The organism is Alteromonas sp. ABH4_457, from assembly GCF_056160625.1.
Genome location: NZ_JBSWXN010000008.1, coordinates 230,686 through 461,371 on the forward strand (window position 1 = coordinate 230,686; position 230,686 = coordinate 461,371).

The following is a 230,686-nucleotide window of genomic DNA, read 5'->3' on the forward strand; positions in this document are numbered from 1 at the left end:
CTAAAATACCGGACCAGGCGGTCAGTATTGCGGCAGCGCGGTAACTGATACCCCGCACCGAAGGCAGCTTATGTGCCGCATCGTTAGGTAAAAAGCGGGATAACACAAAGGCTGAAGACAAGGTGATCACAAAACCAATCAGGTTCCACCAGAACCAGAATAACGGGTTACCGCTCAGCCACAAAAACACGTTTACCGCTACACCGGCCAGCAATCCGGCATTAGCGGCAGCAGGAGACACCTTGCGGCTGTGAATACCGGCCAGGAATGTGGCCAGCACCGGACCGTAAAAAACTGAGCCGATTTTATTAATAGCCTCAATCACCGTCGGAGCAATGTTACCGGCATACAAAGACAGCACCAGAGTGATCAGTCCCCACACTATACCGGCAAGCCGTGCCCGTTTGAGATAGGTTTCATCATCGGGTTTGGCACCAGTGATCCGGCAAATGTCTTCTGTGGTCACCGCAGCCAGACTGTTAATGGCAGAACTGAGCGACGACATGGCCGCAGCCAGAATGGCGACTACCAGAATGCCGACAATGCCTGCAGGAAGATAGTTAATAATGAAGACGGGCATCATCCAGTCGGGTTCGCCTTCCGGGATTTGCGCCTGCAATTCCGGCGTTGCTATCACAAGGGCCCCGATCACCAGGCCCGCAGCACAATACAGCAAAGTGACGGGAAAACGCAGAAAAGCTACGGTCAGCATCATTTTCTTTAAGTCTTTTATGCTGTGGCTGGACAGCGCCCGCTGGGCTTCAGACTGATCGCACCCGTAATACGAGGCATACAGCACAAGACCGCCAAACAGCATTGGCAGTAAACCGAAATCGCTGCCATTTAATCCGGCTGTGCTGATATTGGCTGCCTGCAGACGTTCCGGCGGAATGATTTCAAATACTTTGTCCCAGCCTCCGGCAGCGTCCAGACCCGCCCACAGACATAAAGCTGCGCCGGCAACGATGAGGATCATCTGAATGGCATCACCGTAAACCACCGCTTTCATGCCGCCCATTGCTGAGTAAATCAGTGTGATAACACCGATAACCAGAATAGCGTGAAACTGGTTCAGTCCCATGGTGCCCTGTAATATCAGGCTGATAGCGTAAATCATAATGGCAGTGGCGAAAGATCGGCTGATCTGAAAGACGAAGCTGATCAGCAAGCGGGTAGAGCGGGAGAAACGCTGCTCAAGATAGTCATAGACACTTACCACACCGGCGTTATGTAAGGTGGGCAGCAAACGCCAGAGCATAATAATTACCGCCAGCGGCAAAGCCAGTTCGTAACTCAGCCAGATGAGACCGCCACCTTCACGGAGTCCCACAAATGCCGGTGCGGAAATGAAGCTGATTGCGGATAGCTGGGTTGCCATGACAGAGAGTGTCAGTGTGGGCCAGGCCAGTGAGCGCCCGCCGAGAAAGTATTCCTGCCCGGAATGCTGATGCCTGAACCTGAGTCCTAAAAACAATAATCCCAGTAAATAAATACCAACAATGGAATAGTCCAGCCACGTCATTCCTTTCTCCTGAATTTGCTTCCGCTGCCTGTGCGTAATGAGGTAACACGTTGAATATAAAGGGGGCAGAGTGTTGATGATATTTCAACCATATCACACTGTCAGAAAGAGTTAAGTGCAGAATATATACAGATAAGAGAAAGGAAACGTTCAGACGGTCGGGAATAAAAAAGGGCAGCCGCAGCTGCCCTGGTATTTTTTGACTCTGTGATTAAGCCGTCAGCTTAGCCGCTGCCGCTTTTAATTCAGTCGCGACTGTGTCGTCTTTAACTTCGCCGGTTTCCATATCGAAAACATCGTAGAAGTTAGCCACAGAAACCGATGCTTTAACGTTTCCGCCGAAGAAACCTGCAGAACCGGTTGCCGCTGCCAGCACAGACTTCGCGCCGCCCGGACCCGGTGAAGATGACAGATAAACGGCTGGTTTGTCGCCATATACCGCGCGGTTGATACGGGTTGCCCAGTCGAACAGGTTTTTAAACGCTGCCGGGTAATGACCATTGTGCTCAGCAAATGAGATAACCAGGGCATCAGCGCCGGCGATGTCATCTAAAAACTTCTGTGCGCCTTCAGCCTGACCAATCTCTTTTTCTTTATCTTCACTGAACATAGGAACATCATAATCGTTGATGTCCAGAACGGTAACATCAGCACCTTCTACCTGCTTTGCTGTGTAGGTTGCTAGCGCCTTATTAATTGAGTTTTTGCTTGTACTTGCACCAAATGCAACAACTTTCATGAATTGAATCCTTTTTGAGTTTTTCGTTATCAATACAGTACGTTTTTTATCGTAAATGGATAAGTGCTAAATACAAAATGGTTCGTTCGATTTTATGAAATGAACGTGTTTAGCTGAAATAGCTTGTTGCATATTGTGCCAACGGAATTTAAATTCAGTCCGGATATTGTATGATGCTGAGTGCGCTGCCAGCAGAGTCTGAATATTACCAGCGTCGTCAACTACATGTAGGATAGTGAATGTCTTCAGTGCCAGCAGGTCCTCTAATACCTGCGCAAAAACGTGCCACCCGGATTGCTTTTTTCAGCGCAGGATTCATTACTGCAGCCTGGGCGGCCATCATTCCATTTATTAAGATAAACCTCGCCATTGGTGACGGTACCATGGGGCTGATGTTGTTATGTCTCGGCGCCGGAGCGTTAGTTGGCATGCCTCTAGCCGGTAAATTCTCATCTCAGCTTGGCTGCAAACCTGTGCTGGTGGCTTCTATGGCATGCTTCTCACTGCTTTATCCGGCATTGATCTGGCTGGACTCTGTTACCCTGCTGGCTGTTTTTCTGGTGCTCTTCGGCTTGTGCGTAGGAACCACCGATTGTGCGATGAATATTCAGGGCGTTGCAGTAGAAAAAGAAGCGGATAAGCCGCTGATGTCGGGGTTTCATGGCTTTTACAGTCTGGGAGGCATGAGTGGCGCAATTTTAATGACAGCGATTTTATCTTCCGGTGTACCGGTGGAGTTGGCCAGTGCAGCCGGTGCGGTAATGTCAGTGGCCTTTTTGCTGACTGGCATAAACGGATTCAGAACCGGCAAGTCACAGGAGCCGGCGGCATTTTTTGCCCTGCCAAAAGGTGTGGTAGTACTGATTGGTATCGTGTGTTCCATTGTGTTTCTGGCCGAAGGTACTGTGCTGGACTGGAGCGGCATTTATCTGACTGAATACCGTGACGTTAATCCTGAGAACGCCGGGTTGGGTGTCGCCTGTTTTTCTGTTGCCATGACGTTAGGACGTCTGGCCGGGGATAAGATCACCAGCATACTGGGACCAAAAATGATGGTACTGGGAGGCGGCGGCATTGCAATTACAGGTTTTGCATTATCACTTCTGGTGCCGCTTCCTGTGGCAGCGCTTACCGGATATGTGCTGATTGGTCTCGGGTGTTCCAATATTGTGCCCATCATGTTTTCGGCCACGGGTAAGCAAAAAATTATGAGCGAAGCGTCTGCGGTAACAGCCGTATCAACACTGGGCTATGTGGGTGTTCTGGCCGGGCCTGCACTGGTCGGCTTCGGGGCACAGGTTTACGGCCTGCCTGCGGCATTGGGTGTGATTGCTGTGTTACTTTGTGTCGCTACTGCCCTGGCCGGAAGAGTCAGGGTATAGGTGTTACTGCTGCCTGAGGCTGTTTGTATCGATCACCCGGTCACAAAGCTTTTCCAGTTGTTGCCTGTCGTGGCTGATAAAGAGCAGTGTACACTGCCGCTCACGGCAGCTTGATACCAGTAACCGTGAGACCACTTCACTGGTTATGGGGTCCAGCCGGGAAGCGGGTTCATCGGCGACCAGGAAAGCCGGTTTCAATAGCAGCGCCCGCAAAAGGGCGACCCGCTGTAATTCACCTCCGCTGATCATGCCTGCGTGCCGTTGCAGTAACTGGCGGGAAAGCCCGAGTTCATTGATCAGCGGGTCTAGTTCACTGTCGTCCAGCTGATGAAGGCGGATGACATCGTCCAGAAGCTGAATAACAGGCACGTTTTTAGCGAAAGCATTGGGCGGGTCCTGATAGATTTTTAGCATTTTGTGACGGGCCAGTGGCTCTGCAATGTGTCGCTTACCGTCTGCCGGAAGTAATCCCAGAAGTACATTCCCCAAGGTGGATTTTCCGCTACCACTGTCACCGGTCAAGCCGACAATTTCCCCTTTCCCTAATGCCAGACTGACATTGTCAAATATAACGTCGGTGCCACGTCTTATTGCGCAGTCCTGCAACGCGATCAGTGGAGCAAAACTCCTTTTCTTAGTGCTCAGTGGAGTCCAGTTTTCAGGTAAGGCGTTAAGCAGGGCTTGCCCGTATGGGGAGCGCGGAGTATTCAGCACGCGGCCCGCTGCACCGGTTTCCAAAACCTTACCTTTCTGCATTATGATGACTTTACCGCCAAGCAGCTTTGCAAGGCTCATATCATGGGTGATTGTGAGCAGGGTACCCGTTTTAGCGAACTGACGAAGCTCTTCACCCAGAACCGCTTTGTGATGATTATCCAGTCCTTTCGTCGGCTCATCGGCAATCATGATTCCGGCAGACGTTGACGCAACACAGGTATAAGCGGCCCGCTGCGCCATACCGCCTGATAGTTGCGACGGTATTTTATCTGCAGCCTGAGTCAGTCCGGTGCGCCCGAGTGCACCATCAACCGATGTCTGAGCATTGTGGCCGCTGAGATTTCTGATAAATCTGAATACTTCACCAACCTGCTGCCGGAGCTTCATCAGGGGGCTTAAGGCTTTCACCGGTTCCTGTGGCAACATGACAATGGTTCGTCCCCACAGAGACGATGGTGTCTGCGTGGCATGCGCCTGCAACATATCATGTCCGGCGGTGAGCACTTTACCGGTGGCCTGAAGATTCCTGGGTAAGTCTCCCATGATGGTGTGAGCCAGCAAACTTTTTCCTGAGCCGGTTTCTCCGATAACCGTTACCGGCTCGCCGGGGCTGACGGTGAAACTCAGGTTGTCTACCAGTGTGCCTTCTGAAGAAACGATGGTCAGATTTTCTATTTGAAGCACAGAATTCATGGCTGTTTACCCGCCAGAAGCTGGAAAGCAAAGACCATTAAAAACAGTGCTGCAATGGGCTCTATTAACAGCCAGGGCGCTTTATAGTAATACGGAAATAGTTCCACAATCATCAGGCCGAGTTCCGGCGTGGGAGGCTTTAGGCCGACGTACACAAATCCTGTTGATGACATAGCAATGACCGATGTCGCTGCGCCGAAGGCGGAAAGAGAATACACATCGGGTGCAATGGCAGGCCAGATATGACGTTTGAACAGATACCACTTTCCGAAGCCGGGCAATGCTGATGACTCCAGCTCTTCTCCCTGTACAACCGGCAGGGTAATGGCTCTGACGAGCCTGAAAAACTCTACCCACAGCACCAGCGATATGGCGATGTAGATCATCAAAAATGAACCGGGCACAATTGCAGCAAAAACGAGGATCAGAACCAGCCCGGGCAGTGCCAGAATCGTGTTGGCCAGAAAATTCAGACCTGTATCCAGCCAGCGCCGGTACCAGGCAGCGGCCAGACCGCAGGCTACACCGCTTACTGCTGCGCTGAATACGCAGATTATCGCCAGCGCAAATGAAATCCGCATTCCGCCGCTCAGACGGGCAAGCATGTCGCGGCCAAAATGATCAGTACCTAGCAGGTGTTCTGCGCCCGGCGCGGCGAATGCATGGCGCAAATCCTGTGCATCAGGATCGGTGCCGGCAAGCGGTGCACAAAAGGCAAAGACAGCGAGGCATAACAGAATTACCATGCCAGCCCGTTGCTGCATGGTCAGCCTGTGAAAAACAGACATCAATTTTCCAGCCTCGTTCTTGGGTCAAGGTAGTGCTGGCTGATATCCACAAGGGTGTTAATCGCCACAAACAACATACCCATGACCAGCGCTGTACCTTGTAACATGGGTATGTCTCTGGCAAAAACAGCGTGAGACAAACCATGGCCTATACCCGGCCAGGCAAACAGACTTTCCACCATAATAACCCCTTCAATCAGGCCGATGAGCTGAATACCCATGAAGGCAAGGCCGGGCACGATGACGTTTGGTATTACATGGCGGGTGAAGGCTTGTGCATAGCTCAGTCCCTTGGTGCGGGCAAAATGAAAGTAAGCACTGTTAACGGCCTGACGGGTACTGTTGCGGACTACCCGGTTAGATACTGCTGCCAGGCTGAGTGCTAAAGTCAGTACCGGAAGTACAGCGTACTCAGCGCTGCCGAATCCGGCCACAGGGAACCAGTTCAGCTCCATGGCAAAAATAAAAATGAGTAACAGCCCCAGACAAAATACCGGCTGGGAGCGGATAAATGTTGATGTGATGAGTGAAGCCTTGTCTGGCACGGTTTCGGCTTTTGCACCACACAACAGCCCCACAGGAAAGGCAATGAGCGCTGCTGCAAGAATAGCCCAGAACGCCAGCACCAGAGTAAAGCTCATCTGGTTTTGCAACTCATGGACAACCGGCGCGCCGGTCACCAGGCTTGTACCCAGGTCGCCGGTGAGTAAATCTCCCAGCCACACCAGATATTGCTGAAAAGCAGGCCGGTCAAGTCCTAGTTCGGCGTTCACCGCATTGGCTGCAGCGGTGCTGACTGCATCATCGCCATAGCGTCCGGTTGCAATTTTATAGGCCATATCCCCCGGCAGCAGGCGGGTAAGGATGAACGTGAGTGTGCCTACGCTCCACGCCATCAAAAAGCACTGACCAAGTCTGGAGAGTAGTATTTTCAGCATTTATTTACTCTGAAAGCGCATCTGGTCGATTCTGAACGAACGCTCATAGGGGTCGAAACTGAAATTTCTGACCCGTGAAGATGTGGCTGATTGCTGAACATAAAATGCCACCGGAATAAGCGGCATATCTTCGTTCAGCGTGCTGATAAGTTCTTTTTGCAACACATAGTAGTTGTCATCCGGTTTACCGGACGCCAACTGATTAACGATGGAAAATACCCGTTCATTGCTCCAGTTCATGGGGCCCCATTCTCCGCCTTCAACCGAGGTGAAGTCGGCCAGTAAGATGCCAAGAGGGTCCGGGATATTGGCAAAGTTGCGCGCCAGCAAAGCCGTTTCCAGTGTGCCGTCGCTGTGACCTGAAGGTATGGCGCTGGCATTCTCCATATGCACTGCAAGCTCAACACCAACTTCCCGCCACTGAGCCTGAATCGCCGTGGCAATAGTGATAAGTTCCGGCCGGTTTGCGTAGGTAATCATTGATAAGGACAGCGGCTTACCGTCTCGGTAGCGGATACCGTCATCACGAAGTTTCCAGCCTGCTTCATCAAGCAACGTTTTTGCTTTTTTAATATTTGTAGCAAGAGGGGGCAAAGAAGCATCATGCCAGGTGCCCATGGATGGCCCGAACAGCTGATTAGCTTCAGCACCTTTAACATGAAGAATACCTTCTGCGATGGCCTGACGGTCAATGGCCAGACTCAGCGCCTGCCTTACCCGCACATCGCCGAGTTTTTCGTTCCCACTGTTAAGCTTGACCAGAGTCGTTCTGGGGATATAACGGGTGTGCACATTTACATCCGGATCCTGTTTCAGCATTTCTGTTGCCGGCGGATCGAGATTAAAAACAATATCTGCCTGGCCAGTTCTTACCATGAGGGCACGGGTTTCTGACCGGTGTCCGGTTACATAATCAACGGATTCAATGGTAGCAGGGCCATTGCGATATTTTTCAAAACGCTTAGCTTTAATGTTATGAGGCGGTATGAATTCAGTAATTACATAAGGACCCGTACCAATCAGTGCCTTCATCCGGTTAAATTTACCAAATGAGTCGGGCGATAATATTGCTGTCGTGTAGTTGGAAAGCAGTGACGGAAAAGGACGGTAAGGCGCTTTGAGTGTAAAACTGACCGTGAGCGGGTCAACGATTTCAATGTTGGTGACAATATCGACCGGAAAGGGAGCCGGTTTTCCCAGCGCCACAGCAAGGCTCTTTCGCACTGACTCTGCGTCCATCAATGTGCCGTCGTGAAATGTTACGCCGGGTCTGAGATTAAATGTCCAGCGGGTCAAATCTGCATTGCTTTTCCAGGAAGTTGCCAGACCCGGTATCAGGTTCCCATCATTATCCACGTCTACCAGTGTTTCTATAATTTGCATCCGGGTAAACATATAGCCTGCGGAAGCCGGGTCCAGGTTGACAGGCTCGAAAGGGCCGCTGATATGTAAAGTCGTGTCTTTCGGCGCTGGCGAGCAGGATTGGAGGAAGAGTGCCAGAAAGCAAAAAAAGAAAACGCGGGAGATCACGGCAAACCTTATTGAATTTATATTTAGCAGATGGAATTTTAACCGCTAAGTATACATATCTCGCGTAAAAAAGTGGCGCTTTTTACGTTAGTTGACATCCAAAAGGCGTTTAGCAGACCGCTCTGATTATTAGTAGAGTAAACTTTGATGATATGTGATAATGTATCAAATGATATTGGTTTATTAATTATTATTATCTTTTAGAATGGAACTTGCACAGTGAAACCCTCAGTAACCCGGGTGACCAGGCTCACCTCTCTCGCCATACTTATCGGTACCAGTTTTCAATCTTTTTCACAAAATATTGAAGCAGAAGACGACAGTGTAGAACACGTCGAAGTGACCTCTCTGCGCCAGGCTTATCGCGGCAATGTGCCACTAAAGTCCTTACCGCAAGCGGTGACAGTCTTGTCAGATGAAACCCTGGATTCCTTTGGGGTTACCGATTTGCAAACAGCCTTGTCCCTTTCAGGAAGTGTTGCCAGCCAGAATAACTTTGGTGGTCTCTGGGACAGCTTTGCAGTGCGGGGATTTGCAGGTGATGAGAATTCACCTTCGGGTTATCTGGTCAACGGCTTTAACGTTGGCCGCGGATTCAGTGGCCGTCGTGATGCCTCAAATATTGAAGCGATAGAAATTCTCAAAGGTCCGGGATCAGCGCTGTATGGTCGTGGTGAACCCGGCGGCACCATCAATATTATTACCAAAAAGCCTGAGTTTGATCAGGAAGGCTATATTGAAGCAACGGCAGGCAGTTACGATTTATATCGTCTGGAAGGTGATTACACCAACGCAGTCACGTCGGATCTGGCTTTCCGGGTTAATGGAGCTTATGAAGACGCGGGTAGTTTCCGTGACACTGTTGAAAGCAATAAGCTCATTTTCACCCCTTCAGTGCTTTACCGGCTCAATGACACCACAAACCTGGTTTACGAACTGGAGATAATCGACCAGCAAGCGCCATTCGACAGAGGCATTGTGGTTGTGGGTGACAACTTTACCGGCGTACCCCGTGAAACCTTCTATGGCGAACCAGCCGACGGCGACATGAATATTGAAGCTGTAGGACATCAATTGTCACTACAAACATCTTTGAACGAAAACTGGGACGTAAATGCCGGTCTAAGTTACCGTGATTCTTCATTCGAAGGTTACTCAACAGAGGTTGAGTTGTCTTCCGGTCGCCAGCTGCTGAGCGAAGATAATCCTGTTGTCTCACGTCAGCGTCGTTACAGAGACTACGATACTAAGGACCTTTCTGCGCGGGCAGAACTGAGTGGCCGGGTACAAACCGGTGAAATGACTCATCACATTTTGATCGGGGTGGATGCATATGATTACACCTTTGAACAGGAAATGCAGCGCTGGAGAACGGCGTGGGGAGCAGGCGATACTACTTATTCAGTGAGTAAAATAAATCCGGAATATGGCCAGGTTCAGCCTGAGGTTGCGCCCCTAACGGACCGTGAAGAAAATCAAAGTGCGCAAGGTCTCTACATTCAGGATCAGGTAGATTTGTCGGAGCAGTTTAAGCTGTTAGTTGGTTTCCGCTTCGATGACTTTTCTCAGGATATTGAGAATTTCATGAACGGATCGGTGACCAGTCAGGATCGCACGGCAACCAGCCCGCGGGTGGGTTTTGTGTTTGAGGCGAATAGTAATTTCACCTTTTACACCAGTTATTCTGAAGGGTTCCGTCCGAATAGCGGAGCCGACGTAGATGGTAATTCTTTTGAGCCTGAAGAAAGTGAGTCTTACGAGCTGGGGGTTAAATTCTCTACTGAAGGCGACAGGATCACCGGTACACTGGCGTTATTTAATGCCGAAAAGTCGAATATACTGGCTTCTGACCCGGTGAATTCCGGGTTCACAGCCGCGCTGGGTGAAGCGGAAAGTAAAGGGCTTGAACTGGATGTAAAAGCGTATATTTCTGAGCAAACCTCTCTGAGCTTGTCTTATGCTTATACGGACGCAGCGACTTCTAATACAGTAACGAATTCCGACTGGGGTGTTGAGATCCCGGCAGGGACCAGGTTGCTGAACATTCCTGAGAACCGGTTTGTGCTTACCGCGCAACGGGAGTTTACCGTTTCCGGTAAAGACGCAGCGGTGCTGGGGTCATTCCAATACGTTGGTGAGCGTCCCGGAGAGCTGATTAACCAGTCATATGTATTGCCGTCCTATACTCTGGTGAGTATTGCCGGGCATGTAGACATTAACGAATCCTTGCAGGTGAAGGTGTTTGTCGACAACTTGTTGGATGAAGTGTATTTCGATAATTCATATTCTGCTTTATGGACTCAGCCAGGCACACCGCGAACGGTTAATGTAAGTGCCCGCTATCAATTCTGACCATTACTATTCGTTTTAAAAGGGGCAAATGCCCCTTTTTCTGTTATTCAACTACTTCATTGATATGCATTCAGGTAGTGCCAATCAACAATTACTGGATCATGTCTATTCGCCATTTGTGGGTGACAAAGCACTTGATGATCTGACTTATGAATTTGCTAAAGCCACCGGTATGCAACACATCGTGATGTATGGCGACAGACCCCGCGACCCTGACAATTCTATCTCGTTCCCCAACACTGGCATGACTAGAGGCGTACCGAGTCTTACTACAGAAATCGGGCACCTGGGGCAGTACACGGAAGAATCAGTGGAGTATGCTGTTCAGGTATCACGGAATGCGCTGTATTTCTTAGAGATGTTACCGGGGGAGCCGGGTCCGCATGCAGAGCCTGTATTTTATGAAACACTGACTTCGGCGAAAAGTCATCATACCGGCTTCTTTCTGCCAGGCGTGAAAATTGGTGCAAAGGTTGAAAAAGGCGCGTCGCTGGGCAAAGTCACGGACTACTTTGGAAATGTGGTAGAAACCATTTCCTCGCCTGTAGCGGGCACAGTGATGATGATTAATGAGATGCCGGCTATCAAAGAGGGGCAATCAGCCGTGACGATTGGTATTCTGCAATAAGAGGCAAAAATCTTTCCTGACAAAAATGTCAGTAACAGTAGCAGGTATGATATCTCTATCATTTCAGACAAAGGTATTTTGTCACTATTACTGTTTTTGTTATTTAAACTATCCCTCAAACTGCGCTTCATTTTTCTGCGACTGAACCTGCTTAATCTGAATTCAGTCGTAAATCGTAAAGATTGAGTATTTTCATCCCAATACTCATTTCATAGCACATGAAGGAGCAATTTATGGAATCCCATTCATCCATGCCTCAGTTAGGCGCGGGTACTTTCCGGTTAAAAGACGACGTGGCATACAACTGTGTGAAAGATGCACTGGAGGTCGGTTATCGTCATATCGACACCGCGCAAATTTATGAAAATGAAGAAGCGGTAGGCCGTGCGTTGAAAGACAGCGGTATTAACAGAGACGAATTATTTGTCACTACCAAAGTGTGGAATAACAAGCTGAACAGCAAGGACTTTCTGCCCAGTGTGAAGAAAAGTCTGGAGAAATTACAGCTTAGTTATGTTGATCTGCTGCTGATCCACTGGCCTTCCCCTGAGAACGGCGAGTCCATGGAGGAGTATCTGGGTGAACTGACGAAAGCGAAAGCACAGGGCCTGACCAGACATATCGGGGTATCTAACTTTACGATTGCCCACCTGGAAGAAGCGCAGCAGATTTTAGGAAAAGGGGAAATTTTTACCAATCAGGTAGAGGTACACCCGCATTTAACTAACGACAAGCTGCGTGCATACTGTACGGTAAATGATATTCATATCACAGGATATATGCCGTTTGCTGTGGGCAAAGTGTTGAAAGACGAAACGGTGATACAAATTGCTGAGAAGTATGAAGTGTCACCCGCCGAAGTAGTGATTGCATGGGAACTGGGGCACGGTCTGGCGACCATCCCGTCATCGACTAAGCGGGAAAATCTGGCGACAAACCTTAAAGGGGCATCGCTGACTCTTGCTATCGAAGACATGGATGCCATCGACAAATTAAACCGCAACGAACGTGAAGCGACGCCGGACTTTTCACCTGAGTGGGATTAATCCCTGACAAAAAAGGAACTGATGATGACTGTATGTGTAATTGCCACCGCAAGGACATCGCTGAGTGATGCAGCGAAAGTGACCGCGTTGTTTGAAACGTTGCAGGAACACTCACGAAAGGAAGAAGGCTGTATTCAGTATGATCTTGGGTTACGTGAAGTTGACGAAGAAGTGGAAGTGCTGGTGATGGAGCAGTGGACATCTCAGGCGGCACTTGATGACCATATGACATTGCCTCATTTCACTGCGTTTCAGGAAGTGTCGGAAGGCCTTATTAAAGACGTCACTATGCACGTATATACGCTGCATTCATAAAACTTTGAAGGCCTGGCTTGCTAGACAGGCCTTTATATCCGGAGTTTCGTCAGTAGTGACGCTCTGTTTATTGTGCGGGGCTGGCGACACGCATCATTCTTTCTGTGCTGTCCTCGCTCTCTCTTTTGATTAAACAAAATTGCTTTTTACCTTTTTGTAAAATCCAGTATGTGTTGAAGAGTGGCTGACCAACAGAGCTGGTATCAGATGACGCTTTTTTCCCGTTCACACTAACGGCATTGCAGGCAATAAGTTCCCTGGCCTCACGCCGGGAAGACGCAAGTCCGGTCAGGGTGAGTAATAGTACAAGCTCTTGCTGCAGAGTTTTCACGAGTGGCAGGCCGTCCATTTCCAGCTGTCTGATTTCTGATAGTGACAGCTTATTTACCTCTCCGGAAAACAAAGCTGAAGTAATTCTTATAGCGCTTTCAAGAGACGCCTGGCCGTGCACTAATGCTGTCACTTCTTTCGCCAGAATTTGCTGTGCTTCAGGTTTATTGCCTCGCGTTTTGTCTGCGAGCTCAATGGCTGCAATATCCTCTGTGCTCAGAAATGTGTAATAGCGAAGCAGGTTATAAACGTCTTTGTCATCTACTGAGAGCCAAAACTGGAAGAAGCGGTAAGCAGAGGTTTTGTCCGGGTCAAGCCAAATCGTGCCAGATTCCGTTTTACCGAACTTCGTGCCGTCAGCTTTTGTGATCAGAGGCAGTGTCATTCCGGAAACTCTGCATTGATTGAGCCTGCGGGTCAGATCAATACCGTCTAAAATATTTCCCCACTGATCGTTTCCACCAATCTGCAGCTTGCACTGGTGGCGACGGTTTAGTTCTGCAAAGTCATGCGCTTGTAACAACGCATAGCTGAACTCTGTGAACGATATTCCTTGTTCAGCACGTTGTAAACGCTTTTTTACTGAGTCACGTTTCAGCATAGCGTTAACCGAAAAGTGCTTGCCAGTGTCCCGAAAGAAGTCAATGATATTGATTGATCTAAACCAGTCAGCATTGTTTTCAATCAGGATAGGCTCCCCCACCAGTTCTTTAATCTGAATACCAAGCCTTTCAACCCATTCACCGACTTGCTCTGCAGAATTTAAAGTACGCTCACTGTCTTTAAAGCTCGGGTCGCCTATCATTCCTGTGGCTCCGCCGATCAGCGCTATCACTTTATGACCAGCTTTCTGCAAACGTTTGAGCATAATAAGCGGTACCAGATGACCTATGTGTAAACTGCCTGCAGTAGGGTCAAAACCACAGTAAATCGTCTGCGGCGACTCGAATAGGTTTTGCAGTTCTGCAACATCGCTTGTCTGGGATATCAATCCTCTGTCATTTAGATCATTGAAGATATTCATCATTGATAACCTGCCTTTCAATTTAATAAGGCGAGCGTACTGGAATGGACTTATCTACAGAATATCCCTAAAGGGACAGAACGTTATTTAGCGTGCGTAATGAGGTGATTAAGAAACAGCTGGAAAAACTCACTCAGAGATTTGACGTTTAACTGCTTATAGATTCGTTTCCGGTGATTTTTTACTGTTCCCTCAGAAATACCGGTAGCAACAGCGATTTCCTTAGAATCACAACCTTTTGCAATCAACATGGAGATTTCCTGTTCCCTGGGAGTGAGTATTGACTGTCCGAAAGTTGCCAGCGCGGATGAGATTAACTGACGCATATTGTCCGTTTGTTGAGTCGGGTTATAGACGCTTTCTGAAAAAATGAACTCTGTTTGTCCCCAGTGCTTCTGACAAATAGCCTCGATAACGGTGAAGTGTCGTGTAAGTAACTCTGTGTTCTGACGGGTAAAACGGGTAGCCTTCCTGATTGAGCCAAAACAAAACAGAACTGACTTACTGTCAGAAACATTAATCATCATGCCAAGCTCATCCTTCCAGCCAGTCTGATGATAAAAATGTCTGCAATAAGAGTTGTAGTCCGTGCGATCTATATTCAAATCGCTAAGCATAAAAACGCCACTTTTTTTCCGCTTGCTGAAGTACCTGAAAAACGGGTCTTCATTGAAAGAGGATTTGAGATAAAGTTCGAACAGAAGGTCGCGGTTATCTTTAAGGGAGTCGTGAAGATAAACCGGGTGTTTGTCGTTCCGGCAGCCCAGAATCACAACACAGTCGAATTCCAGCATTGCGTCAAGCAACGTTGTTAACGTTGCAGCGAAGTTGACTGAATGAATGGCAGAGATTGTCTCTGCCATTAGTGAGTTAAATGATAAATCCCGCATGCCGGAAGTGTATGACTACAGGAGATTTTTCGCAACGTTTGCTAGGCTTCCTGACTATTCACTCCGCCCCACAAAAACGTATCGGGTTGCCACATTTTGCCGTTGTCGAAACAGAAGCCGTTTTCTCTGTCCTGTGCAATGAGGATAGGGCCGTCGAGATCGACAAAGTCAGCGCCGTCACACAGCAAATAAGCCGGCGCCATTGCCAGCGACGTGCCTACCATACAACCTACCATGACAGAGAAATCCATTGCTCTTGCGGCTTTGTACAGAGCGGCAGCTTCGGTGAGACCGCCGGTTTTATCTAACTTGATGTTGATGCTCTGATAGCGTTTGCGCAATACGTCCAGCCCGGCTGACGTATGGCAGGACTCGTCGGCGCAAAGTGGAATTGGGCATTCATAATACTCAAGCACGTCATCGTTCTCTGCCGGTATGGGTTGCTCAATGAGTACAACATTGCAGGCTTTCAGCGGCTCAGCCACGGCTTTCAAGTCTTCGATGGTCCAGCCTTCGTTAGCATCTACAATCAGCCGGCTTTCCGGCGTGACTTCGTGAATAGCGCGGATCTTGTCAACAACGGCATCGGGGTCCAGCTTCACTTTGATTATTGGCGCGCCTTTGAGTTTACGCGCAGACGCCTGCATATTTTCGACAGTATCCACACTGATAGTTTGTGCGGTAAAGCAATGTGGCGTAACGGGTAAATCAAGTAGTTCAGTCACCGGTTTGCCGGTTACTTTTGCGGTTAAGTCCCACAGGGCACAATCCAGCGCATTGCGGGCAGAGCCGGCTGGCAGCAATTCCGGTAGTGCTGCATGATCTTCAAGGCTGACAATGCTGGCCCTGACCTGTTCTAACTGGGCCGCAACCGATTCGATGGACTCGCCATACCTGCCATAGGGCACGGATTCGCCAAATCCGGTATGCTCGCCGTCACTCACTGACACGTGTATCACATCGGCTGCTGTTTTGGCTCCCCGGGAAATACGAAACACCTGCGCCAGTGGAAAACGTTCGTGTTGAATTGTAATTGTTAATGCCATCAGAGGTTCCCGATAATATCACTGACACCAAAACGTACCGGGTCGGTACACGGTAAGCCGAGTTTTGAAGCCGTTTCTTCACAGTACTCTTTTGCTTCAGCTTCACTGACACTGGATGTGTTTACCGCAACGCCAACAACTTTCACGTCCGGATTCGTTAATCTGGCAGCATTTACAGTCATTTCAATGACAGCTTCCAATGTCGGTTGTGGATAGTGAGGTAACCCCCGCATGTGTGAACGGTTCAGCGCATGGCAGATCACCAGTGCATCAGGTTGGGAGCCGTGCAACAACCCTAAACTGACACCGGCAAAGGCCGGATGGGACAGGGAGCCTTGTCCCTCGATAATATCCCAGTGGTCTTCGTCGTTGTCAGGGCTGAGTGTTTCTACAGCACCGGATATGAAGTCTGCTACCACACAGTCGATAGCGACGCCTTCTCCGGCAACCAGAATGCCGCTTTGCCCGGTAGCACGGAAAGTCGCTTTCTGACCGGCTTCTTCCAGCGCTCTGGTCAGACACAGTGAAGTGTACATTTTGCCCACAGAGCAGTCGGTACCAACTGTCAGCAGACGCTTACCTGTACGTTTGATACCTTTTCCTGTCTTGAAGCGGGCTGTGGGATGACGGATATCAATGAGCTGGCGGTCACAACGCTGCGCGGCTTCCACCACGGCTGGGATGCTGGTGAGTTTATCGTGCAGGCCGCTGACAACATGCATGCCGGCTTCAATGGCTTCTACGATTGTAGGAACCCACGCTTCATCAATAAAACCGCCGCTGTTTGCAAAGCCCAGCACAAAAGTGTTGGCGCCGGCATCAACCGCCTCATCTATAGTCATTGACGGGCAGCCGGTGGTGACCTCGCAACCCGGCAAACGGTATTCACCGATGCAGGCATCCGGGTTCCAGTCAGCCACGCTTTTTGCCATTTTTATGCTGAGCGGATCGGTGGCGTTGCCAATGAAGAGCAAATAAGGAGGAGTAAGTACCATAGTGCATCCTGAAAATTCTGAGAAGAAATCACTGTAAGGTCAGTGTGTTATTTCAGGCAGTGTAAAAGGCCGGAGAGCCGGTGATAAGTAGTAACTTTTGGCAAGGGTATAACGTCAGGTTATCCGCCCGATAGTGTCGGACAGTGTACCGAGGAAACTTTCACACAGTTTGGATACCGGACGGCTGTCCAGAGAAAGCGCTTTTACGGTGAACGTTAATGAAGGGGCGAACCGGGCAATACCGGTTTTTTCTGTCTGATTACCCTCAGCGGTCAGTCTGTCAACAATACAGCATCCCAGATCTGCATCAACCAGCCGCGCGGCGATGTAATAGGTATCCACCTGGATTTGCGTTTTAATATCCAGGCCGGACTGTTCTATGTGACGCCAGGCCATTTCTCCTAACGGTCCGCTTTCCCAGATCCCGATAATGTCCAGGTTTTGTAAATCACTGATGGTCAGTGTTTCCGGCGCTTCGTTGAAAGCTTGTCTGGGATACATCACTACCATTTCCTGTTCACATAGCTGACGTTCTGCCACACCGGGCAATTCGGGAGATGAAAACAGTACGGCGACATCACATTTGTGCGCCAGCAGGGTTTGCAGCGCTTCCTGGTTGTGTACGGTTTTAATATTCAGGGCAACATCCGGATGTTGCCGGCGGAACATTGCCATGGTTTGGGGAAGCACGTCGAAACCCAGCGCAGGAGTAACAGCAATATTGATGATGCCACTGCGTCCCCGTTGAATATTATTGGCAAGCTGCTTAACCGTATTCAGTTGCTTATAAATTTTGCTGATTTCCGGAAACATCATTTCTGCTTCCGCTGTGGGCGTTAACTTGCCTTTGTTGCGGTGAAAAAGGTCGAAGCCAAGCTGTTGCTCTGCATGGGCCAGTACTTTAGACACCGATGGCTGAGACACATACAGTAAGTTAGCAGCGCCGGTAATGGAGCCGGTGGTATAAATGGCATGAAATACTTCAATATGGCGCAAACGCATATCACTTTCCCTGGTTCAGCAAAGGCCTGACAAACCATTTAATGAAATTCGCAGCGGGATGACAAGGTCACGAAGACAAAAAACTCAGGAGGGGAGGCCGCGCAACAGCAAGGAAGTGCTATTGTGCGGCAGGTTAGTATAAGGGATGACTCAAAGCTGGTCTAAAAGTGCCTTACGTTTCTCTTCGTAATCCGCGTCACTGATAAGCCCTTCATCGAAAAGCTCTTTAAGTGTAGCGAGTTTGGCACGAACTTCGGTTGAAATCGTGTCAGCTGCCTCACCGACGATAGAACTGCGTTTACCCGTTAAGGTTTCATCGATGGTTGCGACAAAAATTTTGCTGTATCTGCCGTTCGCTTCAAACTGACAATCTGTTTCACCATCATAGGCCCATGGCACGTTAGACCACTCTTTGATCTGAGGGCTGTCAGACGCACATTTACGAATTTGACCCAGCTTTATCAGGTTCCGGCCTTCAAGCTGATACTTTTCAATCACACTCCATGACCAGTGTGAATTTTCCGGATGGTGACGGACATCTTTAGGAGATTCGAGGAAAAACTCCTCATGATGCCCGTATGTCATATACAGGTAGCTGCCGTCATACAGCGCGAGAAATTTAGAACGGGTCCAGTTACAGTTGGTACAGGTATACCAGCCGTAAATAATATTATTTTCGTCCATGCGCTCGAATTGGAGGTAAATACCGTCACTGACGTACTGCCGGTAAATTTTTTCCTGCGGCTCCACAGGCTTTATACTGACGAGCTTCTTAAATACCTCTGTTTCCAGCATAGGCGAGGGCGGATTCCACGTGGCGCAACCACCCAGAGATAAACCTGCAAGGACCAGACAGGCCGATAAAAATTTGTTCACGGACACTTCCTTATTCAGTAATGCAATTGATTAAATATGGAACAAGTATACAAAACTGACAAGGAAGCGGGCGGGAACTTGCTAACGTTCTTTCATACCCGGGTATAGTAAGCCGGAAACAAAACAGCCACCCGAAGGTGGCTGTTTTTAACGATAACTTATCTGCAAGTCTTACTCGTCCAGGAAGCTGCGCAGCTGCTCTGAACGGCTTGGGTGGCGAAGTTTACGTAACGCTTTCGCTTCAATCTGACGGATACGCTCACGGGTAACATCGAACTGCTTACCTACTTCTTCCAGCGTGTGGTCAGTGTTCATGTCGATACCGAAACGCATACGCAGCACTTTTGCTTCACGGGCTGTCAGACCAGCCAGTACTTCCTGGGTCGCGTCTTTCAGGCTGCCGCCGGTCGCTGAATCGAGGGGCTGAATAATGGTGCTGTCCTCGATAAAGTCACCCAGATGCGAATCTTCATCATCACCGATGGGGGTTTCCATGGAGATGGGCTCTTTCGCAATCTTAAGCACTTTACGGATTTTGTCTTCCGGCATTGCCATACGTTCTGACAATTCTTCCGGCGTTGGCTCACGACCCATTTCCTGCAGCATCTGACGGGAGATACGGTTCAGTTTATTAATGGTTTCAATCATGTGAACCGGAATACGGATAGTCCGTGCCTGGTCAGCGATTGAACGGGTGATCGCCTGACGAATCCACCATGTTGCATAGGTTGAGAACTTATAACCACGACGGTATTCGAACTTATCAACCGCTTTCATCAGACCGATGTTACCTTCCTGAATCAAATCCAGGAATTGAAGGCCCCGGTTGGTGTACTTCTTCGCGATTGAAATAACCAGACGTAAGTTCGCCTCAACCATTTCTTTCTTCGCACGGCGGGCTTTCGCTTCACCGATAGACATGCGACGGTTGATGTCTTTAATGTCAGCGATAACCAGACCAGTTTCCTGTTCTACGCTGTTCATCTTGGAGACAGAACGTTCGATATCTTCTTTGTAGTTTTGCAGCATGCCGGTGTAAGGCGCACCTGAAGATAACGTGGCTTCTAACCAGTCTGTAGTGGTTTCGTTGCCAGCAAATGCCTTTATGAAATCTTTCTTAGGCATCTTTGCGTTTACAACGCAGTACTTCATGACCAGGCGTTCCTGGATACGTACTTTGTCCATCATGTCGCGCATGTTTTTAACCATGCGGTCGAACTGCTTAGGTACTAAGCGGAACTCTTTGAATACTTCGCTGAGTACGCCAATTTCTTCGCGGGACTTCTTGTCTGAACGGCCATGCTTTTCAATAACAGCACGGGTTTTCAGGTATTGTTCACGAAGCTTGCCGAACTTTTCACGGGCAACTTCCGGATCAACGCCGCTATCGTCCTCGTCGCTGTCATCATCATCGTCGTCATCATCGTCATCGTCTTCGTCATCTAACTCTTCAGCTGACAATTCAGAACCGATGTGGGTAGCGGTAGGTGCAAGGTCCTGTTCTTCGTTAGGATCGACGAAACCGGAAATAATATCGCCAAGACGAATTTCTTCCGCTTCAAATAAATCCCACTGTTCCAGCAGGTAAGTGATGGCTTCAGGGTATTCAGCAACAGAACACTGTACCTGGTTGATGCCGTCTTCGATACGCTTGGCGATTTCGATTTCGCCTTCACGGGTCAACAGTTCAACGGTACCCATTTCACGCATGTACATGCGGACAGGGTCGGTTGTACGGCCAATTTCACTTTCTACGGTTGCCAGCGCCTGAGCTGCAGCTTCAGCGGCATCTTCATCGGCGGTGGTTTCTTGCATGAGTAATTCATCGGAATCCGGTGCGGACTCTGAAACCTGAATACCCATATCGTTGATCATACTAATGATGTCTTCGATCTGATCTGAATCGACGATATCTTGTGGCAGGTGGTCGTTTACTTCTGCAAAAGTTAAGTAACCTTGTTCTTTACCTTTTGCAATCAGGAGTTTAATCTGAGACTGCTTGCTTTGAGCCATATAACCTACACTTCTCACATTGAATTAATAAGCAAAAAAGCACGTTCAAGAGCCGGAAAAATCCCGTCTTGTCCATGCTTGCTATCGTTTGTTACCGCACCTGTCAGAACATCGGCTATTGTAATTTCGGCCTGAATTATGCATCTTATACGTCTCAAGATTGCATCAAGGTAAGCCCGATGTTTTCTATAAAATCTGCTTGCAGCGAATTAGCCAGTATAACAGAAAGACCCCATTTTTGACCAGACGTTCAGCGTGATTTTTCGCCAGAACTTTATCCGGCGGCCTCGTGAGCTACGACTTCTGACGTTCTTTCATCAATAAGGTCAATTCTGTTTTCTCTTCCTGAGAGAGCGGCTGCATACGCGACCGTGAAATCAGCGTCTCAATTCTGCTGTCGAAATGCCAGTCGAGCAGCTTTGCAAAACTGTCGCAATACACGGTATCTGCGTCATCTTCCTTAATCAGGTGTTCCTGTAACAGCAACTTCGCGATGACAGAAGAGTGGGGATGGTCACGGAAGTTTTCAAGGACCTGGGCGGTGGTGGATTGTGGATTATTTAAACAGTACCCGTGAATGTCGATGAGCACGTTGATACCGGCAACACCACTTTGCGCCAGTACCTGCGGCGAGCAGTGGGTGTGTCTGGCAGCCAGTGCCGGGTTATCCAGCAGTAAACGCACCATTGTACGGACTGGCGATATCTGGGTCTTTTGTTGGGTGTAGTGGGAATCCTTTGGTTTTGACGACTTTTGCTTTGCCTGTTGCATATCCTGCTGCAAACGAAAGCGGTCATATTCACCCACATGTTTCGCCAGTTCTTCCTGCAACATGGCTTTCTGATTGTCACCCAGTACCTGGTCTATCAAAGGCTGCGCAGCGGCTTTCAACGCCACTTTACCTTCCGGCGTGCCGACTTCATGTTGTTTCAGCAGTGATTCAAAAAAGAACCGCGATAAGGGCATGGCGTCATCGAGTAATGCCATAAAGGTATCTTTGCCCGTCTGGCGAACCATGGTATCCGGATCTTCACCATCAGGAAGAAACAGGAATGTCAGTTTCACACCATCTTTTAATGCGGGTAATGCATTTTCAAGTGCCCGCCAGGCAGCTTCACGCCCGGCACGGTCACCGTCGTAACAGCACACAATGTGGGAAGTGGTGCGCATCAGCATACTGAGGTGCTCCGGCGTCGTTGCTGTGCCCAGTGCTGCAGTGGCAATATGGATATCGAACTGGCTCAGCGCAACCACATCCATGTAGCCTTCCACTATCACCACTTTATCAAGGTGGCGCTGGCTTTGTTTCGCCTGATAAAAGCCAAACAGTTCGTAGCCTTTGTGGAAAATCCGTGTTTCCGGAGAGTTAAGGTATTTCGGGCCGCCGTCATCCAGCACCCGGCCGCCAAAGCCGATCACTCTGCCACGGCGATCGCGGATAGGAAACATGATCCGGTCACGGAAGAAATCATAAGTCTTGCCGCGATCATTTTTGTTTACCAGTTTCAGATCCAGCAACTGCTGAACCCGTTGGGGATCTGTGCCGAAGGTTTTCAGTACGCCATCCCATTCTGACGGGGCGTAGCCGATTTCCCAGTGCTTCACAATATCACCGGATAAACCGCGGCCTTTCAGATAGTCAATTGCTTTGTGGCTGTTGGCATGCTGTCTTAACTGCTGCTGAAAATAGCGGGTGACAGATTCCATCAGTGCATAGTCATCCTTTTGCTGCTGACGCTTCTCTTCTGTCATTGCAGGCCGGCTGCTCTGCTCCCGCGGGATCTCTAACCCGTGTAGCCGTGCCAGCTCTTCAATCGCCTCTACAAACTCCAGCCGGTCAAATTCCATGATAAAGGAGATTGCATTGCCGTGAGCGCCACAGCCAAAACAGTGATAGAACTGCTTGTCCTGACTGACGGTAAAAGACGGGGTTTTTTCATTATGAAACGGACAACAGGCCTGATAATTCTTACCCGCTTTTTTCAGTTTCACACGGCTGTCCACAATGTCGACAACATCGGTACGGGCTAACAGATCATCAATAAAATCGCGGGGAATTCTTCCGGACATGCAGTATATGTAACCTACGGGTATATAACAGAAACAGTAAGAGCTGATCAGTGCCTGAGCGCGATGTCAGAAGGGTCAGCAAACGTGGGTTACTTTATCAGGGAGAGAAGAAGGCGCAACCTTTTCGTATTGCGCCTGATCTTTTTAAACGGCTATCTGAACTGACTCAGGGTGTTACGCGTTCAGACGCGCTTTGATTTTTCCACTCAGTGCGCCCATGTCTGTGCGGCCCTGAACTTTTGGCTTCAATGCACCCATGACTTTACCCATGTCCTGCATGCCGGTGGCACCGGTTGCAGCCATAGCTTCGTCAATCAGAGCAGCCACTTCTTCATCAGTAAGCGGTTGTGGCAGGAAAGATTCTAAAATTACGATTTCCGCACGTTCTGTGCTGGCCAGATCATCACGATTTGCCTGATCATACTGGGCGGCCGCGTCGGCACGCTGCTTAACCATCTTGGTTAAGATAGCCAGAATGGCGCTATCGTCTACAGTGATTTGCTCATCAATTTCTTTTTGCTTGATGGCGGCCAGTGCCATACGAATTGTGCCAAGTTTCAATTTCTCTTTGGCGCGCATGGCATCTTTTTGTGCGTTTTTTAAATCGTCAATTAAAGCCATAGTATTTTTCTTTCCTGATGTCGGGCTTATCAGAAGGACAGGGCGGGCAGGACGGGAATCACTTTTTCAGTGGTCCTGAGACAGCAAAGGTGCCTTAAGGCACCTTTGTTAAGCCAACACTATCTTAGTAGAGTTTTACGCGACGTGCGTTTTCGCGAGCCAGCTTTTTCAGATGACGCTTTTTAGCAGCCGCTTTTTTACGCTTACGTTCCCAAGTAGGCTTTTCGAAGAACTCACGACGACGAACTTCTGACAAAACACCTGCTTTTTCACAAGAGCGTTTAAAACGACGAAGAGCGACATCAAACGGCTCGTTTTCTCTAACTTTAACGATAGGCATTAAATTCTCACCTCAAAATTTTCAAGACTGTAGCCGGGCGTGAAAGTGTGCGATAAATCGACACCCGGGTTAAAAATGGTGCGAAATTCTATTCTTTTCTGAAGGGAAAGTAAAGCCGGTAGTGTTAATAAATTAACCAGCGATCGCAGATTTTTAGCTGAATCTGATTCGCGATCCTCGCATTTACCGTTTTCAGGGTGAACGAATAACGGTAAACTTGCCCGCCCTGCACCACCATAAAGAGGTTTATCAATGCGTATTCTGGGTATCGAAACATCCTGCGACGAAACGGGCATCGCGGTTTATGATGACGAAAAAGGATTGTTGTCCCACGAATTATACAGTCAGGTTAAACTGCACGCCGACTATGGTGGTGTGGTTCCCGAACTGGCATCCCGCGATCATGTGCGTAAGATCATACCACTGATCCGCAAAGCATTGAAAGACGCGGCTACTGAAGGTGAAGACCTTGACGGCATCGCATTTACTCAGGGACCGGGTCTTGTCGGGGCATTATTAGTAGGTTCATCCGTAGGTCGCGCACTGTCTTACGCCTGGAATATACCGGCCGTGGGTGTACACCACATGGAAGGGCATTTGCTGGCTCCTATGCTGGAAGAAAATGCTCCCGCGTTTCCTTTTGTGGCGCTGTTGGTATCAGGTGGTCACTCGATGCTGGTGAATGTGCAGGGGATTGGCCAGTACGAAGTGCTGGGTGAGTCCATCGACGATGCTGCCGGTGAGGCCTTTGATAAAACCGCCAAGTTACTGGGTCTGGATTACCCTGGCGGTCCGCTGCTGGCAAAGCTGGCAGAAAAAGGTGAGGGTGGACATTATAAATTTCCCCGTCCGATGACAGACCGCCCCGGGCTGGATTTCAGCTTCAGCGGATTAAAAACCTTTGCCGCTAACACCATCCGCGATGCCGACGACTCCGAACAAACCAAAGCGAATATTGCGTTCGCCTTTCAGGAAGCTGTTGTTGATACCCTTATCATTAAGTGCAAGCGTGCGCTTAAACAAACCGGTCTGAAGCGGCTGGTCATTGCCGGGGGGGTCAGTGCCAATACATATTTACGTGAGTCCATGGAATCGCTGATGAAAGAACTCCGTGGCGAGGTGTTCTATCCGGGACTTGCTTTTTGCACCGATAACGGCGCCATGATTGCCTATGCCGGCATGCAGCGCTTAAAGGCCGGACAATTCTGTGATTTATCCGCCGCCGCCAAACCCCGCTGGCCACTGGATTCTCTGCCCGCGGTGTAAGTCGCGAACTTTGCGGTCAGTGAATTGTTGTTGTCATAGTCCACTTTTATACTGTGCCAAGTATTAAAAGACGGAAAAAACAATGAAACGAAAAGGACTGTGGGCAACACTATTGCTGGCTGTACTGACAACCGGCGTGCAGGCGAAGGATGACACGCCTTATGTGGTGATGATATCCATCGATGGTTTTCGCCACGATTATGTGGAAAAACACAACGCGGCCAATATTGCACAAATTGCGAAAGACGGGGTGCGGGCTGAAAAGATGATTCCGGTGTACCCGTCCAGCACATTTCCCAATCATATTTCTATAATCACCGGTTTATTGCCCGTTCACCACGGTATCGTAAATAACGCTTTTTACGACAAATCCCGCCCTGTAAAAGACAGTTATGCCCGATATTCCATGGGTAAAGGGTACGGCGATTCGACCTGGTTATCTGGTATGCCTTTTTGGAATCTGGTGGAGTTTAACGGTTTAAAGGCGGCTACGTATTTCTGGCCGGAATCTGATGCCAGAATTAACGGCAATCTGCCGTCTTATCACTATCACTACTCTAAATATGCGGATTATCAGGGAAGAATTGATCAGATAACCGAATGGTTGTCTTTACCTGAAGTATCGCGGCCGCATTTTATTGCGGGCTACTTTTCACTGGTGGATACGCAGGGGCACGATTTCGGGCCGGATGCTAAAGAAACCTACGACGCTGTTCAGCTCATAGACGGTCTGATTGGCCAGCTTTATGGCAGAATCAATCAGCTGGATATCCCGGTTAACCTGGTGCTGGTGTCTGATCACGGTATGACTGCTATCCGCCAGGAAAGCAAGGTGGTAGAGGCTGAGCTTGGGATCAGCGACAAGTTTGCCGTTGAGACCCGCGGTTCACAGGTACTTATCTATGGTAAAAAAGGCACAACGGAGCAGGAAATCAGTGCGCTGAAGGCGTCTTTAGAAGATACCGCTAAAGGGCGTTATTCGGTGATGTCAGATTCCCGCAGAACCAGCGTGCATATGGAACGGGATCAGCGAACCGGCGATATTATGCTGGAAATCCGGCCCCCGGGTTACTTTGTCAGCGACAGCACCCACGACGGTAAAGGCGCTCACGGTTTTGATGCAACACTGGAAGACATGGCTGCCACCTTTATTGCTGCAGGCCCTGATTTCAGACAGGGGGCGACCATACCGCCGATGAAAAACCTGGAAATTTATCCTGGTCTGGCAAAGCTGATGAAGCTGGAATATGTGCCTGAAACAGACAGTGGCAGCGACACCTTTAATCTTGGTCTGGCTGAGCAGTAATCTGACCCGCACCGCGGGGGCTGAAGCGTCGCTCGAAGCACCCAGCGGTTACCGGAATGATCAGAAGAACCAGCAGTACACCTACCAGCGTATTCCATCCGAAATGCTTGTAAAAAAGGCTGGATAGGGTAATACCGGCCCAGCCACCCGCATAGTAAAACAGTGTGTACAGAGCATTAGCACGGCCCTGTCCGCCGGTAAGTTTACCGTTCAGTGCACCCACAGCAGCGGCATGAATGGTGAAAAAGCCTGCGCACAGTAAAATCAGCCCGGCAGTGACAGCCAGCACCGAGGGAAGCAACAACATCAGTAGGGAAACACACAGTACAGCAGCACCTGTCAGTAAGGTGTTACCGCTGCCGATACGGTTACTGAGCTTGCCTGTCACCGGACCAATCATCACGCCGGTAAGATACACCAGATAAAGCAGGGTGGTGTCTTCAGTGGTGAATGCAAAAGGCGGCTGAGTAAGGTGAAAAGGCAGAAAATTAAATACTGATGAGAAGATGCCGAATCCGCTCAGCGCACACAGGTACAGTCGTAAAAGCGGCCACTGCCTGACAAGTTGAATGTAACGGACTGCGGGCGCTTTCGGGTCAGACTTTTCGCGCTTATCACGTGGAAGACCGTACAGAGCCAGCGAAAAGGCAATGAGCGTGAACAGACTGGTTGCAACAAATGCATAACGCCAGTGCTCCGGAGAAAACGCCCAACCACCCAGTATCCGGCCGCCTAGACCGCCGGCAACGGTGGCTGACACGTAAGCACCCATCACAACATTCAATTTTTCAGGGGGCAGTGAGCGGGAAAGCCAGGCAACGATACAGGTTGTCAGTGACGGAACGAAGATACCCTGTACGAATCTTGCGGCAATCAGTACATTCAGGTTGTCTGTGGCCGCACAAATCAGTCCGCACAGAACAATGGCGGTTCCGCCTGTTGCGATGACGGGGCGAACCGGAAATTTATCTGATATTAATCCGAAAGGCAGGTTTGCCAGCGCTATGCCCAACACCACTGCCGATACCGTGAAAGACACCATGACCAGGTCAGTATTAAACTCCTGACGGAGTACAGGAAGTACCGGTTGAGTAATATAGATGTTGGTAAACGCGGCACAGACCAGCATGAAAATGATGAACTGCAAGCGGGTTTGCGCCTGAAAATGCATGATGTTTTCTCAGATTACAGAAAGAAATGAAGAGTTTGCCGGTAAACCGGTCACATCCGTTATTCTGGCAGTGTGCGGTTTTATTTTAAACGTACTTTATCCCACACTTTACTTTCTTCACCTTTGAGCAGGCGTTGAATATTGTCTTTGTGCCGAAAGATAATGAGCACCGACAACATGATCACCGGAACGGTGTACATAGGTTTGATAAACCAGGTAAATAAAGGCGCCAGACTTACCGCAATAATGGCTGCCAGAGAGGCATAGCCCCAGACAAACATGACCAGCAGCCAGGTCAGGATCAGCAAGCCTGCCAGTTCCGGGCCCAGTGGTAACAGAACACCAAAAGCGGTAGCCACTGCTTTGCCACCTTTGAAGCCGAAGTACAGCGGAAAAATGTGTCCCAGACAGGCCGCAACGCCAATAAAACCCAGAGCAACAGGTTCAATGCCCATCCAGTAGCTGCAATATACCGGCACCGTGCCTTTAAACACGTCCATGAACAATACCAGCGCTGCCGGAACGCGGCCGCCGAGTCTGAATACATTGGTGGCCCCGGGGTTATTTGAACCGGCGGCACGGGGATCAGGAAGCTGGTATAACCGGCAAACCACAACGGCGCTGGAAAGCGAACCCATCAGGTAAGCGATACAGACCATAAGAATTACCAGGGCGATCATTTGTTGCAGACACTATCAATACGTTACATGCACGCAGACTAACAGGAATCGCAGGTAAAATACCAGCAAGGTTTAGTGACCGCAGGGGCAGTTGTGGTAAAGTGGCGGCCACCACTGTAAGGCGAGCCGCAGGCGCTGTAACCTATGCCACAAACGCAACACATTATTCTGTCCGGTCTTAAAGTTGATACCCTGATCGGGGTGTATGACTGGGAGCGGACCCGCAAAACCACACTACTGTTTGACGTGACCGTGCAGGCCGATCTGTCTGCGGCAATGCAAAGCGATGATGTAAAAGACACCATTGATTATGCATTGCTGGCAAAAGCCATTCAGGATGCCGCCGCCGATCAGACCTTTGAGTTGCTTGAAGCCCTGGGCGGCCACGTGATTAACGCTGTCTTGAAAGGCTTTCCTGTAGCGCACATTAAGCTGGCGATAACCAAGCCGGATATTCTGCCGGATGTAAATACAGTGACAGTTGTCTTTGAACAGAGTCGTGGTGACTGATGCACCTTATTACCATCAGTCTGGGCACTAACGTTCAGCGTACCTGGTACGCCAGACAAGGGTACGTTTATTTAAAACGTCACTTTTCTGCGGTAACGTGTTCCAGAATGTTTGAAAGTGAAGCGGTTGGCTTTGATGGTTCACCGTTTTATAACTGTGTGATCAGTGCTGAAACGACTTTAAGTCCCGGTGATGTGAATGCCACGCTGAAAGCGATTGAGCGTGAAAATGGCCGGACTCACAGTGAAAAAAAGTATTGTGCTCGCACTCTGGATTTAGATCTATTAACCTACGACAACGTAGTGACAACGCACCCTGTTGCGTTGCCGAGGGCAGAAATTTTGCACAATGCATTTGTACTGCAACCCCTTGCAGAACTGTTGCCTGACCACGTGCACCCCGTAACAGGAAAAACCTACCGGCAGTTGTGGCAGGAATACGATCAAACTTCCCAACGGCTATGGCCAATCGATTTTACATGGAGTGATTCTTAGGGATGACGCTTTTTGAAATTATTATTCTTGCCCTGATCCAGGGAATAACTGAATTTTTGCCAATCAGCAGTTCGGGACATTTGTTGTTGCCGGCGGAACTGCTTGGCTGGGACAGTCAGGGGCTGGCCTTTGATGTGGCTGTTCACGTGGGCAGTTTACTGGCTGTTATGCTGTACTTCCGTCAGGAGATCGCGCAAATGACAGTGGCCTGGCTGACCCGGGGATTCACAAAGAACCAGAATACCGACAGCAAGCTTGCCTGGTATGTCATTCTGGCGACCATTCCCGCAGTGCTTGTGGGCCTGGCACTGGATGACTGGATTGAAATGAATGCCAGAACAGCGCTGGTGATAGCGGCCACAACCATTATTTTTGGACTCTTACTGTGGTATGCCGACGTTAAAGCGACACACACACAGTCGCTGGAAAACATCACCATGAAACAGGCGATCATCATTGGTATCGCTCAGGTGATGGCGCTGATCCCGGGCACATCACGCTCTGGCATTACGATGACGGCCGGATTGATGTTAGGTCTGGACCGCGAGAGTTGTGCACGGTTTTCTTTCTTACTGTCTATTCCGGTCATTCTGGGAGCAGGTACGTTGAAAACCTTTGATTTAGTTCAGGCGACGACAGCAGTAGACTGGAGCGCGTTGCTGTACGGTGCGGCATTCTCGTTCATCAGTGCCTATTTATGTATTTTCCTGTTCCTGAGCTGGATTTCCCGCATCGGCATGCTGCCGTTTGTTATCTACCGCATGATTTTAGGCGCGGTGTTGCTTTGGTTCGTGTTCGCTTAACCTGCATGGAGAATTAGAATGTCAGAGACTATTTTTACGAAAATCATCAACAAAGAAATTCCCGCTGATATCATTTATGAAGATGATCTGGCGCTGGCATTCAAAGACATTAATCCGCAGGCGCCGGTGCACTTTCTGGTGATCCCGAAAAAGCCCATCGCAACCATTAACGACATTGAAGAAGAGGACCGTGCCGTGGTCGGGCACTTAAGTTATGTGGCTGCGAAAGTCGCCGCAGAACAGGGCTTCGCAGAGCAGGGCTATCGTACGGTAATGAACTGCAATGAGTTCGGTGGTCAGACGGTCTATCACATTCATCTGCACGTACTGGCCGGTAAGCCGCTGGGCTGGCCGCCGTACACTGAGAAGCTGAAAACAGCGCTGGAATAAGCTAAGCGCTTAAGTGGCAATAGCTGAGCATCATCGCCTGTATTATTTATTCCATGGTATTTTCTTAGTGAAACTGCCTGAACATGAACTTCTGCCGGTATTTTTGAAAGTATAAAATGTATGGTTGGCCTCAGGTAAAACGTCCGATATAAAAGTACAGGGCTATTACCGCTAGCACAAAAATTGGTAACGTACCGATTTGTGCGCGCGATAAGGAGGTGGATTTAGTGCGTTTCCATGTCATCCACACGCCAGTAAAGGACATACCGGTAAGGGTGATGCCAAAAATAAACCAAGTGATTTTAGTCCAGATACCCCCAAAAGTGCCAAAATGTAACGGGTCGGCGTATTCATTTAAGTATGCATTTACACCAATAGATTCAGGTGTAAAAGTGCTTATGATTTCGAGGCTTTCAGGATGAATGAAAACCCGGTACGCTCTGTCTCGCAGCAGTGGGTTGTTTTTCACTCCTCGCATTTGAATTGGGGAAGTCCGATCGTTTGGTATAAAGATTGAGGTGATATGCCAATTTTTGTGGGCTTTTTGCGCTGTACGTATCGCTTTTTCAAACTCTTTAGACGTTAAATGAATGCCTTCAGTTGGTTGATTTTGGATTGATGCAGCTAGATCATTGTGTTGCACATTACGCTCAATTTCAGGCCCACGTGGCTCAACACTGCTTCCTGAGAACCGGTAGCCAAACTCGTAAAAATACCACAAACCCGTTACACAGATTAGCACGCTAAACCAGATTCCCCACAACCCCAGAAATTTATGCAGATCACTTAAAGCGATTCGGCCTCCTTTATCAAAGCGAACGCGAAACAGCGCTTTGCGCCAATTCTTAGTTGTTTTAATTCCTGTGTATATTGAAATAGATAAAGCGAATGCCATAGCACAAACGAAGATAATGCCGGGGAGGGCAGGCATAAACAGATATCTGTGGAAATCGCGGAAAAAACGTTGAACCGTCAGTCTTGGCATGGTGCCAGTCACTTCATAAGTCCATTGATCAACCTGAACAAATTGGTTGTCTATAGTTTCGTCTTCAATCGTAGCCCGAAAAGTGAGGTAATCCTCGCCCATTGTGAGCATAAAACGGGGTTGGCCATTAGGGTATGCTTCTTTTATCGCATCATATACTTCAACCCAGTCATCATCTGTGGGTTTACTGCTTCGTCCAGGTGGTTTTTCTGACGCGCGTAATTCATCGAAAATTAACCAGTCTATCTCATTTGAAATAGTAGCTACGGTGCCCGTGAACAATACGACAAACATTAAAATAGCCAGATGAAAGCCAACCCATGCATGCCAGTTGTAGAGTTTCTTTAACCCTTTTCTATTTTCTTTTGTCACGTAGAACAAAACCTTTGAACGCATTATACTCAGCCAGCCTTAACTGGCTGTGTATACTTCTCTGAAATCACACAACAAGTATGCGAAATGCTTTAACTACACCAGTATAAACGTGAGGGGAATTATCACTAAAAATCAAATGATACCGATGCAATTACTGTGCGCGGCGCACCTAAAGGGATACGCAGAACGGTAAAGCCAGCGCCATAGTATTCTTCATCAAACACATTTTTGGCTGCAAGTTGAAGACGGACATTTCCTGACTTCCCAACTATGCCCGAAGTCGGAAGCGTGAACCAAACCGATAAATCGACCAAAGAAACATCGCCCAGGTTTAACTGAGATGAAAGGTTCCCTTCAGCGTCCATAACCCGATCAGACTCATAGTAGTAGCCCGCACCAATACCAAGCCCTTCAAAATCTCCACTCTGCAATTCGTAAGATGCATAAAGGTTTAAAATGTTATCAGCAATACTTTCAGCTTGTCGTGTCACTCCGGCGCTATCCCTGTCTTCTGCATTGGTATATGCATAGGAAACTGAAATATTCATACCGTCCAGGGGCTGGCCTGTAACGCTGAGTTCAACACCATCAGAGGAACGCCCGTCAATAAATATGACGTTGCCGGCATCATCCAGGCCGTCGACAACGTTTACTTTATCGATACTATATAGTGTTAACGACCCCTGTACTTTACCGTTAAGCTGTTCGCTTTTTACACCAAACTCAAATTGTTCACCTTCTTCCGGAGCAATCTCTGTTACTTCGCCAGCATTGTTTGGCACAACAGAGTTAGGTTCAAAAGATTCTGCGTAAGAAGCAAAGAACGAAACCGTTTCAAATGGACGGTAGGTAAAACCTGCCTGTGGCGTTATGCCGGATGCACGAGTTTGAGCCAGTATGGTACCTTCGCGGTCGAACTCGTAATCGGTTTCGCTGTAACGAATTCCTGCAAGTACTGCAAATGACTCAGTAACATCAGTGAAGATGTTTGCATAATAACCTGTATCTTCATTTCTCCATGTATCAACTGGAACACCTTCTAAAGAAAAGCCATCGGAAAGTGTGTAAACCGGGTCGATAAAGCTATGAAAGGGAGCCGTAATGCCATCTGTTTGCGCACCGGTAACAAACCGGCGAGTGGTAACACTGTCAATATAATCTGCACCCACTATGATCTGATGTGTCATTCCTGCAAAGTCAAAACTTCCGCGTACTTTTACGTTAGCGAGGGTCGATTCGATGTCGCGGTCCCGACTCCCGTCCAGACGCTTAACTAAATATACGCGGTCGTCGGGATCATCATAAACAGCACCGGATGTGATGATCGCGGGGTCGAATAAACCAGTTGCATAACCCTGGTCGTTAATTGGCGTGTCTGCATCTACAACGAAAGCGATTCTGGGACGGGATTGCAAGTCATTGCCCGTTGAGTCCTCTCGTGCAAAGTTAGCTTCTATACTCCAATTGGTAAGGAATTCATGCTCTAAACCCAATTCGAGAATTTGATAGTCAACTTCAGCAATTTCCCAGGGACTACCGAAGCGCTGGCTATATGGCACATCCAGTAAATCGTTAATGATTTTAGGACCTTCGGAGGTCTCAATAGCTATTGTCCCTCTATCCAATGGGCGGGACTCATCACGCCATTCATAAGCAAGGTTCAACTGAGTGGTATCACTGACGAAATAGCGAGAAGAAAAAGCAATGGTATCGCGTTTGATCTCTGAAAAATCTCTGAAGCTATCAGAATTCTGTGTTGAAGCGACAACACGAATATCCAGATCATCGTTGACAGGTTGTGCGTAGTCAATCATGGCAAATTTATCGTTAAATGTGCCATAGCGCACCTCACCCGCGATGCGTTGTTTACTTAAGGGCCGTTTGGTGCGCACGTCTACAACACCACCAGGTTCAACCTGACCATACGTAATGGCTGCAGGGCCTTTAACCAACTGTACATATTCTGTGTTTGAAAGGTTGGTTTTAAAATTCGAAGTTACTTTAAAGCCGTTGCGATATACAGCATTACGTCTGAAGCCACGCATGAAAAAGTCGTCGTTTGTGCCGCCGAAGCCATCGCCGGCACTTACTCCGGGGGCATTTCTAAGCGCTTCTTCCAGCGTGGTAATTTTTCTGTCCAGAACGAGCTGTTCAGGTATGAGCGTGACGTTGCGAGGGTTATCTAAAAATGAAAGTTTCAGGCCTGTCGCACCATCTTTAGCTTCAATTATGTAGCGGGACTGGTTTGTACCAACAACGCTGATAACCTCAATCTCTTTTGTTCCGTTGGACGCCTCATCCTGTTCCTGACCCAGGACACAAGGAGAGTTGAGACCATAAAACATGGTGGCGAAAAGTGTGCTTAAAAGTGTTTTATTCATATCGCGACTACTATATTTCCTTGTACTATTCACTAATAGTAATAATTTTTATTCTCAGTTAATGGTAAGCTAATAGAAATGAGTCAGCAAGCTAATTACTTACATACAACAGAACAAAAGGAATAAAACAGCGGTGACCGGTGGAATAATAAATGTTTCAAGTGATCACATGCTCAGGACTTTAGTCTGTGATCTTCACTAAATAATTGAGTTTGATTTGTCTGCATGTCTTTTTTGTTAAGCTGCAACCGTCATCCGGGGGTAAAATATTGACTCACCAGGTGTGTAAACAACCGTGTCCTGAGATTTAGAGCGTCGGGGTAAATTTAGGTTTGAAAACAATAAGGCCCCTTCTTCTGAAGTGGCCTTATTTACGGAGAGCAAACTGGAAGTCGTGTCTACAATCCCAGAACATCTTTACCTTGTTTAAAGGTAATATCGACAGGAATATTAGCGGCTTCGAGCTTCGCCAGGTCAGACGCTAATTCAGGTTTTATGACCCCCATTTCGTCCACCAGTTTTGCAACACCGTCGTAATCGCCGTCACCCTGATAAGTTAAAATCAACCGGCTTAATGCCTCTACCGCGCTGCCCATTTTTTCCATGTTTACGCTGTAGTAGCCGTCTTCATCTTTGGTAAACGCACCTTGTTGAGCAAAGAAGTTAAACCGGATCATGTTGGCTTTGCCGTGGGCCGAGCTGGCACCGAAACGCACGGAACGGAAAATCCCGGCAAGGAAAGTCACGTAGTAATCTTCAAGTACACCTTGAGTGATCTCGCCTTTTTCCAGCAGGCTCTGCACCATGTATAAACCGAGAATGTCAGCTTTCCCTTCTTCAAGGGCTGATGCATGTTCTTTCAGTGCGGCACGGACGGTGCTGCTGCCGTCCAGCGTGTTTTTGATACCCAGACCATGAGCAACTTCATGGAACATAGTATTGGCAAAAAATGCGTCGAAGGTGATGTGATTGCGCTGTTCAGGGGTGATAAGTTCATCTGCAATGGGCATGAGGATTTCGTCGAACTTGGCGCGCATGGCGTTTTTAAGCTGCAAACGACGTGTTCCTTTCGCCAGTTGTACCCGTTCATCATTAGGCAGATTAATCGCTATGGTTTTACTGCCTGCATTGGAGTGGCCTGCATAGTAGATGACATCATAGGCGTTTAAATCAGCATCGGAGCCGGGCATTTCTGCTTTATAGGCATCCGGTACCGGTAAGCCTTTTTGCAACTCCGGCAAAAACTGCGCGTACTTAGACAGTTTGTCACTCCAGGCCAGGTCTTTTATCAGAACATAAGCTTCAAAGGCGGCACGGTAACCAAAAAGCTGATCTTCGTAGGTTTCAATGGGGCCAATCACCAGTTCAACAGGATTGGTTTTCATGTCCATCCAGGCCATATCAGACGCGTAATAATCGTTGCTTAACAGGGCGTCTGCCCGCAAATTCAGGTAATTCGCAAATTCTTCATTGCCGGCCAGTTTTGCGGCTTTTCTCAGCAGTGCTGCCGCTTCGGTGAGTTCAGGTTTGTATGCGTCTGAGTAAGGTACGCTATGAAGGGAGCCGTCGTCCTTGCGTTTTACCAGCGAATAAAGGCCGTCCTTATCTGCAAAGTCTGCTGCCGCGAACTCCTCTTTAGTCATGTCGTGAGGATAGAATTCTGCGCCGGCAGGCTTGCTGTCTGTGTTTTTAAGAAAAGCGGCGTCACCGTTCAGGCGATCCCAGGGGCCATAATTAATATCTGCAAAACGGGCAACGTCTTCGTTACTGAAAGACTTCAGGAACGTATCTTTATCGCCACTGAACGCCTGCTTCCAGAAAAGTCTGTCCATGATGACTGAGGCATCGATGAGCAGCGAAAGCATGGCCTTCTGATCATCAGAAAAACGTGACAGATCAGTCGTTAATTCGACAGGCTTATAAATAGATAGACGGGCAGGGTCGACCAGCAACTGGCCGGACTTTTCAGAAGTAGATTGCGCTTCAGGTGTATGGGGGGTTGTCGTTTCCGGTGCTTTTGAGCAGGCTGACAGCGCAAAAACGGCAGCAGCAACGGCAATACTCAAACGGGCTTTACGGGTATTCATTATCATCGTTATTTTTCCAAACAAGTTTGTCCCACCGATTGATACACAAAACATTGTGCATGTTCAACATCTGCTGCGGTCACTTGCGCTGAATATCCGTCTGTTAAGGGGAAGTCCTTTTAACAACTTGCACTGGCAGGACGCATAAAAAAGTTTAAAAAAAAGCCATGTTTAACAAAATTTATACAAACCGGCGTTTTAATATCTGCTAGGGTAATTTAAAAATGCTGATAAAAAACAATAATTTATACTAAAGTATAAGGTGTCACAGTGGAAGCGCTACTCAAAAATAATAAAAGTCAGTTCCTCGATATTTTTACAACAGTATCCGGTCATAAATCGAATCTGGTCAGTCTCAACAGCTGGTGGGATAAGGTGGCACTGGTCGGCAAAATCAATTCTCTGAATGTACCCCAGAGTTTGCTCAGCAATATGCTTGAAACAAAAGCCGAATTCAGCGAACTGCAGGAAATTCTCATAGACAATCTGCTGTCTGAAAACACGCAGCAATGCGGAGTAAAAAATCAGGCTGTTGCGCAAACGCTGATTGATATACCAGTCCGAAATCTGTTTGAACGCACTGCAGACGTTGGATTTCTGGCAACAGATGCTGACATACTGGCATTCCTTAGTGATAGCACAGATCACGGGCCGGATACGTATGCCATTGTGAAACGCCTGACTGAATATGCTGCCAAGTATTCTGTCTATGATGACATTATGTTGTTTGATGAGACCGGACAGTTAAAAGCACAGATGGATACAGGCGCAGATATTTCCGGCGATGATCCGGTGATTGCAGAAGTACTGACCGGCGAACATGAATATCTGGAAATTTGTCGCTATTCTCCTCTGAGGCCAGCCTTTCCCCTGTCCTCCCTTTTCCTTGCGCCTGTGAAAGATCCTGAGACCCAACGTGTTACCGGCGTTTTATGCATGAGTTTCAAACTGGAAGGTGAGATGCGCAGTTTGTTTGCCGATCTGGATGACGGGTCCGGTGCGATCATGGCATTGCTCGATAAGCAGGGAAATACACTGGTGTCGGCTGACGAAACTGTGCTACCACGGGGGACGTCGCTGAATGTCAGTCGCAGTAATCAGATCATTACTCTGGGTAAGCATGAGTACTACTGCACCGTAGCCCGCACGCGTGGTTATCAGGGCTATGCGGGGCTTGGCTGGCAAGGATGTGTTTTGCTGCCGTTTGCCAGCATGTCAGCACATCCTGAGAACAGTGAAGGAAACAGTGACGATGTTCAGCGCTGGCGCGGCTTTTCACCGGCATTGAGTAACATACGTCACAAGGCGAAAATTGTGACTGAGGATTTGGAGCTCGTTGTGCTTAACGGACGGATAGCTGCTGCCCGCAGTGATGCTGACGAGTTTATTCCCATTCTGGAAGAGATCCGGCAAATCGGCCGGCAAATGCAGTCAATTTTTACCGACTCAGTAAGTCAGTTGATGAATACTGCGCTGAACACGCATTACGACGGACTGATTTTTCAGGCTGCTCTTGCCATCGATATCATGGACAGAAATCTTTATGAGCGGGCGAACGATTGCCGCTGGTGGGCACTCACAGGGTTGTTTCAGAGTGTACTTAACAAGCGCCGGAGTTCCCCTGATGATGCTGCGGCAATGGCCGGCGTGCTTGGCTATATTAACGATCTCTATACTGTTTATACCGGCCTGTATATTTATGACCGGGATGGAAAAATCGTTGCTGTTTCCCGTCCGGCAATGAAAGCGCTGGAAGGAACCACGGTTCATGCTGATATTGGGGCCGGACAGGTGTTTAACCTGAAAAGCTCGCAGCAGTTTTGTGTATCAGAATTCGTGCCCTGTCATTACTATGAGGGTAAGCATACCTACATTTACAACGCAGCGATTACCGCAGACGGTCAGGTAAATGGTGGGATTGGACTGGTCTTCGACAGCGGACCCGAGTTTAAACAAATGCTGGAGGATGTCACCGGCGGGGAAAATGACGGTATATTTGGTCTGTACACCGACAGGAACGGGCATGTGATCAGTACCACTGACAATGCAAACTGGCGAACCGGTGACAGAATCACGTTGCCGGATATCATCAGTAAAGGTGGTAACGGGCACAAAGGTGCAGGTATTCATGAGATTAACGGCGAGGAATATATTCTGGCTTTTGCTGTATCAAAAGGCTACAGGGAATATAAAACGTCAGACGGTTATCATAATGATGTTATCGCTATTATCGGTGAGCGAAATCAACCGGTAAAATCACAGCAATAAAAAATGGCTGCCCGGGGCAGCCATTTTTGTCTGTATTAATGCACAACTATCAGAATGCGTAAGTCAGACCTACGTGGGCTGCCCGTCCACGTGAACGGAATGCTGATGCGCCCTGGTAATCTTCATCCAGCGCGTTTTCAACGCGACCAAATACGTCCAGGTGCTCATTAACACTGTAACGTGCGCTTACATCTACCAGTGCATAGTCTTTCAGCTTGACGCCACTGTCGACAGCATCAGCGACCAGACGGACGTTAGCTTCTGCGGTCAGTGCTTCGTACTGATACATAACCCCTAGTGAACCCAGTTGCCGCGGCCGGCGGCTTCGCTGAGCGCCGGTGGCATCTTCGGTATCGTTATAGGTATAGTTAGCTTTCAGTAACCAGGCGTCTGTTACCGCCCACTGACTAATCAGCTCGACACCGTCAGAATACGACGTGCCGGATTCCTGCAGATAGCCGGAGTAAGTGGCGAGATCAAAAGAAATGGCGTCTTCGATTTTTTGATCGAAGTAAACCACCTCAACAGATGTGCCTTCAGACGGGGTAAATTGCAGGCCGATCTCGTAACCTTCGGAGGTTTCTTCTTTCAAATCGATGTCTGAAGCAGGGGCATAACCGAAATCACGGTTATACTGAATTTCGTACAGGCTCGGCGCGCGGAAACCCGTTCCGTATGCTCCACGTAATTTCAAATCACCCTGTTCCAGCGCCCAGATGTATGCAGAACTGAGACGGAAGCTGACATGTTCGCCAAAATCTTCGTTATCATCGTAGCGAACGCCGGCGGTGGTGAATAAGTTTTCAGTGAATTCGCTTTGCAACTCGGCGTAGTAACCGGTCTGTGTACGGCTTTCTCCGGAAGATGTAATGCTCTCTTCCTCCCAATCGATACCGTAAACTACGTTGTTCTGAGCATTTACCTGTGTATTACCCAGATATTCGACACGCTCGATATTCCCTTTCGTGAAGTAGCTTTGCTCGCTGAGAGTCAGGTTTTCACGCTCTACCAGGCTTTTCGAATACGCCAGTTGCTGGTTACCTGAATCTGTTTCGTAGTTTGCATTTACGCGAAAGTTGGTCTGTTTGAAATTGCTCTGACAGTCGTCTACGTAACCATCGCTGTAGCAATGGTCAAACTCACCTTCACCGTCGTTATTGCGGACAACAAAACCCAGAGATAAATCTTCAACCGGACGAACATTCACGCGGGCATGCACGGTGGTATTTTCATAGCCGTCATCATCCTGCAGGATGGTGTCGTCCAGACGTGCGTTAAAGCCATCCGTTGAGTAATCAGACACTGACAAATAACCGTCGACCAGTTCTGTACCGGCACCCACTTCACCGGCAATGTTATTGGTGTTATACGCGCCGGCAGAGGCGGACACGCTGCCAAATGTACCTTGTTCAACACGGCCGGTCTGGATGTTGATAACACCACCGGCATCTGCGCCGTATACCAGGCCTTGTGTACCACGGAGGATCTCTACCCGCGACACATTGGCGCTCTGTAACTGACCAACATGAGGTTGAACCTGTGTGCCGGTAGGATCAGAGATGTCCACGCCATCAATACGGATAAGCGTACGGTAACCTTCTTCACCACGGATCCGCAGTGCCGACGTCGAACCGATACCGCCGCTGTCAGTCACATGAATGGATGGCTGAATGCGCAGTACTTCTGCCAGGTTGGCATAACCGCGAAGTTCGATTTCTTCCTGCGTAACAACGGATACGGAGGTAGCCAGTTGCCGCAATGGCGTGGCAATACGGCTTGATACGACAACGTGTTCAATAGAGTCTTCAGTACTGCCTGCGTCTGCCGCCATAACAGATGTGGCAGCGCAGCTCATAGCAACGGCCAGGGCCAGTTTGCTGGTTTTCATGTGTGTTCCTCAATCTTATTGGTGTCAACGATTGAAGGAGGGAAAGGGAGTGCGGAAACGTAAAGTCAGTTTAGCCTGAACATCCGGCATGATGTTACATGCAGGAATGAAATGCATAAGGTAGTCACGAACAATGCAATCCGATGAAGCCCTCCGCTTCATTCGTAAAAAAACTGTCTGACAGGCCGGTGTCGGGCTGAATGCATCAACTGCATTGTACCGTTGCGGGGGCAGCGGTGGATTAGAACCACACTTCCCGTTTACCTTACCCAAATACACATCGGTGTGTACCGGTAAGCACCTGAAACAGCGGGCGCAACCTTACAAACAGGAGAGGCTAAAGTCAATGTGAACAGGCGGTTTGCTACTAAATTTACGGCCTTTCCATGACCCGGTTCACTCTGCCAACAACCTCTGCCAGGCGGGGTCTTTGCGAAACAGTGACCATACCAAACCGCAGAGCGTCTTTCTCATCGGTAAGCCGGGGATAAACCCCCTCTGCACAGAATGCTGCAAACAGATCCGGAGCGCGGGGGTGTGGCATGGTGCAAAAGAGCGGCGTGCCCGTACATCTAACGCCGAAGTGCGTTGTCAGTAGTTTACCAAGCCACAATGCAGACTCGTTGAGTTGACTGCGCTGAGCTGATTGCCATGATACATCGTTAAATGCTGACTCCAGCACATGCAATGCCGGCCCGTTAATCTGCCAGGGGCCCAGTACTGCGGAGCAACGTTCCCGCCATTGACGGGACGCAAACAAAAAGCCTGCGCGGATGCCGGCAAGACCGAAGAATTTCCCGGCCGAGCGTAATACCAGCAGGTTTTCCCCGTGCAAAGACTGCAACATGGAATGTTCCGGTGTGCAGTCCATAAACGCCTCGTCGATGATGAGGAGGCCATTCAGCGCATGCAGTTGTTCCTGAAGGGTAGCGAGTGTGGTCCTCTCTTCAAGGGTGCCTGTCGGGTTGTTCGGGTTTATCACTACAACAATATCGCCGCTTGTCAGTGCGGTCAGATGAGGGAGATGCCGGTACCGGTAAACCGGTACGCCGGCGTCTGCCCAGGCTTTTTCATGTTCCTTGTAACCGGGGTGCGGCACCCATACACGGGGTGGTTTGCGCCCGGCGCGGCTGACTATGGCAGGTAAGTGCTGAATAACGCTCTGTGACCCGGCAACCGGTAAAAGGCTGTCACAGCCGTAATAGTCTGAAGCAGCTTTTAGAAACGAAGGGGTAATTTCGGGCAGACGGTGCCAGGCTGAAGACGGTAAATCCGGTAGCGGATAACTTTCCGGCGCAATACCAGTGGATACGTCCAGCCAGTCTGCAACCGGCCGGTTATATTGCTGTGCGATTGTATGCAGGCGGCCACCATGCTCAAGCAGTGACGCAGAAGATGATGGAGTTAAAGGTGATGACGTCAAAATGAAAGTGCCCCCGCAGCGAATATGGCGGAAAAGAGAGATACTACGACACAGAATATCACCGCAGCTTTACTTACCAGAGTGAGACTTTGGCAGATATGCTCCGGCTCTGGTTTGCTGCCCCTTCCCAGTAGCGGTACCGGCACAGGTACGCCGTGATAAACCGGCGCCCCGCCTCCGATAGTCACGCCCAGCGTATTTGCGCCGGCAGCCATAACCAGCCCGCCATTGGCACTTTTATAGGTTGCTGATTGTTTCCGGCTCTTAGCCAGGTTGGTTAACAACTTTCCCGGATGTTTTTGTATTAAGTAGCCTGTGGCAGTAAGCCAGGCGCCGGGCAATGCCATCAGATCGTCAGCTTTCGCAGCAGCCCGTCCGAAGTATAAGTAACGGGCATTTTTGTAGCCCCACATGGCATCCAGTGTGTTCATCAGCCGGTGGAGCAGGGCGAATGCAGGTCCTCCGGCTGCGAAATAAAACAACCCGGAGATAACAGCGTCATTCCCGTTCTCCAGCACGGATTCAACGGTGGCGCGGGTCATCTCGTTCTTGCTCAGGCTGGTTGTATCTCTGGACACCATATAACCGGTAAAATGTCTGGCAGTGGTGAGGTCGTTCCTGCTCAGCGGTCCGGCAATCTGCAGCGCATGAACACGCAAGCTCTGCAGGCCGGTACATAAATAAAGCGTCAGTGCGCTGAAAATAACGTACAGCCAGCCGTTCAACGTCCATTGTAAATAAAGCACAAGGCAGAAGGCCGGCACCGTAAGTAACACCAGCGCCAGCGAACCGGTAACGATACTGAATGATGACGCCGGGGCGCGGTTAAGAAAATGCTCAACCTTACCGGCAAGGGAACCGAAGCCAACTAGCGGATGAAAGCGTGCTGGCTCGCCCAGTACTCTGTCAAGGAACAGGGCCAGCCACAACACCAGCGGGATGACTATCCATTCATTCATCAGAGGCGTAAAACTGACGTGCTTTGTCTATGCCTTCACACATACTTTCTACTTCCCCGAGCATGCGGGTGGTCATGCGGTGAACTTTGTCTGCATCCGGTGTCAGAATAAATGCATTATCTACGGCGGGAATGCCGGGCCACTTTTGCCAGTCCATTTTGTCCGGCTGTCCCCGCCCGTGGGTTGAAGGTTGAATAATGATCTGTGGTCTGGCTGACAACACCTGCTCGAGGCTGACCTGAGGATAATCGTCATCGATACTGGCAAAGATATTGTCTCCGCCACATACCGAGATTTGTTGCTGCAACCAGGCTTCACCGGCTACTGTGCGAAGGGGCCGGGCCCAAAGTTCATAAAATACGCTCACCGGCGCGGCAGATTTATACGTGTTTTTTAACTTCTCAAGACGCATAAGATAGTCATCTGCAATGCGGTTGGCGGTGGAGTCCCGGCCTGTGATTTGCCCTAACAAGCGGATCTCTTCTGCCACGTCTTCCAGTTTGCCCGGTTGGGTGTACACCACATTAATGTTGTATTTCTCCAGCCGCAGTAAATCTTCAGCGGGGTTACCGGTTCGCCAGGCAACCACAACATCCGGTCGTAACTGGAGAATTTTTTCAATCTGTAAGCGGGCGTAGTTGCCAATTCTCGGAATGGATGAGGCGGCCTGTGGATAATCGGAATGATCGGTGGTGGCAATGATTTGATCGCCGGCACCGATTTCATACATCGACTCAACCAGATGCGGCGCCAGCACAATTAACCTGAGTTGTTGTTTCTGTATATCGTCAGCACGGACGGTGACAGACGCAAACAAGCAAAGAAAAGGCAGAAGATTGCGCAATCTCATCACCAGTCGATTCCCTTTTGCGCTTTAATGCCGGCGTCGAAGGCATGTTTGCGGGATTGCACTTCACTGACGGTATCTGCGATATCGATAACTGCGCGGTGGCAGGCACGTCCGGTCACGACCACGCTCTGGTTCACAGGGCGGTTTTGCAGGGTCTCAATAACGTCATCGAGGTCAAGATACTTGTAGGTCAGCATGTAAGTGATTTCATCCAGCAGGACCACATCAATGGACGGATCGTTGAGCCAGATCTTCGCCTGCTCCCAGGCTTTGGTGGCGGCTTTAATATCAGTGTCTTTGTCCTGAGTTTCCCAGGTGAAGCCGGTTCCCATCACGTGGAAGGGTACACCAACCTGTTGCAGCAAATCCCGTTCGCCGCAAGGCCAGGTGCCTTTGACAAACTGTACCACGGCGGCTTTCAGACCGTGACCTGCTGCCCGCGCGACAGTGCCGAAACCTGACGTAGACTTGCCTTTACCGTTTCCGGTGATCACAATCAAAATGCCCCGTTCTTCCGTGGCCTGTGCAATCCGCTCGTCTACTTTCTCTTTTTGCGCCTGCATGCGCTTTTTATGTTTATCCTGTTCACTCATGTTTTGTACCTTTTTCGTTTTCAGGGCTGTGCCTGTCAGTGATGTTCTGACCGCCACGCACTATACGTGGTTACCGGCTGACAATGGATTACGTTAAATTCAGGATCGCGTTAAGTTTCGTCCAGTCCAGATACTCCTCACACATGCTGGCAAGCCGTGAGATTTCCCGTTCCTGTTGAACCTCGTAAGGCACGGCTAAATCTGTTTTTAACCCTGCCCAGTCAATAATGTGCTGTAACGCTTCCGGCGAATCAAAAATGCCGTGTAAGTAAGTACCTGCTACCTGATTATCGTTGCTGATACAGCCATCTTGTCCGCCATTTTTTAGTATGGCAAAGGGCGACTGCCCCGGGGAAACGGTGCTTCTCCCTGCGTGGATTTGATAGCCGCTGACAGGAATACTGTCTGCCTGATGCAAACAGAGTTGTCCTTCGTCACGGGTCAGTTGCTTTTCTTTTTCGAGACGGGTGGAGACGGGCAGATGTCCCAGTCCCTGACTGCTGCCGGCTTTATCTTCGATCCCGTCCGGGTCGTGAATGTCTGTGCCCAGCATTTGATAGCCGCCGCAAATTCCCAGTACTTTTCCCCCGTAGCGCAAATGCCGGTTAATATCATTGTGCCAGCCGCACTGGTGCAACAATGCCAGATCCCCGCGAACATTTTTGCTGCCCGGTAAAATGATGAGATCAGCGGGAGGTAAGGGACTGTGCTGCGGTACAAACTGCAGATTGATTTGCGGATGGGTGCGCAACATATCGAAATCAGTATGATTGCTGATGCGGCTGAAAACCGGCACAACCACGTTCAGAAGCGCCTGTTCAGGGTTTGTATACTGAGAGGCCTGAATCGCATCTTCAGCGGCCAGTTGCAGGTTGTGCAGGTAAGGCAGTACCCCTAAAACCGGTTTACCGGTCTCCTTCTCAAGCCATGCCAGCCCGGATTCCAGCAGACTGATATCGCCGCGAAATTTGTTGATCACCATGCCGCATATTCTTTCACGCTCACTGTCAGAGAGCAGCGCAAGGGTGCCCACCAGTTGGGCAAACACACCACCGCGGTCAATATCGGCAACCAGAATAACCGGACAGTCCGCAGCCTCGGCAAAGCCCATATTCGCAATGTCACGGTCCCGCAGGTTAATCTCTGCCGGACTGCCTGCACCTTCAACAATTACCCGTTCATACTTAGCGGTGAGTCTGCGGTGCGATGCCATGACAGCTTCCATGGCGATGGTTTTGTACTGGTGATAGGGCGCAGCCTGCATGTTGCCAATGGCCTTACCATGCACAATTACCTGTGCGCCTGTGTCGGAAGATGGCTTTAGCAGAATCGGGTTCATATCGGTATGCGGTGCAATGCCTGCAGCCTGTGCCTGTACTGCCTGCGCACGGCCAATTTCACCACCTTCTGCTGTGACCGCACTGTTTAAGGCCATGTTTTGCGGCTTGAAAGGGGCTACGGTGTATTGTCTGTTCTTCAGACACCGGCACAGGGCGGCAACCAGCATACTTTTTCCGGCATCGGAAGACGTGCCCTGAACCATTAACGTGGTATGACTTTTATATCCCATTTATCTGTCTGCTCCGTTTACAGCCGGTGGCGGTACGCCAATAAACTGAATGGCTGGAAGGGCATCAGCATAATCGCCAATGGTTATCCGGGTCAGACTGCCGTAGCCGATAGTCAGGTGTTGATATACGCTGGCCTGTTGCCAGTCGATATTCAGTAACCGGGCGATGATCTGGCGAATCACACCGCCATGGGTGACAACCAGACAATGCTGCCCTTTTACATCATGCAGCAGGGTATGCCAGGCATCCATCACACGCTGATGGAATTCAGCAAGGGGCTCTCCTCCCGGCAGCGGACAGGCAACCGGTTGTTGCCAGAATGCTTCCATTGCCGGCCACTTATCTCCTGCGTCATCAAAGGGCAGGCCGTCCACGTCACCAAACCGGCATTCTGCGATGCCGGACACCAAAGACAGCGGGGCTGTCAGGGCTTCACTTAATGCCACAGCACCTTTGCGGCAGCGCTGCAAAGGAGAGGATATGAGCCGCTCTGCGCCGCTGACATGAGGCACTTGAGACATCATCTGCTGTAAACCGTTGTCACTGAGAGGCACATCGGTTTCGCCGTAAAGTGCCGGTTTCCCTGCTACTTCGCCGTGCCTGAGTAAGTCGATGGTGGTGGTCACTGTCCGGTTCCTTTCTTCAGTGACAGGGGCAGGCCGGCAGCCACAAAGGTCACGTTGTCAGCCGCTGCAGCCACCGCCTGATTCAGCCAGCCGGCGAGATCCACAAACCGGCGGCTGACAGAATCGGCAGGAATGACACCAAGACCCACTTCATTCGCCACCACGAAGGTGGGGCCGGTACGGGTACTGAGTACATCTGTAAGTGCGCCGAACAGTGCCGTAAAATCCTGATCCGGATAATGATACAACTGGTTATTGAGCCACAGTGTCAGGCAGTCGGTAAGCACGATATCATCTGCAGGCAGTGCGGCCAGCGCCTCTGACAGTAACAGCGGCGCTTCAATCGTGTGCCAGTGTGGCGGACGGTCCTGGCGGTGGCGCGCAATACGTAACTGCATTTCCTCATCAAGGGGCGTCGCTGTGGCGATATAGTGAACGTGTTGCACACTCTGTGCAGCGGCTTGTTCTGTAAGAGTCTGTGCGTAGCGGGATTTGCCTGAACGGGCGCCGCCGGTAATAAAATGGATCACAGGTTACCTCCGGCTACGGCTGCGAAGAACAGATAAATCAGCAACTCCTGGCATTGTTGCGCTGCGCCGAGGGTATCACCGGTAAACCCCTGAATGTGTTTCTGCATACAATTTTTCAGCACGCTGCGCATCAACAGGCAGGCTGCAAGCAACAGCAGACTGTGTGCTAACGGAATAAACAGCAACATCAGACCGCCGGTAATAAACAGAAATGCCATTGAAGTTGTATTGTAAGGCACTGCAAACGGCATGCTCTTACTGGCTTTACCGCTGAGATCGCCTGTGGCATAGGGAAGATGCTGCACGTGGCTTAGCGCGAATGCGCGGGAAAGCGGACAGGCGGTCAGTAATGCCGGGAGCAGCGCATCCTGTGCAGCCAGTACCGACAGCAGTAACCATTTGCCCACCAGTGCGCCGGTGAGTGCGCAAACACCGTAGGTACCCAGCAGGCTGTCTTTCATGATTGTCAGTTTGTGTGCTCTGTCCCGGCCGCCGCCGAATGCATCGGCCGTATCGGCAAGACCATCCTCATGGAAGGCGCCGGTGAGCATAAGGCTGAGTGCAATCATCAGAAAAACACTGATTTCAGGGGCAAAGACTAACGACAGCACACTGTAAAAAGCATAGAGAATAAGGGCGACTAGCCAGCCGGTAAGCGCAAAGTATTTACCGGCATCGTGCATGGCTTCGTCGCTGTAGGCTACATATTTGCCCACAGGGATACGGGTGAAAAAACTTAACGCCAGCAGAAAACTGGCAGTATGCCGGTTAAACCCGGAAATACGATGACTCATTTACAGCACCACTTTCGCACTTTCAAAAGAGGCCATGTCGTTATAGAAGGACGCAGCAGCTTTTAACAGTGGTAACGACAACGCCGCGCCGGTGCCTTCACCCAGCCTCAGGCCTAAATCCAGCAAGGGCGTGGCATTCAGTTGCTCCAGCACAAACTTGTGCCCCCGCTCCGCTGAGCAGTGACAAAACACCATATAATCCCGCACTTCGGGGGCAATTTTTGTCGCCAGCAGCGCCGCAGCAGAGACAATAAATCCGTCGACCAGAATGAGCTTGCCCGCCTGTGCGGTTGCCAGCATTGCGCCTGCTATCTGCCCGATTTCAAAGCCGCCGGTGTGAACCTGTGCCTGTTCAGGACTGACGGGTAAATTCCCGCAGGCAGTTTCAGTTCTGGCCATAGCCTGTTCCAGTAAGTTTTGTTTCACCGTTAATTGTGAGTCGTTAATGCCGGTGCCTTTGCCGGTTAAATTTTTAACCGGTTCGCCAGTGAGCGCACTAACCAGAGCGGCTGCGACACTGGTGTTGCCAATGCCCATTTCGCCAAAGCCCACCACATTGCAGCCTTTACCGGTAATGCATTTAGCCACGTCAGCACCATGCAGAATGGCCAGTTCGGCCTCCATGTCAGACATGGCTGGTTGACGGGAGATGTCATGACTACCGGAAGCAACCCGTTTAACGATGTAATCTTCATGGGATACCGGCAGTGCTTTAATCATCCCGCAATCTATGACTTTCAGAGTCAGCCCGTTGGTGGCACAAAAAGCATTGATGGCTGCGCCGCCATTGAGGAAATTCAGCACCATCTGCTGAGTCACAGTCTGCGGGGCAATACTGATATTATGGGCAGCGATACCGTGGTCGGCAGCGAACACCAGCATGGCCGGTTGAGTAATGTAGACAGGTTGAATCGTTCCCTGCCATTGCATCAGCGCCAGTTGCAACGCCAGTGACTCTAGTTGGCCCAGCGCTCCCTGCGGCTTGGTTTTGCCATCTATATGCCCGCGGATCAATGGCTCCGGTTCGCGGTTTAATGGCGGGACTGACCAGAATGTACTTTCAAATATCGACATAAATTATGATTTGTCCTCAGGTCTGACGCTGTCGCATGACCAGCAGAAAGAAAACACTGCCGATGGCTGACGTGATAATACCGATGGGAATTTCCCTTCCGGTAAAGGCTGTGCGGGCGAATACATCTACCCACACCATGAAAAATCCGCCGAGCAGCGCGCAACCAATAAACAAGGTGCGGCTGGTAACGCCCAGCCAGTGCCTGACAATATGCGGGATCATCAGCCCCACAAAACCAATGCCACCGCAGTAGGAAACAATGGCAGCTGTCAGAGCGGCGCACAGCAGTAAACATAAAACGCGCATCCTGGTGACGTTCACGCCCAGTGTGCGGGCGCTTTCATCGCCCAGCAGCAATGCATCAATCTGCGGTCCGTACAGGTACAACACGCCGGTACTTGCTGCCACAATCAACAGCATGGCCCAGGCATACCAGCCTTCCACCCGCGCCAGCGAACCCATGAGCCAGAACACCACCTGGTTGGCAGCGAAAGGGTCACCGACAAACAGTAAAAACTGGCTGAGTGCACTGAGCATGAAAGACACGGCAACACCTGCCAGTAACATGTGTTCTATGCGTCTGCCGAAAGTAGTGTGTGACAACACCTGCACCAGCAGCACAGCCAATACCGCTCCGGCTAATGCAGATGCGGGCAGGGCGATGCTGTACATTTGTGCCGGAAAACCGGCTTCGCTGCCGGCAGGGCTGTTAAACAGCAGGGCGGCAACGGCTGCACCGAGTCCTGCGCCTGCAACAACACCGAAAAGATAAGGATCGGCCAGGCCGTTCCGTGTGACATTCTGCAGCGTTGCGCCGGCTACAGATAAACCTGCACCCACAAGAAAGCCGGTGATCACCCTGGGAGCACGAATTTCCATAAAAATAGCCTGATCAACCGGATCGGCACATTGTGCGAATACGCACTGAAAAATCGTATCTGCGGATAATGATGCTGCACCAAAAAACAGTGACAGAACAGGGGCTGAAAGTGCCAGTAAAACCAGCAGGATCCATTTAAACTTCATGGGATTGTCCTGAATGCTGTTGCCATTGATGCTCAGTATTTTGTGGCATGAACTCTACACGGGCAGAGCCGGGTGAATGGCCTTTATGGACGGTACAGGGGATCCTGAATGTGGCGCTCAGCCTTTCTGCTTCCAGGACCTGTTCAGGTGTGCCGGTGGCAATGGCTTTACCGTTGTTGAGCAAAACAATGTGATCGCAGTAGGCGGCAGCCAGATTTAAATCATGCAAACTGACAATCACGGTTTTCCCGTGTTGCTGACAAAGACTGTGCAGCAAATGCAGAACCTGGTGCTGGTAATACACGTCAAGGTGATTAACCGGTTCATCCAGCACTAATAGTGATGCGCCCTGTACCAGAGCTCTGGCGATAAGACATCGTTGTTGTTCACCCCCGGACAACTCACTGAAAAACTGGTCTCGTTTGTCGCTCAGGCCTACATCGTTCAGCGCACAGTCCACCACCTGCATGTCGGCTTTGGTGTAACGGGATAGCAGGTTTTTATGAGGCAGAAGACCCATGGTCACCACCTGGCGGCTGGTGAGGGCAAATACAGTATCGTTTACCTGATTGACCACGGCGATTTGTCTGGCCAGTGCCTGAGGAGTAAGGGTATTAAGGTGCTGGCCCTGCCATATAACCTTGCCTTCACTTTGCCGCTGGCCAGTGAGGATTTTCAGTAAACTGGTTTTGCCCGCCCCGTTGGGGCCCAGAACACCATGAAACTGACCGCCGCAAAAGGAAAGAGTCATATCATCAAGAATGACTTTGTCACCGGCTTGTAACCGGATGGCTTCAGTTTGTAAAGCCGTGGTTGTGGTCATGGTGTTCTGCCGCATCAATCCGGGCGCAGGAGAAAACACCGGTCAGGACCGGTACAGGCAAGGTCTCCTGCCAGAAGATGTGGCAGAGACAGTGTCACTGTCTTCGTGTTTTCCCGCACGAGTTAAGTATTTAAATAGTTATATTTGCACCGTGATGTCTGACAAAAGGCGCAAGGCCGGAGTTTGGTATCTGACTTTGCTGACAGGCAGCATTACAGTTGCGGGTACAGTTCCGGATTTTCACCGGATTCCCAATCAGGCTGCTCAATATCTGATGAGTACAGCACCTCCAGAACGTGTGCCGGAGTCTAGCAAGTTTTCTGCTGGCTGACGAGTTCGCTGATACATATATCAACGATTTACCTGCCTGTTCATGCCACAATACTTTAGGAGAGAAAACGTATGACAGAAGAAACGCCTGTATATGACCTGTTTCAATAAAATCGCATTTGCAGGATGCAGATTACTTATTCTGCTGATATATTTTCATTAACACGCTTTAATGATGGCCTGGTCGTTCCACTGCGAAGGATTGCCGGATTTCCACATACCTCTCGGCTACTCTATGCTTTCAGGCGGGTGGCTTACAGACACTAAAAAGGTAGGTATATGTCAACACAAAACGCGCTTCTCACGATTCTTGTTGAAAAGATTAATAACGATACACTGGTACTGCCCACTTTACCGGCCATTGCGCTGAAAGTCCGTAAGGCAGCAGATGATCCGAACGTGAATCTGAATGCCATGGGAGACGTTATCGGCAAAGATCCTTCTTTAAGTATGCGGATGATTAAGATAGCTAACAGTGCATACCTGGGTCGTACAGTTAAAGTCACATCCATCGGTCAGGCGGTAACCCGTATCGGCCTGCGCCAGATAAAGAACATTTCCACTGCGCTGGCAATGGAACAGTTGTTCGTTTCTAAGAATGATGTCGTTGCCAAACACCTGAAAATAGAATGGGCTTCAACGGTTAATGTAGTGGCCTATTCTATGGCTACGCTGCAGCTTTACATCAACCGCACGAAGAACCGTGAGCTGAGCCTGGACACCATGACCCTCGCAGCTCTGGTGCACAACATTGGCGTACTGCCTATTCTCACAGAAGCGGAACGCCACGAAGAGGTGTTTGCGAACCCGACCTTCCTGAATGTTGCCATTGATAAGTTGTCCGGCAGGATTGGCGGCAGCATCATGCGAGCCTGGGATTTCAGTGATGATTTCACTATGGTAGCCGAGCAATGGCGGGATCTGTCAGTCATACCGGAGAAGCTGTCTTACCTGGATTTTGTCCGTGTCGGTGCAGCGCTGGCGGGTAAAATGGATGGTCAGAAAGATGCTGTGCTGAATCTGGCAATTCAGCGTGGCGTTATTGAGGATATTAAAGAACTGACTACTGACGAATATAAAGAAATGTGTGTTAACGCCAAGCAAGTCTTCGCCTGAGCTTAACCGCAATACCCGACCGGCAGCGCTGTTGCCGGTCTGAATCTTCCGCTCATCTCTGACAACATCCACATCCATTCTCACTTTTTCTGTTCATAATCCTGTTCATTCGCTTACGGGTATTTCTTTTATCCCGGACAAAGTCGTTTTCAGGTGAACGATGAATTCGTTTGTGCGCTATAGCGCACAGTGGTAAACTTTGTTGCCTTTATTGTGCGCTATAGCGCACGTTTCAATTTGACGGAGAATATCGTGTCCACATCATCACTTCCCGGGCTGAGCCATATAACTGCCGGACTCACCGCCGTTATTGTGGGTTACAGCAGTGCAGTGGTGCTGGTAATAAAGGCTGCTCAGGCTTCCGGAGCAGATGCGGGCATGATTGTCAGTTGGTTGCTGATGCTCGGGCTGGGTATGGGCATCACCTGTATCGGCTTTTCCTGGTTTTATAAGGTGCCGGTGGTGACGGCATGGTCCACGCCGGGCGCTGCTTTTCTCATTGGAGCTGCAGGCGGATTTTCGCTGGCAGAAGTCATCGGGGCTTTTGTTATCGCGGCATTGCTGGCACTTATCGCCGCCCGTAGCCGTTTTATTACTACGCAAATAGAGCGCATCCCGCCTGCGGTATCTTCGGCCATGCTGGCGGGCATTCTACTGCCGGTTTGTCTGGGCATATTTTCTGACGCGCCGGAGCATCCGCTTCTGGTGGTTATATTTATCAGTGTGTATTTGCTGGGTACGGTGTGGTTTCCCCGCTATAGCATGCTGATATTGCTCGCCGTGGCACTGGTTGCTGGTATGTGGGAGGCCGGTGAGCCTGCAATGGCGTTTGAGTGGGCCTGGCCGGTGCCTGTATGGGTCGCCCCGGCATTTACCCTCTCAGCGACTGTGAGTCTGGCTGTTCCGTTATTTCTCATCACGCTGCTATCGCAGAATTTACCCGGCATCGCTATTTTAAAAAGTTATGACTACCACCCGGATGTGAGACAGGTTCTGTCAGGGGTGTATGTGGTCAACCTGATCACTGCACCTTTCGGGGGTTTTGCACTGAATCTGGCAGCCATTACTGCGGCGATTTGTATGGGGGAGAACGCGGGAACAGACCGGCAGCAACGTTATAAGGCCGGAATCATGGCCGGTGCAGGTTATATACTCTTTGGTGTACTGGCTTCGCTGGTGGTGTATTTGTTCAGCCAGATGCCGCTGGTGGTTGTACATCTGCTTGCCGGACTGGCTTTATTCAGCACATTACAGGCATCATTGATCAAGGCGCTGGATGATCAGGGTCATCGTAAAGCAGCGTTGTTGACTTTTCTTTGTTGTGCATCCGGCATCACTGTGGCTCAGCTTGGGGCTCCGGTGTGGGGGGTGCTGGCTGGTTTATGCGTGCTGGGGCTGGATAAACTGCAGGCCCGCATTAAATCAAAGCGGGCCTGAGCCGGGTAAGCTTAACGTTATTCGTCGTTAAGCTTCAACGTGGTACGCATGAAATCGAGGAACTGGCACAGTTCGGCTGACATCAGCGCAAACTCTGCATCCATACGGGCTTCAACCTGATCTTTAGGAATATCTTCAGATTCTTCTTTTAAACGGTCAGTAAATTTCACCCGTTTAAATGAACCGTCTTCCGCAATGGTCGCTGTGAGTACTTCCTGCCAGGCGAAGCCGACTTTCTGAACCAGCTTGCCGTTGTCCAGGTGCATAGTGATTTCTTCGCTGTCCAGAGGCTGGTTTTTACAACGGATCACACTTTCCAGATCGTCGGTCGACTTCAGCTCTGCTTCTTCAAGCAGTTCAATACCTTCCGGCGCGCCATCTGTCAGCCAGTGAGTCAGCTCTGATTGCAGGCTGCGGCGTGCCAGTGGTACGACAGGCAGTGACGAAATGGCTTTACGGACCAGAGCGAGCCAGGCTTCAGCTTTACCGTCTGCAGACGCGTCTATTACGACCATTTTTTCAGGAATAGAAATGAAGCCATGGGTGTACGTGTTACGCACAAATGCCTGTGGCAGCAGTTGGAAAATGATTTCCTGCTTCAGATCCTGCTGTTGTTTTTTACCCACCGGTGAACCGGTTTCCGCTTCAATGTGTGCGACCTTGTCTGCCAGTTCAGCATTGACCACTGAAGAGGGTAGGATTTTTTCCTGTTTCTTTACCGTGATCCAGTAGCGTTCCTGCACTTTGTGGAACATCACGCCTTCTTTTCCGGCCTGAGAGAAAGGCGAAGCAAAGCCCATAGTGGCGGTGTCTTGTTTACCACAGGGACGGAAAGCGTTATCCATCAGCATACGGCTGAGATCATCATCGTCCAGAGAAAGTGGTTGAGTAAGCTGATAGGCTTTGAGGTTTTTAAACCACATAGAAAATACGTCCTGATCCAGATTGTTTTTATTAAGGGCGGCAAGCGTACCAATGCCAGCGTTTTGCTGCAACGCCGGGCTGTGGTTTTTAGTAACGATCAGGCGTGTTTATCAGGGAAGCGGATAACGTAGCGGAGGCCTTTTTCCGGTTCGCTGAAGGCTTCAATCGAACCGTCCAGCGTCTGGGTAACCAGATTAAACACAATATGTGTGCCCAGACCACTGCCACCCTGGTTTCGCCGTGTTGTGTAGAAGGCGTCGAACAAATGAGTTAAAGCCTCTTTACTTATTCCTTTACCATCATCCTGATATTCCATCACGATATGACCGCCATCACGGGACACGGCCAGCGAGATATGCCCTTCTTCTATATACTCAAAGCCGTGCATCAATGAGTTGATCATCATATTGGTGACAATCTGGGCAATGACGCCGGGCGCGCAGAGGATCTCAAGATCTGCAGGACACTGAATATTGACCTGATGTCTGGTGTTCTTAAAGGTAGGCTTCAGCGACTGCAAAATTTCATGCAGGTAGCTGTTCAGATTGAAAAGACGCTCTGCTTCACTGGTCTGATCTACTGCGACCTGTTTAAAACTGGCAATCAGATCAGATGCCCGGTTCAGGTTGCTCAGTAGCAGGGTGGACGCCTGTTCGGCTTCATCTATGAAAGCATTCATGGACTTGTTCGATAACGTTTTGTCATCGAAGGCGGCCCGTAATGATACCAGGCGCTCATTCAGGTAACTGGCAGCGGTAACACTCACGCCGATGGGGGTATTAACGTCATGGGCGATACCGGCTACCAGACCGCCCAGAGATGCCATACGCTCAGATTCCACAAGCTGATCTTTGATCAGATTGAGCATTTCCATATTTCTTGCCAGTTCAGTATTCCGCTTCCGCAATTCATCTTCAATGTACTGACGGTTTTCGTTTTCCTGACGCAGTTCCCGCTGATTAGCGATGAGCTCATCTTTTTGTTGTTCAAGATCGAGCATAATTTGCGATAAGGAAGCGGTTTTCTTGGCAACTTCCTGCTCCAGGATGAGGTTCTGATCATCCAGTTTTTTATTTGCCTGGCGCAGAGCTTCCCGGGTACCTTTCAGCTTTTCCTGGGAAACGACAAAGTCGTCGATAACCTGATTAAAAGACTGTTGCAGCATGCGTAATTCGTTGTCTTCGCTGTCTGTCACCTGAATTTTTGAATCTTCCGGGTGTTCAGGATCGAAAGTCGTCATTTGCCCGGTCAGTTCTGCCAGCGGCTCAGACAGCATATGTTTAAAGGCCGTCATGAACAGAAAAATCAGAAAAGCGGTTTTTACAATGGCATTACCGATAAGGAAGAAAATACCGACTTCGATGCGGCTTAAAATGATGTCGAAGCTGGAATAGAGGGTTACATCACCGACGAAAGACTCCCGGCCGGAAAACTCAAAAATGAGCGGGAAGCTGTAACTGAAAATACCGCCGGGGTGGTCCTGCATGATACCTGTTTGCACAGGGCTGCCGTTGCTCGGGATGGTTTGACCTTCATCGGCCACCAGATCGCCGTTTTCATCCCGTACCTGTACGCCTTCAATGGTAGGGAGTTTAGTCAGGCCTTCTGCAATGATGCGGGCCTGAACCTTGTTCAGTTCCCAGTTGGCCCGTGTCAGGCTTTCTGCAAAGGTATTTTTGAGGGTACGGAGTTCACTTTCGATGTGATTTTTTGTACTCAGGTACTCAGTGAAAATTTGTCCCACTGTAACGATAAGTGTCAGGATGAAATACACCGACAGTACCCGCGTGAGCAGCTTGCGCGACAATCCTGTCTTAACTGTGGCCATCCAACCGTAACCTCACCGTGAAATCCTGATTCCTGCTACACAGAATAGGCGTAAAAGCTTGAATTAACAAGCGAGATGATATTCGACAAAAGCATAAAAAACCGTAATCTCCTTGACACATAAATGTAATCGTTTTAATAAAACTGTCACAGACCACCTTAATAATAGCGGCGTTTTGTTATGAGCAGGAAAATATCAATGTCCCGTACTGTCTTGATAGTGGAAGACGAAGCGCCAATTCGCGAAATGCTGAAATTCGTTCTTGAGCAATCAGGTTTTGATACCGTTGAGGCTGAAGATTTTGATGTGGCACAGCAGAAAATCTGTGAACCATATCCGGATTTGATATTGCTTGACTGGATGTTACCGGGAGGTTCCGGTGTCCAGCTGGCTAAAGGATTGAAGCAACATGAGTTTACCCGTGATATTCCCGTTATTATGTTAACGGCACGGGGTGAAGAAGAAGATAAAATCCGCGGGTTAGATGCCGGTGCCGACGATTACGTCACCAAGCCCTTCTCTCCCAAGGAACTTATCGCCCGTATCAAAGCGGTAATGCGACGTGTGACACCGACGTCCAGTGAAGAGCCCATTGAGTTTAATGGTCTGAAACTGGAGCCGATTTCTCACCGTGTTATGGCGAATCACGATCCGCTGGATATGGGGCCTACAGAGTTTAAGTTACTCCACTTTTTCATGACTCACCCGGAGCGGGTGTACAGTCGTGAACTGTTGCTGGATAACGTGTGGGGAACGAACGTCTACGTTGAAGACCGTACCGTTGATGTGCACATCCGTCGTTTACGGAAAGCCATTTCAAAGCACGGTCATGACGCGATGATTCAGACAGTACGTGGTGCAGGTTACCGGTTCTCCACCAAACTGTAATCTGACGGCGCACCGGCATACGTTGCGTGCGCCGCCCGACATTGTCACAATAGCCTTCACATTAAAATAAGGCCTTCAATTACATGTACTATCCTTTTTCCTGGCTGAGAAGCGCAATTCGCCTGCTGGCCTATTTGCTCGTCTTCGCGCTGGTGGGGTTGTACCTGGATGACATGTTATTCGCCATTACGCTGGGCGCGCTGGGGCTGCTGATAATCAACTACTGGCAGCTTTTTAAGCTCAACCGGTGGTTATGGCATAGCCGGAAAATGTCTCCGCCTACGGTAAGCGGCGTGTGGGAGCATATCTACGAAGGTATTTATTATCTCCAGCGGCGCAACCGCAATAAAAGGAAAGAACTCGGTGAGCTGGTAAAGCGTTTCCGTGAAGGGTCGGAAGCCTTACCTGATGCCGCAGTGGTGGTGGATTCCAAGGCCTGTATTATCTGGTGCAACCGGCTGGCAAGACTGGAAATGGGGCTTAAATGGCCCGGCGACGCCGGCGCACGTATTGATAACCTTATCCGCCATCCTGAATTTATAGAATATTTTCATGCCGGCGATTTCAGCCATCCTATCGAAGTACCCGCACCGGCAAACCCCAGTAAAACATTCGAATACCGGATCATGCCCTATGGGGAAGAGCACCTGTTGCTGATTGCCCGTGACGTGACCCGTGTTAGCCAGTTAGAAGAAATGCGTAAGGATTTCGTGGCAAACGTTTCACACGAATTACGCACGCCGCTCACCGTTATCTCCGGTTATCTGGAATTGTTACCGGATAATGAAGACAATCCCATGGTGACCAAAGCGCTCAAAGAAATGAACGCCCAGACTCACAGAATGCAAAACCTTATTGAGGATTTGCTGGTACTGTCGCGGATTGAGGCCAGCTCTGAGCGTATCTACGAAAATAAAGTCAATATGCCTTCCATGTTCCGGCAACTGGAAAAAGAAGCGCAGACACTCAACGCGGAAAAAGGTCATACCATACGCTTCCATATCGACCCTGAACTTTGGGTTTTCGGGGTGGAAACAGAACTTCGCAGTGCCTGTTCTAATCTGGTGTTTAACGCTGTGCATTACACGCCGGCCGGGGGCGAAATTGATGTTTACTGGAAACGGGATGATCACGGCGCTTTATTTGCGGTGGTGGATAACGGTGACGGTATTGAGCAGAATCACCTTGCGCGGCTGACTGAGCGTTTTTATCGTGTGGATAAGGCGCGTTCCAGAAAAACAGGTGGCTCCGGTCTGGGGCTATCTATTGTGAAACACGTACTAAGCCATCATAATTCGCAGCTGGATATCACCAGTACAGTAGGCGAAGGGAGTCAGTTTTCTTTCCTGCTGGACGAAGAGTTAATTACGGAGAAGTCATGAGCCGGTTTACGGCCTTAGTTCTGTTCCTTTGCTGTTCTTTTATCTTCCGGGCCCATGCTGCTGAGCCTGTACCGGAATATACCCGCAGCCCGGGCGTGGCAGGGAAAATTACCTCCGTAGGGTCTGATACGCTGGCCAACCTGATGACCCTGTGGTCGCAGGAGTTCATGGAAATGTATCCGCAGGTGAGGTTTCAGATCCAGGCTTCCGGTTCTTCTACTGCACCGCCGGCGCTGACAGAGGGTACGGCGACGATTGGCCCCATGAGCCGTGAAATGAAACCTTCGGAAATCCGCGATTTTGTCCGTGAGCATGGTTATCCGCCTACGGTGCTGAAAGTGGCCATGGATGCCATTGCCATTTTCGTCGAGCGTCGTAATCCGGTTGAAGGCCTGACACTGGAGCAGGTTGACGCTATCTTTTCTGCTACCCGTTATTGCGGCGCCGGTTCACCGGTGACAGACTGGTCAGAACTCACCGGTAATTCAGCAACCAGTCCTTCACCCATTCGGCTGTTCGGGCGAAATTCAGTTTCCGGTACTTACGGCTTGTTTAAACTCATGGCGTTATGTGACGGAGATTTCAGGACTACAGTGAATGAACAGCCCGGTTCTGCTTCCGTGGTACTGTCGGTTGCAACCAGTCAGCATGGAATGGGGTACGCGGCCTACGGTTACAAAACCGCCGGCGTAAAGGCGCTCTCAATTGGTGAAAGCGTGGATTTACTGGTGCCGCTGACTACAGAGACTGTTCGTAATGAAACCTATCCTTATGCCCGCTTTCTCTACCTGGTGGTGAATAAAGCACCGGGAAAACCTCTGCCCACACTGGAGCGGGAGTTTTTGAAGTATGTACTGTCAAAACAAGGGCAGGTGCAGGTTCAGCGTGACGGCTATTTTCCTGTCAGGGAAGATGTCTTGCTTCGCCAGCGCCGTCTTTTAGACAACGTTCAGCGTTAAAAAACGCCGGTATTGCTGTCATTTTTCCTTCATACTTTCGTTTAATTGTTACCGGAAAATTCGCCGGGCTGCCGCTTTTTTTAACGTCAAACAACTTATCTGCCCTTCATTCCCGTGAATGACGGGAAATAATAAATTAAGCAAAATCATATACTAAGACTTTTAAACATCCTACAGGTCTGATTTAGATACTAAAAGTTCATTTTTCACTGTGAAAGTTTTGTGACAACGCAGAAGTGTAACAAATGTGTCATTTAGCTTAGGTAAAGTGCCTGCGTTTTCTAAATCCATAATTATATTTGCACTTGGAGAGATGAATGGAACTTAAGCACTTATTTCAGGCTTCAGCAATCGCAGCGGCGCTTGTTTTAGCCGGCTGTGGTGGTGACATCAATATCAGCGAAGGCGACATCGATAACAGCGTTACAAATAACAACGGAAGTAGTAGCGATTCTGGCTCAGGTGATTCTGGCAATACTGATACAGCACCCGGCGAAGTGAGCTCAGGTCTGAGCACTCAAGTTTCAACTGCATTTGGCAGCGACGTCACTGTTCGCGTACTGTCTGGTCGTTTAACTGCTGATGATGCAGACGACAGCGGTAACATTACTCTGACTAACGACACCGTATGGGCGTTAGACGGCGCGGTTTTCTTCGGTAGCGATAACGCAGACAGCGTAAACCTGGTTATCGAGCCGGGCACAACTATCTTTGGCCGCAGCGGTAACGATTACATGGTTATCAGCCGTGGTTCTACTATTGAAGCAAACGGTACTGCAGCAGCACCGGTAATCCTTACCTCAATTGAAGACGTAGTTGGCGGTGACGCTCAGCCTGGTCAGTGGGGTGGTCTGGTAATGCTGGGTAATGCGTCATCTAACCAGTGTCCTGATACAGGTGACTGTTCTCTGCAAATCGAAGGTGCTGAAGAAGGCGCGGTATTCGGTGGAACAGACGATACAGAAAGCTCTGGTTCAATCAGCTACATGGTTATCAAGTACTCTGGTTTCGAAATTGCACCCGACAACGAGCTGCAAGGTCTGACTATGGGCGGTGTGGGTTCAGGTACTTCTATCGACCACATCCAGGTACACGCATCTTCAGATGACGGTATCGAATTCTTCGGCGGTAGCCCGCAACTGAAATATGTTCTGGTTACAGGCGCGCAAGATGATTCATTAGACTGGGATAACGGCTTCACCGGTAAAATCCAGTACGCATTCCTTGAGCATGCTACTGATGATTCTGACGCAAACCGTGGTATCGAAGCGGATAACGACGGTTCAGATCCGGCAAACGAGCCACAGTCTAACCCAATGATTTCTAACCTGACTATCATCGGTAACAACTTCGACGGTGACGACGATTCTGAAGGCGTTTACCTTCGTGAAGGTACCGGCGCTCAGATCTACAACATGGTTGTAACTGGCCCTGCTGGTATGGGCGAGTGTTTCGAAGTTGAAAACGTGACTGAATCTCAGGCTAACCTGGCTGACGGCACTATCACGATTCAAAACTCTGTTATGGCTTGTCGTAACGGCGAAAACTTCAAGAACGACGACGGTGCAGTTGACCTGGAAGACTGGTTCCTGAACACCATGACAGGTAACTCTGTTTCTGAAGCCATTGCTCTGAATGCAGACGGTTCTCCTACTTCAGGCAGCCCGCTGTTAGGTGCAGGTGCTGATGCATCTCAGGTTGACGGTTTCTTCGATGCGACTGATTACATCGGTGCGTTAGACGGAACAACTGACTGGCGTGAAGGCTGGGCATTTGGTTACGGCGGCGGTGAAGTGACCGGCGTAGTAGAAACTGTAGAAGGTTGTCCTTCCGGTACGTCTGAAATCACTTCTGTTGATGGTACAACCACAACATGTGAACTGTCTGGCCGCATTACTTCTGACCTGACACTGACTGAAGGCAACATGTATGCTCTGTCTGGTGCAGTATTCATCGGTAATGACAATGCTGACAGCGCGACGCTGACTATCGAAGACGGTGTAACGCTGTACGGTGCAAGCGGTAACGATTACCTGGTAATCAGCCGTGGCTCTAAAATTGATGCACAGGGTACTGCTGCAAACCCAATCACTTTCACTTCACAAGCTGATGTGGCGTCTGACGCCGGTGAGCCTGGTCAGTGGGGTGGTCTGGTAATGCTGGGTAACGCCCCATCTAACCAGTGTCCTGCTGAAGGTGCCTGCTCTCTGCAAATCGAAGGTGCAGAAGAAGGTGCGGTATTCGGTGGTTCAGACACTGCTGATAACTCAGGTACTATCCGCTACGTGCGTATCATGTACTCTGGTTTCGAAATCGCACCGGACAACGAGCTGCAAGGTCTGACTATGGGCGGTGTTGGTTCAGGTACTGATATCAGCTACATTCAAATCCACAAATCATCTGACGACGGTGTTGAGTTCTTCGGCGGTAACGTTGATATGAAGTACGTAGTACTGACTGACAACCAGGACGACAGCATTGACTGGGATAACGGCTTCCAGGGTCGCATGCAGTATGTATTAGTTCGCCAGGCGACTGACAACTCTGATGCAAACCGTGGTATCGAAGCTGACAACGACGGTTCAGACCCGGCTAATGAGCCTCAGTCTAACCCGACTCTGTCTAACGTCACCATTATCGGTAACGAGTTTGACGGTGATGACGATTCAGAAGGTGTTTACTTACGTGAAGGTACAGGCGCTCAGCTGTCTAACTTCATCGTAACAGGCCCTGCAGGCATGGGTGAGTGTTTCGAAATCGAAAACGTTAACGAATCACAAGCTAACCTGTCTGACGGTACAACAACCTTCACTAACTCTGTAATCGCTTGTGAAAACGACGAGAACTTCAAGTTTGATGACGGTGCAGTTGACCTGGAAAACTGGTTCCTGAACACCATGACCGGCAACGCAGTTGTTGCTACTCAGGCTGAAGTAGTTAACGGTATCTACAGCATCACTGATGCAGTAACGCCTAAAGACTGGACTGGCGACACGTTCTTCGACAATGCTGACTTCGTAGGTGCAGTATCTGAAGACAACGACTGGACAGCTGGCTGGACTGTTGGTCTGGAGTAATCACTCCTAATCCCACCATCAGAGCAGGCACGTTGCGGTAAAAGTAACGTGCTTGCTTTTTAAGTATTAAAAGCATCGATTTTTATCGTTGTATTGTAAGAACGCTTTTCCACGAGGTTTACAATGAAAAAGCCTGCAATCAGGTTTCCTGTCAAACCACTGAGTCTGGCTGTACTGGCAACATTATCAGCCAGTATCGCGCCCGCAGTAGCTCAGGAAACAGATGACGAAGAAGTCATTGAAGAAGTGGTTGCCACCGGCACCCGCTTAAAAGGTACGGCGACTGCCGTTATGGAAGAACGTAAGAACCAGGCGTTTGTTGCGGATATCATGGGTGCTGAGCAAATCTCTCGTACTGGTGACTCTGATGCGGCATCAGCATTGCGTCGTGTAACAGGTTTGACCCTGGTTGACGGTAAGTTCATTTACGTTCGTGGTCTGGGTGAGCGTTATTCATCTACCCAGTTAAATGGCCTGGCGGTACCAAGCCCGGATCCTACCCGCAACGTAATGCCTCTCGATTTATTCCCGTCTTCTATTATCGAGAGCTTATCGGTCCAGAAAGCGTATTCGCCTTCTATGCCGGCTTCGTTTGGCGGTGGTAACGTAGATATCCGTTTGCGTACCATTCCTTCCGATTTTGTGATGAGTGTGCAGGGCCAGTTAGGTTATAACTCCGATAACTTTGACGATGCCTACATGTACAACGGCGGCAGCGATGACTGGATGGGTAAAGATGACGGCACCCGCGCCATGCCTGCTGACATTGCAGCCCAATATGCCAGCAAAGACTTTCTGGATGATTTAAGCCAGGAAGAATCTGTCGCGCTGTTCAAGCAATTAAACCGTGACTACGACCCTGTACTGGAAAGTGTTGATCCTGATATGAAAGGCAACTTCTCCATCGGTAACAGTTTCGATTATAACGACGACTGGCGTTTCGGTTTCCTTGTTGCTACCGGTTATGACCGTTCTACCAATGTGAGTGAAGAATACATTGGTGAGCAGCCACTGCGTAACGGCGATGAAATCCGTATGGTCCGCTACTACGACGAAGTGAACACCACAGAGAAATCTGTGAAGTGGTCTTCACTGTTTAACGTCGGTATCGACTATAACCGCCAGCACCGCGTGGATTACAGTGTCATTGTACTGAGCGATACCCGTGACCAGATCCGTGATATGATTGGTAACACGGCGAACATCACCTTGTCTGATAACCAGCGTGTTCGCAAATACGAAGTGCAGTACGAAGAGCGTAAACTGTTTACTAATCAGATTCGTGGTACCCATACGTTCCCTGAACTGGGTTTCTTAGGGTTTGACTGGAAATACTCATTAGGCCGTTCACTGCGTGACGCGCCGGGTAATATGGAAGCCCGCTTCCTGCTGGAAGATGAAAACCTGGATGGTATTTACGATCGTGAAACCGAAAGCAGCGTGAGTAACTCTACCGTTGCCGGACGTTATTCATTCCAGGGTCTCCATGACCGCGTAGAAAACTATGCCTACAACTTCAACTATCCGCTGATGGTAGATAAGTGGGAGATGGAATTTAAAGCGGGTGGAAATTTCCTGACCAAAACCCGTACTGCAGAAAACCGCCGTCTTGATGTGAGCACCCGTGCTTTCTCTGATACCTCATTGCTTACCGGCTATGAGTTTGACGAAGTGCTTGACGATGAAGCGCTGGACAATGCCAGCTACACCACACAGAACCTGCTGCGTGACACCACCGTTGCCGGTGATGACTATGCCGCCGGTCAGAAAGTGGATTCGTACTACTTCGAAGCGGATCTGTTCTGGAACAACCTGTGGCGTTTCAGTGGTGGTGTGCGTTACGAAGACTTCCGTCAGGCTGTTGTACCTTTTGACCCCCGTACAAACCAGTTTGACTTAACTGACGATGCGGACCGTTCACAACTGGCGTTTGCTGAAGCAGATTTCTATCCGTCTCTGGCAGTGACTTACTTCCTTGAGCAGGATATGCAGTTGCGTTTCAGCTACGGTAAAACGGTAGTACGTCCTGACTTGCGTGAAGTATCTTCAGCCACCTACATTGACCCGCTGACTGAAAACCCTGTGGGTGGTACGCCGGGTCTGGAAACCACGTCCATCAATAACTTTGATGTTCGTTGGGAATGGTACCGTGAGGCCGGTAATAACCTGTCTGTAGGTCTTTTCTACAAAGACATGGATACACCTATTGAATCTGTTCAGTCACCTGCACAGGACGGTCCGCCGCTCATCCGTATCGCTAATGCCGAAACCGGTAAGATGTACGGTGTGGAAGTGGAGTTCCTGCAAGGGCTTGAGGTGCTCGGTGACGGCGTATGGGACAACCTGTTCCTGTCCGGTAACCTGACGTTAAGTGACTCTGAGATCGAGCTTGATCCGGCAGCCATTGAACAGCAAACCGGTGTGTCTACATCTATTACCAACACAACGCGTGCAATGACAGGTCACTCTAAGTGGGTAGTCAATACACAGTTAGGTTATGACTCAGATAACGGTGAGCACTCTGCATCTTTAGTCTATAACGTGTTTGGTCCGCGTATTCTTATTCCCGGCATCGACGGGTTCGATGACAGTTTCGAGCAGCCTTTCCACTCTCTGGATGTGGTGTACAAGTGGTACCCTGATTTTAATACCACTGTCACATTGAAAGTGCAGAATATGCTTGATCAGGAAAAGAAAATTGAGTTTGAGGACACACTCCTAAGGTCCGAAACCGTAGGAACGTCTTTCAGTCTGGCTTATCGCTACGACTTCTAAAATCAACTCAAAAAGAGCCGCATCAGCGGCTCTTTTTTCGTCACCTCCCGTCGGATTATGACAGAGGAAATATGACAGTCATGTAATAAAACTGTCATAGAAAGTTCCTATCCTACGCGCAGAAATTTACGCTCGGTTAAATCCGATTCCTTTTAACAGTAAGGTTTGAATGTATGAAGCTTTTCAACTCGTTGCTGCTGGCGAGCGCCCTGACGGCCACTACCGCCATGGCACAAGACGATAGCGTCTTGAAACCCGTTGTCGATGAGGCTGCAAAAATCAATGAAAGTGCAGCTAAATCACAAGACAAAATCAACAATATCGCTGACCAAATCGATAATAAACTTCAAACGTTCAAAACGTTGAATAAAGAAATCGAAGGGCTGGAAGTTTACAACAACCAGCTGCGCAAACAGATTGCCAACCAGGAACAGGAAATGGCTGATCTGAACGCATCAATCGACGAAGTTTCGGTTATCGAGCGTCAAATTACGCCGTTAATGATTCGCATGATTGACGGTCTTGAGCAATTCGTTGCCCTGGACGTTCCTTTCCTGGAAGAAGAGCGTGCCAAGCGTATCGCTGACTTAAAAGACATGATGGACCGTGCCGATGTGTCTGCCTCTGAGAAATTCCGTCGTGTAATGGAAGCCTATCAGGTTGAGATGGATTACGGCCGCACCATGGAAGCTTACACAGGTATTCATGAAATTGACGGTACAGAGCGTGATGTTGAGTTTTTACGTCTTGGCCGTACTGCACTGATTTACCAAACCCGTGACGCTGGTAAGCAAGGTGTTTGGAATAAACAAACACGTCAGTGGGAAGAACTGGACAGCAGCTACCGTACACAGATCACTAAAGGTCTGCGCATGGCGAAGAAACAGCTTGCACCAGACTTGTTAATGCTGCCTGTTGCAATCACGGACTAAGAGGTATTGACCATGTTAAAGCAGATTAAATTTTTAGCAGCTGGTCTTGCCGCTGCAACATTAAGCTTCGGTGCACTGGCGGAAAACGACCGCGCACTGGACCTTGATGCCCTGTTGAAGCAATTGGAAGAAGGCCAGTTCGCTCAATCACAACAGAATAAGCAACGTGAACAGGAATTCACTCAACAGCGTGCTCAGCAGGACCAGATCCTGGCTGATACCCGCAAGAAGCGTGATCAGGCGCTGGCGAATTCAGAAAGTCTGGAAACTCAGTTTGAAGAAAACGAATTTAAACTGGCCGACCTGAATGCCGCTCTGGATACCCGTTTAGGTTCATTGAAAGAACTGTTCGGTGTACTGCAGCAGGTTGCCGGTGATACCAAGAGCAAATTCCAGAACTCTGTTGTTTCTGCTCAAATCCCCGGCCGCGCTGAGTTTCTTGACAACATGGCACAGTCAATGGGTAAGAGCTCAAAGTTAGCTTCTATCGAGGAAATTGAGCGCGTATGGTTTGAAATGCAGCGTGAAATGACTGAGTCAGGCAAAGTGACTAAGTTCGACACGTCTGTTGTTGAAGCCGGCGGCGAGAAAGTTAACAAAGAAATCGTACGTGTTGGCCCGTTTGCACTGGTTGCTGATGGTAAATACCTCGACTTCAACGGCATCACCGGCACTGTAGCTGAACTGGTTCGCCAGCCGGCTGACCGTTACGGCGATTCTGCACAGGCGCTGCAAAACTCAAACGGCGAACTGGTTGAGTTTGGTATTGACCCTACAGGTGGTTCTATCCTGGGTCTGCTGGTTCAGGCTCCTGATCTGAAAGAGCGTGTAGAGCAGGGCGGTGAAGTGGGTTATATCATCCTTATCGTAGGTGCTATTGGTCTGCTTCTGGCGATTGAGCGTCTTATCAGCCTGACGCTGATTAACGCGAAAGTACAAAAGCAACTTAAGCGTAAAGAAATCAAAACTGACAACCCGCTGGGCCGTGTACTGAAAGTTCGTGAAGATCACCCTAATGCGGATGTTGAAGCGCTGGAACTGCACTTAACAGAAGCGATTTTAGGTGAAGTACCAAAACTGGGTCGTAACCTGACCATTATCAAGATCATCTCAGTGGTTGCGCCTCTGATGGGTCTGTTAGGTACAGTAACCGGTATGATTAACACCTTCCAGGCAATTACACTGTTTGGTACCGGTGACCCGAAACTGATGGCAGGTGGTATTTCTACCGCACTGGTAACTACAGTACTGGGTCTGGTTGTAGCAATTCCTATGACATTGTTATACGCCATGCTGAATACCCGTAGTAAGAATATCGTGTACGTGCTGCAAGAGCAGGCGTCTGGTGTTATCGCAGAGCGCGCTGAGCGGGGCTAAGCCATGATCGCATTTCTCGAAGCCATTCGTGATTTTACAGAGACAGGGGGCCAGGTTCTCCTGGTCATCGGTCTGCTGATTTTCATCATGTGGTTACTTATTCTCGAGCGTGCGATGTACCTGCTGATTTGGCACAAGAACTTTAAGAAACAGGCCGTAGCTGAATGGAAAGCCCGCAGCGATCGTTCCTCCTGGTTTGCTGAGCAAGTACGCCAGAAAACGATTTCTGCACTGACCATTCGTTTACGGGGCAGTATTCCGATTATTCAGGCGCTGGTGGCATTGTGTCCGCTGTTGGGCCTGATGGGTACGGTTACCGGAATGATTGAAGTTTTTGATGTAATGGCCATCTCCGGCTCGGGTAACGCCCGCTCTATGGCATCTGGTGTATCTAAAGCCACTATCCCGACAATGGCGGGTATGGTTGGCGCGTTGTCAGGCGTATTCGCCTCGACCTGGCTGAACCGTATGGTGAAGACCGAACGCACACACTTAGAAGACGCCTTGATTATTGATCGCAAAGGCTAAGCCTTTCTGTCAGGAACCTTATTATGAAGCAGCATTTTCAAAATCTGATTGACGAAGAAGAAGCCACAATTGATATGACGCCCATGCTGGACGTTGTTTTCATCATGCTTATCTTCTTCATTGTAACGGCGTCTTTCGTGAAAGAAGCCGGTATCGATGTAAACCGTCCTGAAGCGGCCACCGCAGTAAAACAGGATCGCGCTAACATTCTTATCGCGATTTCTGATACCGGTGAAATCTGGATCAACAAGCGTCGTGTTGACGTACGTGCGGTACAGGCCAACATCGAGCGTCTGCATGCTGAGAACCCGCAGGGTACTGTGGTGATTCAGGCAGATCAGAAGGCCACCACCGATACGCTGATCAAAGTTATGGATGCCTCCCGTGCGGCGGGTGTTTACGAAGTTTCAATCGCAGCACAAGAGCCTTAAGCCATGCCACGATTTATCATCGCATTTGTCATTTCGCTGGCGATTACGCTTGGCCTGTTCTTCTTGATGCAATCACTCATCAAGATGGGCGGCAGTGCGTTAACAGAGCCACCAAAAGGCAGTGTGCTTGACTTTGTGCGGGTGAAGAAAGAGGAAACGGTTGAACAAAAAGACCGTAAGCCCCGTAAGCCACCACCGCCAAAAGAGCCACCGCCGCAAATGAGTTCACCGCAAATGGATTCGCCTTCGCCTGACGCCAATGGTACATCTATGGACTTCGGTGGAGATGTTGGCGCTGACGTAGCCCTGGACGGCGGCTTAGCACTTGAATCCGGAGACGGTGAGTATCTGCCTATCGTTAAAGTTGCGCCGGTCTATCCCCGTCGTGCATTGCAGCGTGGTATCGAGGGTTTCGTTATTGTGGAGTTTACGGTAACTAAGCAAGGCACAGTGCGCGATCCGATAGTGGTAGAAGCGAACCCTTCGGGCATATTTGAGCAGGCTGCGATGGATGCCGCCATGAAGTTTAAATATAAGCCCCGTGTTGTTAACGGTGAAGCGACTGAAGTGTCCGGCGTGCAGAACCGAATCACCTTCCAGATTGACGGGTAAGTACTATGAAGAATCATTTATCCAAACGTTTGGTTTGCGCTTTTTCACTGGCCTTAAACCTGGCTGTTGTACCCGCCGTTGTTATCAGCGCGCAGGCACAGGAAGTGAAAGCCAGTGAAAAGAAAACCCGCAAAGTACCGACTTTGCGTGGCAAAGTTTACGAACAGTTAGCCCGCGCTCAGGCGGCCGGCGATGAAGGAAATATTCCTGAAGCCATTGCCATCCTGGACGAGGTGAAAGACAAAGACAGTTCGATGAACAGCTACGAAAAAGCCATGATGTATAACTTCTACGGCTTCATCTATTACAACGATGAGCAGTACGATAAAGCATTAGACAGCTTTGCGCAGGTGGTGGAGCAGCAGCCGATCCCTGAAAAGTTTGAGATGACGACCTTGTTCAGTCTTGCTCAGTTAAACCTGATGCAGGGTAACTACGACAAGAGTATTGCCTATCTTGAGCGCTGGGAAGCATTGAACGACGGCGTCGTTCCGCCTAAGAATCTGATTTTAAAAGCTCAGGCTTATTATCAGAATAAGGAGTACGCTAAAGCCGAACCGTTCATCACTAAAGCGATTGCCGATCATGAAGCTGAAGGCATGCTCCCTGATGAGAACTGGCTGATTCTGCAGCGGGCCATTTACTATGAACTTAAGCAACCTGAAAAGGTGAAGAATGTTCTGGTTAAACTGGTGAAGTTGTTTGACGAGCCCAAGTACTGGATCCAGCTTGCCGGCATGTACGGTGAACTGGGTGAAGAACGCAAGCAACTGGCAATCATGGAATCAGCTTATCAGCAAGGTTACGTGGAATCGTCTGCCGACATCTTCAACCTGGCACAGCTTTATTACTATCACAAAGTCCCCTATAAAGGTGCTTTGCTGATGGAACAGGCGATGAAAGACGGTACGCTGGAAAAGAACCTGCGTAACTTACGTTTCCTTGGCCAGAGCTGGACCCTTGCCAAAGAGCAGGATAAAGCCATTCCGGTGATGCAGTCTGCCGCTGAATTGTCAGAAGACGGTGAACTGGATGCCCAGCTCGCACAGGTATTGCTGAATGCTGAGCGCTGGGATGATGCCATTACCGCTGCTGACCATGCTATTGAAAAAGGTCAGTTACGGAATCCGGGTATTGTGTATCTGATTAAAGGCATGGCGCTGTACAACAATAAGCAGTACGCCAAAGCACTGGATCAGCTTGCTGAAGCTGAAAAGCATCAGAAGAGCAAAGCAATGGCACAGCAGTGGAAGCGCTTTGTACAGTCTGAAAAGACTCAACAGGAAGCGATGGCTGAAATTTGATAAGTGTTAAATGCTAAGCCCTTTGCCTGCCTGATGGGCACAAAGAGGCCGGTTTTCCTGGTAAAAAAGGGATAACCGGCCTTTTTTATGTTTGTAAGATGTCATTTTACTTTCATTTACATAGCGCATGTCAGCGACTATGCTCATGGCTCGTGATTCCGGCTGTCCGGCATAGTATTTACTCTGCGTATTGCGGATTCATTCCTATGTATATGTTTGGTATACGTAGTTTTTTCTCCACCTGATGTATAGTTTTGTAAAGCGTGGATAGTAGCCCGTGTTCGTTAGCCGGGCTGTCTGTCGTCATGATAGCTGAATATGAACGGCAGTTTTTTGAAAGAGGGCATTTTGTCATGTCAGATGAAAGTATCATTAATGAAAACAGTTATAACCTGACGCCGATGCTTTATGACGTCCGTGGTTTTTTTATTCTGACCCTGGCGTACCGCAATACCTTATCTTCCCAGGTCCGTTTTTTTGCCGAAAACCTTAAAGGTAAGCATCTTGAATGTGCTATCGGTACCGGTACATTCACCCAAATTTGCATGAAACATGCGCGAAAAAAACAGAAAGATCAGCCGTTTTCACTGGTAGGCGTAGATTATTCCAAAGCCCTGATGGGGGGGGCAAGGAAGAAGCTGAAAGGGGCAGAGCTGGCCATCGAAGATCTGAGAAATATGAGCTTTGAGGACGAAACGTTCGATACTGCGAACCTGCCAAATGGTTATCACACCATTGGCGGGATTGAAAAAGCCATGCATGAAATTGTCAGAGTGCTGAAAAAAGGCGGTACCCTCTACATGAACGTGCTGCTGTACCCCGGTGAAGGGTTTATGAATAAAATCAGTACGAAGGTGAACGATTACGGACAATCTATTGGTATCCTTAACCGTCCTTACACACGGGAAGAAGTGCTGGCCAGTTTACCTGAATTCGGACTGCGTCTTGACAGTGAGCACATCAGCCAGAACTGTATTTTCCTGAAAACCACAAAAATCTGATATTTCCTCACAACAAGCCCGGCCAGCAAGCCGGGTTTGCTTTTACTGCATCATTTCACTACAGTGAAAACTCACTAATGAACAAGGATGCTGTCATGAGTGGTCTTAAACGACTCGCACAAATCACACTTTTCTCTTCTTTGCTTTCAATGTCTGCTGCGGCTGATGAATTCAGTGAGGTCTACCGTGCGTTTAAGGAGGCGGTGGAAAAAGATGACATCGTACTGAGTACGGCGCTGGCGAAACAAGCCTGGCAACTGGGTCAGCAAAAATACGGTGCTGACAGCGAAAATGCGGTGAAGCTCAGGCATTCGTACGCCAATATGCTCGCACAGCAGGATTATGTGGATGAGGCTGTCAGCCAGTTCAAAGCTGTACTGGAGCAATATGATTCGCTGTATGACGAAAATTCCCCTGCGTTACTGAATATGCACATCGATATCCTCAGTGCAGTAAATAAGCTTAAGGGCATGGATAAAGCTAAGGTCAGCTTTTCACAACGGCTGAGTCGTTACATCATTCTCAACATGGACGACATCCAGTTTGAAGATGACGCTCAGAAGGTTACGACGCATTACCTTGCTGCCACAGTAGTTATCAATTCAATCTTAGGAGTGACCAACAACGCAATATTGCGTTTCTATAAAGACAACCTGAGTATCGTCGATGGCTTTTGGGGGGATAAAGATTTACGGACCCTGGAATCCCGCTTATTACTGGCACTGGTCTACGAACGCTTTAATCATTCTTCTAAGGCCATCGGGAACTATGAAGTCGTTGCTGATACCTTCGACAGTAATCTTGATTTCTCCCATCCGTATGCACTGAATGCCCATGCGAAACTGGTCGGGTTGTATGAGAAGAAAGGAGAGTCAGATAAGGCTACAGAGCACTGCCGGGCGATTGGAAAAATGAAGCCGTGGTCTGATGATCAGGAGCCCGAACCGCTTTATCGTGTAAACCCGGATTATCCGGTGTCTTATGCAAGGCGGGGCAAAGACGGCAGTGCAGTCCTGTCATTTACTATCGATGATGAAGGTTTTGTCCGTGATATTGAATTGATAGAAACTGACGGTGGCAGCATGTTTGGTACCGCAGCCATAAAGGCGCTGGAACACTGGCGTTATGCTCCCAGATTTGTCGGTGGTAATGCGGTTGCAACGAAATCGCGCATGGTCAGAATGGATTTTAAACTGGGCTGAGTAGGATTCGGCGGGGTTATTTCTCTTCCACAAATCCGGCGTAAAAGACTGATTCTTCATTCTCAGAAGAGGCATTATCCGCTTTTTCTTTAATGCTGATAATGTCATCTTTTATGGTCAGGAATTTCTCTGCCAGTGCCGGATCAAAATGATAACCTGCGTTATCGCGGATGTAGTCAAAAGCGTCGCTGATGCTCCATGCTTTTTTGTATGGTCTTATCATGGTCAGCGCGTCGAACACATCAGCGATAGCAACGATACGGCCTGACTCGGGTATATCCGTCCCTTTTAGTTCATTCGGGTAGCCAGAGCCATCCCAGCGCTCATGATGACTCACCGCCACTTCAGCAGCCAGTTTGAACAACGGTGAATGGCTGTTAGATAAGATATCGTGACCGATTTGAGCATGGGTCCGCATGATCACCATTTCTTCGTCTGTCAGCCTCCTGGGCGCTTTCAGAATGCTGTCGGGAATGCCTATTTTTCCCGTGTCATGCATAGGAGCTGCATGTTCCAGCAATCTGGCTGCTTCCACAGACCATCCCGCGGCAGTGGCCAGCCTTCTCGCATAAGCCGCCATCCGCCAGATATGCAGTCCCGTGTCGGTATCGTTATAGTGACCCGCTGCAGCAAGCATACTGATAGCACTCAACTGACTTACCTGAAGTTCTTTTGTCCGTTCCTCCACTTCCTGGCGGGTGACCCGTTGCTGATGGGCGAGTGAAATATGGGTCTTTACCCGGGCCAGCACAATGGCGGGTACAATAGGCTTGGCAATATAGTCCACTGCACCGGCGGCGAATCCGCGCTCTTCATCTTCACCTTGCCCGAGCGCCGTGACAAAAATCACCGGGATGGAGGCCGTGGCCGGATCCGCTTTCAATCTCCGGCACACTTCCAGACCATCCAGATGGGGCATCATGACATCAAGCAAAATAAGATCGGGCGGGGCTTTACTGACAATTTTCAGTGCAATTTCCCCCGACGGTGCCACCTTTACCTGATATTGATGGAGCAGTATATCTTTGAGAATATCAATGTTTGCCGGTTCGTCATCAACGATTAAAACACTAAACGCTTTCACATTACGCCCACAATTATTGCCCGTTTACTAATGGCTGCAAGAGCACAGCCGCAGCTTCAAAATCGTATTGAGATACTTTCTGTATTGCCTGTTGCAGCACCCAGCGATGGGGAGACTGCTGATGTTCACTATAGAGTTGTTGCAGGTTGTCCGATGCTTTTGCATCGTAGTCTTCCAGTAAGTTTAGTATAAATTGAACTTGTGACGTGAAATCCTGTTCATTTTCTTGTTTTTCCTCAACATTGCTCAGTGCGTCCAGACTGGCGACGACTTTCTTCAGCGTCATATCCAGCTCTCCGGCAAGTTTGGGAATGGCGGCCTGAACCAGTTCAGCGGGAGTATCCTGCTGCAGCAATGCGCCGAGCATTTTCTTCAGTGGCTTCGCGCCAATCGTTGAGGCATCTTTTCTGATCCCTGCAAGAATTTCCACCGGCACTGATGACTGTTGCTGCAAACCTTCAACAAGGAAGTCAAAGGGGGTATTTCCGCTGACACTGTATTTCCGGTAAAAACTCTGAAGCAGTGACGCATAGGGATCTTTTATGCCGTCGAAGTCATCGCCGGCGTGTTCTGCTTCGCCGGTATAAATCATGTAGTTATCGAGAGTACGGAGCAGATCATCATTACTTACCGGCTTGGTGAGCAAGGCACACATTCCGGAATCACTGATTAAATCTTCAATGGCAGAGGCATCTTCTGTGGAAGTACAGATAATCGGGGTGGTCAGGCTGTTACCAAATACAAGACTTTCAGCCACTTCCCAGCCGGGAATGTCGGGTAATTTATTGTTCAGAATAATGGCGTCAAAGGTCAGTTGTTTACACAAGGTGATACAGTCTGCACCGGAAGAGACACTGGTGGCTTTAATACCGGCAGAATTAAGTTGTTGGGACATAACGGTCTGACTGATGTCGTCGCTGTCAGCTATCAGTACGTGTTTGCCGCTTAGCCTGCGCTCAACCAGGCCAATGTCGTCCAGTGAAGTGAAACCTGTTTGAGTGTCCTTAAGCATTGCTCCCTGATTGAGGAAGTCGTGCATAGAACGCTGGGTAAACGGAAGTTGCATCACGGCGGCATCAGACAATCCGTGACTCACCAGAAGATGACGCATCTCCTCCTGATTGCCCGGGGTGAGGATGCGCAGGTGAGAATAATCCAGTTGTTTCGAGCGGAATGCCTCAGCAAGTTGTTTCATCCGCTCTTCCGTAATTTTATCTGCAACCACCAGCAGGTGGGTGGTTTGTTCCGGCAGAGATTCAGCACGGTGAGTTGTGCAGTGTTCATGAGGAACCATCAGCGTCGATAACGTTTTTTCCACCAGTCCCACTACCGGTAAAAGGGCATCGTTCAGACAGCAGAGTGTAAGAAACTGATGTGCACCTAAAGGCGGCATTGTATTGCTGGTTCCGGCCAGAGGTAACAACAGTTCAATATTGAACTTACTACCTTCACCGGGTGCGCTTTCAACCGAAATGGTGCCGTTCATCTGTTCGACCAGGTGGCGCGTAATACTCATGCCCAGACCGGTGCCGCCGTATTGTCTGGATATAGACGCGTCGGCCTGAGTAAAGGGGTCAAACAGCTTTTGTTGATGGGCATCACTGAGACCTATACCGGTATCTGTAACGCTTAATTTAACCGATACCTGTTGTCCCTGACGGGGTTGTAATTCAACCGACACAATAATTTGACCCTGCCGGGTGAATTTGACGGCATTACTGACCAGGTTATTAAAAATCTGCATCAGGCGGTTTTCATCGCCCAGCAGGGGCAGACTCATATCGCCGCCCATATCAAAAAGCAGTAATAACCCTTTGCTGACAGCTCTGTCCTGAAACAAATTCGACACTTTCTCCAGTAAATCATCGAAGATGAATGGCTGAATATCTAAATCCAGCTTACCCGCTTCAATTTTTGAATAGTCCAGAATGTCGTTAATGATGCCCAGCAGAGTGTTGGCACTGTTGGTGGCCTTTTGCAGATAATCTTTCTGTTGAGTACTAAGAGACGAGTTCAGCACCAGATGAGTAAGGCCCAGTACGGCATTAAGCGGCGTACGGATTTCGTGACTCATGTTTGCGAGAAATTCACTTTTCGCGTTATTTGCCCGCTCAGCCTGAGAGAAGGCGTCCCGCATGGCTTGCTCAATATTCTTACGTTCGCTGATATTCCTGAACACACCGACGTGTCCCCGTATGTTACCCCTGTCATCCTCCAGTGGCACGGCAGTGATAGATACCGGAAACATAAGCCCGTTCTTATGGGTGAAATAAGTTTCTTCAGAGAAATAGATTTCACCTTTCTTAATGGTTTGAATAAGAGGGCTTTGCTGTACCGGAATGAACTTTTTATCCGGTGACTGGAACTGCACGGTGTCGTGGAAACGTCTGTTTTTCAGTCCATCCATAGTCCAGCCGAGCAGACGACTGGCCTCCGGATTAAGAAATTCAATAGTACCGCTGCGGTCAACTGCGAAAATGCCCTCACCGATAGAGTCGGTAATACTCTGATAAAAACGCTGACTGTCGGATATACGTTCCTCCAGCAGTTTCTGATGGGTAATGTCTGTCATGATGGCGACGTACCGCTCCGCTTGCCCGGTATTGCCTTCGATTGGCACAATGGTGGAGGACACCCAGAATGTCTCGCCGTTTTTTCTCAGATTGTGCACTTCGCCGTGCCACACCTCGCCAGCCCGCACCGCGCGCCAGATTGGTGTATAGAAACTTTCATCGTGATAACCGCTGCGGATAATTTCGAGGCTTTTGCCGTTAAGCTCCTTCTCCTCATAGCCTGAAATCTCACAGAACTTACTGTTGGCGAAGAGGATTTGCTTTTCATTATCCACCACCACAATAATCGCATGCTGGTCGATGGCACGGCGCTGAACTTCTACTTCATGCAGTGCTTCATTACGTTCTCTGGCGAGGTCAGCCATCAGCTCTGCCAGTCCGTTCAGTGAGTCTGTATCTTCTGATAATTCCGGCTTGGACAGGCCTTTCAGCAAGTCATTTGCCGCTATTTTCAGTTCCCGTACCGCCTGCTTTTGCTTAACCGCATCACGGCGGGCCAGCTCCAGTGATTCAGTGAGTTCCTGAGAGCTTAAGCGGATACTGCGGTCGCGGATTTCCATGTCTCTTTCATGGGATTTGTAACTGCTGTCGACCCTGTCGACGAAAGGCATCAGACCTTGTAATAACGTCTGAACTGCCGGTGGCAGTGAATCGTCAAGGGCATGCTCCAGCAGCGTATCAAGCCATTGTTCAGCCTCTTCAATGGTCTGAAAGCCCATGGTTTTCTTGATTTGTCTGAACAGCAGCCTGTGCATCAGTCCGTCGTTCCGAAAAGCGTGACAATCATTGTCTGGTTATGCAATTTGCAGGGGCCCGGGGCCGTGAGGGGGCCAAACTCGCCGTTTGAATAGAATCCGCAAACCGGCAGGTCCTGCCCGAGCGCACTGGTGATGGCCTCTACTTCTTCTTCCACCTGATCACCCATGACAATTTTGCGGGCAAGACAACTGACTACCAGCGCAAAAGCCGGCTTAAACTGATTTTCAACACTGAGACTGAAGGACTGCGCTGCATCTTCCACACCGCTTATCAAATCATTTGTGGAAGCATGCATGAGTCTGAGATAGGCACCCTGTTCAATCTTTCCTCCCAAAATCAGGCTGCCGTCTGATTCGTCGACATCATAGAGAGCGCGGAGCAATCCGGAAGGCTCGTCGTAGCTGTCCATCATCTCCAGGGGGAAAAGCAGCCCTGATACGGGCAGGCGACTGGCTGAACGGCCCAGGTATTTTTTGTAAATATCCAGAGCCGGTGTGCCGTCCAGTTCATACAAAATGTTATTTTCACTGCGGGTAACCTGACGGATCGGACCGAAAGACTGCCACCCTCCGATAACGGCCTGGCTGACGGCAAGATTGTCTCCGTAGAGCCCGGCTGCAACCACATCATGATCACTGATCCCTTGCGGAGAGAGTGTAAAGGTCTGCACATAACTGGCGTTGTCACCGGCCATGCCGCCACTTATCAGCAAATCTGTCCCGAGCACATGGTGTAAGCCGTCGAACATTTCACCGGGTACGAAGTCGATTCCGCGGGTAAAAATAATAACGGCTTTTAGGTCGTCGCCACGAAGCGATTCGCCAAGGGCTTTACCGCAGTTAAAATAATCTTCTTCATGCACCTGACTGACGGCAATGCGGGCAAATCCTTTACCCTTAAGATCGATGCGGGTGAAAACTGCGCTCTGTTCGCGCACATCGCCGGCGGTAATTTCTCCGCTGGTACCACAACCTGCCACCGGTATGCCCGAGGCGATGATGTCAGTGAGCAAAGATGATGAGGAGAAAAATGCAGGGCTTGCGAATACCAGCAGTAAATCGCAGGGCGCTTTAATTGCCTGCAAAATAGCATCATCTTCCGTTTGGGTACTGCGAATAATATGTTGGGTAACTTCCATTCCGCAACATCCGTGGCTAACATAAAAAATATAAGATAAATCTAGCGCGACCTTACAGGTAACGCCATAAATTTACTGAAATTTAATGCGCAGGATCAACCGGGACGGAATATTCGCAGGAAGACAAGTCCGCCAAGACAACCCGCCAGACATTGTAAAGCCAGGCCGGCAGCAGAACGGGCGCCGGCGATAAGTGTGACATGCATTACCGGATACATGGCCATCAACAGCACCAGCATCGCCACGCCACCGGCCAGCGGCAGCAGCCACCTCCGACGGGTGAAGTTTCCTGTCAGCCAGCCGCACAGGGAGAAAGCGATAAACAGGGCGGCGGCCGTGGCAGAACCATACACAGGTAACAGACCAAAGATATCTTCGAATGTTGTTTGTAACCAGAGCGGGAGAGGAATGACTACGTCTAACCGGAGCAACTCAAGCAGTACCATTTGCGTATGGAAAACGCTTGCCAGGCAGTAACAAAGCAGCCAGGCGGGGAAAAAAGCCAGTGAAAACGATTTTGCAGTTGCTAACGGCATGTTGTTCAGACGATTTTTCGATGTATAGTGCGAAACTGATTTACCGCATCTTTTCACGCCATGCTACAGATCACAAGAGGAACGATACAATTCCATGTTTAAAAACACGCTCGTTGCTATCACTCTGACCATCTTTGCTTTGCCCGCATTTTCTGAAGACATTCGTTATCAGGCAAAGCGTATTGCACCATGGACATTACACTATCCCAAAGCGCTGGAATCTTTGCCTGATGGCAGGTTACTGGTCACTGAGCGTGAAGGCAATGTGGTGATCCTCGGGGGAGAATCCCGGCTGGTCAGGGTACCGCTGGCATTGCCCGACCTGTACGTAGCCGGGCAGGGGGGGCTGCTGGATATTGCGCTGGCGCAGGACTTCGACTTGTCCGGACGTATCATGCTGACATTTTCTCAGGGAACGGAAACGGCGAATCATCTGGCAGTGGCCACAGCAACGCTTCAGAACGATACCATTACCGGTATCAACGTCGTGTTTACAGTATCACCGGATAAAGACACGCCGGTTCATTATGGTGGCCGTCTGGCAGTGCTGAATGACGGCACCTGGCTGGTGTCATCCGGTGACGGTTTTGATTACCGTGAGCATGCACAGCGGACTGACAGTCAACTGGGGAAAATTCTGCGAATCCGCGAGGATGGCGCTGCGCCGCTTGATAATCCTTTTTATGACACTGCGCCCTATATTTATTCAACGGGCCACCGCAATCCTCAGGGACTGGCTATCGATGAAGAAGCCGCAGTCATCTATGAACACGAACATGGTCCCGACGGAGGCGATGAGATAAACATACTCCGCCCGGGACTCAATTATGGCTGGCCGGTAGCGACATCAGGCAGAGACTATTCCGGTGCCCGTATTTCACCATTTACAGAATATGCCGGCATGGAGTCTCCGCTGGTTGACTGGACTCCTTCTGTTGCGCCGTCTGCCATGGTTTTTTATAACAGTGATCTGTTTCCGGGTTTGAAAGGCCAGTTGCTGGTGACTACGCTGAAAGACCAGTCCGTCATCGCTGTGGATATGTCAACCACGCCTCCCCGCAAAACAAAATTGTTTGCTACTATTAATCAGCGTTTGCGGGACATTGAAATTGATCGTAAAGGCGCAATCTATGTACTAACCGATGGTGAAAACGCCACCGTTTTGCGAATTGCACCCCTCTGAATCTAATAATCATTATTTTTGTAGCTCCATATATTTATAAGTTTTGTGAATGGTGGTAACAGGCGTAACAAGGGTGCAGTCCGGTGTTATTTTATACTGTGCGCCGATATAATTCCGGCGTCGATAACGTGTAGTCAGGCTCAGGACCGTTGAATCCTTCCAGCCTGAGTAACAAGGAGGAAGCAATCGTGTTAAGTGAATATCGTAAACATGTTGAAGAACGTGCTGCTCAGGGCATCCCCCCTAAACCCCTGAATCCGGAGCAGGTTGCCGGTCTGGTCGACTTACTGAAAAATCCGCCTGCTGGTGAAGAAGAGACGTTATTAGAACTCATTTCTGAGCGTGTTCCTCCGGGCGTTGACGAAGCAGCTTACGTTAAGGCCGGTTTTCTGAGTGCCATTGCGAAAGGCGAAGACAGCTGTCCCCTTATTGATAAAGAAAAAGCGGTTGAACTGCTGGGTAACATGCACGGCGGTTATAACATCGCTACACTGGTAGAGCTGCTTGATGATAAAGAACTGGCTCCGCTGGCGGCGAAAGAACTTAAACATACCTTGCTGATGTTTGATGCTTTCCATGATGTGGATGAAAAGCGTAAAGCGGGCAATGAATATGCTGCTGATGTGATGACATCATGGGCAGAAGGCGAGTGGTTTACTGGCCGTAAACAAATGGAGGACAAGATCACTTACTCTGTCTTCAAAGTTACCGGCGAAACCAATACTGACGACCTTTCTCCGGCCCCGGATGCATGGTCACGACCTGATATCCCTTTGCATGCCCTTGCGGCTTATAAAATGACCCGTGACGGTCTTGAACCGGAAGAGCACGGCGTGAAAGGCCCGATGAAGCAAATCGAAGAGGTAAAAGCCAAAGGTTATCCGGTCGCTTTCGTCGGTGACGTTGTGGGTACCGGCTCCTCACGTAAGTCAGCCACCAACTCTGTTTTGTGGTTCTTCGGTGAAGATCTGCCGGGTGTGCCTAACAAGCGCGGTGGTGGTGTCTGTATCGGTTCTAAAGTAGCACCAATCTTCTTCAATACCATGGAAGATGCCGGCGCACTGGTATTCGAAGCCGATGTAGAAAAAATGAATATGGGTGATGTTATCGACATCTATCCCTTCGAAGGCAAAATCACTAATCACGAAACCGGCGAAGTGCTGGCAGAGTACAGCTACAAATCTAAGGTAATTCTGGATGAGGTACGTGCCGGTGGCCGTATTAACCTCATCATCGGTCGCGGTTTGACTGAGCGTGCCCGCGAAGCGCTGGGTATGGGGCCTTCTGATCTGTTCCGTAAGCCGGAGCAACCAGCAGACACAGGTAAAGGCTTCTCCCTTGCACAGAAAATGGTTGGCAAAGCTTGTGGCGTGGAAGGTATCCGTCCGGGTACTTACTGCGAACCCAAAATGACCACTGTGGGTTCTCAGGATACTACAGGCCCGATGACCCGTGACGAACTGAAAGACCTGGCCTGTCTTGGCTTCACGGCGGACCTGACCATGCAGTCTTTCTGTCACACCGCGGCTTATCCTAAGCCGGTAGACATCGAAACTCAGCACACCCTGCCTGACTTTATCATGAATCGCGGTGGTGTCTCCCTGCGTCCCGGTGACGGTATCATTCATAGCTGGCTGAACCGTATGCTTCTGCCTGACACTGTCGGTACCGGCGGCGACTCGCACACCCGTTTTCCTCTGGGAATTTCCTTCCCTGCGGGTTCCGGTCTGGTTGCTTTTGCTGCGGCTACCGGTGTGATGCCGCTGGATATGCCTGAGTCAATCCTGGTTCGTTTCAAAGGCGAGCGTCAGCCTGGTATCACTCTGCGCGACCTGGTACACGCGATTCCTCTTTACGGTATCAAGCAGGGCCTGCTGACGGTAGAGAAGAAAGGTAAGATTAACGCATTCTCCGGCCGCATCCTTGAGATTGAAGGTCTGGAAGACTTAACGGTAGAACAGGCCTTTGAACTGTCTGATGCCTCTGCAGAACGTTCTGCTGCCGGTTGTACTATCAACCTGTCTGAAGAGTCTATCGCTGAGTACCTGAAGTCTAACATCACCATGCTGCGCTGGATGATCAACGAAGGTTATGGCGATCCCCGTACGCTTGAGCGTCGTGCGCTGAAGATGGAAGAGTGGCTGGCGTCACCTTCTCTGATGCGTGCTGACGCAGATGCTGAATACGCAGAAGTGATTGAAATCGACCTGTCAGAAATCAAAGAACCCATCGTGTGCTGCCCGAACGACCCGGACGATGCGAAAACACTGTCTGAAGTTGCCGGCGACAAGGTGGACGAAGTATTCATCGGTTCCTGCATGACCAACATCGGACACTTCCGTGCCGCTGGTAAACTGCTGGAGCAGTACAACAAAACCATTCCAACCCGCCTGTGGATTTCTCCGCCCACTAAGATGGATAAAGCCCAGTTGATGGAGGAAGGTTATTACAACATTTACGGCCGCGTGGGTGTTCGTACCGAAATGCCCGGCTGTTCACTGTGTATGGGTAACCAGGCACGTGTTGATGCCGGTGCCACGGTACTGTCTACATCGACCCGTAACTTCCCTAACCGTCTTGGTGATGGCGCCAACGTATACCTGACTTCTGCTGAACTGGCAGCTGTCGGGGCGATTGTTGGCAGGATTCCCACGGCGGCAGAATACATGGAATATGCCGGTAAAATCGACTCCATGGCAGCCGATGTATACCGCTATCTGAACTTCGATAAGATGGAAAGCTTTAAGAAAGCAGAAGAGGATGCAAAGGCTAAGATCATTCCGACATTGAATGTTGCCTGACTTGAGTTATAAACTATCGGGCCGGGTACCTCAGGGACCCGGCTTTTTTTGTCTTTGCAAGGAAGAAATAATGAAATCATTCATGGTGCTGAGAAATTGCCTGCTTATCTTGTGTGTTGCCCTTGCTGCATGTCAGAGTGCTGCGCAGGAGCCGGTTGAATTTGACACTGCCGCCATTGAAGTGGCAGGTAAGTCGCTGCCGGTGGAGTTTGCAAACACACCAGAGCAACGGGCACGTGGCCTCATGTATCGCCAGTCTCTATGCGAAGATTGTGGCATGCTGTTCAGGTTTGTGCCGGTGAGGCAAGCCAGTATGTGGATGAAAAATACATTTGTACCGCTGGATGTGGCATTTATCGACGGGAATGGCGTGATTACAGATATAAAACCGCTGATGCCGCATGACTTAACGTCTGTGGGAGCATCGAAAGCGGTGATGTACGCGCTGGAAATGAATCAAGGGTGGTTTGCGGCAAATAATGTTCGTGTCGGCGACCACATTAGTATCAAAATTTAACACATCAACGTGTTGGGAAAACCGGAGAATACCGTGACGAATCCTCTTAATATCGCCAAATTTGGTGGTACGAGTGTTGCTACTTATCAGGCTATGCAAAACTGCGCCAGAATCGTGGCTGGCAATGAAGCGACACGCATTGTTGTCGTCAGTGCTCAGGCAGGCGTAACAAATCACCTTGTCAGCATTGCGCACACAGCGCTGACCAGCGAGCAAATTAAGGACACCTGCCAGGCTATCATCGACATCGAAATGGCTGTGCTGGCACAAATTAAAAACAAAGATTCGGTCAGTGACAAACTGGAAGACTTGTTTGAAGAACTTCGCGGTCTGGCGAATCATGAAGAAATTTTGCACCGCGACGATTTAAAAGATCAGCTGCTCTCTATGGGCGAACGTATGTCGTCGTTGTTGTTCAGTGCGGTTCTGGCAGAACAGTCGGCGGCTACTCTGAACTTTGATGTGCGTAAAGTACTGCGTACTGACAGTGAATTCGGGGAAGCGGTTCCGCAACTGGAAGACATTGAGCAGTTAGCTGAACAACTGCTGCGCCCGGAAATTAAAGACGCAATCGTAGTGACTCAGGGATTTGTCGGTGCCAACGAAGAAGGCAAAACAACCACATTGGGTCGCGGAGGCTCAGATTTCACGGCTGCCTTACTGGCTGAAGCACTGAAAGCTGATACCTGCGAAATCTGGACCGATGTAACGGGGGTTTACACCACGGATCCCCGTATTGTTTCTGCAGCCTATCCGTTACCTGAACTGAGCTTTGAAGAAGCGGCAGAGATGGCCACATTCGGTGCCAAAGTTCTTCACCCGGCCACTATGGAACCGGCGCTGCGTAAAGATATCAAAGTGTTCGTGGGTTCCAGTAAAGAGCCTGAAAAAGGCGGCACATGGATCATGCGCGACTGCGAAGTTGAGCCTCCGTACCGTGCGATCACCCGCCGTAAAGAGCAGGTGATGGTAACGGTTAAAACGCCGAAGATGATGTATGCTCAGGGCTTCCTGCAACAGGTTTTTGCTATTATTGCCAAGCATAAACTCAGCGTAGATCTGGTAACGACTTCAGAAATTTCTGTGTCATTCACGCTGGATAACCCGGCTAACTCTGTAGCATCCCGTTTGAATAAAGAGACCATTGCAGAGCTGGAAACGATTTGTGATGTCACCGTTGAGAAAGGTTTCGATCTGGTTACTGTGGTCGGCAATCACATGCAAACAGCGAAAGGTGTATCCAGCCGTATTTTCGCGGCTGTACATGATTACAATTTGCGGATGATTTGCTTCGGCGCAAACCCCCACAATTTGTCGTTCCTGGTGAACGAAGAGAACAGCACTGACATCGTGCAGAAACTGCATAAAGAGTTGTTTGAATAATAAGAGGAGGGCAGTCATCAGACTGCCCTTTTTAATGCATGCCTGATTCCCTTTCAATCCGTTCTTACAGCAAGCAAACAACGGGTCACAGTCACGACTTTCATCAGCTCGTGCTGCCCCTCAGTGGTGTTATCAATATTGCCGCAGGGGATATAAAGGGGAAGGTCGCGCCCGGTGAATGTGTAGTAATCCGGCGTAACACCCTGCACATATTTACTGCCGAAGAACAGGCCCGTTTTGTTGTGGCAGACTTGTGTCAGTTACCTGATAACCTCTCAGACGCAGTAGCCAGTGTTTTTGCTGTCAGTAAGCCCATGACATCCCTTTTATCTTTTATCGCAACTCAGCTTGAACGCAGGGTCAGCTGCGAGGTGGAAACACTGATGCTGCAAACTTTTCTGGCAGTGCTTGCAGAACAGGAGCTGGGTGTTGCACTAGACCCGCGGATCAGGAATGTGGTGGAGTTTATTGAAATCCGGCTCAGTGAGTCTCTCACCATTGAGGAATTGGCTTCTGTGGCGTGCATGAGCGCGACCCAGTTCAAAAAGATTTTCAGGGCACAAACGGGGAAAACGCCGGCACGGTATATCACGGCATTAAGAATGGAGAAGGCGAGAGCACTGCTTATTCATACCGATATGCCGGTACAGCGGGTGGCTGAAGAAGCCGGTTATCAGGACCTTTCTGCCTTCAGCCGTCGTTTCTCTGCCTATTTCGGACTTCCCCCGTCTAAAATGCTGCAATAATAAATGCCTTTAATTGCGTCTTTGCAACACCATGAAGCGTCCTTTCAGCAAAGTGCTCTTCAATTCGCCTGTTTATACTGTCTTTAAATTCATCACTCATTAAATTTTTCATGTCTGAACAGCAACACCTCTTCCGCTGCGTGCTGGCTATAATCATCGCCAGTTTTTTATGGGGAACCACAGGGACCGCCGCCAGCTTTGCGCCGGATGTCAGCCCCCTCGCCATTGGCGCTGTGGCAACGGGTGGTGGCGGTTTTCTGATGCTGTTGAAATCCTCCGGTCCGCTGCTCAGGCAACGGGGTTTATTGTTTTCTCAGTTTAAATACGTTTTCTGGGGAGGCCTTAGCGTGGCCGTCTATCCACTGGCCTTTTACTCTTCAATGCGTCTGGCCGGCGTCGCCATCGGTACAGTCATATCCATTGCCAGTGCTCCGTGCTTCGCAGTCTTAATGGAGCGGTTTATTAACGGCAGGCCTGTAAAGGCAAAATGGATGCTGAGTTTTTTGCTCGGGTTTGCCGGGATCTTGTGCCTGGTCATGGCTAAGCCACACGCTGAAACTGCTGTAGCCGGTGATCAACGGGAATGGGGAATTCTGCTCGGATTGTTGGCAGGCTTAACCTATGCCGCCTACTCATGGACGGGTAAAAGTATGATAGTCAACGGCGTGCGTTCAGATGTTGCCATGGCAGTTCAATTTGGTGTTGCTTCCTGTCTTCTGCTGCCCTCATTGTTCTTTACCGGAGATAATCTGCTCGCTTCTTCCGGTAATATTACGGTTGCCCTGTATATGGCTTTTATCCCTATGTTTGGCGGCTATCTGTTGTTCGGATACGGATTACAAAAAATAGATGCAAGTATTGCCACGCTGATCACGCTGCTTGAGCCGGTGGTCGCCACATTATTGGCTGTGTGGATGTTGTCTGAACGGTTTTCACTGACCGGATGGGTGGGCATTGGACTTATTGCGGGTTGTATTTCTGTGCAGATGATAAAGGGCGGACGGAAAGCTAAGCGCCGCCGGCACGCAGAGGTGCTTCAGTCTGATCCTCAGTAATAAAGCAGTCCCGTCCCGATGACTTCGCTCTGTACAGGGCGTCGTCTGCTTTCTTAAGCAACTTTTCCGGTAGCAGGGGTTCCCCCTCTGTTTGCCAGGCAATACCGGCAGACACAGTGATTATGTGCTTACTGTCATCTCTGCTTTCATGGGGAATATTTCCCAGTCTGATCTCGTTCAGTAAGGTTTCTGCAACCTTGACAGCTCCCTGCGCAGAGGTTTGCTGAAGCACGATAAGAAATTCTTCTCCGCCGTAACGGACAACGATATCTGTGCCGGTGCGTGTATTTTTACGTAGTAACGCGGCAACCTGTTTTAATACTTTGTCACCGCCTGCGTGGCCATAGTGGTCGTTATAACGCTTGAAATAATCTACATCGGCCAGGATAACGGCAATACTCCCGCCTCCTGCTCTGACCGGCAGAGGGAGGTTTCTGAAATAACAGTCCAGGTGCCTCCGGTTCGCAAGCCCTGTCAGGGGATCGGTATTGCTGATCTTTTCCAGTTGTTTGTTATGCTGAAGAACTTCGTTGCGCTGATGATTTATCAGGGCGAACATCTCATTGAGTTTACGACCCAGCCGGAAAGCTTCATTACGGCCTCTGTATGGCGTCTACGGGAAAAGTCCCTGCTACGCATAGCGAAGCTCACGTTATCGTGAATACTGGCTATCGGCGCGATAAGTTGCCGGTTTACCCATAAATAGAACACTGCAATCACAGTCAGCGTGATCACAATGCCTGCAATGAGGCTGGCATCAAACAATGAATCATCATATTGCCTTGGTCTGGGTTGGATAGACAGAGCAAAAAGCGGAGTGTTCTGCAGACTATTGATGACCAGATACAGTCTGCCTTTAAATGGCTGTGCATGCACCGGGCTGCCGGACGCAACGTTGAGTGAAAACGCTTCAGGGTTATCAGGCAAAGTTTTTTGCGAATGAAAGATAATGTCACCTGCCATACCCGGCGTAAGTGAATCGACAAACTGTTGATCGATAAAGCGCCACAGCACCAGTGTACCGGCTGGTTCGCCATTTTCATCAGAAGGTAACACGGGATGAAAAATTGCAACCGCAGGATTCCCGGCAATGCGGGTGAAAAAAGTGTGGGCAGATGGCTGTGCCGTTGCTTCATTACCAGCTCTGTTCAGATTCAATTTTGTAGAAGATGACAGGTTCTCCGGCACTAGTTCTGTGCCGTCGTCACGATAACTTCTGCCACTGATTAATTCACCGCTACTGTCATAAAGATACCAGCCATTGATATGAATACGCCGGTAGGATTCGGGGATAAGATAATTTTCTTCAAACCAGTCACTGTCTCTGTTCATGGCGGCGTTATACATTGCATCCCATACGGCACTGTCGTAGACCAGTTTGTGCAGGGACTCCAGTTCCTGCCGAACCTGAGAGGCAACCCTTTCAAGGTCCTGACGATCCCCCTCCTGCGCCATCGTTTCAAATACTGGCAGGATGTAGTAATAGCGGATCAACGCTTGAGCAGTGAGAATAGTCAGGCACGCCAGAAGGATGCCCAGCATAAGCTGGGTGCGCAGCGTGTTGAATTTAATCATTCGTCGGGGCAGCATTGGTCGTTTTGCATATTTACAGTATAAACGCTGTCAGCAGCTTTGCCTGAAAGGCAGGCTGAAAATAAAAAAGGCGCGTCCTTGCGGACGCGCCTTTGCATTGAAAAATGTGAAAAATTACACTTTAAACTGTCGGATAGATTGCTGCAGTTCTTCAGCCAGACGGGCCACCTCTGAGCTGGACTCAGACGTTTGCTGTGCACCGATAGTGGTTTCTTCAGCAATGCCGACGATGGTTTCCAGTTTTTCACTGATTTCCTGGGAAACTGTGTTCTGTTCGCGGGCTGACTGCTCAATTTGCGTACTGACATCATAAGCCTTGCGAACCGCATCTGAAATCACGTCCAGCGCTTTCGTTGCATTATCTGTTTGTTCAACACACACAGCCGTCTGCTCTTTACCCTGATTCATGACTGACACGGCTTTTTCTGCTCCGGCCTGCAGCATTTCGATCATAGAATTAATTTCCTGCGTCGATTGCTGCGTGCGTGAAGCAAGGGTACGCACCTCGTCAGCAACAACCGCGAAGCCACGACCCTGCTCACCGGCACGGGCAGCCTCAATAGCTGCGTTCAGAGCAAGCAGGTTGGTCTGATCAGCAACACCACGGATAACATCCAGAATGCCACCGATGCTTGCACTGTCCTGATGCAGTTTATTGATAACTTCAGCGGCCTGCTGAACGTCCTGGGCAAGTACTTCAATAGTGCGTTTGTTTTCCAGTGAAATAGTACGCACTTTTTCGGCTTCGCTGTCCGCGTGACGGATTTCGTTCAGCGTGTCTTCCGCACTCTGACTGACCAGTTGAGAAGTGCTGTGCATCTCTGTCGTTGCTGTTGCCACCTGGGCGATTTGCGACTTCTGGTTCTGAATAGAATGTGTCGTTTGCGTTGTTACCGTTGATGTTTGCTCGGAAGCTGCAGCCAACTGCTCTGCACGGGTATTGATACCGGTGATTAATGACTTCAGGTTGGCAATAAGCTTGTTACAATTCTTCGCTAACTGACCAAATTCGTCCTCAGCAGTGTCATCCAGACGGCGGGTTAAATCACCGGAAGATGCTACGGTCAGCAGTTCGTTCACGCGGTTTAACGGACGGGTAATGGCAATCACGGTCCAGTATCCGATAACAATGGCTGCTGCAAGCGATGCAAGAGCGACAATGATAACGATGGTATTACCTGAGGTAACTTTCGAAGATACCTGCTCATCTATATCATCTGCTTTCTTGTTTGCCTGCTTAAGTAAGGCTTCCAGAGCAGCAATACCTTCCTGACCATTTTTGTCAGAACGGGCCAGTGCCTGTTCGGCGGCATTGCGGAATTCCAGGCGCGCTTTTTGTAACTGCAGCACACCGTCTGAGCCTGTGATGGCATCAATGGCGTCGTCCACCAGGCCTGAGATTTCATCCAGCGTACCTGAGGTGTCACTGCCGGCTGCCGTCGCCTGCATATTGTTCATGAGTTCGCGGACTTTACCCACGGTGAGTTCTACTTCATTGCCTAACACCTGTGCCCGCACCAGCGTCTGGGTTTTGGCATATTCGTTAGCAACGGTAATAAGACCAAGCAGAGTGCTCTCCAGCTCACCACCGATATCTGAAGCCTGCTGAAGGGCGCGGTTTGCAGCGACTGCGTCAGACTCAGAGAAATCCAGCAGGTAGGTAGAGGCGTCGTCGGCATTATCTTCAACATCGCCAACCTTGTCGAAAATAGCATTACGCATTTCCATAGACTCACGGTGATTGCTGTACATGGCTTCGACGTTAGTCACGTATTCATTATAAGATTCACGGACACCGGTAAGACTGCTCTGCATGGCACTGTCATCAGACAATACGGAATTCAGCGCTTTCAATTCAGCATCAAAGTCGGCTTTGCTGTCGGTAAACCGTGCATATTTGTTTTCCAGACCGGTGACCTGCTCTTCGATATAAGCTTCGAAGGTGACCCGGCTCATATTCAGAAAACTCGCTTTTAATGAGTTGCTGCTTGAAAGGGTAGGTACCGCGACCCGGTTAACCTCATCAACCGCTGATCCCACAGAGTTGAGGTTAATGAGTGACGACACACTGATAATAATTAACAACAGACTTATAGTAATAAATCCGCCGATAATACGCATTGCTACCGTGATTTTCATCCGAACTCCTGAAACACAGTTTTATTTATTGTTGTGGTCTATCAGTTGTGTTCTTTATGACTGATATTAAGGACGTGACATGACCTGCCATCTTTTAGTTACTCTCCGCAAGTTTTTATCGACAAAATATTCCTATACTTTAGTCGGAATTGTTGCGGTTTAAAGTGATTGTAAACAGATTTTGCACGTAAGAGCCATAACTATCGTATAAACCAACGTATCTTGCCAGTTTCTGAGGTATTCAGGCTGATACACTAACCAGTTCATTAGTTTCCAGTCGCAGCGCTGTCAGGGTATTGCCCCATACGTAGCCGGTATCAAGCCCGGTGATTTGTTCTGAACCGGTTTCTCCCTCTAGTGCCGCCCAGTGTCCGAAAATGATGCGTTGTTCAGCGCTTAATGCAGGGTTGGGTATAGAAAACCAGGGGGTGAGGTTGGCCGGAGCATCATCCGGGTGATGCTTACAGGCAAAGTCGAGATATTTCTGATCCTGTATAAACCGCATACGGGTACAGGCGTTGATAATAAAACGCTGTCTCTGTACACCTTTCAGTGTGTCTTTCCATTCGAAAGGACCATTGCCGTACATATTTTCCAGCAAGGTTTTCCAGCCGCTTCCTTTGAGAACCGTACTGATTTCATCACTGTAAGCGAGTAATTGTGCGGGAGACCAGCCGGGATAAAGCCCGGCGTGAACCATCGTGGTGTTTTCGCTGATAGCCAGGGCCAGCGGGAACTGACGAAACCAGTCAACATAGTCGCCCAGTTTTTTGCTATTTAACAGCGGGTCAATGCGATCGCTTTTTTTGGCCTTTTTAATGCCCTGAGATACGGCCAGGAAGTGCAGGTCGTGATTACCCAGCACCGTACGAAAGCGGTCGCCGAGATCCATCAGGTATTTTACCGTGGCATGGGAGTCTTCTCCCCGCGCGAGCACATCACCCACCGCAAGAAGTGTATCTCTTTGCTCATCAAAACCGGCTTTTTCTAAAAGGGCCATCAGGCCACCGAAGCAGCCCTGAATATCCCCGATAACGAGAGTTTGTGATTCACTCATGGCAGCATCCTGTCTTATTGATTACGGGCATGTGCCGGTATATCAGCTAGTTGAGCGCGTTCGGCACACTTAAGCTGAATATATGAATGGGCACACGAAAACGCTGACCGTTTTCATCTTCCATTTCGTAATGGCCCTGCATACTACCCACCGGTGTATCCAGTAATGCGCCACTGGTATACTGATATTCACTTGCAGGGTCGATATGGGGCTTTTTGCCAACAACTCCTTCACCCTGAACTTCAGTATTCTTACCGTTACCGTCGGTGATAAGCCAGTAGCGGTTCAACAACTGAACGCGGGCATCACTGTGGTTACGGATAGTAATGTGGTAAGCAAAGGCGTATTTGTCAGGCCCGCTGGCCGGGTGATCCGGCAGGTGCCGTGTGGAAACGGAGACGATAATGCCTGGCGATGCCTGCATATCAGCATTCCCCGTCCCGTTTCGCTACCAGGTTGGCGACGGCAGCAAAATCTGTCAGTGATAAGGTTTCAGCCCTGGCTGTCGGTGACAGTCCCAGCGCTACTAATTCTTCTTCGCTCACCCAGTCGCCCAGACTGTTACGGATAGTCTTCCTGCGTTGATTAAACGCTGCAGAACAGACTTTTTCCAGTAACGTGACTGATGTTACTTCTACAGGAGGCTGGCTGTGGGGGATCAACCGTACCACCGCAGAGTCTACCTTCGGGGGCGGCTTGAACGCACCGGGAGGTACATGCAGAACCGGTACTACTGCGCAGTAGTATTGTGCCATAACCGACAGGCGGCCATAGCTTTTAGACCCCGGGCCGGCGGCAAGGCGGTTAACCACTTCCTTTTGCAACATAAAGTGCATGTCCTGCACTTTTCCGGCAAAACTGAACAAGTGGAACATCAGCGGCGTGGAAATGTTGTAAGGCAGGTTACCGAATACTCTGAGTTTGCCTTCCGGGTCGGGCATGTCGGGCAGTAACGTGGAGAAATCGAGTTTCAGCGCGTCTTTTTCTACGATCGTCAGTTTACTGCCATGAAAAGGATGATGACGCAGCCTTTCGGCCAGGTCCCGGTCCAGTTCAACGACGGTAAGCTTTGATACTTCTTCACAAACCGGATCGGTCAGTGCACCCAGACCCGGTCCGATTTCAACCAGATTTTCGCCATCAACAGGGTTAATGGCGCTGACAATATTGCCAATGACATAATCGTCATGCAGGAAATTCTGGCCAAACCGCTTTCTGGCGGTATGGCCTAAATGTGTTTTGCTCATTGTTGTTTGTTCGCTAACTCAATAGCTTTTTGCATAGCTTTTCTGAAGCTGCCTGCATCTGCTTCACCGGTGCCGGCTAAATCACAGGCTGTGCCGTGGTCTACCGACGTCCGGATGAAGGGCAGGCCCAGCGTGATATTGACCGATGCGCCAAATCCTTTGTATTTAAGCACCGGTAAACCTTGATCGTGATACATTGCCAGTACGACATCGGCATTGTCCAGATATTTAGGTTGGAAAATCGTATCGGCAGGTAACGGACCGGTAAGATCAAGACCTTCTTCCCGCAGTTCATCAAGGGCAGGGATGATGGTGATTAACTCTTCAGTACCCAGATGTCCACCTTCGCCGGCATGAGGATTCAGGCCGCAAACGTAAATTCGTGGCTTCTGAATGCCGAATTTAAGTTTCAAATCCGTGTTGATGATATGAATCACTTTATTCAGGCGATCTTTGGTGATGGCTTTGGATACATACTCCAGAGGAATATGGGTGGTGGCGAGCGCTACATTAAGGCCGTCAGTAGACAACAACATCACCACATCCATCGTATTCGACTGATGAGCGAAGTATTCTGTGTGACCACTGAAGGAAACACCGGCTTTGTTGATGATACTTTTGTTTACCGGTCCGGTAACCACCGCATCAAAGCCTTCTTCCATATTCGCCTGACAGGCCTGCCGCAGGGTTTCAACTACGTAATGACCGTTGTCGCTGTTCAGCTCACCGGGAATAACAGCTGTCGCTGTATCAATTTGTTGTAAATACAGTGTGCCCGCCGGCTGGATGGCATTGTTGCCGGCATCATACGGTTGCAGCTGAAGGGGCAGCCCGAGCAGTTGTGCACGGGCTTTAAGCATGTCGCCATCACAGAACACTACCAGCTGGGCATCCCACTGCTCCTGTGCCAGAGCAATGATGAGGTCAGGACCGATACCTGCGGGTTCGCCGGGAGTGACTGCTATTCTGATTGGCTTCATTTAACTAACCTGTTTTATTCCAGTACTTCGATGTAAGCAGCATCACGCATTTCACGCAACCAGGCTTCTGACTCTTCTTTAAATTTACGGTTGTACAGCAACTGAGAAGCTTTATCTTCTTTGCGTTTTTCTGTTGCATCGTCAAAGCGGCGGTCTAGTAGCTGCATTAAGTGCCAGCCAAACTGCGAGCGTACAGGCTGGCTGTATTCTCCGGGCTCAAGGCCTGCCAGCGCTTCACGGAATGCCGGTACATAGATGCTTGGATCTGACCAGCCTAATTCGCCGCCTTTCAAAGCAGAACCCGGGTCTTCAGAGTATTCTTTTGCCAGCTCACCGAAGTCGGCTTCACCGTCGATAACTTGCTGACGGAATTTCACCAGCATCTCACGGGCTTTTTCATCGCTTAAAATGATAGACGGTTTTATCAGAATGTGACGGGCATTCACTTCTTCAATGGTCACTTTTTCAATACCGCGGGTATCGATGACTTTCAGAATATGGAAACCTGCACCACTGCGGATAGGGCCAACCAGTGCTCCTTTCTCTTTACCCTGAACCGCTTCGGCAAACAGGGTCGGCATGGAGTTAATGTTCAGCCAGCCCATATCACCACCTTCCAGAGCGTTAGAGCCTGAAGATGAAGTAATAGCTATTTTGGCGAAGTCTGCGCCACCTTCGAGGATTTCGATAACTTTGTCTGCACGGTCGCGGGCGCTGGCAACGTCTTCGTCAGTGGGGCTGGAAGGCAGGCCAATCAGAATGTGGCCAAGGTTATATTCAGCCTGCTCGGCACCCTGCTGGTCCATTAATTTCACCAGACCACTGATTTCCTGAGGTGTGATGTATACCCGGCGGCGAACGTTAGCACGGGTCACTTCGCCTACGATAAGCTCTTCACGCACATCTTCACGGTAATCGTCGTAAGCAATGCCCTGCTGACGAAGTTCGTTGCGTAAATCTTCTACCGACGCGCCCTGTTGTTGAGCGATATTGGCGATGGTTTGCTCCAGTTGGGGATCACTGACCTGTACACCCATCCGTTCAGCCATTTGCATTTGCAGACTTTTGGTGATCAGGCGTTCAATTGCCTGAGTACGTAAAACACGGTCTGAAGGTAAAGCTTGTCCCTGTGCTTCTGCGTTACGCTTAACATCTGCAATCAGGTCTTCTATTTCACTTTCCAGAATAACGCCCTGGTCAACGATAACCGCTACGCGGTCAAGTGAAACAGGTTGCGCCATGCTCATAAATGAAAACAGGGCACTGATACAGATAGCGCGGATAATGAACTTCATAATCACTCTTTTTATCGGTTTATGCTTTGCTGCCGGCTGCGTTTAACAGCCGGGCGCATTAATTTAAACTATATGGCTGCCGGTAGCCAAATAATCCGTTCGACAACATATTATTGCCGGTGCTTCCTGAACCCATTCCTTTGAAAATGAATTGCATGGAAATACCGGAATCGAATTCATCGACAGATTGCGCACCGTCGGCGGCATAACGGTTACTTAACTGACGCTGGGCAACAATCTGAATAGCCCAGCAACAGGATTCATACTGCACGCCGAAGTAGTTTTCCACACTCCGGTTCAGGTCTAAATCACGGTATGTCCGGCCGACAAGTTGCCAGCGGTCGGATAAAGGCCAGGCGGCAGACAGTCCTACTTGGTCAATGGTTTCGCCGGAGAGTTCCCTTACATAGCGGTGCGTCAGCTGAATCAGCTTACTGCTGCTTTCCCTGTATTCAAACGTGGTGCTTGCGCGCTCTACTTTATCGGTTTCTGTGGCGATTTGAAAATCAGTATGGAAGAACCATTCATCATTTACCCGCCAGTCCAGCTCTGCGGCCAGCGCTGAACGGTCACCTTCTTTTGTCGCGGCAATGACTTTGTTTTCATCGAGGTAGAATATCTGACCCACACTGAGTACGAATTGTTCCCGGTTAGTCTTATCCAGCAGGCGGCTGGTTAACGCCACGGTAACCTGATTATTGTCGCTGATACGGTCAAGACCGGTAAATTCCTGACCACGGAAAAGACCTTCAACGTCAGTCAGCCACAGGGTGGTGTCGTAGAATCCGATCCCCTTCTGATCTTCGTAACTGGTATACAGATACTGGATCCGCGGCTCAAGGGTCATCGACATGTCTTTACTGAACCAGCTTTCGTCATTCTCGAAATACAATGCGCCGTAAAGTTTTCCCTGTCCCAGCGTCCGGTTCACTTTCTCTTCCAGTCCGGTTCCTTCGATATTTTTCTGGCGATAATATGTATTCAGCATGCTGGCTTCTGCGGAAAATTCTCCCCACTGTCGCTGAAAAGGTATCGCCAGTGTGGGCGCAGCGTGGAATCGCATCGCCGTCGGCGCATCCGGTGAGGTATTGTCAAACCAGGCAAGCTCTGAATCCAGGCGGAACTCAAGATAACGGGCCAGCGGATGAACATAATTCAATTTGGCTTCAGGCAGTGCACGGTAGGTGTCTGTGTAATCACCAATAATTTCGAAGTCTCTCACGTTCACCGAGAAAAGCACTTCATCAGAGCTGTAACTGACAGAGCCTGTCCGGAACAGGTGAGTATCAGCCCGGTTATAAAAATCACTGCCTAAATCAACAATGTAGTTGTCGTCGCTCAGTCCGTTAACATTCACTGAGGCGGTCCAGTTATCTGCGAAGTTCCCTTCATGGAATACGCGGTAGAAATAGCGGTCCGGATTCTCTGCCATGTCATTGTCCTGTGGCAGATATTCCATATTCAGCTGGCTGTAACTGGCTGCTGACATATGACGGAATTCCGTTTTCAGCTGCACGCCACGGGCACTCATAACCCTGGGGGACAGCGTCATGTCATAGTTCGGTGCCATATTCCAGTAGAAGGGCTGTTCGTAATCAACGCCGGTATTACTGGAGTTAGACACCTTAGGAAACAGAAAGCCGGTCTGACGCTGATTTGTGATCGGGAAGGCAAAATAAGGCAGATAAAATACCGGCACATTGCCCAGATAAAAGCGGGTGTGCTTGGCTTCACCCCAGGCTTTGCCCCGGCGGATACTGATTTCAGACGCGCGGATCAGCCACTCTTCTTCGCCTTCAGGACAGGTTGTGAAACTCACATCACGCAGAACAAGGCCATCCTGAGTATTTAACGCAATGGTACTGGCATCGCCGTGGCCGTTTGAACCGTTAAGATGATAAACCGTGTTTGACATAGTCAGGCTTTCATCTTTGGAATCAACATCCACGCTGTCAGATGCCACATGCAACTGCTTATCTGCGTATTCAACATCGCCCTTGGCATACAATTGCTGGCCGTTGTTATTGATCTGCGCCTGATCGGCACGGATAGTGGCAGAGTCTGAAGTAATATCGACGTTGCCGGAAAACAGAGCAACTTCCCGTTCAATGATTTCAGCACGGTTAGCCTCAACTTTCACTTCACCGGCCTGCATCAGCTTTTTACTGGAAAAGCTGACCGGTGGCACAGGGCAAAACCCGGGCGAATCGTCATTTTTTTCGGCCGGAGACCGTGATTCTTGCGCCAGCGCGGCGGTGCTGCTCAGTGCGACAAGCAGAAAGGAGGCACAGGTTTTTTTCATGCGTCTGTGGGAGGCCTGTTTCGTGATCACAATGATATGTGACGGTGTCCTGAATCGTGGGTTCACTAATGCTTTCGCCAGCGAACCATAAAGTAAGCAATTCTAAGCACTTCTGGTGTCTTAGCCAACCGTCAAAGCTAAAAAATTGAAAAGTTTTACAGTGTTTTTGTCAATTCAGTGTTTTTTGACTTTGATCTTTACGGTTTGACGCCATATCTCATCGTTAATGTCATAAATTCCGTTTACTGTGCCGTCAGGGCAGAGTATCAAGTCAGGCAGCATTGCTATACAGTATTCATCAGCTGCTTTACGTCAATCAGGAGAAAGGTTGTATGTCTTTTTGGGGGAAAATCCTCGGCTTTGTATTTGGTTTTATGTTCCTGAAAATACCGGGAGCGATTCTGGGTCTAATCGTGGGGCACTTCTTCGATAAGGCTTACAGTCAGGATTTTAATCAGCTGGGCGGATTTGGCCGTTTCTTTACTGACCAGTCCGGAATGAAGCAGCAGGCAGTGTTTTTCCATGCGCTCTTTTCTTCACTGGGCCACCTGGCTAAATCCGATGGTCAGGTTACCGAGCGGGAGATAAAAATTGCTACAGTACTGATGGATGATATGCAGCTGACCGGCGATGCCCGCCGTGAAGCCCAGCAGGCATTCCGTGAGGGTAAATCATCCGCTTTTCCGCTGGCAGATACACTTAAAGGCCTGGTTGAGTCCTGCCATGGCCGCCGGGACATACTGCAAATGTTCCTGGAAATCCTGATTCAGGCCGCGTTTGCTGACGGCACGCTGTCCACACCAGAATACAAAGTGCTGGAAAAAGTCGCCATGGTGCTGAATTTCAAGCGAAAAGATCTGGATTTTCTGATTTCTGCTTATGAAGCGGAAATTCGATTCCGTCAGCGCGGCGGGCAGGGTGGTCAGCACGGTCATCAGCAACGGGCGCAGTCATATTCTGATACCCAGTCTCTGGACGATGCTTACAGTATTCTCGGTGTAACCGCGTCGGATGATGAGAAAACCATAAAACGTGCTTATCGCAAGCGCATGTCTGAGCATCATCCGGACAAACTGGTATCAAAAGGCTTACCGCAACAGGCGCTGGATATTGCCAAAGCCAAAGCGCAGGATATTCAGGCTGCCTATGAACTTATCAAAGAAAAGCGCGGGTTCTGATCCGGCATGGCAAAAGAGGTACTGAGCGACAAAAACCGGGCGTTAATTGACGAGTTCACCGATATGCTCTGGTTAGAGAAAGGGTTGAGTGAACATACCCAGCAGAGCTACCGCACTGACTTATCAAAACTGGCTCTGTTCTGTCAGGCGAAGGAAAAGATAGACGATATCAGCCTGCTGTACACTGAATCAGTGCAGGCCTGGTTACACTACCGTCATGAGGCCGGCCTGTCTGCCCGCAGTACCCAGCGGGCCATGTCTGCCATGCGGGCGTTCTATATTTACCTTATCGGAAAGCAGGTACGTACCGATAACCCGGTGACTCAGCTGGCTAATCCGAAGTTGCCGAAAAAATTGCCTTCGTCATTAAGTGAAGCTCAGGTGGATGATTTGCTCAATGCGCCAAACCCCGAAGATCCGGTAGAGTGCCGTGACAAATGTATGCTGGAAGTGCTTTATGCCACAGGGTTGCGGGTCAGTGAACTCATTGGCTTACGGCTGGATCAGGTGAGTATTCAGCAAGGTGTTGTCAGGGTGACCGGTAAAGGCAATAAAGACCGTCTTGTGCCGCTGGGAGAGGACGCTGTCGACTGGATTGAAACCTACTGTAAAACTGCCAGACCTGAACTGATAAAACACCAGACAGATGTACTTTTTCTCAGCCTGCGGGGCGTGCAGATGACCAGGCAGACGTTCTGGCACCGCATCAAGCACTACGCCTCTGTTGCCGGTATCACACAAAATTTATCGCCGCACACGTTGCGCCACGCATTTGCTACACATCTGTTAAACCACGGGGCTGATCTGCGGGTAGTGCAAATGTTACTTGGTCACAGTGATCTCTCTACCACACAAATTTACACCCATGTTGCCACCGAGCGGCTGCAAAACCTCATTCATACCCATCACCCGAGGGGATGAAGGTATTCTCATACACTTTCTGCGGTGAAAGAATGATCACGGACTTTCAGATAACTTTTGCCGTGGTGAGATTGTGATAGTATTGCATAAGAATCTGTTTACGTATTTACACATGCGGGCGGCTGGCCTGCATTCCGGGAGTTTTTGTGAAGAATATTCGTTATGCCGTGATGGTTGCGTTAGGTATTGTGCTTTCAACAGGGTGCTCGGCAGAATCTGATGCATCATCTGAATCCACCGGAAAGGCGGCAAGCCAGCCTGCGGCGACTGTAAACAGCAGTGCAGAGCAGGCGGTCAACGATAAAGTAAAAAGCATTGTGGGTGTGGAACCTGAAGCGATTGCTAATTCTCCTGTCGATGGTTTGCTGGAAGTGACTGCGGCGAATCAGGTGTTTTACGTAACAGAAAACGCAGATTATATGATGTTCGGTCACATGTACGATGTGAACGCGGGTATGAAAGATCTTACCGAAGTGGCGCTGGGTCAGGTTCGTCTTGATGCCATTGCACCGTTCGCTGATCAGGGCATCGAATTTAAAGCTGAAAACGAAAAACACGTAATGACAGTGTTTACAGACTACACCTGCGGCTATTGCAAGAAGTTACATCGTGAAGTAGACGAGTTAAATGAGGCCGGTATCACTGTACGTTATCTTGCCTGGCCCCGTGCCGGACTGGGTACAGAGAACTATGAAAACATGGTTTCTATCTGGTGTGCAAAGAATCCGCAGGAAGCGTTAACCCGCGCGAAATCAATCGCTAACCCGACCTTTGCAAAAGAAGATTGCGATAACACTGTCGCCGAACAATTTGTTGCCGGCCGTAAACTGGGGATCCGTGGTACGCCTGCCATCATTTTTGATAACGGAACCATGTTGCCGGGTTATAAGCCTGCAGACGTCCTGATCCAAGAAATCGCACAAACTGAATAATATGTCGTTACCCATTGTGAGACGGGAGCTTTGCTCTGACTCCCGTTTGAGTACACAACTACACCCTGTACTTGACAGGGTGTACCGCGGCCGCGCTATCCGGAATATTGACGAGCTGGATAACGCTGTAAAACAACTCTCCCATTACAACCTGCTTAAAGGCATCGACGCTGCGTCGGCTTGCCTGGTTGACGCTATTAAAATGCAAAAGCGGGTCACCATTATCGGTGACTTCGATGCCGACGGTGCAACTTCCACCGCTGTTTGTGTGTTGGCGCTGCGCCAGTTAGGCTTGCAGCAGGTGAACTATCTTGTGCCTAACCGGTTTGATTTCGGCTACGGCCTCAGTGAGCAGATTGTTGATGTCGCGTATGAGCAGGGTACCGATATCTTACTTACCGTTGATAATGGTATTGCCTGCCTTGCCGGTGTGAAGAGGGCGAAAGCGCTGGGACTCACTGTTATCGTGACGGACCACCATTTGCCGGGAAACACGCTGCCTGATGCCGATGCGATTGTGAATCCCAACCAGCCGGGCTGTGAATTTCCTTCAAAGAATCTGGCCGGCGTTGGTGTAGCCTTTTATCTGATGCTGTCTTTACGGGCAGCGTTACAGCAACAAGGCTGGTTTGAAGGCAAACAGCCGCCTAACCTGGCGACGCTTCTGGATATCGTTGCAGTCGGCACCGTTGCCGATGTTGTTGCGCTGGATAAGAACAACCGTGTTCTGGTGTATCAGGGCCTGCAACGCATTCGCAGCGGACATTGCCGGCCGGGCATTCAGGCTCTGTTCGAAATTGCTAACCGCAATAAGCCGCTGGCTTACCTCACCAGTACCGATCTGGGATTTGTTATCGGGCCCAGGCTGAACGCAGCCGGACGGCTGGACGATATGGCGCTGGGAATAGAGTGTTTACTTTGCGATGATCCGTTGCAGGCACGCCATATGGCAGCAGAGCTCGACCGTCTGAATCTACAACGGCGGGCCATAGAAACCGAAATGAAAGAAGAGGCAGAAGCGGCACTGGCTTCTGTTTCTGTGGGCGAGGACCTGCCTCCTGCACTGGTGATGTACCAGCCCCATTTCCATCAGGGCGTCATTGGCATTGTGGCCGGACGCTTAAAAGAAAAGCATCACCGGCCGGTTATTGTATTTGCCAACCAGGACGACAACACCATTAAAGGCTCTGCGCGCTCCATTCCCGGTTTGCATATCCGCGATATTCTCGATGAAGTGAATACCGGCTGGCCGGGTGTGATCGACAAGTTTGGCGGCCATGCTATGGCGGCGGGTTTAAGCCTGGCAACAGATGCGCTGGCTCAGTTTGAAAAGGCGTTTCATCATGTCACCCTGCGTCATCTGGCGAATATTGATTGCGAAAGAAAAATACTGTCTGATGGTGAGCTGGCTGCTGACGAAATAGATTTAAGTCTGGCTCATGCCTTACGTCAGGCCGGTCCGTTCGGTCAGGGCTTTGATGCCCCTAAATTTGACGGTGTGCTGGATATTGTTGATCAGCGCATGGTAGGGGAAAACAAAAATCATCTTAAGCTGGTATTCCGTAAGGCCAATGGCGAAGAGGTAGACGGCATTGCATTTGGTGTAGACACCACAGTATGGCCAAATGCCGGTATCCTGCGCGCACAGGTGGTGTATCAGCTCGATATAAACACCTTCCGGGGACGGGAATCAGTTCAACTGCTTATTGAAGAGATCGTACCCGGTGAATGACGGTAAAGCACTCACAGAGAAGCATCAGGCGCTGACCCACAGTGAAAACTGCAAAGTCGTCTCTCACGTTCAGCGTGAAGAAGGCGAGTGGGTGCGTCATACGTTGATGCTCGAAGGCGTGGACGTGCCCTTCGTTTTCCGGCGTAAACAACAATATCAGTCACTCAAAGGGGCCAGGGTCAACCTGACCTATTATCGTCAGCAGGAGGAAGTGGCGGGTATCCCTTTTGAAACAATGAAAGTGGTCCGGATCAAGCGGAGTTAACCCCCAGATGAGTCAGCCAGACTGGTCAGATGCTTATGTGCTCCACCGCCGTCCGTACCGGGAAACGTCTTATATTGTTGATTTCTTTTCCTTGCAAACCGGTAAGGTCAGCGCGGTAGCGAAAGGCGTGAGAAGCAGTAAGAACGAGCGCAAAAGCCTGTTGCAACCCTTCCGTAAAGTGCGCATCCAGCTCAGCGGAAAAACCGATCTTAAAAACCTCAGACAAATTGAAAGTGGCGGGCCGGTGCCCATGCTGGCAGGGAACGATTTGTTTTGTGCCATGTATTTAAATGAGATACTTAACCGTGTCATGCCGGCGGGCCTCGCCAGTGATACGGTGTATGCCCAATATGAGCACGCCCTGAATTCCCTTATCGTTCAACCGGATATTGAAAAAACATTACGTGAGTTTGAGTTTTCTCTGTTAGAAGAAATGGGTATGCTCGCGGACTGGTTTACTGACGGGCTGAGCGGTGAAGCCATTGAGCCTGATGGCTGGTATCTGTATTCACCGGAACAGGGATTTGTGGCCTGTCATCAGCCCGGGCATAAACACCGGTTGCCGGGAACGGCGCTTATCGAATTAGGAAACGGTGAATGGACCGCGCTGTCGCGACGGGCTGCGAAATTAATTAACCGCCAGGCACTGCATCAATTGCTGGGCGGTAAACCGTTAAAAAGCAGAGAATTATTTCGCGCTTAGGCGGTGGCAGACACCAATTTTCCTGAGTCAGCGGAGAACTTCTTTGCTACAATCTTCACACTTTATTGCCAGGGTTATCTATCCATGAACGACATCTTGCTGGGCGTTAACATTGACCATATTGCCACGCTGCGGAACGCACGGGGTACGAATTATCCCGATCCTGTACATGCTGCTGACGTGGCCGAGCGGGCAGGCGCCGATGGTATCACTGTGCATTTACGGGAAGATCGCCGTCATATTAAAGATCGTGACGTGGATTTACTGGCACAAACGATTAACACCCGTCTGAATCTGGAAATGGCAGTGACTGACGAAATGCTGCAGATAGCGTTGAAAACACAGCCTGCTTTTTGCTGTCTGGTGCCGGAAAAGCGTGAAGAGCTGACCACAGAAGGTGGTCTGGATGTCGCCGGTAATTTTGAGGCAGTGAAAAACGCTTGTACCGTGCTGGGTGAAGCGGGTATTCAGGTTTCCCTGTTTATTGATGCAGACGAGAAGCAAATTGATGCGGCCATTGAATGTGGTGCGCCTTATATCGAAATTCACACCGGTCAGTATGCTGAAGCAAAAAATGAGCGTGAACAGGAAGTGGAACTGGCACGGCTTAAAAAAGGTATTCACTATGCCGCTAAAAAAGGCCTGAAAGTTAACGCCGGTCACGGCCTGCACTACCATAACGTGAAGCCTGTCGCCGCCATTCCTGAAATCATTGAGCTGAATATCGGTCACGCCATTATTGCCCGTGCGGCGTTTGATGGTCTGGCAAAAGCCGTCGCTGATATGCGTGCGCTGATGCAGGAAACCCGTGCAGGAAAAGCAGGCTGAGCATGGCCATTGTGGGAATGGGCACGGACATTGTCGAAATTGCCCGTATAGAAGACGCTCTGTCCCGTTCAGCGCGGTTAGCCAGCCGTGTACTTACTGAGCAGGAAATGGTTATCTTCGGAGCGAGCCCTGAACCGGCAAGATATCTGGCTAAGCGGTTCGCGGTGAAAGAGGCAGCGGTCAAAGCATTGGGCACGGGGATTGGCCGGGGGATCAGCTGGCATCATATCTGTGTGAGTAACAATGAGTCCGGCGCCCCTTTTCTGACCTTTAGTGATGAATTTGCAAAACGCTGTAAAGAAAAGGGCGTTGTTCGCAGTCATGTCTCCATTTCTGATGAGCAGCATTACGCTACTGCTACTGTTATTTTAGAATCATAATTATGGTCAGTTTCTATAAGCCGGCAAAGTCGTCGAAAAAAACACAAACCGGTAAAACAGTCACCGTTCAACGTTGGGACATGACTGGACAAGGTGTGTGTAACGACAGCAAACCAGTACTGTTTGTAGATGGTGCGCTGCCCGGCGAAAAAGTTGATGTGCTGGTTACACAACAACAAAAGCGCTTCGCAAGAGCGTCGGTAAAAAAAATCCTCACGTCCAGTCCTCATCGGGTAACACCCTTTTGCGACCTCGCTGATCGATGTGGCGGTTGCCAGTTGCAACATGCAGATGCCGGTGCGGCACTCACATATCGTCAGGAAGCGCTGGATAGCTGGTGGAAATTACAGTTTGGGTTAGATCACATTCCCTGGACCGCAGCGGTTACCGGAGAACGTCGAGGTTATCGCCGGAAGGCCCGGCTCGCCACAGACGCACGAAATGACAAACAGTTTAAGTTAGGTTACCGGGAAGAGCAGGGTAAGCAGGTGGTGGATGTTGACCTGTGCCCTGTACTGCAACCCGGATTATCTGCGCTGATCGCGCCTTTAAAAGCACTTCTGTCGGGTCACTCTGCCCGTAAACATGTGGGCCATGTCACCTTACTTGCCGGCGATAATGTGAATGCTGTTTCTGTGCGGCTGACTAAACCCATGTCCCCGGCATTCGGCGATGCACTGATAGCATTTGCTGTTGAGCATAAAGTAAACATGACCGTGGAAGGACAGGAAGGCACGCTTACATTGCATAAAGAAGCGGAGCTGTATTGCACCACAGAACCCGGATTGAGTTTGTCTCCGGCGGCAGATGATTTTGTTCAGGTAAACGGGCCGGTTAACGCTATGATGGTGGCACAGGCCATGGAGTGGTTGAATCCGCAGCCCGGTGAAAAAATTGCCGACTGGTTCAGCGGGCTGGGTAACTTTTCCCTGTCGCTGGCAAAACGGGGAGCACAGGTGCAGGCCGTTGAGGGCGTGGCTGAAATGGTGCAGCGGGCTAAAGAAAATGCGTCAAAACAGGGCGTAGACAATGTGAACTGGTTACATCTGGATTTGTTTGATGAACAGGTGGTAGCTCAGGCTCTGAGCGGCGGTGTTGATAAACTGTTGCTGGATCCCTCGCGGGAAGGCGCGTATGCCGTATGTGAAATCCTGACACGACAACGGGTAAAATCAATTTTGTATGTTTCTTGCAATCCGGGTACTCTGACAAGAGATGCGCAGTGCCTTCTGGCGTCCGGGTATGCAATCGAGCGCGTGGGGCTCATTGAAATGTTTCCCCATACCCGACATCTGGAAGTCATGATGTTATTAACGGACCACAAGAACAAAGCATAAGCGAGTTGATGTTTTATGGTATCAACACGAAAAGTACATGAGCCTGACAGACCCTCATTTGAAGCCTGGTTAAATAGTCTGTCGTTAAGTGATACTACAAAAGAAAAATTAAAAGCAGTGTCCCATATGCCTGACCGTCTGCTGGTCGGGCAGGAAATGGTGGAAATTCTGCATCAGCTGAACATGGATGATGCCACGCTGCAGGCGGCACTGGTGTACCCGTATTGTGAAAAGCATAATCTCACCGATACTGACGTGCTGGCGGAATTTGGTGAAGAGATCAGCGATCTGATCAATGGTGTCCGCCGCATGGACGCTATCAAAACTCTGCACAGCCGCCGCCGGAACGAATCTTCCCTGTCTGTTCCTGACGAACAACATATCGACAGCATCCGCCGGATGTTACTTGCTATGGTGGAAGATGTCCGCGCCGTGGTAATTAAGATGGCTGAACGGATTTGTGCACTGCAACAGGTTAAAAAAGCCGACGAAGAGACCCGGGTGCTGGTTGCCAGAGAGTGTGCGACGATTTATGCGCCGCTGGCAAACCGTCTGGGTATCGGTCAGTTAAAGTGGGAGCTGGAAGACCTGGCTTTCCGCTACCTGCATCCGAAAACTTATAAAGATATTGCTCAACAGCTCGATGGTAAGCGCAAGGAGCGGGCAACCTACATTCAGAATGTCGTGTTTGACTTACAGGCACTGGTGGATAACGAGCACATCAAAGCGGAAGTCTACGGCCGCCCTAAGCATATCTACAGCATCTGGAAAAAGATGCAGAAAAAGCACCTTACTTTTGAGCAGCTTTTTGATATTCGTGCGGTACGCATCATTGCTGAACGGTTGCAGGATTGTTATGCCGCATTGGGTACCGTTCACGCAAACTATAAACATATTCCCAAAGAGTTTGACGACTATATCGCCACACCAAAACCGAATGGATACCAGTCTATCCATACGGTCATTGTGGGGCCGGAAGGCAAGCCCGTTGAAATTCAAATCCGTACTCAGCAAATGCATCAGGATGCAGAACTGGGTGTGGCAGCCCACTGGAAATATAAAGAAGGGTCTACCGGAAAGGCATCCGGTTACGATGAACGCATTAACTGGCTGCGCCGCATTCTTGCCTGGCAGGAAGAAGTGGCGGAGAGCGGCGACCTGGTCGAAGAATTACGTAGTCAGGTATTCGATGACCGTGTGTATGTGTTTACCCCTAAAGGGGATGTTGTCGACCTGCCACAGGGCGCAACGCCGCTGGATTTTGCCTATTACATTCACAGTAACGTCGGTCACCGGTGTATCGGCGCTAAAGTAAACGGGCGTATTGTGCCATTTACCTACCAGTTGCAAAGCGGAGACCAGGTAGAAATTCATACCGGTAAAGAGCTCAACCCGAGCCGTGACTGGATGCATCCCGGGCTTGGCTATGTGCACTCATCCAGAGCCAGAGCGACTATTCACTCGTTCTTTAAAAAGCAGGATAAAGAGAAAAACCTGCTGGCCGGAAAGGAAATGCTGGAACGGGAATTATCCCGTGCCCACTTGCCGGTGAAAGTACCTGCCGAAGCGTGTGAGAAGTACAATCTCCAGCACGTGGACGATCTCTACGCCGCCATCGGTGTGGGTGATATCCGTGTGATGACGGTGGTGAATCATATTCAGCACCTGCTGGAGCCGGAGCCGGCAGAAGAGCCGGAAATCAGTCCGAAGGTGAAAACCCGCAAGAATGCCGGCTCTAAAGGCAAGCAGGATACAGTTGTCATTGAAGGGGTTGGTCACCTGATGAGTCAGCTGGCGAACTGCTGTAAGCCTGTACCCGGTGAATCCATTATGGGTTATATCACGCAGGGGCGGGGTGTCAGTGTGCACAAAGAAAACTGCGATCAGTTGCAGCATTTGTTAGAACAGCATCCTGAAAGACAAATTGAAGTCAGCTGGTCGACACAGTTAAATGTGGGTTTTGAAACCGGTATCGACATTTTCTGTTCAGACCGGACTGGTCTGCTCAGAGATATCACTACTGTACTGGCAAACGAGAGTGTGGCGCTGCTTGGCGTTAACAGTCTGAGTGATAAAACCCGCCAGACGGCGATGATTTCTATTTCGGTAGAAGTGCCGGACCGTCAGGTTTTATCAAAAGTGATGACCCGGCTGTTGCAGTTAAAAGGTGTGGTTGATGTCAAACGTAAAACCGGTTAACGGTAATGCTGAGGCGTTCTTCAAAGCCACCGATCCCACATTGCCTGCGCTCAAATATGCGCAGGCCTTGCAGCAGCGCTGTCGGGACGTGGGCTTTGACTGGCATGAAACACAGCCGGTGCTGGATAAAATAAAAGAAGAAGTCGATGAAGTTCAGCAGGAACTGGATGCAAGCCCAGTGGACAAAGGCCGGCTTCAGGAAGAAATTGGCGATGCTTTGTTCGCCATCGTCAATTTAGCCCGCCATATGGATATTGATGCCGATCAGGCGCTGCGTGAAGCCAGTGAAAAATTCCGCTACAGGTTCGAACACGTGGTTGCGCTGGCCAATGAAGAAGGCCGGGCACTAGCCGGTTACGACTTGCCGTCTTTAGAATCCTTCTGGGTAAAAGCTAAAGCGGCTGAGGTTGCAAAGCAGAAATCTCGTTAAGTAACGCGTAAGGTGCTTCTATCCAGTCGGGGTTTTCAAAAGAGTATGACAACACATTTGATTCCAGCAGATGCACAACCCGCTTCCCCTTTTTTACCATGTCCCATGCTTTGCGGTGCTCAGGGTAGCGGTTAAATATTTTCGCCAGTTCTCCGGATTTCAACAGCCTTGTCAGTCCGTCCTGCAATCTTTGTTGTAATTCGGGCGCATGGGGGGCGACAAAAAAATATTCGTAGCTGGGGTAAATGATCAGATGATTCTGCTCGATAGTCAGCTTATCGCTGTTGTGATAGGACAAATCTCTGTATACCTCCACCACATTACGGGGAAAATAATCGATGATCCCTTCTTCGAGACTGCGGTACATGGTGGTGTACCAGTCACTCCAACTGATACTGGCAACTGTAAAATCGTGATACTGCAAAATTTTGGTGTCCGGCCAGTCACTCCCCTGAACCGATGTCATCAACTTAATACCATCAAGGGTCTGTCCCGGGCCAAAGGCATTTTGCTTATTTTTATTGATTACGAAAATACGGTGACCGCCTAACCCTTGCAGTAAAGGGAACCTTACCGGCAGTAGTTGTTGTTCAAGTTCATCAGTGGTCACACTCCACATGATGTCGCTTTCACCCCGAAGCAGCGTGAGAATTTGTCGCCCCTGCGGCATGGGGAAAGGATGTCTCTCAAGGGTCACAGCACCGTAGTCTTTTTCAGTGACGCGCAGTGCCGCGCGCAGCACATCTATATGGTACACGCCGTAGGTCGGGCCGGCGAAGGATTGAGTAAAGGTATAAGTTTGAGACAACGCGGGAGCGCTGCACATGAAAGAGCACAGTAGAGTAATGCACAGAAGCAGCCTCTGGCAGATATATCGTATTTTTATAAGCAAAGTTTGTTGTCTGCCGGATGTGTGCGTAAACACTATTTAATCTAGCTTAATAATTGAGCAATGCCAATTTTTTATTTAATTGTCAGAAATTTCCCGTCAGGGGTTCGCTTTTTATTCAAATCCTGTATAATTCGCGCCCTGCCCAGTTACACCCACCTTTGGGAAGGTGGAAGAATCAATGGGCTCGAAGGGGTCCGGTCATTGATTTTAATTAGATTTCCGGCTGTTCCGGTAATCTGTAACGAAGAATTTTTCGGGTGATTTTGAAATGAAAACTTTTGTTGCTAAACCAGAAACGGTACAACGTGACTGGTACGTGGTAGATGCCACTGACAAAACTTTAGGTCGTCTTGCGACTGAAATTGCACGCCGTCTGCGTGGTAAGCATAAAGCTGAGTACACTCCTCACGTTGATACTGGCGATTACATCGTTGTTATCAATGCAGAGAAAGTGACTGTAACCGGTAATAAAGCGAAGGGCAAAATGTACTACGCGCACACTGGTTACCCTGGTGGTCTGAAAGAGACAAACTTTGAAAAGCTGATCGCTCACAAGCCAGAAATGGTTATTGAGAAAGCAGTTAAAGGAATGTTACCAAAAGGCCCTCTGGGTCGTGAAATGTTCCGTAAAATGAAAGTTTACGCTGGTGCAGAACACAAGCACGCAGCTCAGCAACCACAAGTTTTGGACATCTAAGGAGCATTTGACATGGCAGATACTCAATACTACGGCACAGGCCGCCGCAAAAGTTCTACTGCTCGTGTGTTCCTGCGTCCGGGTACAGGCAGCATCGTAGTTAACCAACGCGCGCTGGATACGTACTTTGGTCGTGAGACTGAGTGCATGGTTGTTCGTCAGCCTCTTGAGCTGGTAGAAATGACTGAGAAGTTTGACGTTTACGTTACTGTAAAAGGTGGCGGTTCAAACGGTCAGGCTGGTGCAATTCGTCACGGTTTGACTCGTGCTCTGATGGAGTATGATGAAGCGTTACGTCCTGCACTGCGCAAAGCTGGCTTTGTTACTCGTGACGCTCGTCGCGTTGAACGTAAGAAAGTTGGTCTGCACAAAGCACGTAAGAAGCCACAGTTCTCCAAGCGTTAATTCGCTTACTACTGTTATCAAAAACCCGGTCATCGACCGGGTTTTTTTATGCCTGTATTTTATTTACTGATAAGTTTGTCCGGTGTTTCTGCTGCACGCTGAAACACCGGAAATACTCTGATTGGTCGCGTTAATCGCGGTAATTCAGCGCTGGCTTTCGATCACCCAGCAGGGCTTCATATTCCACGTCTGATGCACGACGGTCAAATTCTGCTTTTGCTTCTTCAATGACTGCAGGCTGTTCGAATAATTTGATCGCAGTGAGAGCAAGTGTGCTGGCCGCAAGCGTCATACCTTTCTTGCCGATGGACATGCCTCCGGCAGCAACCGCCTGCCAGCTATGGGGTGGAGTACCCGGAACCCAGGTTGCTGCACGCAATCCGGCTGTAGGTACCTGCCAGCTTACATCTCCCACATCTGTTGATGCAGACCAGACTGGGATATCCTCTGAAAACTCAGCAACCTCACTTTGCTGGCCTTTCGCTTTCATGGCCGGTTTACCCAGTGACGGACGAATTTTATCTGCGAAGTTCTCTTCTTCAGCGCTGTAACTGATCCCGCCGAATGCGTGCATACTGTTATCCATCTGGCGGGCCAGCGTCAGATTAGGCAGAATGTTCCATGTGCCGCCAACGACTTCCTCTTCCATTTCTGTTTCCGTTCCCAGTGCTGCGGCTTCTGCTATTTTCTCCAGACGTTTCCATAAAGACAGCACCACTTCAGGTTCGGGGGAGCGCACATAGTAATAGACTTCAGCAAAATCGGGCACGATGTTCGGAGCGGCACCACCATTTGTGATCACGTAGTGGATGCGGGTGCGGTCAGGTACATGTTCACGCATCATGTTCACCATCATATTCATTGCTTCTACTGCATCCAGCGCGGAGCGACCCCGTTCCGGCGCAGCCGCAGCGTGAGCCGCAATACCACGGAAGCGGAACTTTGCACTCTTGTTGGCAAGAGTGGAAGAAGCTTCGGCAGAGTTTCCGTCTCCCGGATGCCAGTGAAGTGCCACATCTACAGCATCAAACAAACCTTCACGTGCCATATACACCTTTCCGGAACCACCTTCTTCCGCAGGCGTACCATACACGCGGATTTGGCCAGCGGTACCGGTGGCTTCCAGCCAGTCCTTTACAACCAGTGCAGCTCCCACCGAACCACCGGCAAACAGGTGGTGGCCGCAGGCATGACCGTTGTGCATGCCGCTTTGTGGTTTTTTCTCAGGAATCGCCTGTTGAGACAGTCCGGGCAGAGCATCCATTTCTGCCAGCATGCCGATGACCGGACCATCGCGACCCCAGGTGGCTACGAAAGCGGTAGGCATACCAGCCACACCGGCTTCAACGTTAAAGCCGTGCTCACGGAGGACAGTCTGCATTAAAGCTGAGCTTTGTGTTTCTTTATAGCCAACTTCGGCCCAGTTCCACAACGAGTCTGAAATGTTCTCCATTTGAGATTGATGATCAGCAATGGCGTTTTTAACAAACGTTGTGTCATCTTGCGCAGCAAAAGTGAAGTATGTGCAAAAGGGCAGGGTAACCCAGAGAATTTTACTGAGTGTTCTCATGATATTAGTGACGCTCCTTGCTTTAATTAACCGGTTAATTGTGCATTTCGGGGCTAAGGTTTAATTATTATTAAATTCCCGCCGGAAAAACGGTTTTCCGGAACTGATAGACTATACTGAAGTCCGGCTGAAGATTTGACTCCTGTTCCGGCTTATTATTGAAATTGAACGGCAATCCGTTCGGGTTTCATCATTGTGTGACAATCACCATACATCATGTCACTACAATGATAATAACAGGACAGGAATCATTAAATTTTTAAAAGGTCTTTGATTAAGCGCAGGTTATCGTTTTTTAATCGTTGATAAAACCTTGTAACAATAAGGGCTTTTCACTTATCATCTTTGGTCGAAATAATTATAAAGCATCGTGACGCTCACAGCAGACGGGCGCTGACAGTGCAAATCAAGACAGGCCGACTGATACCGGTACGTAACTTTAATGTTAAAAAGTTGCTCCGGTATCAAAATCCAAATCTGGAGAATTGTGGATGAGTAACGTATCAGTAGATGCAAAAGACTCTGCACTCAACGGAAGCCAACCGGACAACACCCGCCGCCGTTTTTTAACGGTAGCAACTTCGGTGGTTGGTGCTGTTGGTGTTGCAGGTGCAGCGGTACCTTTTGTTACTTCCTGGAACCCGAGTGCGAAAGCCAAAGCCGCCGGCGCTGATGTTGAAGTGGACATCAGTGCGATTGAGCCGGGACAGTTAATTCGTGTTATGTGGCGAAGCAAACCGGTCTGGATTGTACGCCGTACCCCGGAAGTGCTGGAAGAACTGGCCACTCATGAAGACAGTCTCCGCGACCCTGAGTCTGAAACAGAGCAGCAACCTGCATTTGCCAAAAATCGTTATCGTTCTCTGAAAGAGGAATACCTCATTCTGGTAGGTATCTGTACTCACCTTGGCTGCTCTCCGCAATACCTGAAAGATGGGGCTTTCGAAGAAGCCGTAGAGGGTGTACCCAGCGGATTTTTCTGTCCTTGTCACGGTTCCAAATTTGATATGGCCGGTCGTGTATTTCAGGGCGTCCCTGCACCACTTAACCTGGTGGTTCCGCCTTATCAGTATGTTAACGACACCACCGTTATCATCGGTTCAGAAGCGGAGGCAGTTTAATTATGAATGCTTTTTTAAACTGGATTGAAGAACGTATCCCGATGATGCGTGTGGCGAATATGCACGCCATTCAATATCCCGCCCCCCGTAATATGAACTTCTGGTACGTGTTTGGTTTTCTGGCCACCATCGTGCTGGTCAACCAAATCGTAACCGGTATCTGGTTAACCATGAACTTTAACCCGACGGCGGAAGGGGCTTTCTTCTCCGTTGAGTACATCATGCGTGAAGTCGATTTCGGCTGGATCATCCGCTACATGCACAGTACCGGCGCGTCTGCGTTCTTTATTGTGGTGTATATGCACATGTTCCGCGGCATGATTTACGGCTCCTATCAGAAACCCCGGGAGTTGCTGTGGGTTTTCGGTATGTTTATCTACCTCGCGTTAATGGCTGAAGCCTTTATGGGCTACGTACTTCCCTGGGGACAAATGTCATACTGGGGAGCACAGGTTATCGTGTCTCTGTTCGGTGCGATTCCGGTGATTGGTCCTGACCTGGTCATCTGGATTCAGGGCGATTATGTTATTTCCGGTGCTACGCTGAACCGCTTCTTTGCCCTGCACGTTATCGCCCTGCCACTGGTTATCGTCATTCTTGTGTTCCTGCATATCATTGCATTGCACGAAGTGGGCTCTAATAACCCTGACGGCGTGGCCATCAAACACAAGAAGGGTTCTCTGCCTGAAAGTGAAAAGACGAAATACGAAATCCACGAGTACTACACCAGTAAATACGACATCGCTGATGATGTGGTGCCCTTCTTCCCGCACATCGTGCTTAAGGATTTAGTGGCGTTCAGTATCTTCCTTTTCGTATTCTGTTACATCATGTTCTTTGCGCCGGAAATGGGGGGCAAGTTCCTTGAACATCCAAACTTTGAAATTGCTAACCCGCTGAAGACGCCGGAGCATATTTTCCCTGTGTGGTACTTCACGCCTTTCTACGCCATCCTCAAAGCGGTACCGGATAAGCTGTTTGGTGTTATTGCTATGTTTGGTGCCATCGCGGCCCTGTTCGCACTGCCGTGGCTTGACCGTGGACGGGTGAAGTCATGGCGTTACCGCTGTGGCCTGCACAAAGTCAACTTGCTGCTTTTCGCTGCGGTATTCGTATTCCTGGGTTACCTGGGCGGTACACCACAGGAAAACTGGAAAATCATTGCTTCTCAGGTGGCTACCGTGTTGTATTTTGGTTTCTTCGTGGCACTGTTCTTATACAGCAAAAATGAAACAACGAAGCCTGTACCAGCGAGGATCCCGAAATGAGAAAACTAATGTTGTTACTGGCATTCCTCGTACCGGGTATGGCGATGGCTGCCAGCGGAAATGTCCATCTGGACAAAGCGCCAGTTGATTTAACCGATAAAGCGTCGTTACAGCGCGGTGCCAAAATCTTTATGAATTACTGCCTGGGTTGCCACTCTATGCAATACCAGCGCTATCAGCGTACCTTCACCGATTTAGGTATTCCTGATGAGATTGGTCAGGAAAACCTGCAATTTACCGGTGAGAAGGTGACGGATTACATCACCCGCTCAATGCCTGAAGAAGCTGCAGCTACCTGGTTTGGTGCGGCGCCGCCTGACCTGACGCTGGTGAACCGCGTGAGAGGCTCCGACTGGATTTATACTTACCTGCGCAGCTTTTATGTTGATGAAAGCCGTCCGTTTGGTGTGAACAATGTGGTATTCAAAGATGTAGGTATGCCACATGTCCTTCAGCCGCTTCAGGGCACACCCCGTTTAACCCATGAAGAAACCATGGTAGACGGTGAAATGAAAGAGCAGTTTGTGGGTATTAAAACCGATGGTGACGGTGCGCTGAGCACGGAAGAGTATGACCAGGCGATTGCTGACCTGGTTAACTTCCTGGCATACAGTGGCGAACCGTTCCGCCTGCAATCCGAAGCTATCGGAAAGTGGGTACTGGTGTTCATTATTGTGCTGTTCATCTTCGTTTTCTTACTGAAGAAAGAATACTGGAAGGAAGTGCACTAATTTCTGTTAATTTGTGTATAATACGCAAGGGGGCATTCCGCCCCCTTTTTTTAGCATTTGTTTCTGGTCGCTATACGGCCGGGCAAGGTAACACTCTCGACGGAGGAAAATGAATGGCCGTAGCCGCGAATAAGCGTTCAATCATGACGTTGTTCTCAGATACTATTGACATATATAGTCACCAGGTTCGTATTGTTTTGGCGGAAAAAGGTGTGGGTGTTGAAATTAGCTACACTGATCCAACTAACCTGCCTGAGGATCTGGTTGATCTGAACCCCTACGGTACTGTGCCAACCCTCGTTGACAGAGAGTTAGTGTTATATAAATCCCATATCATCATGGAATACTTAGATGAGCGCTTCCCTCATCCTCCATTGATGCCGGTATACCCCGTTTCCCGTGGTCAGAGCCGCCTGATGATGCACCGCATCGAACAGGACTGGTATTCTCTGGCTGCACGTATTTTCCGTAATGAAGGTGATGTAGAAGCTGCCCGTAACGAATTACGTGAAGCGTTACTTTCATTAGGTCCTATTTTTGCTGAAATGCCATTCTTCATGAGCGAAGAATTCAGCCTGGTTGATTGCTACCTGGCACCGCTGCTGTGGCGTTTACCTGCGTTGGGGATCACTCTGACCGGTAATGGCAGTAAAGAAGTGAATGCATACATGAACCGCATTTTCTCCCGCAGTTCTTTCAAAGCTTCTCTGACTGATCAGGAACGCGAAATTCATAATCCGTTATGAGTAAAATGACATCCAATCAGCCGTATTTGCTGCGTGCATTTTACGAATGGATTGTAGACAACCAGTTAACGCCCTACATTGTGGTAGATGCCACGGTGGAGCGTGTTGATGTTCCGCAGGAATTCATTAAAGACGGCCAGATCGTGCTTAATGTTTCTCCCTCTGCGTGCGTTAACTTCTCGCTGGATCTGGACGCTATTTCGTTTCAGGCTCGTTTTGGTGGGCAACCCCGCCAGATCTATATGCCTTGTCATGCTGTATTGGCAATCTATGCCCGTGAGAATGGCGCAGGAACTGTTTTTGCTGTTGAAGATGAAATGCAGGCGCCTGAACAGTTGAGCGATGACGATACTGACACGCTGAACGGACCGTCTTCCGACGTTACCGATGGCGATTCTGAGAACGCGCCGGTGCCGCCGAAGAAAGGCAAACCTACGCTGAAAATCATTAAATAAAAAAATCCGGCCTGCGCGCCGGATTTTTTAATTCTTTTTAATACTGTTTCTTAAAAGTGCTGCTGTTGTGATCTGGCCGTGAGCAAACCGGGAGGATCCTGCGCCAGGATAAATGCTCCATACAACAACAGAGAGCTTTATCATGGCAAACAGAACCCTTCGCTACACAACCCTCTGCATGGCCACCCTGCCGGCATTTACTTTAAGCGCCGCTGAAGTAGAAATATCATTGGAAAACCTCACCCGGGGTATCGCATTCACACCTTTATTCATAGCAGCACACAGTAGCGACACCCATCTGTTCGTGACCGGTGAAACAGCAAGCACAGAATTGCAGGCTATGGCGGAAGGCGGTGATATCTCAGGGCTGGAAACAATGGCTGCCGGAGCATCTGCTGATATGGTCAGTAATCCCGCTGGCGGATTACTTATGCCGGCAATGACCACATCTGCCATGCTGACCACCACTGACGGCAATACCCAACTGAGTCTGGTAGCCATGTTGTTGCCCACCAATGATGGCTTTGTCGGTTTAGACAGCTGGACCATACCGGAAACTCCCGGCACCTACATGATTTACTTAAATGCCTATGATGCCGGTACCGAGGCCAATGATGAAGTTCGCGGGAGCGGCGTACCCGGTGAAGCAGGTATGCCGGTTCCTCCTCCTCTGGAAGCGTTAGTCGGTACGGACGGCACCGGGGTGAATGCCACTATCACCAATGCGACCGTTCATATCCATCCCGGCAATCTGGGAGACGATATGCTCAGCGGTGGTATGAGTGATGTTCAAAACACGGTACAGCGCTGGCTCAATCCCGTAGCCAGAGTGGTTGTTACGGTAAGTGAATAGGAGTGGATATGATGAATCAACGGATAATTCGCCTCAGCGCACTGACCGTCGCTTTATTCACCCTGGCGGCGTGTTCAGATGACGATGATGAAACCATCGTTGAACCCCCGGCACCTGAAATGCGGACTTATGAAATAACCGTAACCAATCTGACAGCTGCACAACCATTCTCGCCGGTCGCGGTGATTGCCAGTGACTCTGTGACTCTGTGGCAAACCGGCAGCGCTGCATCGGACGGGCTAGCCATGCTTGCTGAAGGAGGAGACAGCAGTGCACTGACAGCACAGGACGAGACGCTGGTTGCAGAAGCCGGTACTGAGCCATTGATGCCCGGAAGCAGCGAAACCTTTATGCTTACCATGGAAGCCAGTGATTCTGCTTTGTTGAGTGTGGTCACTATGCTGGTAAATACCAATGACGGATTCACAGGAATAACCGGGTTGGATTTATCTGCGCTGGTGACAAATGACACGCTTACCATGTTTCCCCATGTCTACGATGCGGGTACAGAAGAAAATACGGAGTCGGCGGGCACTATACCTGGTCCGGCAGATGGCGGGGAAGGTGTCAGCGACGGCAGAGAGGCCCTTGATGCTGTCACATTTCATGGCGGCGTTGTCAGTGCAGAGGGTGGACTGACAGACTCTGTTCTCGGTTCAGAACACCGTTTTGACAATCCGGTGATGAAATTAATTATCACCCGGATGGAATAAAATACAGGCACCTCCGGTCTGTTTCTATGCGAGTCATTGCATATGAAAACAGCCGGAGGGAAGATGATTTTGTTAACTCAGCATGATCAGGCTCAGTCACAGCGGATCCGCAAGTGTCTGGAGGCACTGGGACACCAGTGTGTGACAACGCTTAGCGACCCCTGTGAGGCAATCGCGGCAAATCAGTTTAGTCTGGTGGTTCTGGATATTGTATTGCCCGGCCGCTGCGGACTGGACGTCTGCCGTCAAATACGCCGGCAATACCCTCTGCTGCCTGTCATTATTGTTACCGCATCTCAAAGTGAAACTGACCATATCCTCGCGCTGGAACTCGGCGCCGACGATGTGGTGATGTTGTCGTGCCACGACAGGGTTTTACAGGCAAGAGTGAAAGTGCAGCTTCGCCGCTATCGTCCTGGACATGAGGAAACTACGCCGGGTTGCCATCTTTTGCAGTCTGGCAGGTTATCTCTGGACATCAGATCCCATCAGGCAAGGATCGGCGAAAGTACTCTACCGCTTACCGCTACGGAATTTATGTTGCTTACGCATTTTGTCCGTCATCCCAATCAGGTATTCAGCCGTAATCAGCTACTGGAAACAGTGTGGGGTCATCAGCTCGACTGCTACGAACATACCGTGGTGTCACACATTAACCGGCTCCGAAGTAAGCTGGCTGCAGATAAGAGCGTGGCTGCTATGCTGGAAACCGTCAGGGGAGTGGGATACCGCTTTACGCCCCGGCCGCCGGTAAGTAGTCGCCGGCTGCATCATGTGCCGGCTGACAGATATCCGGCAGCCACATTTTAAGACGTGGCTGCCGGGGCGTGAATATGCTCAGGTTAAAAGCAGTGACGCAGTTCCCAGGAAGGCAAAGATACCCACTACATCGGTAATGGTTGTCAGAATAACGCTGCCGGCCAGGGCAGGGTCGATTTTCAGACGTTTCATGATCATGGGTAAGGTTGCACCGGATAGCGCAGCGGCAATCATATTGACGAGCATGGCGAAGGCGATAACGAGGCCAAGCATAAGATCCTGCTTCCACAGACCTATTACAGAAGCAATAAGTACTGCCCACATCACGCCGTTTAACAGGCCGATTGCCAGCTCTTTATTAACCAGCCACTTTGCGTTGCTGCCATTGACATGGCCCAGTGCCATACCACGGATAACCAGAGTGAGTGTCTGATTACCGGCTACACCACCCATGCTGGGAACGATGGTATTCAGGATAGCAAGCACGGCCATCTGGCTCAGTGTTGCTTCAAATAAGTCGCTGACCGCTGCGGCAAGGAGGGCGGTGACCAGATTCACAGCCAGCCATACGGAGCGGCGCTGGGTAGATTGTAACACCGGCGCGAAAGTATCTTCTTCATCATCCAGACCGGCCATACTCATCATCGAGTGCTCCGCATCCTCGCGGATAATGTCGACCACGTCATCAATGGTAATACGACCGGCAAGGCGGTTTTTTTCGTCCACAACAGGGGCTGACAACCAGTTGTAACGTTCAAACAGACTGGCAACCTCACCATCAGGCATATTAACAGGGATCGCTTCGGGATCATCATCCATCACCTCTGACACTTTATCGTCGGGATCCGCAGTCAGCAGGCGTGCTACCGGCACAATGCCAACCAGATTATCCGTGCGGTTGACCACGTAAAATGTATCCGTGTTTTCCGGTAGATCCCCTTTCAGTCTGAGATAGCGCAATACCACATCAACAGTTACGTCAGGACGCAACGTAATGGTGTCGGTGTTCATGATAAAACCGGCGGTTTCTTCACCGTAAGACAGTGCCTGTTCTGCCCGGTGTCTGTCCTGAGTATCCATGGACTGCAGAATGTCCTGCAATACTTCATCCGGCAGACTGCTTAAAGTTTCCGCCAGGTCATCGGTGTCCATTTCTTCAAGGGCATCAACAACCTTTTCGGGTACCATCTTGCTGATAATACCGTTACGTACATCTTCTGACAGTTCTTCTAAGATATCGCCGTGAAAATCGCCGTCTATGAGGTCCCAAAGTTCATCACGGGTTCGGGTCGGGCTGGACTCAAGAATCAGGGCAACATCGCTGGGTGGCAGCTCATGCAGCATTTTGCGCACAGAAACAAAACGGCCGTCATTTAACGCCGCATTAAGAGCCCATAGCTGGCTTTGTGCTGATTTGCTTTCGAGTGCTTCTGCCACGGAAATCCTTTGAGAAACAAACAGGGAGGTAAATAAAGAATACCTTACCCTCCGGAAACTGTCATCGGGAAAGCGGCGTATATCTGCCTGCGAATCGCCACAAACCGTCCGTTTGCGCAAATTGTGAGCATCGGGTCGATTTATTGCTGCTGCGCTTCGCTTTGCTCTCTGCGCATCTTTTCAAACAGGGAGGGTTCCCAGGGACGCATCGCCAGCAACATACCAATATGCGTTCGTTCTGAAACCGGTAAAGATGAGTCAGCATCGTTTAATTCTGCCGCTTCCGTTGACAGTTGCTTCAGGCGCTTTTCAATGATCCGGATGGATTCCTCTGAATAGCGGCCACGGATGTATAACCTGAACAGCCAGGGTTCACCCCGCTTCGGCGCCATGAACTTCACCATAACTTCCTGTTCCATAAACTGTGCTAACGGTCCTCCCGGGATCCAGCGGAAATTCTGGCCAATTCGCAGACGGTAGCGGTTGCCGGGTAAAAGTTCTATCAGCCTGAGTTTATCGAGCTTTGCCAGCAGCCTGACACCTTCCAAAGGGTCTATCGCATAATGCCCGGTGATATCGTCAAACTGCCATCCGTCCCTTACCAGCACGGCCATAAGCAAAAGCTTCGGGTTAGCCAGTAACTCTTTTTCCTGTTCTTCAGTTAACTGGGACAGGGCGGGCTGTTCCCGTTCGCTGAGTTGGAACAGTTCACTGAGGGTCAGGTCCATCACATCGCAAATTTGTGCCAGTCTCTCCAGAGTAAAGGCTTCCTGTGCAAAACATCTTTTAATGCTTGCCTCACTCAGGTCAAGGCGCTCCGCCAGAGATTTATAAGTAAAACCCCGCTGCTTCAAACAGCGCTTCAGGGTACCGATGAGTTGCTTAATCTGCTGCATAGTATTAATAAGTGATACTTTTGGTGTTGAAATAGTCTACATCAATTATTTGAGTTTATTAATGTTCTTCTCCGGACTACTGTGAATACACAGTCACTACTGAGGAACTGGAAATGAAACATGGATTGATATCAGGTTTAGCAATACTGACACTGAGTTGCGGTGTAATGGCCGACGATTCAATACAACACAGCGGTCAGGCAAGTAAACACAGTGTGCTTGCAGCAACGGAAAGTGTGCAAACAACAGCATCAGTGGCCAGCGCGGTATCGGTTGCACCGGTCGTGTTAAGTGTGGGAGTGGCAGTGATTGCGGCAGATTCAGCGCACTCCGTTCACCATAGCATTGAGAAAAGCAATAAACCTTTACCGGTGACAAAACGGGTGATTACTGCAGACCCGGCACCTAATGTGGTGATAAACCAGACTATCGTGACACAGGGGAAAGCTCAATGAGGTCCGCGATAGCAATGCTTGCATGTCTGGCGTTGCCTGTATTTGCCGGCAGTCAGGAAGAAGCACCCCGCCGGTATGCGCCGGAGGCGATTATAAAGTTTGCAAAGCAAACTGAGCATTACCTGGCTGAGCAGGGAGCCTATGCGGCCATTATTGCGCGGGTTGGACGGGCGCCTGAAGACTTGCCTGAAGGTATTTCATTCACCCATACGGCAATTGCGCTGTATTCCGATATTACGCTGGATGACGGCACGGTAGAGCAGGGATATGCAATACACAATTTATATCAGCTGGCAGATAAGCCGGGTACAAGCGTACTGAAAACGGATTATCCGGTGGATTTCTTTTGGGGAGCAACGGAGTTAAAAACCGGCATAATCATTCCCGATTGGGAAGTGCAGCAGAAAATCGTTGCCCTGTATGCGCAGGACAAAGCGAAATTGCTGCACGAACCGGCCTATTCCGTTATTGCGAGTCCGTTTACGGAAGGAAAGCAAAATTGCACTGAGTACACCCTTGATGTGCTGAATGCTGCTATTTACGACACCACTGACAGTCATCGCCTTAAAAACAATACGCAGGCATGGTTTAAAGCACAGCCGGTGAAGGTTAACAAAATGAAGTTGCGGTTAGGCAGTTGGGTGAGCAGCGGCGTGTCGTTAAGCGACCATCCGGGCGCGATACAAACCGCTACGTTCACCACTATTGCTAATTATCTGGAAAACAATCAACTGGTGGCACATCAAACCGTGCTGTATGCCAGTCACTGATACAAAACGGAGATCATCATGAACGCAAATAAACCTACGAAAGCCTTTTTTATTGCTTCTGTTATTGCACTGCTGACAGGATTTGCCGCTTACATAACCGGACTCCTGAATGCCGATATGCCACTTAATGAAAAAGGCTACTACTTTGCTGTATTTCTGTTTGGACTGTTTGCTGCTGTGTCTGTTCAAAAAACAGTGCGGGACAAAATGGAAGGCATACAGACAACGAAAATATATCTGATGTTGTGCTGGTTTGGCCTTGGTGCTGCTATTGCACTGTTAGTGATTGGTCTGGTAAACGCCAACCTGTTGCTGAGTGAAAAAGGATTCTATGGAATGGCATTCGTCCTGAGTTTGTTTGCCGCGATAACGGTGCAAAAAAATGTCAGGGATAATACGGCAGCAGAATAAGGTGTGAGGTTGAAGGATCAGCTCGCAGGATCCGGGTCTTTAACATAGCCAGACAGGACGTGATTGAATTTATCGATGAAGCCCGGGTCCACAGATTGTTTACTGAACATGAAGTGGACGTCCTGCACGTTCACGGGATTATCACTGATTTCCAGTTCGAGATGCAGCAGTTCAGCATTAAAGCTAATCACTCTGATATCGTCCAGCACCAAATCGACACGGCCTCTGTTCAGAAACTGTAACCGCCGTTTAACGGAATCCAGATGAATAAGCTGCGCGCTGTACTGCTCAGTGACTTTTTCATTAAACCAGTCGCCATACCATCCGCCGGTATTTAACGCCAGGGTTTTGCCTTCCCTTAGTAAGGTTTCAAGAGATTTACCGGCATATTCGTCATGATGGGAAGGATGAAAGGCAAAGCTGATGGTTTCTTTGCGGTAAGGAACAGAAAAATAGTTTTTCAGTGCTCTCGCCGGTGTGAAAGCTGCACCTGTAACTACATCAATTTGCCCCAGTTCTATTTGCTGAGTGACCCGTCTTTCAGGCAGGATCTGGCTTTCCAGTGCATAATCCAGCTTGCCTAAAACCGACTTCAACAATTGGTAGTCTTCACCGGCCGGCTCATTATTGTCTGTTATGTACAGATAAGGAGGCCAGGCCGTACCACCGGTTATCAGACTTTTTCTGTGCTCAGCACACCATACTGAGCTTTGAAAAGCCATCGCTGTCAAAAAGATGATTAAACTGATGAAACGTTTCAACGGGTTTGCCTTTAAGCCTTCGCCGGCACTGCACACTCAGTGGTGTGCCGGCGCTATTCATCTTCGTTAAATCTGCCTGCAATTAGTGCCTCGACGGCATCCATTGCAGCTTCAGCATCCGGACCTTCAGAGATCACAGTAACCTGTTCCCCCTGATGACTTTCCATCATCATCAGTCCCAGCACACTATTGGCATTAGCCTGCTTATCGCCTTTTTGTAAAATAACTTCGGCATCGAACTGATTCGCCAGTTGCACTAACTGCGTTGCAGCTCTGGCATGCAGGCCCAGTTTATTAACAATAGTCAGAGATTTCTCTATGCGCATTATTTACTTTGCTCCCTGTGGCGGATCTGGACATCAGGATGAGATTCCCGGAAGTTTTTCGCCAGTGATTCCGCTACATAAACTGAACGGTGCTGTCCGCCGGTACATCCGATAGCGACAGTCACATAACTGCGGTTGTTCCGTTCAAGGTGTGGCAACCAGGTCGTGATGAGGTTCTGAATCTGCCAGATAAATTTGGTCACTATAGGCTGGGAACTGAGGAAAACCTGAACCGGTGTATCCAGGCCCGTCAGATGTTTTAAATCCGGCTCCCAGTGAGGGTTTGGCAGAAAACGGGCGTCAAATACATAGTCTGCATCTTTGGGAATACCGTGTTTAAAGCCGAATGATTCAAATACCAGAACAAGTCGTGAGCTTTTCTTACCGAGGATACGCTCGCGGATTAATTCTGCCAGCTGGTGGATGCTCAGAGAGTCGGTATCAATATTCAAATCCGCTCTTTCCGCTACAGGCGCCAGCAGTTCACGTTCTGTCTGGATGGCATCTGACAATGACTTATTCAGTTTGGCCAGCGGGTGTAACCGCCGGGTTTCGCTGAACCGGCGCACCAGCATATCGTCACTTGCGTCAATATATACGATGGTGACAGTCCATGACTCCGGCAGGTAGTCGAGAATTTCAACCAGCTCAGAAGGCTCTTTAGGCAAGTTTCTGACATCAATACTCACAGCTACCTGCTCGTATTCATCGGCGACAGTGTGTGTCAGGGCTGGTAACAGATTAACCGGAATATTATCGACGCAGTAGTACCCCAGATCCTCAAGGGCACGAAGTGCTACTGATTTTCCTGAACCGGAACGTCCGCTGATGATGATTAACTTCACGCCGTTTCTCCTGAAGTCACGTGTTGTCGGTGCGTATTACACTAAGTTACTGTAATGCGCGAATAATATCATCACTTGTCTGAGCTTTGCGGATAGTTTTTATGGTTTCTTTATCGCTGAGTTTTCCGGCAACCATGGCCAGAGTTTGTAAATGTCCTTCGGTTTGTTCCTGAGGGACAAGCAGAGTAAAGAAAATATCCACAGGTTTGTTGTCGATAGCATCAAAATCGATGGCGGGTGTGCTGGTAACTACGATGGCGATGACATTTTCCAGTCCGGCCAGGCGACCGTGGGGGAGGGCTATGCCGTTACCTATACCTGTGCTGCCCATTCGCTCACGGGCCAGCAGGCTACTTAACACGGTGGCTTCATCAACATCGGGGTTATTTTTAGCTGCAATCCCGCTGATGATTTCGAGAATGCGTTTTTTGCTATTGCACTGGACCGCACACTCGGTGCGGTCCAGGCTGACTATGGCTTGTATATCCATGAATTCAATTAGTGCTTTTTAAGCTTTTCCTTGTGTTTCAGGACCTGCCTGTCGAGCTTATCGACCATGCTGTCAATGGCAGCATACATGTCCTGATTTTCGGAAGAGGCGAAGACTTCCGCGCCGCTAAGATGAACCGTTGCTTCTGCTTTTTGGCTAAGCTTTTCAACATTTAAAATAACGTGCACATTTGATATGTGGTCAAAATGACGTTCCAGTTTGCTGAACTTAGTATCGACATAATTACGCAAAGAATCAGTGATCTCAATGTGATGACCAGAAAGGTTGATTTGCATATTTCGTCTTCCTTATTTTGAGCAGCCTTAAGTTAGATAAGGCTTTTGCGTTGGTTAGACGGCGGGATCGACAAGGATTCCCGGTACTTTGCTATTGTTCGCCGGGCAACCATAATGCCTTGATCGGCCAACAACGAAGCAATCTTGCTGTCACTCAGTGGCTTGCTTGGCTTTTCAGCGGCAACCAGCTTTTTAATCAGGGCGCGAATCGCTGTAGATGAACACTCACCACCTGATTCAGTGGCAACGTGGCTGGAGAAGAAATACTTCAACTCGAAAATACCACGGGGCGTGTGCATGTACTTCTGCGTTGTTACCCTGGAAATAGTAGATTCGTGCATATCTACCATTTCTGCGACATCATTCAGCACCATTGGTTTCATCATTTCAGGGCCATGCTCAAAAAAGCCCATCTGTTGCTGAACAATACAATTTGCTACTTTCAGCAGCGTATCGTTCCGGCTCTCAAGGCTCTTAATAAACCATTTTGCTTCCTGCATGTGAGAGCGGATAAATTGTGAATCACTGCTGTTTCTTGCTTTACGGCTCATTGCAGCATACTGCTGATTAACACTGAGCTTAGGCAGGCTGTCGGGGTTTAATTCTACAACCCAACGGCCATTTTTCTTCGCAACCGATACATCCGGAATGACATATTCGGGTTCTTTCGTAATTAATGCACTGCCCGGACGGGGATTAAGCGTTTGCAGCAAACGCATCGCTTCCCGTAACTGATCTTCTTTCAGGCGGGTTTTACGCATTAACGTACGGTAATCTTTACTGCCTAACAGATCGGAATGCTCTCTGAGCAGTAGTTTGGCTTCTTCCAGCCACGGTGTTTCCGGTGCAAATTGCGCCAGCTGAACTAACAAGCACTCCTGCGGTGTGCGGGAGCCGGAACCGAGAGGATCAAATAGCTGAATACGTTTAAGTACGCACTCAACCTCATCTTCTTCTACGGGCTCTTCCATATCTTCACTGTTTACGCTTTGCAGAATGTCGTCAACGGTAACCGTTAGATAGCCGGACTCATCAATGGAATCGATGATCGCCAGCGCGATGGCGCGGTCTGTGTCAGAAAAAGGTGTCAGACGCATTTGCCACAGCAGATGGTCCTGAATATTTTCGGTGGTTTCACCCTGAAAGATTTGTTCATCATCACCCCCGGAAGGGCCGGGCGCGGGGGCAGAAGACGCAGAAATGTACTCATCCCAGGTACTGTCGATGGGCAGCTCATCCGGTAAATCATTCTTTTCCAGTGCTTCACCGGTATCCATGCTGTCAGAAGATGAGGCTGTTGCAGACTCTTGCATGCTGTCATCATTGTCGATGTTATTTTTCTCAATTACATCGTTGTCGGAGCTGTCGTCGACTTCCAGCAAAGGATTAGAATCGAGAGCTTCCTGAATTTCTTGTTGTAAGTCCAGCGTAGACAACTGCAATAGCTTGATCGCCTGCTGAAGCTGAGGCGTCATTGTTAGTTGTTGGCTAAATTTTAACTGTAAAGATGGTTTCATCTACGTCTTATATAAACTCTAAAAAGGACATCCGGTTGTAGCGGTGTGAGTGCCGGTGGCGAAATCTCCGCTAAATGCTCATCCCGATATCTTAACTATAGCCTGAATTGCTCACCAAGGTATACATCACGAACTTTTTGATTACTTAATACCTGTTCTGCGGTGCCCTGAGCAATCAGTTCTCCATGACTGACGATATAGGCCTCTTCACACACATCAAGGGTTTCCCTGACATTGTGGTCGGTGATGAGGATACCGATACCTCTGTCCCGTAAGTGCTGAATGATCTTCTTTATATCATTAACCGAAATCGGGTCAACTCCGGCGAAGGGTTCATCGAGCAAAATAAATTGCGGATTGGCTGCCAGTGCGCGGGCAATTTCAACCCGGCGGCGTTCGCCACCCGACAAACTCATACCTGTACTATTACGTATATGGTTAATATTAAATTCATCAAGTAGTGCATCCGCTTCCTGTTCACGTTGATGACTTTTTAAGTCTTTACGCGTCTGTAATATCGCCATGATGTTTTCATGTACGGTCAGCTTGCGGAAAATGGATGCCTCCTGGGGTAAATAGCCAATTCCCCGGCGGGCACGTTCGTGCATTGGCTGGTGCGTCAGCTCCTGCTCATCAATGAGGATTTTGCCTTTGTCCAGTGGCACAAGACCGACAATCATGTAAAACGTTGTGGTTTTACCTGCACCGTTAGGACCCAGCAGACCTACTATCTGTCCGGTAGAAACCGATAAACTAACGTCACGGACGACCTGGCGTGATTTATACGACTTTGCCAGGTGAGTCGCACTCAGGGTTGCCATGTAACTCAGTTACCCTCGTTTTCGTTGCTGTCTGAAGTCTTGTTCTCTTCCTTCAGCTCTTTAACTGTGTCAGGACGGAAAACCGTGGTTACCCGGCCGTTGCTGTTACTTTCACCGCCGGTTGCCAGAAGTTGCTCTTTTGACATGTCATAGGTGATGCTATCTCCCTGGACCATGCTGGTATCTTGCTGGATTTTCGCATCACCTTGCAAGGAAATAAGTTGTTTGGCTACTTCGTAGCGAATTTCATTTGCGCTGGCTTTTACTTTTGCGCCGTCATCCAGCGTTTGAGAATAAGTGGCTGGTTTTCCGCGGGCAATAAAAACCTCTTTCCCTTCGCCTTCACTGGCGATGGCTTCAACTTCATCTGCGGCAATGATGAGTGAACCCTGGGTAATCTTCACATCGTCTTTAAAAACCGATTTCTTCTTTTTACCGTCAATAAACTGTGACTTAGCATCCACGGTAATAGGCTTTTCAAAATCACCGGAGCCGGCCATTGCCTCACCGGCAGCAGCAAGCAGCGCTATTGCTGCGAAAAGGCTAACTGCCCGGGGAATAAATTGTCTGCACATGATCAATTAACTCATATTGTTGGGTACGCAGGTTTGCATTGAAACCGTTACTTTTAATGATGGTCTGTACACCGCGTATATCTACCGGCTGGTCTGAAGTCATGGTTTTGTCATCCAGATTCACCTTAATAAAATTGGTTGTGATGGTCTGGATAAACTCTTCAGGGTTCAGGCTTTTTATCAGCACATTGTCTTCCAGCTGGATCAGGTCATCGTTGTAGAGTGTGCCTTCATCAGCGGTGACTTGCCATGGGGCCTCGTCATCATTCACATAGACAGTGTATTTGGGTTGGTCGAATAACACAAAGCCTAGTTGGTCGTAATGCTCCATAGAGGCGGCAAAGACTTCGTGGTTGAGTTTGCCTTCTTCGTTATACAGCGTAGTTGTCAAATTCTTTGCTTTATAGGCAGGGCGTAAAGCGTCTGCTCCGGCTTTTTTCGCCGGTGCTTGCTCTTCTGCCATCCAGACCGGAAGGTACATCAGCAGCGCCATAACAAACAGCGCAGAAATACTGATCCCTAAACGGTTCATACGCTGGCCCCGTGTATGGTGTCCAGCGTGCCGAGCGCCTGTAAAATCACATCACAGACTTCCCGTACTGCGCCGAATCCACCATTTTTTGTGGTGATCCAGTTCGCTTCGCGGGTGACGGCCGGATGGGCATCTTTCACCGCAATTTTTGTTTCGGCAAACCGGTACATGCCAAGATCCGGCATATCATCACCGATGGCTGCAACCTCTGATGGCGCCAGATTCAACTTTTCGCACAACTGAGCCATAGCCGTGGCTTTATCTTCCTGACCCTGAATAATGTGCTTCACATTCAAAGCGGTCATGCGATTCTTTACAATGGCCGAGTCGCGGCCGGTAATGACAGCAACGTCCACACCACTGTTTATTAATGCCTTAACGCCATAGCCATCGCGGGTGTGAAAGGCTTTTAACTCTTCACCATTGTTGCCAAGATAAATTCTGCCGTCAGAAAATACGCCGTCGATATCACAAACGAGCAGTTTCAGCCCTTTGAGTTTTTCAAACCGCTCTTCACTGATCACACCGTAAAAAGTGACTTCATGTCCCATCAGAGAACTCCTGCTTTAAGCAACATATGCATGTTGAATGCGCCCACGGGGTGATCATTTTCATCCACCACCATCAGCGCACTGATCTTGTGTTTTTCCATTAAATTTAACGCTTCCACTGCCAGTGTACCGGAGCGGGTAGTTTTCCCGCCGCGGGTCATAACATTGGCTACCGGAGTGGTATGAATGTCGGTTCTGGCGTCCAGAATTCGTCTCAGATCGCCGTCGGTAAAAATACCGCCGAGTTTGCCGCTGTCATCTGTAATACCTGTCATTCCCAGACCTTTAGAAGATATTTCCAGCAGAGCCTGTGAAATGGTCGCGGCAGACGATACAAGAGGAAGAGCGTCGCCGGTCAGCATGATATCGCCCACTTTGAGTAACAGTTTCCGGCCCAGACTGCCGCCCGGGTGAGAGAGGGCGAAATCATCTGAAGTAAATCCTTTAGCATCCAGCAGTGCAATGGCCAGCGCGTCACCCATTACCAGGGTTGCTGTAGTACTAGAGGTCGGTGCAAGCCCCAGCGAACAGGCTTCTTTTTCCACACTGACATTGAGTACCACATCGGCATGCTGGCCGAGGGTGCTTGATTCGCTATTCGTCATCGCGATGACAGGCACAGACAGCCGCTTGACCACGGGAAGCAGGTTCACCAGTTCGCCGGTTTCTCCGGAATTTGAAATGGCCAGCAATATGTCTGTCTGACTAAGCATGCCGAGATCGCCATGATTGGCTTCGCCAGGGTGCATGAAAAAGGCTGGTGTGCCTGTACTGGCAAGAGTCGCAGCAATTTTACGCCCGATGTGGCCGGATTTCCCCATGCCGCACACGACTACTTTGCCTTTGCATTCAGACAACAAGGTACAGGCTTGCTCAAATTTATTGTCCAGCCGGGATGCCAGCGCACTTACTGCGCTGGTTTCAATTTCTATGACCCGTCTGGCTGACGCGATATACGGTGAATTACTCATTTAACCAAATAACCAGAATTGATACGCCACAAAGCATAGTACAAAGATGCCACCTTCCAGGCGGCCTAACTGGCGTTTGCCGATAAAATTAAAGCTCAGGAAAAATAATAACACTGTGAGACCAAACATCACCCACATGTCTCTGTTATACACATTCTCGTCCAGTAGCCCGGGAGCAATGAGTCCCGGCATACCTAATACTGCCAGCAGATTAAAGATATTCGAGCCGATAACATTTCCCAGTGCCAGGTCACTTTCACCTTTCAGTACACCGGCCACACTGGCGGCCAGCTCCGGTAAGCTGGTGCCCAGCGCTATGATTGTCAGGCCGATCACCAGGTCGGACACACCGAAAAAATGGGCGATATCTACTGCCGCATTCACCATAAAATGGGCGCTGAGTGGCAGTAACACAATACCCACGCCAACCCACAACACTGCAGAACCGGTATTTACACCGTCAGGGATTTCTCCGTCGGTTTCTTTCACCAGCGGATCTTCCTTATCTACCTGTAACGATATCCAGGCCATACCTGCGAGTACAAATACAAACAGGCCGAGGAGAATCATGCCTTCCAGATGAGCCAGTTTGCCGTTATTAAGAAAGAACATGGCAAGCACGGTTACACCAAGCAGAACCGGGAATTCACGTTTTAATGTAGAGGAAGAGACGACGAGCGGTTTTACCAGGGCCGTGATACCCAGCACGAGGGCAACATTAGTAATATTTGAGCCCAGCGCATTACCTACCGCTGTGTTCATATTGCCATTTGAGGAGGCGATAGCCGATACAACAATTTCCGGTGCTGATGACCCCATAGCGACAATGGTTAAACCAATCATCATGGGGGAGATTCCGATATTTTTCGCCAGTGCGGAAGCGCCATAAACGAAGCGGTCGGCACTCCAGCTAAGTACAGCAAGACCCAGCAGGAAAATACAGATAGAAAGTATCACAAGTTACCATCGTCCTTTGTTTTTTCGGATTGTCGCAAAAAGTACAGCATTTGCATACGGTTTAGATAGAATACCTGCTAATACGGTTGCAACTGGTTATAAGTGCAACAGTTGCTGTTGCTTTTCCGCTATCTGCAAGCATATTTCTGCTCTGTATCAACAACATCAATGTGATAAATCATCCGGATTGTCAAAAACTGTCAGCATGATGACAAAAGTGTAATCGCGCTGTGACGGGTTTTTTTACGTACAAAAGAGAGTGGTCAGTCTTGAGGCTGGCTCTGATGGCATGATTCTCGCTGGCTAACTTGCCGGAACCGGAGAAATTTGTGCAGACAGTGGCAATAAAAGCAAGCGTAAAGTTTTCGAAAAATGCGAACACACCTTGTAACTTTTTCGTTTTGGCGGCTGTCCTCAAATGAAGATACAATGGTGTATGTAAAATCGGGTAGTAGCATTTTCTGCTACTGCCGGCAAAGAACATAAAGGGAAGGCGCGTCTTCAAGAATATGGGAAATTTAGTGGAAATAGACAACATGACATTCCGGCGCGGATCCCGCGTTATCTATGACGGAGTGTCGATTGTTGTTCCCAAAGGCAAGATTACAGCGGTAATGGGCCCGAGCGGAATCGGCAAAACAACGTTGCTGAAATTGATTGGCGGGCAGCTCCCGCCGGATGAAGGCGATATCCGCTTCGATGGCGACAGTATTGTTTCTATGAGTCGCAGCGAGTTATATAAAACCCGTCGTCGCATGAGCATGTTGTTTCAGAGCGGAGCGCTTTTTACTGACATGACGGTACGCGACAACGTAGCGTTTCCGCTCAGAGAACATACAAAACTCAGCGATGATATTATCAACACCATTGTCGCACTTAAGCTACAGGCTGTAGGGTTACGTGGTGCGGCAGATATGATGCCCAGTGAACTGTCCGGTGGTATGGCCAGACGTGCTGCATTGGCCCGTTCTATTTCTCTGGATCCGGATCTCATCATGTATGACGAGCCTTTCGCTGGCCAGGACCCCATCTCCATGGGGGTGCTGGTGAAATTGATTCGTGAACTGAATGATGCCCTTGATGTCACCAGTATCGTAGTGACACACGATGTCACGGAAGTGCTTACCATTGCTGATTACATATACATCCTGGCGGATAAGCGCATTATCGGTCAGGGCACTGCCGAAGAAATTCAAAACAGCGATTCTGCGCTGGTTCAGCAGTTTCTGAATGGTGAAGCCGATGGACCGGTGCCATTTCACTATCCGGCGAAAGACTTATCCGACAGTTTTTTCGGGGGTAAGTCATGAAGTTTCTTCAACAAACCGGCGCTGCAACCATTGCCAAAGTCGCTGCAATTGGCCGTGCAGGCATCATGCTTTCCGGTGCCTTATTTGCAGCTCCCAAAGTTAAGAATATCTCACTGACCATTCGTCAGCTTTATGTTGTAGGTGTGCAATCACTGCTGATTATTCTGGTATCAGGCCTGTTCATTGGCATGGTAATGGCTTTGCAGGGCTATACCATTCTGGTGGGCTATGGAGCTGAAGGCAGCCTGGGGCCCATGGTCGCACTGTCATTGTTACGGGAACTGGGACCGGTGGTCACCGCATTACTATTTGCCGGTCGTGCAGGTTCTGCATTAACCGCCGAAATCGGGTTAATGAAAGCCACAGAGCAATTATCCAGTCTGGAAATGATGGCGGTGGATCCTCTTCGCAGAGTGGTTGCTCCCCGTTTCTGGGCCGGCATGATCGCTATGCCGTCACTGGCAATGATATTCAGTGCGGTTGGTATCCTGGGTGGTCACCTGGTTGGTGTCGACTGGCTGGGTGTTGATGGCGGTAGTTACTGGTCGTTGATGCAATCAACGGTTGAATGGCAAAAAGATGTGGTCAACGGCGTCATAAAAAGCCTCGTGTTTGCCCTGGTTGTGACCTGGATTGCCATATTTAAAGGATATGATTCGGTTCCGACCTCAGAAGGCATCAGTAAAGCCACGACGGAAACCGTTGTTTTTTCATCATTAGCTGTATTGGGGTTGGACTTCGTACTCACTGCCCTGATGTTCGGAATTGAGTAGAGGATAGAAATGAATAAGTACAAAACGGAAGTGATGGTTGGTGTATTTGTGGTGCTGACTATTGCAGCCACCTTATTGCTGGCTTTGAAAGTGGCAAACCAGACCATGACCAACGCAGGCGACACGTATAACCTCTACGCCAAATTCGACAACATTGGCGGCCTGAAAGTGCGCTCTGCGGTAAAAGTGGGCGGTGTGACAATTGGTCGTGTAACAGATATTCATCTGGATAAAGAAGACTACACGCCGGTTGTGACGCTGAGCATTTCTACCAGTTACGAAGGATTTCCTGATACCAGTTCGGTATCCATACTGACATCCGGCCTGCTGGGTGAGCAATACGTCGGATTTCAGCCCGGTTTTTCCTTCGACGGGGTTGAAGAGCTGAAAGACGGTGACTATTTACAAGACACCAAGTCTGCGCTGGTGCTTGAGGATCTGATTGGTCAGTTCCTGTTCAACCGCGGCGGCAGCAGCGACAGTAACGAATAATTGAAACAAATTCCGTGATGCGGGGGTCTGATTCCTTAAGGCTACCGCACCACAACAAGGACACAATTTTAGGAGATTAAGTGTTGAAAAAGCTTTTATTGATTGCCGGCTTACTGGTTGCAAGTGTAACTGGCGGGGTGCAGGCCCAGGAAGTTAACGAACAAAACCCGTACGCACTGGTTAAAGAAGCCGGTCAGAAAACCTTTGATCGCATCAAAGCCAGTCAGGCGCAGATCGAGAAAGATCCTGAAGAACTGCGCACCATCATGAAAGAAGAGCTGTTGCCTCATATCGATTATCAGTTCGCGGCTTTTAAAGTGCTGGGTAAATACTTCAAGTCAGTACCCAAAGATAAATTATCAGAATACGTTCAGGTATTCAGACAGTACCTTATCACGACTTATGCGGTAGCAATGGGTTACTACGATAATCAGAAAGTGACTTTCGAGCCTGAAGGAGACTTTTCAGATAAGAAGTCTGTGACTGTACGTGCTGTCGTTCAGGATCCCGGTCGCCCGGACATTAAAGTGGCATTCCAGGTTCGTAAGGACAGCCGGACTAATGAATGGAAAGCCTATGACATGGTCGCTGAAGGTATCAGCCTGCTGGACAGCAAGCGCAGTGAATTCGAACCTATTCTGCGTCAGGAAGGCATTGATGCCGTGCTGAAATTAATGCGCGAGAAAATTGAACAGCCTGTGGGCGAGCAAGTTAAGCAGGCACAAGATAAGGATGCTGCGTGAGTCTTTTTCAGCTAGGTGAAAATGGTATTGTGCATATTCACGGTCACCTCGACCGTGATACACTCGCTAAAAATTGGTGGGACATGTTAAGTTCCACCGAAAAATCCGCTCTGGCAAAGCAGGGGCGCTGCATACTCGATTTAGGGGATGTAGAGCGAATCGACAGTGCCGGTCTCGCCTGGTTGATAAACGCTGTGCGTGACGGCAAAGGCAATCACGTAGATGTAGTACTGGCACAGGTGCCGGAGAAACTACTGAAACTGGCTAAAATCAGCGACGTCGATACCCTGTTGCCCGTAGAATAATACGTTTCCAAATCTAAGAGTTAGCAGACCATGGAATTATCTGATATCGAAACTTTGCTGAAAGACAAGCTGGGTTTAACTGAAGTACACGTTAAAGGCGAAGGTTCACATTTCACAATTATTGCTGTCAGTGACAGCTTCAATGAAATGAGCCGCGTGCAGCGCCAGCAGGCTGTTTACGGTCCGCTGCAGGACAAAATTGCTGATGGCTCAATGCATGCCATTTCTATTAAAACCTTCTCTGAAGCAGACTGGCAGCGTGAGCGTCAGTTCCACGTACCTCAATAACGGTAAATACATCTGTGGATAAACTCGTAATAAAAAAGAGCCCGCCACTGAATGGCGAAGTACGTATCAGTGGTGCTAAAAACGCTGCGCTGCCGTTATTATTTACCCCGCTTCTTACCTCTGACACGTGTCGTTTTACTAACGTACCTGCACTCAGAGATATCAATACCACCACGGCTTTACTGAAAGAACTGGGTGCAGAAGTCTCCCGGCCGGCAACGAATGAAGTCGTTATCTCATCTGCATCACTGAACAGTGTGACTGCATCGTATGACCTGGTAAAGACCATGCGTGCGTCCATTCTGGTTTTGGGGCCTTTACTTGCGAAGCAGGGAAAAGCGAATGTTTCCTTACCCGGAGGCTGTGCTATCGGCGCACGTCCGGTGAATTTGCATTTGTCTGGCCTGGAGCTGATGGGGGCAAAAATTGAAGTCGACGAAGGTTATATTCGCGCTGAAGTAGACGGCCGCCTGAAAGGGGCGCGAATCTTCATGGATATGGTCAGTGTTGGTGCCACGGAAAACCTGATGATGGCAGCAGCGCTGGCAGACGGTATCACCGAGCTGGAAAATGCTGCACGTGAACCGGAAATTGTCGACCTTGCTAACTGTCTGAACCAGATGGGGGCAAAAGTTAAAGGTGCAGGTACCGATCATATCACCATAGAAGGCGTGGAACGATTAAACGGTTGTGATTACCGTGTATTGCCGGACCGTATTGAAACCGGAACGTTCCTTGTCGCTGCTGCGGTATCAGGTGGCAAAGTTAAATGCCTGGATGCTGCACCGGACACGCTGGAAGCCGTACTTAATAAGTTACGACAGGCTGGTGCCGTCATCACCACAGGTGATGACTGGATTGAACTGGATATGCAGGGCAGAAAGCCTAAAGCGGTGCAGGTGAAAACCGCCCCTCATCCGGCTTTCCCGACAGACATGCAAGCGCAGTTTGTCACGCTGAACTGCGTGGCAGAAGGTTCCGGTGTGATTACTGAAACTATCTTCGAGAACCGTTTCATGCATGTGCCCGAGTTACAACGTATGGGCGCTGAAATCGCGCTTGAAGGTAACAGTGCGCTGACGAAAGGGGCATCGCGACTGAAAGGTGCACCGGTGATGGCCACAGATTTACGGGCATCAGCAAGTCTGGTTATTGCAGGTTTGATTGCTGACGGTGAAACCCACGTGAGCCGTATTTACCACCTTGATCGTGGCTACGAAGGCATTGAAGAAAAGCTCAGTGGTTTAGGGGCTAACATTACCCGCGAAAAAGAATAACCTGACAAGGGCATCGTTACAGTTTGCCTGTTTACGATTGCCCTTACCGGAACTTCGGAAAACGTAATAAAAAGTCAGCGCCACCAAGCTGACTTTTTTGTACCTCACATTCCCCGTCATGCCACAGCATAATGCGCCTGACGATGGCCAGACCCAAACCGGCACCGCCACGCTCACGGCTTCTTGCTGTATCAGGACGGTAGAATGGGACAAAAATTTTCTCTTTGTTTTCTTCGCTTACCCCGGGTCCGTCATCTTCCACATGCAAAACAATATGGGCCCGGTTGTCGCTCACCCGGAGCCGCACTTCCGTTCGGGCGTAGCGGATGGCATTTAGCAGCAGATTTTCAATAGCTCTGCCAATGTAATAATCGTCTCCCAGAACCACTAAACCGTCATTGTCCGCAGTAACTGAAACTGAGATGGCGGTATTTCCGGCAGTCCGTTCTGCTAAATTTTCCGCCATCGCCCTTAACGGGATCTGGCTGACATTCAGTTCAGGCTGACGTCCGTCGTGACGCAAATAGTCCAGCATTTCCTGTACCATACGCTCAAGTTCATTCACGTCTTCCCGCATCGCCTTCCATCCTTCTTCATCAGCGGGACGTTCTGTTGCCAGCGCAAATTTAAGCCGGGCCAGCGGGGTACGCAGTTCGTGCGCGACTGCACCGGTCATTTCTTTATGCCGGTTAAATAATTCGGTTACCTGTGCACTGAGCTGATTTAACGCTTTAGCGATAGGCGCAACCATCGAGCGTTTAGGCAGCCATATTTTCCCGAAAGAGCCATCGGCGTTAACGTTGCTCAGGCCGCGGGTAATGGTGGTGAGATCCCGCCAGAGTGGCCAGAGCCAGAGCGCAATCAATGCCCCGAGCAGAACGTAGAAAACCGTTGAATACCACAGGGCGCGTGAAAGAGAGCCGGTAACCGGCAGGGTCAGTTCATACAGCGTGGTGTCGTCTGCGCGGGCGTATAACTGTATTGAGTCCTGATAGAACAGGGGAACGACCTCGCCGTTTTCCAGCGCCTGTTCCGATGCCGGACTGAAAGCCAGTGAGGCGGCAGGGATCACTCTGGGTTCCAGTTTCGCCCCGGCAAGCCAGGCGGCTCTTTCTTCCGGTTTCCTGGCAACAGTTTCCAGTGCAAGGACTATATCCGTTGCCTCGTCACTCAGGCCTTCGTCTGATGTAAAAAATAACGGCTCCAGCGCGGCACTTAACCCCGCCAGGGCAAGCGCGATAAAAAGATAAAGGCTCAGGAAAAGGCGGGTCACTTTAATCCCACGCGTCTGCAACGAAGAAGAAGCCTTTACCCCAGATTGTTTTTATACGGTAAGGATTGCTGGGATTATCGTGAAGCTTTTTCCTGAGTCTCGACACCCGTACGTCAGCGGAACGGTCAAGGCCATCATATTCTCTGCCGATGATCTCTTCGTAAATGGTGTTCCGGTCCACTACTTCAGAGGGGTGACTGGCGAGCAGCCATAACATATCGAATTCGTGGCTGGTCAGGGTGATTTCGTCACCGTGTAATAATACCTGTCTTGCCGCTTTGTCTACGGTAAGGTTTCCATAAGTCAAAACCGGTTCACGTCCCGCTTCATTGAGCCGTCCGGCAGATTTGATACGACGCAGGAGTGCATGAACACGTGCCAGCAGAACTCTGGGTTCTATGGGTTTGGTGACATAATCGTCTGCGCCGATTTCCAGTCCCAGTACCTGGTCAAAATCATCATCCCGGGCCGTCATAAACAGCAACGGGCCTTCGTAATGACGTCTCAGATGCTTGCAGAGTGTAAAGCCATCATCACCCGGTAACATCACATCCAAAATGACCAGTGACGGCTTCTGCAGCTTTACTGTTGAGATAAGCTGACTACCGTCAGCCATTGCAGTGACTTCAAAATGATGCTGCTGAAGAAAATCTTTGACCAGCGTGCGTAAACGGGCGTCATCTTCTACCAGGACAATATGTGACATCAGAACAGACTCCATGGATCACGAACCCGTTTTCGCTTTTCTTTCTGTTTCCATTTCACCAGCAATTTTTGGGAATAGATAACATCGCCACGGGTATTTTTTATAAAAATCCAGCTGTCCTGCATTAGCCGGACAGTCTGAGGCGGCAGGTTCCCTGTACCGCAGAAAAGCTGTTTCTCATCTGCATAAACACAAAATTCATTGTCAACCGCATGCTGTGGTACATGAATAGTGATGCGCATTTCACAGGGCTCTGTTTGTTGTTCTCCAACACATATCTGGGGCATGATCTCCCAGCTTTCTCCCCGTGCCGTGTTGCAGAGCAGAAAAGTAAATACGAGTATTATTGTTATGATCTTCCCTGACACACCCGGCTCCGCTAAAACTGGTATGTCAGGCCGGTGAAGACCGTGAGAATATCATGACCGGTCAACAACGGGCTTTCCGTCACCGCGTCGGGAAGATACTGATAACGGGTAAAGGCCAGTAAGCCCCAATGTTTGTTAAATTGCCTGGTTACCGCTACATTGACACCCGGCCTGAATCCGCTGCCGGCACTGTACCAGAGCCGCTTATCTGATGTGTCCTTTCCATCAATACCATAGTAATAGTCGTTAAATGTCCTGTTGTTCCATACCAGTTGCGGACTGACACTGAACAGCCATTTCTGCCAGCGGTGACTGAAACGCCAGGCAATACGGGCCTTTACACCCTGGTGGATCCCTGCGATGTCTTTTTCTACAGAAAATTGCCACTCGTTGGCTGGTGAGCTTCCGGCGTGGAGCCGTACTCCTGCATGTCCGCCATTTCGGCGATCTGCGATACTGTCTACGTTGATCTCTGTATTGGCTTCGGCGGCCGGAGTGACAGCCAGCTGCTCACGGGAAAACAGCTCTGCCGGGGTGGCATCGAAACCTTCATAGGAAAAGAAAGGGCGGGCTTCACGATCGATAACCAGATAGGCATCAACAGACAAACCCGGCTGGTTACTTTGCCATTGATAACCGAGTTCAAAATTATCAAAATAAAAGGACTCAGCGTACCAGGCTATATCGCCAATCAGAATCAGTGACTGTGTATTGCCGCCTCTCAACGGATTAGTCCGGCCGCCTGCACCAACGGCCGCGGCTACCCGCCACTGACCTGTATCAATGCATTCACCTTTACTGTTGCATCCGCTCGCCGCGAGGGCAGGGCCAGTGAAAAGGGTGCAAATGAGAATGAACAAACGAATTTTCAACAAACAAAACTCTTCAGGTGACGTACCGGTAATCTGATGCAGCCAACAGATTAGCCTGCCGGCGGATTGCAAGAAAGGGGCAGTTACAATTTAAAACAAATCTGTACGCTTTGGATCTGACGAAGTGTGTCAAGGCAGGTATGCTGGCTGCACATCTTCTTAAACTGAATTAACAAGTGGTTTACATCGTCAGTAAACGTTACGGGATAGTTCGGGAAAATTACTGAAAAGAATATTAAATAATACTGAATTGCTTTTGCTGGCTGTCAATTTTTTGCAATCTGTGGTACATATACTTTTGTCTGAGTTGACAGTTATCTTTTTAATCTGTCTACCGGTCGAAAAAGACAAAAAAATAACAAGTCCATAGGCATTTCTGGTTTGTATTAAGAGGTAACTGATTACCCGGTTAAGCATTTCAGAGATAGACCTGACGAATCCATCTCAATTTGTTTGTATAGACACAATACAAGTATGTGGTTCAGGGAAGTGTCAAAATTAATGGATAAGATTGAATTTATTGGGGTTCGCGCGTGAGTAATGTAATTTCAGTCCGGCAACAGTTCCGGCGGGTACTGAGTACTGATCCAAAGGATGCTATACCAGCAGTGTTGTTCAGCCTGATGGTGGCCACTATCGTATTTATCGGTGAGCCGCCTTATGCACTGGCTAAAGAGCCTGATTTAGAGAAAACAGCACAGACAGAGAGGCATTGTCCTGACAATCTTCCCTGCCAGACAATGAAAAACCGGAGTTAAAGCTCCGGTTTTTTGTTTCAGACGAACGTCTCCGGCAACAACCGGAAAGCATCAGGCGGTCTTATGATGCCGGTTGCCCCAGCTCTGCCACCGTTGCTGAAATCATCATATTCTCCCCGCCACGGCTGACGTTCAGCTCGAGTGTCGTACCGGGGTCTGTTTCGGCAATCATATCCAGTGTTTTCGATGCACTTTCCAACTGTATGCCGTCAATGGCCAGAATCACATCTCCGGCCCGTAAACCTGCCTGATCAGCAGGGCTACCGTTGGCCACTGCCGTGACTTCAATACCGGGCGTTCCACGATATTCGCTTCCAAGGAAGCCCAGTTGTCCGCGGATCACCTTGCCATTCTGGATGATGTCATCCATTACCCGTCGCGCCAGTTCATAAGGGACAGCAAAGTTAATACCGTCCACGTTACGCACGCCGTTACGGGAATCTCTGACCTGGAAGTTGGCATTGGTGATGCCAACCAGAGTACCGTTGCTGTCGACCAGTGCGCCGCCGGAGTTACCCTGATTCAGTACCGCATCTGTCTGAATAAAATCGACGTAATTAGACAGTCCGTTACGTCCGGCGCGGCTGACAATACCATGAGTAATCGTTTGACCGAGATCGAAAGGGTTGCCGATGGCCATGACCATGTCACCAACGTGCAAATCAGGCTCGTCCATCTGAGGAATAACATGCAGGCTGTCCGCATTCACTTTAAGCACGGCAAGGTCAGTAAGCTGATCAGTACCGACAATCTGTGCTTCCAGAACCCGGCCGTCCTGCACAGCAACAAAAATGCTGTCGGCATTTTCGACTACGTGGTTACAGGTTAACAGGTAACCATTTTCTGTCATGATTACGCCGGACCCCAAACTGGCCCGTTCACGTGCACGGTTACGGAAAATACCGGTGTCGTTTTCAATACTGACACTGTAGATGTTTACAACCGCAGGCGCGGACCGGCTTAATGCAGTGTAGTGAGATTGCCTTGCCGGACGGGTAGTGTTGCCGGAGAAAAAGTTGTCACCAAAGCCTGTACCGCTTCTTAAATCCGGCATGAAGACCAGCATAAGTGCTGCTACTACAAGGCCCAGTACGATAGATTTGAGAATAAATAAAAAGAATTGCTTGCCTGCCACGCCTGACTCATTCCATTTTGCCTCTTAACATTATGAACGAGGCGGGGTTCATAATGTTAAGGATATCACCTAAATGATTGAATACCAATCAGGTCATCGGTTTAGCAAAAACAAAACGGGCCGGCAGTATTTGCTGCCGGCCCGCTGTATCTTCACTGCATTTTAATTGCTTAGCGAATGACCAGATAAATGGTGGCTGTGCCCCGTCTGACATTCAGTGCAATGACATTTTCACCGGAATCATCCAGTTTCTCACGGAACTCCGCGACAGTGGTCACTCGTTGGCGGTTAACACCAATGATCACGTCTTCAGGCTGAAGGCCGATACGTGCTGCAGGCGTGTTGCGCTCGATTTCAGACACTTTCACACCATCGTTGCCGGCTTCGTCTTTTCCGTTTACCAGTGTTGCACCTTCCAGCGCAGGGTGAATGGTTGCGGCAGTCACTTTGCTGTCTGCAGCGTCGTCGAGCACCACGTTCACGGTTTTTTCTTCGCCGTCACGAATAATCGTCAGCTCAACCTCAGCGCCGGCACCCATACTGGCAATTTTGGCAGCCATTTCGCGGAAACTGTGAAGACCACGACCATTAACTTCAGTGATAATATCACCGGCTTTCAGGCCGCCTTTTTCAGCCGCAGACTCCGGCGTTACTTCACGTACAAAAGCTCCGCGGTTAGCACTTACGCCCATTGCTTTTGCCAGTCCGGCATCCACATCATTGCCGGTAATTCCCAGCAGTCCGCGACGCACTTCACCAAATTCAGCAATCTGATCCACGAGGTTTTTCATCATATTGCTTGGGATAGCAAATCCGATACCTACGTTGCCACCGTTGGGCCCGAAAATGGCCGTGTTGATACCTACCAGCTCACCACGCAGGTTTACCAAGGCACCACCGGAATTACCACGGTTGATGGCTGCATCGGTCTGAATGTAGTCTTCATAACCGCCAATGTTCAGGCCGGAGCGGCCCATGGCTGAAATGATACCGGAAGTAACGGTTTGTGACAGACCGAACGGATTACCGATAGCTACTACGTAGTCGCCAACACGCATTTCATCTGAGTCGGACAGGGGTAATGCAGTGAGTTTTTCCGCTTCAATTTTCAAAAGTGCGATATCACTTTGTTCATCAGCACCCAGCTTTTTGGCTTTAAATTCGCGGCCGTCACTCAGTTTTACGGTAATCTCGTCGGCGTTTTCAACGACATGGTTATTCGTTACTACGTAGCCTTTTTCCGAATCGATAATGACGCCGGAACCTAGCCCTTTAAATGGTCTTTCCTGAACCTGCTCCTGCGGGCCGCCAAAGAAGTAGCGGAACATTTCCGGTACCTGCCGCGTGGCAGTTTGAGTACCTTCAACGGAAATGCTCACCACAGCCGGCATGGCTTCTTCAAGCATGGGTGCCAGTGAAGGCACTTCCTGTTTTTTATCATCGCCGAAGAAAGGTAACGCAGCGCCTGCCGTGGCAGACATACCCAAAGTACTGGCGACAACACTGGAGACAACCAACATCTGGCGTAGAGATTTCTTCATATTCGCTTACACTCCTCATGTTTCATGCGATATGGTTACTATCACTGACAGACTCAGGTAAGTGAGAAAAAGTTCCTGAATCAGTCCTTTTCTGCGGTAGAACGACCGGCGTTGCCGACAAACAAACCGGAACTTGCGTTAGCAAAGTCTTTAGGCTGAGTGTCAGAAACCGGTGCAGGTTTGGACTTTTCTCTCCCCTGCATATTGTTACGTAAATAGGTAGTAGCCTGCTCACCATAGAAAGGTACGCCGGGCGCATCACCGTCTTCGCCCTGAGTAAGCAAGGTTTCATAATCAGCAACCTGTTGCTTCAATGCCTGGCATTGCTTTTCAATTGACTCAACCGCCTGACGGGTCTGGTGAATGTGATGTGTCGCTTGCTGTGACATCAGTTCCTTAATGTTTTGCTCTGCCTGTTTTGCCGAACCGGAAGCGCCGTCACGGGTATACATATAGCGGGCAACAAAGAAGCCGATAATCAGGCCCGCAATCAGCAGGGCAACAGGAATTAAAACGTCCATTCATTTCTCCAAAAATCTCTGTGTTCATAACTATTTGAGTTAAGCACAGTAAAACAATCACTCATGCCGACTATAGCAAGTAATGAGCGTGAATGCGCATTGCGAATTGTTGCAAAATGCGGATATGGCGATAAAGTTTGATTTCGTCGTTTTTTTCGACGATTCAAAGCAAATCATTGCCTGTAAACCTTATCTGCAGCCCGGCATTGCGTTATGATAGTGGCTTATTCAGGTTTATACGGTATTTGGTTTTACTTCGACCAAGACCACCCCGCATAACACACAGCGCTGCGATTCTACCTGTATTTATCCGGAATTTAAGATCAGATTTTGTTTTTTCAAGGAGGTCGGTGCAGCGGACCTTCTGCCTACCTTCTATCGGGAGTAGTTTCGGCGATGACGCCATGGGAAAAATATCAGCAAGATTTGCAGTTGCCCACGTTTAAACATGATCCTGCGCAGGAAAATGCAGTCAGAGCGCTTCAGCGGTTATACGATGATCTCATCAAAGCGCCGTCATCTTCCGGATTCGGTGCAAGTATCAAAAAACTGTTCGGCAAGCAGCCAGTATCAAAGCCGGTAACCGGTATTTATTTTTACGGCGGTGTAGGCCGGGGCAAAACGTATCTGGTCGATACCTTTTTTGAATGTTTGCCTTTCAGTAAAAAATCACGGGTGCATTTCCACCGTTTTATGCACCGCGTTCATGACGAGCTGAAAACTCTGCCTAATGAACCGGATCCGCTGAAAATTGTGGCTGACAGGCTTGCCAGTGAAGCCCGTGTGATCTGTTTCGATGAATTCTTTGTGTCCGACATCACCGATGCCATGATCCTTGGCACACTGATGCAGGAGTTGTTTTCCCGTGGAATAACCCTGGTAGCGACATCGAATATTGTGCCTGATGAACTGTATAAGAACGGCTTACAGCGGGCCCGCTTCTTACCGGCTATTGATCTCATTAATAAACACACTGAAGTCATTAATGTGGACAGTGGTATTGATTACCGGCTTCGTACTCTGGAGCAGGCAGAAATTTTTCATTCACCGCTGGATGCCGATGGCGATAGGCACCTGCATGAGTATTTTGAGCAACTGGCGCCGGAAAATTACCAGACCGGCGAGATGATAGAGGTGAACAACCGTAAAATCCCTACCCGCCGCAGTGCTGAAGGGGTATTGTCTATCGAGTTTTCTGCACTTTGTGAAGGGCCGCGCAGCCAGAGCGACTACATTGAACTGAGCCGCTGTTATCATTCGGTACTGGTTGCCAACGTGAAGCAAATGGGAGCAAACAACGATGACACCGCCCGCCGTTTCATTGCGATGGTGGATGAATTCTACGAACGTCACGTTAAACTTATAATGACCGCCGAAGTGGGACTGGAGAAGCTTTACACTGACGGCCGGCTGAATTTTGAGTTCCGCCGTTGCCTGAGCCGCCTGAAAGAAATGCAATCCAGAGAATATCTGGCCAGGGAACATTTGCCCTGAGTTGGCGGGGCGAACACTTTTTTAGCCGGGACACCTATTGCAAATGAAACACGGCGTGAACCCATCCCTGGGGCCTCGGCTGCCGCATCCATGCGGCAGACGGTTTCATTTGCAATAAGTTTACCCGTCAGCAGCGTTCGCAGTAGGGTGACCAAAGCGACCCGGCGAAAAAGCGCTCGCTCCCGCCAGCCCCCGGAAGTCACGCAAAACTGTTAACTCAGCGGCAAAGCCGGTAAACTGCACGACAATTTTTTAAACTGTGCCTGAATTTTTTCACGGGCATTGTCAGATAAAAGTACGATACAGAGACCTAAGATGGGCAGAGCATTTGAAGTAAGAAAGAACGCCATGGCCAAAACGGCTGGCGCAAAAACCAAAGTTTATTCTAAATACGGTAAAGAAATTTACGTGTGCGCGAAGAACGGTGGTCCTGACCCGGATACCAATCTGTCGCTTAAGCGTCTGATGGAAAAAGCGAAAAAAGATCAGGTGCCGAGCCACGTTATCGAAAAAGCCATTGATAAAGCTGTAGGTGGTGCCGGTGAAGATTTCGTACCTGCACGTTACGAAGGCTTCGGTCCGGGTAACTGCATGGTGATTGTTGACTGTCTGACTGACAACAATAACCGTACCATTACCGATGTGCGTAATTGCTTCACTAAAACCAATGCCAAAATCGGTGGTCCCGGTGCAGTAGCTCACATGTTCGACCATCAGGCGATTTTCCAGTTTGCCGGTGATGATGAAGATGCTGTGCTGGAAGTATTAATGGAAGCCGATGTAGACGTGACTGAAGTGGAATGTGAAGACGGTAAAATTACTGTTTATGCACCCCATACAGAATTCTACAGTGTGAAAACTGCATTGACTGAAGCGTACCCTGATATCACATTAGATGCTGAAGAAATCAGTTTTATTCCGCAGACTGAAGTAGAGATCAGTGAAGAAGATATGCCCATGTTTGAGAAATTCATGGATATGCTGAACGATTGCGATGACGTGCAGGACGTTTATCACAACGCCATCACGCCAAACTAAGTTGTAAAGAAAATAAGCTATTCTAGATTAAGGAAGCCCACGTCAGTGGGCTTCCTCATTTATAAATCGACGGATTCGGTTTCAGCTTTTATTTAATAGTCAGACATGACTATGTTGCATCAGGCTGATCTGGATTCGGAAGCACCAACAACCAGCTAATCTCCCCTGAACCCGTCTAATTCACTAAATCCGTCTGGAAAACTACAAAAAAATATCAGTAGCATGAGATAGCAACTCCTCTTCGTATGAGTTTCAACCTTTGATTAAAAATTTTCTTTTGGAGACAGTTAAGGCTAGTCTGTTATTTGCACAAAATTGCTTACTGAGCTCAGGAATTAGTGCTTGTAAGTACGCTCGGCCATAAATTAAAGGGATTTAAATTGAACAGATATTTAATTGTGTCAGTCTTTTTAGCAGGTGTATTTTTTTGTCAATTAAGCTTTGGAAAAACATCCTTACCTGAGCTGCCCAAAGACTGGATAGGACTGGCTGTTGAACAAGGCAATATAAAACGAATAACCCTGCATTTAGATGAGAACATTGCGTCCACACAACCAGTTCCTAAGGTGTCAACCGCGCCGGAACGCAGGAGTGGGAGGACGGGAGCTCAACACGAGGCAATGCAATTGGGTAAAGGCGCCCCCTTAAGTGGCAAGGTAGTATTCGATGTCGCAAAAGTTGATGACCTGAATACAATACCTGCGCCCGCTACTTACCCGCTTACCGGTGAGCTTATTTCTGAGCTAAACCTTCTCAAAATACAGTATCAGCCTTATAGGCAACCAGCCGTAATGCTTTTTGGTGCAATTAGCAAAACTAAAGATGAGATTTATCTGTTTTTTGGCGGCCCGCAAAGTAACCAAAAAGCACCGGTTTTGCTGGTGGCTGGTAAAACACTTCCCGAATACATGCAGAGAGCTTTGCATATGGGGGCAGATGTAGATGAAATCAGACAACGAGGTATTGAGGCAAAAGCAAAAACAGATCTGATTAACCAGCAGGTTGAGTTACTCAGAATTCAGGGACAACAAGCCAGAGCCGACGGCAATACAGCATTAGTTGCTGAGCTGCGCCAAAAAGTTAATGACTTGTTTAGCGAGAGCGCAAAAATTAATGCTGAGCAGAACCGTTTGCGGCAAAAGGCTATGGCTGCAAAGCAAAAAGCCCAACGCGAAAAACAACAGCAAAAACAAGCCCGCCTGGTTCAAATCAAAAAGGAAATGGAAAAAGTACAAACAGAATTAGCGCTACAGCAATCAGGGGGAAACAAGGACGCTGTAGATTCGCTAACCCACCAAATGCTTTTGCTTCGATCCCGTCTACAGCATGTTTCCAGTGGCCGGCATCCAGATTTGCAACAAAAAGCTGGTTCAGGCTGTATGCCTTCTCTTACCGCGTGGTTAGACGAGCTTAATAAAAATCCCGGAGCGCCGGCGCAAAGCGTCCAGATTATTCAACTGATTAATTTGTTCAGGCCTTCGGTCTTTAATAGTTACTTTGAGCAAAACCTGTTAGATATGGATGATGAATTGCGTGAAGGGTATGTCTACGAATTAGGGCGTGTTTGTTCGCAGCAGAATAACTTACCGGTAAGAAGATCGCACATTAACGTCTTATCGGGCGGCTTTGGCGAGATACCGCGGGTTTTGCATTACATGAGTGCCGCCATTGGTGGCATGGCGCTTGATGGTGCAGCCGCGTGGCAGGCTTACACTATGGATGAGTTGGCCAAAACGAATGAGTCTGAGGCATTGAGCGAATTTGAAGTGCAGTCTGTTTATGTTCGCAATGCATTGTGGCCAGAAGAAAAAACTTCGGCTGAAACGAGGTTGGTTGAACAAAGGAAAAAGACACAGAGTGAATCTAAAATAGTAACGCCTGAAGAAAAAATACAGGCCGAAACAAAGCGGGTCGAGCACAAAGAAAAGCCGCAGAGAGAAGACGTATACGCTGAAATTAATGCGCGCATTCAACACGCTCAAAATGGAGAGTTGAAAGCACTGATGAGCGCCGTAGAACCGCGGACATTGGCCAGTTGGAATGATCTGAATATAAGAGCCCGGGACGAGGTCAGAGGGTATATTAACAGTGAGCTTCCCGCTTTATTAACTAATTATTTTTCGATACATACTTTGCCTGCGGATTCGGACTATACAACGCCGGAAGAAGCACTTCTTGCCTCCGGAAAGTGGTTTGAGCAACATAAAGATTTGTATGTCGGATTCAGAAATCAGCCCGTAGTGAGCAACACTTTCGCCAGGCTATTTAAAGCGCGTGAGCCCTTTCTTAAACAAGCCAGCCAGAAAGTTATCGATGAAATCAATAAAATTACCAGTATTGATGAACTAAACCAATTTACTACAGACCTGTTTATACGGCCAGATAAGCAGCACTCCTCTACCTGGCAAGTGATTAACGATGCTAAACAGCGCCGCCTTGCAGAACTTGAAGTTATTGCGTATCGGGTAAGGGTAGGAAATGGTCCGTTTAGCGCCGGTGATGATGGCGCCGTTTACATTAACGCGCTGTACCGGAACGACATGCGAATTATTGCAGAGGAAGACAAAAATTTTGAAAAAGCAATGCTCGAATTGACTGAGCTTACGCTTAATTCGGGCATAGTGGAATTCGCGTCTCTATTCGCTGGCCGGCATAGTGAGCCAGAAAACATGAAGCAAGAGATGCGAGACAGCTTGAAGGGTATTAGCATGAGTACAGCAATGACAGGTTTTTTCATTGTTTCATATGAGCACCTGGCAGCCAAATGCTTAGGCCCCGATCCTATCGACTTTACGCGTACCGAAGTATGGGATGATATAAGTCGAACGATTATGGGGGAAGAGGTATATCGCAATACATATAGTAAAACGTATCACTATACAATTGCCAGACGCCATGCCGACATATTCACCCAGTTGGGTAAAGGGACCAGCGCCGGGCACATTGAGACGATGGCAGGCATATATGGCGCTTTAGGAATCATTTCTAAAGATGCACAAGAGTCTTTATTTTCAATGAGTGATAACTTGCGGGGGGTCGCAACGTTTATGCAGCGATATGCCTGCGACAGTGAGGAAATGAAAACATTGGAGAGTGCGTTAACTGGTATTACCCGTTCGCATTTATAAAGTACTAAGCAAATCTGCGGGTCGACTATTTTCTGATGTTAGATGTTAATTAACCGGACCAGTATTATCGTATCGAAATTCCCAACCAGTTTTTTATTGTCGCTTACGCTTAAAAACTTCTGTAGAATGCGCGCCGGAGCTGGCCTGGCAATCGCTGCTCTCGCAAGAGAGGGGAGGAAAGTCCGGGCTCCACAGGGCAGGGTGCCAGATAACGTCTGGGCGGCGTGAGCCGACGACAAGTGCAGCAGAGAGTAAACCGCCTAAGCGCGCAAGCGCCGGTAAGGGTGAAAGGGTGCGGTAAGAGCGCACCGCGCCACTGGTAACAGTGTGTGGCATGGTAAACTCCACCCGGAGCAAGACCAAATAGGCCTTCTATACGTGCGGCCCGCACGGAAGGCGGGTAGGTTGCTTGAGCCTGTGAGTAATTACAGGCCTAGAGGAATGATTGTCCACGACAGAACCCGGCTTACGGCCAGCTCCCACTTCTTAAAACGCCAAAAAAATCTTTTAGATCCTATCTCGTTGAATTGGCTGGTTTTCGGTCAATATCTCATAATAAAGTATAAGTTAAGATAATATTTAGCTGTAGAGAACTAATACAAATCGCGCTTTAATACGTAGGCAAAGGGACAAATTAAATTGCAGGACAGAATAGCCAGAGGTTATCTGAAGCAAATTACTACAATAAGTATTTACCCATAAGGAGATCTCATGGGACAGGCAAAGTTAAGCATTCTCGCTACCGCAGTTGTGTTGGGATTAACAGGTTGTGGTGGTTCAAGTTCAAGTGTTGATGATTCCCGCGAACCGACAAACACCGCGCCGGTTGCCGAAGCCGGCAGTGCGCAGGACGTGGCGACAGGCACTGAAGTTTCTCTGTCAGGCGCAGGCAGCTCTGATGCCGATGGTGATTCTTTAACATACACGTGGGCATTTACATCTGTGCCTTCAGGCAGTGATGCAACCCTCTCCGGCGCGTCCGCTGTTTCAGCTGCGTTCACACCGGATGTAGACGGTGAGTACATCGTCTCTCTGGTGGTTAACGACGGCACAGTAAACAGTGCTTCCGACACTGTCGTGGTAACTGCCACCGCTGCGAATACCGCGCCGGTTGCTGATGCCGGTGCCGATCAAAACGTTCCTACTTCTTCAGTTGTTACTTTAAATGGAGGAGACAGTACAGATGCAGATGGCGACAGTCTGACTTTCAGCTGGTCGTTTTCTTCCCAACCTGCCGGCAGCAGTGCACAGTTAAGTAATGCAGCATCTGCATCACCTACCTTTACTCCGGATGTTGACGGTGAATATACCATTGCTCTGACAGTCAATGACGGCACTACAGACAGTGAAAGTGATGACGTTGTTGTAACAGCCAGTACCGAAAATTCTGCGCCTGTAGCAGAAGCCGGTGCTACTCAGAACGTTACACTGGCAACTTTGGTGACATTAGACGGTTCCGGCAGTAGTGATGCTGATGGTGATACACTGACTTATTCCTGGACCATTGCTTCAGCACCTGAAGCTAACACTGCAGTACTTGGCGGAGCAACGACTGCTGCCCCGACCTTTACGCCGGATGCAGAAGGTGAATATGTTGTTTCACTCATTGTAAATGACGGCACGGTTGATAGTGCTGAAGACAGTGTGACAATTAATGTGGCGAGTGGTAACTCGGCACCTGTAGCGAATGCGGGAGAAGATCAGAATGTTGCAACGGGCGATACTGTTCAATTGGACGGTGCTGCAAGTACTGACTCGGATAATGATGCATTAACTTACGCATGGAGTTTTGTTTCAAAACCCACAGACAGTACAGCGACACTGAATGACGATACTGCTGCAGATCCTACATTCACTACAGATTTGGCGGGTAGCTATGTATTGTCGCTTGTGGTTAACGATGGCACGGTCAGCAGTGCTGCAGACAACGTGCAAATTGAAGCCGTTGATCCACGGGTGAGATTATTCCGCAAGAGCGGTTCGTCGGATACATATAATGAGTTCAGCGTAAGCTCTCAGTTTGCCGGTAACTTCTCCCGTGAAGTCTCTGATCCGCCTCCTGAGTCTGTTACTCTGGTTACCCTGAAGTTGCTTGCCGAAGGTGGCGATTTCACCGTAACAAATGTGTCAGCCTCAGATTCACGAAACGTAGTTGTCCCATTCTTTAGTGGTATCGAAAATGGTACGGTACTGACTAAGGGCACCGAAGTGATTGTGACTCTGGACTCTCCGCCTACAGGTGGTCAGGCAACCTCATTGACCTACACATTTGAGATTGAAGAAACAGGCGAAACATTCCTGGCGGTATACCAGTTCAGTACCACTACACCATAATGTGATACTCACTGAAAAACTAACAGAAATGCGCTCTTATGAGCGCATTTTTTATTGGAAGCGTTTGTGATGAATCGTGTTGTCGTTTGCGCTGTTGAGCATGAAATCAGGTACTGAACGATAGCCGGGTGAACTGTTTGCACCGTTGTTTTGTTGTGCACTGTGCCAGCTGAATTGGAATAATGTCATCTTTCCATCCTGACCGGATGCGATAATAACCGGCGTTTTCTTTGTCAGTGCGCCGCAACTTTCTGTAATTAAATCCTGAACCTTTTCCTCAATAACGGCTTGTAACGAGGTATTAAGGAAGACGGCATTACATACATTAACTTGTGCGGTTAATGAAAGTGCACTGGTGGCACTGAGAGGCATAACACGGCTGGTCAGTCGCAAAGGGTCATTGTCTTCAGTGGCTCTCAGTTCATTTATCCAGTCTATATTCACCGGGAGCCAGTGGATGTCGTGCTGAGGCGGGTTTAACTGCCGGCAGGTTTGTTTGACTGTGCTCATAAGATTGCCTGCAAACGCCCTGTGATGCTCACCGAAACCGTGAATAACAACAGCTATAACGTGGTTTGACATCTTGTCCTCTCTGACATTCTTATTTATTTAAAGTGTTTATGCAGATACCAGTGAGCCATTCAGGCGGTTTCTCCCACACTTTTTAAGAATAAATCTCATTAATTTTCAAATAATCAATGGTGATTTAAATTTGTGCTTTCTCTGCAGGTGTTGTGTTTCAATGGCTTAGCTGACACAAGATAGCCATATTGTGCTTTTTTCTTATATATAGAGTGCTGTAAATAAGCCTTTCAGAAGCGGTCGCGATCTTCGATAGGCATTGATTTAACTGGCGTTAGCCGATATGGTTGGAAGCACAAAAGCAATAAAGCACTCAAAAATTTTTACCCGGATTAGGAACACCCGTGACGCACCCCGCCGCACTTATTGAACGCATCGTTCAGGGTGATAAAAATGCAGAAAGGCAGCTCGTAGAAAATTACTATCAGGGGCTGCTTTTTATTTTATACCGACAAACCGATTCATTATCGCTGGCTGAAGATCTCACTCAGGATACATTCGTCGTTGTTCTCAGAAAATTGCGGGACGGTGATCTCCGCAATCCGGATGCGCTGTCTTCTTTTATTCGCCAGACAGGCATTAATACGCTGATAGCCTACCGGCGTTTGCAAACCCGCAGACAAACTGATGTTTCCGATCTTACCGATACGTTTGCTGCGCAAAACCCGACTTTGCTGCACCAGCTGCATGAGCGTGATGCGTCAAATCTGGTTCTCCGGGTGTTAAATCAACTGGGTACAGAAAGAGACCGGGAAATTCTCAGTCGTTTTTATCTGCATGATGAGGACAAAAGCACGATTTGCGACAGCCTGGATTTGACGCCGGCTCACTTTGACCGTGTATTATTTCGTGCAAGACAGCGTCTCAGACAACTTATTGAAGGTGATGATGAAGCGGCTTCCAATGTCAGGCAGATTATCGATGGTGTCATCGTGCTGATGCTGCTAGCGCCGGCAGGCGGGCAGAATGCTTTTTCTCCGCAATTTATATCTTTTACGGAAGAGGTGAGAGTTTCCGTCTCTCACAAGCACTTTAATGGACAGAATGGCCGGATACCACAATCAGGCCAAAAAACTGACCAGGCCTTTTATGTCTGAAAAATATAATGATGAATTCACCCGGCGTTATCTTGCTAAGCAGCTGACTCCGGATGAAGAAATTGCCTTTGAAGTTGCTATGCTCGATTCACATGAGTTGACGGAACAAGTGATACTTAGCCAGTCACTAAGTCAGGTTGTACCTGATATGGCCGTCTTACCTCAGAAAGTCAGTCAGAAAGTCAGAAAGACTGCCTCGTTGCCTGCATGGGGAGCTTTTGCTCTCGCCGCCGGAATCTCAGCCTGGATTTGGCTACCGGCAGCTCTGGTAACATCCGAACCGGAAGTTAGTCCGGCAATTGTTTATCTTGAAGATTTTCGTAGTCACGTGACTCAACCTGTGACTTTACACTTCAATGACGGTGAGCAATTTAAAGTCATTGTCAGTGATGCACCGCCAGATTTTAGCGGCTCTGTTTACGCTCTTCTTACCAGTGCAAAGGGAGAGGAAATTGAGTCGCGGCTATTGAAGCCGAATGACAATAATGAAATCACGATGGTTATCCGTGCCGGAGATATCGATAACGGAAATTATCAGCTGATTCTGTCCCGTCATGGCGGCAATAATGATAATACTGAGATCAACCGGTTCTCCCTGGAAGTAAAAAAGGACTAAAAAATGGGTGGTGAAGATAGGGATTATCTTTTCGGAAAAACACGGATGCCGCTGCCTGATAAAGAGGAAATTGCAGAGATGGTGGCTGCAATTATTCCCTGGTCCGATCCGATTTCCGAAACGCCTGAGGCTCCTTACACCTCTGCTGGCATGCAAGCGTTATTGACACCGGTCAGTGAAAACCCTGTTCACCCTCCGGAGCCGGCAGGAAGCGAAAAAGTTGTCAAAATTCCTCTGAATCCCGGCAAGTTACCGGCAGGATTTACGTATTGGGGGCAGTGGATAGCCCACGACATTATCTCACCCACCCATCCGGCACAGAATCACTATTCATCAAGGCAGGTTTCTCCGGCTTTGAATATGGACAGCCTCTACGGTGAATCAGGGGGCTTACCTCCGCACTGGCTTACCGATGAACAGGGCTTTTTCAGATTGCCTGATAATGACTGGGATTGTCTGCGTGATAATTGCAATACGCCCCTGCTGTTTGAACCCCGTAATAACGACAATGCGATAATTCTTCAATTTCACAGTCAGTGGCAGCGCATTCACAACCGTATACTGGGAAGCTTATGTCAATCGCCGGAGCAAGACTTGCCCCATCTCTGCGAGGACGTGTCATGGTTTCGTAAAGCGCAACAAATTACTGTCGCTTTGTTTCACCATCTGGTTATTCATGAATGGTTACCTGCTATTCTGGACCGGCAGGTTTATGACTATTACTTTTCTGAACAGCCGCCCGCTGTCACCATACTCGGGAGCGACGAATACATTTCAAGAGTGCCCTATGAATTCAGTCACGCAGCGTTTCGTTTTGGGCATAGTATGGTGCGCGAAACCTATAAACTTCGTGGAAATGACAGTTTCACATTGCATGCACTGCTGACTCATCAGGCTGAAAGAGGAAAGGCCATTCCGCCCATTGACTGGTCATTGTTTTTCGGCGAGTTTGCTCAGGAAGTTCAGCCTATTAACTTAATTGTAGTGTCCGGCATGGGGGGGATACCGGTTTCCCGTAATATCGCAGAGCGTAATATTGCCGCTGGCATGAAAGCAGAATTAATGACTGTTCAGGAGTGTAAACAGTATCTTGAGGGAGAATACCCTGAACTGTTTAAGGGCTGCGGATTGACTATGGACGACAGCGAGTCACTGCTGACAGAGTTGAAGATGGATCCGATGAACCAGGCATCACTGTTTTATACCCTTCACAGGGAAAACCGCCTTCCGCTTTGGCCATTTTTGCTGGCCGAATCTTCCGCTCAGGAAGATAATCCTGGCCACAGAATGGGGAAACTGGGCAGCGTAATCATCGCTGATGTATTACTGCATGCTATCAATGCCGCGAAAAAACAGTTATTCCCGCTAAAAGAAACACAACAAGAACTCGCCATTTGTCTGGATCACTTCAGCAAGCAGTGTGGCGTAGAAAACGCAGCATCTCTTACTATGTCTGCAATTTTATATAAAAAGGAGTAAACCACCGTGGAGTCTTTGAAAGACGGATACTGGCAAACCAGTAAAGCCGGCGTCAACTATGTTAATCACCGCACAATTGTCCCTTCTTTAAGTAGTTATCACCCTGAAGGGCTGGGACAAAACTATTCGGTAAAGTTCATCTTTGATGAGAAAAAAGGCACTTACCAGGTGGTTCTTGGCGGGTTATGGAATGGTACCGCGCAAGCTATTATGAAACTCAGCGAATTTAAGGTTATTGATAAATCGGGTATTTTTATTTCTAACACTATTCCTTTAGATACAGCGCAAGGCACTGATGTGGCAGGTTTTAAATCGGTACGGGTATCTATTGTTGCCTATGAATATGAGCATGAAGAAAAAACGGTACGGGAGTACACGTCAACACTCGCCTGGTTGAGAGATGGCCCGGCGGTCAATGACGGTGATCCGTCAGAGCTCATTCTGACAAGCTATCGCTGGAAACACGACGACTAAAAAAACGGCAGGAACTGACGAATGCGTTTTTCTACAAGGAATTCATTTATTGCAGGTATGCTCCGCAGAGCAGGCTTTGCAGCGCCGGTCTTCTTTGTATTTGCGACGTCAGTTTTTGCTTCCTCTTCAGCTCCGCACACGTTGTGTGGGGAACCTGCCGGATGGGCTGCGCTTAATCAGGTTTATGAGCAGGATGGTGTTTTCTTTCAATGTACCGGCCCTTCCGCGTCAGCGTTAAACGTCAATGACGTTCAGCAGGCCTCTTTATTAGCTTTAGTGGCAAAGTTTGATACCGTGTATGTTCAGCACGGCTTGTCACTGCCTGATGATTTTGCGGATCAGATTGGAGCGCTGTCTGTCAGTAGCAAAGACCCTTACTATCATGAGTGGTTGATAAGAAATCTGCTGATAAAACTGGAAAATATGGCCTACAGGGAAGCCGCTTCGCTTGCGGCGGAAGCTATTTCAAGGGATGTTTTCGCCGGGTCTGCTTATGAAAACACAATCAGGCTGATATACCTTCAAAGCACCTTTTCTATAGACCAGTACGATAAAGTTGCACAGGTTTGTACTTCCCCGGAGCTGCTGGGCAGCGCAAAAAACAATCAGCAGGAAGCCGCATTCTACGGTTTTTGTGGTTTTCATGATGTACTTTCTGAGGACTCGTCAGTCAGAGAGTCCGGATACGCACAGTTGCAACTTGGTAGCGCGAGGATAATGGCCGGTACCGATCCCCATCTTTGTGCACAAATAAATAATGGTCTGGCGAGTTATTTTCAGTCGGTAGCAGATTTACCCCGCACTGAACAGTTTCTGGAAGAGGGTATTGCCTGTTTACCTGCTCCGGGAAATTTACAACAGCAGGAGATGCTGGACGATCTCACCAACAATCTGGCCTGGGTATACCGGCATCAGGGGAAGCTGCCTGAGTACCTTGCCACACTCAGAGAGTCGGTTTACCGCCATACTTATAATCTGGCACCGGAAAAGCTTATCGTCAGCTATGCTAATCTGGGGCGGGCTTATATGCTGGTGGGAGATATTGAAAAATCTGAACGATATTATCAGCAGGTATTGCAGGTAAGTAATGCAGAAAATTTCACGACCGATTTCGTAGATACACTAATCTCTCTTGCCGGCATCGCGATTTCGAAAAATGATCTTGCATCCGCTCAAAGCTGGCTGGACGAACTGGCTCCTCTGCAGCGCACCAGACTTCAGGAATCACGATACGAGGTTTTATTTGCAAGAATAAGAGCAAGACTGTCGCCAGCAGAGTTTGACGAAGATGCCTGTGTAAGAGCATTAGGACATCTCACCGGCCAGTATTCTGTGACTCAACGTTCACAGCTGATGAGTGACTGGCTGGAGGTGCTGTTACTGGTTAAGCGTTACGGGATGGCTAAAACACTGATAGAAGACATCAGTCAGCACCGCCGGATGACACTATCAGTGAGCCTGGCGCTTGCGAATGCCAGAATGACTCTGTTAAAGGCCGGTGGTGGCGAACATCTTCCTGAAATCGCCGGCATTTTTTACGATGCATTCGCCAGTATTACGGATGCTTCAACAAAATTCAGCAGTAATGAAACCGGGATGAGCTGGTTAAGTCAGTCCCGCAGACTGATCAACAATTACCTATCGGCCATTCTGCCTTCAGACGATGAGCGCATTATAGAGGAAGCTTTGTTTATCTCTGAAAGGTTCTCCGCGATCGTTTTCAACCGCCACAGAATGGCGCTGGCCAGCCAGAGTTATGAAAAAGTGGATGAGACATTGCAAAGCGAGTGGATGTTGGCAAACGCCGCTATGCCTGACCCTCAATCTTCAGCAGAGAATGATGATAAGCAATTTCTCAAAGATAAACTCTGGGAGCGTGTTCAACTGGCCGGCCAGCAACGGGAGCTTAGTGATAGTGAGCCTGTGCAGACATTCTCGTTAGATAAAATCCGTCAGAGCCTCGGAAATAAGCGGGCTATCCTGAAAATTTTTGCACTGGAGAATAAGAGTTGCGCCTATCTTATTTCAGGCCCTTACATAGAACAACAATGCGCATTCAGCCCGGATGCGCTGACTACGTGGATAAGCGGCAGGCTGACGGAGTATCATGGCTTTAAAACCCTGTATTTACTGCCTGAAGGGCCGTGGAGAAATAGTTCTTTTGCCGCTTTGAATGATAAAACCGGAACCCGCTATCTGGGGTTTGAAATGGGGATCGTCAGGATCCTGTCTCTGATGGACTATCAGAGCGCCGGAGATGTAAACAGCGCCGCCGGTAATATTGTTGCTTTTACCAATCCCTCTAATCCGTCACCTGAATATATGTCTGACAGTGAGGCAATGCAGTGGCGCGCAGGGTTTCCTCCGTTACCATGGACAGCGAGAGCTGCGGATGTACTGGCAACTTCCTTTCCTTCAGCCCCCTTACAAGTGTTTACCGGTGATGATGCAACAAACGAAAGCATCACTTCTGCGGCTGCAAGAGATGCTTCCTTATTGCATGTAGGCAGTCATGCCTGGTATTCGCCGGAGTCGCCGGAAACCGTGGGGCTGGTTACTGCAACAGGCGATGAAAATGAACATCAGGGCTATATCTCCTATGAAAATCTGTTCTCTCATGTTTTTCACAACCGTTTAGTCGTTATCAGCGCCTGTGAAACGGAAATGGGCAAATCCTATCAGGGGATCGGGATGAGAAGTTTAAGCCACGGATTTCTCTATCAGGGGGCCGGAGCAACCATTTCAACGCTCTGGAAAGTGCCGGACCGGGCAACAGCTGAATTTATGCAACATTTCTATGTTTCTTTGGCCGGTAACGGAGGCGACATCGCAGATGCCATGCGAAATGCCAGGGTGCTGCTGGCGTCAAAGCGTCGATTCCGCGATCCGAGATATTGGGGGGCCTTCGTGTTTACTGTCACCGGTCCTGACTACGAATTCCTGTCATTAGAGCATTAATCTGCTTTTATTCCGGAGCCCGGTACGGCAAACTTTTCGCACAATACGAATGCTGCTGTCAGTACCGTTATAAACAGCAAAGGCAGGAAGTATATTCCTGCATTAGTATCATAAGCGGCCTGAATTAAATAAGTCGCTATCGCTGCCCTGCAACCTGTCAGCAGGCCATTGAAAGCACAATCTACAGGCCTGAAAATCCGCCAGAGCATATACCCCAAAGGTAATGCCAGTATCAGGAAACCCACAATACCTGTTGTCGCCATGGTTTCGAGGTAGTCATTGTGAGCCCGCTTAGACATTTTAGAAATGCCCAGTGCCATCGGTTTGTAGACATGCTGAATATAAGGGTAAGTACCGGGACCTGTGCCTGTCACCGGATGATCACTGATAACACTGATAGCAGTATTTCTGAGGTGCATTCTGCCATTGTCGGCCATTTTCTGGTGAGCAAAACGGTCATACACAGATGACTGCATAAAAAGAACGGCAGCTGCCAGTAACATTACCACACCGGCGGCAATGCGCTTTACAGACAACCATTGTTTGACGAGTGATTTATGACGCAGCAGGAACAATGCGCCGGCGAGTCCTGACCCGCCGGCTAAGGCGACAATAACGCCACGACTGCTGGTATTGATAAGGGTAAGAGTAAGCACTATCAGAGTCAGAATCAGCGTTACAGTAACCATTCGATTGCGGCGGTCCCTGATATTGTCGGCCAACATACCTGCAGAAAGTGCAATACCCAAAGCAATGTAAAGTGCATATTGGTTTTTATAGCTGAAGGTCCCTCTTATGCCGTCTTGCCACTTCAAATCCCATGGCGGAATGTTACCCACGAGTTCAAATTGACCTCCACTGAAGAAATTGAGCAAAGAATACAGTGCTGTGATGGTGCATCCGGTCACCAGAATAATAATTAGTTTGTGCAATCTCTCTTCAGAATGGCAAAGAAGCCATACCGAAAGCAAAAGTAGTGCTATTCCGAGAAATTTTATCCATTCAATCAGACTGGCCTGATAGTAAACCGTCATCCGTACTTCACTTTCCGGGCCATTTAACATGTACCAATGGCTCATGTGCGGGGACAAAAAGTCAGTGACGGTAGCGGGAAGCGGGATCAGATACAAGGCTGCGTATAACAGCCATGCTGCGAACATTATTAAAACGTAGCGGATGCTGCCTCTGAAATGGAAAGAGGATGAGAGAACGGAAAGTGCAAAAAAAACACTGATACAAGCCGCAGCAAGGATCTGTTCCCATTTTAAATCAAGCCCGTGAAACCAGGGGAAAACTACAAACAGACTACCCAGCATTACAAAAGCAGCGCGATTTACAAACCTGTTTATCATTGATTTGCATCCGGATTGCCGGTAATCGCTTTCAATTTCGCCGTTGTTGCTCTGTCAGGTGAAATTTTTAAAAAAGGGCGTATCAAATTATGGGTTTTCATGGCCTGAACCAGAATACGTTTCACCGGCTGTTGTCTCAATCCGCTTTGGATAACAGGAAGGGCGAGCTCCTTAATATCTGCAGGTAATTCCTCCCAGTGCGCAATCAGATAGCGACCCGCATTGATTTGCACTTCTTCTTCATTTGGCGCCAGCGGTAGCCATGTTCTGAGTAAATTATGGTATGCGGTGACAGGTTGATCGTTTAAAGATGCATTCGCCATGGTAAGGGCAAATGCCTGATAATGTGCCGGCTGTAGTGCGTGAATTCTGGTGATAAACGCATTAAAAAACTCCGGCACGTTGTTTTCACCGCCAACCCGTGCAATCTGCAATTTGTGCAGGGCAAGTGAAGCCTGCAGATACGGGATCTCTGCTTCTCCCGGTTGCCGCATTGATAACCCGGTTAATGCTTCGCTGTAATTTTCAAACGGAATGAGTGAATCTCCGGGACCCGGGAGCGCTGACCGGGACAACGCTTTTTCACCGGAAATCGTTTCAGTCAGCCGGTGCAGTTCAACGTAATCTGACGCTAAAAACAAACACCAGCCGGCAAAAAGTAATGAGCCCGATGCCACAACTAGCCTTGTAAGCGATAGGGTAAGCGGCTCGAGTCCTTGATTTTCTTTGTTATCCAGAGTGACCTGATTCAAAATAGGGTACGCCATAAAGTAAGACTGGTGTGGCATCCGGCGGGACAGCGACCGGTTTACCTCGTATATCTACATTCTCGCAACTCGTATTCCGTTGCAACGAGTATTCCAGCTTTAGTAGTTCGGGAAAAGATTTAAAAAGTTGCGCTTTAGATGAAAGGTATAGGTAAAAAGCAAATGTAATTAAATTACACACTTTAAGTCTTTACGTAGGATCTGTATCCTCAAAGTGTCGTAAAAATTTACACTGAAAACATTAAAGCCCCTAGGAAAATTGTTTTTAGAAAAATTGAATATTCGCATTAATAGCCTTTAAACACCCAACATTTGTTTTGTGCCAGCTACTTAACTGCAAGTATTTAATTTGAGACTATCTGTTTTATGTTTATAAATGTTTCACAAGACAACATGAAATGTTCTTATTTTGTTAATTTTTGGTGCGTCTTTCACCTTGTTGTCAGCATTCTTTACAAAGCGAATTAAAGATACAAAATTTGGGCAGTAAAACACGCCGAAAATGGTCAGTTTCTGATGCTTACATCAATATGTAACAATATGCTGTCAGGTTCACTTTATTATAAATAAAATAATTCACGTAGTTACTTCATGGGTTTTTCATGGAAGAGAGAAATAGCCTTTAATTGAAAAAGTTGGTATTTGTTTTGCTTTGCTTAGACTAATGGAGCAGGCGCATTCACGAGACTTCACACAAATACCGTGAGTAACCGATTTATAGTTACCCAAAAATTAACGTTACACGCAAGGATGGTTCATCATGGGAAACGGCTTCGTTAGAAACAATATTAATCAATTTGCCGTAGTATACCGCTTTGTTGATTTTCTGATCATTCAGCTCACTTTACTGGCTGCATGTAATCTGTATGGTGTGCCCATTGACGTGCACTATCATTTGCTTGGCCTGATCGGAAGTACTACCTACCTGCTGTCTGCAGAACTGTTCTGGCTGTATCGTTCCTGGCGCTCAGGTACCTCTAAAGAACTGATTTTTTACACCGTTGTAAGCTGGTTTGTCAGTACTGTCGTGGTGCTTTCCTATCTCTTCCTTTCTAAAACGTCTGACGACTATTCCCGCGTTGCGTTGTCATCATGGGTTATCGTTGCCCCTGTTTTCCTGTGCTCCTGGCGTATGTTTATGCGGGCATTTTTGTATCATGTGCGCAAGAAGGGCTTTAACAGCCGCTCTGTTGGCATTATTGGTATGAATGAGAATGCTGTTGCGCTGGCCAATGAGCTGAAACGTAACCCTCATACAGGTTTCAGAATCGACGGTATCTTCGATGATCGTGATACAGACCGTCTGGCGATTCCCGATGGTATGAAAGTCGAGGGCTCAATTAACGACGCCATTGCAGCAGTCAGAAATGGTGAGTTTGATCAAATATTCATAACATTGCCGATGACAGCCAACAAACGCATTGAACAAATTCTGCATCAGTTGGGTGATACAAACGCTGAAGTTCACTTCGTTCCGAATTTCTTCATGTACAACATGGTTCATTCCCGTCTTTGTAATATTGGTAATTTTCAAACAATCAGTGTGTTCGATACGCCCATGCGCGGAGCGACAACTGCGATTAAACGTGCTGAAGATATTTTCCTCGCAACGTGCATTCTGGCTGTTATTGCCGTCCCTATGTTATTTATCGCAGCGGCTGTGAAGCTGACATCTAAAGGTCCGGTCATTTTCAAACAGAACCGGTACGGGGTAGACGGGAAGAAAATTAAAGTATGGAAATTCCGCTCTATGACCGTTACTGAAGATGGTGATAAGGTCACTCAGGCAACCAAAGGCGATGCCCGGATTACTAAAGTCGGTGCATTTTTACGCCGCACATCGTTGGATGAATTACCCCAGTTCATTAACGTTTTGCAGGGCTCAATGTCTGTTGTCGGTCCCCGTCCTCATGCTGTCGCGCACAATGAGATGTATCGTAAAACCGTTAAATATTACATGCTGCGTCACAGAATCAAGCCAGGTATCACGGGTTGGGCGCAGGTAAATGGCTGGCGTGGTGAAACAGACACCGTTGAAAAAATGCAAATGCGTGTGCAGTACGACCTGGAATATATTCGAAACTGGTCTTTGTGGCTCGACTTTAAAATTGTTATCTTTACTTTCTTTAAAGGCTTCGTGGGCAAAAACGTTTATTAACGGGTCTTCTCCCGAAGTCAGTTGCAGTAACAGTATCGGATAAACATGTGGACTAAAAGCCTGTACTTTGGCAGGAACATATTTCGGCACTACAGGCTTAGTTTTCTGTTTATCTTCGCCATCCTGATGGCAGAAACTGCTCTTAATCTTGCTATTCCTTATGTTGTTGGTAAGCAATCAGCCGCCGCAGTAAACAGCAATTTCACTTCTTTAAACGAACTCACACTTTACCTTGCAGCATGGTGTGTGCTTTTCGCTGTTCAGTCACTCCTGAAATTCTTTTCTACTTACCAGTTGAATGTATTGGGGGCCAGGTTAATGGCCAACCTTAGCTGCAGGTTATATGACCACGTGCAAATCATGCCGATGAAGTATTTTCAGAATACGAATAAGGGCGATGTGTTATCGCTGCTTACCTACGATTTAGGAACAGTGAGTTATTTCGTTACCAGTGTTCTGACAACCTTACTTCCCAATGTACTGGTGCTGGTGGGGAGTGTGGTCATGATGTATCTGATTGAACCACTGGTCGCCGTGCTTATCATCACCCTTGTGCCTCTGGTTTATGTCGTGACCAAACTGGTTGGCAGGCAGATTCATCCTCTGTCTAAACAAATCGTCCAGAAGCAGGCCGATACTCTGGCGATTGCCAGTGAGAATATCAGCACAATTTCCCTGATAAAGTCGTTTAACCGCGAAGAAGCAGAGTCCAGCCGGTATAAATCTCATACAGGTGAAGTACTGTCGTTAAGAACCAGACAATTTCGTTATCAGGCTATGCTGCCGCCGCTGATTCAGTTTCTCGCCTCAGTGTGTATTATCACAATTATCGGGGTATGTTTGTTGCAGTTTAAAGCGGGCAAGATTGATGTATCAGACATTGTCAGTTTGCTTCTTTACGGCATGATTTTTACACGGCCCGTAAGTGCGCTCGCCGGGTTATACGGACAGACGATGCAGATGAGTGGTGCTTTATCACGTTTACTCGCAATGCACGCTCAGGAAAGAGAGCCTACAGAAACAGGGCTTGCTGAACTGGCTGCAGAAAGAGGCGAGGTGCGTTTCGACAATGTCTGTTTTTCCTATCAGGACAATGCAGCTATATTGTCAGATATTTCTTTTACATTAAAAGCCGGTGAAACGGCGTTGATAACGGGTGAGAACGGGGCAGGTAAATCTACCTTGTTGCACTTACTCATGCGCTTCTTTGAGCCGTCCAGGGGACATATCAGCATTGACGGTCAGGATATTTTTAAAGTCACCACCACGTCAGTGCGGGCTTGTATAGGCCATGTTTCTCAGGATGTCGTATTATGCAATGGCAGTATTCTTGATAACATTACTTACGGTGTTGAGAAACCAGAACCGGATGATATCGATAAAGTATGCAAATTGTCCGGACTTACTCATATTGTGGCGAAGATGCCGGCAGGAATGAGCACTTTAGTCGGCGAAGGCGGTATCAGGCTATCTGGCGGGCAAAGGCAACGTATCGCTCTGGCCAGAGCATTACTGAAACGGCCAAAAATCTTATTGTTCGACGAACCTACATCGATGCTGGATGAGGGAGGAAGACACCGTTTTAAAGACGAATTTGAACATCTCTTTAAGCACTATACGGTATTGATGATTTCCCATGACCCTACAATTGCCGATGTGGCAGACCGGTTGTTTGAATTGCAAAACCGGACATTAACTGAATTGGTAGTAAAGGAATAACATGACAGCTTATAAATTGAAAGAAGACGTCCTCGCTCAAAAAGTCGTCGATGAAATGGTGATCCTTGAGCCGGAGAACGGTGAGTATTTTACAGTTAACGGTGTCGGCACCGAGATGATTTCATTACTTGAAGAGGGCAAAGATGAGGATGATGTGGTATCAGCAATGGTATCCCGTTTTGATGTATCTGAAGATGAAGTCAGGAAGGACTACGCTGAGCTTGTGACTTCGCTCCTTGAACAGGGTCTCATTGAGAAAGTGTAAGCATGATGGCAGGTGCTTTCTTTCGATTACCGTTGAGCCATAAAAAGCTTTTCATTAAGGCATGGCTGATGTTTCTGATATGGGACTGGCGTATTTCAAAACAGCCGTATCAAAAATGGAAAGGACATATTTTTACCCCGGATCAATTTCAAAGTACGAAAACGCCGCTTCCTGAATCGTTTATCTCTGTCATTGAGAAGGCGGGCAGGCATCATATCCGGAAAATGAATTGCCTGAGAAGGTGTCTGGTGACCATGTCATTACTCAATGACCTTCAAATTTATCCCGGGTTACATTTCGGGGTGCGGGTAACGGCGGGGAAAACGGAGGCCCACTGCTGGCTGACACATGACGGCATAATCATTAATGATAGTCATGATGTTGTCAGCACTTATACAGAATTGAGAACGAAAAAAGGAAGTGAGCAGGCTTTTCTCAGCGCTTTGACTTAAACATGAAATGCCTGAATCCAGCGCTGGGTCAGGATGACAAACAACAGGTCCACATGTACACCGCCATGCCGGTTATATACCGCATCATCAAAAGCTTTAAGCACTTTCTTATTATCAATCAGTCCACGATCGCTCAGATACGGGTGTGACAAACATGCCCGGAGCTCACCAGCATTTTCTCTGACAAGATTGCCGAAATGATGATCAAAGGTGGTTTTCGTTTGACGCCAACATACTGAATCCGGCAAATGGCGGCTCATCGCATTACGTAAGACGAATTTTGGATAAGGCCCGCGTATCAGTTGTGAGGGTGGCACTGCGAAAGAAAACTCAGCAAGCCGGTAATCGAAGAAAGGATGCTTCACCTCTATATCAAATTCGGCAGCAATGGCATCGTAAGATCTGACAGAATTGAACGTGGTAGTCGTTTTGAGCGCAAAGTATCTGGCATGGCTGGCTGGTTCTTTGACAGGATCAAAAGGATTATGGAACCCGAAAGCTTCGTTGGCCAGCAGGCGAGATTTATCTGTTAACCAGGCTGGTAGTGGCAGCACTCCGGGTGTTTTTCCTTTCAGACGTTTGGCCATATTCAACAAGGCAGTGGGTACGAAAGGTTTAATGAAGAGTTCACGGGCAACAGATTTAAAAGACATGCCAGTTTCTACGCAGGCTTTGTACACTTCAGTTAGAACACCCCATTCCCCTTCACGCAAACGCTGGGTGTATGCACTGGCATGCCCCCAGCAAATTTCGTCGCCCCCGTTTCCGGTAAACAGTTTACTGATACCCATTTGCTTTAAATCTGAGAGTTCATCCCGGTAACGGGGAGACAGAACAATACCCGGATGATCAAAATGTGGCGGGTAAAGACTCAGAAAATTACGATATCGTGATTTGTCCACATCCTGAAAATGAAACTCTTCTAACTGAAGATATTCGCGCATGTCACGGATTAATTCTGTCTCATCTGATTTAGGATCGTGCTTATAGTAATGCGAAACCGCAATACAGCGGCGTTTATGCTGCTTCTGATACTGGTGTACAAGAGAGGTAACCGAGGTAGAGTCCATCCCGCCGCTCATCTGGCAACCCGCTACTTCTGTTGTTCCAGTGTATTCTTCCACCACAGAAATAAAGAGCTCGCGAAATGCAGTCGCATACTCATCATCACTGGTGAGTCTGATCCGGTTTTCCGGTTCAATATCCCAATATTGATGACTTGTTACCTTATCCTTACTGCATCGCAGGTAGTGGCCTGCCGGCAATATCTGCAGCCCTGAATAAATACTTAGCTGAGGGACTGGCTGACCGGCAAGCCATCCGGCTATCGCAGTGTCTGAAAGTACCGGCTTTAGTCCGGATACATTCAGCGCATGAGCAGCACTGTTACTGATGACGGTGAAATCAGGTGTAGACACGAAGTACAGAGTAGTCAGAGAAAGCGCGTCCGTACCGATGATAACAGCATCATTTTCGAGTTGTATAAAAAATGGACAGTTTATAGATGCTAACTTTTCTGCAGTCCGCTCGTCTGCCTGAACGGGTAATTTAGTGTCACCACTGTTTGAAAAACCACTAAGTCTGCCGTTGCGAACAAAGCAATGGGTAAAAAGCTGGCTTTCAAGCCCGCCGGACTGAAGCGGACCCGGGGACTTATGGCTGTATATGAAGAGAAATGGTTTCACAAAGTTCCGTCTTGTTGCGTAAATGCACCATTACTGAGCGATCAGACAAAGTAACAGGTTCTGCTGAGTATGCCTGAATGCTAACATTAATAAAATCTGGAGAAAAATTAACATTGCCAATTTAACTTCATAATTTATAATCTGTTTTCTGCGTCAGTTCGGGAGAAAAATCGGTGCAGCAGATATGATCTGAAAGGATCTGTCTGAATTTTTTACAGATCTGTTTGTAAATATCATCCATTAACATCAAATTCACATTACTATTTTTTAAATAATTGAAAATATTAATATTTTTAAATGTGGCGTGATGCTTGCTTTTCTATTGTGTACAACAATAATTTATACCACGTAGTTTTATACTTACAAGGAATATGGAATGAAAAAGTCGGCTTTACTTGGGGCAGCAGCAGCCCTGCTTTTAAGCGGTCAAGCTTCAGCTAGCTACATCAGCACTGTCACCGGCGCTGACATGGCAGGCATGGAAGTGACTGTTACTTACTCTGACCTGAGCACTGAGACGTTAACTTGGGGTGTAACCTCAAGCGACGCGACTGTACCTTATATGGAAGGTTACAGCGGCGGCGTTACCGGTACTTCGTGGTCTTTAACACAAACTGGCGATACTATCGCTGATCAGCCTCCTGGTGCCGCATATGTTTACGGTGCATGGACTTTCACCTATGACGGTACTGGCCTGAGCATTGCATCTGTTTATGTTGATGCATATGCTGCTGATGTTGTTTTTGATACTGTTTCAGGCGATGCGAGTGCTAATGGATCTCTTGCTGGTCGTGAACTGGTTACAGACGGTTATGTGTTAGATGCTTCATATTCAATGAATATTGAAGACGAGCTTTTTGGTGGTTTAACACTGAGTGGCGTTAGCGGTAACCTGATGGACGCTGCAGGCAGCTTCCAGTTTGTTGTTGATACAGACAAAGTAGCTGTACCAGCACCTGCAACTCTGGGTATCTTTGCCGCTGCTCTAGGATTTATGGGCTTCAACCGCCGTAAAAAGGCATAAGGATAGAAAACATGAAAACTTTTGAAAATGCTTCCGAAAGCAAACAAGAGTATGTAAAGCCGGAACTGCAAAAAGTAGGTACCCTGGCTGAACTGACTGAAGGTTTCGCAGGTAGCATTCCTGACGAACAAGGCGGTCAGACTAAGCGTAACCCATTCCAGGGTTAAGTTGATCGAATAAAAAAAGGCCAGTCATACGACTGGCCTTTTTGTTTTGCTCTGCAGCATGTATCCGTACCCATCATTCAAGCGCTGCGTCTCTACCCGTTCTTCGCTGAAATCCATTCATTAATTTGCCTGCAAACTTCAGTCAGTCGTTCAAGTCCATCAGGATATTTTATTTCATAAACCGGAAGCGTATTTATCAACGTAGCAAGTGAGCCAACCCGTTGTTTGTCGATTCCCAGCGCTTTATAAGCGTCACCCAGCATGCTGTTTTGCATGAGTAATATGAGCGCTTTACTATTGGCTATGCGTGTTATTTCAACAGGTCCGGTATAATTCTCAGCTCTGTTTAGAAAATACAATGCACTTATTTGAGCGGGTTTATCTTCTGACATCTGCCCGGCGAAAGTGATTTCATTTTTTGCGAAGCGATCGTGTACTTTCTTAACCGTTGTTTTATCTAATGAGGCACTGTCTGCAAAATACTCTGTGCTATCTGGCCACAGACGAACTTTAGGCCAGCTGGGATATACTGAAAAAGCATTGCCGTCAGAAAACAGGGCTGCCATGTCATCAGTCGTGAGAGTAAATCCTTCGTGAGTTAATGCTGTGGTTAATGTCGACTTCCCGGTCCTGCTGGGAGCAAGAAACAGATGCGCCCGTCCTTCTTTTACCAGCGTATTAGCATGCAGGCAAAGGTGACCTTTTTGTTCAAGAAAAACAGATAAACCGATAGTTTGCAGGTAGTGAGCAGGTCCTGTGCCATTGGCATGCCAGTCCACTTTTATGCCTTCTTCAGTGAATTCGAATGCACCTTTGCCTTCGCAATCAATCATCAGCACCTGCCGGTCATTTTCCCGGTGGAGCTTGATTGTTGATGTATACCTTTCACCTTTGTCGGTCAGTTTCCATACCGCACTTTCTTGTGATGGTGATTCGACTTTGCCACTACTGAGCCGCAGTGCGTATTTGTTCTTTATTGCCGGCATTGAATCCGTAAATAAACTCACCCCGTGCAAGGGCACACTGCAAAGTGAATAAAGCGCCGTATTGTTATCCATTCCATTTCTACTTCAGATATTGAATTGCCGCAACACACTTAGCAGTGCTACTCCGTAAAGCGCGCATCAATGTGCTTTTGATTGATTGTACAGTAATTAAATCAGGAATGATCCGCTGAAGCCACAGGAAGGAAGCTTTCTTGCAGATCCGGAGGTCAAGTTTTCGTAATCAAACAGTCAACGAATCAAAACAACCTTGTCATATTCCCTGCGTACGCTCTTCGCGATTCACTTTTAATCAGAAGAATAAGCGCAAGGAAAACACATGAAACACACTCTCACTTGTAAGAAGCATATACTGGCGATGTCTGTACTGTCAGCAATCGCAGCAAGCACCTCAAATGCGTTTGCCGAAGAGATGGCTGCAGAGTCACGTGATGGCGAAGTTATTGAAGAAATTCAGGTTATCGGCCGCAGCGTGTCTTATGCCAACAACGCCACCGACGAAAACATGAAACAGCAGCAAACGGCGATGACCAGCGTGCTGGCGACAATTGATAACCTGCCGGGTGTCCTGATTAACGAAGGCGATACATTCGGTGCCGATGACTGGTCTACCAGTATTTCCATTCGTGGTTTTCAGGTGGATCTGGATCAGCAACAAATCGGTATGACGGTAGACGGTATCGCTAACGGTAATTCAAACTACGGTGGCGGCTCGAAGGCCAACCGTTATATGGATACAGAAAACCTGCGGGCGGTAGAGGTGTCTCAGGGAACGGCTGATATCGCTTCCCGTTCGAACGAAGCACTGGGTGGTACGCTTAACTTCACAACCATTAACCCCGGTACAGAAGAAGGTCTTATCCTGAGTGGTACGCTGGCTGAATATGAAGGTCAGAAAATCTATGCCCGTTATGAAACCGGAGAGCTGGTAAAAGACACCTACGCATGGGTGAGTGTATCGTCACAGGACAGTTCAGACTGGATGGATCAGGCGGCCGAAAATACCCGTGACCACTTTGCTGCCAAAGTTATCAGCTATGTGAGTGGTATCGATTTTACCGGCTATGTCTCTTACGACGATACTCACGAAGACAACTATCAGCGCATTTATGGCAACGAACAATTTGCCCAGAACCCGGAATGGGACCAGCTTACCAGTGACTGGTCGGGTGTGCCTTATCAGGATCAGGCATATCGCCGCGGATGGTCAACATTGCGTGAGAACTTTTTCACCTATCTGAAAGCTGATATGTCGGTAGGCGCAGTGGATTTCAGTGCCAACGTTTATTACCACAATCAGGAAGGGCGGGGCGACTGGTTGCCTCCTTACGTGGTTGATGTAACTGACGACGGGCTGAATCAGCCTAATTCTGAACTGGTTTCGGGTAACACGGTATACGGCGGTTCTCAGTTAGGTCAGCTTTTCTATGTGTCTCCTGAAGGCGCGGCGTTATCGCCTGCAACAGGCTGTGTCAGCTCGCTTAAATTCCCTTACGGCGGCAGTTCTGCCGAATACGATCCTGCCTGTTACGACAGCAGCGCAGTGCCAGTGGGCTCTTATCGTCATACGCATTACAAAAAGGAACGCACCGGCTTCAACGCTGACATGATCTGGAATACACAGATTGGCGATATGGACAACGTGTTACGTGCAGGCTTGTGGTATGAAGATTACAACCGCGAAGAATCACGTGACTGGCACAAGATCATCGATTCGAAAACCAGTTTCTATTATGACCACATTCCTTACTGGGTGCAGTACAGCCGTGAATTCCCGGTTGAAACCATCATGTATTACCTTGAAGACGAGCTGGACCTGGGCGTGGCAAAAGTACGCCTTGGTGCTAAGCAATTCAATGTAGACGTAAAGAAAAACGATTTGTTTGATGCCAATAACAACCTGGCTGTATCGTCTGATTCTGATGTGCTGTTCTCTGCCGGTTTTGTTGCCCCTCTGGCTGACAACCTGGAATTCTTCGGTGGCTTCGCGCAAAACTACGCAGCAATCAAAGATGCAGTGCTTGAGCGTGATGACGCTGACTTGTCAGTGATTGAGCCTGAAACTGCAGACAATATAGACCTGGGTGTGCGCTACTCAACCCCGGGCCTTAACGCCAGCCTGACGTACTACACAATCAAATTTGATAACCGCATTCGTTTTGTCAGTGCCGAGCAGTCTGAAGGGATCGATTTCCTTGAAGAAGGTGCCGGTGGTTATGTTAATGACGGTGGTGTTGAGTCAGACGGTATTGAAGCATCCGTACAATGGCAGGCGACGGAATACCTGAGCGTGTACGCATCGTATACCTACAACAATTCTGAATATGCAGAATCCCGTTACGAAGATATTGAAGGCAATACTGTTCTTGGCACCGCAAAAGACATGGCTGTTCTTAGCCTGGACTATGCGAAAAGCAATTACATTGCCGGTCTGAGCACAAAGTATGTGGGCCCCCGGTTTATGGACCAGGCGAATCTGACAGAAGTTGAGGAGTATGTGGTCAGCGACTTCTACGCAGGTGTCGTGCTGGACAATGTGGCAAGTGGCATTAAATCACTGGATGTACGCTTAACGGTTAATAACCTGTTTGACGAGAGCTATCTGGGCACAGTAGTCGCCGGTGCAGGCTGGATTGGTGCACCGAGAACAGCCGCGATAAACGTGAAAGCGGCATTTTAAAACGCTTTGAAAGTGTAGCAAAGGCCGGAAATTCCGGCCTTGTTTGTCTCTGAGAAAGTGTTCAGCAGTTTTCATGACCTGAACGTGGATAAAACAGCTAACCTTCAGCACATCCGTGCAACAGCACTCAGTAAGTCTTCTGCGGAAAAAGGTTTGCTTATGTAATCGTCCATCCCGGCTGCTTCACAGCGTTCTTTGTCACCCTTCATGGCATTAGCGGTAAGGGCAATGACCGGTACATTCAGGTATTTCTCGCCGGCGTCTCCGGCGCGAATACGCCGGGTTGTTTCAAATCCGTCCATTTCCGGCATGTGACAATCCATCAGGATCACATCAAAAGTCAGCTTCATTCTGTTCAACGCTTCCAGCGCTTCTTTACCGTTGCGGGCTGTCATGGTTTTATGCTGGCTCAGGTGTTCTCTGGCAATAAGCTGGTTTATTTCATTGTCTTCGACGATGAGAATTTTGGCGCAGAAGTCTTTAGCCGGAAGCAGAGGGGCAGGGGCCTTAGAGTCGTTGTGGCTTTGTGCCGGTTGTGTATCTTCAGCATTACCCTGAAGCATCACAAAGCTGAAACAGCTGCCACGGCCCTTCTCGCTGGTGACGGTTAAATCTCCGCCCATCAACTGACATAACTGCCTGCTGATGGATAACCCAAGCCCGGTACCACCAAATTTACGGGTTGTGGACACGTCTTCCTGGCTGAATACTTCAAAGATGCTGTCCAGATTCTCAGGTGCAATACCTATGCCGGTATCTTCGACATCTCCCCGTAACGCCCATTTCTGTTTGTCACCAACAGTCAGAGCAATGCGCAGAGTAATGGTACCTTCTGATGTAAATTTCACTGCATTGCTTAGCAGGTTACCCAGTACCTGTCGTAATCTTACCGGATCGCCGGTGACCATAGTCTGACCATTCAGATCGCTTTCCAGTTTCAGTGTCAGTCCTTTCTCACCACAACTGATACAGAACTGGTCGTAAATGGTTTTTATCAGCAGTTCCAGATTAAACGGAATGGCTTCAAGATTGAGCTGACCCGCCTCGATTTTCGAGAAATCGAGTATGTCGTCCACAATGTGCTGCAAGTTCTTAAGACTGTCCTTTGCCAAATCGACATAGCGTCTCTGTGTACTGTCCAGCGGTGTTTTATTCACCAGTTGCAGTGCACCTGATACACCATGCAGCGGGGTGCGGACTTCATGACTCATGCTGGCAAGGAAGCCGGATTTCAAACGGGCAGATTCTTCTGCCTTTAAGCGGGCGTCTTCAAGATACTGCCTTGTTCGCTCACGGTCTGTAACATCCTGAAAGAAAGCCACGAAATGCGTTAGCTTATCCTCAGTGTAGACGGGTGTCAGGATCAACTGGTTGTAGAAAACAGAACCGTCTTTCTTATGACAAATCAGCATTTCGTCAAAGGCATGACCATGTCGGAGGGCATATTTAATTTTATGCAGCTGACTTGTTTCAGCTTTCATCTGATTTAACATCAGGAACGTCTGGCCCATGACCTCATCTTCATCAAAGCCGGTGATCAGACTAAAATGAGGATTAACGTAGATGGCAGGGAAGCCCGCTTCCTGAGCATCGACAATGAGTATCGACACTGTGGCAGATTTCATGGCATGACTGATTACATTTATCTGATTTTCCAGCACCCGCCGCTGAGTCAGGTCATTGCCCACCAGAATACTGCCAACCTGCTTACGCTCATCGTCTATCAGAGGAAGCACCCGCCAGCTTAAAGTGACCGGCTTCTTGTCATTTAAAGAGGCATAATGGCCGGTAAGAGACTGTTTATCACCGGATAAGTCGCCTTTTATATCTCTGAGGGTGTTGTCTGACAAATCATAATAAAGGGCGTATCGCTTATAAGCACGGTTCGCCAGAATGTTGTCACCGGTTTCGTCCTGCACAACCAGGATCTCTTCCAGTGAATCCAGCACATTCGAAAATTGTTTGTTGGACAGGGAGATAGTAGATAAATTGATGATTAATTGATTGAACGCTGTCCGGATCTCGTTAAGTTCTGCAGGTTCATTTTCACTGCCGGTGCTGGTTCCTCCTTTCTTCCTGCTGGTACTGCGCTGAATATCATCGTGAAGCTGGCGCAGGGTCACTGCGCTCAGTTTTGCAGCATGACTGGATGCGTAAACACTCACGATCACTGCAAAGGCCAGGGTGATCAAAATTGCCGGAATTAACCAGAGTACATTAGAGTAAGCTTCCAGTGCCGGCGCCTGACTGATAAGAGTCAGTCCACGCCATTGCTCTGATTCAGACTCCCAACCGGAATAGGCTGCATGGTCAAATAGACTGCCTGGTCTGAACATCGCCGGTTTATTTGAATAAAGGATCTTCCCTTCATTGTCGAGAATTAACTGGCTTGCATCACTGTCCCGTTGATAAATTAATGCTTGCAGAGCCGGAATATGGAGTACCAGTGCACCTTCTGCTGAATCCGCAAGTAATACTGGTACCGCGATAATTGCGCCGTCACCGGAAATATTATTGTAAGGTTTCGATTCGTTCAGTACCGTTTCCTGCCACGCGCTGGCCATCGATGCCGGCACCTGACCTTCCCAGTTGTTTGTGATGAGCGGTTCACCATTAAACTGAAACAATCCGAGACTGAAAGATCGGGCACGGGTAAAGCGCAAAGACTCAAAAAAGATGGGCAGATAATTCTGCCGCTGCTGAATATCAATAAAACTGTTTATCAGCAGGTCGTTAGCCGCGATACCCTCCATTAGCTGTTGCGTGCTGTCGAGGGTGAATGTGAGATCTGCCTTAAGGTGTGAGATATAGGTTTGCTGTTCATTCGCCACCTGCTTCTGTACCACATAAAAAATACACAGGCACAAGATTATGCTGACAGCAATCAGTGCGACTAATAGCCGTGGGAGTATGGTTTGCTGCAGCTGGGTATACAGCGAGGGGCGGGTACTCACCGGATATCTGAAACCGGGATAAGGTGTCCGTCTTCGTTAAACATCGCCATAAAATAATCCTCCGCCATTAATGCATCATGCATATTTTCCGTAAACGCCGGCGCATATTGTTTCACTGCGCCTTGCAACACCGGCAAGTTCTCAAGGGCCTGACGAACAGCATCAGCTTCAACAGAGCCGGCTTTTTTCACTGCAGCAATCAAAATATGGACCAGATCATAGCTATGAGCAAGGCCCACAACAGCCGGAATTGCCTGTGGAGCAATATCGTCATAACGTTCGCGGTACGCTTTCAGTAAATAAGCAGAGCGGCTATTGTTCTGATATAAAAAGCTGAAAGTTTGAATGACAGACAAATCGAGTTTAGATAGATCTGTCAGGCCTATTTCCGCGACAAAATCCCCACCTGCCAGACCCCAGTGAGCAATTATCGGCATTTCTGCTGCTTCCAGTTTGAGCAGAGTTTTGCTGACAACAGCAGCTTCAGGCGCATTAGATACAAGAATAATAGCCCGTGCACCAGACTGGATAATCGCCGACATCTCATTAGTAAAATCTGTCTGCCGCCAGTTTATCCATTGTGTGCTCACGATTTTCAGGCCCTGTTTTTCAGCCGCTTTGGATAATGATGTTAAATTTGAACGACCCCAGCCTGTACGCTCAAGTACCAGGGCAATTTCTTTAACTCCCCGTTCTCTGGCTGTCTTTATCAGAACTTCCCCTGCCTGCTCATCACGGATGGAGACACGAAAAACGTTGTTTGGCGTGTAATGATTATCGACCAGTGATGTACCAGCGGCCCAGGGGCTCAGGAACAGCATATTGTTCTTATGCACAGCATCCAGCTCGGCCAGGGCTACCGGTGTGTGTACGCCACCAAAGATAGCCAGTAAATTCTGCCGCTTTGCCAGTTGTTCAACGTTATATACGCCGCGGGCCGGGTTACCACGGTGATCCGTTGTGACCAGTGAGAGCTGGTGACCAAGAACGCCGCCATTGTCGTTGACTTCTGAGATGGCAATTTCCATTCCCCGGCGTATCGCGGTTCCGCCTTCCACGGCAACAGCACTGAGATCGGCATCGAGTGCCAGTACCAGCTGCGCTTTTTCCTGTGCCACGGCCTCGCTGCCGGCACCTGTCAGAGTAAGCAGAAAGATTAATAGAAATCTGGTCATATTCAGTCACGGAAACGTAAAGGAAAACGGTTGTTTAAAAAGGGTTCGGGATTATATTAGTATTTGCATGTGATTCTGCAATTAGACAAAGGATGGTGGAATTTATCAGAATAAAAACTTGCACCTTTCAGGATAGAGACTTAGTTTTAACGTATAACAAATAAATCAAAATTAGCGTGCAAAATCATTATCCTCCTACCATTTTGGATGTCGAAGCCAGCGGATTCGGCAGCGGCAGTTTTCCCATCGAAATCGGTGTGAAGCGTTCTGATGGTGCGCGTTTTTGCCGTTTGATAAAACCCTATAAGAGATGGACGCACTGGAACAGCGAGGCCGAATCTTTACACGGCATAACCCGTGATGTGCTTTCCCAATACGGTATTGACGGCAGGGAAGTGTGCATTCAGCTCAATGCCTTCATGCAAAACAGTACCGCTTATTCGGACGGCTGGGTAGTGGATTATCCCTGGCTGATAAAACTCTATGCAGAAGCTGGTATAGAGATGAACTTTAAGCTGACAGCGCTGGAATACCTGTTATCTGAAAACCAGATGCAACACTGGCATGAAGTGAAACAGTCTCTGGTCAATCAGCAGTGTGTTAAACGCCATCGTGCCAGTGTAGATGCGGAGCTCATCCAGCAAACCTTCATGACTACAGCATCCATGCCGATGCCGGTACTGGCAAGATAATACGGACAAGGAACTTCAATGAAGCAGATTGGTATTATCGGTGGCATGAGCTGGGAATCATCGGCAACGTATTACCGCCTGATCAACAGCTATGTGAAGCAACGTCTGGGTGGGCTGCACAGCGCACGCATATTAATGAACAGCGTGGATTTCGCAGAGATTAGCCAGTGGCAGCATGAAAATAACTGGGATGCACTTACCCGGGCGATGGTTCAGGCAGCAAAACAACTGGAAGCCGGCGGCGCAGACGGCGTTGCTATTGCGACTAATACGATGCACAAAGTCGCTCCTGAAGTAGAAAAGGCGCTGAACATACCCTTACTCCATATTGCTGATGCGACAGCCAGTGTGTGCAGGCGCGGGGGTATAAATAAAGCAGCTCTGACAGGCACCCGGTTTACCATGGAACAGCCTTTTTACACTGAGCGCCTTCAAGACTTCGGGATCAATGTGCTGACGCCGGACATGGCCGGCCGGCAGGTCATTCATGACATCATTTATAATGAACTGTGCAAAGGCGAAACACGGGCATCCTCAAAAGAGATTTATCAGCAAATTATTGAGCAAATGGCAGCAGACGGTGCGCAGGCTGTCATTCTCGGCTGCACGGAAATTGGTATGTTGATAAAGGCCGGAGATGTCAGTATTCCGGTACTGGATACCACTGAAATTCATTGTGAAAGCATTGTGGATTTTATGCTGGGTTAACGCAGCCCGTTGTCTTAGTAAGGGTCAGAAATAGTACTGAACACCGAGCAACAATGAATTGATGTCTTTATCACTTACTTCCCTGTACTGGTACTCCACTGCCATTTTCACCGAATTTAATTCTCCGATTTGCCAGCCGACGCTGGCGGCGGTGCCTGCGTTGTAAGGCAGATAAAGCCAGTCAGAATAGGCGGCCTGTTGATCGTTACTGGTCTGCAGCGCTGCGAATATGCGTTGACTGGAGTCTTTTAACAGTGAGCGGCTGGCCGAGACCCTCACGGAGTCTACTGAGTGATACGTACTGATCTTGTCAACCCACTGGTCGTGATAAGGCAGCTCGCGGTTGTAGCGCACCCCAAATCGCCAGGCCGGCAGGCGCTGACTGCGAAATGAAATTTCAGACTGATAGGGGGAGGCAACGTATACTGGCTGACTTCTTTTCGTATCAGAAAGCACACTGCCGCCTGCATGACACAGCGTACTTAATAAAGTCAGACAACTCACTAGCCAGAAGTATTTCATGGCATGGTTCCTATGTGTGTGCCTGAGTCTGCAGCTCAGTTAGGGATTGATTATCGGGCAGGCAATGCGATTTATACTTAAGTGTAGTTGGTTTGGATGATTATCCCAGTGAGAAAATGTAATTATTTTTAAAATAATTTAAATTAAAAAAAGCGGCATGTGGGAACATGCCGCCTTCCTTTTATTTTTGTCTTTATACAGAGGCTTTAAGCGCTTCTGCTTTGTCTGTGGCTTCCCATGGGAATTCATCACGGCCGAAGTGGCCGTATGCAGCCGTTGGACGGTAAATCGGACGTTCCAGATCAAGCATCTTGATCAGGCCGTAAGGACGTAAGTCAAAGTGTTCACGTACCAGTGCCACCAGTGTTTTCTCATCAACCACACCTGTACCAAACGTTTCGATACTGATAGATGTTGGCTCTGCTACCCCGATAGCGTAAGACACCTGAATTTCACAACGCTTCGCCAGACCGGCTGCAACGATATTCTTCGCCACATAACGACCTGCGTATGCCGCCGAGCGGTCTACTTTTGATGGATCTTTACCGGAGAATGCACCTCCACCGTGACGGGCCATACCGCCGTAGGTATCTACAATAATTTTACGGCCAGTCAAACCACAGTCACCCATTGGTCCGCCGATAACAAAACGACCAGTCGGGTTAATGTGGAATTGAGTGTTTTTGGTCAGCCATTCCGAAGGCAGTACAGGCTTAATCACTTCTTCCATAACGGCTTCGCGAAGTTGCTCTGTGGTGACCTTTTCATTGTGCTGAGTAGACAGAACAACGGCATCAATACCCACCGGTTTGTCGTTCTCATAAATAAAAGTCACCTGACTTTTTGCATCAGGGCGCAGGAAATCAAGCTGACCGGACTTTCTCACTTCGGCCTGCTTTTGCACCAGGCGGTGTGCATAGGTGATCGGTGCCGGCATTAATACGTCAGTTTCGTCACTGGCATAGCCGAACATCAGACCCTGGTCACCGGCACCCTGTTCTTCAGGGCGGGCACGGTCAACACCCTGATTAATGTCAGGAGATTGCTTACCAATCGCATTCAGCACAGCACAGGAGTCAGCATCAAAGCCTACATCTGAGTGGTTGTAACCAATTTCTTTTACCGTCTGACGGGTCAATTCTTCAATATCGACCCAGGCGGATGTGGTGATCTCACCACCTACCAGTACCATACCGGTTTTTACATACGTTTCGCAGGCAACCCGTGCTTTGGGATCCTGTTCTAATATGGCGTCAAGCACAGCATCTGAAATCTGGTCGGCAATTTTATCCGGATGTCCTTCTGAGACTGATTCCGATGTGAATAAATGTGCGGCCATAAATCCTCCGTTATTTCTGGGTTAACCAATACATCACTATCATAAGCTTAAGTGACTGGCTGGTTGGGTATATTCGTTCGCCCCTGGGTATATTCTGTCGTCCCGGACGATGAACAGCATTGTACCGGGTTCGTATGAAAATACCATCTTTACTTCTGGACGTCTAAAAGTCTATTTGTTACGTTTCGTTGACAGTCCGGTTCGTTATTACGTGAGTAAGACGAAAAACGATTTCTGTCAGCAGAGAACCTGTTTTGCGCAACGACTATCCGAATAATTGTTATAAGTTAACTAAATTCGATAAGTGCACCCGGTATAAAACACATTGAACTGGTTATGCGCTTAGGTAAGAATAGTCGCCAGTTTGAAAATTCATAGTCGGCAGCAGGAATTCCTATCCGTTTCCGGATTAATCTCCGGGTTGTCAGTGTCAAAGTTTTAAGCAAATTATTAAAGGAGTTAGCATGCCAACTCGTCGTGAACTTGCCAACGCTATCCGCGCACTTAGCATGGATGCAGTTCAGCAAGCCAAATCAGGCCACCCGGGCGCCCCTATGGGTATGGCGGATATCGCACAGGTTTTGTGGTGCGATTATCTTTCTCATAACCCGTCTAATCCCAACTGGGCGAACCGCGACCGTTTTGTGCTTTCAAACGGTCACGGCTCTATGCTGCTTTATTCATTGCTGCATCTCACGGGTTATGATCTGCCGTTAGAAGAGCTGAAAAATTTCCGTCAGTTACATTCTAAAACCCCGGGTCACCCTGAATATGGCTATGCGCCGGGTGTTGAAACCACCACCGGTCCGCTGGGACAAGGGATCAGCAACGCCGTAGGTATGGCGCTGGCAGAGAAAGTGCTGGCTGCACAGTTTAATCAGGACGGCCACGATATCGTCGACCATTATACCTACACGTTCCTGGGTGACGGCTGCCTGATGGAAGGTATTTCTCATGAAGTATGCTCGTTAGCCGGCACATTAGGTCTTGGCAAGCTGGTAGCGTTCTACGATGACAACGGCATCTCTATCGACGGTGAAGTTGAGGGATGGTTCACCGACGATACCGTGAAGCGTTTCGAATCATACGGCTGGCATGTCATTGCCGGTGTTGATGGTCACAACCCTGATCAAATCCGTAAAGCGGTTGATGAAGCCCGCGCGAATACCACACAGCCTACACTAATCTGCTGCAAAACCATTATCGGTTTTGGTTCCCCTAACAAGCAAGGTAAAGAAGATTGTCACGGCGCTCCGCTGGGTGATGACGAAATTGCATTAACCCGCAAAGAACTTGGCTGGACCCACGGTGCCTTCGAAGTACCACAGGATATTTACGCTGAGTGGGATGGCAAAGAGAAGGGCAGTGCAGCAGAAGCGAACTGGAACGAAGCGTTTGCAGCCTATGAAAAAGCGTTCCCTGAACTGGCAGCAGAATTCAGCCGCCGTGTAAATGGTGATGTACCGGCTGACTTCGTTGAAAAAGCGGATGCTTACATTGCGAAACTGCAGGCTAATCCTGATGCTCCGGCAACCCGTAAAGCATCGCAGAATACACTGAATGCATTTGGTCCGTTACTGCCTGAATTGCTGGGCGGTTCTGCTGACCTTGCCGGTTCTAACCTGACAATCTGGTCAGGCTCAAAAGGCGTTGATGCGAAAGACGCGTCCGGTAACTACATCTACTACGGTGTGCGTGAGTTCGGTATGTCGGCAATGATGAACGGCATTACCCTGCATGGCGGTTTTAAAGCGTACGGCGCTACCTTCCTGATGTTTATGGAATATGCACGCAACGCAGTGCGTATGGCCGCGCTGATGAAAGCGCCGTCTATCTTTGTTTATACCCACGATTCTATTGGTCTGGGTGAAGATGGTCCTACGCACCAGCCGGTTGAGCAACTGGTGGCATTACGCTCTACGCCTAACCTTGACAACTGGCGGCCTTGTGACCAGGTTGAGTCTGCGGTTGCCTGGAAAGAAGCAATTTTACGTACCGAAGGTCCTACCACCTTAATTTTTACCCGTCAGGGGTTACCGCAGCAAGCGCGCTCTGCTGAGCAGGTTGCTGACATCGCTAAAGGTGGTTATATCCTGAAAGATACTGACGGTACACCAGATGTACTGCTAATCGGCACAGGCTCTGAAGTGCAACTGGCTGTCGCTGCCAGCGAGCAACTGGCTGAGAAGGGCGTTAAAGCCCGTGTGGTTTCTATGCCTTGTACTGATGCGTTTGACCGTCAGGATGCTGAATATCGTGAAGCAGTTCTGCCTTCAAGTGTTACTAAGCGAGTTGCAGTTGAAGCATTAGCGAAAGATTCCTGGTATAAATACACAGGTTTCGGCGGCGCAATTGTGGGCATGGACACCTTTGGTGAATCCGGTCCGGCAGGAGAACTGTTCAAACACTTCGGCATTACAACAGATGCCGTTGTTGAGGCAGCGTTGTCTTTATAATAGTTCGACAACAGGCGGTTTTTTATGGTCCGTGTAGCCATAAATGGGTTTGGCCGCATTGGTCGTAACGTACTGCGCGCCCTGTATGAAACAGGGCGCAATCAATTGATTAAAGTAGTTGCGATTAACGACCTGGCAGAACCTCAAGGCATAGCCCATCTGCTCAAATACGACACCACGCATGGTCGGTTCGGGTTTGATGTGGCGCTACAAGACGAACAGTTAATGGTGGCGGGTGACAGTATCCGCCTGTTGGCTGAACCTGATATTCACAACCTCCCCTGGGACACTCTGGGGGTGGATATTGTGCTCGAATGTACCGGTGTATTTTCTGACCGGCAGGCCGGTCAGGCCCACCTTGATGCCGGTGCCGGCAAAGTGCTCTTTTCACAGCCCGGCAGCACCGATTTAGACAACACCATCATTTTTGGCACCAACGAAGAATCGTTGTTACCTGAACACAAACTGGTATCTAACGGCTCGTGCACCACGAACTGTATTGTTCCTGTCATCCAGGCGCTGGATAATGCTTTCGGCGTATTAAGCGGCACTATCACTACCATACATGCGTCAATGCATGATCAGCAGGTGATTGATGCCTATAACAAAGATCTCCGTCGTGCCAGAGCTGCCAGTCAGTCTATCATTCCTGTCGACACCCGGTTGGCCGCCGGCATCGAACGTATTCTGCCAAAGTTTGCAGGTAAGTTTGAAGCCATTGCGGTGCGGGTACCCACAGTCAATGTGACGGCCATGGATTTAAGTGTCACGCTGGACACCGAAGTGAACATCACTGATGTGAACAGTGCACTGAAAAAAGCGCGTGAAGGGCGACTTTCCGGTATATTGGGTTATTCGGAAGCGCCGTTAGTCTCAGTAGATTTTAATCACGATCCTCATTCATGCATTGTTGATGGTACGCAAACCCGGGTAAGTCACCGTCAACTGGTGAAAACGCTGGTGTGGTGTGACAATGAATGGGGTTTTGCAAATCGAATGATTGATACCACGCTGGCTATGTACCAGTCGGGGTGTTGAGGAAATTAACTTCAGTTTTTAAGGGAAAACTATGGCAATTCCAAGCATGCAGGATTTAGCGCTGAACGGTCAGTGCGTGTTGATCCGTCAGGATCTCAACGTACCGGTAAAAGACGGTAAAGTTACGTCAGATGCGCGTATCAAAGCATCTATCCCTACAATCAAAGCTGCTCTGGAAGCCGGCGCAGCGGTAATGGTGATGTCTCACCTGGGTCGTCCTGAAGAAGGTAAATACGAAGAAGAATATTCACTGCAACCAGTCGTGGATTACTTAAATGGTGCACTGGACGTGTCAGTGTCGTTGGTTAAAGACTATCTGAACGGTGTTGATGTGAAGCCGGGCGAACTGGTTATTCTGGAAAACGTTCGTTTTAATAAAGGCGAAAAGAAAGACGACGAAACCCTGTCAAAACAATACGCTGCGTTGTGCGACATCTTTGTCATGGATGCATTCGGTACAGCTCACCGTGCCCAGGCGTCGACACATGGTGTCGCAAAATTTGCTCCGAAAGCGTGTGCTGGCCCGCTGCTTGCAGCTGAACTGGATGCATTGGGTAAAGCACTGGATAACCCTAAGCGTCCGATGGTTGCTATTGTGGGCGGTTCAAAGGTATCAACTAAGCTCACTGTGCTGAAAACGCTGGCAGAGAAAGTGGACCAGCTTATTGTTGGTGGTGGTATCGCCAATACGTTCATTGCTGCTCAGGGCCACAATGTTGGTAAATCACTGGTTGAAATGGATCTTGTAGATGAAGCGAAAGAGCTCATTGCACAGGCGCAGGCAAATGGCGGTGATATTCCGGTACCTACCGACGTAGTCACCGGTACTGAGTTCTCTGAGACCACGCCGGCCACATTAAAGGCAGTGGATCAAATCGGCGATGACGATATGGTGTTTGATATTGGTCCTGATTCGTCGGCGGCATTAGAAACAATTTTGAAAAATGCGGGCACAATTGTCTGGAACGGTCCTGTAGGTGTGTTTGAATTTGATCAATTCGCCGCAGGCACAAAAGCGTTAGCGCAGGCTATTGCAGACAGTGACGCATTCTCTATTGCAGGTGGCGGTGACACGTTAGCTGCAGTAGATAAGTATGATATCGCAGGTAAGATATCTTACATCTCTACCGGCGGTGGTGCTTTCCTTGAGTTCCTGGAAGGCAAAACCCTGCCAGCGGTCGCTGTTTTAGAAGAAAAAAACCAATAATAAAAACAGCGCTCGTGTAACGAAATTCGTTACTCAACTTGTCCGGCGAACAGTGACGTTTGCCGGCATTATTATAAACCCTACAGCCGTTTTTACACGCGGCACATAAAAAGGAGTGTTGCTCATGGCATCACAAGCGCAGCAGGCTATGCTGGATAAAATTAAAGTCCAAAAAGGTTTCATTGCAGCCCTCGATCAAAGCGGAGGCAGTACACCTAAAGCTCTGAAACTTTATGGGATCGATCCGTCTGCTTACAGCACAGACGAAGAAATGTTCGACATGGTACATGCCATGCGAACCCGCATTATTACCAGCGATGTGTTCAGTGGTGAACGCGTTCTGGGTGCCATTCTGTTTGAAAACACCCTCGACAGGGATATCGAAGGCATGCCTTCGGCAAAATTCCTGTGGGAGAAAAAGCGTGTGGTTCCTTTCCTCAAGGTAGACAAGGGACTTGAGGATGAGGCAAACGGTGTTCAACTGATGAAGCCTATTCCTACCCTGGATACCCTGCTTGCTAAAGCCGTGGCGCAGGACGTATTCGGTACCAAGATGCGTTCAGTGGTCAAGCTGGCTAATCATGAAGGTATCAAAGCCATCGTTGAGCAACAGTTTGAAGTGGGTAAGCAGATTCTGGCTGCAGGTCTTGTGCCTATCATCGAACCGGAAGTCGATATCAACAGCCCTGAGAAGGCGGAAGCAGAAGCATTGCTTAAACTGGAAATCATGACGCAGCTGAACCTGTTGAATGAAGGTCAGGAAGTGATGCTGAAACTTACCTTGCCAACTCAGGATAACTTCTACAATGAACTGGTTGATCATCCTAAAGTGATTAAAGTGGTGGCATTGTCAGGGGGTTATACCCGTGATGAAGCGAATGCTAAACTGGCAGAAAACCCGGGTATTATCGCCTCGTTCTCCCGCGCATTAACCGAGGGTGTAAGCGCTCAGCAGTCGCAGGAAGAGTTCGACAGTACGTTGGATGCTGCCATTGAGTCTATCTATCAGGCGTCAAAATCTTAATGCATATCAACAAACCGGTAAGATCCTGCTTACCGGTTTGCTTTCTTTTTCCTCACACACTTTGCTGTCTTTAAGTTCTGCTTTATACTTTATTAGTAGATTCTAATTTATATTCTGTCCGGGTGCAGTTTATTAATCATTTCATGCTACGAAATTGACAGATTGAAGCCGGCTGGACTATGGTTTCACATTGGCTAAAAATCCAACAAAGCGGCGCGAAGGCATGCGCCGGAATACTTCGCCAATAATAGGGATCCGTTGTAGTGAGTAATACAGAACACATCTATTTTTTAATTGGCATTCTCAGTTTGCTGGTAACGGTAGGTGTTGTGTTTACTTTTGCCCTGCCTGTGCCTAATCACCGTTATAAAGCGCAATCGCCGGTTTTCGGCCGGCTGTTCCTCATTTCAGTCTGGTTTGCATTTCTGGCTATTTGTCTGGAACCGCTGGGCTATCCTCTTGCCAGCGCGGCTACCCTGAATCTTTGTATTTTACTGGCGATGTATATGTTGCTGATGGTGGTAATGCGGCGCTACGGATTACCTCTCAGGCCACTGGAAGCTGCCGGTATAGTGTGTCACCTGGTCTTGTGTGAAGCCGCGTCTTTGTATTTCTATCTGGTCAATGACCAGGTGCTTATCAGAGAACTCATTGTCTCCGCATGTGTGCTGGTACCGCTGGGAATGGCGCTGAAGCTCATTTACCGGCATATTCCGCAAAATAAAGGCGGCGATGAAATGATTTTCGTCGTAGTCGCTATCACTACAGTGGGCGTTGTTTTCGGCGTACCGGTATATCTCTCCATGCTGGAAGAAGGTGAGTCGGTCAGTACCAATGTGGCGTTTGTCGCTATCTTTTTTCTGACTATTCTGTTCATGCTAGGCTTTCCCACCAGTCTGATGCAATCTTTATTTCAGCGGCTCAGCACCCAGGTGTATATTGATGCTTTGACAGGCACGAAAAACCGCCATTTTCTCTACAAAGAAGCACCGAAAATGCTGTCTCATACACGCCGGCATAACCAGCCCCTGTCCCTTGTGGCCTGCGACATTGATTATTTCAAAGCTGTGAATGACAAGTTCGGTCATCCCATGGGAGATATTGCCCTGAGGCGATTTACTGAAATTGTGGAAACATCTCTGCGGGATGGCGATACCATGATTCGTATGGGGGGCGAAGAGTTTTTGATCCTGCTTCCGAACAGCAAGCTGATGGAGGCCAGTACGCTGGCTGAACGGCTATGTGAGCAGGTCCGCAGCAGCGAAATACAACTGGAAAAAGCGACGATCACACTCACTGCGTCATTTGGGGTTGCCGGTATCAGCGACGATGAGACTATTTTTGATGGTATCCGCTACGCTGATGAAGCCCTGTACAGAGCCAAGGCATCAGGCCGCGATCAGGTAAAACGGGCACAGAGCTGAATCTGGCTTATAAACAGCTCTGCATCACTCAGTTTTCCTGAATCACTAACTCCAGTTCCAGTGTTTTCCAGTAAAGAATTTCTTGCTGAAGATCGGCAGACATGATGGGTTTGGTTTCCAGCCATCCGGTAGGAAACGTAAGCGTCAGGGCATGTTTGGATGCATTCACTTTCATTTCCGGCAGAAACGCTTCCTGACGTTTGATGTTCAGCAATGCGCCCAGGCGGATAATACAAATGGCCCGTTTCACTGCACTACTGTCAAACAGTTGAAACTCAGGGATCTCAGCCACTTTAATTTTCTTACGGTGAAAACGCACCAGCGTGGCCAGTAAATCCTGTTGCTCCTGGGTAAAGCCGGGCATATCCACATTCGCTAAAATGTAAGCCGAGTGCCGCTGAACGCCACGGGAGTTTATTTGTAAACCGACTTCGTGTAACAGGGCTGCCCATCCTAACATGGCGCGGAAATCTTTGTTTTTGAACTTCCAGTCACCGGACGCCTGGTCGAAAAGACTCAGGGTAGTGGTAAGCACAATGTTCGCCTGATCGGTGTCCACATCGTACCGCGTGGCGAGGCTCTTTGCTGTCCGTTCACGGATATCTGTGTGTTTAAGTTCATCTTCCATCTGATACAACACACCTTCCCGCAGAGCGGCCGGGGAATATTGCAAAGTGTCGATGCCGAGGGATTCAAAAATGCCGATAAGAATGGCCAGGCCGCCGGCGATCACCCCACGCCGGTCATCACTGATTTCCGGCATAGTGAGTTTATCGGTGTGTCCTGCCTCGATGAAAGACTTCATCAGATTGCGCAAACTCTTCAGTGTTACCGGCTCATCGTGACCGTTTGATTTGTCGCGCTGGGCAAGGCTGAACAGGGTTTTAATTGTGCCGGACGTACCGATACACTGAGACCAGCCTAGCTGCTTGTAGCGGTTCTCAATCATTTCAAGTTCTTGCTTCGCCGCAGTAATGGCACGGTTGAAGTTTTTGGCTTTTAATTCACCGTCAGTAAAGAAGCGGTTGGTATAACTGACGCAGCCCATTTGTAACGAGCGGCAAATCAGCGGATCAAAACCTTCGCCAATAACGAATTCTGTGGAGCCGCCGCCAATGTCAGCCACTAAACGACGGCCGTCGCTGTGGTTGGTATGGGCTACGCCCTGATAAATTAAGCGGGCTTCTTCCACACCGGAGATAATTTCGATGGGGTAGGGCAATGCTTCACGGGCTGCATTGATAAATGCACGGGCATTGACTGCACGGCGAAGGGTATGCGTGGCAACAATGCGTACCGAATCCGGTTCGAAGCCCCGCAGGCTGTCTGCCACCAGTTGCAGCATTTTAAGGCCACGTTCAATCGCTTCATCAGACAATACGTTGTCTTCGCTTAAACCTGCCGCCAGACGGACTTTTTCTTTCAGGCGGTGAAGGATCTGAACGGAGCCCGCATTAATACGGGCAACCACCAGGTGGAAGCTGTTGGAGCCAATATCAAGCGCCGCAACCTTAGTGGTGTCACGGCTTTCAACAGCTTCAAATACGGATTCGGATGGACTCAAATGGCGTTACTCATCTTCGAGACGCTTAAGATAGTCATAGATTTCTATCTGTGAGCGTAGTTTTTTACGGTTACCCCTACGAACGTACTTATTCGTCTGTTCCTTGTCAATCACCCGCGCTTTCAACGTGTCTTTAAATTGTAGCTCCAGGACATCGACAATTTGCTGTTGCAGACCTTTATCGTATACCGGACAACCTACTTCAATCCGGTTGTCCATGTTACGGGTCATCCAGTCCGCCGATGAGATAAACACTTTTCTGTCACCGCCACCCTCAAATACCATCACCCTGGGGTGTTCCAGGAAACGGTCAACGATGCTGGTAATAGTGATGTTTTCGCTGATGCCCGGAAGACCCGGGACCAGTGAACACATGCCCCGCACAATACCACGAATCTTCATGCCGGCCTGACTGGCGCGGTACAGGTCGTCAATCAGCTCCTTGTCGACCAGGTTGTTTATTTTGAAGGTGATCTGGGCTTTGTGGCCTTCCTTCAAATACTGAATTTCCTGGCGGATTAGCGACTGAATTTTATTACGGCTGTTCAGCGGCGAAATTTGCAGATGCTGGAACTTATAGCGGCGGTACGGGTACTGAATGAGATCGAATACACTGGCGGCTTCTTCTGCCAGTTCCTGATTACGGGTAAATAAACTGAAGTCGGTATAAATCTTCGCGGTTTTCTCGTTAAAGTTACCGGTACCGAAGTGCGCGTAATTGACCAGCGATCCCCGTTCTTCACGGGTTACCAGACACAGCTTACTGTGAATCTTTAACGTAGGAACGCCTAACACAACGCGGATACCCGCGTTTGTCATCCGGCGGGACCATTCAATGTTGGCTTCTTCATCGAAACGGGCACGAAGCTCTACGACAACGGTTACTTTCTTGCCGTTGTCTACCGCATCAATGAGCGAGTTAATGATCCGCGAATTGCTTGCTACCCGGTAAATGTTAATACGAATAGACTTTACGTTCGGGTCGAACGCTGCCTGACGTAAAAACTCAGTGAAATGCAGGAAGCGGTGATACGGATAGTACAGCAGAATATCGTGAGCGGTAATGGCATCGAAGACGGTGTTGTGCGTGGAAAACATCTTCGTGTCGATGGCCGGCAGCTTTGGATTTTCCAGGTACTCGCGGCCTACATTCGGAAAGCCGATGAAGTCTTTGAAGTTCCGGTAATGACCTGCAGCATGCATGGTGTCCAGCTTAGTGACTTTCAGGCGTTTACGTAAATCCACTACCATGTCTTCCGGCATGGAGTAGTCGTAGATAACACGTACAGGTTCGGCGATCAGGCGTTGCTTCATACTCTCGGACATCTTGTCCATATAGCTCTCATCAATTTCGTCATTGATGGAGTATTCAGAGTCGCGGGTCATTTTAAAGGAATAAGCTTCAAGAGAATCGTATTTCACGAAGCCACGGAATATTTCTTCAAGACAAAGCTGAATGACGTCATCCAGCAAAATAATGTGCTTTTTCTTACGGCTTTTTTCCGGCGGGATCAGGATGAAACGTGAGGTTTCTGACGTGGGCACCTGAACAACGGCGTATCGGGTATTTTTGCCTGTGCGACGTAATGCCACATACAAGTAAACGGATGTGCCGTTAAGGCGGCTCAGCAGATCGGTTTTTTTATCAATCAGGATAGGCGCAATGTGGCGCAGAATTTTATTGACGAAGAGGTTGCGCAACCACACCCGCTGGTAATCGTTCAGTTCATCTTTTCGCAGAATGAAAATGTTGTAACGGGCCAGAGCCTTCAGCACATCTTTGTGAATTTCATCGAACTTGTTGGAAAGGTGTACCACTTTCTTCTGAATTTCCGCCATTAAAGCCATCAGTTTGTTGGCTTCATCATCACTACCATTGTCTTCTGCAATCGTGATTTGACGTTTTACGTCGGCGGCGCGGACACGGTAGAATTCGTCCAGGTTGTTCGAATAAATGCCCAGAAAGCGAATGCGCTCCACTGCCGGATTATTTTTATCGGCAGCCTCCTGCAGCACCCTTTCATTAAAGGCCAGCCAGCTAAGTTCTTTGGGGTAATACAGTTCGTTGTGTTCCATACTTACGGTTTTACAATTCAAAAGTTGCAAAGCCTGCCACTTATCCGTGACAACCGTGTGACAGGCGGGGTTTCCGGCACGGAACCGGAGGTGATTTTCGCAGCGTTATACGCTGGTGTTGATGTCGACAACCAGGTCGTTCGCGATACCTTCCAGCGCTGTCTGCAGTGCACTGTCGTCAAATGACTCCGGCACTGCGATAACCGCTTTAGCTTTAAACATCAGGCTTCCCCAGTTGGGGGCGCTCTCGCAACGGGAATCAAAAGAGACAATATTCAGGTTGAACTGGTTTAGAATATTTGTCAGTTCCTGTACGATGCCGGGCTTATCGTTACCCATGATTTCTACTTTAAGGGTGTCGCTGAAGGTCTGAGAATTCTCAGCAACAGTGACAGACTGCACAGTTAAATCGGGCAGGCTGTCTAAGGCCGATACCAAATCATCGTGTTTTTCTTTGGGAACATGTACCTCAACGAAACCGGTAAACAGGCCAGCCATATGAGCAAAGCTGCTGCCCAACCAGTTGGCATCGTGACGATAAACACACTTGGCAAGGGCATCAACCAGACCGGGTTTGTCCTTGCCCATGATAGTAATGATCAGAGGTTGCATTGGCACTCCTGTTATTTTGAATGACGGCACCCGGCAACGGTGCTGACGAGTGGGTTGGCGCAGAGAGACTGCGTAACTTTCACTTGATTAGAAGTATTAAAATAACACATCATTGGCAATCAACCCTATCTGATCTTCTGAAAAATCAGGCAAAAGTTGCTTTTACAATAATGAAGTCACCTGCGGACAAACAAATTAAGAAAAGGCAGCGTAAAGACAAGCGCCTGACATTCATCGTGACACTGTTTGGTGGCATGGTGCTGTTCACGTTGGTATTGCTCATTACTCACCTTATTTCACAGGCAATGCCACTGGCTATGCGGCCTGATATGGTTAATGTGACCAGTGCGTCACTCAGCCCGGAACAGATACAGCAGGGACAGGCGGTTCTGGCCAGTGGCGATCTGATGGAAGGTCAGCCATTGATGACGCGGTCAGATGAATGCCGGGTGAAAATGCTGGCGCTGAACGGCAAAAAAACAGGCTTTGAGCCTTTTCATGACTATATTCGTCCCTGCGATCATGAAACCCGCGTGGTAAGTGAAACCGGACAGTATTTCATTGCTGATGTCTCCTCTTCCGGTCAGGTAAGGATTGTTGAAGTACAGTCGCTGGCTCTGAGTACCGCTGAACCACAATTTATTGCCGGCGAGCCGCGAACAATCGGCGCCGGATTAATCAGCTTTGCATTACCGCAGGATATCTGGAATGGGCGCATCCGCTGGCAAATTGAATTAGGGGAGCTGTGGATTGTCGCCGTTGTTCACACGCCGTCTCAAATTTTCGTCCGCTGGGTAAACCGCAGAAACCCGGTGAAAATAACGGATCATCATTATTCCTCTGATGCCAGTGTACTGCCTTTGCCCGGCAGTGGTATCACGCTGATTTATGAGAATGGCGTGCTCGGACAATATCCCCTGAAAGGCGCTCCTGAAGAAAAGCTCACCAGAGAGCCGGTTTCCTGGTGGCACAGCCTGCCAAAAGATCGCACCGTACTGATGGCGTCGCCGGAAGGGAAATTAACACGCTGGGTGCTGCAGAATACTGACGGTAAGATGCGTTACTACCCTACCTGGACCATCACACTGCCAGAAAAGCAGCTCCCCGCGGATGTGACTGCCCATGCAATCACTAACGGTCTGGCGCTGCTCACAAAGCAACAACAGGTGTTGCTGATGAACAGAGTCACCGGAGAAGTGGTAAGCCATTTCAGGAATGCAACGCCACAAAATCATATCAGCTGGTACGGACGGCGGCTTTATCTGTGGTCAGACACCGGTGTATCCGTGGAAAAAATTAACTGGCTCACTGGTATCACCACCTGGTCCTCGTTATTCAGTCCTCAGCAATATGAAGGATACCAGGAAGACGGAACCATCTGGCAAACCACCAGTGGCTCAGATTATCAGGAAACAAAATATAGCCTGGTGCCACTATTAATCGGCAGTCTGAAAGCTTCAGTGCTGGCTCTTATCATTGCGATACCTGTAGCCGTGGGGGCTGCGGTGTATTCTGCATATTTCTCCAGAGCAGCACTCAGGCACTGGCTGAAGCCGGCTCTGGAATTGCTGGAAGCAGTGCCCTCTGTGCTTATCGGTTTTGTGGCCGCTATCTGGCTGGCTCCTATGGCTGAGCGGGTGCTTTTTTCCTTTGCGTTTTTCCTTGTGGTTGTGCCGCTGATTTTATTTGCAGCGGCTTTTGTACAAAACCGCCTGGCGCGAAAATTACCCCATGTATTGCGTCAGGGCACAGAACTGGTTGTTTTGCCCTTGATGGTATTTTGTCTGGGGTATGTCAGCATGCAATGGGCGCCTGAATGGATATTCAGTCTGGCGGGCGTAGACGGTTTTGAAGCCATGTCGGCATCGTCTGAAACACCGGTTGGAAAAACCACAATTGTGGTTGCGCTGGCCCTCGGCGTGGCTATTTCCCCGACAATTTATTCGCTGGCTGAAGATGCAATCAGCGGGGTACCGGATTATCTCAAGCACGCGTCTTTTGCCCTCGGGGCAACACGGTTACAGACATTGCAATACGTGGTGTTGCAAATGGCCATGCCCGGTATTCTGGCAGCGATTATGCTCGGTTTTGGCCGCGCCTTTGGTGAAACCATGATCGTACTGATGGTCACAGGGAATACGCCGGTATCTGACTGGAGCCTGCTGGAGGGACTGCGGGCACTTACCGCGAACCTGGCTATCGAACTGCCGGAAACCGACGTGCAGGGCGCGCACTATCAGATCTTATTTTTAACTGCCTGTATCCTGTTCGGCTTCACTTTCATTGTGAATACGTTGGCTGAACTGTTGCGGCAAAAACTCCGGGTCAATGCCCGTCATGATTAAAACCAAAATTGAAGCCATAATGACGCCGGCACAGCGTCAGTCGTTTGTTATCAGCTTCACCGCATTTTTAACCACGCTGTTATTGCTGGCGCTTGTCAGTATTCTCGCCCTGATCATTTACCGGGGTGTCGCTTATTTCTGGCCTGCACCGGTATATTCACTCACGTTTATCGATGAGCAGACGAAAGAGGCCAGGTCTGTTTACGCCCAGGTCTTCAGTGAGTACAAGGAAAACAATAACACCGTGCGCTGGGTGGTGTATTCGTCGGAGCAAAATCCCCACGGTACACAGGCGCTTGTAGACGAAGATCGCACGCTTACGCTGGTGGAATCGGTAAACAGTGCTGACATCACCCTCAATGACGGGCTGTCCGTACTGGGTGTGCCGGTACAGATCACTGCCGGCGGGCAGCATGTTTTCGATGAGTCAGCCTACGGCACGGTCACTGAAAAAGTCAGCCGTCTGGAAGACAGTATTGATGATTTACGTACCCGCTGGTTGTCAGGGATCCACCAGAAACTGGCTGAACTGGATACGCGGGGAGTGGCTGCAGATGCGCCGGCGCGGGAAAAGCTGAATGATGCCTTCCGGCAGTGGCAAAGCAAAATTATTGCACTGGAAACCGAGCGGGACAGTTACACACTGCACATTGCCATGGCTGACGGTTCAGTCATCGCGATTCCGGTAGCGAGCATACAGGAAATGATTTTTCCGGGTCAGCTTGGCATTGCCGGTAAAATCGGGGTTACGCTGAGTCATATTGGACAGTTCCTGATCCAGGCACCTAAGCAGGCCAATACCGCCGGTGGCGTGTTCCCTGCGCTGTTCGGTACAGTGTTGATGGTATTTATCATGACCATCATTGTAACGCCGTTTGGTGTACTGGCCGCGGTGTACCTCAATGAATATGCGCCGGATAATATCCTCACAGCAACCATCCGCATCAGTGTGTCGAACATGGCGGGTGTGCCTTCCATTGTTTATGGCGTATTCGGCCTGGGCTTCTTTGTTTATATTGTGGGCGGTAACATCGATTCGTTGTTCTTTTCAGACACATTACCCTCGCCAACTATGGGTACGCCCGGACTGTTCTGGGCGGCGCTAACCATGGCTATTCTTACTCTCCCTGTGGTGATTGTTGCTACCGAAGAGGGGTTGCGCAGGGTGCCGCGGGGATTGCGGGCGGGAAGCTACGCCCTGGGAGCGACGAAGGCGGAAACCATTATGCATACAGTATTGCCCATGGCTTCGCCCGGCATCATGACCGGTGTCATTCTGGCAATTGCGCGGGCTGCCGGCGAAGTTGCACCACTGATGCTGGTGGGGGCCGTGAAGTTTGCGCCGAACTTACCTTTTGACGGCGAGTTTCCCTATCTCCATCTGGAACGGCAATTTATGCATCTGGGTGTGCTGATATACGACGGTGCTTTCCACAGCCAGACTGACGCAGAAGGGGCTTCCATGATGTTCGCCACCTGTTTGCTGTTATTGCTGGTGGTGCTCATTCTTAATATTCTGGCGGTGTTACTCAGAGCACGGTTAAGAAAACGGTACTTAGCGAGCTGATTATGCTGAAGTTATTTGAACATGAAACGCTGGATGTCCATCATCTGAATGATGACGATACGGCCATTAAGGTGGAGCATCTTAATCTGCGCTTTGGTCAGAAACATGTGCTGCAGGACATCAGCATGAGTATTCCGAAGAACCGTATAACGGCATTTATCGGACAAAGTGGTTGCGGTAAATCCACCCTTATCAGCGCTTTCAACCGGATGAACGATCTGGTTGCTGATTGTCGTTATGATGGCAGCATTTATATTGGCGGCCGGGATATTAATGGTCGTAAGGAAAACGTGTCTCAACTGCGTACCAAAGTCGGCATGGTGTTTCAGCGACCCAATCCGTTCCCTATGAGCATTTATGACAATGTCTGCTATGGTTTGCGTTTGCAGGGAATACGGGTAAGACGTTTTCTTGATGATGCCGTTGAACAGTCGCTTAAGGAGGCTGCGCTGTGGGAAGAAGTTAAAGACCGGCTGTTTGAATCAGCACATATTTTGTCCGGTGGTCAGCAGCAGCGGCTTGTCATTGCAAGGGCGCTGGCGTTGAAGCCGGAGATCCTGTTGCTGGATGAGCCTACATCGGCACTGGATCCGCTGACCACACTGTTTATCGAAGAGCTGATGGCCGGCCTGAAGAAACGATGCACTATCGTGATTGTCACCCATAATATGCAACAGGCTGCGCGGGTTTCTGATTACACGGCCTTCCTGCATCAGGGGAAGCTTATTGAATATGCTGACAGCGATTCACTCTTTACCATGCCCGAACATAAACAGACAGAAGATTACATTACAGGCCGTTACGGTTAACGGGAGATATATATGCCACGTCAGATTGCGTTAAATACCCATATCTCCGGCAAGTTTAATACTGAGCTGGAGAATCTCAGAAATTCCGTGCTTACCATGGGAGGGGAAGTCGAGCTGCAACTGGTGGATACCCTGCGGGCGATTAAGCAGAATAATGCCGGTCTGGCTGAAAAAGTCATATTAAATGATCTTAAAATCAATGCCATGGAAATGCAGATTGATGAAGAGTGCTTACGCATCATAGCCAGAAGACATCCTACCGCTTCCGATTTACGGCTGGTGATGATGGTGTCGAAAGCCATTACCGATATTGAGCGCATGGGTGATGAGATAGAACGGATAGCCCGTCTGGTAACGAAAAATAAGCTGCCGGCTTCAGAAACGATTAAAAGCAGCATGATTTTGATTGGTGACCGTGTAGTGCAAATGATGCGGGGTACCTTCGATGCTCTGGCGCGGCAAAATGAAAATTCTGCGCTGGAAGTGTATGAGCAGGATAACCGCATTGATGCGGAATATAAGAAGTTGCTGAAATACACCACCGGAGAAATGCAGAAAAGTACTGACGATATGCAGGACTGGCTGGAAGTACTGTGGGCATTACGTTCTCTGGAACGAATTGGTGACCGGTGTAAGAATATTTGCGAGTATGTTGTTTACTTATCGCGGGGAACCGATGTGCGGCATTCGCCATTAGAGAACATGCAACAGAAATTAAAGCACCTGAGTTAGTGGCGATCTGTCACAAAATTGAAATATTTGGTGTATAAATAAGCGGACGCGCGTAGTTTTATTGCGATTTAACTTATTCCGCAAATTTACACTATTGCATTGGGTTGAATTTCGTTATCATGCGCCGCAGCCGAATTGGAAACGTTTAAAAAATAATCTATGCCAGATATCACACCGTTAGCGCCGGTTGTCATTTTCGACTGCGAAGATAAAACCTCCTTTACTTTGCGCCAAATGGCGTTTTCTAGCTTAGTCAGCGAATAATCCAGGAGCGAGACCTGTGGAACTTCTGCAAAGTTATGGCATGACGCTTATTATCCTGGCCGCGGTAGTCGGCTTTATAATGGCGTGGGGTATCGGTGCCAATGATGTAGCCAATGCAATGGGTACGTCGGTAGGATCTAAAGCCTTAACCATCAAGCAAGCAATTTTCATTGCGATGATTTTCGAATTTGCCGGAGCGTATCTGGCGGGTGGGGAAGTCACCAGCACTATTCGTAAAGGGATCATCGATCCCATGTTCTTCACCGACAGGCCTGATTATCTGGTTCTGGGGATGATTGCCTCGTTATTTGCCGCAGGTATCTGGCTGGGACTGGCGTCCTGGTTAGGCTGGCCTGTATCAACTACGCACTCTATCATTGGTGCCATCATCGGATTCACTGCCACCGGCGTAAGTATGGATGCCGTCGAATGGGGCGAAGTGGGCGGCATTGTTGGTAGCTGGGTGGTGACACCTGCTATTTCCGGCATCATTGCTTATCTTATTTTTATCAGTGCGCATAAGCTTATTTTTGATACGGCCACGCCGTTTAAAAACGCCAAACGCTTTGTACCGTTTTACATGGGGCTGGCAGGCTTCGTCATGTCGCTGGTTACCATTAAGAAAGGCCTCAAACATGTTGGTCTGACACTGTCTCCGGAAATGGGATATGTGCTGGCCGTTGTTATTGCCATTATGCTGGCATGCCTGGGCCGGTATGCGATTTCCCGCATGACATTTTCTGAAAATCAGAGTGCTGATATTCAAAGCGCCAATATCGAAAAGATATTCGCAATGCTGATGGTAGTAACGGCCTGCTGTATGGCTTTCGCTCACGGCTCAAATGACGTAGCAAACGCCATTGGTCCGCTGGCGGCAGTCGTCAGTGTGGTTACCTCTGGCGGTGAAATTAACGCAAACTCGGAACTGGCGCCATGGATCCTGCCTCTGGGCGGTTTGGGTATCGTTGCTGGTCTGGCGTTATTCGGTCATCGTGTTATTAAAACGATCGGTCAGGGGATCACCCATCTGACACCGAGCCGTGGCTTTGCAGCAGAGCTTGCTGCTGCTTGTACGGTTGTTATTGCTTCGGGCACAGGTTTGCCTATCTCCACTACACAAACCCTGGTGGGCGCGGTGTTAGGTGTGGGTATGGCACGGGGTGTTTCAGCGCTTAATCTGGGTATCGTACGCAATATCGTCGTTTCCTGGGTTATTACGCTGCCCGCAGGCGCCATTCTGGCGATTATCTGCTTCTTTGGTCTTAAGGCCTGGTTTGGCGTTGAGTAAGCAGTAAAGCTGGCTGCCAGACAATTGAAACCGGACTAACAAAAAAGCGAAACAGTCACTGTTTCGCTTTTTTCGTTACAGGCCGGCGCTCAAATCCGGCCAAAAATCTTCCGCTCGTTGTGGTTTAGCCGTCAACATCCACCGGTGTTACAAAGCCGTCAGGCTTTAAGCCCACCACCGCGCAATCAATCTGCTCAATGGTTTCTTCTGCGGTACCGCCCATGATATAGCCGGGCACGCCAAGACGGGACAATGTTCCCATTACAATAAGGTCGGCGTTACATGCATTTGCTGTAGCGGCAATGTCACGGCGGGGATAGCCCCGCACAAGGTGAACGGCAGGTTCCGCTATGGTTGGTGCTTTGTCGTTGTGATCCAGAGCAATCAGTCCCAGCAACCGGTTGACCTCTTCTTCACGCTCCAGTTTGATTTTGCTTAAATCGTGCTGCACCGCGTCTTCATCTACGCTGATAAAGCCTTGCCGCAGGATATTTTCAGGCACCGCGTCATACACATGCACAACATGCAGTGAGGCATTTTCCGCTTCAGCCACACGCCAGGCCGTATTGAGGATATCCAGAGCCAGTTGTTTACGGATAGCCACTTCGTGTTGAGGGTAGTGATAATTCACATCGACGGCTGCCACTACGTTTTGCAGCGATGTGGTGCGTACTTTGTGCATGATCCAGACCGGGCAGGGACACTTGCGCAGCAGGTGCCTGTCGTCACTGCCGGTAATTTTACTGACAACGTCGTTTTCATTCAGCTTAATAACCAGATCATGACCCGCCGACACTACCTGCCGGATAATATTGATAAACCGGTGGCCGGTGCTGACAATCCCTTTGGCCGGGTATTGTTTACTCCACACCGCAATCTGCTCATCCAGCCAGCTTTGTGCAGACTGAGTCAGCGATGAATCTGACTCCAGGTATTCAAAGGACTGCATGATCATACGGGCATTAGGGGGAAGTGCCTCAAGTGCCAGCATGATTGTCAGTGACGCGTTATGCTTACTTGCAATTTGCATCGCCCGTTCTACCAGCACATCCTGGCCGTGTGTGTCGTGCAACACGCACAGTATATTAGTAAATTGCCCTTTCATTTCTTTCCCTCCTTTTCCGGCAAAAAATGTCGCGTGTTACCGGAAGCACAAAACTGCTGTGATCACATTTATACATTATCTTTTTAATTATAGTTTTTAAATAACCCCGCATCAGTCCCTGTTGATGAATATTTGGTGACGGATTTTATACATTTCACCAATCTGCACACTTGATGCTTCAAACCAGAGGAAAACAAGGATAATTGTTGTAGTGCTTTTAATCTTTATGTTAGATTAAATTATCGTTTTCTAATCTGATTTATGACTATGAAATGGCCTAACCTGAAACATCTGCATTATCTGGTAACCTTGCATCAGGAACAGCATTTCCACCGTGCTGCCCAGCGATGTAATGTCAGCCAGTCGACGTTGAGTACAGCGATCCAGAATCTGGAAGAGCACTTTGGTAGTCAGTTACTGGAGCGGGAGCACAAGACGTTTGTCTTTACTTCGCTGGGACTGGAGATTGTTGAGCGCAGTAAAGTGTTGCTGCAGGAAGCCGGTGAACTGGTGGAATTTGCGCAGAATGCCGGTAACTGGGAAAAAGGTAAGCTGAAGCTGGGCGTGATCCCCACCATAGCACCGTTCATGTTTGAAGGCATGATTGGCGCATTCAAAACATTTCTGCCGGACATCAGTCTGGAGCTTCAGGAAGACACAACCCATAACTTGCTTCAGCAACTCACTGATGGCCAGCTGGATTTGCTCATCCTTGCGTTGCCGATGGAAACACCGGGATGCAAGCAGATGGTACTGGGTCATGATCCGTTTCATCTGGTTGCTCATGAAAGTCTTGCCAGCACATTGCCGGAACCCTTTGATATTAAGACTCTGCCTAACAACAGTATTTTCCTTTTACAACAGGAACACTGTATGACCGGCCATGCCGTAAGCGCCTGTAATCTGCAGCATCGTGAGCAGGTAAGCAGTCTGGCTGCCAGCAGTTTATATACACTGGTGCAACTGGCTAACAGTAAACTGGGCTATACTTTTATGCCCGAACTGGCACTGAATCAGAACATCATTAAAAGTACTGAACTGAAAGCATTACCCGCGGAAGACAATGCATATCGGGAGATAGGCCTGGTATGGCGTTCCGGTACCACACGGATGCGTTTGTTCAGAAGAATTGGTGAAGTACTGTCACCTTTATTACCGGTTCCGGTACTAAAATAATTCTACTTTATGGACGGCCCGCAATCCGCATGATTTCTGGCCGTCAGCTCCTTTCGTAATCCCCCCTCCCGGATGAGTCAAAAATCGTCTCCGTTACCTTTTTCGAAAAAATTTAAAAACACTTCAAACTATTTCCTGTGTCACTCCGACTTTACTTGTAAGCTTCAGAGAAAAAGCGGCAAAGCAGGCATAACCGCCTGCCGCAAAACCAATTAAACAGTAATAAGGAATGCACGTGTTTGAAAAACACGACGACCAGCTTGTGGTCAGCGCGCTGAAAGGGCAGAAGCGGGCGTGGATAACACTGATTAAACGCTATGAAAAAGCTGTGTTCAGTTACGGGGTTCGCATGACAGGCAGCAGAGATGACGCCGCTGATTTGATGCAGGATATTTTTGTGTCCGTATTTAAAAGCCTGGGAAACTACCGCGGGGAGGGCAGTTTCAAAGGCTGGTTATTTAAGGTAGCGCATTACCGGTGTATCGAATTCTATCGCAAAAGAAAGCCTGAGCAGGGGCTGGAGGATATACCGGAACCAGACAGTGGCCAGCCTTGTCCTGAAACCGTCATGCTGGAAACCCTGTCGGGTCAGGCACTGCTAAAAGCAATGCAAACCCTGCCTCTGGCTCAGAAGGCAGTGGTCGAGCTTAAATTTTTCGGGCAATTCACATTTGATGAGATTGCTCAGCAAACAGGTTTATCACCAAATACAGTGAAGTCGCGTTTATACAGTGCGCTGACCAGACTGAAAGTGTTGATGGAGGATGAGCATGCAAAAGCATGACAAGGAAAAACTGCTGGCAGGGTGGCTGGAAGGTACGCTGACTAACACTGAGCAGGAACAGTTTGAGGCACTCTGCGCGAAAAATATTGATTTTGCAGAACGGGTTGCCGCTGCACGGCATTTAACTGAGCTGGCAACGCTCACCGGCGAAAATATGAATGTACCGGAGTGGAATCGTGACAGTACTTTTACCGCTCCTGAAAAACAGAGGTGGTGGCAATGGCAGGGCTTGCCGGCCATGTCAGTGGCGATGTCATTGGTTGCCCTGGTGATGGTTGTCAGTGGCTTTCAGCTACAGATCTCTGAAGGCGGTGTGACGATAGGGTTCAGTCAGCCGGCTCACAAAGAAAACGAAGTCGCTGCCATCGTCGATGAGAAATTACAAAAATATCAGCAGCTCAATGAGTTGATGTTCAGCAAGTATGCCGATGCCATGGCTACCCAGCAAAGAGAGAATTCAGCGCAACTGACTCAATATTTACTGGCATCCGGCAGACAGGAGCGCCGTGAAGATTTTGCTGAATTCGTAAAGTTTATTAATCAACAGCGGGACGACGACCAACGCTTTATGGCCCGCCAGTTAAATCATCTTAAACAGGAAATCAACGCGATGGAAAATGGCTACAGCGCGGATTTACCGGTAACCGAATAATACGAGGACTTGGGTATGCGTAATCTGAACAAAACGAAACTGGCTAAAATCATTAACCGTACAACACTGGCCGTAATGACAGTGGCGGTATGTCATACGGGAGTTGCTGTCGCTGAGAATTATTCCGAGCTGGCTAAGGAAATTGAAATTGTGAAAGGAATTGTCGATACCTCTCTGAAGCAGCAACAGCATTCAGAGGGAATACGTTACCGTTCACTGGATGCTATGTATCTGGCAGGTCAAGGCGTTGTATTTACGGTATCCTCAACGGGGAGTGGTAACTGGATGTCACGTATTACAGATATTGTTGATCGCATTCCTCCCATCCCCCCGGTTCCTGATGTACCGGCGATCGTCAGTAACGGTGAAATTGATATTGAATTAAGCCGTGAATGGGAAGCCTTTGCTGACGAGACTGCCTCCCGGTTTGGTGAAGCCTTCGCTGAATCCACAGAACAGATGTATGACTTACGGAGTGAAGAAAGGGAAATCGCCTGGGAACGCAGAGATATTGAGCGCCGTAAAAGAGATCTTGAATTTGAAGCCGGACAGGCTGACAAAGCGCGCGCAAAAGCTATCAAAGATGAAGTGAAGACCCTTGAAAAAGAACTGGCGGCACTGAGCAGCAAAGAAGGATCTTTGCGTGCCCGCAGAGAAAGTATCGAGCAGCAAAGACAGGAAAGTGCAGACGCACGAAAGCAGGCACAGTTGAAAGCAGCAAAAGCCTTTCTGAGTAATTTTGAAGCAGGGATAGGGGAAGCGCTTTGTCGCTTTGGCGGCGGAATGCGGGCGTTACCCGATGATGAGTATGTGACTTTTGTGCTGAAAGGTTTTGTACAGGGCGGTCAGTCAGGACAAAATGATAAAGTCTATGTGTTTAAGAAATCAAAAATTGAAGATTGCGTAAAAGAAAAATTGAATACTGACGGGCTGCTAAACAGTGCCAATGTTTACGATTTTTAACTGCAAGACAGTTCTGGCATGAAATAGTTGTTAAAAAAGTGTGTTGAGCACTCGTACAACTGGCAACGCAAAGATTACACACGCCTCAAAAAAAAACGCCGCAACTTTCAAGCTGCGGCGTTTTTATTTAGTCAGCCTGTTGCTTACTTACGGGCGTTAATAAGCATTTTTGTCACTAAAGCCCCCAGTGACTGTTTGCAGAATGATTTTCAAGTCAAACGGGATAGACCAGCGGTGCATATAATCCAGATCGTATTCCACACGCTTCGCCATTTTATCCAGTGTATCAGTTTCGCCGCGCAGACCATTGACCTGAGCCCAGCCGGTAATTCCCGGACGCACTTTGTGTCGCAACATATAACCCGTGATCAGTTTACGGTATTCTTCGTTGTGCGCGACCGCATGAGGACGTGGTCCAACGATTGACATCCGTCCTTGCAACACATTGATAAACTGAGGTAATTCATCCAGTGAAGTACGGCGTAAGAAGGCTCCTAATTTAGTAACCCGGGGGTCATTTTTAGTCGCTTGTTTTACCACAGAACCATTATCCTGTGTCGACATGGAGCGGAACTTATACACGGTAATTTCTTTGCCATCGAGGCCGTAACGCTTCTGACGGAATATTGCAGGACCCGGTGAAGACAGCTTCACAGCGGCAGCGATGCACAACATGGGAATTGCCAGTACAGTTAGAATGCCTGTACTCACGACCACATCTTCAATACGTTTAAGAATGTTGTTAGCACCCTGGAAAGGCGTGTCATAAATACTCAGAGCCTGAACATTTCCTACACTCTGCCAGCGAGAATTAAGCAGTGTGTACATAAAGAAGTTGGGGATCAGATACACGTTAGCGGTGGTATCACTGCATTTTTCCAGAATCGCTTTAATGCGGTCTTCCGCAGCCGTAGGCAGAGCAATATAGATATAATCTACCTTGTGGGTCTTCGCCAGCTCAATGGCTTCATCAATGCTGCCTTTGATCTGGTTACGAAATTCACCGGTAACACGGTCCTGAGGACGGTCATCATAAACCCCTACGAAACGTATACCCAGTTGATCGTTTTCCATCATCTGTACAGCCATATTGTAGCCGGCTTCGGTGGCGCCAATGATGATGGCTGAGCGGCTGTTAAGCCCGCTGCGGCGTACCTTAAACAGGAATTGACGCATCACAAAACGCCAGCTTGTCAGAGTGACAAGAGAACCACCAAACCACATTCCGGTTACCGCAACAGTGGTGGACAACGTGTGAGCAAATGCAAACGCGAAAACTAGTGTTGCAACAAAGCTGATAATACCGGCAACGGCTGCCATTTTCATCATTGCGCTGGTATTGCTGGAACGCCATGAGCGGTACAAATCCAGCGCTTCAGCGGATACCTGAAAAGCCACAACATTTATGAATAAAAGGATCAAAGCACCAGTGGACACCGGCGCGGCGTAGTAGAACATCGCGACATAGAAACACAATGTGATAGCGGTCAGGTCGACTAACCGGTAAATAGTAGAAAAGCTACTTTGATAAGAGCCTGAAAGACCACTGCGTTCATCGCTCATTCTTGTAACGTTGCTATTCAGCGTCTGGCTCTGCAGCAAATTGAATTTCATTTTTAGTCTCTCCGAGTCGTGACGTTCTTTGATAATCAATGGGTTACAGGATAACTACCGGTATCTCATATCATTTATGTCACAGATAAAACCGTTTCCTGCATGAGTTAATGCAGATCCCGTTCCACTTTTTGGGAAGATGATAGTAAATAATGTAAAAGTACTAATAGACTGATAGCAATGGCACAGTAATCGCATAGTCCCATCCGGACGAACGGGCTCGCCTCCTTGCAAAAGGAAAAAGTAGCTATTCAATTTCAAACTCCGGGAGAAACTATGATTAAACGGACTTCAGGCGCAATTCTTGTCACCTTATTTGCCGGCAATGTTGCCGTTGCCCATGCGCAGGATGAAGGCGCTATTCAGGTGGGGAAGTTTGATATAAAACCCGGCCTGACCACCGATGTTCTTCATATCGATAACGTGACGTACGCCAGTGAAGAAGCTGATGAAATAGACAGCTGGGTATCAGTCGTTTCACCAAAAATTGATGCTTACACTGAGTTTAACGGACATATCATTGAAATGGGCTACCGCCTTGAGCGCGGGGACTACTATTCTACCGACGCCGACGATTACACCGACCATTTCGCTCACCTTAAGGGCGACTTTGAAATTAATGACAGAAACAGATTTAAGGGCGTTGCCACCTACGAGGCCGGACACGATGAGCGTGGCCGCAGATATTCGAACGGTTTTGGTAACGAACTGACCAGTGTGGATACCTACAAAAATTCTGAAGTCGGAGCCATTTATTCCTACGGTGCATTGTCTGCTTTTGGCCGTATTGATCTGTCAGTAGGCTACGAAGACATGGACTATGACGGCGACACAGAACTGTATCTTATTCGCGACAGAAGCACGACAAAATACGGTGCCGAATTTGTTTATCGTATTGTCGACGGCACGAATTTGTTACTGGATGCTGACCGCAACGAAATACGTTATGACTATGATGCAAACCCGGCCAATCCACTGGATAGTATTGAGAATCGTCTGCTGGCAGGCTTCAGCTGGGATGTTAACGCAGTAACGCAAAGCTATGCCAAGGTTGGCTATAAAGAGAAATCCTTTGATGCGGCAAACCGTGATGATTTCTCCGGTCTGGCATGGGAAGTCGGAATGAGCTGGCTGCCATACTCCTACTCAGAATTTAAGGTCAGCACAAAACAGGACACCCGCGAAACAAACACCACCGGTGCGGACTACATTCGTGGCACAGACTATGCTATCAGCTGGGAACATAGTTGGGTTCAACGCTTTTCGACTACCGCCACCATGGCATTAATGAACGATGATTACGTTGGCGACGTAGAAGACTTACGTGAAGACGATACAAAGAAACTGACATTAGCGGCTGATTACGAGTTTCGTCGCTGGTTGACGTTCGGTCTTTACTACTCAATGAACGATCGTGAAAGTAACCGCAGCGATATTGAGTTCGACAGAAACGTTTACGGTTTAACAGCAAAGGTAACCTTGTAATGATGACAAATGCGAAAAGGATATTTGCCACTTTAATTCTGCTGACCATGGCATGTGTTGCCGGCGCGCAGGAAGGAAATGCAAGTATGAGTTCCTATCGCCTGGGTGTTGGTGACAAAGTGCTGATCAATGTGTTTGGTCAAAGTGATTTGTCGATGGAAACCCGTCTGCCCGACGTAGGTAAGATTAACTATCCGTTTCTGGGTGAGTTAAAGCTTGTCGGGCTGACACTTTCTGAAGTAGAAAAACTGATTTATACCGGTCTGGAGGGGGATTATCTTGTTAATCCTTCCGTGGCCGTGTCTATTGTTGAGTACCGCCCGTTTTTCATTGATGGTGAAGTCAAACATCCTGGCGGTTATCCCTATCAGCCGGGTTTAACTGTGAACAAAGCCGCAGCATTAGCCGGCGGGTATACGGAACGGGCGTCCCGTTCAGACATTCAGATTGTCCGTGAACAGGAAAGTGGTCAGGACACCCTTGAGGTAAACGTAAGTCACATGATTCAACCGGGTGACATCATCACCATTCCTCAACGTTTTTTCTGAGCGTAGTGTATTTTGCAGCCCCGCTGACAACGGGAAGATTAATGGAATTAAAGGATAGAGTATGTCGTTGAAAATGAAGGACTCGCTGCAAGCGAACATCCTGGATGATGAAACCATCGACTTTGCGCACTACTGGCAGGTATTTAAACGTTATTTTGGTCGCATCATTACGCTGGCGATTGTCTTTACTGCACTGGTGGCAATAGTGGTGATGAAAATGACCCCTATTTACTCCGCCACAGCCAGTTTGCTGATTGAATCGCAACCGGCCAACGTGATGTCTATTGAGGAAGTGTATAAGTCTGACACGACCCGCAAAGACTACATGCGCACCCAGTATCAAATTATCCAGTCCCGGCAGGTTGCAGCCCGCGCTGTGGATGAGCTGGATCTCGCGAACGATCCCGTATTTATGCCGCCTTCCGACGGGGAAATCTCAATTATTAAAGAAGCAAAAGCCTGGCTTTTCGCTAATTTGCCTTTCATTGAAAAAGCGCCCAAAACTGAGTTAACCGAAAGCGAACGGGAAGAAAAGCGTCGCCAGGCAGCAATCAATAAACTGATGAAGTCTATTAATGTGTCACTGGTAGAAAATACACAGGTCATCAATATTACTGCGACCAGTGATTCTCCGCGTCTGGCTGCCGCCATTGCCACTACGATGGGCGATGTGTATGTAGAGAACTATCTGCAGGCCAAGGTGGAAATGACCACCAAAGCAACCTCTTTTCTGACTGAAAGTATGGAAGGCCTGCGGGATAAGCTTACTTCTGCTGAGAAAGACTTATCTGACTTCTATGAGAAAAATCAGCTGGTAAATCTTACCAATGGTGTTGTCGGACTGGCAGCGGAAGAACTTGAACAACTCAGTAATCAATTGCTGAAAGCTGAAACTACGTTAAAGCAGAACAGAACGATTTACGAACAAACTCAACGTAACGGTGCTGACTACAGTGCACTGGCCCGCTTGCCGGAAGTACTGAATCATCCGAATATTCAAAGCGTACGTCGTCAGGAGGCGGAAGCCATGAGCCGTGTATCAGAGCTCAGCAAAGTATTCGGTCCTAAACACCCGCAAATGGTAGCCGCCAATGCGGAACTGGATTCCGTCCGCGACACACTGCAAACCCAGATCCGCGATCTTATTTCCAGTATTACTACACAATACCGTGCTTCACAGGACCGGGTTGTGACTTTGCAGGAAGAAGTTGCAGAGGCTAAATCTGAATATCGTCAGTTGTCTAACCTGGAAAATACACGGCGTGCATTACAGCGGGAAGTGGATATCAACCAGCAGTTGTACAATTCCATGTTTACCCGTCTGAAAGAAACCAGTGAGATGGGCGGCTTCGAGTCAGCAAATGCCCGTGTGCTGGATCCTGCTCCGGTACCGAATAATCCCACTGCACCGAACAAAACGCTGTTAATCGTGGCGGCATTCATTGCCAGCTTTGGTTTTGGCGTGCTGCTGGCCTTTGTACTGGAAGCTATGAACAGCGGTGTGCGCTCTGTGGATGATGTTGAGAAGAAGTTGGGTCAGCGCATGTTGGGACTTATCCCTGTTATTTCGGTAAAACGCCGTAAAGACATGGACCTGCGCGCCTTCTTTGACAGTAAATATCATCAGTTCAGTGAAGCGGTAAGAACCCTGCGTACCAGTTTATCTCTGATAAATCTTGAGAAGCAGAATCAGGCGATACTGGTAACGTCATCAGTGCCGAAAGAAGGTAAAACAACGGTTTCTATCAACCTGTCCTTCGCTCTGGGTCAACTGGATAAAACCATTCTTATCGACGCCGACTTACGTCGTCCGGCCGTTGGCAAGCGGTTCGATGTACCTAATTACCAGCCCGGACTGTCTAACCTGATCATGAAAACCCACTCTCTGGAAGAATGTCTGGTTCATGACGAGCAATCGGGTATTGATATTATTTGTGCCGGCAGTATTCCTTCAAATCCTCAGGAGTTGCTGGCGGGTAACGGCTTCAAAGCACTGATCAATTATCTTAAGAAAACCTACAAATACGTGGTTGTCGATACCGCGCCTACACAGGCGGTTTCTGATGCCATGGTCGTATCAAAAAGCTGTGACTCGGTTATTTATGTTGTGCGTGCTGACAGCACAAGTGAAAAAATGATCAAAAACGGACTGGGCCGGTTCCTGCAAGTGGGGCACCGTGTTGACGGCGTAGTATTGAACCAGGTAGATCTTAAAAAATCAGATGTGTCTGAGCGCTATGGTGGTTTCTATGACCAATATGGTTACAATGCTAACTGAGTTAGTGTGAGGACAAATTGTGATTGATTTACACAGTCATATAATACCGGGCATCGATGATGGTGCGCGAGACATGGACATGGCTCTGGATATGGCGCGGCAGACTGTTGCGGCCGGAGTCACTCACCTGGTGTGCACACCGCATGTTCACTGGGGCACTTTTGACAATACCCCCGAAATTATTGCCGCAGGATTCAGTGCCCTGAAAGACGCTGTCGATAAAGCAGGGATCCCCTTGTCTTTATCCCGTGCAGGGGAAGTGAGGATAAACGAAATGGTGCCGGTGTGGTTCAGGGAGGATAAATTACCTTATCTGGGTGAATTCCGTGGTAAAAAAGTACTGCTGCTGGAAATGCCCCACAGCAATATGCCGGCAGGACTCGATCAACTATTTCGCTGGTTACTGAATGCAGGCGTGCAGCCTTTAATCCCTCATCCTGAGCGGAATCGTGACGTTTGGAAGCGTCCGGAGAAGATCCAGTGGCTGCGCAATCAGGGTTGTCTGTTACAGGTGACTGCAGGGGCTTTCACCGGGCGCTTCGGTGAGCATGTAGAAAAGATTGCTAAAGACATGTTGCGGGATAATCAGATTGACCTCGTAGCATCGGATACCCATGATACCAAACGACGTCCTAATGATATGGGTGAGGCTTTTGCGGTGGTCAGTGAGCTGGCATCTGAAGAGGTGGCGAATACTCTGTTCAAAACCACGCCCGGCAACATCATAGCGGCTGGTGCAACCGCCTGACGTATACAATGTTAATAACAAACCCGCCATCCGGCGGGTTTTGTATTGTTAAGCCTCTAATTAAGAATGTTAGCTTTAAACCAGCTCCATATCCCCAGCGAGAAGTTTTCAAACAAGTTGATTCCCAGTGCTGACTTGATCAAATAAAGGATAAGCAGCCCGCTCAGAACACTGAATGTAATGAACAGAGCAAACATCAGAGCCATTGTCGCCCGTCCAACCTGTTGCTCCAGCCGGGACAGTTCGCGGCGGTTCTTGCCCGCCAGCACCACAAAGTAGAAACTCGTCCGCCATATATTGATTGTGCCGCGGACATCCAGTTTATGTCTGGCCCAGCTGCGCCCGCCAATCGCTTTGTTCATGGCTATCAGCTGTTCTTCTGAAAAGGATGCGGCAACATCCGGTGGCATTTTACTGAGTAGTTTTTGGATCAGTTGTGACTCATGGACAGGATGAGGTGTGTTATCCACGGCAAGTAATCTTCCGGTGATGTGGCTTTCCGTCATCTTAACTCAAAAAGACAGCCGGTATAAATGTGCTTTGCTTCAGGAAGTACTGAGACACGGGCAGAGAAAATTCATGTGACAGGGAATAAATTGCCATCAACAGCGTAAATGTTGCTTCACAGCAACAGTCATTCAGATCTGAAATGCCATTCCTTATACTAAAGTTGTAATTTTGGGTTTGGTGCATGGATTTTTAATCCGTCTGCAAGCATAAAATAAATTCACGCCAAACTTTAAAACTGATTTAAAATCAGTTGGTTAATGTTTGCTGGTTTAGTGGTAGAGAATATCGGATTTAGATTTTCTTTCAGCCAGACATAAAGCCCGCGCATTATTTTACGATCTGGCACAAAAGCTGAATAGACCCTGTATATCGCATTTAAATATGTGTCGGAAGTGACCAGCAGGGAAAAGCACATGCAACAGGCAAAACACAACATCGCGTTTATTATCAACTCCCTCGAAGGCGGTGGAGCTGAGCGGGTGATGTGTAAGTTGTTGACTATCATGGAAGCGGATTTTCAGAGTGCAGGCTATAACGTGCATTTGATACTGCTTGATGATTTGCCGCAGGAACAGCAGTGTCCTGAGTATGTGAATCAGGTTGTACTCGATACGAAAGGTAGTTTGCACAGCGGCTACAGCGCACTGAAAAAAGCGCTGGAAAAAATAGCGCCGCACACCTGCGTAAGTTTTTTAACCCGCGCCAATATGCTTAATGTCTCTCTGGCTAAACGCCTGGGGTATCGCGCTGTGATCAGCGAACGGGTAAATACATCCAGTCACCTGTCCGGTGGCATCAAAGATTTTATCTCCCGCTGCCTGGTGAAAGCGACATATCCTTCTGCAGATTGCATAATTGCTGTGAGCGAAGGCGTAAAAGCGGACCTTATCGAAAACTTTTCGGTAAAACGGGAACGGATTAAAACTATCTACAACCCGTACAACATGGCCAATATCAGCGCCATGGCACAACAACCAGTGGACGATTTACCGTCCAAGCCCTATATCATTGGCACTGGCAGACTGGTTCGTAATAAGAATTTTGATTTGTTGCTGCAAGCCGTAGCGGCTTCTTCTGTCGAACACGACATCGTTATTCTCGGGCAGGGAGAGGAAAAGCAGGCCTTACTGCAACGGGCTGAGTCTTTAGGGTTGAGCGGGCGCCTGCATTTATTGGGCTTTAAGTCCAATCCGTATCCTTATATCAAAGGCGCAGATTTTTTTGTGTCGACGTCAAACGCTGAAGGTTTCCCCAACGCCATTGCTGAAGCTATGTGCTTGGGCAAGGCCGTGGTGGCGACAAACTGTGAGTCAGGTCCTGCTGAAATTCTTACCGGTGAGTATCCGTACAACGTATCAGGATTTGAAGCTCAGTCATACGGTTGTATCTGTGAAGTGAACAGTGTATCAGGCGTCGCCGGTGCTCTGGATTATATTTCACAGGATGACAACAAACGGCGTTACGAACAGCGAAGTGCTGAACGTGCCGCTACATTCAGTAATGCCGTGTTCCGCGAAAAACTGCTTAAAGCCCTTAAATTAGAACAATCACAGCCGGAGACTGAACATGTTTCTGGCCGTTAAATTACTGTTCAGCCTTATCAGCGCCTGGCTGGTCTGGCAGACTATTCGTCAGCACTGTAATAAGTATCTTGCCTTCGTAGTTGTCGCAATTTGGTTACGCTTTTTCCTTTCCGCGTTCCATCAAATCACTTATGACCCGCTTATTGCCGGGTTTTCTATTAATGCCCTCGCTTCAATCGGCATTGCTGCAACCGGTTTACTGATGCTGCCGCCAAAAGTGTACCAGTTGCGGGTTTTGCTGCCCCTTTACGCTTTCTTCGCTGCTGTGGTGGCCAGCGGACTGATTAACGGCGGAGTAAGCGGTCTGATTAACGTAATGGTTAAGTGGATGTTTTTCTTATCAATAGCGTGTGCAATGTTCATGGCGATAAGAAAAACTGACAAAGATTTTGTATTAAAAAAGCTGCTGGTGAGCTTCTTTTTACCTGTTTCTCTCGCTGTGATGTCAGTACTGCTGGGTGAGGTGAAAGCCACTGAAGCCGATGGTTCAGCCAGCTATATCGGGGGTTATAACCACGAAGCGGCGTTTTCGATGATCATCGCAGGCTTCATTTTAGTGGTGGGTTTGTTGTCTCCGGGCGCGATACGATTTCGTGGCGCGCTGTTTGCATTAGGTTGTGTAGTACTGGTGTTGGTGAACTACCGCACCTCGGTTCTGGCGATATTACCGCTGGCTGCCATTTTTGCTTACACCGCAATGTCATCAAAAATCGCACCGCGTTACCAGACTGTGTTTTTCCTTGCCGCGTTCTTCGGCATGGGCATGTTGTTCCTCATGGCCTCGTACACCATGCAGGACCGTTTTGCTGATGTATTTGTATTCCTGACCAGTATCGACGATCTGATCAAGGCACCGTTCTACTACTCCGAGGCTGAAAAAGACATTTTCTCTGCCCGGGTGTACCTCTGGAGTTTGTATATCTATGAGTATGTGAACGGTTCATTTGTTCATCAGCTGGTGGGGTGGGGCCCTGAATCATGGTCCGGCGTATTCCCGAAATACGCACACAACACCTACGTATCGTATTTGTATGAGTATGGCCTGATTGGTCTGCTTACATTCCTCTTCGCTGCTGCCAGCTTTGTAGTGCAGGCGATGAGGATTAAGAACAAGCAGTTTGCCTGGATGCTTTGTTCATCAATGGTGGGATTTTTGATTATGAACTTCGCCACCATGCCTCTTTGGAATATCGAGGGGTTGATTTTATTTGCCATCTTAATTGGCAACGCCATCGGACCGGTGAAATTACCTCGCAATGCATGGTTTGACTCACCTGCCTTTGCGTCTCGTTTGGCGAATTGATTTTAACTCAGGTTTGTCCTGAGATATTGGAGAAAGTTATGAAACTATGTGCCGTAGGACTAAGAGGAATTCCCGACGTAATGGGCGGAATCGAATCTCATTGCCAGCAACTGTATCCGCGGCTGGTCAAATCGGGCATGGATGTCACTGTGATTTGCCGCTCACCGTATGTGGATCAGTCTGTTGAAGAATACAAAGGCGTAAAACTGCGTTCTGTGTGGACTTTGAAGCATAAGTTCATCGAGACATTTTTACACACCTTCCTGGCTATTTTTTACGCCCGCTTCGTGGTGAAGCCGGATGTATTGCATATTCACGGCATCGGGCCGGCTCTGTTTACACCACTGGCAAAGCTGCTGGGTATGCAGGTTATGGTAACCCACCATGGCGCTGACTATGACAGACAGAAATGGAATCAGTTTGCCAAAAATATTTTGAAGTTTGGTGAAACGATGGCAGTGAAATTCTCAGACCGCGCCATTGTGGTTGGCCGTTCTCTCACCGGCGTGCTGAAGAACCGTTTCTCCGGTAAATCGAACCGTATCCTGTTCGTACCCAACGGTGCTAAAACCGATATGGATACTCAGATGGGTGCAGAAGCATTGCCAAAGGATTTAGGTATTGAGCCGGGTAAGTATGTACTTACTGTTGGCCGCCTCGTTCCTGAGAAAGGCTTTCACGATTTAGTCGAAGCATACAAAAAGTCTGATACAGATTTGAAACTGGTCATTGTAGGTGGTGCAGACCACGAAGATGAATACTCTATGAAACTGAAAAAGCAGGCCAGCGATAAAATTATTTTTGCCGGCCGCCGTCAGGGGGATGAGCTGAACGCTTTGTACAAGTTCGCCCGGGTATTTGTATTACCATCTTACCACGAAGGCTTGCCTATCGTCGCACTGGAAGCCATCAGCGCCGGTACAGAAGTGATAATCAGTGATATTACTCCGAACACCGATATCGGTTTGCCGGAAGATGCTTACTTCAAGGTTGGCGATACTGACGCGCTGGCCTACAAAATCACCCACGTGGATGATATGAAGCTGGCTATTAATAAAGAAGCGTTCCTGAACACCTTCAACTGGGATGCTATCTCTGATGATACTTACGTGATTGCGAATAACCTTGCTATGGGCATTCCTGTTCAACCACGTACGGCGGCCTGATGACTGAAAGACGTAAGCTGTTTCTGTATCCTTTTGTACATAGCAACGGGTTTGTCGACAGGATAAAAGGGGCGTTCAGCGAGCTGGGATATGATATCCGCCCGTTCAAACACCTCTTCCGTCCGGCAAACCTGTTCAGCAGAAAGGAAAACTGGCTGGTATTAAACTGGTATGAAGATCAGCCCTTTCGCAAGGGCATGAGCGGGCCCAAACGCTGGGCCTTCCTCCTCGCGTTCTTTCTTACTGTCTGTTCCATTCCCTTCTTCAGTAGCAAAGTAATTTGGGTACGTCATAACTACAAGCCTCATAATGTAAGTACTCACTCTACTCTATACACATTCATATTGAGGCTCTTGACGCTTATTGCGGACCGTGTTGTCACTCTTGAAATGACCGACAGAATAGAATCAAGCGTGGTGAAGCACCCGCTTTATTTCAACGACAGGGATTTATTTCAATTCTTTGAGGCCATCGGAGATACCCAAAAAGGTATCGACTTTCTGTACTTTGGATCAATTAAGCCCTACAAGCGCCTCGATAAACTGTTAGAGGTATGGCCGCTGAATCAAAAATTGCAGGTGATGGGCTTTTGTTCCGACAAGGAATATGCAGCCAGGTTGTACAGTATTATTGACCAGAGAGGTTTGCAGGTGGACTGGAATAATGAATTTGTAAAAGAAGAAACGCTGGAAGACGCGGTGTCTGACACGCGCTTTGTTATCATGGCCCACGATGATAACGCGATGATATCCTCCGGCACCTTTTACATGGCTATGAGTTTAGGCGCCAACGTGCTGTGTTTCGATTCCGCCTTCGCGCGAATGAAGGCCAGAGAGTTTCCTTTCGTTAAAATTATTGAACCGGATAATCTGGAAACCCAACTGGCCAATCTGGAGTACGTTGATTCCAGTGTGGTAGTGAATCAAGCTGTAGACCGCTACGGTGAGGAAGCTATCAGAGAATCCTGGCGGGTAGTACTGACTACCTGATTATCTCTTTCAGTTTCATAACAAAAAGCCCTGCGTCGTAGCAGGGCTTTTTCGTTGCAGCCAAATATCAGCTTGCTCTGGCCTGCAAGGTTTGTTTGTCATTCACCATCGCAAACACAGCATCATAGATGGCCTGGTCAACGCGGTTCAGCTCTGTAATAACGCCCATTAATTTCGGGTTACTGGTAATGGCTGATGAGGCACCACGATTCGGGCTGGTATTTTTGCTGGCAATATTGATGCGGGTGCTGAAGCGCTGATTAAAATCTTCCTGCCATTTATCCATTTGCTCCAGCGTGCCGTACACCGAGAAATGACGCAAATTTGCAACAGCTTTAGCAATCACATCATCTGCATTCGCCATAATATCAGCGGCATTGCGGTATCCGGAAAAATAGCGGGCATAGGTGACTGCCGAGTTAAGCGCCTTTTCTGACTGCAGATATTCTTCGATGTCAGTTTCGTTTTTCTGCCATTCCGATTCTTTAAAGCGGTTGTATACATATTCAGAAATAAAGCGGTCTGCAGGCTTTCTGAGTATCGTCAAAAAGTGCCAGTCTTTGTAAAAGTTACTGACTACCTCAGGGCGCGCCACACAATGGCCGGTAGTAAATACCTGGTGTTTACTGCTGAGTTGGAAGGTTAACTGGGTTTCCCTTGCGGTCATCATGTCCACTCCCAGTAACTTCTCGCACTCCCTGCTGGCTCTGAGATCAATATGGCCGGTGAAGCGGGTTGCTTTCAGCAGTGATGGATAGACAGACTGATAGATGGCATTAGACAGAGAGACGCCGGCACACTTGGGAACGTGGCAGAAAAAGATTTTCGGATATCGGGCGAGATACTTCTCTGATTGCTGCTTTAAGATTTCTTGCATGATTCTTGCTCCATCATATTCATGTTCGGGAAATCTACGCAGACTTCCTATTCGGATTGCAACTCACAGGGATACCAATGAGCGACAAATTCAGCGTTGTTATTACAACATTCAATCGACCTGCAGAACTCAAAGAAGCGCTGGACGGTGTATATGCACAAGTTGAGCAGCCGCTTGAGGTGATTGTAGTGAATGATGCATCTTCCTTGCCATATGATGACATTCTCACTGAATTTTCAGAAAAGCCGAATTTTCACTATCACTTTTTGAAAGAATCATCGGGTGCGAACAAGGCTCGTAACATTGGGGTAGACAGCGCAAAAGGTGATTACATTGCCTTTCTCGATGACGACGACATATGGCTGCCGGAATATTTGTGGGAACACAAAAAAGCTTACGACAACGGCGCGGACGCTGTGGTCAGCGGTTATCAGGTTTTAGGTGGTGAGCAACTGTTCGTGCAGCCTTCAAGACGGGTAGAGCGTGAAGTACTCCGAACCGGTAATCAATATTGCGGTATGAGCGGTTTCAGTGTGAAACGTGATATCGCTCTAAAGGAACGTTTCGATGAAACCCTGCCCAACGGGCAGGACTGGGATATGTACGTGAGGCTTTCAGAGCTGGGCTATTCATTATGGAATATTCCCAAGCCCATCTTTTTGTACCGCTTCATGAATATGGACGGCATCGGCGCCAAAGTAGCGAAAATGACGCCGGACGAAGCGGTGGTGCGCCTGCGCTCAGCAGACAAACACCGCCAGTTTCTCGGAGACGGGAATTACCGTAAACGGGTGGCTGCTCAATTACTGGTGTATTTGCCACTAAAAAAAGACAAGCTTAAATGGGTGATGAAGTCTGTTCACATTGCCGGTTTGTCTGTGACATTGAACCACCTGGCTGCGGTAACGGTAAAAAAAGTGCGACAGCGGGTCAGTTAGGGTTACGGGCCCTCATTACAGGAGAAGAGTCATGGAACTCTATCAGGATCAGTTTTCTTCAGAACACGACTTCCCACATCAGACGGAAACCCAAAAAACACTGGTGATTGCATCAACCGTGCGTTCAGGCAGTCATATGCTTGGTCATGTGCTTCACGAAACCGGCGCTTTTGGCTTTCCCCTTGAATACGTGAACAGAAAAAACCTCGACGAATGGAAACTGCGTCTTAACCGCAGGACTTTGCCGGAAGTGCTTGATGAACTCAGGGCGCGGCGGACATCCCCGAATGGTGTGTTCGGTATCAAAGTGCACTATTCCCATATCGAAGAGTTCGGCGGGTTCAAAGCGATGTGCAAAATGCTGCCGAATCCGCATTTTGTATTGCTTACCCGTGAAGATGTGATGGCTCAGGCTGTATCGCTGGCAGTAGCCAGACAAACCGGGGCCTGGATATCACAGCAGGGCAAGCCGGCGGCAGATCCGGAGTACAACTTTGAAGATATTGAAGCAGGCCTGCGCCGCGTCAGCCTGGAAAATGCGTCCTGGCGATACACCCTGGCGGCAACCGGCAGCAAATATATGGAATTGAATTTTGCAGATGTCAAAGCCAACACCGCTAATTCTGTACTCCGAATTGCTGACTTTATGGATTTGGCGGTGGAAAGTCACCGTATTCCGCCAACGCCGGTGACCAAAAAGCAAAGTAACATTTTAAACAAACAATGGCAGGTACGGTTTCAGCAGGAGTTTGACGGCGACGATGAACTGTTACGTTTTAACCGTGAAAGTTTCTGGCACAAGTTGTCGAAAAAATTATCCTGATTCAGACAGGTTCTGAGCCAGATAAAGAGTGGAACGACGGCGTAATCCGCCGTGAGTATTAAAGGAAAACTATGTTAAATCAATGGGCAGAAAAACAGGCGCTGGCAGAAGAGAAAAAGCGGGTGTACTGGTGGCAGTCGAAGAAAGACGACCGGCCGAATATCGGCGATTATGTGGCTTACGATCTGGTGAAGCGCGTACTCGCTATGAAAGGAAAGCTCATCAAAGACAAACTGGATCCCTCAACCAAGCTGGTCAGTGTGGGTTCTGTTCTGCATTTTGCGCGGGACGGAGATACATTGTGGGGCACAGGTTATAACAAAAAAATGGGCGATAAGGTCATTCAGTTTGATAACCTCGACGTCCGTGCCGTACGCGGCCCTCTTACCCGTGAATACCTTATGAACCGTGGCATCAGTGTACCGGAAGTTTACGGTGACCCGGCGTTACTGCTTCCTCATTTTTATTCAAAGCACCTGATGGAAAAGGCGCACAAAAAAGACTACATCATTATCAACCATATGAACGATGATATGGCGCAGTATGAAGGCTATGAAAAGGATCTGGTTACACCCATGCAGTATCCCGGCTCGTTCATTGAAGCTATCGTGAACAGCAAACGGGTTATTTCCAGTTCATTACATGGTGTCATCATTGCCGAAGCATACGGCGTGCCTGCCATTTTTTACGATTCCGGCAGCGGCGAGTCGATGTTTAAATATGAAGATTACTATCAGGGCACAGGTCGTACTGAAATTCCCAAGGTGACCAGCCTGGCGGAAGGCATCTCTATGAATTTACCTGCGCCACCGGATTTCACCGCAATCACAGATAAGCTTTATCAGGCTTTCCCCTTCGATCTCTGGGGTGCAGAGTGACGGTAAACACCAATAGCAAAGTCAGTGTGTCACACTGACTTTGCATCTGCCAATGCACCGGTACTTGTTGAAGCCTGTGCCTCCTTCAACCTTACTTTAATAAGAAATTGCGCGCCGCATCCTTCGTTGTCAATGTATTCAATCGTTCCTCCCAGTCCCTGAGTGACGATGGTGTACACAATACTCAGGCCCAGACCGATGTGCCCGTCTTTCCTTCTGGTGGTGTAGAACGGAGAGAAAATATTATGAATATGTTCCGCATCGATACCACACCCGTCGTCTTTATAGAGCAAGGTAAACTGATTGGCAGATTCACGTTTCACAGAAATATAGATATGGCCGTGCTTGTCCGGCCCGTAGCCATGTTGAATAGAGTTTATCACCAGATTGCTGATGATTTGTGATAACAATTCAGGCTTAATTATGACGTTAATATCTTCTGCACATTCAATCTGATTTTCAATCATGGATGCGCTCAGTGAACTCTCGAGGCAGTATAAAGTATCTCCGATATGTGTCCTTACATTTACCGGCTGCTCCTCATCGGCGCTCTGTGTAATGTCAATTTTCTTAAAGCTTGAGATGAGATGGGAGACTTTATCAATTGAGCCTTTCACCATTTCTGAGAGTTCAGTGACGCTGCTGATGAAATCTTCAAATTCATCCTGAGTCAGGCTGCCATCTTCATATTGACGCTGGACAATTTTACTTTCCTCCAGCAGTTGAGTGATACCGGTCAGGCTTATGCCAGCAGGCGTGTTGATTTCGTGGGCGATACCGGCAACAAGACGGGCGATATTGGCCATTTTTTCTGATTGGATAAGCTGTCCCTGCGTTTCAGCCAGATTCTCTATTACAAAGTTCAAACCGACATTTGAAGCTTCAAGAGCCTGATTTCTTTTATATATCTCCTGTTCCAGTTCCATTTGCAGAGATATGTCCCGAATCATCAACAACAATACGCTGGCATCGCCGGAATCTAATCTGGTTATGGTTGTTTCTGTCCAGAGCAACGTTTGATCAGATTTTTGAAATAACCAATCAAATTTGAAGCTCGAGTTTTTTGCATTTTCTTTTTGAATACTGTGGAACATCGATTCAGACGATACGTTTGCAGTCTGGTATTCTGCAGAAATGTGTAGTAAATCGCGTCCGGTAAGAGAGTCCCTGCTTTCGTAACGCAGAAGCCGGAGAAAGCTGTCGTTACAACTTTTTATACGACCATTTTCGATAATAAGTGCGCCATCGATGGTGTTGGTCAGAAAAGTGGTAAATAGTGAATCGTCGGTGGTTGAAACTGAATCTTCTGACATTTTTACCTCACTACAAAATTAATCATAAAATGTCACTTCAACAGAGCTTATTTTTAATGACGTTCGTCTCTCACACTACGTTAACATTTGCCGGAAGTCAAAGCATTGCCACCGACAAATTTTTTGGCTACGCTACCAGCCTTTGCCTCTAAGAAAGGAATGCACAGTGTGCGAACTCCTTGGCATGAGTGCCAATACGCCAACCGATTTATGTTTCAGTTTTACCGGCCTGACCCGCAGGGGAGGGGAAACCGGTCCTCACAAAGATGGCTGGGGTGTCGCTTTTTATGAAGGAAAGGGCGTCCGGCTTTTTCACGATCCCGAACCCTGCGCGACTTCTCAAATCGCTGAATTTGTTTCAAAGTTACCGATAAAGAGCAAAACGGCAATCTGCCATATTCGCCAGGCGAATGTGGGTAACATTAACCTTTCTAATACGCATCCGTTTACCCGTGAATTGTGGGGGCGTTGCTGGGTGTTTGCCCATAATGGCCAGATCCCCGGTTTTACCCGCAGAGCCGGTATGTACGAAGCTATCGGTGACACAGACAGTGAAGAGCTGTTCTGCGATTTAATGAATCAAATCCGTCAGACTTTGCCCCGCGATGCTATGCCTGAGCAACTGGCTGCTTCGCTGGTGGCCCTGTCAAAAGAATATGCTGAGCAGGGTGTGTTTAACTGCTTGCTGAGTAACGGTGACTGGCTGTTCACTTTTTGCAGTACCAAGCTGGCCAGCATTACCCGCCGGGCACCATTCGGACCGGCCTGTCTGAAAGATGTGGAGGTGGAAGTGGATTTTGCCTCTGAAACCACGCCGGCAGACGTGGTGAGTGTTATCGCAACAGAACCGCTGACTCACGATGAAACCTGGGATATTTATGAACGGGGAGAATGGCGGTTATGGCAACTGGGTGAAGTGATTGCCAGTGGTAAAGTCGATGTGCCGGTACACAAGTCTGAAGCCGCCATGATCAGTCCCTTAAACATGCCGAGAGATTGCGCTTAGCAAATCTCTCAGCATGGCTGTCGGTCAGTCCGGCAGGATAAGACAGCTACACCTTCTTCTTTTTCTTTCCTGATTTAAATTCTTTCGCAATGGCCAGGGTTTTCTTGCGGAAAAACAGTAGCAGGCTGCCGCAGTAAATCAATGCGCCAAGGCCAACCAGAGCGGGTAGCTCAAGAAATACGTTATCCAGTCCCAGTAAGTGATTGCGCTCGACATATAACACCACACAGAACATTACTGTACCGGTAAGGGTGAACATCCAGGTTTCTCTGAATGCGTCTGTAAGGCTAATGTTCAGAGATTTTTTCACCAGCATAAATTTCAGCACCAGGGTGATAAAGTTAGCAACAACAAGCGCAGAGATCACTGCATACAGGCCCCAGGGAACAGCAGCTAACGGAAACAGGAAGTTAAAGGTCAGGTTTATCAGGTTAAGTTTAAATGCCTGAGCCGGTAAGCCTCTTGCAATCAGCAAGTTAGGCAGATAGTACGCCATCACGTTACAGGGCGTTTGCAGCGCCAGAATAGACAATAAGTATGCGCTGTCAGTCCATTTATCACCGAACACCACATCAATAAACGGATGAGCGATAGCACCGACACCGAAGTACACCGGTGTAACGAAGATGGCGGTCATGCTGACCACACGGGCGAAGGTTGCCGGTAGTTTGTGGTCCTCAACCCTTGCCAGACCGGCCAGAGCAATTCTGTTCAGTGGCTGGAAAGTGAGGTTGTTCAATACTGAAAACCCTTGTCTTGCCACTGAGGTGTAGGCAAAGGTGGCGGCCCCGAGAAAGGCCGCAATAACGATGTTTGATGTACGCTGGGAGAAGAAATTCATGAAAGACATGGCGATCAGCGGTTTCGCAAAGCGGATGATTTCAGGCAGGTGGGACTTATCCTCTACCTTACCGGGACGGAAATCCGAGCCGTGCCAGGTCAGGGCTGTAGAAACAAAAGCCTGAACAACTTTTCCGAGAATAATCGCCCATGCGCCGAAGCCGGTTAATGCCGTGGCGACAGACACTACGCCTCCAACCAGCACGCCGGCTGTGTCGTAGGCCGCCAGCCGTTTATTGGCAAAATCCCGTTCCATTTTTGCTTTATGGACCAGGCGCAAACCGTTAGCCAGCGGAATAATTGCCAGCGCCGCAATAAGTTGAGCGGCGAGTTCGGAATAGGTGTACCAGGCAACGGGCACTGCCACAGCGAACATCAAAATTGCGATGACCAGTGACACACCCATCAAAAACCAGAAGGATAAACTGGCGAAGTTATTGTCCCATTCTTTGCGCTGAATGAGATTTTGCGATACGCCCACGGTGACGAACAGGTTACAGAAATCGGTGACCATCAGACAAATAGCCACCAGACCGAACTCTTCAACGCCCAGAATACGCGCCATGATGGCGTAGACGACAAAATTTACCAGCTGGCCTGCGCCATTCGCGGATAAATTAAAAAACGCGCCCTTAAGGGACTTGGCTTTCAACGACATAGAGACTGACGTCCTTGTTACTGCACTTGATGTTGCTTATTTATTGTTACTCAATAATTCCGTAGATTGCTTGTGTGCCGTCTTCATTGAGTCTGGTGAAGTTGTTTATACGGTATTTGTCAGAATTTGGGAGCAATACGGTTTTGCCTTTTATAAATAAAGCTTCTGCGATTTGCTGATTCAGTTTAGCCTCATCAAATTCATAGGGCACGGTAATATTCGCCTGAATTTTCGGCTTGCCCGCAGAAAGGTTATAGAAGTAATTGTTGATATATTCTGATTCAGGGTAGCCCTGCGGATCGAAAACGGCAAAGCCTGAACGGTTCGCGTCTTTCTGATTAATTACCACATTATTCTGTACCTGCGTCCAGAAAGTGTTGTCGTCCTTAAACCGCGAAGCGGTTAATCCGTTACGTTTTGTGGTGATCAGGTTATGCAGAATAATGCTTTGTCCCAGCGGACTGGTGAGCAGGCCACCCATCTTGATTGACGCCCACTGTTTACCCCGCAAGTCGCCCAAATCATGGATATAGTTATTAAACACAAAGCCCGGGCCAACGCGAACCGGCGTAATACTTATTCCCGAGTAAGTGTGTGAAATGTCGTTGTTGTAAACCAGTACATTCTGCTGGCCGCCGTCCACTTCAATGGCATCATCGTTGGAATATGCCAGTACATTGTTATAAATCGCCGAGTCACGGACAAAACCGCCAAGAGGCTCTGCATTCTTGCGCCCTTCAATGACATCATTTAAACGGTGGTCTGCCGTACCGGTGAAGTGATTGTTACGAACAATCACCTGACCTTTAAATTGCGGGTCAGGATGGTTTGCGTGTGCAAGAAACGCGTTAGGTCCTTTGGGATGACCATGAGACCAGTCATTGGCAATGGCGCGGGGATCGTGCACGTGACAGTTTTCCACCGTGATCACGCCGGACTGACGAAAGTAAATGGCTGAGTCATAGTTAATCGGGCCGGCATCTTCCATTTCATAGGCAATGCCATTTTTCATGACATTCGGTGCCCGGCCCCAGCCTGAAATATCACATTGGTTTATCCAGATATCATGGCCTTTTTCACCATAAATAGCATGCACTCTCGCGCCTTCTATGGTGATGTTTTCAAAGTAGATATAGCTGTTGTCGCCGGTAAAGATAGCGTATTTATCTGAATCGTCAGGGGTAATGACTGTGCCGGCGTCCCCCACAATTTTGGCGTACCCGTCTTTGCTGCCTTCAATGCCCAGCGCTTCAAGATCCAGCATGCCGCCTTTATAAATGTCGGAGAGTTTATATACCTTATCCGGGTCAATCACAGGTTTATCCGCGCGGGTGGTAAACTGGCTTTCAATTATCCTCACAGGCTGCTGAGGCGCATGCAGAACTACCTTCACATCGTACGCTGTGCCGGCTTCAAGATACACAACCGGCCCTGTCAGGATACCGTTGACCGGTTCGAAACTTAAATCCCTGCCTTGCTGCCATTGTTCAGTACCTGAGCGGCGATAAAGTAATTCTGCGCGGGTGTCAGCGGTGACATCAAATACCGATATACTGGCAGACTCAATGAGTGGCTGAATAAACAGACCCTTATCATCGGGAGCCGGCATAGTTGGTTCAGTAAGGACCCCTGCATTTTCTGCCCACTTGTTCAGCAGTGTATCCCGTATCCCCAGGTGTTGTTGCAAATAATGGTATAAGTCAGCCTGATTAAGAGGAAACAGAATAAATGCCGATTTAACCACATGGCCCATCGCGGTTTCAGATCCAGCTCTTTTGGCTAACTTCAGTGTCGCGTTTTCCAGTGACTCGCCGCGACTCATCATCATTAAAATCTCACCGGACTCGTCGTTGTAGTCCTGCTTAAGCAGATTCAGCATCCGTCCGTAGCGCTTCGAAGCCGCTAAATCTTCCACTAATGTCTCTGCACTTTGTAAATCTGACACGCCTTGCGCAGCGATTTTCTCCAGCGCCATGCTGCCCGGTTGAGCCGGTGCTACGCTCGCGGCTTGTGCGAAGTGTACAGTCAGGCAGGACAACCCTAACGCAAGTACTTTAACGAAGTGTGAAGGGCGTGACGTGCGAAGATTTCGTGGAAGTGACAGTGAGGCATAGACTGATTGCGGCGATAGTCGCATTAAGATACTCCGTGACGGGAAAATGAGAAGAAACTAATTACTCATTACTGTCAGAAGCAAAACAAAGGCCACAATGGGGATTTAACGGTGAAGCCTTGCGGCTCTGCGGTTTTAACCGGTTCAGGACTTGTCAGAACCTCAAAGAGGTAAGAGGAAACCTGCGGAGTGTCTTGTTTTGAATACACTTCGCAGGCAACAGGTTGTCTTATTAATGCACCGATAACCCGAGGCTGGCTGCCCACTGTAATTCTGCACGGCTTAAACGGTTTGCTGAGCCTGATGACAGGTCGTGTAGCATAGGGTAGGCACTGGATGACGGGATGCGGCGATGGTGGAGCAGGGCAAAAATTAACAACATACAACGGCTTCTGGCATCGTTGCAGTGAAAATAAAGCTGTTTACCTTCAGTGGTAAGCTTACCCAGTTCCTGGATATACTGCCTCAGTAATTCGAGTCCGGTCTCTGTACTGTCGAGAGTTTCGGTAAACGGAAACCAGCGCCAGTGCATGCCCGCATCTTTAACCAGTCGTTCCACCTGCTCAGCATGCTCTGATGAGGTCTGCAGTGTGATAACGTGGGTGATACCCTGTTGTTTAAGTGTCTGAATGCTTTGCGCATCCGGCACCGCTCCCAGTGTTATGGAGGCCGTTCCGGTGATCAGACGGTGAGAAGCCGGTTTGTCGGTTGTGTTCATGCTTGAGCGTTTACACCACAAAATAATAAATTGAAAAGAAATGGCAACTACAGCCACCCAGCACAAACAGATGCCAGATAGCGTGAGTGTAACGCTTTGACTTGGCAACGTAAAATAACACACCGATACTGAAGCATAGTCCCCCGGCAACTATCAGCCACAGTCCGGCTCCCGGCAGCGCCATATAAAGCGGATAAATAAGGCCAAGGGCTATCCAGCCCATCAGCAGGTAAGTTGCCACAGATACCTTCGGGAAACGGTGCCGGGCAATGAGTTTAAAGGCAACACCGCCTGTAGCCAGGATCCACACAATTGCGGTCATCGTAATTCCCAGCCATCCGCCGATACCGACCAGAAGGAGGGGAGTGTAAGTCCCGGCAATGAGCAAATAAATTGCGCTGTGATCAAACAGCTTCAGGATCCCCTTTACTTTGGTGTGGGAAATACTGTGATAGAGGGTAGAACTGAGAAACATCAGGATCAGCGTGGTACCGTAAACGGCGGCTGCGGCGATGGCTACCGGTTGCTCAGCACGAAGCAGTAAAAACACCAGCCCCACAACGGCCGCAACAAACCCCGCACCATGGCTGATACTATTTAACCATTCTTCCAGCACAGAGTAGGCTTTTGCCGCAGCAGGCCGCTTTTCTGATTGTGTCATGTGATGCTCCCACAGATCTTACCAGTCGATAAAAACCAGTGTATAGTTTCAGCGTACACTTGTACACTCAAAATGCTGCAGAAGTATGACGCTGTCCGGGGATTACGCCTTTGTAGTTAACAAACCGTCACCCTTTAACGGCTTTTACTGTCAAACCGAGGCTTCCTTCATACTGACGCAAAGCCTCCACGGCGCTGTCGGGTATGGCAATGCTGAGGGTTACAGCCTGCGAGTAAGTGCAATCTGTGACTTTACCTTTAACCGATTCAGTCCAGTGGCGGATAAATTGCTCCTGAGCAAAATCAGTGGTCACGGTAAAGGCATTCAGTTTAACCTGTGTAATAACCGGCAGGGTTTCCATGGTCTGTTGTGCTGCGCCAGAATAGGCGCGGACCAGTCCGCCGGCCCCCAGCTTGATACCGCCAAAATAGCGGGTAACAATCATCATGATGTTACCCACCGGTTTGTGCTGTAATACATTGAGTATTGGCTTTCCGGCAGTGCCGGAGGGTTCCCCGTCATCAGACATCGCCACGCTGAGTGGCTGGTCGGGATGGCCTAAAAGATACGCCCAGCAATGATGTCTGGCATCCGGATAGCGGGCTTTCACTTCATCAAGCATCAGCATGGCATCTTCGCGGGTCTGGGCGAAGCCGGCACAGGCATAAAATTTACTCTTCTTAATTTCCAGCAGGGTTTCGTAACGCTGCGCAGGAATGGAATAACTCATCTTAGTTAAAAGGTTTCTCAATACTGTTAGCGGGCTCAGTAAACCATGCTGGGCCTTCATCTGTCATGTAGAAATGGTCTTCAAGGCGGATCCCGAAATCCCCGGGGACCACAATCATCGGCTCGTTACTGAAACACATTCCGGTAGCCAACGGCTGCGGATTATCTTTCACCAGATAGGGCCATTCGTGTATGTCCATGCCGATACCGTGACCGGTGCGGTGGGGCAGGCCGGGCAACTGATAATCGGGGCCCAGCCCGTAGCCCGCCAGACAGTCTCTGGCTGCGGCATCAACCCGTCCGCAAGGCGTACCGGGTTGTGCTGCGTTAAACGCGGCAATCTGCGCTTCTTTTTCTGCTTGCCACAAGCGGGCCTGTTTTTCTGTAGGCTCTCCAAAGCAGTAAGTACGGGTTATGTCAGACAGATAACCTTTTAATTTACAGCCCGTGTCGATGAGCACCAGATCGCCGGGTTTCAATACCTGTGGATCTTTCACGCCATGAGGAAAAGAGGTGGCTTTACCGAACAGTACGATACAGAAACACGAACCTGCCGGCGCGCCGGTTTTCTTGTGCGCTTCATGAATGAACTGTTCCACTTCGGTGGTGGTGATCCCTTCGTAAAGAATACTGGCGGCGGCTTTATGCACCTCCAGCGTCATATCCATGGCCCGCTGGATAAGGGCCAGTTCCGGTGCCGTTTTATGCATGCGGCATCCTGCAGTCACCGGACTGGCGTTAACCAGTTGGAGCTCCGGCATGGCTTTTTGAAAACCGTCGGTAATAAAAAAGGCCGTTGATTCATCAATACCCACTTTATCACCTGGCTTTACACCGGTCTGTTTTAACAAGCGGGCGAACAGGACATATGGGCTTTCATGTTCCTGCCAGCCGGCAATGTCACCGGCGATGATCAGACGTTCAGACAGGGAAGCTATTTCGAAAAACGGTGCGATAAAAGTGACCGGACCTTCTGCTGGCAGTAATGCGCCCACCAGTCTTTCACTGGCGTACCATTCAAGGCCGGTGAAATAGGTCATATTGGTGCCGGCATTAAGGTAAAGCGCCGCAATACCCTGCGCTTTCATTAATGCCTGCGCTTTTCGGATCCTGGCTTCAAACTCTTCTTTGCCAATCGCCACAGTATCTTTTGTCATATCCTGAAGCGTGGACAAAGCTTCTTCTTTTGTTTTTCCGCCTATGCCGTTTCCTGTCATGTTACCTCCGGTAAATTCGCTTATTTTGCCGGTTATCTGTCCGGCTTCTTGTGGTTGCTATCATACGGATATATAAGCAAAGGATCTCCTCGTCCGGCGGTAAATTCAGTCCGCCTGCCGATTTGCTGTTTATCCGCTCAATTTGCACAACCGGCGGCTAAATCTGGTAATCCGTTGTCCCGCCGTGTTAAAACTCAATACAACCCATTTCAGGTACATAACAATAAAAACAGGGAGAATATTTGTGACCACTTTTACACGCTCTGTACGCATCCTCAGTTTATCCGTCTTTTTGGCCTTTCAGGGAAGTGCTGCGGTGTATGCGGCTTCTGAACCCCTTGCAACAGATACCGCCGACGGCCAGTTTGAAACCTTATACTCGCAGGAATGGCAGTGGCGTAAGAATTACTACAGTGTGGATGAAAACAGCGATACACACGCAGCGCCATCTGCTTTGCCGGATGTGAGTCAGGCCACGCAGGAAAAGCGCCTGAGCCGCTGGCAGTCTGTGCTGAGAGAGCTGAATACTATTGATACCGCCACATTGTCGGAAGAGAATCAGACCAACTATGCGGTATACCGTAATCAGATTGAAAACCTCATTATGGATCAGGAATACCGTAGCTGGGAAAAGCCTTTGCTGGGTGATACCGCATTCTGGAGCGACCTGACATACCTGGCGCGGGAGACATTTCACAGCGAACAGGATTATGTGAATTACATCGCCTGGCTTAACGATATGCCACGGTATTTTGATCAACAGATCGCCAACATGAAAATGGGTCTTGCGCGGAAGTTTACCTTACCGGCGATTTCTCTGGCTGGCCGTGAACGCTCTGTGGAGTCGGTAGTTGACGCTGCTGGTGAAGATAACGTGTATTTTCAGCCGTTTATTAAGTTCCCTGCCAAAATCTCTGCACAGCGACAACAGGCTTTGCGTGCACAGGCACAAAAAGCGATCAGCGAAGCGGTTATTCCTGCGCATAAAAAGCTGCTGTCCTTTTTAGTTGAAGAGTACATCCCCGGGGCACAGCCTTCCATTGCCGCTTACGATTTACCTGATGGCAAAGCTTATTACCGTGCTCAGGCAAAAAAGTACACCACACTGGATTTAACCCCGGAAGAAATTCATCAGATTGGTCTGGATGAAGTGGCGAAAATCCGTGACCGCATGCACGATGTCATGGCTGAGGTGAACTTTGATGGCGATTTAGCCGCATTCCTTCATTTCCTGCGCACCGATCCGCAGTTCTATGTCGATACGCCTCAGGCGCTGCTCGACAGAGCGGCCTGGACAGCCAAAGAGTTTGATGCCGTGGCCTCTGACTTTTTCGGTCATCTGCCCCGTGCCCGTTTTGCTATTATTCCTGTGCCTGATGATATTGCACCGTTTTACACCGCAGGTCGCGGTGGCCCGGGCGTTTATCTGGTTAACACCTACGATTTACCGTCACGCCCGCTTTATTCGCTGCCAGCCCTGACCTTGCATGAGTCAGCACCCGGACACGCCTTCCAGATGCCGTTGTCACTGGAAAATGACGGGATCCCGGACTTCCGGCGGGAAAGCTACATTTCTGCTTACGGAGAAGGATGGGCTCTGTATACCGAGAAGCTGGGCGAAGAGATGGGAATTTACCACACCCCCTATGAAATCTTTGGCATGCTGAGCTATCAGATGTGGCGTGCAGCACGGCTGGTGGTGGATACCGGTATTCATGCAAAAGGCTGGAGCCGTGAACAGGCGCAACAGTTCATGAAAGACAACACGGCACTGTCGGTCCATGAAATTACCACTGAAGTTGATCGTTATATTGCATGGCCGGGTCAGGCGTTGTCTTATTACCTGGGACAAATGGCAATGGAATCAAACCGTGCCCGCGCTGAATCTGCATTAGGTGAAAAATTCGATATCCGCCATTTCCACGATGCGGTTTTGCAACTGGGCTCAGTACCTTTGTCTGTGCTTGAACAGCGTATCGACCGGTTTATTGAAGAAGGCGGTGTGTCTCCTTATCAGTAATCGTTTTACTTCACGCTACCTACCCTGATCATTAAGGGCAGGAAGTTCGTAGTTTTATTGCAAAATGTTCATTTATTATCTTTTCCGATATAGCGTCTATGCTATATACAGTATCGGGCATGAGTTGTTGCCCGGATTCAATTTTATTATGCAGGGTTTGTTTTGGATTACACGGATTCAACTCACGAAAGGAATCAACTTGCCGGAAATCTTCACGAATTACTGGTGAGTCTCAATGATGGCTTTACAGCTTTTTATGATAAAAATAAATCGCTGTGTAAGACATCAGCTCCGGTATCACACTTTGCTTTTCACGCTTTACTCCCTCATTCGTTAAAAGTATTTGAAAATATAGAGTTAACGGATTTGCCCCGGGTTTTGGACGTACAGAATTTCCTCGGTTATCACTGCGTCTTATCTGCATCAGAGTTTGAGAAGTACCCCTGGGCATTATCGGTGATTGCCGATAGCAAGAGCATTTCAAAAATTGCCCATGATTTACCAATCGGCGTGATCAACGTGGACAGCAACTGGAATGCGGTTTTTATTAATGCACGTTGTGCAGACATGTTGAAAACCTCATTGGATGAGTTATATGGCAGGAAATGGATCGATTATTTACCCCCGTCACTGGCCAGGGAGTTCCGTGATCACGTAAGCAATACTGAGAGTTGCAGAAACTTATATAAAACCCGTATAGAGTTTGTTACGCCACTGGGCAGCATTTACGTATTTTCAGTGCAACTGGCAGCTTACTTTGACTCCAGAGACAATTTTATCAGTGCCTCGGTAACCCTGAATGATGTAACGAATGAATTTCGGGCAGAAAGCAAATTGCAGTACATGGCTGAACACGATTCATTAACTGAGTTATTTAACCGGTCCGCCTTTATTCGCAAAGTCGAAGAGATGGATGCCAACCGGTTTTCCCGTTCGTTATTTTTGTTTATCGATATCGACAGGTTCAAAGAGATTAACGATACCACGGGTCACAAGTTCGGTGATGCAGTGCTGAAATATGTAGGAAGAAAAATTGCTTCTGCGGTGCGCGAAAATGACCTCAGTGCCCGTTTTGGAGGTGATGAATTTGTTGTTTGTATGTCTTCTATCACCTCAGACAGAACGGTAGAGGGGATAGCGCGAAAGATAGATTCCTTATTGAACACTACCTGTATGCTGGAAGGGCGCGAAATAGAATTGCGTTGCAGTATTGGTATTGCCTGGACGCCCACTATTCAGTTTGAAGAAAATCAGACCAGAGCTGAAAAGGTTCAGGCTGTTCTGGATGCAGCCGACCAGGGTATGTATGAAGTAAAGCGGGGAGCACTTACTGCAGAACATTTTAAAATTTATGATGTGAATCTCAGAGAGCAAAAGAAGTGGCTAAAAAATCAGAAAAAAGAACTTCAGGA

Annotated in this window: 206 protein-coding genes, 1 other RNA gene and 2 riboswitches (2 of these 209 running past the window's edge); of the genes, 112 read left to right on the top strand and 95 right to left on the bottom strand. The window is 48.8% G+C overall.

What is annotated here, in order from left to right:
- Together ACXAGR_RS20930 and ACXAGR_RS20935 are read right to left on the bottom strand one after the other, a co-directional pair.
- Positions 1-1,522: the 5' portion of a sodium:solute symporter family transporter gene (locus tag ACXAGR_RS20930; RefSeq protein ID WP_474852328.1), read on the bottom strand. Its footprint begins 38 nt before the window's first position; 1,522 of the gene's 1,560 nt are visible here — the first part of the coding sequence; its start codon is at positions 1,520-1,522; its stop codon lies off the left edge, out of view.
- A 211-nt stretch (positions 1,523-1,733) separates the two neighbouring features.
- Positions 1,734-2,261 carry an NADPH-dependent FMN reductase gene (locus ACXAGR_RS20935; protein ID WP_474845043.1) on the bottom strand — a complete coding sequence of 176 codons (528 nt, stop codon included), beginning with the start codon at positions 2,259-2,261 and terminating at the stop codon, positions 1,734-1,736.
- Between the two features lie 239 nt (positions 2,262-2,500).
- On the opposite strand from ACXAGR_RS20935, the gene ACXAGR_RS20940 reads away from it, so the two are divergent.
- The gene (locus tag ACXAGR_RS20940; RefSeq protein WP_474845041.1) at positions 2,501-3,643 is read left to right on the top strand and encodes an MFS transporter; all 1,143 of its coding nucleotides are present in this window, start codon (positions 2,501-2,503) and stop codon (positions 3,641-3,643) included.
- A 3-nt stretch (positions 3,644-3,646) separates the two neighbouring features.
- On the opposite strand, the gene ACXAGR_RS20945 is transcribed toward ACXAGR_RS20940, so the two are convergent.
- Genes ACXAGR_RS20945 through ACXAGR_RS20960 form a run of 4 tightly spaced genes read right to left on the bottom strand, consistent with a single transcriptional unit; the run spans position 3,647 to position 8,174 of the window.
- On the bottom strand, positions 3,647-5,053 hold the full coding sequence (locus ACXAGR_RS20945; RefSeq protein ID WP_474852330.1) for an ABC transporter ATP-binding protein: 1,407 nt from the start codon (positions 5,051-5,053) through the stop codon (positions 3,647-3,649).
- Positions 5,050-5,841 (bottom strand): ABC transporter permease, encoded by a 792-nt coding sequence (locus ACXAGR_RS20950; protein WP_474852332.1) that lies wholly within the window; start codon positions 5,839-5,841, stop codon positions 5,050-5,052. Before ACXAGR_RS20950 ends, ACXAGR_RS20945 begins: the two co-directional genes overlap by 4 nt.
- Entirely contained in the window at positions 5,841-6,779 is a 939-nt protein-coding gene (locus ACXAGR_RS20955; protein ID WP_474852334.1) for an ABC transporter permease, read from the bottom strand. Before ACXAGR_RS20955 ends, ACXAGR_RS20950 begins: the two co-directional genes overlap by 1 nt.
- Positions 6,780-8,174, bottom strand: a complete 1,395-nt coding sequence (locus ACXAGR_RS20960) for an ABC transporter substrate-binding protein (RefSeq protein ID WP_474852336.1) — start codon at positions 8,172-8,174, stop codon at positions 6,780-6,782.
- A 354-nt stretch (positions 8,175-8,528) separates the two neighbouring features.
- On the opposite strand from ACXAGR_RS20960, the gene ACXAGR_RS20965 reads away from it, so the two are divergent.
- From ACXAGR_RS20965 to ACXAGR_RS20980, 4 genes are all read left to right on the top strand, one after another.
- On the top strand, positions 8,529-10,661 hold the full coding sequence (locus tag ACXAGR_RS20965; RefSeq protein WP_474845032.1) for a TonB-dependent siderophore receptor: 2,133 nt from the start codon (positions 8,529-8,531) through the stop codon (positions 10,659-10,661).
- Positions 10,662-10,689: 28 nt separating this feature from the next.
- Positions 10,690-11,289 carry a succinylglutamate desuccinylase/aspartoacylase family protein gene (locus ACXAGR_RS20970; RefSeq protein ID WP_474852338.1) on the top strand — a complete coding sequence of 200 codons (600 nt, stop codon included), beginning with the start codon at positions 10,690-10,692 and terminating at the stop codon, positions 11,287-11,289.
- A gap of 233 nt (positions 11,290-11,522) precedes the next feature.
- A complete protein-coding gene (dkgB, locus tag ACXAGR_RS20975) occupies positions 11,523-12,335 on the top strand; it encodes a 2,5-didehydrogluconate reductase DkgB (RefSeq protein ID WP_474852340.1) in 813 nt (270 codons plus the stop codon).
- A gap of 21 nt (positions 12,336-12,356) precedes the next feature.
- Positions 12,357-12,650 (top strand): putative quinol monooxygenase, encoded by a 294-nt coding sequence (locus ACXAGR_RS20980; RefSeq protein ID WP_303573757.1) that lies wholly within the window; start codon positions 12,357-12,359, stop codon positions 12,648-12,650.
- Positions 12,651-12,717: 67 nt separating this feature from the next.
- Here the strand turns inward: ACXAGR_RS20980 and tyrS are convergent, their stop codons facing one another.
- From tyrS to rpsU, 10 genes are all read right to left on the bottom strand, one after another.
- Entirely contained in the window at positions 12,718-14,007 is a 1,290-nt protein-coding gene (tyrS, locus tag ACXAGR_RS20985; RefSeq protein WP_474845024.1) for a tyrosine--tRNA ligase, read from the bottom strand.
- A gap of 80 nt (positions 14,008-14,087) precedes the next feature.
- The gene (locus ACXAGR_RS20990) at positions 14,088-14,867 is read right to left on the bottom strand and encodes a response regulator transcription factor (RefSeq protein WP_474852342.1); all 780 of its coding nucleotides are present in this window, start codon (positions 14,865-14,867) and stop codon (positions 14,088-14,090) included.
- Between the two features lie 68 nt (positions 14,868-14,935).
- Positions 14,936-15,940 (bottom strand): N-acetyl-D-Glu racemase DgcA, encoded by a 1,005-nt coding sequence (gene dgcA, locus ACXAGR_RS20995; RefSeq protein WP_474852344.1) that lies wholly within the window; start codon positions 15,938-15,940, stop codon positions 14,936-14,938.
- A complete protein-coding gene (gene dgcN, locus ACXAGR_RS21000; protein ID WP_474852346.1) occupies positions 15,940-16,935 on the bottom strand; it encodes an N-acetyltransferase DgcN in 996 nt (331 codons plus the stop codon). Before dgcN ends, dgcA begins: the two co-directional genes overlap by 1 nt.
- Before the next feature lie 114 nt (positions 16,936-17,049).
- A complete protein-coding gene (locus ACXAGR_RS21005; RefSeq protein WP_474852348.1) occupies positions 17,050-17,937 on the bottom strand; it encodes a LysR family transcriptional regulator in 888 nt (295 codons plus the stop codon).
- A 150-nt stretch (positions 17,938-18,087) separates the two neighbouring features.
- Positions 18,088-18,813 carry an SHOCT domain-containing protein gene (locus ACXAGR_RS21010; RefSeq protein ID WP_474845014.1) on the bottom strand — a complete coding sequence of 242 codons (726 nt, stop codon included), beginning with the start codon at positions 18,811-18,813 and terminating at the stop codon, positions 18,088-18,090.
- 171 nt (positions 18,814-18,984) lie between these two features.
- Positions 18,985-20,826: an RNA polymerase sigma factor RpoD gene (gene rpoD / locus ACXAGR_RS21015; RefSeq protein ID WP_474845012.1), complete on the bottom strand. Its 1,842-nt coding sequence runs from the start codon at positions 20,824-20,826 to the stop codon at positions 18,985-18,987.
- A 294-nt stretch (positions 20,827-21,120) separates the two neighbouring features.
- A complete protein-coding gene (gene dnaG, locus ACXAGR_RS21020; protein WP_474852350.1) occupies positions 21,121-22,896 on the bottom strand; it encodes a DNA primase in 1,776 nt (591 codons plus the stop codon).
- Positions 22,897-23,070: 174 nt separating this feature from the next.
- Positions 23,071-23,517 (bottom strand): GatB/YqeY domain-containing protein, encoded by a 447-nt coding sequence (locus ACXAGR_RS21025; protein ID WP_474852352.1) that lies wholly within the window; start codon positions 23,515-23,517, stop codon positions 23,071-23,073.
- A 124-nt stretch (positions 23,518-23,641) separates the two neighbouring features.
- Entirely contained in the window at positions 23,642-23,857 is a 216-nt protein-coding gene (rpsU, locus tag ACXAGR_RS21030; RefSeq protein WP_012517258.1) for a 30S ribosomal protein S21, read from the bottom strand.
- 252 nt (positions 23,858-24,109) lie between these two features.
- On the opposite strand from rpsU, the gene tsaD reads away from it, so the two are divergent.
- Entirely contained in the window at positions 24,110-25,123 is a 1,014-nt protein-coding gene (gene tsaD / locus ACXAGR_RS21035; RefSeq protein WP_474845008.1) for a tRNA (adenosine(37)-N6)-threonylcarbamoyltransferase complex transferase subunit TsaD, read from the top strand.
- 82 nt (positions 25,124-25,205) lie between these two features.
- Positions 25,206-26,429, top strand: coding sequence for an alkaline phosphatase family protein (locus ACXAGR_RS21040; RefSeq protein WP_474852354.1), 1,224 nt, complete (start codon positions 25,206-25,208; stop codon positions 26,427-26,429).
- On the opposite strand, the gene ACXAGR_RS21045 is transcribed toward ACXAGR_RS21040, so the two are convergent.
- A complete protein-coding gene (locus ACXAGR_RS21045; RefSeq protein WP_474852356.1) occupies positions 26,404-27,600 on the bottom strand; it encodes an MFS transporter in 1,197 nt (398 codons plus the stop codon). The genes ACXAGR_RS21040 and ACXAGR_RS21045 overlap by 26 nt on opposite strands.
- A gap of 80 nt (positions 27,601-27,680) precedes the next feature.
- Positions 27,681-28,280 (bottom strand): glycerol-3-phosphate 1-O-acyltransferase PlsY, encoded by a 600-nt coding sequence (gene plsY / locus ACXAGR_RS21050; RefSeq protein ID WP_119500103.1) that lies wholly within the window; start codon positions 28,278-28,280, stop codon positions 27,681-27,683.
- Positions 28,281-28,424: 144 nt separating this feature from the next.
- Between plsY and folB the strand changes: the two genes are divergently transcribed.
- Genes folB through ACXAGR_RS21070 form a run of 4 tightly spaced genes read left to right on the top strand, consistent with a single transcriptional unit; the run spans position 28,425 to position 30,477 of the window.
- Positions 28,425-28,790, top strand: coding sequence for a dihydroneopterin aldolase (folB, locus tag ACXAGR_RS21055; protein ID WP_474845002.1), 366 nt, complete (start codon positions 28,425-28,427; stop codon positions 28,788-28,790).
- Positions 28,790-29,284: a 2-amino-4-hydroxy-6-hydroxymethyldihydropteridine diphosphokinase gene (folK, locus tag ACXAGR_RS21060; RefSeq protein WP_119500105.1), complete on the top strand. Its 495-nt coding sequence runs from the start codon at positions 28,790-28,792 to the stop codon at positions 29,282-29,284. Before folB ends, folK begins: the two co-directional genes overlap by 1 nt.
- 2 nt (positions 29,285-29,286) lie before the next feature.
- The gene (locus tag ACXAGR_RS21065) at positions 29,287-30,087 is read left to right on the top strand and encodes an undecaprenyl-diphosphate phosphatase (RefSeq protein WP_303573745.1); all 801 of its coding nucleotides are present in this window, start codon (positions 29,287-29,289) and stop codon (positions 30,085-30,087) included.
- An 18-nt stretch (positions 30,088-30,105) separates the two neighbouring features.
- On the top strand, positions 30,106-30,477 hold the full coding sequence (locus ACXAGR_RS21070; protein ID WP_474844999.1) for a histidine triad nucleotide-binding protein: 372 nt from the start codon (positions 30,106-30,108) through the stop codon (positions 30,475-30,477).
- 130 nt (positions 30,478-30,607) lie between these two features.
- Here the strand turns inward: ACXAGR_RS21070 and ACXAGR_RS21075 are convergent, their stop codons facing one another.
- The 3 genes from ACXAGR_RS21075 to ACXAGR_RS21085 all read right to left on the bottom strand — a co-directional run bounded on the left by ACXAGR_RS21075 (position 30,608) and on the right by ACXAGR_RS21085 (position 36,305).
- Positions 30,608-31,834: a PepSY-associated TM helix domain-containing protein gene (locus ACXAGR_RS21075; protein WP_474852358.1), complete on the bottom strand. Its 1,227-nt coding sequence runs from the start codon at positions 31,832-31,834 to the stop codon at positions 30,608-30,610.
- Between the two features lie 128 nt (positions 31,835-31,962).
- Positions 31,963-34,218 (bottom strand): TonB-dependent siderophore receptor, encoded by a 2,256-nt coding sequence (locus ACXAGR_RS21080; RefSeq protein ID WP_474852360.1) that lies wholly within the window; start codon positions 34,216-34,218, stop codon positions 31,963-31,965.
- A gap of 398 nt (positions 34,219-34,616) precedes the next feature.
- Complete coding sequence (locus ACXAGR_RS21085; RefSeq protein ID WP_474852522.1) at positions 34,617-36,305, bottom strand: dipeptidyl-peptidase 3 family protein; 1,689 nt, start codon at positions 36,303-36,305, stop codon at positions 34,617-34,619.
- A 270-nt stretch (positions 36,306-36,575) separates the two neighbouring features.
- On the opposite strand from ACXAGR_RS21085, the gene ACXAGR_RS21090 reads away from it, so the two are divergent.
- Positions 36,576-38,573 carry a cache domain-containing protein gene (locus ACXAGR_RS21090; protein WP_474852361.1) on the top strand — a complete coding sequence of 666 codons (1,998 nt, stop codon included), beginning with the start codon at positions 36,576-36,578 and terminating at the stop codon, positions 38,571-38,573.
- Positions 38,574-38,622: 49 nt separating this feature from the next.
- Here the strand turns inward: ACXAGR_RS21090 and ACXAGR_RS21095 are convergent, their stop codons facing one another.
- The 12 genes from ACXAGR_RS21095 to ACXAGR_RS21150 form a co-directional block, all read right to left on the bottom strand.
- Entirely contained in the window at positions 38,623-40,461 is a 1,839-nt protein-coding gene (locus ACXAGR_RS21095; RefSeq protein WP_474852363.1) for a TonB-dependent receptor plug domain-containing protein, read from the bottom strand.
- Between the two features lie 166 nt (positions 40,462-40,627).
- Positions 40,628-40,781, bottom strand: a riboswitch (cobalamin riboswitch).
- Between the two features lie 53 nt (positions 40,782-40,834).
- A complete protein-coding gene (cobD, locus tag ACXAGR_RS21100) occupies positions 40,835-41,884 on the bottom strand; it encodes a threonine-phosphate decarboxylase CobD (protein ID WP_474852365.1) in 1,050 nt (349 codons plus the stop codon).
- Positions 41,881-42,843 carry a cobalamin biosynthesis protein CobD/CbiB gene (locus ACXAGR_RS21105; protein ID WP_474852367.1) on the bottom strand — a complete coding sequence of 321 codons (963 nt, stop codon included), beginning with the start codon at positions 42,841-42,843 and terminating at the stop codon, positions 41,881-41,883. The genes cobD and ACXAGR_RS21105 overlap by 4 nt, the downstream gene beginning before the upstream one ends.
- Positions 42,836-43,693, bottom strand: a complete 858-nt coding sequence (locus tag ACXAGR_RS21110) for a cobalamin-binding protein (RefSeq protein WP_474852524.1) — start codon at positions 43,691-43,693, stop codon at positions 42,836-42,838. Before ACXAGR_RS21110 ends, ACXAGR_RS21105 begins: the two co-directional genes overlap by 8 nt.
- Positions 43,693-44,286, bottom strand: coding sequence for a cob(I)yrinic acid a,c-diamide adenosyltransferase (cobO, locus tag ACXAGR_RS21115; protein ID WP_474844983.1), 594 nt, complete (start codon positions 44,284-44,286; stop codon positions 43,693-43,695). Before cobO ends, ACXAGR_RS21110 begins: the two co-directional genes overlap by 1 nt.
- Positions 44,287-44,374: 88 nt before the next feature.
- Positions 44,375-45,856: a cobyric acid synthase gene (locus ACXAGR_RS21120; RefSeq protein WP_474852368.1), complete on the bottom strand. Its 1,482-nt coding sequence runs from the start codon at positions 45,854-45,856 to the stop codon at positions 44,375-44,377.
- On the bottom strand, positions 45,857-46,483 hold the full coding sequence (locus ACXAGR_RS21125; RefSeq protein WP_474852370.1) for a histidine phosphatase family protein: 627 nt from the start codon (positions 46,481-46,483) through the stop codon (positions 45,857-45,859). It abuts the gene before it with no gap.
- Positions 46,480-47,013 carry a bifunctional adenosylcobinamide kinase/adenosylcobinamide-phosphate guanylyltransferase gene (cobU, locus tag ACXAGR_RS21130; RefSeq protein WP_474852371.1) on the bottom strand — a complete coding sequence of 178 codons (534 nt, stop codon included), beginning with the start codon at positions 47,011-47,013 and terminating at the stop codon, positions 46,480-46,482. Before cobU ends, ACXAGR_RS21125 begins: the two co-directional genes overlap by 4 nt.
- Positions 47,010-47,807 carry an adenosylcobinamide-GDP ribazoletransferase gene (locus ACXAGR_RS21135; protein WP_474852373.1) on the bottom strand — a complete coding sequence of 266 codons (798 nt, stop codon included), beginning with the start codon at positions 47,805-47,807 and terminating at the stop codon, positions 47,010-47,012. The genes cobU and ACXAGR_RS21135 overlap by 4 nt, the downstream gene beginning before the upstream one ends.
- On the bottom strand, positions 47,808-48,881 hold the full coding sequence (cobT, locus tag ACXAGR_RS21140; RefSeq protein ID WP_474852375.1) for a nicotinate-nucleotide--dimethylbenzimidazole phosphoribosyltransferase: 1,074 nt from the start codon (positions 48,879-48,881) through the stop codon (positions 47,808-47,810).
- Between the two features lie 16 nt (positions 48,882-48,897).
- Entirely contained in the window at positions 48,898-49,908 is a 1,011-nt protein-coding gene (locus ACXAGR_RS21145) for a FecCD family ABC transporter permease (protein WP_474852377.1), read from the bottom strand.
- Positions 49,898-50,731, bottom strand: coding sequence for an ABC transporter ATP-binding protein (locus tag ACXAGR_RS21150; protein ID WP_474852378.1), 834 nt, complete (start codon positions 50,729-50,731; stop codon positions 49,898-49,900). Before ACXAGR_RS21150 ends, ACXAGR_RS21145 begins: the two co-directional genes overlap by 11 nt.
- Positions 50,732-50,895: 164 nt before the next feature.
- A riboswitch (cobalamin riboswitch) is annotated at positions 50,896-51,037 on the bottom strand.
- Between the two features lie 303 nt (positions 51,038-51,340).
- Here ACXAGR_RS21150 and ACXAGR_RS21155 point away from each other — a divergent pair.
- Both ACXAGR_RS21155 and ACXAGR_RS21160 read left to right on the top strand, forming a co-directional pair.
- Positions 51,341-52,177, top strand: a complete 837-nt coding sequence (locus tag ACXAGR_RS21155; protein ID WP_474852380.1) for an HDOD domain-containing protein — start codon at positions 51,341-51,343, stop codon at positions 52,175-52,177.
- 252 nt (positions 52,178-52,429) lie between these two features.
- Positions 52,430-53,614: a benzoate/H(+) symporter BenE family transporter gene (locus ACXAGR_RS21160; RefSeq protein WP_474852382.1), complete on the top strand. Its 1,185-nt coding sequence runs from the start codon at positions 52,430-52,432 to the stop codon at positions 53,612-53,614.
- A 17-nt stretch (positions 53,615-53,631) separates the two neighbouring features.
- Here ACXAGR_RS21160 and rdgC read toward each other — a convergent pair whose 3' ends face one another.
- A complete protein-coding gene (gene rdgC, locus ACXAGR_RS21165; RefSeq protein WP_119503293.1) occupies positions 53,632-54,537 on the bottom strand; it encodes a recombination-associated protein RdgC in 906 nt (301 codons plus the stop codon).
- 98 nt (positions 54,538-54,635) lie between these two features.
- Entirely contained in the window at positions 54,636-56,366 is a 1,731-nt protein-coding gene (locus ACXAGR_RS21170; RefSeq protein WP_474852383.1) for a sensor histidine kinase, read from the bottom strand.
- Between the two features lie 198 nt (positions 56,367-56,564).
- Here ACXAGR_RS21170 and phoB point away from each other — a divergent pair, with 198 nt between their 5' ends.
- The 11 genes from phoB (at position 56,565) to ACXAGR_RS21225 (ending at position 70,631) form a co-directional block, all read left to right on the top strand.
- Positions 56,565-57,254, top strand: coding sequence for a phosphate regulon transcriptional regulator PhoB (phoB, locus tag ACXAGR_RS21175; RefSeq protein WP_119500123.1), 690 nt, complete (start codon positions 56,565-56,567; stop codon positions 57,252-57,254).
- Between the two features lie 83 nt (positions 57,255-57,337).
- Entirely contained in the window at positions 57,338-58,636 is a 1,299-nt protein-coding gene (gene phoR, locus ACXAGR_RS21180) for a phosphate regulon sensor histidine kinase PhoR (protein ID WP_119500124.1), read from the top strand.
- Positions 58,633-59,595, top strand: coding sequence for a PstS family phosphate ABC transporter substrate-binding protein (locus ACXAGR_RS21185; RefSeq protein ID WP_474852385.1), 963 nt, complete (start codon positions 58,633-58,635; stop codon positions 59,593-59,595). The genes phoR and ACXAGR_RS21185 overlap by 4 nt, the downstream gene beginning before the upstream one ends.
- A 317-nt stretch (positions 59,596-59,912) precedes the next feature.
- Positions 59,913-62,672, top strand: a complete 2,760-nt coding sequence (locus tag ACXAGR_RS21190; RefSeq protein WP_474852387.1) for a hypothetical protein — start codon at positions 59,913-59,915, stop codon at positions 62,670-62,672.
- A gap of 123 nt (positions 62,673-62,795) precedes the next feature.
- Positions 62,796-65,447, top strand: coding sequence for a TonB-dependent receptor domain-containing protein (locus tag ACXAGR_RS21195; RefSeq protein WP_474852389.1), 2,652 nt, complete (start codon positions 62,796-62,798; stop codon positions 65,445-65,447).
- Between the two features lie 173 nt (positions 65,448-65,620).
- Positions 65,621-66,379, top strand: coding sequence for a DUF3450 domain-containing protein (locus ACXAGR_RS21200; protein ID WP_119500128.1), 759 nt, complete (start codon positions 65,621-65,623; stop codon positions 66,377-66,379).
- Between the two features lie 12 nt (positions 66,380-66,391).
- Entirely contained in the window at positions 66,392-67,756 is a 1,365-nt protein-coding gene (locus ACXAGR_RS21205; protein WP_474844960.1) for a MotA/TolQ/ExbB proton channel family protein, read from the top strand.
- A gap of 3 nt (positions 67,757-67,759) precedes the next feature.
- A complete protein-coding gene (locus tag ACXAGR_RS21210; protein ID WP_119500130.1) occupies positions 67,760-68,284 on the top strand; it encodes a MotA/TolQ/ExbB proton channel family protein in 525 nt (174 codons plus the stop codon).
- A gap of 23 nt (positions 68,285-68,307) precedes the next feature.
- Positions 68,308-68,715 (top strand): ExbD/TolR family protein, encoded by a 408-nt coding sequence (locus ACXAGR_RS21215; protein ID WP_070123859.1) that lies wholly within the window; start codon positions 68,308-68,310, stop codon positions 68,713-68,715.
- 3 nt (positions 68,716-68,718) lie between these two features.
- Entirely contained in the window at positions 68,719-69,327 is a 609-nt protein-coding gene (locus ACXAGR_RS21220; RefSeq protein WP_474844959.1) for an energy transducer TonB, read from the top strand.
- A gap of 5 nt (positions 69,328-69,332) precedes the next feature.
- Positions 69,333-70,631, top strand: coding sequence for a tetratricopeptide repeat protein (locus ACXAGR_RS21225; protein WP_474844958.1), 1,299 nt, complete (start codon positions 69,333-69,335; stop codon positions 70,629-70,631).
- 6 nt (positions 70,632-70,637) lie between these two features.
- On the opposite strand, the gene ACXAGR_RS21230 is transcribed toward ACXAGR_RS21225, so the two are convergent.
- A complete protein-coding gene (locus ACXAGR_RS21230; protein ID WP_303573722.1) occupies positions 70,638-70,778 on the bottom strand; it encodes a hypothetical protein in 141 nt (46 codons plus the stop codon).
- A gap of 206 nt (positions 70,779-70,984) precedes the next feature.
- Between ACXAGR_RS21230 and ACXAGR_RS21235 the strand changes: the two genes are divergently transcribed.
- Complete coding sequence (locus tag ACXAGR_RS21235; RefSeq protein ID WP_161599091.1) at positions 70,985-71,632, top strand: class I SAM-dependent methyltransferase; 648 nt, start codon at positions 70,985-70,987, stop codon at positions 71,630-71,632.
- Positions 71,633-71,727: 95 nt separating this feature from the next.
- Positions 71,728-72,834 carry an energy transducer TonB gene (locus ACXAGR_RS21240; protein ID WP_474844956.1) on the top strand — a complete coding sequence of 369 codons (1,107 nt, stop codon included), beginning with the start codon at positions 71,728-71,730 and terminating at the stop codon, positions 72,832-72,834.
- Between the two features lie 16 nt (positions 72,835-72,850).
- On the opposite strand, the gene ACXAGR_RS21245 is transcribed toward ACXAGR_RS21240, so the two are convergent.
- The 4 genes from ACXAGR_RS21245 to ACXAGR_RS21260 form a co-directional block, all read right to left on the bottom strand.
- The gene (locus tag ACXAGR_RS21245) at positions 72,851-73,918 is read right to left on the bottom strand and encodes a response regulator (protein ID WP_474852392.1); all 1,068 of its coding nucleotides are present in this window, start codon (positions 73,916-73,918) and stop codon (positions 72,851-72,853) included.
- 13 nt (positions 73,919-73,931) lie between these two features.
- Positions 73,932-77,246 carry a PAS domain-containing hybrid sensor histidine kinase/response regulator gene (locus ACXAGR_RS21250; protein ID WP_474844954.1) on the bottom strand — a complete coding sequence of 1,105 codons (3,315 nt, stop codon included), beginning with the start codon at positions 77,244-77,246 and terminating at the stop codon, positions 73,932-73,934.
- A complete protein-coding gene (locus ACXAGR_RS21255; RefSeq protein WP_474844953.1) occupies positions 77,246-78,388 on the bottom strand; it encodes an FIST signal transduction protein in 1,143 nt (380 codons plus the stop codon). Before ACXAGR_RS21255 ends, ACXAGR_RS21250 begins: the two co-directional genes overlap by 1 nt.
- 95 nt (positions 78,389-78,483) lie before the next feature.
- Positions 78,484-78,924 (bottom strand): hypothetical protein, encoded by a 441-nt coding sequence (locus ACXAGR_RS21260; protein WP_474844952.1) that lies wholly within the window; start codon positions 78,922-78,924, stop codon positions 78,484-78,486.
- 94 nt (positions 78,925-79,018) lie between these two features.
- Here ACXAGR_RS21260 and ACXAGR_RS21265 point away from each other — a divergent pair, with 94 nt between their 5' ends.
- The 6 genes from ACXAGR_RS21265 (at position 79,019) to ACXAGR_RS21290 (ending at position 86,609) form a co-directional block, all read left to right on the top strand.
- Positions 79,019-80,107, top strand: coding sequence for a PQQ-dependent sugar dehydrogenase (locus tag ACXAGR_RS21265; protein WP_474844951.1), 1,089 nt, complete (start codon positions 79,019-79,021; stop codon positions 80,105-80,107).
- A 188-nt stretch (positions 80,108-80,295) separates the two neighbouring features.
- Positions 80,296-82,908, top strand: coding sequence for a bifunctional aconitate hydratase 2/2-methylisocitrate dehydratase (acnB, locus tag ACXAGR_RS21270; RefSeq protein WP_474844950.1), 2,613 nt, complete (start codon positions 80,296-80,298; stop codon positions 82,906-82,908).
- Between the two features lie 67 nt (positions 82,909-82,975).
- Positions 82,976-83,425 carry a DUF192 domain-containing protein gene (locus ACXAGR_RS21275; RefSeq protein ID WP_442858450.1) on the top strand — a complete coding sequence of 150 codons (450 nt, stop codon included), beginning with the start codon at positions 82,976-82,978 and terminating at the stop codon, positions 83,423-83,425.
- Between the two features lie 33 nt (positions 83,426-83,458).
- Positions 83,459-84,808 (top strand): lysine-sensitive aspartokinase 3, encoded by a 1,350-nt coding sequence (gene lysC / locus ACXAGR_RS21280; protein WP_474852394.1) that lies wholly within the window; start codon positions 83,459-83,461, stop codon positions 84,806-84,808.
- 38 nt (positions 84,809-84,846) lie between these two features.
- A complete protein-coding gene (locus ACXAGR_RS21285; RefSeq protein ID WP_474844949.1) occupies positions 84,847-85,554 on the top strand; it encodes a helix-turn-helix domain-containing protein in 708 nt (235 codons plus the stop codon).
- A gap of 110 nt (positions 85,555-85,664) precedes the next feature.
- The gene (locus tag ACXAGR_RS21290) at positions 85,665-86,609 is read left to right on the top strand and encodes a DMT family transporter (protein WP_474852396.1); all 945 of its coding nucleotides are present in this window, start codon (positions 85,665-85,667) and stop codon (positions 86,607-86,609) included.
- Here ACXAGR_RS21290 and ACXAGR_RS21295 read toward each other — a convergent pair.
- From ACXAGR_RS21295 to ACXAGR_RS21335, 9 genes are all read right to left on the bottom strand, one after another.
- Positions 86,563-87,168, bottom strand: a complete 606-nt coding sequence (locus ACXAGR_RS21295) for a GGDEF domain-containing protein (RefSeq protein WP_474852398.1) — start codon at positions 87,166-87,168, stop codon at positions 86,563-86,565. The two genes, ACXAGR_RS21290 and ACXAGR_RS21295, sit on opposite strands and share 47 nt — an antisense overlap.
- Complete coding sequence (locus ACXAGR_RS21300) at positions 87,156-88,184, bottom strand: CHASE4 domain-containing protein (RefSeq protein ID WP_474852400.1); 1,029 nt, start codon at positions 88,182-88,184, stop codon at positions 87,156-87,158. Before ACXAGR_RS21300 ends, ACXAGR_RS21295 begins: the two co-directional genes overlap by 13 nt.
- A 132-nt stretch (positions 88,185-88,316) precedes the next feature.
- The gene (locus ACXAGR_RS21305) at positions 88,317-90,341 is read right to left on the bottom strand and encodes a methyl-accepting chemotaxis protein (RefSeq protein ID WP_474844946.1); all 2,025 of its coding nucleotides are present in this window, start codon (positions 90,339-90,341) and stop codon (positions 88,317-88,319) included.
- Positions 90,342-90,582: 241 nt separating this feature from the next.
- Positions 90,583-91,398 (bottom strand): symmetrical bis(5'-nucleosyl)-tetraphosphatase, encoded by an 816-nt coding sequence (locus ACXAGR_RS21310; RefSeq protein ID WP_474844945.1) that lies wholly within the window; start codon positions 91,396-91,398, stop codon positions 90,583-90,585.
- Positions 91,399-91,444: 46 nt separating this feature from the next.
- Positions 91,445-91,822 (bottom strand): Co2+/Mg2+ efflux protein ApaG, encoded by a 378-nt coding sequence (gene apaG / locus ACXAGR_RS21315; protein ID WP_303573707.1) that lies wholly within the window; start codon positions 91,820-91,822, stop codon positions 91,445-91,447.
- A gap of 1 nt (position 91,823) precedes the next feature.
- A complete protein-coding gene (gene rsmA, locus ACXAGR_RS21320; protein WP_303573706.1) occupies positions 91,824-92,645 on the bottom strand; it encodes a 16S rRNA (adenine(1518)-N(6)/adenine(1519)-N(6))-dimethyltransferase RsmA in 822 nt (273 codons plus the stop codon).
- Complete coding sequence (gene pdxA, locus ACXAGR_RS21325) at positions 92,642-93,625, bottom strand: 4-hydroxythreonine-4-phosphate dehydrogenase PdxA (RefSeq protein WP_119500149.1); 984 nt, start codon at positions 93,623-93,625, stop codon at positions 92,642-92,644. Before pdxA ends, rsmA begins: the two co-directional genes overlap by 4 nt.
- Before the next feature lie 14 nt (positions 93,626-93,639).
- Positions 93,640-94,920 carry a peptidylprolyl isomerase SurA gene (gene surA, locus ACXAGR_RS21330; RefSeq protein WP_119500150.1) on the bottom strand — a complete coding sequence of 427 codons (1,281 nt, stop codon included), beginning with the start codon at positions 94,918-94,920 and terminating at the stop codon, positions 93,640-93,642.
- 58 nt (positions 94,921-94,978) lie between these two features.
- Complete coding sequence (locus tag ACXAGR_RS21335) at positions 94,979-97,222, bottom strand: LPS-assembly protein LptD (RefSeq protein WP_474852402.1); 2,244 nt, start codon at positions 97,220-97,222, stop codon at positions 94,979-94,981.
- Positions 97,223-97,554: 332 nt separating this feature from the next.
- Here ACXAGR_RS21335 and djlA point away from each other — a divergent pair, with 332 nt between their 5' ends.
- The 11 genes from djlA (at position 97,555) to ACXAGR_RS21390 (ending at position 108,127) form a co-directional block, all read left to right on the top strand.
- Positions 97,555-98,400, top strand: coding sequence for a co-chaperone DjlA (gene djlA / locus ACXAGR_RS21340; protein ID WP_474844942.1), 846 nt, complete (start codon positions 97,555-97,557; stop codon positions 98,398-98,400).
- A gap of 6 nt (positions 98,401-98,406) precedes the next feature.
- Entirely contained in the window at positions 98,407-99,321 is a 915-nt protein-coding gene (gene xerD, locus ACXAGR_RS21345; RefSeq protein WP_474852404.1) for a site-specific tyrosine recombinase XerD, read from the top strand.
- A 146-nt stretch (positions 99,322-99,467) separates the two neighbouring features.
- On the top strand, positions 99,468-100,253 hold the full coding sequence (locus ACXAGR_RS21350) for a DsbC family protein (protein ID WP_119500156.1): 786 nt from the start codon (positions 99,468-99,470) through the stop codon (positions 100,251-100,253).
- A gap of 1 nt (position 100,254) precedes the next feature.
- A complete protein-coding gene (gene recJ / locus ACXAGR_RS21355; protein ID WP_474852406.1) occupies positions 100,255-101,985 on the top strand; it encodes a single-stranded-DNA-specific exonuclease RecJ in 1,731 nt (576 codons plus the stop codon).
- Positions 101,978-102,250: a hypothetical protein gene (locus tag ACXAGR_RS21360; protein WP_474852407.1), complete on the top strand. Its 273-nt coding sequence runs from the start codon at positions 101,978-101,980 to the stop codon at positions 102,248-102,250. The genes recJ and ACXAGR_RS21360 overlap by 8 nt, the downstream gene beginning before the upstream one ends.
- Positions 102,251-102,257: 7 nt before the next feature.
- The gene (gene recO, locus ACXAGR_RS21365) at positions 102,258-102,953 is read left to right on the top strand and encodes a DNA repair protein RecO (protein ID WP_474852409.1); all 696 of its coding nucleotides are present in this window, start codon (positions 102,258-102,260) and stop codon (positions 102,951-102,953) included.
- 84 nt (positions 102,954-103,037) lie between these two features.
- On the top strand, positions 103,038-103,781 hold the full coding sequence (gene pdxJ, locus ACXAGR_RS21370; protein ID WP_474844937.1) for a pyridoxine 5'-phosphate synthase: 744 nt from the start codon (positions 103,038-103,040) through the stop codon (positions 103,779-103,781).
- A 2-nt stretch (positions 103,782-103,783) separates the two neighbouring features.
- Positions 103,784-104,161, top strand: coding sequence for a holo-ACP synthase (gene acpS / locus ACXAGR_RS21375; protein WP_474852411.1), 378 nt, complete (start codon positions 103,784-103,786; stop codon positions 104,159-104,161).
- A 2-nt stretch (positions 104,162-104,163) separates the two neighbouring features.
- On the top strand, positions 104,164-105,498 hold the full coding sequence (rlmD, locus tag ACXAGR_RS21380; protein WP_474852413.1) for a 23S rRNA (uracil(1939)-C(5))-methyltransferase RlmD: 1,335 nt from the start codon (positions 104,164-104,166) through the stop codon (positions 105,496-105,498).
- 15 nt (positions 105,499-105,513) lie between these two features.
- Complete coding sequence (gene relA, locus ACXAGR_RS21385) at positions 105,514-107,697, top strand: GTP diphosphokinase (RefSeq protein ID WP_474844934.1); 2,184 nt, start codon at positions 105,514-105,516, stop codon at positions 107,695-107,697.
- Positions 107,675-108,127, top strand: a complete 453-nt coding sequence (locus ACXAGR_RS21390) for a MazG nucleotide pyrophosphohydrolase domain-containing protein (RefSeq protein ID WP_474852415.1) — start codon at positions 107,675-107,677, stop codon at positions 108,125-108,127. Before relA ends, ACXAGR_RS21390 begins: the two co-directional genes overlap by 23 nt.
- Here the strand turns inward: ACXAGR_RS21390 and ACXAGR_RS21395 are convergent.
- Positions 108,090-108,953 carry a hypothetical protein gene (locus ACXAGR_RS21395; protein ID WP_474852416.1) on the bottom strand — a complete coding sequence of 288 codons (864 nt, stop codon included), beginning with the start codon at positions 108,951-108,953 and terminating at the stop codon, positions 108,090-108,092. The genes ACXAGR_RS21390 and ACXAGR_RS21395 overlap by 38 nt on opposite strands.
- 334 nt (positions 108,954-109,287) lie before the next feature.
- On the opposite strand from ACXAGR_RS21395, the gene rplM reads away from it, so the two are divergent.
- Positions 109,288-109,716 (top strand): 50S ribosomal protein L13, encoded by a 429-nt coding sequence (gene rplM, locus ACXAGR_RS21400; RefSeq protein WP_070123948.1) that lies wholly within the window; start codon positions 109,288-109,290, stop codon positions 109,714-109,716.
- A gap of 12 nt (positions 109,717-109,728) precedes the next feature.
- Positions 109,729-110,121 (top strand): 30S ribosomal protein S9, encoded by a 393-nt coding sequence (rpsI, locus tag ACXAGR_RS21405; RefSeq protein WP_119500166.1) that lies wholly within the window; start codon positions 109,729-109,731, stop codon positions 110,119-110,121.
- Between the two features lie 130 nt (positions 110,122-110,251).
- On the opposite strand, the gene ACXAGR_RS21410 is transcribed toward rpsI, so the two are convergent.
- Complete coding sequence (locus ACXAGR_RS21410; RefSeq protein ID WP_474852417.1) at positions 110,252-111,691, bottom strand: amidohydrolase; 1,440 nt, start codon at positions 111,689-111,691, stop codon at positions 110,252-110,254.
- 491 nt (positions 111,692-112,182) lie between these two features.
- Here ACXAGR_RS21410 and petA point away from each other — a divergent pair, with 491 nt between their 5' ends.
- From petA to ACXAGR_RS21450, 8 genes are all read left to right on the top strand, one after another.
- Entirely contained in the window at positions 112,183-112,812 is a 630-nt protein-coding gene (gene petA, locus ACXAGR_RS21415; RefSeq protein WP_119500168.1) for a ubiquinol-cytochrome c reductase iron-sulfur subunit, read from the top strand.
- Between the two features lie 2 nt (positions 112,813-112,814).
- A complete protein-coding gene (locus ACXAGR_RS21420; protein WP_119500169.1) occupies positions 112,815-114,080 on the top strand; it encodes a cytochrome b in 1,266 nt (421 codons plus the stop codon).
- Positions 114,077-114,811, top strand: coding sequence for a cytochrome c1 (locus tag ACXAGR_RS21425; RefSeq protein WP_349584366.1), 735 nt, complete (start codon positions 114,077-114,079; stop codon positions 114,809-114,811). Before ACXAGR_RS21420 ends, ACXAGR_RS21425 begins: the two co-directional genes overlap by 4 nt.
- Before the next feature lie 113 nt (positions 114,812-114,924).
- Complete coding sequence (sspA, locus tag ACXAGR_RS21430; protein WP_474852419.1) at positions 114,925-115,557, top strand: stringent starvation protein SspA; 633 nt, start codon at positions 114,925-114,927, stop codon at positions 115,555-115,557.
- A complete protein-coding gene (locus ACXAGR_RS21435; protein WP_474852421.1) occupies positions 115,554-116,012 on the top strand; it encodes a ClpXP protease specificity-enhancing factor in 459 nt (152 codons plus the stop codon). The genes sspA and ACXAGR_RS21435 overlap by 4 nt, the downstream gene beginning before the upstream one ends.
- Before the next feature lie 178 nt (positions 116,013-116,190).
- Complete coding sequence (locus tag ACXAGR_RS21440) at positions 116,191-116,865, top strand: spondin domain-containing protein (protein WP_474845354.1); 675 nt, start codon at positions 116,191-116,193, stop codon at positions 116,863-116,865.
- Between the two features lie 8 nt (positions 116,866-116,873).
- Complete coding sequence (locus tag ACXAGR_RS21445) at positions 116,874-117,578, top strand: spondin domain-containing protein (RefSeq protein ID WP_474844928.1); 705 nt, start codon at positions 116,874-116,876, stop codon at positions 117,576-117,578.
- Between the two features lie 63 nt (positions 117,579-117,641).
- Entirely contained in the window at positions 117,642-118,388 is a 747-nt protein-coding gene (locus tag ACXAGR_RS21450; RefSeq protein WP_474844927.1) for a response regulator transcription factor, read from the top strand.
- Between the two features lie 27 nt (positions 118,389-118,415).
- Here the strand turns inward: ACXAGR_RS21450 and mgtE are convergent, their stop codons facing one another.
- Together mgtE and ACXAGR_RS21460 are read right to left on the bottom strand one after the other, a co-directional pair.
- Entirely contained in the window at positions 118,416-119,774 is a 1,359-nt protein-coding gene (gene mgtE / locus ACXAGR_RS21455) for a magnesium transporter (protein WP_303573685.1), read from the bottom strand.
- Between the two features lie 140 nt (positions 119,775-119,914).
- Positions 119,915-120,670: a helix-turn-helix domain-containing protein gene (locus ACXAGR_RS21460; protein ID WP_474844926.1), complete on the bottom strand. Its 756-nt coding sequence runs from the start codon at positions 120,668-120,670 to the stop codon at positions 119,915-119,917.
- Positions 120,671-120,783: 113 nt separating this feature from the next.
- Here ACXAGR_RS21460 and ACXAGR_RS21465 point away from each other — a divergent pair, with 113 nt between their 5' ends.
- Genes ACXAGR_RS21465 through yiaA form a run of 3 tightly spaced genes read left to right on the top strand, consistent with a single transcriptional unit; the run spans position 120,784 to position 122,306 of the window.
- The gene (locus ACXAGR_RS21465; protein ID WP_303573682.1) at positions 120,784-121,125 is read left to right on the top strand and encodes a hypothetical protein; all 342 of its coding nucleotides are present in this window, start codon (positions 120,784-120,786) and stop codon (positions 121,123-121,125) included.
- Positions 121,122-121,895, top strand: a complete 774-nt coding sequence (locus tag ACXAGR_RS21470; protein WP_474844925.1) for a DUF2145 domain-containing protein — start codon at positions 121,122-121,124, stop codon at positions 121,893-121,895. The genes ACXAGR_RS21465 and ACXAGR_RS21470 overlap by 4 nt, the downstream gene beginning before the upstream one ends.
- A gap of 18 nt (positions 121,896-121,913) precedes the next feature.
- Positions 121,914-122,306, top strand: coding sequence for an inner membrane protein YiaA (gene yiaA, locus ACXAGR_RS21475; RefSeq protein WP_303573680.1), 393 nt, complete (start codon positions 121,914-121,916; stop codon positions 122,304-122,306).
- A gap of 17 nt (positions 122,307-122,323) precedes the next feature.
- Here the strand turns inward: yiaA and ACXAGR_RS21480 are convergent, their stop codons facing one another.
- The 12 genes from ACXAGR_RS21480 to ACXAGR_RS21535 all read right to left on the bottom strand — a co-directional run bounded on the left by ACXAGR_RS21480 (position 122,324) and on the right by ACXAGR_RS21535 (position 130,948).
- The gene (locus ACXAGR_RS21480; protein ID WP_474852423.1) at positions 122,324-123,067 is read right to left on the bottom strand and encodes a substrate-binding periplasmic protein; all 744 of its coding nucleotides are present in this window, start codon (positions 123,065-123,067) and stop codon (positions 122,324-122,326) included.
- A gap of 53 nt (positions 123,068-123,120) precedes the next feature.
- Entirely contained in the window at positions 123,121-123,393 is a 273-nt protein-coding gene (locus ACXAGR_RS21485) for an HPr family phosphocarrier protein (RefSeq protein WP_119500180.1), read from the bottom strand.
- Entirely contained in the window at positions 123,393-124,238 is an 846-nt protein-coding gene (gene rapZ / locus ACXAGR_RS21490; protein ID WP_474844923.1) for an RNase adapter RapZ, read from the bottom strand. The genes ACXAGR_RS21485 and rapZ overlap by 1 nt, the downstream gene beginning before the upstream one ends.
- A gap of 46 nt (positions 124,239-124,284) precedes the next feature.
- A complete protein-coding gene (gene ptsN, locus ACXAGR_RS21495; RefSeq protein ID WP_474844922.1) occupies positions 124,285-124,728 on the bottom strand; it encodes a PTS IIA-like nitrogen regulatory protein PtsN in 444 nt (147 codons plus the stop codon).
- Between the two features lie 8 nt (positions 124,729-124,736).
- Positions 124,737-125,024 (bottom strand): ribosome hibernation promoting factor, encoded by a 288-nt coding sequence (gene hpf / locus ACXAGR_RS21500; protein WP_119500183.1) that lies wholly within the window; start codon positions 125,022-125,024, stop codon positions 124,737-124,739.
- 32 nt (positions 125,025-125,056) lie between these two features.
- Positions 125,057-126,541 carry an RNA polymerase factor sigma-54 gene (locus tag ACXAGR_RS21505; RefSeq protein WP_474852425.1) on the bottom strand — a complete coding sequence of 495 codons (1,485 nt, stop codon included), beginning with the start codon at positions 126,539-126,541 and terminating at the stop codon, positions 125,057-125,059.
- 95 nt (positions 126,542-126,636) lie between these two features.
- Positions 126,637-127,362: an LPS export ABC transporter ATP-binding protein gene (gene lptB, locus ACXAGR_RS21510; protein ID WP_119500185.1), complete on the bottom strand. Its 726-nt coding sequence runs from the start codon at positions 127,360-127,362 to the stop codon at positions 126,637-126,639.
- A gap of 5 nt (positions 127,363-127,367) precedes the next feature.
- Positions 127,368-127,937, bottom strand: a complete 570-nt coding sequence (gene lptA / locus ACXAGR_RS21515; protein WP_474844920.1) for a lipopolysaccharide transport periplasmic protein LptA — start codon at positions 127,935-127,937, stop codon at positions 127,368-127,370.
- Positions 127,906-128,469, bottom strand: coding sequence for an LPS export ABC transporter periplasmic protein LptC (gene lptC, locus ACXAGR_RS21520; protein WP_119500187.1), 564 nt, complete (start codon positions 128,467-128,469; stop codon positions 127,906-127,908). The genes lptA and lptC overlap by 32 nt, the downstream gene beginning before the upstream one ends.
- Positions 128,466-129,020, bottom strand: a complete 555-nt coding sequence (gene kdsC / locus ACXAGR_RS21525; protein ID WP_474844919.1) for a 3-deoxy-manno-octulosonate-8-phosphatase KdsC — start codon at positions 129,018-129,020, stop codon at positions 128,466-128,468. Before kdsC ends, lptC begins: the two co-directional genes overlap by 4 nt.
- A complete protein-coding gene (locus ACXAGR_RS21530; RefSeq protein ID WP_474852427.1) occupies positions 129,020-129,991 on the bottom strand; it encodes a KpsF/GutQ family sugar-phosphate isomerase in 972 nt (323 codons plus the stop codon). Before ACXAGR_RS21530 ends, kdsC begins: the two co-directional genes overlap by 1 nt.
- Entirely contained in the window at positions 129,992-130,948 is a 957-nt protein-coding gene (locus ACXAGR_RS21535; RefSeq protein ID WP_119500190.1) for a calcium/sodium antiporter, read from the bottom strand. It abuts the gene before it with no gap.
- Positions 130,949-131,457: 509 nt separating this feature from the next.
- Here ACXAGR_RS21535 and ACXAGR_RS21540 point away from each other — a divergent pair.
- The 7 genes from ACXAGR_RS21540 to murA all read left to right on the top strand — a co-directional run bounded on the left by ACXAGR_RS21540 (position 131,458) and on the right by murA (position 136,136).
- On the top strand, positions 131,458-132,258 hold the full coding sequence (locus ACXAGR_RS21540; protein ID WP_474844917.1) for an ATP-binding cassette domain-containing protein: 801 nt from the start codon (positions 131,458-131,460) through the stop codon (positions 132,256-132,258).
- The gene (mlaE, locus tag ACXAGR_RS21545; protein ID WP_119500193.1) at positions 132,255-133,031 is read left to right on the top strand and encodes a lipid asymmetry maintenance ABC transporter permease subunit MlaE; all 777 of its coding nucleotides are present in this window, start codon (positions 132,255-132,257) and stop codon (positions 133,029-133,031) included. The genes ACXAGR_RS21540 and mlaE overlap by 4 nt, the downstream gene beginning before the upstream one ends.
- A gap of 9 nt (positions 133,032-133,040) precedes the next feature.
- Positions 133,041-133,523, top strand: a complete 483-nt coding sequence (gene mlaD, locus ACXAGR_RS21550) for an outer membrane lipid asymmetry maintenance protein MlaD (RefSeq protein ID WP_119500194.1) — start codon at positions 133,041-133,043, stop codon at positions 133,521-133,523.
- 83 nt (positions 133,524-133,606) lie between these two features.
- Positions 133,607-134,266, top strand: a complete 660-nt coding sequence (locus tag ACXAGR_RS21555; RefSeq protein WP_119503297.1) for an MlaC/ttg2D family ABC transporter substrate-binding protein — start codon at positions 133,607-133,609, stop codon at positions 134,264-134,266.
- On the top strand, positions 134,263-134,571 hold the full coding sequence (locus tag ACXAGR_RS21560) for an STAS domain-containing protein (RefSeq protein ID WP_474852429.1): 309 nt from the start codon (positions 134,263-134,265) through the stop codon (positions 134,569-134,571). Before ACXAGR_RS21555 ends, ACXAGR_RS21560 begins: the two co-directional genes overlap by 4 nt.
- A 30-nt stretch (positions 134,572-134,601) precedes the next feature.
- On the top strand, positions 134,602-134,859 hold the full coding sequence (locus tag ACXAGR_RS21565; protein ID WP_119500196.1) for a BolA family protein: 258 nt from the start codon (positions 134,602-134,604) through the stop codon (positions 134,857-134,859).
- A gap of 14 nt (positions 134,860-134,873) precedes the next feature.
- Complete coding sequence (murA, locus tag ACXAGR_RS21570) at positions 134,874-136,136, top strand: UDP-N-acetylglucosamine 1-carboxyvinyltransferase (protein WP_474844915.1); 1,263 nt, start codon at positions 134,874-134,876, stop codon at positions 136,134-136,136.
- Positions 136,137-136,179: 43 nt separating this feature from the next.
- Here the strand turns inward: murA and ACXAGR_RS21575 are convergent, their stop codons facing one another.
- The 4 genes from ACXAGR_RS21575 to ACXAGR_RS21590 all read right to left on the bottom strand — a co-directional run bounded on the left by ACXAGR_RS21575 (position 136,180) and on the right by ACXAGR_RS21590 (position 139,358).
- Positions 136,180-137,409, bottom strand: a complete 1,230-nt coding sequence (locus ACXAGR_RS21575; protein ID WP_474852431.1) for an ATP-binding protein — start codon at positions 137,407-137,409, stop codon at positions 136,180-136,182.
- Between the two features lies 1 nt (position 137,410).
- On the bottom strand, positions 137,411-138,115 hold the full coding sequence (locus tag ACXAGR_RS21580) for a response regulator (protein ID WP_474852433.1): 705 nt from the start codon (positions 138,113-138,115) through the stop codon (positions 137,411-137,413).
- Positions 138,115-138,402, bottom strand: a complete 288-nt coding sequence (locus ACXAGR_RS21585; protein ID WP_474852435.1) for a DUF3019 domain-containing protein — start codon at positions 138,400-138,402, stop codon at positions 138,115-138,117. The genes ACXAGR_RS21580 and ACXAGR_RS21585 overlap by 1 nt, the downstream gene beginning before the upstream one ends.
- A 92-nt stretch (positions 138,403-138,494) precedes the next feature.
- Positions 138,495-139,358 carry a MipA/OmpV family protein gene (locus ACXAGR_RS21590; protein ID WP_474852437.1) on the bottom strand — a complete coding sequence of 288 codons (864 nt, stop codon included), beginning with the start codon at positions 139,356-139,358 and terminating at the stop codon, positions 138,495-138,497.
- A 530-nt stretch (positions 139,359-139,888) separates the two neighbouring features.
- On the opposite strand from ACXAGR_RS21590, the gene ACXAGR_RS21595 reads away from it, so the two are divergent.
- Complete coding sequence (locus ACXAGR_RS21595; protein ID WP_150154233.1) at positions 139,889-140,113, top strand: hypothetical protein; 225 nt, start codon at positions 139,889-139,891, stop codon at positions 140,111-140,113.
- A gap of 61 nt (positions 140,114-140,174) precedes the next feature.
- On the opposite strand, the gene ACXAGR_RS21600 is transcribed toward ACXAGR_RS21595, so the two are convergent.
- The 3 genes from ACXAGR_RS21600 to ACXAGR_RS21610 all read right to left on the bottom strand — a co-directional run bounded on the left by ACXAGR_RS21600 (position 140,175) and on the right by ACXAGR_RS21610 (position 143,310).
- Positions 140,175-141,179, bottom strand: coding sequence for a trypsin-like peptidase domain-containing protein (locus ACXAGR_RS21600; RefSeq protein ID WP_303573931.1), 1,005 nt, complete (start codon positions 141,177-141,179; stop codon positions 140,175-140,177).
- A 239-nt stretch (positions 141,180-141,418) separates the two neighbouring features.
- Positions 141,419-142,789: a DegQ family serine endoprotease gene (locus tag ACXAGR_RS21605; protein WP_474852439.1), complete on the bottom strand. Its 1,371-nt coding sequence runs from the start codon at positions 142,787-142,789 to the stop codon at positions 141,419-141,421.
- An 80-nt stretch (positions 142,790-142,869) separates the two neighbouring features.
- Positions 142,870-143,310: a ZapG family protein gene (locus ACXAGR_RS21610; RefSeq protein ID WP_119500202.1), complete on the bottom strand. Its 441-nt coding sequence runs from the start codon at positions 143,308-143,310 to the stop codon at positions 142,870-142,872.
- Between the two features lie 396 nt (positions 143,311-143,706).
- Between ACXAGR_RS21610 and zapE the strand changes: the two genes are divergently transcribed.
- From zapE to ACXAGR_RS21635, 5 genes are all read left to right on the top strand, one after another.
- A complete protein-coding gene (zapE, locus tag ACXAGR_RS21615) occupies positions 143,707-144,804 on the top strand; it encodes a cell division protein ZapE (RefSeq protein WP_474852441.1) in 1,098 nt (365 codons plus the stop codon).
- A 315-nt stretch (positions 144,805-145,119) separates the two neighbouring features.
- Positions 145,120-145,842 (top strand): YebC/PmpR family DNA-binding transcriptional regulator, encoded by a 723-nt coding sequence (locus ACXAGR_RS21620; protein ID WP_119500204.1) that lies wholly within the window; start codon positions 145,120-145,122, stop codon positions 145,840-145,842.
- Between the two features lie 338 nt (positions 145,843-146,180).
- Complete coding sequence (locus tag ACXAGR_RS21625) at positions 146,181-148,970, top strand: OmpH family outer membrane protein (RefSeq protein WP_474852443.1); 2,790 nt, start codon at positions 146,181-146,183, stop codon at positions 148,968-148,970.
- Positions 148,971-149,105: 135 nt separating this feature from the next.
- An RNA gene (gene rnpB, locus ACXAGR_RS21630) (RNase P RNA component class A) lies at positions 149,106-149,454 on the top strand.
- 227 nt (positions 149,455-149,681) lie between these two features.
- Complete coding sequence (locus ACXAGR_RS21635; RefSeq protein WP_474844907.1) at positions 149,682-151,304, top strand: PKD domain-containing protein; 1,623 nt, start codon at positions 149,682-149,684, stop codon at positions 151,302-151,304.
- 51 nt (positions 151,305-151,355) lie between these two features.
- Here the strand turns inward: ACXAGR_RS21635 and ACXAGR_RS21640 are convergent, their stop codons facing one another.
- On the bottom strand, positions 151,356-151,814 hold the full coding sequence (locus ACXAGR_RS21640) for a hypothetical protein (RefSeq protein ID WP_474844906.1): 459 nt from the start codon (positions 151,812-151,814) through the stop codon (positions 151,356-151,358).
- Positions 151,815-152,230: 416 nt separating this feature from the next.
- Between ACXAGR_RS21640 and ACXAGR_RS21645 the strand changes: the two genes are divergently transcribed.
- Genes ACXAGR_RS21645 through ACXAGR_RS21665 form a run of 5 tightly spaced genes read left to right on the top strand, consistent with a single transcriptional unit; the run spans position 152,231 to position 158,510 of the window.
- Positions 152,231-152,983, top strand: a complete 753-nt coding sequence (locus ACXAGR_RS21645; RefSeq protein ID WP_474852444.1) for an RNA polymerase sigma factor — start codon at positions 152,231-152,233, stop codon at positions 152,981-152,983.
- Positions 152,976-153,599: a hypothetical protein gene (locus ACXAGR_RS21650; RefSeq protein ID WP_474852446.1), complete on the top strand. Its 624-nt coding sequence runs from the start codon at positions 152,976-152,978 to the stop codon at positions 153,597-153,599. Before ACXAGR_RS21645 ends, ACXAGR_RS21650 begins: the two co-directional genes overlap by 8 nt.
- A gap of 3 nt (positions 153,600-153,602) precedes the next feature.
- Positions 153,603-155,078: a peroxidase family protein gene (locus ACXAGR_RS21655; RefSeq protein ID WP_474844903.1), complete on the top strand. Its 1,476-nt coding sequence runs from the start codon at positions 153,603-153,605 to the stop codon at positions 155,076-155,078.
- Positions 155,079-155,084: 6 nt separating this feature from the next.
- Positions 155,085-155,552: a hypothetical protein gene (locus tag ACXAGR_RS21660; RefSeq protein ID WP_474852448.1), complete on the top strand. Its 468-nt coding sequence runs from the start codon at positions 155,085-155,087 to the stop codon at positions 155,550-155,552.
- 21 nt (positions 155,553-155,573) lie between these two features.
- A complete protein-coding gene (locus ACXAGR_RS21665) occupies positions 155,574-158,510 on the top strand; it encodes a CHAT domain-containing protein (RefSeq protein ID WP_474852450.1) in 2,937 nt (978 codons plus the stop codon).
- On the opposite strand, the gene ACXAGR_RS21670 is transcribed toward ACXAGR_RS21665, so the two are convergent.
- Together ACXAGR_RS21670 and ACXAGR_RS21675 are read right to left on the bottom strand one after the other, a co-directional pair.
- The gene (locus ACXAGR_RS21670; protein WP_474852452.1) at positions 158,507-159,862 is read right to left on the bottom strand and encodes an O-antigen ligase family protein; all 1,356 of its coding nucleotides are present in this window, start codon (positions 159,860-159,862) and stop codon (positions 158,507-158,509) included. The two genes, ACXAGR_RS21665 and ACXAGR_RS21670, sit on opposite strands and share 4 nt — an antisense overlap.
- Complete coding sequence (locus ACXAGR_RS21675; RefSeq protein WP_474844899.1) at positions 159,859-160,629, bottom strand: hypothetical protein; 771 nt, start codon at positions 160,627-160,629, stop codon at positions 159,859-159,861. Before ACXAGR_RS21675 ends, ACXAGR_RS21670 begins: the two co-directional genes overlap by 4 nt.
- Before the next feature lie 760 nt (positions 160,630-161,389).
- On the opposite strand from ACXAGR_RS21675, the gene ACXAGR_RS21680 reads away from it, so the two are divergent.
- Genes ACXAGR_RS21680 through ACXAGR_RS21695 form a run of 4 tightly spaced genes read left to right on the top strand, consistent with a single transcriptional unit; the run spans position 161,390 to position 165,223 of the window.
- Positions 161,390-162,787 (top strand): undecaprenyl-phosphate glucose phosphotransferase, encoded by a 1,398-nt coding sequence (locus ACXAGR_RS21680; protein ID WP_474852454.1) that lies wholly within the window; start codon positions 161,390-161,392, stop codon positions 162,785-162,787.
- Between the two features lie 45 nt (positions 162,788-162,832).
- A complete protein-coding gene (locus tag ACXAGR_RS21685) occupies positions 162,833-164,506 on the top strand; it encodes an ABC transporter ATP-binding protein (protein ID WP_474852456.1) in 1,674 nt (557 codons plus the stop codon).
- Between the two features lies 1 nt (position 164,507).
- Positions 164,508-164,771 carry a PqqD family protein gene (locus tag ACXAGR_RS21690; RefSeq protein ID WP_303573650.1) on the top strand — a complete coding sequence of 88 codons (264 nt, stop codon included), beginning with the start codon at positions 164,508-164,510 and terminating at the stop codon, positions 164,769-164,771.
- Positions 164,772-164,773: 2 nt separating this feature from the next.
- Positions 164,774-165,223: a lasso peptide biosynthesis B2 protein gene (locus tag ACXAGR_RS21695; RefSeq protein ID WP_474844897.1), complete on the top strand. Its 450-nt coding sequence runs from the start codon at positions 164,774-164,776 to the stop codon at positions 165,221-165,223.
- On the opposite strand, the gene ACXAGR_RS21700 is transcribed toward ACXAGR_RS21695, so the two are convergent.
- Positions 165,220-166,908 carry an asparagine synthase-related protein gene (locus ACXAGR_RS21700; protein ID WP_474844896.1) on the bottom strand — a complete coding sequence of 563 codons (1,689 nt, stop codon included), beginning with the start codon at positions 166,906-166,908 and terminating at the stop codon, positions 165,220-165,222. The two genes, ACXAGR_RS21695 and ACXAGR_RS21700, sit on opposite strands and share 4 nt — an antisense overlap.
- 376 nt (positions 166,909-167,284) lie before the next feature.
- Here ACXAGR_RS21700 and ACXAGR_RS21705 point away from each other — a divergent pair, with 376 nt between their 5' ends.
- Both ACXAGR_RS21705 and ACXAGR_RS21710 read left to right on the top strand, forming a co-directional pair.
- Entirely contained in the window at positions 167,285-167,932 is a 648-nt protein-coding gene (locus ACXAGR_RS21705) for a PEP-CTERM sorting domain-containing protein (RefSeq protein ID WP_119500219.1), read from the top strand.
- Between the two features lie 11 nt (positions 167,933-167,943).
- Positions 167,944-168,099 carry a lasso RiPP family leader peptide-containing protein gene (locus ACXAGR_RS21710; RefSeq protein WP_119500220.1) on the top strand — a complete coding sequence of 52 codons (156 nt, stop codon included), beginning with the start codon at positions 167,944-167,946 and terminating at the stop codon, positions 168,097-168,099.
- 92 nt (positions 168,100-168,191) lie between these two features.
- Here the strand turns inward: ACXAGR_RS21710 and ACXAGR_RS21715 are convergent, their stop codons facing one another.
- Positions 168,192-169,157 (bottom strand): hypothetical protein, encoded by a 966-nt coding sequence (locus tag ACXAGR_RS21715; RefSeq protein WP_474852458.1) that lies wholly within the window; start codon positions 169,155-169,157, stop codon positions 168,192-168,194.
- A gap of 265 nt (positions 169,158-169,422) precedes the next feature.
- On the opposite strand from ACXAGR_RS21715, the gene ACXAGR_RS21720 reads away from it, so the two are divergent.
- Positions 169,423-171,783: a TonB-dependent receptor domain-containing protein gene (locus ACXAGR_RS21720; protein ID WP_474852460.1), complete on the top strand. Its 2,361-nt coding sequence runs from the start codon at positions 169,423-169,425 to the stop codon at positions 171,781-171,783.
- Between the two features lie 104 nt (positions 171,784-171,887).
- On the opposite strand, the gene ACXAGR_RS21725 is transcribed toward ACXAGR_RS21720, so the two are convergent.
- The gene (locus ACXAGR_RS21725) at positions 171,888-174,737 is read right to left on the bottom strand and encodes an ATP-binding protein (RefSeq protein WP_474844893.1); all 2,850 of its coding nucleotides are present in this window, start codon (positions 174,735-174,737) and stop codon (positions 171,888-171,890) included.
- Positions 174,734-175,912 (bottom strand): ABC transporter substrate-binding protein, encoded by a 1,179-nt coding sequence (locus ACXAGR_RS21730; protein WP_474852462.1) that lies wholly within the window; start codon positions 175,910-175,912, stop codon positions 174,734-174,736. Before ACXAGR_RS21730 ends, ACXAGR_RS21725 begins: the two co-directional genes overlap by 4 nt.
- 176 nt (positions 175,913-176,088) lie before the next feature.
- Between ACXAGR_RS21730 and ACXAGR_RS21735 the strand changes: the two genes are divergently transcribed.
- Both ACXAGR_RS21735 and ACXAGR_RS21740 read left to right on the top strand, forming a co-directional pair.
- Complete coding sequence (locus ACXAGR_RS21735; RefSeq protein ID WP_474844891.1) at positions 176,089-176,604, top strand: hypothetical protein; 516 nt, start codon at positions 176,089-176,091, stop codon at positions 176,602-176,604.
- Between the two features lie 18 nt (positions 176,605-176,622).
- Positions 176,623-177,312 carry an aspartate/glutamate racemase family protein gene (locus ACXAGR_RS21740; RefSeq protein WP_474844890.1) on the top strand — a complete coding sequence of 230 codons (690 nt, stop codon included), beginning with the start codon at positions 176,623-176,625 and terminating at the stop codon, positions 177,310-177,312.
- Positions 177,313-177,336: 24 nt separating this feature from the next.
- Here ACXAGR_RS21740 and ACXAGR_RS21745 read toward each other — a convergent pair whose 3' ends face one another.
- Positions 177,337-177,834, bottom strand: a complete 498-nt coding sequence (locus ACXAGR_RS21745) for a hypothetical protein (protein ID WP_474844889.1) — start codon at positions 177,832-177,834, stop codon at positions 177,337-177,339.
- Positions 177,835-178,027: 193 nt separating this feature from the next.
- Positions 178,028-179,173, bottom strand: a complete 1,146-nt coding sequence (metK, locus tag ACXAGR_RS21750) for a methionine adenosyltransferase (RefSeq protein WP_119500228.1) — start codon at positions 179,171-179,173, stop codon at positions 178,028-178,030.
- A gap of 464 nt (positions 179,174-179,637) precedes the next feature.
- Between metK and tkt the strand changes: the two genes are divergently transcribed.
- The 5 genes from tkt (at position 179,638) to ACXAGR_RS21775 (ending at position 186,322) form a co-directional block, all read left to right on the top strand.
- On the top strand, positions 179,638-181,629 hold the full coding sequence (tkt, locus tag ACXAGR_RS21755; RefSeq protein ID WP_474852464.1) for a transketolase: 1,992 nt from the start codon (positions 179,638-179,640) through the stop codon (positions 181,627-181,629).
- Positions 181,630-181,653: 24 nt separating this feature from the next.
- Positions 181,654-182,667 (top strand): erythrose-4-phosphate dehydrogenase, encoded by a 1,014-nt coding sequence (gene epd, locus ACXAGR_RS21760; protein WP_303573638.1) that lies wholly within the window; start codon positions 181,654-181,656, stop codon positions 182,665-182,667.
- 31 nt (positions 182,668-182,698) lie between these two features.
- The gene (locus tag ACXAGR_RS21765) at positions 182,699-183,874 is read left to right on the top strand and encodes a phosphoglycerate kinase (protein ID WP_474852466.1); all 1,176 of its coding nucleotides are present in this window, start codon (positions 182,699-182,701) and stop codon (positions 183,872-183,874) included.
- A 124-nt stretch (positions 183,875-183,998) separates the two neighbouring features.
- Positions 183,999-184,898, top strand: a complete 900-nt coding sequence (locus ACXAGR_RS21770; RefSeq protein WP_474844886.1) for a fructose bisphosphate aldolase — start codon at positions 183,999-184,001, stop codon at positions 184,896-184,898.
- Positions 184,899-185,161: 263 nt separating this feature from the next.
- Positions 185,162-186,322 carry a GGDEF domain-containing protein gene (locus ACXAGR_RS21775; protein WP_474852468.1) on the top strand — a complete coding sequence of 387 codons (1,161 nt, stop codon included), beginning with the start codon at positions 185,162-185,164 and terminating at the stop codon, positions 186,320-186,322.
- A gap of 28 nt (positions 186,323-186,350) precedes the next feature.
- Here the strand turns inward: ACXAGR_RS21775 and ppx are convergent, their stop codons facing one another.
- The 3 genes from ppx to ACXAGR_RS21790 form a co-directional block, all read right to left on the bottom strand.
- Entirely contained in the window at positions 186,351-187,886 is a 1,536-nt protein-coding gene (gene ppx, locus ACXAGR_RS21780) for an exopolyphosphatase (protein ID WP_474852470.1), read from the bottom strand.
- A 6-nt stretch (positions 187,887-187,892) separates the two neighbouring features.
- Positions 187,893-189,962 carry a polyphosphate kinase 1 gene (gene ppk1, locus ACXAGR_RS21785; protein ID WP_474852472.1) on the bottom strand — a complete coding sequence of 690 codons (2,070 nt, stop codon included), beginning with the start codon at positions 189,960-189,962 and terminating at the stop codon, positions 187,893-187,895.
- Between the two features lie 105 nt (positions 189,963-190,067).
- The gene (locus ACXAGR_RS21790) at positions 190,068-190,574 is read right to left on the bottom strand and encodes a glycine cleavage system transcriptional repressor (protein ID WP_119500236.1); all 507 of its coding nucleotides are present in this window, start codon (positions 190,572-190,574) and stop codon (positions 190,068-190,070) included.
- A 170-nt stretch (positions 190,575-190,744) separates the two neighbouring features.
- On the opposite strand from ACXAGR_RS21790, the gene ACXAGR_RS21795 reads away from it, so the two are divergent.
- The 5 genes from ACXAGR_RS21795 to ACXAGR_RS21815 all read left to right on the top strand — a co-directional run bounded on the left by ACXAGR_RS21795 (position 190,745) and on the right by ACXAGR_RS21815 (position 197,579).
- Positions 190,745-192,919, top strand: a complete 2,175-nt coding sequence (locus ACXAGR_RS21795; RefSeq protein WP_474852474.1) for an ABC transporter permease subunit — start codon at positions 190,745-190,747, stop codon at positions 192,917-192,919.
- Positions 192,912-194,486, top strand: coding sequence for a phosphate ABC transporter permease PstA (gene pstA / locus ACXAGR_RS21800; protein ID WP_474852476.1), 1,575 nt, complete (start codon positions 192,912-192,914; stop codon positions 194,484-194,486). The genes ACXAGR_RS21795 and pstA overlap by 8 nt, the downstream gene beginning before the upstream one ends.
- A gap of 2 nt (positions 194,487-194,488) precedes the next feature.
- Positions 194,489-195,295, top strand: a complete 807-nt coding sequence (pstB, locus tag ACXAGR_RS21805; RefSeq protein WP_119500238.1) for a phosphate ABC transporter ATP-binding protein PstB — start codon at positions 194,489-194,491, stop codon at positions 195,293-195,295.
- A gap of 12 nt (positions 195,296-195,307) precedes the next feature.
- Positions 195,308-196,027, top strand: a complete 720-nt coding sequence (gene phoU, locus ACXAGR_RS21810; RefSeq protein ID WP_119500239.1) for a phosphate signaling complex protein PhoU — start codon at positions 195,308-195,310, stop codon at positions 196,025-196,027.
- A 280-nt stretch (positions 196,028-196,307) separates the two neighbouring features.
- The gene (locus ACXAGR_RS21815; protein WP_474852478.1) at positions 196,308-197,579 is read left to right on the top strand and encodes an inorganic phosphate transporter; all 1,272 of its coding nucleotides are present in this window, start codon (positions 196,308-196,310) and stop codon (positions 197,577-197,579) included.
- 124 nt (positions 197,580-197,703) lie between these two features.
- On the opposite strand, the gene ACXAGR_RS21820 is transcribed toward ACXAGR_RS21815, so the two are convergent.
- Complete coding sequence (locus ACXAGR_RS21820; RefSeq protein WP_474852480.1) at positions 197,704-198,684, bottom strand: universal stress protein; 981 nt, start codon at positions 198,682-198,684, stop codon at positions 197,704-197,706.
- 267 nt (positions 198,685-198,951) lie between these two features.
- Here ACXAGR_RS21820 and ACXAGR_RS21825 point away from each other — a divergent pair, with 267 nt between their 5' ends.
- From ACXAGR_RS21825 to ACXAGR_RS21840, 4 genes are all read left to right on the top strand, one after another.
- Positions 198,952-199,860 carry a LysR substrate-binding domain-containing protein gene (locus ACXAGR_RS21825; protein WP_474852526.1) on the top strand — a complete coding sequence of 303 codons (909 nt, stop codon included), beginning with the start codon at positions 198,952-198,954 and terminating at the stop codon, positions 199,858-199,860.
- Positions 199,861-200,095: 235 nt separating this feature from the next.
- On the top strand, positions 200,096-200,644 hold the full coding sequence (locus tag ACXAGR_RS21830) for an RNA polymerase sigma factor (protein WP_474844877.1): 549 nt from the start codon (positions 200,096-200,098) through the stop codon (positions 200,642-200,644).
- Positions 200,631-201,296: a hypothetical protein gene (locus ACXAGR_RS21835; protein ID WP_474852482.1), complete on the top strand. Its 666-nt coding sequence runs from the start codon at positions 200,631-200,633 to the stop codon at positions 201,294-201,296. The genes ACXAGR_RS21830 and ACXAGR_RS21835 overlap by 14 nt, the downstream gene beginning before the upstream one ends.
- 15 nt (positions 201,297-201,311) lie before the next feature.
- Positions 201,312-202,259 carry a hypothetical protein gene (locus ACXAGR_RS21840; RefSeq protein WP_474852484.1) on the top strand — a complete coding sequence of 316 codons (948 nt, stop codon included), beginning with the start codon at positions 201,312-201,314 and terminating at the stop codon, positions 202,257-202,259.
- 156 nt (positions 202,260-202,415) lie between these two features.
- Here ACXAGR_RS21840 and ACXAGR_RS21845 read toward each other — a convergent pair whose 3' ends face one another.
- Positions 202,416-203,822: an undecaprenyl-phosphate glucose phosphotransferase gene (locus ACXAGR_RS21845; protein WP_474852528.1), complete on the bottom strand. Its 1,407-nt coding sequence runs from the start codon at positions 203,820-203,822 to the stop codon at positions 202,416-202,418.
- Between the two features lie 327 nt (positions 203,823-204,149).
- Here ACXAGR_RS21845 and ACXAGR_RS21850 point away from each other — a divergent pair, with 327 nt between their 5' ends.
- From ACXAGR_RS21850 to ACXAGR_RS21865, 4 genes are all read left to right on the top strand, one after another.
- Positions 204,150-205,358 (top strand): outer membrane beta-barrel protein, encoded by a 1,209-nt coding sequence (locus ACXAGR_RS21850; RefSeq protein WP_474852486.1) that lies wholly within the window; start codon positions 204,150-204,152, stop codon positions 205,356-205,358.
- Positions 205,358-205,906 carry a polysaccharide biosynthesis/export family protein gene (locus ACXAGR_RS21855; RefSeq protein ID WP_474852488.1) on the top strand — a complete coding sequence of 183 codons (549 nt, stop codon included), beginning with the start codon at positions 205,358-205,360 and terminating at the stop codon, positions 205,904-205,906. Before ACXAGR_RS21850 ends, ACXAGR_RS21855 begins: the two co-directional genes overlap by 1 nt.
- 61 nt (positions 205,907-205,967) lie before the next feature.
- The gene (locus tag ACXAGR_RS21860; RefSeq protein ID WP_474852490.1) at positions 205,968-208,184 is read left to right on the top strand and encodes a GumC family protein; all 2,217 of its coding nucleotides are present in this window, start codon (positions 205,968-205,970) and stop codon (positions 208,182-208,184) included.
- Positions 208,185-208,203: 19 nt separating this feature from the next.
- Positions 208,204-208,932: a tyrosine-protein phosphatase gene (locus ACXAGR_RS21865; RefSeq protein WP_474852492.1), complete on the top strand. Its 729-nt coding sequence runs from the start codon at positions 208,204-208,206 to the stop codon at positions 208,930-208,932.
- A 56-nt stretch (positions 208,933-208,988) separates the two neighbouring features.
- Here ACXAGR_RS21865 and ACXAGR_RS21870 read toward each other — a convergent pair whose 3' ends face one another.
- Complete coding sequence (locus tag ACXAGR_RS21870; protein ID WP_474844870.1) at positions 208,989-209,402, bottom strand: 3-phosphoshikimate 1-carboxyvinyltransferase; 414 nt, start codon at positions 209,400-209,402, stop codon at positions 208,989-208,991.
- A 453-nt stretch (positions 209,403-209,855) separates the two neighbouring features.
- On the opposite strand from ACXAGR_RS21870, the gene ACXAGR_RS21875 reads away from it, so the two are divergent.
- From ACXAGR_RS21875 to ACXAGR_RS21890, 4 genes are read left to right on the top strand one after another with little or no spacing between them, the layout of a single operon-like run.
- Positions 209,856-211,025: a glycosyltransferase gene (locus ACXAGR_RS21875; protein ID WP_474852494.1), complete on the top strand. Its 1,170-nt coding sequence runs from the start codon at positions 209,856-209,858 to the stop codon at positions 211,023-211,025.
- Entirely contained in the window at positions 211,009-212,328 is a 1,320-nt protein-coding gene (locus tag ACXAGR_RS21880; protein ID WP_474844868.1) for an O-antigen ligase family protein, read from the top strand. Before ACXAGR_RS21875 ends, ACXAGR_RS21880 begins: the two co-directional genes overlap by 17 nt.
- 38 nt (positions 212,329-212,366) lie before the next feature.
- Positions 212,367-213,494, top strand: coding sequence for a glycosyltransferase family 4 protein (locus ACXAGR_RS21885; protein WP_474852496.1), 1,128 nt, complete (start codon positions 212,367-212,369; stop codon positions 213,492-213,494).
- A complete protein-coding gene (locus ACXAGR_RS21890; RefSeq protein ID WP_474852498.1) occupies positions 213,494-214,483 on the top strand; it encodes a glycosyltransferase family protein in 990 nt (329 codons plus the stop codon). The genes ACXAGR_RS21885 and ACXAGR_RS21890 overlap by 1 nt, the downstream gene beginning before the upstream one ends.
- 67 nt (positions 214,484-214,550) lie before the next feature.
- On the opposite strand, the gene ACXAGR_RS21895 is transcribed toward ACXAGR_RS21890, so the two are convergent.
- Positions 214,551-215,360 (bottom strand): sulfotransferase family 2 domain-containing protein, encoded by an 810-nt coding sequence (locus ACXAGR_RS21895; protein WP_474844865.1) that lies wholly within the window; start codon positions 215,358-215,360, stop codon positions 214,551-214,553.
- 77 nt (positions 215,361-215,437) lie between these two features.
- Here ACXAGR_RS21895 and ACXAGR_RS21900 point away from each other — a divergent pair, with 77 nt between their 5' ends.
- The 3 genes from ACXAGR_RS21900 (at position 215,438) to ACXAGR_RS21910 (ending at position 217,999) form a co-directional block, all read left to right on the top strand.
- Positions 215,438-216,298 carry a glycosyltransferase family 2 protein gene (locus ACXAGR_RS21900; protein ID WP_349584526.1) on the top strand — a complete coding sequence of 287 codons (861 nt, stop codon included), beginning with the start codon at positions 215,438-215,440 and terminating at the stop codon, positions 216,296-216,298.
- A 31-nt stretch (positions 216,299-216,329) separates the two neighbouring features.
- The gene (locus tag ACXAGR_RS21905) at positions 216,330-217,121 is read left to right on the top strand and encodes a Stf0 family sulfotransferase (protein WP_474844864.1); all 792 of its coding nucleotides are present in this window, start codon (positions 216,330-216,332) and stop codon (positions 217,119-217,121) included.
- Positions 217,122-217,192: 71 nt separating this feature from the next.
- Positions 217,193-217,999, top strand: a complete 807-nt coding sequence (locus tag ACXAGR_RS21910) for a polysaccharide pyruvyl transferase family protein (protein ID WP_349584529.1) — start codon at positions 217,193-217,195, stop codon at positions 217,997-217,999.
- Between the two features lie 29 nt (positions 218,000-218,028).
- On the opposite strand, the gene ACXAGR_RS21915 is transcribed toward ACXAGR_RS21910, so the two are convergent.
- Positions 218,029-219,312: a PAS domain-containing sensor histidine kinase gene (locus ACXAGR_RS21915; protein WP_474852499.1), complete on the bottom strand. Its 1,284-nt coding sequence runs from the start codon at positions 219,310-219,312 to the stop codon at positions 218,029-218,031.
- A 166-nt stretch (positions 219,313-219,478) separates the two neighbouring features.
- Here ACXAGR_RS21915 and ACXAGR_RS21920 point away from each other — a divergent pair, with 166 nt between their 5' ends.
- Positions 219,479-220,318, top strand: a complete 840-nt coding sequence (locus tag ACXAGR_RS21920; protein ID WP_474852501.1) for a class II glutamine amidotransferase — start codon at positions 219,479-219,481, stop codon at positions 220,316-220,318.
- Positions 220,319-220,364: 46 nt separating this feature from the next.
- Here ACXAGR_RS21920 and ACXAGR_RS21925 read toward each other — a convergent pair whose 3' ends face one another.
- The 6 genes from ACXAGR_RS21925 to ACXAGR_RS21950 all read right to left on the bottom strand — a co-directional run bounded on the left by ACXAGR_RS21925 (position 220,365) and on the right by ACXAGR_RS21950 (position 227,254).
- Positions 220,365-221,816 (bottom strand): oligosaccharide flippase family protein, encoded by a 1,452-nt coding sequence (locus ACXAGR_RS21925; RefSeq protein ID WP_474844861.1) that lies wholly within the window; start codon positions 221,814-221,816, stop codon positions 220,365-220,367.
- 46 nt (positions 221,817-221,862) lie between these two features.
- Positions 221,863-223,953, bottom strand: a complete 2,091-nt coding sequence (locus ACXAGR_RS21930) for a right-handed parallel beta-helix repeat-containing protein (RefSeq protein WP_474852503.1) — start codon at positions 223,951-223,953, stop codon at positions 221,863-221,865.
- Between the two features lie 208 nt (positions 223,954-224,161).
- Entirely contained in the window at positions 224,162-224,647 is a 486-nt protein-coding gene (locus tag ACXAGR_RS21935) for a protein-tyrosine phosphatase family protein (protein WP_474852505.1), read from the bottom strand.
- A 10-nt stretch (positions 224,648-224,657) separates the two neighbouring features.
- Positions 224,658-225,308: a PAQR family membrane homeostasis protein TrhA gene (gene trhA / locus ACXAGR_RS21940; protein ID WP_474844858.1), complete on the bottom strand. Its 651-nt coding sequence runs from the start codon at positions 225,306-225,308 to the stop codon at positions 224,658-224,660.
- Positions 225,309-225,435: 127 nt separating this feature from the next.
- Positions 225,436-226,038, bottom strand: a complete 603-nt coding sequence (locus ACXAGR_RS21945; protein WP_474844857.1) for a YigZ family protein — start codon at positions 226,036-226,038, stop codon at positions 225,436-225,438.
- A 1-nt stretch (position 226,039) separates the two neighbouring features.
- Positions 226,040-227,254 carry a M24 family metallopeptidase gene (locus tag ACXAGR_RS21950; RefSeq protein ID WP_474852507.1) on the bottom strand — a complete coding sequence of 405 codons (1,215 nt, stop codon included), beginning with the start codon at positions 227,252-227,254 and terminating at the stop codon, positions 226,040-226,042.
- A 244-nt stretch (positions 227,255-227,498) separates the two neighbouring features.
- On the opposite strand from ACXAGR_RS21950, the gene ACXAGR_RS21955 reads away from it, so the two are divergent.
- Together ACXAGR_RS21955 and ACXAGR_RS21960 are read left to right on the top strand one after the other, a co-directional pair.
- On the top strand, positions 227,499-229,274 hold the full coding sequence (locus ACXAGR_RS21955; protein ID WP_474852509.1) for a DUF885 domain-containing protein: 1,776 nt from the start codon (positions 227,499-227,501) through the stop codon (positions 229,272-229,274).
- Positions 229,275-229,436: 162 nt separating this feature from the next.
- Positions 229,437-230,686, top strand: the 5' portion of a protein-coding gene (locus tag ACXAGR_RS21960; RefSeq protein WP_474852511.1) for a putative bifunctional diguanylate cyclase/phosphodiesterase. 742 nt of this gene lie beyond the right edge of the window; 1,250 of the gene's 1,992 nt are visible here — the first part of the coding sequence; the start codon lies at positions 229,437-229,439; its stop codon lies off the right edge, out of view.

Excerpts from the sequence above, each read along its gene's own strand:
- ACXAGR_RS21655 (WP_474844903.1), top strand. The coding sequence starts at position 153,603 with ATGGGTGGTGAAGATAGGGATTATCTTTTCGGAAAAACACGGATGCCG.
- ACXAGR_RS21005 (WP_474852348.1), bottom strand. The coding sequence starts at position 17,937 with ATGCGTTTGCGCCATATTGAAGTATTTCATGCCATTTATACCACCGGC.
- cobT (WP_474852375.1), bottom strand. The coding sequence starts at position 48,881 with ATGTCGATATTTGAAAGTACATTCTGGTCAGTCCCGCCATTAAACCGC.
- ACXAGR_RS21855 (WP_474852488.1), top strand. The coding sequence starts at position 205,358 with ATGATGACAAATGCGAAAAGGATATTTGCCACTTTAATTCTGCTGACC.
- ACXAGR_RS21105 (WP_474852367.1), bottom strand. The coding sequence starts at position 42,843 with ATGAATGAATGGATAGTCATCCCGCTGGTGTTGTGGCTGGCCCTGTTC.
- zapE (WP_474852441.1), top strand. The coding sequence starts at position 143,707 with ATGACGCCATGGGAAAAATATCAGCAAGATTTGCAGTTGCCCACGTTT.
- ACXAGR_RS21845 (WP_474852528.1), bottom strand. The coding sequence starts at position 203,822 with ATGAGCGATGAACGCAGTGGTCTTTCAGGCTCTTATCAAAGTAGCTTT.
- ACXAGR_RS21905 (WP_474844864.1), top strand. The coding sequence starts at position 216,330 with ATGGAACTCTATCAGGATCAGTTTTCTTCAGAACACGACTTCCCACAT.
- folB (WP_474845002.1), top strand. The coding sequence starts at position 28,425 with ATGCCACAAACGCAACACATTATTCTGTCCGGTCTTAAAGTTGATACC.
- pdxJ (WP_474844937.1), top strand. The coding sequence starts at position 103,038 with ATGAACGACATCTTGCTGGGCGTTAACATTGACCATATTGCCACGCTG.
- ACXAGR_RS21565 (WP_119500196.1), top strand. The coding sequence starts at position 134,602 with ATGGAATTATCTGATATCGAAACTTTGCTGAAAGACAAGCTGGGTTTA.
- ACXAGR_RS21540 (WP_474844917.1), top strand. The coding sequence starts at position 131,458 with ATGGGAAATTTAGTGGAAATAGACAACATGACATTCCGGCGCGGATCC.
- ACXAGR_RS21200 (WP_119500128.1), top strand. The coding sequence starts at position 65,621 with ATGAAGCTTTTCAACTCGTTGCTGCTGGCGAGCGCCCTGACGGCCACT.
- ACXAGR_RS21260 (WP_474844952.1), bottom strand. The coding sequence starts at position 78,924 with ATGCCGTTAGCAACTGCAAAATCGTTTTCACTGGCTTTTTTCCCCGCC.
- ACXAGR_RS21240 (WP_474844956.1), top strand. The coding sequence starts at position 71,728 with ATGAGTGGTCTTAAACGACTCGCACAAATCACACTTTTCTCTTCTTTG.
- ACXAGR_RS21235 (WP_161599091.1), top strand. The coding sequence starts at position 70,985 with ATGTCAGATGAAAGTATCATTAATGAAAACAGTTATAACCTGACGCCG.
- ACXAGR_RS20935 (WP_474845043.1), bottom strand. The coding sequence starts at position 2,261 with ATGAAAGTTGTTGCATTTGGTGCAAGTACAAGCAAAAACTCAATTAAT.
- ACXAGR_RS20990 (WP_474852342.1), bottom strand. The coding sequence starts at position 14,867 with ATGGCAGAGACAATCTCTGCCATTCATTCAGTCAACTTCGCTGCAACG.
- ACXAGR_RS21395 (WP_474852416.1), bottom strand. The coding sequence starts at position 108,953 with ATGTGCAGCGCTCCCGCGTTGTCTCAAACTTATACCTTTACTCAATCC.
- rlmD (WP_474852413.1), top strand. The coding sequence starts at position 104,164 with ATGGTCAGTTTCTATAAGCCGGCAAAGTCGTCGAAAAAAACACAAACC.
- ACXAGR_RS21605 (WP_474852439.1), bottom strand. The coding sequence starts at position 142,789 with ATGAAGAAATCTCTACGCCAGATGTTGGTTGTCTCCAGTGTTGTCGCC.
- rpoD (WP_474845012.1), bottom strand. The coding sequence starts at position 20,826 with ATGGCTCAAAGCAAGCAGTCTCAGATTAAACTCCTGATTGCAAAAGGT.
- ACXAGR_RS21505 (WP_474852425.1), bottom strand. The coding sequence starts at position 126,541 with ATGAAACCATCTTTACAGTTAAAATTTAGCCAACAACTAACAATGACG.
- mlaE (WP_119500193.1), top strand. The coding sequence starts at position 132,255 with ATGAAGTTTCTTCAACAAACCGGCGCTGCAACCATTGCCAAAGTCGCT.
- ACXAGR_RS21450 (WP_474844927.1), top strand. The coding sequence starts at position 117,642 with ATGATTTTGTTAACTCAGCATGATCAGGCTCAGTCACAGCGGATCCGC.
- phoU (WP_119500239.1), top strand. The coding sequence starts at position 195,308 with ATGCCACGTCAGATTGCGTTAAATACCCATATCTCCGGCAAGTTTAAT.
- ACXAGR_RS21305 (WP_474844946.1), bottom strand. The coding sequence starts at position 90,341 with ATGAAAATCACGGTAGCAATGCGTATTATCGGCGGATTTATTACTATA.
- ACXAGR_RS21205 (WP_474844960.1), top strand. The coding sequence starts at position 66,392 with ATGTTAAAGCAGATTAAATTTTTAGCAGCTGGTCTTGCCGCTGCAACA.
- ACXAGR_RS21040 (WP_474852354.1), top strand. The coding sequence starts at position 25,206 with ATGAAACGAAAAGGACTGTGGGCAACACTATTGCTGGCTGTACTGACA.
- ACXAGR_RS20940 (WP_474845041.1), top strand. The coding sequence starts at position 2,501 with ATGTCTTCAGTGCCAGCAGGTCCTCTAATACCTGCGCAAAAACGTGCC.
- folK (WP_119500105.1), top strand. The coding sequence starts at position 28,790 with ATGCACCTTATTACCATCAGTCTGGGCACTAACGTTCAGCGTACCTGG.
- ACXAGR_RS21250 (WP_474844954.1), bottom strand. The coding sequence starts at position 77,246 with ATGCACAGGCTGCTGTTCAGACAAATCAAGAAAACCATGGGCTTTCAG.
- rplM (WP_070123948.1), top strand. The coding sequence starts at position 109,288 with ATGAAAACTTTTGTTGCTAAACCAGAAACGGTACAACGTGACTGGTAC.
- ACXAGR_RS21425 (WP_349584366.1), top strand. The coding sequence starts at position 114,077 with ATGAGAAAACTAATGTTGTTACTGGCATTCCTCGTACCGGGTATGGCG.
- kdsC (WP_474844919.1), bottom strand. The coding sequence starts at position 129,020 with ATGGGACATGAAGTCACTTTTTACGGTGTGATCAGTGAAGAGCGGTTT.
- ACXAGR_RS21285 (WP_474844949.1), top strand. The coding sequence starts at position 84,847 with ATGCCTGATTCCCTTTCAATCCGTTCTTACAGCAAGCAAACAACGGGT.
- ACXAGR_RS21310 (WP_474844945.1), bottom strand. The coding sequence starts at position 91,398 with ATGAGTGAATCACAAACTCTCGTTATCGGGGATATTCAGGGCTGCTTC.
- recJ (WP_474852406.1), top strand. The coding sequence starts at position 100,255 with ATGTCGTTACCCATTGTGAGACGGGAGCTTTGCTCTGACTCCCGTTTG.
- ACXAGR_RS21585 (WP_474852435.1), bottom strand. The coding sequence starts at position 138,402 with ATGCCCCAGATATGTGTTGGAGAACAACAAACAGAGCCCTGTGAAATG.
- ACXAGR_RS21710 (WP_119500220.1), top strand. The coding sequence starts at position 167,944 with ATGAAAACTTTTGAAAATGCTTCCGAAAGCAAACAAGAGTATGTAAAG.
- ACXAGR_RS21910 (WP_349584529.1), top strand. The coding sequence starts at position 217,193 with ATGTTAAATCAATGGGCAGAAAAACAGGCGCTGGCAGAAGAGAAAAAG.
- pstB (WP_119500238.1), top strand. The coding sequence starts at position 194,489 with ATGCTGAAGTTATTTGAACATGAAACGCTGGATGTCCATCATCTGAAT.
- ptsN (WP_474844922.1), bottom strand. The coding sequence starts at position 124,728 with ATGGATATACAAGCCATAGTCAGCCTGGACCGCACCGAGTGTGCGGTC.
- ACXAGR_RS21290 (WP_474852396.1), top strand. The coding sequence starts at position 85,665 with ATGTCTGAACAGCAACACCTCTTCCGCTGCGTGCTGGCTATAATCATC.
- petA (WP_119500168.1), top strand. The coding sequence starts at position 112,183 with ATGAGTAACGTATCAGTAGATGCAAAAGACTCTGCACTCAACGGAAGC.
- ACXAGR_RS21045 (WP_474852356.1), bottom strand. The coding sequence starts at position 27,600 with ATGCATTTTCAGGCGCAAACCCGCTTGCAGTTCATCATTTTCATGCTG.
- plsY (WP_119500103.1), bottom strand. The coding sequence starts at position 28,280 with ATGATCGCCCTGGTAATTCTTATGGTCTGTATCGCTTACCTGATGGGT.
- phoB (WP_119500123.1), top strand. The coding sequence starts at position 56,565 with ATGTCCCGTACTGTCTTGATAGTGGAAGACGAAGCGCCAATTCGCGAA.
- ACXAGR_RS21840 (WP_474852484.1), top strand. The coding sequence starts at position 201,312 with ATGCGTAATCTGAACAAAACGAAACTGGCTAAAATCATTAACCGTACA.
- lptC (WP_119500187.1), bottom strand. The coding sequence starts at position 128,469 with ATGAACCGTTTAGGGATCAGTATTTCTGCGCTGTTTGTTATGGCGCTG.
- ACXAGR_RS21470 (WP_474844925.1), top strand. The coding sequence starts at position 121,122 with ATGAGGTCCGCGATAGCAATGCTTGCATGTCTGGCGTTGCCTGTATTT.
- djlA (WP_474844942.1), top strand. The coding sequence starts at position 97,555 with ATGTCTTTTTGGGGGAAAATCCTCGGCTTTGTATTTGGTTTTATGTTC.
- ACXAGR_RS21890 (WP_474852498.1), top strand. The coding sequence starts at position 213,494 with ATGACTGAAAGACGTAAGCTGTTTCTGTATCCTTTTGTACATAGCAAC.
- ACXAGR_RS21485 (WP_119500180.1), bottom strand. The coding sequence starts at position 123,393 with ATGCGCATAGAGAAATCTCTGACTATTGTTAATAAACTGGGCCTGCAT.
- ACXAGR_RS21225 (WP_474844958.1), top strand. The coding sequence starts at position 69,333 with ATGAAGAATCATTTATCCAAACGTTTGGTTTGCGCTTTTTCACTGGCC.
- ACXAGR_RS21195 (WP_474852389.1), top strand. The coding sequence starts at position 62,796 with ATGAAAAAGCCTGCAATCAGGTTTCCTGTCAAACCACTGAGTCTGGCT.
- ACXAGR_RS21295 (WP_474852398.1), bottom strand. The coding sequence starts at position 87,168 with ATGTTCGCCCTGATAAATCATCAGCGCAACGAAGTTCTTCAGCATAAC.
- hpf (WP_119500183.1), bottom strand. The coding sequence starts at position 125,024 with ATGCAAATCAACCTTTCTGGTCATCACATTGAGATCACTGATTCTTTG.
- ACXAGR_RS21120 (WP_474852368.1), bottom strand. The coding sequence starts at position 45,856 with ATGGGATATAAAAGTCATACCACGTTAATGGTTCAGGGCACGTCTTCC.
- ACXAGR_RS21420 (WP_119500169.1), top strand. The coding sequence starts at position 112,815 with ATGAATGCTTTTTTAAACTGGATTGAAGAACGTATCCCGATGATGCGT.
- ACXAGR_RS21650 (WP_474852446.1), top strand. The coding sequence starts at position 152,976 with ATGTCTGAAAAATATAATGATGAATTCACCCGGCGTTATCTTGCTAAG.
- ACXAGR_RS21665 (WP_474852450.1), top strand. The coding sequence starts at position 155,574 with ATGCGTTTTTCTACAAGGAATTCATTTATTGCAGGTATGCTCCGCAGA.
- ACXAGR_RS21930 (WP_474852503.1), bottom strand. The coding sequence starts at position 223,953 with ATGCGACTATCGCCGCAATCAGTCTATGCCTCACTGTCACTTCCACGA.
- ACXAGR_RS21715 (WP_474852458.1), bottom strand. The coding sequence starts at position 169,157 with ATGGATAACAATACGGCGCTTTATTCACTTTGCAGTGTGCCCTTGCAC.
- ACXAGR_RS21900 (WP_349584526.1), top strand. The coding sequence starts at position 215,438 with ATGAGCGACAAATTCAGCGTTGTTATTACAACATTCAATCGACCTGCA.
- xerD (WP_474852404.1), top strand. The coding sequence starts at position 98,407 with ATGGCAAAAGAGGTACTGAGCGACAAAAACCGGGCGTTAATTGACGAG.
- ACXAGR_RS20955 (WP_474852334.1), bottom strand. The coding sequence starts at position 6,779 with ATGCTGAAAATACTACTCTCCAGACTTGGTCAGTGCTTTTTGATGGCG.
- ACXAGR_RS21110 (WP_474852524.1), bottom strand. The coding sequence starts at position 43,693 with ATGAGATTGCGCAATCTTCTGCCTTTTCTTTGCTTGTTTGCGTCTGTC.
- ACXAGR_RS21610 (WP_119500202.1), bottom strand. The coding sequence starts at position 143,310 with ATGGACGTTTTAATTCCTGTTGCCCTGCTGATTGCGGGCCTGATTATC.
- pstA (WP_474852476.1), top strand. The coding sequence starts at position 192,912 with ATGATTAAAACCAAAATTGAAGCCATAATGACGCCGGCACAGCGTCAG.
- tyrS (WP_474845024.1), bottom strand. The coding sequence starts at position 14,007 with ATGATGAATATCTTCAATGATCTAAATGACAGAGGATTGATATCCCAG.
- recO (WP_474852409.1), top strand. The coding sequence starts at position 102,258 with ATGAGTCAGCCAGACTGGTCAGATGCTTATGTGCTCCACCGCCGTCCG.
- ACXAGR_RS21640 (WP_474844906.1), bottom strand. The coding sequence starts at position 151,814 with ATGAGCACAGTCAAACAAACCTGCCGGCAGTTAAACCCGCCTCAGCAC.
- ACXAGR_RS21765 (WP_474852466.1), top strand. The coding sequence starts at position 182,699 with ATGGCAATTCCAAGCATGCAGGATTTAGCGCTGAACGGTCAGTGCGTG.
- trhA (WP_474844858.1), bottom strand. The coding sequence starts at position 225,308 with ATGACACAATCAGAAAAGCGGCCTGCTGCGGCAAAAGCCTACTCTGTG.
- ACXAGR_RS21255 (WP_474844953.1), bottom strand. The coding sequence starts at position 78,388 with ATGGAAGTTACCCAACATATTATTCGCAGTACCCAAACGGAAGATGAT.
- ACXAGR_RS21150 (WP_474852378.1), bottom strand. The coding sequence starts at position 50,731 with ATGACCACAACCACGGCTTTACAAACTGAAGCCATCCGGTTACAAGCC.
- ACXAGR_RS21155 (WP_474852380.1), top strand. The coding sequence starts at position 51,341 with ATGTCAACACAAAACGCGCTTCTCACGATTCTTGTTGAAAAGATTAAT.
- ppk1 (WP_474852472.1), bottom strand. The coding sequence starts at position 189,962 with ATGGAACACAACGAACTGTATTACCCCAAAGAACTTAGCTGGCTGGCC.
- ACXAGR_RS21185 (WP_474852385.1), top strand. The coding sequence starts at position 58,633 with ATGAGCCGGTTTACGGCCTTAGTTCTGTTCCTTTGCTGTTCTTTTATC.
- ACXAGR_RS21215 (WP_070123859.1), top strand. The coding sequence starts at position 68,308 with ATGAAGCAGCATTTTCAAAATCTGATTGACGAAGAAGAAGCCACAATT.
- ACXAGR_RS21065 (WP_303573745.1), top strand. The coding sequence starts at position 29,287 with ATGACGCTTTTTGAAATTATTATTCTTGCCCTGATCCAGGGAATAACT.
- acpS (WP_474852411.1), top strand. The coding sequence starts at position 103,784 with ATGGCCATTGTGGGAATGGGCACGGACATTGTCGAAATTGCCCGTATA.
- dgcN (WP_474852346.1), bottom strand. The coding sequence starts at position 16,935 with ATGGTACTTACTCCTCCTTATTTGCTCTTCATTGGCAACGCCACCGAT.
- ACXAGR_RS21070 (WP_474844999.1), top strand. The coding sequence starts at position 30,106 with ATGTCAGAGACTATTTTTACGAAAATCATCAACAAAGAAATTCCCGCT.
- ACXAGR_RS21170 (WP_474852383.1), bottom strand. The coding sequence starts at position 56,366 with ATGGCCACAGTTAAGACAGGATTGTCGCGCAAGCTGCTCACGCGGGTA.
- ACXAGR_RS21460 (WP_474844926.1), bottom strand. The coding sequence starts at position 120,670 with ATGCAGCAGATTAAGCAACTCATCGGTACCCTGAAGCGCTGTTTGAAG.
- ACXAGR_RS21580 (WP_474852433.1), bottom strand. The coding sequence starts at position 138,115 with ATGTCACATATTGTCCTGGTAGAAGATGACGCCCGTTTACGCACGCTG.
- pdxA (WP_119500149.1), bottom strand. The coding sequence starts at position 93,625 with ATGAAGCCAATCAGAATAGCAGTCACTCCCGGCGAACCCGCAGGTATC.
- ACXAGR_RS21680 (WP_474852454.1), top strand. The coding sequence starts at position 161,390 with ATGGGAAACGGCTTCGTTAGAAACAATATTAATCAATTTGCCGTAGTA.
- ACXAGR_RS21695 (WP_474844897.1), top strand. The coding sequence starts at position 164,774 with ATGATGGCAGGTGCTTTCTTTCGATTACCGTTGAGCCATAAAAAGCTT.
- ACXAGR_RS21835 (WP_474852482.1), top strand. The coding sequence starts at position 200,631 with ATGCAAAAGCATGACAAGGAAAAACTGCTGGCAGGGTGGCTGGAAGGT.
- ACXAGR_RS21190 (WP_474852387.1), top strand. The coding sequence starts at position 59,913 with ATGGAACTTAAGCACTTATTTCAGGCTTCAGCAATCGCAGCGGCGCTT.
- ACXAGR_RS21925 (WP_474844861.1), bottom strand. The coding sequence starts at position 221,816 with ATGTCGTTGAAAGCCAAGTCCCTTAAGGGCGCGTTTTTTAATTTATCC.
- sspA (WP_474852419.1), top strand. The coding sequence starts at position 114,925 with ATGGCCGTAGCCGCGAATAAGCGTTCAATCATGACGTTGTTCTCAGAT.
- ACXAGR_RS21850 (WP_474852486.1), top strand. The coding sequence starts at position 204,150 with ATGATTAAACGGACTTCAGGCGCAATTCTTGTCACCTTATTTGCCGGC.
- ACXAGR_RS21300 (WP_474852400.1), bottom strand. The coding sequence starts at position 88,184 with ATGATTAAATTCAACACGCTGCGCACCCAGCTTATGCTGGGCATCCTT.
- ACXAGR_RS21440 (WP_474845354.1), top strand. The coding sequence starts at position 116,191 with ATGGCCACCCTGCCGGCATTTACTTTAAGCGCCGCTGAAGTAGAAATA.
- ACXAGR_RS21465 (WP_303573682.1), top strand. The coding sequence starts at position 120,784 with ATGAAACATGGATTGATATCAGGTTTAGCAATACTGACACTGAGTTGC.
- ACXAGR_RS21025 (WP_474852352.1), bottom strand. The coding sequence starts at position 23,517 with ATGGCTTTAATTGACGATTTAAAAAACGCACAAAAAGATGCCATGCGC.
- ACXAGR_RS21935 (WP_474852505.1), bottom strand. The coding sequence starts at position 224,647 with ATGAACACAACCGACAAACCGGCTTCTCACCGTCTGATCACCGGAACG.
- ACXAGR_RS21210 (WP_119500130.1), top strand. The coding sequence starts at position 67,760 with ATGATCGCATTTCTCGAAGCCATTCGTGATTTTACAGAGACAGGGGGC.
- ACXAGR_RS21720 (WP_474852460.1), top strand. The coding sequence starts at position 169,423 with ATGAAACACACTCTCACTTGTAAGAAGCATATACTGGCGATGTCTGTA.
- ACXAGR_RS21795 (WP_474852474.1), top strand. The coding sequence starts at position 190,745 with ATGAAGTCACCTGCGGACAAACAAATTAAGAAAAGGCAGCGTAAAGAC.
- ACXAGR_RS21945 (WP_474844857.1), bottom strand. The coding sequence starts at position 226,038 with ATGAGTTATTCCATTCCTGCGCAGCGTTACGAAACCCTGCTGGAAATT.
- ACXAGR_RS21335 (WP_474852402.1), bottom strand. The coding sequence starts at position 97,222 with ATGAAAAAAACCTGTGCCTCCTTTCTGCTTGTCGCACTGAGCAGCACC.
- dnaG (WP_474852350.1), bottom strand. The coding sequence starts at position 22,896 with ATGTCCGGAAGAATTCCCCGCGATTTTATTGATGATCTGTTAGCCCGT.
- ACXAGR_RS21950 (WP_474852507.1), bottom strand. The coding sequence starts at position 227,254 with ATGACAGGAAACGGCATAGGCGGAAAAACAAAAGAAGAAGCTTTGTCC.
- ACXAGR_RS21790 (WP_119500236.1), bottom strand. The coding sequence starts at position 190,574 with ATGCAACCTCTGATCATTACTATCATGGGCAAGGACAAACCCGGTCTG.
- tsaD (WP_474845008.1), top strand. The coding sequence starts at position 24,110 with ATGCGTATTCTGGGTATCGAAACATCCTGCGACGAAACGGGCATCGCG.
- rpsI (WP_119500166.1), top strand. The coding sequence starts at position 109,729 with ATGGCAGATACTCAATACTACGGCACAGGCCGCCGCAAAAGTTCTACT.
- relA (WP_474844934.1), top strand. The coding sequence starts at position 105,514 with ATGGTATCAACACGAAAAGTACATGAGCCTGACAGACCCTCATTTGAA.
- metK (WP_119500228.1), bottom strand. The coding sequence starts at position 179,173 with ATGGCCGCACATTTATTCACATCGGAATCAGTCTCAGAAGGACATCCG.
- ACXAGR_RS21895 (WP_474844865.1), bottom strand. The coding sequence starts at position 215,360 with ATGCAAGAAATCTTAAAGCAGCAATCAGAGAAGTATCTCGCCCGATAT.
- ACXAGR_RS21220 (WP_474844959.1), top strand. The coding sequence starts at position 68,719 with ATGCCACGATTTATCATCGCATTTGTCATTTCGCTGGCGATTACGCTT.
- ACXAGR_RS21820 (WP_474852480.1), bottom strand. The coding sequence starts at position 198,684 with ATGAAAGGGCAATTTACTAATATACTGTGCGTGTTGCACGACACACAC.
- epd (WP_303573638.1), top strand. The coding sequence starts at position 181,654 with ATGGTCCGTGTAGCCATAAATGGGTTTGGCCGCATTGGTCGTAACGTA.
- ACXAGR_RS21705 (WP_119500219.1), top strand. The coding sequence starts at position 167,285 with ATGAAAAAGTCGGCTTTACTTGGGGCAGCAGCAGCCCTGCTTTTAAGC.
- cobO (WP_474844983.1), bottom strand. The coding sequence starts at position 44,286 with ATGAGTGAACAGGATAAACATAAAAAGCGCATGCAGGCGCAAAAAGAG.
- ACXAGR_RS21770 (WP_474844886.1), top strand. The coding sequence starts at position 183,999 with ATGGCATCACAAGCGCAGCAGGCTATGCTGGATAAAATTAAAGTCCAA.
- ACXAGR_RS21875 (WP_474852494.1), top strand. The coding sequence starts at position 209,856 with ATGCAACAGGCAAAACACAACATCGCGTTTATTATCAACTCCCTCGAA.
- ACXAGR_RS20980 (WP_303573757.1), top strand. The coding sequence starts at position 12,357 with ATGATGACTGTATGTGTAATTGCCACCGCAAGGACATCGCTGAGTGAT.
- ACXAGR_RS21230 (WP_303573722.1), bottom strand. The coding sequence starts at position 70,778 with ATGAGCATAGTCGCTGACATGCGCTATGTAAATGAAAGTAAAATGACA.
- ACXAGR_RS21620 (WP_119500204.1), top strand. The coding sequence starts at position 145,120 with ATGGGCAGAGCATTTGAAGTAAGAAAGAACGCCATGGCCAAAACGGCT.
- rdgC (WP_119503293.1), bottom strand. The coding sequence starts at position 54,537 with ATGTGGTTTAAAAACCTCAAAGCCTATCAGCTTACTCAACCACTTTCT.
- ACXAGR_RS21915 (WP_474852499.1), bottom strand. The coding sequence starts at position 219,312 with ATGTCAGAAGATTCAGTTTCAACCACCGACGATTCACTATTTACCACT.
- lptA (WP_474844920.1), bottom strand. The coding sequence starts at position 127,937 with ATGTGCAGACAATTTATTCCCCGGGCAGTTAGCCTTTTCGCAGCAATA.
- ACXAGR_RS21745 (WP_474844889.1), bottom strand. The coding sequence starts at position 177,834 with ATGAAATACTTCTGGCTAGTGAGTTGTCTGACTTTATTAAGTACGCTG.
- ACXAGR_RS21085 (WP_474852522.1), bottom strand. The coding sequence starts at position 36,305 with ATGAATACCCGTAAAGCCCGTTTGAGTATTGCCGTTGCTGCTGCCGTT.
- dgcA (WP_474852344.1), bottom strand. The coding sequence starts at position 15,940 with ATGGCATTAACAATTACAATTCAACACGAACGTTTTCCACTGGCGCAG.
- rsmA (WP_303573706.1), bottom strand. The coding sequence starts at position 92,645 with ATGAGCAAAACACATTTAGGCCATACCGCCAGAAAGCGGTTTGGCCAG.
- ACXAGR_RS21145 (WP_474852377.1), bottom strand. The coding sequence starts at position 49,908 with ATGAAGTTTAAATGGATCCTGCTGGTTTTACTGGCACTTTCAGCCCCT.
- ACXAGR_RS21670 (WP_474852452.1), bottom strand. The coding sequence starts at position 159,862 with ATGATAAACAGGTTTGTAAATCGCGCTGCTTTTGTAATGCTGGGTAGT.
- ACXAGR_RS20970 (WP_474852338.1), top strand. The coding sequence starts at position 10,690 with ATGCCCCTTTTTCTGTTATTCAACTACTTCATTGATATGCATTCAGGT.
- ACXAGR_RS21825 (WP_474852526.1), top strand. The coding sequence starts at position 198,952 with ATGAAATGGCCTAACCTGAAACATCTGCATTATCTGGTAACCTTGCAT.
- ACXAGR_RS21690 (WP_303573650.1), top strand. The coding sequence starts at position 164,508 with ATGACAGCTTATAAATTGAAAGAAGACGTCCTCGCTCAAAAAGTCGTC.
- ACXAGR_RS20950 (WP_474852332.1), bottom strand. The coding sequence starts at position 5,841 with ATGTCTGTTTTTCACAGGCTGACCATGCAGCAACGGGCTGGCATGGTA.
- dkgB (WP_474852340.1), top strand. The coding sequence starts at position 11,523 with ATGGAATCCCATTCATCCATGCCTCAGTTAGGCGCGGGTACTTTCCGG.
- mlaD (WP_119500194.1), top strand. The coding sequence starts at position 133,041 with ATGAATAAGTACAAAACGGAAGTGATGGTTGGTGTATTTGTGGTGCTG.
- tkt (WP_474852464.1), top strand. The coding sequence starts at position 179,638 with ATGCCAACTCGTCGTGAACTTGCCAACGCTATCCGCGCACTTAGCATG.
- apaG (WP_303573707.1), bottom strand. The coding sequence starts at position 91,822 with ATGCAGGCATCGCCAGGCATTATCGTCTCCGTTTCCACACGGCACCTG.
- ACXAGR_RS21600 (WP_303573931.1), bottom strand. The coding sequence starts at position 141,179 with ATGCTGGTCTTCATGCCGGATTTAAGAAGCGGTACAGGCTTTGGTGAC.
- ACXAGR_RS21410 (WP_474852417.1), bottom strand. The coding sequence starts at position 111,691 with ATGAGAACACTCAGTAAAATTCTCTGGGTTACCCTGCCCTTTTGCACA.
- phoR (WP_119500124.1), top strand. The coding sequence starts at position 57,338 with ATGTACTATCCTTTTTCCTGGCTGAGAAGCGCAATTCGCCTGCTGGCC.
- ACXAGR_RS21435 (WP_474852421.1), top strand. The coding sequence starts at position 115,554 with ATGAGTAAAATGACATCCAATCAGCCGTATTTGCTGCGTGCATTTTAC.
- ACXAGR_RS21675 (WP_474844899.1), bottom strand. The coding sequence starts at position 160,629 with ATGGCGTACCCTATTTTGAATCAGGTCACTCTGGATAACAAAGAAAAT.
- rpsU (WP_012517258.1), bottom strand. The coding sequence starts at position 23,857 with ATGCCTATCGTTAAAGTTAGAGAAAACGAGCCGTTTGATGTCGCTCTT.
- yiaA (WP_303573680.1), top strand. The coding sequence starts at position 121,914 with ATGAACGCAAATAAACCTACGAAAGCCTTTTTTATTGCTTCTGTTATT.
- ACXAGR_RS20960 (WP_474852336.1), bottom strand. The coding sequence starts at position 8,174 with ATGTTTACCCGGATGCAAATTATAGAAACACTGGTAGACGTGGATAAT.
- ACXAGR_RS21095 (WP_474852363.1), bottom strand. The coding sequence starts at position 40,461 with ATGAAAACCAGCAAACTGGCCCTGGCCGTTGCTATGAGCTGCGCTGCC.
- ACXAGR_RS21265 (WP_474844951.1), top strand. The coding sequence starts at position 79,019 with ATGTTTAAAAACACGCTCGTTGCTATCACTCTGACCATCTTTGCTTTG.
- ACXAGR_RS21685 (WP_474852456.1), top strand. The coding sequence starts at position 162,833 with ATGTGGACTAAAAGCCTGTACTTTGGCAGGAACATATTTCGGCACTAC.
- ACXAGR_RS21445 (WP_474844928.1), top strand. The coding sequence starts at position 116,874 with ATGATGAATCAACGGATAATTCGCCTCAGCGCACTGACCGTCGCTTTA.
- ACXAGR_RS21860 (WP_474852490.1), top strand. The coding sequence starts at position 205,968 with ATGTCGTTGAAAATGAAGGACTCGCTGCAAGCGAACATCCTGGATGAT.
- surA (WP_119500150.1), bottom strand. The coding sequence starts at position 94,920 with ATGAAGTTCATTATCCGCGCTATCTGTATCAGTGCCCTGTTTTCATTT.
- ACXAGR_RS21740 (WP_474844890.1), top strand. The coding sequence starts at position 176,623 with ATGAAGCAGATTGGTATTATCGGTGGCATGAGCTGGGAATCATCGGCA.
- ACXAGR_RS21880 (WP_474844868.1), top strand. The coding sequence starts at position 211,009 with ATGTTTCTGGCCGTTAAATTACTGTTCAGCCTTATCAGCGCCTGGCTG.
- ACXAGR_RS21080 (WP_474852360.1), bottom strand. The coding sequence starts at position 34,218 with ATGAATAAAACACTTTTAAGCACACTTTTCGCCACCATGTTTTATGGT.
- ACXAGR_RS21530 (WP_474852427.1), bottom strand. The coding sequence starts at position 129,991 with ATGAGTAATTCACCGTATATCGCGTCAGCCAGACGGGTCATAGAAATT.
- ACXAGR_RS21390 (WP_474852415.1), top strand. The coding sequence starts at position 107,675 with ATGTCAAACGTAAAACCGGTTAACGGTAATGCTGAGGCGTTCTTCAAA.
- ACXAGR_RS21730 (WP_474852462.1), bottom strand. The coding sequence starts at position 175,912 with ATGACCAGATTTCTATTAATCTTTCTGCTTACTCTGACAGGTGCCGGC.
- lptB (WP_119500185.1), bottom strand. The coding sequence starts at position 127,362 with ATGGCAACCCTGAGTGCGACTCACCTGGCAAAGTCGTATAAATCACGC.
- ACXAGR_RS21635 (WP_474844907.1), top strand. The coding sequence starts at position 149,682 with ATGGGACAGGCAAAGTTAAGCATTCTCGCTACCGCAGTTGTGTTGGGA.
- ACXAGR_RS20945 (WP_474852330.1), bottom strand. The coding sequence starts at position 5,053 with ATGAATTCTGTGCTTCAAATAGAAAATCTGACCATCGTTTCTTCAGAA.
- ACXAGR_RS21885 (WP_474852496.1), top strand. The coding sequence starts at position 212,367 with ATGAAACTATGTGCCGTAGGACTAAGAGGAATTCCCGACGTAATGGGC.
- ACXAGR_RS21135 (WP_474852373.1), bottom strand. The coding sequence starts at position 47,807 with ATGAGTCATCGTATTTCCGGGTTTAACCGGCATACTGCCAGTTTTCTG.